Source organism: Variovorax sp. dw_954, assembly GCF_018449755.1.
Lineage (GTDB): Bacteria > Pseudomonadota > Gammaproteobacteria > Burkholderiales > Burkholderiaceae_C > Variovorax.
In genome coordinates, this window is sequence record NZ_JAAVVD010000010.1 from 1 (window position 1) to 230,686 (window position 230,686).

At 66.3% G+C, this 230,686-nt stretch carries 195 protein-coding genes and 1 pseudogene (1 of these 196 cut by a window edge); 79 read left to right on the forward strand and 117 right to left on the reverse strand.

What is annotated here, in order from left to right; translation table 11 throughout:
* From HB681_RS16755 to HB681_RS16765, 3 genes and pseudogenes are all read right to left on the reverse strand, one after another.
* Positions 1-270: pseudogene (locus tag HB681_RS16755) on the reverse strand (hypothetical protein); the annotation flags it as partial.
* A gap of 261 nt (positions 271-531) precedes the next feature.
* Positions 532-2,724 carry a catalase HPII gene (katE, locus tag HB681_RS16760; RefSeq protein ID WP_213955993.1) on the reverse strand — a complete coding sequence of 731 codons (2,193 nt, stop codon included), beginning with the start codon at positions 2,722-2,724 and terminating at the stop codon, positions 532-534.
* A gap of 58 nt (positions 2,725-2,782) precedes the next feature.
* The gene (locus tag HB681_RS16765) at positions 2,783-2,935 is read right to left on the reverse strand and encodes a hypothetical protein (protein WP_213955994.1); all 153 of its coding nucleotides are present in this window, start codon (positions 2,933-2,935) and stop codon (positions 2,783-2,785) included.
* A gap of 313 nt (positions 2,936-3,248) precedes the next feature.
* Here HB681_RS16765 and HB681_RS16770 point away from each other — a divergent pair, with 313 nt between their 5' ends.
* Complete coding sequence (locus tag HB681_RS16770) at positions 3,249-4,079, forward strand: transglutaminase family protein (RefSeq protein ID WP_213955995.1); 831 nt, start codon at positions 3,249-3,251, stop codon at positions 4,077-4,079.
* Between the two features lie 59 nt (positions 4,080-4,138).
* On the opposite strand, the gene HB681_RS16775 is transcribed toward HB681_RS16770, so the two are convergent.
* Positions 4,139-4,705, reverse strand: a complete 567-nt coding sequence (locus HB681_RS16775; RefSeq protein WP_213955996.1) for a hypothetical protein — start codon at positions 4,703-4,705, stop codon at positions 4,139-4,141.
* A gap of 293 nt (positions 4,706-4,998) precedes the next feature.
* On the reverse strand, positions 4,999-5,979 hold the full coding sequence (locus HB681_RS16780) for a succinylglutamate desuccinylase/aspartoacylase family protein (RefSeq protein WP_213955997.1): 981 nt from the start codon (positions 5,977-5,979) through the stop codon (positions 4,999-5,001).
* Between the two features lie 89 nt (positions 5,980-6,068).
* On the opposite strand from HB681_RS16780, the gene HB681_RS16785 reads away from it, so the two are divergent.
* A complete protein-coding gene (locus tag HB681_RS16785) occupies positions 6,069-6,305 on the forward strand; it encodes a hypothetical protein (protein WP_256354149.1) in 237 nt (78 codons plus the stop codon).
* Between the two features lie 25 nt (positions 6,306-6,330).
* Here HB681_RS16785 and rpe read toward each other — a convergent pair whose 3' ends face one another.
* Positions 6,331-7,017: a ribulose-phosphate 3-epimerase gene (gene rpe, locus HB681_RS16790; RefSeq protein WP_213955998.1), complete on the reverse strand. Its 687-nt coding sequence runs from the start codon at positions 7,015-7,017 to the stop codon at positions 6,331-6,333.
* Positions 7,018-7,142: 125 nt separating this feature from the next.
* On the opposite strand from rpe, the gene apaG reads away from it, so the two are divergent.
* The 4 genes from apaG (at position 7,143) to thiL (ending at position 11,014) form a co-directional block, all read left to right on the forward strand.
* Positions 7,143-7,538, forward strand: coding sequence for a Co2+/Mg2+ efflux protein ApaG (gene apaG, locus HB681_RS16795; protein ID WP_213955999.1), 396 nt, complete (start codon positions 7,143-7,145; stop codon positions 7,536-7,538).
* Between the two features lie 78 nt (positions 7,539-7,616).
* Positions 7,617-8,870, forward strand: coding sequence for a cation:proton antiporter (locus HB681_RS16800; protein ID WP_213956191.1), 1,254 nt, complete (start codon positions 7,617-7,619; stop codon positions 8,868-8,870).
* 44 nt (positions 8,871-8,914) lie between these two features.
* Positions 8,915-10,036 (forward strand): YbdK family carboxylate-amine ligase, encoded by a 1,122-nt coding sequence (locus tag HB681_RS16805; protein ID WP_213956192.1) that lies wholly within the window; start codon positions 8,915-8,917, stop codon positions 10,034-10,036.
* 3 nt (positions 10,037-10,039) lie between these two features.
* Positions 10,040-11,014 (forward strand): thiamine-phosphate kinase, encoded by a 975-nt coding sequence (thiL, locus tag HB681_RS16810; protein WP_213956000.1) that lies wholly within the window; start codon positions 10,040-10,042, stop codon positions 11,012-11,014.
* Positions 11,015-11,080: 66 nt separating this feature from the next.
* On the opposite strand, the gene HB681_RS16815 is transcribed toward thiL, so the two are convergent.
* The 3 genes from HB681_RS16815 to HB681_RS16825 all read right to left on the reverse strand — a co-directional run bounded on the left by HB681_RS16815 (position 11,081) and on the right by HB681_RS16825 (position 12,310).
* Positions 11,081-11,518 carry a putative toxin-antitoxin system toxin component, PIN family gene (locus HB681_RS16815; RefSeq protein ID WP_213956001.1) on the reverse strand — a complete coding sequence of 146 codons (438 nt, stop codon included), beginning with the start codon at positions 11,516-11,518 and terminating at the stop codon, positions 11,081-11,083.
* Positions 11,515-11,751 carry a DUF2281 domain-containing protein gene (locus tag HB681_RS16820; protein ID WP_213956002.1) on the reverse strand — a complete coding sequence of 79 codons (237 nt, stop codon included), beginning with the start codon at positions 11,749-11,751 and terminating at the stop codon, positions 11,515-11,517. Before HB681_RS16820 ends, HB681_RS16815 begins: the two co-directional genes overlap by 4 nt.
* A 133-nt stretch (positions 11,752-11,884) precedes the next feature.
* On the reverse strand, positions 11,885-12,310 hold the full coding sequence (locus tag HB681_RS16825) for a hypothetical protein (RefSeq protein ID WP_213956003.1): 426 nt from the start codon (positions 12,308-12,310) through the stop codon (positions 11,885-11,887).
* A gap of 212 nt (positions 12,311-12,522) precedes the next feature.
* Here HB681_RS16825 and HB681_RS16830 point away from each other — a divergent pair, with 212 nt between their 5' ends.
* Genes HB681_RS16830 through HB681_RS16845 form a run of 4 tightly spaced genes read left to right on the forward strand, consistent with a single transcriptional unit; the run spans position 12,523 to position 14,365 of the window.
* Complete coding sequence (locus HB681_RS16830; RefSeq protein ID WP_213956193.1) at positions 12,523-13,035, forward strand: phosphatidylglycerophosphatase A; 513 nt, start codon at positions 12,523-12,525, stop codon at positions 13,033-13,035.
* Positions 13,029-13,520, forward strand: a complete 492-nt coding sequence (locus tag HB681_RS16835; RefSeq protein ID WP_213956004.1) for a CinA family protein — start codon at positions 13,029-13,031, stop codon at positions 13,518-13,520. The genes HB681_RS16830 and HB681_RS16835 overlap by 7 nt, the downstream gene beginning before the upstream one ends.
* A gap of 22 nt (positions 13,521-13,542) precedes the next feature.
* Positions 13,543-14,031 carry a nuclear transport factor 2 family protein gene (locus HB681_RS16840; protein WP_213956005.1) on the forward strand — a complete coding sequence of 163 codons (489 nt, stop codon included), beginning with the start codon at positions 13,543-13,545 and terminating at the stop codon, positions 14,029-14,031.
* A gap of 19 nt (positions 14,032-14,050) precedes the next feature.
* Positions 14,051-14,365: a GNAT family N-acetyltransferase gene (locus tag HB681_RS16845; protein WP_213956006.1), complete on the forward strand. Its 315-nt coding sequence runs from the start codon at positions 14,051-14,053 to the stop codon at positions 14,363-14,365.
* 176 nt (positions 14,366-14,541) lie between these two features.
* On the opposite strand, the gene HB681_RS16850 is transcribed toward HB681_RS16845, so the two are convergent.
* Both HB681_RS16850 and HB681_RS16855 read right to left on the reverse strand, forming a co-directional pair.
* Positions 14,542-14,967, reverse strand: a complete 426-nt coding sequence (locus tag HB681_RS16850) for a gamma-glutamylcyclotransferase family protein (RefSeq protein ID WP_213956007.1) — start codon at positions 14,965-14,967, stop codon at positions 14,542-14,544.
* A gap of 3 nt (positions 14,968-14,970) precedes the next feature.
* The gene (locus tag HB681_RS16855; RefSeq protein WP_213956008.1) at positions 14,971-15,753 is read right to left on the reverse strand and encodes a YecA family protein; all 783 of its coding nucleotides are present in this window, start codon (positions 15,751-15,753) and stop codon (positions 14,971-14,973) included.
* 69 nt (positions 15,754-15,822) lie between these two features.
* On the opposite strand from HB681_RS16855, the gene HB681_RS16860 reads away from it, so the two are divergent.
* Together HB681_RS16860 and HB681_RS16865 are read left to right on the forward strand one after the other, a co-directional pair.
* Entirely contained in the window at positions 15,823-17,499 is a 1,677-nt protein-coding gene (locus tag HB681_RS16860) for an FMN-binding glutamate synthase family protein (RefSeq protein ID WP_213956009.1), read from the forward strand.
* A gap of 24 nt (positions 17,500-17,523) precedes the next feature.
* Entirely contained in the window at positions 17,524-18,459 is a 936-nt protein-coding gene (locus tag HB681_RS16865) for a hypothetical protein (protein ID WP_213956010.1), read from the forward strand.
* Positions 18,460-18,474: 15 nt separating this feature from the next.
* Here the strand turns inward: HB681_RS16865 and HB681_RS16870 are convergent, their stop codons facing one another.
* Complete coding sequence (locus HB681_RS16870) at positions 18,475-18,867, reverse strand: putative toxin-antitoxin system toxin component, PIN family (RefSeq protein ID WP_213956011.1); 393 nt, start codon at positions 18,865-18,867, stop codon at positions 18,475-18,477.
* Positions 18,868-18,892: 25 nt separating this feature from the next.
* Positions 18,893-20,119 carry a THUMP domain-containing protein gene (locus tag HB681_RS16875; protein ID WP_213956012.1) on the reverse strand — a complete coding sequence of 409 codons (1,227 nt, stop codon included), beginning with the start codon at positions 20,117-20,119 and terminating at the stop codon, positions 18,893-18,895.
* Positions 20,120-20,220: 101 nt separating this feature from the next.
* On the opposite strand from HB681_RS16875, the gene HB681_RS16880 reads away from it, so the two are divergent.
* Both HB681_RS16880 and HB681_RS16885 read left to right on the forward strand, forming a co-directional pair.
* Positions 20,221-21,978, forward strand: coding sequence for a hybrid sensor histidine kinase/response regulator (locus HB681_RS16880; protein WP_213956013.1), 1,758 nt, complete (start codon positions 20,221-20,223; stop codon positions 21,976-21,978).
* Positions 21,979-22,220: 242 nt separating this feature from the next.
* Entirely contained in the window at positions 22,221-22,478 is a 258-nt protein-coding gene (locus HB681_RS16885) for a plasmid stability protein (RefSeq protein WP_213956014.1), read from the forward strand.
* A gap of 16 nt (positions 22,479-22,494) precedes the next feature.
* On the opposite strand, the gene HB681_RS16890 is transcribed toward HB681_RS16885, so the two are convergent.
* From HB681_RS16890 to argS, 28 genes are all read right to left on the reverse strand, one after another.
* Positions 22,495-24,786, reverse strand: coding sequence for a VanZ family protein (locus HB681_RS16890; protein ID WP_213956015.1), 2,292 nt, complete (start codon positions 24,784-24,786; stop codon positions 22,495-22,497).
* A gap of 153 nt (positions 24,787-24,939) precedes the next feature.
* Positions 24,940-26,148, reverse strand: coding sequence for a DegT/DnrJ/EryC1/StrS aminotransferase family protein (locus HB681_RS16895; protein WP_213956016.1), 1,209 nt, complete (start codon positions 26,146-26,148; stop codon positions 24,940-24,942).
* Positions 26,142-26,801: an HAD family hydrolase gene (locus tag HB681_RS16900; RefSeq protein ID WP_213956017.1), complete on the reverse strand. Its 660-nt coding sequence runs from the start codon at positions 26,799-26,801 to the stop codon at positions 26,142-26,144. The genes HB681_RS16895 and HB681_RS16900 overlap by 7 nt, the downstream gene beginning before the upstream one ends.
* Positions 26,794-27,753 carry an ATP-grasp domain-containing protein gene (locus HB681_RS16905; RefSeq protein WP_213956018.1) on the reverse strand — a complete coding sequence of 320 codons (960 nt, stop codon included), beginning with the start codon at positions 27,751-27,753 and terminating at the stop codon, positions 26,794-26,796. The genes HB681_RS16900 and HB681_RS16905 overlap by 8 nt, the downstream gene beginning before the upstream one ends.
* Before the next feature lie 3 nt (positions 27,754-27,756).
* Entirely contained in the window at positions 27,757-28,755 is a 999-nt protein-coding gene (locus HB681_RS16910; protein WP_213956019.1) for a formyltransferase family protein, read from the reverse strand.
* A complete protein-coding gene (locus tag HB681_RS16915; RefSeq protein ID WP_213956020.1) occupies positions 28,752-29,330 on the reverse strand; it encodes a sugar transferase in 579 nt (192 codons plus the stop codon). The genes HB681_RS16910 and HB681_RS16915 overlap by 4 nt, the downstream gene beginning before the upstream one ends.
* Positions 29,327-30,013, reverse strand: coding sequence for a PIG-L deacetylase family protein (locus HB681_RS16920; protein WP_345944694.1), 687 nt, complete (start codon positions 30,011-30,013; stop codon positions 29,327-29,329). The genes HB681_RS16915 and HB681_RS16920 overlap by 4 nt, the downstream gene beginning before the upstream one ends.
* Before the next feature lie 33 nt (positions 30,014-30,046).
* The gene (locus HB681_RS16925) at positions 30,047-31,294 is read right to left on the reverse strand and encodes a glycosyltransferase family 4 protein (protein WP_213956022.1); all 1,248 of its coding nucleotides are present in this window, start codon (positions 31,292-31,294) and stop codon (positions 30,047-30,049) included.
* Between the two features lie 3 nt (positions 31,295-31,297).
* On the reverse strand, positions 31,298-32,428 hold the full coding sequence (gene wecB / locus HB681_RS16930; protein ID WP_213956023.1) for a UDP-N-acetylglucosamine 2-epimerase (non-hydrolyzing): 1,131 nt from the start codon (positions 32,426-32,428) through the stop codon (positions 31,298-31,300).
* Between the two features lie 25 nt (positions 32,429-32,453).
* Positions 32,454-33,587: an NAD-dependent epimerase/dehydratase family protein gene (locus tag HB681_RS16935; RefSeq protein WP_213956024.1), complete on the reverse strand. Its 1,134-nt coding sequence runs from the start codon at positions 33,585-33,587 to the stop codon at positions 32,454-32,456.
* Positions 33,584-34,624, reverse strand: coding sequence for a polysaccharide biosynthesis protein (locus HB681_RS16940; RefSeq protein ID WP_213956025.1), 1,041 nt, complete (start codon positions 34,622-34,624; stop codon positions 33,584-33,586). The genes HB681_RS16935 and HB681_RS16940 overlap by 4 nt, the downstream gene beginning before the upstream one ends.
* Before the next feature lie 46 nt (positions 34,625-34,670).
* The gene (locus HB681_RS16945; RefSeq protein ID WP_213956026.1) at positions 34,671-35,426 is read right to left on the reverse strand and encodes a glycosyltransferase; all 756 of its coding nucleotides are present in this window, start codon (positions 35,424-35,426) and stop codon (positions 34,671-34,673) included.
* A 388-nt stretch (positions 35,427-35,814) separates the two neighbouring features.
* Complete coding sequence (locus HB681_RS16950) at positions 35,815-36,681, reverse strand: hypothetical protein (protein ID WP_213956027.1); 867 nt, start codon at positions 36,679-36,681, stop codon at positions 35,815-35,817.
* A gap of 311 nt (positions 36,682-36,992) precedes the next feature.
* Positions 36,993-38,225: an O-antigen ligase family protein gene (locus tag HB681_RS16955; RefSeq protein ID WP_213956028.1), complete on the reverse strand. Its 1,233-nt coding sequence runs from the start codon at positions 38,223-38,225 to the stop codon at positions 36,993-36,995.
* A gap of 60 nt (positions 38,226-38,285) precedes the next feature.
* Positions 38,286-39,446 (reverse strand): hypothetical protein, encoded by a 1,161-nt coding sequence (locus tag HB681_RS16960; RefSeq protein WP_213956029.1) that lies wholly within the window; start codon positions 39,444-39,446, stop codon positions 38,286-38,288.
* Complete coding sequence (locus HB681_RS16965; protein WP_213956030.1) at positions 39,443-40,801, reverse strand: flippase; 1,359 nt, start codon at positions 40,799-40,801, stop codon at positions 39,443-39,445. The genes HB681_RS16960 and HB681_RS16965 overlap by 4 nt, the downstream gene beginning before the upstream one ends.
* Before the next feature lie 157 nt (positions 40,802-40,958).
* Complete coding sequence (locus tag HB681_RS16970) at positions 40,959-43,190, reverse strand: polysaccharide biosynthesis tyrosine autokinase (RefSeq protein ID WP_256734981.1); 2,232 nt, start codon at positions 43,188-43,190, stop codon at positions 40,959-40,961.
* Positions 43,191-43,236: 46 nt separating this feature from the next.
* Positions 43,237-43,671 carry a low molecular weight protein-tyrosine-phosphatase gene (locus tag HB681_RS16975; RefSeq protein ID WP_213956031.1) on the reverse strand — a complete coding sequence of 145 codons (435 nt, stop codon included), beginning with the start codon at positions 43,669-43,671 and terminating at the stop codon, positions 43,237-43,239.
* Positions 43,671-44,843 (reverse strand): polysaccharide biosynthesis/export family protein, encoded by a 1,173-nt coding sequence (locus HB681_RS16980; RefSeq protein ID WP_213956032.1) that lies wholly within the window; start codon positions 44,841-44,843, stop codon positions 43,671-43,673. The genes HB681_RS16975 and HB681_RS16980 overlap by 1 nt, the downstream gene beginning before the upstream one ends.
* Positions 44,844-44,877: 34 nt before the next feature.
* On the reverse strand, positions 44,878-47,088 hold the full coding sequence (locus tag HB681_RS16985; RefSeq protein ID WP_213956033.1) for a YjbH domain-containing protein: 2,211 nt from the start codon (positions 47,086-47,088) through the stop codon (positions 44,878-44,880).
* A gap of 129 nt (positions 47,089-47,217) precedes the next feature.
* Positions 47,218-47,973 carry a hypothetical protein gene (locus tag HB681_RS16990; protein ID WP_213956034.1) on the reverse strand — a complete coding sequence of 252 codons (756 nt, stop codon included), beginning with the start codon at positions 47,971-47,973 and terminating at the stop codon, positions 47,218-47,220.
* Positions 47,974-48,433: 460 nt separating this feature from the next.
* The gene (locus tag HB681_RS16995) at positions 48,434-49,801 is read right to left on the reverse strand and encodes a UDP-glucose/GDP-mannose dehydrogenase family protein (protein WP_213956035.1); all 1,368 of its coding nucleotides are present in this window, start codon (positions 49,799-49,801) and stop codon (positions 48,434-48,436) included.
* Positions 49,802-50,175: 374 nt separating this feature from the next.
* Positions 50,176-51,762, reverse strand: coding sequence for an RNA polymerase factor sigma-54 (locus HB681_RS17000; protein ID WP_213956036.1), 1,587 nt, complete (start codon positions 51,760-51,762; stop codon positions 50,176-50,178).
* A gap of 11 nt (positions 51,763-51,773) precedes the next feature.
* The gene (gene lptB, locus HB681_RS17005; RefSeq protein ID WP_345944695.1) at positions 51,774-52,616 is read right to left on the reverse strand and encodes an LPS export ABC transporter ATP-binding protein; all 843 of its coding nucleotides are present in this window, start codon (positions 52,614-52,616) and stop codon (positions 51,774-51,776) included.
* Positions 52,613-53,320 carry a lipopolysaccharide transport periplasmic protein LptA gene (gene lptA / locus HB681_RS17010; RefSeq protein ID WP_213956037.1) on the reverse strand — a complete coding sequence of 236 codons (708 nt, stop codon included), beginning with the start codon at positions 53,318-53,320 and terminating at the stop codon, positions 52,613-52,615. Before lptA ends, lptB begins: the two co-directional genes overlap by 4 nt.
* A 102-nt stretch (positions 53,321-53,422) precedes the next feature.
* A complete protein-coding gene (locus tag HB681_RS17015; protein ID WP_213956038.1) occupies positions 53,423-54,070 on the reverse strand; it encodes a thiol:disulfide interchange protein DsbA/DsbL in 648 nt (215 codons plus the stop codon).
* Positions 54,071-54,201: 131 nt separating this feature from the next.
* Entirely contained in the window at positions 54,202-54,918 is a 717-nt protein-coding gene (locus HB681_RS17020) for an SPOR domain-containing protein (protein WP_213956039.1), read from the reverse strand.
* Positions 54,919-54,923: 5 nt separating this feature from the next.
* Entirely contained in the window at positions 54,924-56,621 is a 1,698-nt protein-coding gene (gene argS, locus HB681_RS17025) for an arginine--tRNA ligase (protein WP_213956040.1), read from the reverse strand.
* A 128-nt stretch (positions 56,622-56,749) separates the two neighbouring features.
* On the opposite strand from argS, the gene HB681_RS17030 reads away from it, so the two are divergent.
* The gene (locus HB681_RS17030; protein ID WP_213956041.1) at positions 56,750-57,070 is read left to right on the forward strand and encodes a hypothetical protein; all 321 of its coding nucleotides are present in this window, start codon (positions 56,750-56,752) and stop codon (positions 57,068-57,070) included.
* Positions 57,071-57,141: 71 nt separating this feature from the next.
* Here the strand turns inward: HB681_RS17030 and HB681_RS17035 are convergent, their stop codons facing one another.
* The 5 genes from HB681_RS17035 to HB681_RS17055 all read right to left on the reverse strand — a co-directional run bounded on the left by HB681_RS17035 (position 57,142) and on the right by HB681_RS17055 (position 62,856).
* Positions 57,142-59,184: a fused MFS/spermidine synthase gene (locus tag HB681_RS17035; protein ID WP_213956042.1), complete on the reverse strand. Its 2,043-nt coding sequence runs from the start codon at positions 59,182-59,184 to the stop codon at positions 57,142-57,144.
* 58 nt (positions 59,185-59,242) lie between these two features.
* Positions 59,243-59,695: a DUF2214 family protein gene (locus HB681_RS17040; protein WP_213956043.1), complete on the reverse strand. Its 453-nt coding sequence runs from the start codon at positions 59,693-59,695 to the stop codon at positions 59,243-59,245.
* A gap of 32 nt (positions 59,696-59,727) precedes the next feature.
* Complete coding sequence (locus HB681_RS17045) at positions 59,728-60,663, reverse strand: LysR family transcriptional regulator (RefSeq protein ID WP_213956044.1); 936 nt, start codon at positions 60,661-60,663, stop codon at positions 59,728-59,730.
* A 68-nt stretch (positions 60,664-60,731) separates the two neighbouring features.
* Positions 60,732-61,925, reverse strand: a complete 1,194-nt coding sequence (locus tag HB681_RS17050) for a CaiB/BaiF CoA-transferase family protein (protein WP_213956045.1) — start codon at positions 61,923-61,925, stop codon at positions 60,732-60,734.
* Positions 61,918-62,856 (reverse strand): hydroxymethylglutaryl-CoA lyase, encoded by a 939-nt coding sequence (locus HB681_RS17055; protein WP_213956046.1) that lies wholly within the window; start codon positions 62,854-62,856, stop codon positions 61,918-61,920. Before HB681_RS17055 ends, HB681_RS17050 begins: the two co-directional genes overlap by 8 nt.
* A 110-nt stretch (positions 62,857-62,966) precedes the next feature.
* Between HB681_RS17055 and HB681_RS17060 the strand changes: the two genes are divergently transcribed.
* The 4 genes from HB681_RS17060 to HB681_RS17075 all read left to right on the forward strand — a co-directional run bounded on the left by HB681_RS17060 (position 62,967) and on the right by HB681_RS17075 (position 66,845).
* Complete coding sequence (locus HB681_RS17060; RefSeq protein ID WP_213956047.1) at positions 62,967-63,704, forward strand: IclR family transcriptional regulator; 738 nt, start codon at positions 62,967-62,969, stop codon at positions 63,702-63,704.
* 132 nt (positions 63,705-63,836) lie between these two features.
* Positions 63,837-66,023 (forward strand): malate synthase G, encoded by a 2,187-nt coding sequence (locus tag HB681_RS17065; RefSeq protein ID WP_213956048.1) that lies wholly within the window; start codon positions 63,837-63,839, stop codon positions 66,021-66,023.
* A gap of 112 nt (positions 66,024-66,135) precedes the next feature.
* Positions 66,136-66,426: a type II toxin-antitoxin system Phd/YefM family antitoxin gene (locus tag HB681_RS17070; RefSeq protein ID WP_256734982.1), complete on the forward strand. Its 291-nt coding sequence runs from the start codon at positions 66,136-66,138 to the stop codon at positions 66,424-66,426.
* The gene (locus HB681_RS17075; protein WP_213956050.1) at positions 66,420-66,845 is read left to right on the forward strand and encodes a type II toxin-antitoxin system VapC family toxin; all 426 of its coding nucleotides are present in this window, start codon (positions 66,420-66,422) and stop codon (positions 66,843-66,845) included. Before HB681_RS17070 ends, HB681_RS17075 begins: the two co-directional genes overlap by 7 nt.
* Before the next feature lie 27 nt (positions 66,846-66,872).
* Here the strand turns inward: HB681_RS17075 and HB681_RS17080 are convergent, their stop codons facing one another.
* Positions 66,873-67,559, reverse strand: a complete 687-nt coding sequence (locus HB681_RS17080; protein ID WP_213956051.1) for a Fe2+-dependent dioxygenase — start codon at positions 67,557-67,559, stop codon at positions 66,873-66,875.
* Positions 67,560-67,587: 28 nt separating this feature from the next.
* Positions 67,588-69,879 (reverse strand): TonB-dependent siderophore receptor, encoded by a 2,292-nt coding sequence (locus HB681_RS17085; RefSeq protein ID WP_213956052.1) that lies wholly within the window; start codon positions 69,877-69,879, stop codon positions 67,588-67,590.
* Between the two features lie 463 nt (positions 69,880-70,342).
* On the opposite strand from HB681_RS17085, the gene HB681_RS17090 reads away from it, so the two are divergent.
* Positions 70,343-70,834: a fasciclin domain-containing protein gene (locus HB681_RS17090; RefSeq protein ID WP_256734993.1), complete on the forward strand. Its 492-nt coding sequence runs from the start codon at positions 70,343-70,345 to the stop codon at positions 70,832-70,834.
* Between the two features lie 52 nt (positions 70,835-70,886).
* Here HB681_RS17090 and HB681_RS17095 read toward each other — a convergent pair whose 3' ends face one another.
* Entirely contained in the window at positions 70,887-72,254 is a 1,368-nt protein-coding gene (locus HB681_RS17095; protein ID WP_256734983.1) for an MATE family efflux transporter, read from the reverse strand.
* A gap of 104 nt (positions 72,255-72,358) precedes the next feature.
* On the opposite strand from HB681_RS17095, the gene HB681_RS17100 reads away from it, so the two are divergent.
* Together HB681_RS17100 and HB681_RS38120 are read left to right on the forward strand one after the other, a co-directional pair.
* On the forward strand, positions 72,359-73,264 hold the full coding sequence (locus tag HB681_RS17100; protein ID WP_213956055.1) for an ATP-binding protein: 906 nt from the start codon (positions 72,359-72,361) through the stop codon (positions 73,262-73,264).
* A 188-nt stretch (positions 73,265-73,452) separates the two neighbouring features.
* Complete coding sequence (locus HB681_RS38120) at positions 73,453-74,391, forward strand: hypothetical protein (RefSeq protein WP_256734984.1); 939 nt, start codon at positions 73,453-73,455, stop codon at positions 74,389-74,391.
* Between the two features lie 26 nt (positions 74,392-74,417).
* Here the strand turns inward: HB681_RS38120 and HB681_RS17110 are convergent, their stop codons facing one another.
* Positions 74,418-74,555: a hypothetical protein gene (locus tag HB681_RS17110; protein WP_213956056.1), complete on the reverse strand. Its 138-nt coding sequence runs from the start codon at positions 74,553-74,555 to the stop codon at positions 74,418-74,420.
* 167 nt (positions 74,556-74,722) lie between these two features.
* On the opposite strand from HB681_RS17110, the gene HB681_RS17115 reads away from it, so the two are divergent.
* The gene (locus tag HB681_RS17115; protein WP_213956057.1) at positions 74,723-78,316 is read left to right on the forward strand and encodes a patatin-like phospholipase family protein; all 3,594 of its coding nucleotides are present in this window, start codon (positions 74,723-74,725) and stop codon (positions 78,314-78,316) included.
* A gap of 48 nt (positions 78,317-78,364) precedes the next feature.
* Here HB681_RS17115 and HB681_RS17120 read toward each other — a convergent pair whose 3' ends face one another.
* A complete protein-coding gene (locus HB681_RS17120) occupies positions 78,365-79,294 on the reverse strand; it encodes a LysR substrate-binding domain-containing protein (RefSeq protein WP_213956058.1) in 930 nt (309 codons plus the stop codon).
* An 81-nt stretch (positions 79,295-79,375) separates the two neighbouring features.
* Here HB681_RS17120 and HB681_RS17125 point away from each other — a divergent pair, with 81 nt between their 5' ends.
* The gene (locus tag HB681_RS17125; protein ID WP_213956059.1) at positions 79,376-79,711 is read left to right on the forward strand and encodes a DUF2917 domain-containing protein; all 336 of its coding nucleotides are present in this window, start codon (positions 79,376-79,378) and stop codon (positions 79,709-79,711) included.
* Positions 79,712-79,717: 6 nt separating this feature from the next.
* Here HB681_RS17125 and HB681_RS17130 read toward each other — a convergent pair whose 3' ends face one another.
* Complete coding sequence (locus HB681_RS17130) at positions 79,718-80,266, reverse strand: ankyrin repeat domain-containing protein (RefSeq protein WP_213956060.1); 549 nt, start codon at positions 80,264-80,266, stop codon at positions 79,718-79,720.
* A gap of 261 nt (positions 80,267-80,527) precedes the next feature.
* Here HB681_RS17130 and HB681_RS17135 point away from each other — a divergent pair, with 261 nt between their 5' ends.
* The 4 genes from HB681_RS17135 (at position 80,528) to HB681_RS17150 (ending at position 83,169) form a co-directional block, all read left to right on the forward strand.
* Positions 80,528-80,695, forward strand: a complete 168-nt coding sequence (locus HB681_RS17135) for a hypothetical protein (RefSeq protein WP_345944700.1) — start codon at positions 80,528-80,530, stop codon at positions 80,693-80,695.
* A gap of 3 nt (positions 80,696-80,698) precedes the next feature.
* Positions 80,699-81,493, forward strand: a complete 795-nt coding sequence (locus HB681_RS17140; protein WP_213956061.1) for an enoyl-CoA hydratase-related protein — start codon at positions 80,699-80,701, stop codon at positions 81,491-81,493.
* A 116-nt stretch (positions 81,494-81,609) separates the two neighbouring features.
* Complete coding sequence (locus tag HB681_RS17145; protein ID WP_213956062.1) at positions 81,610-82,089, forward strand: VOC family protein; 480 nt, start codon at positions 81,610-81,612, stop codon at positions 82,087-82,089.
* A 276-nt stretch (positions 82,090-82,365) separates the two neighbouring features.
* Positions 82,366-83,169: a DUF899 domain-containing protein gene (locus HB681_RS17150; RefSeq protein ID WP_256734985.1), complete on the forward strand. Its 804-nt coding sequence runs from the start codon at positions 82,366-82,368 to the stop codon at positions 83,167-83,169.
* 46 nt (positions 83,170-83,215) lie between these two features.
* Here the strand turns inward: HB681_RS17150 and HB681_RS17155 are convergent, their stop codons facing one another.
* Positions 83,216-84,079, reverse strand: a complete 864-nt coding sequence (locus HB681_RS17155) for an aldo/keto reductase family oxidoreductase (RefSeq protein WP_213956063.1) — start codon at positions 84,077-84,079, stop codon at positions 83,216-83,218.
* Positions 84,080-84,189: 110 nt separating this feature from the next.
* On the opposite strand from HB681_RS17155, the gene HB681_RS17160 reads away from it, so the two are divergent.
* From HB681_RS17160 to HB681_RS17170, 3 genes are all read left to right on the forward strand, one after another.
* On the forward strand, positions 84,190-85,110 hold the full coding sequence (locus HB681_RS17160; protein ID WP_213956064.1) for a LysR family transcriptional regulator: 921 nt from the start codon (positions 84,190-84,192) through the stop codon (positions 85,108-85,110).
* A 133-nt stretch (positions 85,111-85,243) separates the two neighbouring features.
* A complete protein-coding gene (locus HB681_RS17165; RefSeq protein WP_213956065.1) occupies positions 85,244-85,495 on the forward strand; it encodes a cysteine-rich CWC family protein in 252 nt (83 codons plus the stop codon).
* Entirely contained in the window at positions 85,492-86,754 is a 1,263-nt protein-coding gene (locus HB681_RS17170; protein WP_213956066.1) for a 6-phosphofructokinase, read from the forward strand. The genes HB681_RS17165 and HB681_RS17170 overlap by 4 nt, the downstream gene beginning before the upstream one ends.
* On the opposite strand, the gene HB681_RS17175 is transcribed toward HB681_RS17170, so the two are convergent.
* Positions 86,699-88,201 (reverse strand): putative zinc-binding metallopeptidase, encoded by a 1,503-nt coding sequence (locus tag HB681_RS17175; protein WP_213956067.1) that lies wholly within the window; start codon positions 88,199-88,201, stop codon positions 86,699-86,701. The two genes, HB681_RS17170 and HB681_RS17175, sit on opposite strands and share 56 nt — an antisense overlap.
* Positions 88,202-88,339: 138 nt before the next feature.
* Here HB681_RS17175 and HB681_RS17180 point away from each other — a divergent pair, with 138 nt between their 5' ends.
* The 6 genes from HB681_RS17180 (at position 88,340) to HB681_RS17205 (ending at position 97,007) form a co-directional block, all read left to right on the forward strand.
* Entirely contained in the window at positions 88,340-89,818 is a 1,479-nt protein-coding gene (locus tag HB681_RS17180) for a DHA2 family efflux MFS transporter permease subunit (protein WP_213956068.1), read from the forward strand.
* Positions 89,819-89,826: 8 nt separating this feature from the next.
* Positions 89,827-90,606 carry a class II glutamine amidotransferase gene (locus HB681_RS17185; RefSeq protein WP_213956069.1) on the forward strand — a complete coding sequence of 260 codons (780 nt, stop codon included), beginning with the start codon at positions 89,827-89,829 and terminating at the stop codon, positions 90,604-90,606.
* A gap of 95 nt (positions 90,607-90,701) precedes the next feature.
* Entirely contained in the window at positions 90,702-92,975 is a 2,274-nt protein-coding gene (locus HB681_RS17190; protein WP_213956070.1) for a xanthine dehydrogenase family protein molybdopterin-binding subunit, read from the forward strand.
* Between the two features lie 12 nt (positions 92,976-92,987).
* A complete protein-coding gene (locus HB681_RS17195; protein ID WP_213956071.1) occupies positions 92,988-93,440 on the forward strand; it encodes a (2Fe-2S)-binding protein in 453 nt (150 codons plus the stop codon).
* An 80-nt stretch (positions 93,441-93,520) separates the two neighbouring features.
* Positions 93,521-95,686 (forward strand): TonB-dependent receptor, encoded by a 2,166-nt coding sequence (locus HB681_RS17200; protein ID WP_213956072.1) that lies wholly within the window; start codon positions 93,521-93,523, stop codon positions 95,684-95,686.
* A 16-nt stretch (positions 95,687-95,702) separates the two neighbouring features.
* The gene (locus HB681_RS17205) at positions 95,703-97,007 is read left to right on the forward strand and encodes a PepSY-associated TM helix domain-containing protein (protein ID WP_213956073.1); all 1,305 of its coding nucleotides are present in this window, start codon (positions 95,703-95,705) and stop codon (positions 97,005-97,007) included.
* On the opposite strand, the gene HB681_RS17210 is transcribed toward HB681_RS17205, so the two are convergent.
* The 6 genes from HB681_RS17210 to HB681_RS17235 form a co-directional block, all read right to left on the reverse strand.
* Positions 96,953-98,326 (reverse strand): TolC family protein, encoded by a 1,374-nt coding sequence (locus HB681_RS17210; protein WP_213956074.1) that lies wholly within the window; start codon positions 98,324-98,326, stop codon positions 96,953-96,955. The two genes, HB681_RS17205 and HB681_RS17210, sit on opposite strands and share 55 nt — an antisense overlap.
* A gap of 1 nt (position 98,327) precedes the next feature.
* Positions 98,328-99,617 carry an HlyD family type I secretion periplasmic adaptor subunit gene (locus HB681_RS17215; RefSeq protein WP_218628242.1) on the reverse strand — a complete coding sequence of 430 codons (1,290 nt, stop codon included), beginning with the start codon at positions 99,615-99,617 and terminating at the stop codon, positions 98,328-98,330.
* 23 nt (positions 99,618-99,640) lie between these two features.
* Positions 99,641-101,797 (reverse strand): type I secretion system permease/ATPase, encoded by a 2,157-nt coding sequence (locus HB681_RS17220; protein ID WP_256734986.1) that lies wholly within the window; start codon positions 101,795-101,797, stop codon positions 99,641-99,643.
* 321 nt (positions 101,798-102,118) lie between these two features.
* The gene (locus HB681_RS17225; RefSeq protein ID WP_213956077.1) at positions 102,119-107,842 is read right to left on the reverse strand and encodes an SdrD B-like domain-containing protein; all 5,724 of its coding nucleotides are present in this window, start codon (positions 107,840-107,842) and stop codon (positions 102,119-102,121) included.
* Positions 107,843-108,254: 412 nt separating this feature from the next.
* Entirely contained in the window at positions 108,255-109,211 is a 957-nt protein-coding gene (gene gshB / locus HB681_RS17230) for a glutathione synthase (protein ID WP_213956078.1), read from the reverse strand.
* Positions 109,208-110,416: a benzoate/H(+) symporter BenE family transporter gene (locus HB681_RS17235; RefSeq protein WP_213956079.1), complete on the reverse strand. Its 1,209-nt coding sequence runs from the start codon at positions 110,414-110,416 to the stop codon at positions 109,208-109,210. The genes gshB and HB681_RS17235 overlap by 4 nt, the downstream gene beginning before the upstream one ends.
* A gap of 304 nt (positions 110,417-110,720) precedes the next feature.
* Between HB681_RS17235 and HB681_RS17240 the strand changes: the two genes are divergently transcribed.
* Positions 110,721-111,659 (forward strand): polysaccharide deacetylase family protein, encoded by a 939-nt coding sequence (locus HB681_RS17240; protein WP_213956080.1) that lies wholly within the window; start codon positions 110,721-110,723, stop codon positions 111,657-111,659.
* 91 nt (positions 111,660-111,750) lie between these two features.
* On the opposite strand, the gene HB681_RS17245 is transcribed toward HB681_RS17240, so the two are convergent.
* The 15 genes from HB681_RS17245 to HB681_RS17315 form a co-directional block, all read right to left on the reverse strand.
* Positions 111,751-112,479, reverse strand: a complete 729-nt coding sequence (locus HB681_RS17245) for an SDR family oxidoreductase (RefSeq protein ID WP_213956081.1) — start codon at positions 112,477-112,479, stop codon at positions 111,751-111,753.
* Between the two features lie 153 nt (positions 112,480-112,632).
* Entirely contained in the window at positions 112,633-114,501 is a 1,869-nt protein-coding gene (locus tag HB681_RS17250; RefSeq protein WP_213956082.1) for a KUP/HAK/KT family potassium transporter, read from the reverse strand.
* Positions 114,502-114,682: 181 nt separating this feature from the next.
* A complete protein-coding gene (gene gshA, locus HB681_RS17255) occupies positions 114,683-115,969 on the reverse strand; it encodes a glutamate--cysteine ligase (protein ID WP_213956083.1) in 1,287 nt (428 codons plus the stop codon).
* Positions 115,970-116,066: 97 nt separating this feature from the next.
* Entirely contained in the window at positions 116,067-117,533 is a 1,467-nt protein-coding gene (locus HB681_RS17260) for a potassium transporter TrkG (RefSeq protein ID WP_213956084.1), read from the reverse strand.
* Between the two features lie 4 nt (positions 117,534-117,537).
* The gene (trkA, locus tag HB681_RS17265; RefSeq protein ID WP_213956085.1) at positions 117,538-118,998 is read right to left on the reverse strand and encodes a Trk system potassium transporter TrkA; all 1,461 of its coding nucleotides are present in this window, start codon (positions 118,996-118,998) and stop codon (positions 117,538-117,540) included.
* A gap of 44 nt (positions 118,999-119,042) precedes the next feature.
* Positions 119,043-120,320, reverse strand: a complete 1,278-nt coding sequence (locus tag HB681_RS17270) for a glutamate-5-semialdehyde dehydrogenase (RefSeq protein WP_213956086.1) — start codon at positions 120,318-120,320, stop codon at positions 119,043-119,045.
* The gene (gene holA, locus HB681_RS17275) at positions 120,317-121,390 is read right to left on the reverse strand and encodes a DNA polymerase III subunit delta (protein WP_213956087.1); all 1,074 of its coding nucleotides are present in this window, start codon (positions 121,388-121,390) and stop codon (positions 120,317-120,319) included. Before holA ends, HB681_RS17270 begins: the two co-directional genes overlap by 4 nt.
* A gap of 76 nt (positions 121,391-121,466) precedes the next feature.
* The gene (locus HB681_RS17280; protein ID WP_213956088.1) at positions 121,467-122,381 is read right to left on the reverse strand and encodes an arginase; all 915 of its coding nucleotides are present in this window, start codon (positions 122,379-122,381) and stop codon (positions 121,467-121,469) included.
* Position 122,382: 1 nt separating this feature from the next.
* Positions 122,383-123,435 carry an ornithine cyclodeaminase gene (locus HB681_RS17285; RefSeq protein WP_213956089.1) on the reverse strand — a complete coding sequence of 351 codons (1,053 nt, stop codon included), beginning with the start codon at positions 123,433-123,435 and terminating at the stop codon, positions 122,383-122,385.
* Between the two features lie 192 nt (positions 123,436-123,627).
* On the reverse strand, positions 123,628-124,500 hold the full coding sequence (locus HB681_RS17290) for a universal stress protein (protein ID WP_213956090.1): 873 nt from the start codon (positions 124,498-124,500) through the stop codon (positions 123,628-123,630).
* Complete coding sequence (locus HB681_RS17295; protein ID WP_213956091.1) at positions 124,497-125,963, reverse strand: amino acid permease; 1,467 nt, start codon at positions 125,961-125,963, stop codon at positions 124,497-124,499. The genes HB681_RS17290 and HB681_RS17295 overlap by 4 nt, the downstream gene beginning before the upstream one ends.
* 124 nt (positions 125,964-126,087) lie before the next feature.
* The gene (locus tag HB681_RS17300) at positions 126,088-126,558 is read right to left on the reverse strand and encodes an Lrp/AsnC family transcriptional regulator (RefSeq protein WP_213956092.1); all 471 of its coding nucleotides are present in this window, start codon (positions 126,556-126,558) and stop codon (positions 126,088-126,090) included.
* The gene (gene lptE / locus HB681_RS17305) at positions 126,558-127,043 is read right to left on the reverse strand and encodes an LPS assembly lipoprotein LptE (protein ID WP_213956093.1); all 486 of its coding nucleotides are present in this window, start codon (positions 127,041-127,043) and stop codon (positions 126,558-126,560) included. The genes HB681_RS17300 and lptE overlap by 1 nt, the downstream gene beginning before the upstream one ends.
* 95 nt (positions 127,044-127,138) lie before the next feature.
* Positions 127,139-129,781, reverse strand: a complete 2,643-nt coding sequence (gene leuS, locus HB681_RS17310; RefSeq protein WP_213956094.1) for a leucine--tRNA ligase — start codon at positions 129,779-129,781, stop codon at positions 127,139-127,141.
* A 167-nt stretch (positions 129,782-129,948) separates the two neighbouring features.
* The gene (locus tag HB681_RS17315) at positions 129,949-131,265 is read right to left on the reverse strand and encodes a hypothetical protein (RefSeq protein ID WP_213956095.1); all 1,317 of its coding nucleotides are present in this window, start codon (positions 131,263-131,265) and stop codon (positions 129,949-129,951) included.
* A 172-nt stretch (positions 131,266-131,437) separates the two neighbouring features.
* Here HB681_RS17315 and glgB point away from each other — a divergent pair, with 172 nt between their 5' ends.
* The 5 genes from glgB (at position 131,438) to HB681_RS17340 (ending at position 141,573) form a co-directional block, all read left to right on the forward strand.
* On the forward strand, positions 131,438-133,609 hold the full coding sequence (gene glgB, locus HB681_RS17320) for a 1,4-alpha-glucan branching protein GlgB (RefSeq protein WP_213956096.1): 2,172 nt from the start codon (positions 131,438-131,440) through the stop codon (positions 133,607-133,609).
* 550 nt (positions 133,610-134,159) lie between these two features.
* Entirely contained in the window at positions 134,160-136,199 is a 2,040-nt protein-coding gene (gene glgX, locus HB681_RS17325; protein ID WP_213956097.1) for a glycogen debranching protein GlgX, read from the forward strand.
* A 72-nt stretch (positions 136,200-136,271) separates the two neighbouring features.
* Entirely contained in the window at positions 136,272-137,567 is a 1,296-nt protein-coding gene (gene glgC, locus HB681_RS17330; RefSeq protein WP_213956098.1) for a glucose-1-phosphate adenylyltransferase, read from the forward strand.
* An 11-nt stretch (positions 137,568-137,578) separates the two neighbouring features.
* Positions 137,579-139,039, forward strand: a complete 1,461-nt coding sequence (glgA, locus tag HB681_RS17335; protein ID WP_213956099.1) for a glycogen synthase GlgA — start codon at positions 137,579-137,581, stop codon at positions 139,037-139,039.
* Between the two features lie 59 nt (positions 139,040-139,098).
* Positions 139,099-141,573, forward strand: a complete 2,475-nt coding sequence (locus HB681_RS17340) for a glycogen/starch/alpha-glucan phosphorylase (protein WP_213956100.1) — start codon at positions 139,099-139,101, stop codon at positions 141,571-141,573.
* 205 nt (positions 141,574-141,778) lie between these two features.
* On the opposite strand, the gene HB681_RS17345 is transcribed toward HB681_RS17340, so the two are convergent.
* From HB681_RS17345 to HB681_RS17360, 4 genes are all read right to left on the reverse strand, one after another.
* Positions 141,779-142,234, reverse strand: coding sequence for a biopolymer transporter ExbD (locus HB681_RS17345; RefSeq protein WP_213956101.1), 456 nt, complete (start codon positions 142,232-142,234; stop codon positions 141,779-141,781).
* 181 nt (positions 142,235-142,415) lie between these two features.
* Complete coding sequence (locus HB681_RS17350; protein WP_213956102.1) at positions 142,416-143,108, reverse strand: MotA/TolQ/ExbB proton channel family protein; 693 nt, start codon at positions 143,106-143,108, stop codon at positions 142,416-142,418.
* A gap of 25 nt (positions 143,109-143,133) precedes the next feature.
* Positions 143,134-143,934 (reverse strand): 4-hydroxy-tetrahydrodipicolinate reductase, encoded by an 801-nt coding sequence (gene dapB, locus HB681_RS17355; RefSeq protein ID WP_213956103.1) that lies wholly within the window; start codon positions 143,932-143,934, stop codon positions 143,134-143,136.
* Positions 143,934-144,488 carry an outer membrane protein assembly factor BamE gene (locus HB681_RS17360; RefSeq protein ID WP_213956104.1) on the reverse strand — a complete coding sequence of 185 codons (555 nt, stop codon included), beginning with the start codon at positions 144,486-144,488 and terminating at the stop codon, positions 143,934-143,936. The genes dapB and HB681_RS17360 overlap by 1 nt, the downstream gene beginning before the upstream one ends.
* An 85-nt stretch (positions 144,489-144,573) precedes the next feature.
* Here HB681_RS17360 and fur point away from each other — a divergent pair, with 85 nt between their 5' ends.
* Positions 144,574-144,993 carry a ferric iron uptake transcriptional regulator gene (gene fur, locus HB681_RS17365; RefSeq protein ID WP_213956105.1) on the forward strand — a complete coding sequence of 140 codons (420 nt, stop codon included), beginning with the start codon at positions 144,574-144,576 and terminating at the stop codon, positions 144,991-144,993.
* 20 nt (positions 144,994-145,013) lie between these two features.
* Here the strand turns inward: fur and hprK are convergent, their stop codons facing one another.
* The 4 genes from hprK to HB681_RS17385 form a co-directional block, all read right to left on the reverse strand.
* Positions 145,014-145,970, reverse strand: a complete 957-nt coding sequence (gene hprK / locus HB681_RS17370; protein WP_213956106.1) for an HPr(Ser) kinase/phosphatase — start codon at positions 145,968-145,970, stop codon at positions 145,014-145,016.
* A 226-nt stretch (positions 145,971-146,196) separates the two neighbouring features.
* Positions 146,197-146,664, reverse strand: a complete 468-nt coding sequence (locus HB681_RS17375; protein WP_213956107.1) for a PTS sugar transporter subunit IIA — start codon at positions 146,662-146,664, stop codon at positions 146,197-146,199.
* A 117-nt stretch (positions 146,665-146,781) separates the two neighbouring features.
* Complete coding sequence (raiA, locus tag HB681_RS17380; protein WP_213956108.1) at positions 146,782-147,111, reverse strand: ribosome-associated translation inhibitor RaiA; 330 nt, start codon at positions 147,109-147,111, stop codon at positions 146,782-146,784.
* 328 nt (positions 147,112-147,439) lie between these two features.
* A complete protein-coding gene (locus HB681_RS17385; RefSeq protein WP_213956109.1) occupies positions 147,440-149,530 on the reverse strand; it encodes an ATP-dependent helicase in 2,091 nt (696 codons plus the stop codon).
* Positions 149,531-149,678: 148 nt separating this feature from the next.
* Here HB681_RS17385 and corA point away from each other — a divergent pair, with 148 nt between their 5' ends.
* Complete coding sequence (corA, locus tag HB681_RS17390; RefSeq protein ID WP_213956110.1) at positions 149,679-150,668, forward strand: magnesium/cobalt transporter CorA; 990 nt, start codon at positions 149,679-149,681, stop codon at positions 150,666-150,668.
* Between the two features lie 139 nt (positions 150,669-150,807).
* A complete protein-coding gene (locus HB681_RS17395) occupies positions 150,808-151,467 on the forward strand; it encodes a dihydrofolate reductase family protein (RefSeq protein WP_213956111.1) in 660 nt (219 codons plus the stop codon).
* Positions 151,468-151,585: 118 nt separating this feature from the next.
* On the opposite strand, the gene HB681_RS17400 is transcribed toward HB681_RS17395, so the two are convergent.
* The 13 genes from HB681_RS17400 to HB681_RS17460 all read right to left on the reverse strand — a co-directional run bounded on the left by HB681_RS17400 (position 151,586) and on the right by HB681_RS17460 (position 166,872).
* Complete coding sequence (locus HB681_RS17400; RefSeq protein WP_256734987.1) at positions 151,586-153,931, reverse strand: xanthine dehydrogenase family protein molybdopterin-binding subunit; 2,346 nt, start codon at positions 153,929-153,931, stop codon at positions 151,586-151,588.
* Between the two features lie 115 nt (positions 153,932-154,046).
* Positions 154,047-154,574 carry a hypothetical protein gene (locus tag HB681_RS17405; RefSeq protein ID WP_213956112.1) on the reverse strand — a complete coding sequence of 176 codons (528 nt, stop codon included), beginning with the start codon at positions 154,572-154,574 and terminating at the stop codon, positions 154,047-154,049.
* On the reverse strand, positions 154,558-155,103 hold the full coding sequence (locus tag HB681_RS17410; RefSeq protein WP_213956113.1) for an MOSC domain-containing protein: 546 nt from the start codon (positions 155,101-155,103) through the stop codon (positions 154,558-154,560). Before HB681_RS17410 ends, HB681_RS17405 begins: the two co-directional genes overlap by 17 nt.
* On the reverse strand, positions 155,100-155,855 hold the full coding sequence (locus tag HB681_RS17415) for a 5'-methylthioadenosine/adenosylhomocysteine nucleosidase (protein WP_213956114.1): 756 nt from the start codon (positions 155,853-155,855) through the stop codon (positions 155,100-155,102). The genes HB681_RS17410 and HB681_RS17415 overlap by 4 nt, the downstream gene beginning before the upstream one ends.
* 74 nt (positions 155,856-155,929) lie before the next feature.
* The gene (locus tag HB681_RS17420; RefSeq protein ID WP_213956115.1) at positions 155,930-157,552 is read right to left on the reverse strand and encodes an ABC transporter substrate-binding protein; all 1,623 of its coding nucleotides are present in this window, start codon (positions 157,550-157,552) and stop codon (positions 155,930-155,932) included.
* A 211-nt stretch (positions 157,553-157,763) separates the two neighbouring features.
* Positions 157,764-158,786 carry a peptide ABC transporter ATP-binding protein gene (locus HB681_RS17425; protein WP_213956116.1) on the reverse strand — a complete coding sequence of 341 codons (1,023 nt, stop codon included), beginning with the start codon at positions 158,784-158,786 and terminating at the stop codon, positions 157,764-157,766.
* 172 nt (positions 158,787-158,958) lie between these two features.
* A complete protein-coding gene (locus tag HB681_RS17430; RefSeq protein WP_213956117.1) occupies positions 158,959-159,987 on the reverse strand; it encodes an ABC transporter ATP-binding protein in 1,029 nt (342 codons plus the stop codon).
* A 2-nt stretch (positions 159,988-159,989) separates the two neighbouring features.
* Positions 159,990-160,877 carry an ABC transporter permease subunit gene (locus HB681_RS17435; protein WP_213956199.1) on the reverse strand — a complete coding sequence of 296 codons (888 nt, stop codon included), beginning with the start codon at positions 160,875-160,877 and terminating at the stop codon, positions 159,990-159,992.
* Positions 160,878-160,891: 14 nt separating this feature from the next.
* Positions 160,892-161,896, reverse strand: coding sequence for an ABC transporter permease subunit (locus tag HB681_RS17440; RefSeq protein ID WP_213956118.1), 1,005 nt, complete (start codon positions 161,894-161,896; stop codon positions 160,892-160,894).
* A gap of 218 nt (positions 161,897-162,114) precedes the next feature.
* Positions 162,115-163,782 (reverse strand): long-chain-fatty-acid--CoA ligase, encoded by a 1,668-nt coding sequence (locus HB681_RS17445; protein ID WP_213956119.1) that lies wholly within the window; start codon positions 163,780-163,782, stop codon positions 162,115-162,117.
* A gap of 138 nt (positions 163,783-163,920) precedes the next feature.
* Positions 163,921-165,408, reverse strand: coding sequence for an NAD(P)(+) transhydrogenase (Re/Si-specific) subunit beta (locus HB681_RS17450; protein WP_213956120.1), 1,488 nt, complete (start codon positions 165,406-165,408; stop codon positions 163,921-163,923).
* Positions 165,405-165,725, reverse strand: coding sequence for an NAD(P) transhydrogenase subunit alpha (locus HB681_RS17455; protein WP_213956121.1), 321 nt, complete (start codon positions 165,723-165,725; stop codon positions 165,405-165,407). The genes HB681_RS17450 and HB681_RS17455 overlap by 4 nt, the downstream gene beginning before the upstream one ends.
* 16 nt (positions 165,726-165,741) lie before the next feature.
* Positions 165,742-166,872, reverse strand: a complete 1,131-nt coding sequence (locus HB681_RS17460) for a Re/Si-specific NAD(P)(+) transhydrogenase subunit alpha (RefSeq protein ID WP_213956122.1) — start codon at positions 166,870-166,872, stop codon at positions 165,742-165,744.
* Between the two features lie 308 nt (positions 166,873-167,180).
* On the opposite strand from HB681_RS17460, the gene HB681_RS17465 reads away from it, so the two are divergent.
* The 9 genes from HB681_RS17465 to HB681_RS17505 all read left to right on the forward strand — a co-directional run bounded on the left by HB681_RS17465 (position 167,181) and on the right by HB681_RS17505 (position 176,776).
* Positions 167,181-167,921, forward strand: coding sequence for a response regulator transcription factor (locus tag HB681_RS17465; protein ID WP_213956123.1), 741 nt, complete (start codon positions 167,181-167,183; stop codon positions 167,919-167,921).
* 7 nt (positions 167,922-167,928) lie between these two features.
* Positions 167,929-169,644, forward strand: a complete 1,716-nt coding sequence (locus tag HB681_RS17470) for a FecR domain-containing protein (protein WP_213956124.1) — start codon at positions 167,929-167,931, stop codon at positions 169,642-169,644.
* 124 nt (positions 169,645-169,768) lie between these two features.
* Entirely contained in the window at positions 169,769-172,171 is a 2,403-nt protein-coding gene (locus HB681_RS17475; RefSeq protein ID WP_213956125.1) for a CHASE2 domain-containing protein, read from the forward strand.
* On the forward strand, positions 172,168-172,614 hold the full coding sequence (locus HB681_RS17480) for a DUF4019 domain-containing protein (protein ID WP_213956126.1): 447 nt from the start codon (positions 172,168-172,170) through the stop codon (positions 172,612-172,614). The genes HB681_RS17475 and HB681_RS17480 overlap by 4 nt, the downstream gene beginning before the upstream one ends.
* Positions 172,615-172,616: 2 nt before the next feature.
* Positions 172,617-173,132 carry an NUDIX hydrolase gene (locus HB681_RS17485; protein ID WP_213956127.1) on the forward strand — a complete coding sequence of 172 codons (516 nt, stop codon included), beginning with the start codon at positions 172,617-172,619 and terminating at the stop codon, positions 173,130-173,132.
* Positions 173,133-173,212: 80 nt separating this feature from the next.
* Positions 173,213-174,322, forward strand: a complete 1,110-nt coding sequence (mnmA, locus tag HB681_RS17490; protein WP_213956128.1) for a tRNA 2-thiouridine(34) synthase MnmA — start codon at positions 173,213-173,215, stop codon at positions 174,320-174,322.
* A 224-nt stretch (positions 174,323-174,546) separates the two neighbouring features.
* Positions 174,547-175,071: a hypothetical protein gene (locus tag HB681_RS17495; RefSeq protein ID WP_213956129.1), complete on the forward strand. Its 525-nt coding sequence runs from the start codon at positions 174,547-174,549 to the stop codon at positions 175,069-175,071.
* Between the two features lie 5 nt (positions 175,072-175,076).
* Positions 175,077-176,168, forward strand: a complete 1,092-nt coding sequence (locus HB681_RS17500; RefSeq protein WP_213956130.1) for an alpha/beta fold hydrolase — start codon at positions 175,077-175,079, stop codon at positions 176,166-176,168.
* Positions 176,165-176,776, forward strand: a complete 612-nt coding sequence (locus tag HB681_RS17505) for a GNAT family N-acetyltransferase (protein ID WP_213956131.1) — start codon at positions 176,165-176,167, stop codon at positions 176,774-176,776. Before HB681_RS17500 ends, HB681_RS17505 begins: the two co-directional genes overlap by 4 nt.
* 297 nt (positions 176,777-177,073) lie before the next feature.
* Here HB681_RS17505 and HB681_RS17510 read toward each other — a convergent pair whose 3' ends face one another.
* The 7 genes from HB681_RS17510 to HB681_RS17540 form a co-directional block, all read right to left on the reverse strand.
* Positions 177,074-178,507, reverse strand: coding sequence for a heavy metal sensor histidine kinase (locus HB681_RS17510; protein ID WP_213956132.1), 1,434 nt, complete (start codon positions 178,505-178,507; stop codon positions 177,074-177,076).
* An 18-nt stretch (positions 178,508-178,525) separates the two neighbouring features.
* On the reverse strand, positions 178,526-179,215 hold the full coding sequence (locus HB681_RS17515) for a heavy metal response regulator transcription factor (protein WP_213956133.1): 690 nt from the start codon (positions 179,213-179,215) through the stop codon (positions 178,526-178,528).
* Positions 179,216-179,234: 19 nt separating this feature from the next.
* Positions 179,235-182,405 (reverse strand): efflux RND transporter permease subunit, encoded by a 3,171-nt coding sequence (locus HB681_RS17520; protein ID WP_213956134.1) that lies wholly within the window; start codon positions 182,403-182,405, stop codon positions 179,235-179,237.
* On the reverse strand, positions 182,402-183,655 hold the full coding sequence (locus tag HB681_RS17525; protein ID WP_213956135.1) for an efflux RND transporter periplasmic adaptor subunit: 1,254 nt from the start codon (positions 183,653-183,655) through the stop codon (positions 182,402-182,404). Before HB681_RS17525 ends, HB681_RS17520 begins: the two co-directional genes overlap by 4 nt.
* Before the next feature lie 23 nt (positions 183,656-183,678).
* Entirely contained in the window at positions 183,679-185,160 is a 1,482-nt protein-coding gene (locus HB681_RS17530) for an efflux transporter outer membrane subunit (RefSeq protein WP_213956136.1), read from the reverse strand.
* Between the two features lie 114 nt (positions 185,161-185,274).
* Positions 185,275-186,273, reverse strand: coding sequence for an LLM class flavin-dependent oxidoreductase (locus HB681_RS17535; RefSeq protein ID WP_213956137.1), 999 nt, complete (start codon positions 186,271-186,273; stop codon positions 185,275-185,277).
* A gap of 86 nt (positions 186,274-186,359) precedes the next feature.
* Positions 186,360-187,073 carry a TetR/AcrR family transcriptional regulator gene (locus tag HB681_RS17540; RefSeq protein WP_213956138.1) on the reverse strand — a complete coding sequence of 238 codons (714 nt, stop codon included), beginning with the start codon at positions 187,071-187,073 and terminating at the stop codon, positions 186,360-186,362.
* Between the two features lie 149 nt (positions 187,074-187,222).
* On the opposite strand from HB681_RS17540, the gene HB681_RS17545 reads away from it, so the two are divergent.
* From HB681_RS17545 to HB681_RS38125, 10 genes are all read left to right on the forward strand, one after another.
* Positions 187,223-188,443: an acyl-CoA dehydrogenase family protein gene (locus tag HB681_RS17545; RefSeq protein WP_213956139.1), complete on the forward strand. Its 1,221-nt coding sequence runs from the start codon at positions 187,223-187,225 to the stop codon at positions 188,441-188,443.
* A gap of 22 nt (positions 188,444-188,465) precedes the next feature.
* Positions 188,466-188,981, forward strand: a complete 516-nt coding sequence (locus HB681_RS17550; protein WP_213956140.1) for a flavin reductase family protein — start codon at positions 188,466-188,468, stop codon at positions 188,979-188,981.
* A 70-nt stretch (positions 188,982-189,051) separates the two neighbouring features.
* Positions 189,052-190,158 carry an amidohydrolase family protein gene (locus HB681_RS17555; protein ID WP_213956141.1) on the forward strand — a complete coding sequence of 369 codons (1,107 nt, stop codon included), beginning with the start codon at positions 189,052-189,054 and terminating at the stop codon, positions 190,156-190,158.
* A 30-nt stretch (positions 190,159-190,188) separates the two neighbouring features.
* Positions 190,189-191,298 carry a porin gene (locus tag HB681_RS17560; protein WP_213956142.1) on the forward strand — a complete coding sequence of 370 codons (1,110 nt, stop codon included), beginning with the start codon at positions 190,189-190,191 and terminating at the stop codon, positions 191,296-191,298.
* Between the two features lie 18 nt (positions 191,299-191,316).
* Positions 191,317-192,501 (forward strand): MBL fold metallo-hydrolase, encoded by a 1,185-nt coding sequence (locus tag HB681_RS17565; RefSeq protein WP_213956143.1) that lies wholly within the window; start codon positions 191,317-191,319, stop codon positions 192,499-192,501.
* Between the two features lie 38 nt (positions 192,502-192,539).
* Positions 192,540-193,352 carry an alpha/beta hydrolase gene (locus HB681_RS17570; RefSeq protein WP_213956144.1) on the forward strand — a complete coding sequence of 271 codons (813 nt, stop codon included), beginning with the start codon at positions 192,540-192,542 and terminating at the stop codon, positions 193,350-193,352.
* Positions 193,349-194,293, forward strand: a complete 945-nt coding sequence (locus tag HB681_RS17575) for a VOC family protein (protein ID WP_213956145.1) — start codon at positions 193,349-193,351, stop codon at positions 194,291-194,293. The genes HB681_RS17570 and HB681_RS17575 overlap by 4 nt, the downstream gene beginning before the upstream one ends.
* A gap of 40 nt (positions 194,294-194,333) precedes the next feature.
* Positions 194,334-195,209, forward strand: coding sequence for a fumarylacetoacetate hydrolase family protein (locus tag HB681_RS17580; RefSeq protein WP_213956146.1), 876 nt, complete (start codon positions 194,334-194,336; stop codon positions 195,207-195,209).
* Between the two features lie 3 nt (positions 195,210-195,212).
* Positions 195,213-196,145, forward strand: a complete 933-nt coding sequence (locus HB681_RS17585; protein ID WP_213956147.1) for a 3-keto-5-aminohexanoate cleavage protein — start codon at positions 195,213-195,215, stop codon at positions 196,143-196,145.
* A 533-nt stretch (positions 196,146-196,678) separates the two neighbouring features.
* Complete coding sequence (locus tag HB681_RS38125; RefSeq protein WP_345944696.1) at positions 196,679-197,293, forward strand: MBL fold metallo-hydrolase; 615 nt, start codon at positions 196,679-196,681, stop codon at positions 197,291-197,293.
* 76 nt (positions 197,294-197,369) lie between these two features.
* Here the strand turns inward: HB681_RS38125 and HB681_RS17595 are convergent, their stop codons facing one another.
* The 3 genes from HB681_RS17595 to HB681_RS17605 are packed head-to-tail and all read right to left on the reverse strand — an operon-like array spanning position 197,370 to position 199,459.
* Entirely contained in the window at positions 197,370-198,203 is an 834-nt protein-coding gene (locus HB681_RS17595) for an IclR family transcriptional regulator (RefSeq protein WP_213956149.1), read from the reverse strand.
* 3 nt (positions 198,204-198,206) lie between these two features.
* Positions 198,207-198,926: an SDR family oxidoreductase gene (locus HB681_RS17600; protein WP_213956150.1), complete on the reverse strand. Its 720-nt coding sequence runs from the start codon at positions 198,924-198,926 to the stop codon at positions 198,207-198,209.
* A 5-nt stretch (positions 198,927-198,931) separates the two neighbouring features.
* A complete protein-coding gene (locus HB681_RS17605) occupies positions 198,932-199,459 on the reverse strand; it encodes a 2,4'-dihydroxyacetophenone dioxygenase family protein (RefSeq protein ID WP_213956151.1) in 528 nt (175 codons plus the stop codon).
* A 211-nt stretch (positions 199,460-199,670) separates the two neighbouring features.
* On the opposite strand from HB681_RS17605, the gene HB681_RS17610 reads away from it, so the two are divergent.
* Complete coding sequence (locus HB681_RS17610) at positions 199,671-200,129, forward strand: GNAT family N-acetyltransferase (protein WP_213956152.1); 459 nt, start codon at positions 199,671-199,673, stop codon at positions 200,127-200,129.
* 104 nt (positions 200,130-200,233) lie between these two features.
* Positions 200,234-200,755, forward strand: a complete 522-nt coding sequence (locus HB681_RS17615; protein WP_213956153.1) for a GNAT family N-acetyltransferase — start codon at positions 200,234-200,236, stop codon at positions 200,753-200,755.
* Between the two features lie 110 nt (positions 200,756-200,865).
* On the opposite strand, the gene HB681_RS17620 is transcribed toward HB681_RS17615, so the two are convergent.
* The 3 genes from HB681_RS17620 to ssb form a co-directional block, all read right to left on the reverse strand.
* The gene (locus HB681_RS17620) at positions 200,866-201,759 is read right to left on the reverse strand and encodes a dienelactone hydrolase family protein (protein WP_213956154.1); all 894 of its coding nucleotides are present in this window, start codon (positions 201,757-201,759) and stop codon (positions 200,866-200,868) included.
* A 196-nt stretch (positions 201,760-201,955) separates the two neighbouring features.
* A complete protein-coding gene (locus HB681_RS17625) occupies positions 201,956-202,438 on the reverse strand; it encodes an ion channel (RefSeq protein ID WP_213956155.1) in 483 nt (160 codons plus the stop codon).
* A 116-nt stretch (positions 202,439-202,554) separates the two neighbouring features.
* Complete coding sequence (ssb, locus tag HB681_RS17630; RefSeq protein WP_213956156.1) at positions 202,555-203,097, reverse strand: single-stranded DNA-binding protein; 543 nt, start codon at positions 203,095-203,097, stop codon at positions 202,555-202,557.
* Between the two features lie 138 nt (positions 203,098-203,235).
* Here ssb and HB681_RS17635 point away from each other — a divergent pair, with 138 nt between their 5' ends.
* The 3 genes from HB681_RS17635 (at position 203,236) to HB681_RS17645 (ending at position 208,729) form a co-directional block, all read left to right on the forward strand.
* A complete protein-coding gene (locus HB681_RS17635; RefSeq protein ID WP_213956157.1) occupies positions 203,236-204,663 on the forward strand; it encodes a chloride channel protein in 1,428 nt (475 codons plus the stop codon).
* Positions 204,664-204,744: 81 nt separating this feature from the next.
* Positions 204,745-207,756 (forward strand): excinuclease ABC subunit UvrA, encoded by a 3,012-nt coding sequence (gene uvrA / locus HB681_RS17640; protein WP_213956200.1) that lies wholly within the window; start codon positions 204,745-204,747, stop codon positions 207,754-207,756.
* 49 nt (positions 207,757-207,805) lie between these two features.
* Positions 207,806-208,729 (forward strand): LysR family transcriptional regulator, encoded by a 924-nt coding sequence (locus HB681_RS17645; RefSeq protein WP_213956158.1) that lies wholly within the window; start codon positions 207,806-207,808, stop codon positions 208,727-208,729.
* Between the two features lie 190 nt (positions 208,730-208,919).
* Here the strand turns inward: HB681_RS17645 and HB681_RS17650 are convergent, their stop codons facing one another.
* The 6 genes from HB681_RS17650 to HB681_RS17675 all read right to left on the reverse strand — a co-directional run bounded on the left by HB681_RS17650 (position 208,920) and on the right by HB681_RS17675 (position 215,395).
* Positions 208,920-209,354 (reverse strand): MaoC family dehydratase, encoded by a 435-nt coding sequence (locus tag HB681_RS17650; protein ID WP_213956159.1) that lies wholly within the window; start codon positions 209,352-209,354, stop codon positions 208,920-208,922.
* 2 nt (positions 209,355-209,356) lie between these two features.
* Positions 209,357-210,595, reverse strand: a complete 1,239-nt coding sequence (locus HB681_RS17655; protein WP_213956160.1) for a CoA transferase — start codon at positions 210,593-210,595, stop codon at positions 209,357-209,359.
* Positions 210,596-210,613: 18 nt separating this feature from the next.
* Positions 210,614-211,555: a tripartite tricarboxylate transporter substrate binding protein gene (locus HB681_RS17660; protein WP_213956161.1), complete on the reverse strand. Its 942-nt coding sequence runs from the start codon at positions 211,553-211,555 to the stop codon at positions 210,614-210,616.
* A 26-nt stretch (positions 211,556-211,581) separates the two neighbouring features.
* Positions 211,582-212,466, reverse strand: a complete 885-nt coding sequence (locus HB681_RS17665; RefSeq protein ID WP_213956162.1) for an alpha/beta hydrolase — start codon at positions 212,464-212,466, stop codon at positions 211,582-211,584.
* 125 nt (positions 212,467-212,591) lie between these two features.
* Positions 212,592-213,713, reverse strand: coding sequence for an NADH:flavin oxidoreductase/NADH oxidase (locus HB681_RS17670; RefSeq protein ID WP_213956163.1), 1,122 nt, complete (start codon positions 213,711-213,713; stop codon positions 212,592-212,594).
* A gap of 158 nt (positions 213,714-213,871) precedes the next feature.
* Positions 213,872-215,395 (reverse strand): PLP-dependent aminotransferase family protein, encoded by a 1,524-nt coding sequence (locus HB681_RS17675; protein ID WP_345944697.1) that lies wholly within the window; start codon positions 215,393-215,395, stop codon positions 213,872-213,874.
* Positions 215,396-215,532: 137 nt separating this feature from the next.
* On the opposite strand from HB681_RS17675, the gene HB681_RS17680 reads away from it, so the two are divergent.
* The 9 genes from HB681_RS17680 (at position 215,533) to HB681_RS17720 (ending at position 226,843) form a co-directional block, all read left to right on the forward strand.
* A complete protein-coding gene (locus tag HB681_RS17680; RefSeq protein WP_213956165.1) occupies positions 215,533-215,931 on the forward strand; it encodes a nuclear transport factor 2 family protein in 399 nt (132 codons plus the stop codon).
* Positions 215,932-216,441: 510 nt separating this feature from the next.
* Complete coding sequence (locus HB681_RS17685) at positions 216,442-217,842, forward strand: FAD-dependent oxidoreductase (RefSeq protein WP_213956166.1); 1,401 nt, start codon at positions 216,442-216,444, stop codon at positions 217,840-217,842.
* A 182-nt stretch (positions 217,843-218,024) separates the two neighbouring features.
* A complete protein-coding gene (locus tag HB681_RS17690; protein WP_213956201.1) occupies positions 218,025-219,557 on the forward strand; it encodes an ABC transporter substrate-binding protein in 1,533 nt (510 codons plus the stop codon).
* Positions 219,554-220,528, forward strand: a complete 975-nt coding sequence (locus HB681_RS17695) for an ABC transporter permease subunit (RefSeq protein ID WP_213956167.1) — start codon at positions 219,554-219,556, stop codon at positions 220,526-220,528. The genes HB681_RS17690 and HB681_RS17695 overlap by 4 nt, the downstream gene beginning before the upstream one ends.
* Positions 220,525-221,406, forward strand: a complete 882-nt coding sequence (locus HB681_RS17700) for an ABC transporter permease (RefSeq protein ID WP_213956168.1) — start codon at positions 220,525-220,527, stop codon at positions 221,404-221,406. Before HB681_RS17695 ends, HB681_RS17700 begins: the two co-directional genes overlap by 4 nt.
* 399 nt (positions 221,407-221,805) lie before the next feature.
* Entirely contained in the window at positions 221,806-222,822 is a 1,017-nt protein-coding gene (locus HB681_RS17705; protein WP_213956169.1) for an ABC transporter ATP-binding protein, read from the forward strand.
* Positions 222,819-223,874 (forward strand): oligopeptide/dipeptide ABC transporter ATP-binding protein, encoded by a 1,056-nt coding sequence (locus tag HB681_RS17710; protein WP_213956170.1) that lies wholly within the window; start codon positions 222,819-222,821, stop codon positions 223,872-223,874. Before HB681_RS17705 ends, HB681_RS17710 begins: the two co-directional genes overlap by 4 nt.
* A 25-nt stretch (positions 223,875-223,899) precedes the next feature.
* Positions 223,900-225,552 (forward strand): amidohydrolase, encoded by a 1,653-nt coding sequence (locus tag HB681_RS17715; protein WP_213956171.1) that lies wholly within the window; start codon positions 223,900-223,902, stop codon positions 225,550-225,552.
* Positions 225,553-225,847: 295 nt separating this feature from the next.
* Positions 225,848-226,843, forward strand: coding sequence for a GTP-binding protein (locus tag HB681_RS17720; RefSeq protein WP_213956172.1), 996 nt, complete (start codon positions 225,848-225,850; stop codon positions 226,841-226,843).
* A gap of 3 nt (positions 226,844-226,846) precedes the next feature.
* Here the strand turns inward: HB681_RS17720 and HB681_RS17725 are convergent, their stop codons facing one another.
* Positions 226,847-230,659, reverse strand: a complete 3,813-nt coding sequence (locus HB681_RS17725; protein ID WP_213956173.1) for a WD40 repeat domain-containing protein — start codon at positions 230,657-230,659, stop codon at positions 226,847-226,849.
* Positions 230,660-230,661: 2 nt separating this feature from the next.
* On the reverse strand, positions 230,662-230,686 hold the final stretch of the coding sequence (locus HB681_RS17730) for a toll/interleukin-1 receptor domain-containing protein (protein ID WP_345944698.1). The gene runs 1,352 nt beyond the window's last position; the window shows 25 of its 1,377 coding nt (coding positions 1,353-1,377); its start codon lies off the right edge, out of view — the gene reads right to left on this strand; it ends in the stop codon at positions 230,662-230,664.

Below are 230,686 nucleotides of genomic sequence, written 5' to 3' on the forward strand. Positions count from 1 at the left end.
GTGCAGCGCCTTGCTGGCCGCGCGCACGCTCTGGCGGAACTCGCCCTTGTCGGCCAGCGCCACCGCCTGGCTGCAGTACTGGTAGCCCGACAGCTTGATGTTGTCGTTGGCGTACAGCACCGCGCCGTCGTTGCTCAGCGCGAGGATGGTGTCGGTGTCGGCGAGGCGGGCTTTTTCCTGCTGGGCGGCGATGGCCTCGGCATCGCGCGTGGCGGGACGCGGGGTTTGCGCCGTGGCCCAGGGCATGCCGAGCAGTGCCGTGGCCACCATCGGTGCGGCCCACCAGGACCGGCGTTGTTCATGTTGTGTGCGATGCCGCGAATGTCTCGAGAACCAATTCATTGGACCCCCAGGCGCGATCTGCAGCCGCGCGCTCGCTACACGCGCAGACGACGCCGCAGAAGTGCGCGCCTCTCAGACCTCGTCGGCAAAGTCTAGGAGGGGGTCGATGGCACCGCTATTCGCAATAAGCCATACCGCATAAGGCTTAATCAATCGGGAGGAAATCACGGGTAACGCAGCCGGGAAGGGCTACGCCGGCACCGCATCCACGTTCGCCCGGTCCCAATGCCGGTGCCTGGCCATCGCGGCGATGAAGGCCTGCCCCACTTCCTGCGCCGCCGTGTTGTCGCCGAGGTTGTTGACCGGCGTCGCGGCCACCACGACACCCGCAGGCGGCGCTTCCGTGTCGGGCCCGATGCCCAGCGAAGCCAGCAGCGCGACGCCTTCGCCCACCGTGCAGATCGCCTTGCAATGCTTGTAGGCCTCCAGCACGAAGTGCACCGCGTCGCCGTTGCGCGCCAGCGCGTCGGCGCCTTCCTTGCCGGCAGGTACCAGCACCGCGTCGAACATCACCGAGGGCATGTTGATGAAGGTCGCGTCGATGTCGATCTGCCGCTTCGATGCGCTCGTCACGCTGCCCAGCCGCGGGCCCACCACCTTGCATTGCGCGCCGGCATGCTCGATGGCCTCGCGGATCGGCTTCAGCGAAGCGGAGTCGATACCGTCGGCCACCAGGATCGCCACCTTGCGCGTGCGCACCGAGCCGTCGCCGGTGCCGGCCATGCTGAGTGCCGGCGATTCCTCGACGGCCATGCTGATCTTGAAGTCGCGATAGCCGGCACGGCCCGCCGCGGCCTTGGCGTCCGGGGCGCCGATGCCCAGCGGCTCGGCCACGCGACGCGCGAGTTTCTCGTCGACGTGCGCAAGGTTGTCCACCATGCGCTGGCGAATGGCCGGCACTTCCAGCTTGGAGAGCTCGAAGCGGAAGGCCGCGATGATGTGCTCCTTCTCGGGCGCGCTCTGGCTGTTGAAGAACAGGCGCGCCTGCGTGAAGTGGTCGTCGAAGGACGGGCTGCGGCGGCGCACCTTGGGCGGGTCGATCTCTTCGGGGAAGGACTGGAAGCCCTTGCTGCCGCCATCGACACGGAACTCCTGGCCGTTGCCGAGCGAGTTGGGTTCGTACGCGACCTGCCCGCGCGCGATGGTCTGGCGGTGCATGCCGTCGCGCTGGAAGTTGTGGAAGGGGCACACGCCCTTGTTGATCGGCAGCTCGTGGAAGTTGGCGCCCCCCAGGCGCGAGATCTGCGTGTCGGTGTACGAGAACAGGCGGCCCTGCAGCAACGGGTCGTTGGTGAAGTCGATGCCCGGCACCACGTGGCCCGGATGGAAGGCGACCTGCTCGGTCTCCGCGAAGAAGTTGTCCGGGTTGCGGTTGAGCACCAGCTTGCCGATCTTCTGCACCGGCACCAGTTCCTCGGGGATGAGCTTGGTCGGGTCGAGCAGGTCGAAGCCGAGCGAATGCTCCTTGTCCTGCGGAATCATCTGCACGCCCAGTTCCCATTCGGGGAAGTCGCCGTTGTCGATGGCTTCCCACAGGTCGCGCCGATGGAAGTCCGCATCCTTGCCGGCGATCTTCTGCGCCTCGTCCCAGGCCAGGCCGTGGATGCCGAGCTTGGGCTTCCAGTGGAACTTGACGAAGTGCGACTCGCCGCTCGCATTGACGAGGCGGAAGGTGTGCACGCCAAAGCCTTCCATCATGCGCAGGCTGCGCGGGATGGCGCGGTCGCTCATGGCCCACATCAGCATGTGGGTGCTCTCCGGCATCAGTGAGGCGAAGTCCCAGAAGGTGTCGTGCGCGCTGGCGGCCTGCGGCATGGCATGGTGCGGCTCCGGCTTGACCGCATGGATCAGGTCGGGGAACTTCATCGCGTCCTGGATGAAGAACACCGGGATGTTGTTGCCCACCAGGTCGTAGTTGCCTTCGCGCGTGTAGAACTTGACCGAGAAGCCGCGCACGTCGCGCACCGTGTCGGCCGAACCTGCACCGCCGGCGACGGTCGAGAAACGCACGAAAACGGGCGTCTTCTGCTGCGGGTCCTGCAGGAAGTCGGCGCAGGTGAACTGCGACATCGACTTGTAGACCTGGAAGTAGCCATGCGCCGCCGAGCCGCGCGCATGCACCACGCGCTCCGGGATGCGCTCATGGTCGAAGTGCGTGATCTTCTCGCGCAGGATGAAGTCTTCCAGCAGCGTGGGGCCGCGCACGCCCGCTTTCAGCGAGTTGTGGTTGTCGGGGATCTGCAGGCCCTGGTTGGTGGTGAGCTGCGCCACGGGCTCTGCCGTATAGGCCGCGAGTTGCTCCTGCTTGCCATTGGCCGGATCGCTGGCGGAAGCGGAGGCCTTGGGGCGACGACCGCTGGCGGCCTTGTTTTGTGGCGTCATGAAGAACCTTCAGATTGGGAGAACGACGTGCCCCGCGGCACGAAGAAAAAAAAACGGATCAGCCGGCTTCGGCGTCGGAATCCAGGAACAGGTCGACGACGTTGACAAAGGCCACCGCGCCCACGAGTGCGGCCAGGAAGGCCACGACCCACACCAGCGCATCGTCCACCCACCCGCCACCCAGGCCATCCAGCAATGCAGAAAGCTCCATGAAATGCTCCCGTGGAGGTTGAACAATCGATCGGAAAGGATTCGCAAACCGCAGCAGCCCGGCGCGGTCTGCGAGCGAACAGCAATGTTCAAGGCAAGTGAGTCCATGCACCGTAGTGGGCCGGCGTCGCACCTTGTCAGCACGCCGAGGCGAAGCGGGTAGGAGAGGGCCGACGCGCACGCGCGGGCCGCCTACGCGAACTCGGGCGCAGTTGCCCCCGCACCGCGCCGCGCACCCGACTACGATGGGACGCATCCGGGGCCGGCATCAATCGTGCATGCGCCCTCCTGCACCACCTACACAGGGAAGCGTCATGCACATCCAGATCGGCTACGACATCGAGATCGGCGTCAGCGCGCCCACGGCATTGATCTACATGCTGCAGGTCCACCCCTCGCGCGAGGGCGACGTCATCGGCCACGAGAACATCACGCTCAGCCCGCCCCTGCGCACCGACCACTACCTCGACGCCTTCGACAACCACTGCGCGCGCGTGCAGGTGCCGCATGGCATCAACAGCGTGCGCCTGCGCAACCAGGCCGTGGTGTACGACACGGGCTGGGCCGATCCGGTCAACTATGGTGCGCAGCAGTGCGCTGAAGCGGATCTTCCGGTGCCCACGCTGATGTACGTGCTGCCCAGCCGTTATTGCGAGGTCGACAGCGAGTTGCTGCCTTTCGCCTGGAGCCAGTTCGGCAACACGATGCCCGGTTGGCACCGCGTGCAGGCCATCTGCGACTGGGTGCACAACCACCTGCAGTTCGACTACCAGCGCGCCCGCGCCACGCGCACGGCGCTGGACGGCTACCGCGAGGGCTACGGCGTGTGCCGCGACTTCACGCACCTCGCCATCACCCTGTGCCGCTGCATGAACATCCCGGCGCGCTACGTGACGGGCTACCTCGGCGACATCGGCGTGCCGCCGGTGCCCTATCCGATGGACTTCAGCGCCTGGTTCGAGGTGTGGCTCGGCGACCGCTGGTACACCTTCGACGCGCGCCACAACACGCCGCGCATCGGCCGCGTGGTGATCGCCCGCGGACGCGACGCGGCCGACGTGCCGATCACGATGGTGTTTGGGGCCAACACGCTGCAGCGCTTCGAGGTGACGACTGAGGAAGTGTTCCTGGAAATGGCTGCGTGACTCGGGCAGCAGCGTCGGCTTCTGCCGCACAAGCGACCAAGACCAGGAACATGCCGCATTCAGACGCTCGCGCTTGCATGAACGCGCGCGGGCAGTCCCGCGGCAAAGAGCTTTACGACGGACCTGGGCGTCAGGACATTGACTGACGCGCTGCCCGGAAGCGCCTGTGCCAGTGAATAACCCGTGAACGACCACTTGAACAGCCTTCCCCGGTTTTGCAGGAAGGCAACTCCGTCAACCTCGAAGATCGCTCCTTCGGGCAGATCACGCAGCGACGCTGTGTAGGTGACTTTTGCGCCACCTCGCGCAACGCGGTCCTCATGGAGACTTGCATCCACGTCCTTGATCGAAAAGGTCGTTGCCGCGTTCCCCGCGGCATGCGCCACGGACCATGCAGACTTGAAGGCATTGAATCGCTCGCGCTGACAGTAGGCGCATGGTCGGTGCCCCGCAGCGTAGGCGGTCGCTTCATCCAGGAAGAAAAGTTCCGAATACCGTCGGGGCTGGAACAGCGGCTTCCGGTCGATTGCCTTGAATGACGGATCACATGCAACCCAGGCTTTGCCTGTCCAGTGCTTGACGACCTTTCGTTCCGCGTCATGCAGGATGCCGCGGTTTCCCATCACGGTAGACACCCTCGCGGGGTGAACGTGCAACTGGCCCCAGGGATCAACACGGTTCTGAAGCGGCATATCCTGAACCCCAACAAGCAAGGCATGCGAACGCCGGACAGCGATCTGCTTGACCGCACGATCAGGCGCATTGCAATTTGCGCTCGCCAAGCCTGACCAGCACGGAACGGTTACGACAACAGTACACCGCGGGCATGCAAGACCGCAACCGTTTTCATCAACCAGCTACGCCAGCTCATTTCGCACGCCCCCCAATCCACAAGGCCCCGCCCCGTGGATTTCGTCCTCTACAGCCTGCGGTCGCTCGTCACTGCGAAGTAGAACCACTCGGTGCCGGCCGTGGCTTCCGGGTTCGGGAACACGATGAAGCCATCGCGGTCGGCCTTCAGCACGGCGCCGTCGGCGCGCATGCCGATGACTTCGCCGGCCGCCACCGGATCGAAAGTGGCCCATTCGCGGGCAAACTGGTCTTCATCGTCGAGGCGGTCGGTGACGCTGACCAGGCGCAGCAGCACCGGCGGCTCGCGCTCCGGCGCGGGCTCGGACACCATGCCAAGCAAGCGCAAGGCCGCGTGGATGGCCTGGTAGGCGACTTCGGGCGCGGCCGGGTCTTCATGCTGGCCGCATTCGAGCGTGACGCCGTAGCCGCCGCGGCTGCGCATGTATTCGTTGGTGCCCCAGCCGTAGGCCAGCGCCGCGACGTCGAGCGGCTCACCTGGGTTGCGCTGCTGCAGTCCGGCCGCGTAGATGTCGAGCCAGCCCTCGACCACGCGCGTCGTGCCCAGTTGCAATGCGAGCCGGCCTTCTTCCTCCGCGCGCGCGAAGGGCTCCAGCGTGCCGTCGTTGTTGCGCGGGCCGATCATCGCGAAGGCATCGCCCGCGCTCTGGAACGAATGCAGGTCGAGCAGCACGTCGTGCTGGTCCAGCAGGGGGCACAGCACGTCGGTGAGGCGGGCTTCGTAGTCGGCTGGCTCTTCGCCCTCGGGCGTGGGCTGGAAGAGGCGGTTGAGGTTGCGCTCGCCTTCGCGCCGCAGCAGCCGGCGCGCCAGCGGATTGGCCACCGGCACCATCGTCAGCGTGCCGCGCAGCAGTTGCACGCTGCCTTCATCCAGTTCCGCGCGCATGCGCTCGATGCCCACGGTGCCGCAGGTCTCGTCGCCATGCACGCCGCCCACCACGATGAGCCGCGGCCCCGGCTCGAGCGCGGCGAAGGCGTGGATGCGGATGGCGTCGGATTCGATAGTGGGTTCGGGCATGGGCGTGGACATCGCGAGGCATCCTACAACCGAGCGCCCGCGGCTCCTACCCCCCATTGCGGCGCGCCGTGGCACAAGCTCAATGCAACGAAGGAGCACACATGGCCACCCAGAGCAAGACAACCCGCGAACGCGGCAAGACGAAGATCGCGCAGGATGGCGAATCCGCCCCCAAGCTGCCGCATGAGCGCGACCAGTCGTCGGAGAGCCAGCAGAACGTCGACGGCGGCGCACCCGAGGTCGGGCGCCAGGCGCTGGAAGACATCGAGACCGGCAAGGTCGACACCGACCGCGGGCCGGTGACGGACCGGGTCTACAACGAGAAGGTCAAGCGGTAGGCAGGCGGCGCAACGACGGTCTGCATCAGCCTTTGGCCAACTCGCCCCGCATCGCCGCAATCACCCCTGCATAGTCCTTCGCCCCAAAGATCGCGCTGCCCGCCACGAAGGTGTCCGCACCCGCGCTGGCCACCCGCGCGATGTTGTCGGCCTTGATGCCGCCGTCGACTTCCAGCCGGATGTCGCGCCCCGCCTGGTCGATCAGCTTGCGCGCCTGCTCGATCTTGCGCAGCGCCGAATCGATGAAGCTCTGGCCGCCGAAGCCCGGGTTGACGCTCATGATCAGCACCAGGTCGATGTCGTCGATCGCGTATTCGAGGGCTTCCAGGCCCAGGCCCGGGTTGAACACCAGCCCGGCCTTGCAGCCGGCCGCCTTGATGGCCTGGATGCTGCGGTGCATGTGCGGCGACGCGTCGGGGTGGAAGCTGATGAAGTCAGCGCCCGCTTGCGCGAAGGCCGCGGCCAGCGCATCGACGGGCTGGATCATCAGGTGCACGTCGATGGGCACGGGCGTGCCGTCGGGCGTCATGGCGTGCGGCTTGAGCGCTTGGCAGACCATCGGGCCGAAGGTCAGGTTCGGCACGTAGTGGTTGTCCATCACGTCGAAATGGATCCAGTCGGCGCCGGCGGCCACGACGTTGCGGACTTCCTCGCCGAGCCGCGCGAAGTCGGCGGAGAGGATCGAGGGCGCGATGCGGTAGGTTTGGCTCATGGCCGCGATTGTCGCAAAGCCTTTTGCCTCCAGTCGATGGGGCTTTCGACTCGTCCCCACAAGGCACGGGTCGGGCGCAGCCCGGCGCCCTGGGCCCGGCAGCCTCGTCCGTTACCATGCGCCCCATGTCAACCCACCCGATCACCGTCGAGATCGAACCTCGCTACCTGTCCGAGCAGTCTTCGCCGGAAGAGAACATCTACACCTTCTCGTATGCCGTGACGGTCACCAACAACGGCCAGGTCGCCACGCAGCTGATCTCGCGGCACTGGTACTTCAGCGATTCCGCCGGCAACGTGCAGGAGGTGAAGGGCCTGGGGGTGATCGGCCAGCAACCGCTGATCGCGCCCGGCACCTCGTTCCGGTATTCCAGCGGTTGCCGGCTCAAGACGCCGAGTGGCACCATGCACGGCAGTTTTTTCATGGTGTCGGAACACGGCGACCGCTTCGATGCCCCGATCGCGATGGTCATGCTGGAAGCCGACTTCGGCGGCAGGCCTGTGTCGCGCGTGCTGCACTAGCAGGCCCGGTCTCTTTCCGCACCCGTCGCCTCGCGCGACTACATGGTTCCCGTTGTTGATTCACGCATGTCCTCCTTCATCAACGAATTGACGAATTTCTGGGCCGACTGGGTCCGACCTTCCGCCGGTTTGCCGACGGTGCTGTGGTCGCTGCTGATCGCGGTGACCGCGGCGGCCGGCCATCTGGTGCAGCGCTACATCGGCATGCCGAAGGTGGTGGGCTACTCGATGGTCGGCACGCTGGTCGGGCTGGCCGGCTTCGAGGGCGCGGTTTGGCCGCTGCAGGGCGTGGGGCTGTTCATGGTCGAGCTGGGCGTCGCCATCGTGCTGTTCGAGGCCGGCGGCCGCCTGCCGCTGCGCTGGTTCCGCCACAACCCGATGGTGCTGGTGCAGAGCGTGATCGAGTCCACGTTGACCTATTTCGCCGTCTACTGGGTGCTGGTCTGGCTCGACGTGCCGGGCCCGGTGGCCAATGCGCTGGCGCTGATGGCCATCGTCGCCTCGCCCGCCGTGCTCTCGCGCGTTGTCATGGACACGCGCGCCTCCGGCCCGGTGACCGACCGCGCGCTGACGCTCTCCACGCTCAACACCTTCTATGCCGTCACGCTGGGCTATGCGCAGGCCGGGCTGATCGAGCGCGCCCCCAGCGCCATCACCGAGCGCATCTATCCGGTGCTGGTGGTGCTGGGCATGTCCTTCGCCATGGGCGCGGCCGTGGCGCTGGCCATGCGCACGGCCTTGCGCGTGATGAGCCCGACCAGCGAGAACACCTCGATCCTGATGCTGGCGCTGATCGCCGCCGGCACGGCCGTGTCGGCGCACATGGGCGGCTCCGCGCCGCTGGCCGCGCTCATCGGCGGCATCATGCTCAAGCAGCTCAATCCGCGCCCGTGGTCGTGGCCGAGCCAGTTGGGGACCGCAGCCTCGCTGCTGACGATGCTGATGTTCGTGCTGGTGTCGATCGTGGCGGCGCAAGCCGACTGGAACCTGCCGGTGGCCGGCCTGGTGCTGGCGCTGATCGCGGCCCGCGGCGTGGCCAAGGTGGTCGGCGTCTCGCTGGGCAACCCGGGCAGCGGCACGAACTGGAAACAGGCCCTCTGGGTGGGCGGCGCGATGGCCCCCTTGTCGTCCATCGCACTGCTGATCGCATCGAACTTCGTCACCGCATCCCCACTCCTCGGCGTGCTGATCACACAGACCGCGCTGCCGACGATCCTGCTCATGGAAGTCTCCGGCGCGGTGATCGTCACCATCGCCATCCACCTGGCCGGCGAAAGCTCCGTGCCCTGGACGCCCGAGGCCTTCAGCACCACGGAGGACAACCAGTCGTGAGCATCAAGCAGAACATGGCCACCGTGATGCCGATGTCGCGCGTCGTGCCGCTGGAGCGCTTCAACAAGTCGGAGGCCTTGTCGCTGGGCGTCGAGCTCGAGTTGCAACTGGTCAACACCCATGACTACGACCTCGCACCCTATGCCGAGGACATGCTGCGCCTGATGGCGCACACGCCGCTGCCCGGCAGTGTGGTGCCGGAGATGACGTCGAGCATGATCGAGATCTCGACCGACATCTGCCACTCGGCCAAGGACGTGATCGCGCAGCTCACGCCGATCCGCGATGCGCTCGTCAAGAGCGCCGACAAGCTCAACATCGCCGTGGTCGGCGGCGGCACGCATGCGTTCCAGCAGTGGCACGAGCGCCGCATCTACGACAAGCCGCGGTTCCGGGAACTGTCGGAGCTGTACGGCTACCTGAGCAAGCAGTTCACCATCTTCGGCCAGCACGTCCACATCGGCTGCCCCGATGCCGATTCGGCGCTGCTGATGTTGCATCGCATGTCGCGCTACATACCGCACTTCATCGCGCTGTCGGCCTCCTCGCCGTTCGTGCAGGGGCAGGACACGCAGTTCGACTCGGCGCGGCTCAACTCGGTGTTCGCCTTTCCGTTGTCGGGCCGCGCGCCCTTCGCGCTCACCTGGAAGGAATTCGAGGCCTACTTCGAGCGCATGACGCGGACCGGCGTGGTGCGCAGCATGAAGGACTTCTACTGGGACATCCGGCCCAAGCCCGAGTTCGGCACCATCGAGATCCGCGTGTTCGACACCCCGCTCACCGTGGAGCGCGCGGCCGACCTGGCGGGCTACGTGCAGTCGCTCGCGGCATGGTTCCTGCAAGAGCAACCCTTCACGCCGACCGAGGACGACTACCTCGTCTACACCTACAACCGCTTCCAGGCCTGCCGCTTCGGGCTCGACGCGGTGTACGTGGACCCGGCCAGCGGCGAACACATGCCGCTGCGCGAACATATCCTCATGACCATGACGCAGCTCGAATGGCACAGCGAGGCCCTGAACGCGACCGAATCGCTGGCGCGCCTGCGCCGCGACGTCGATGCCGGCCAGAACGATGCGCGCTGGTTGCGCGAGCGGCAGGGCAAGGAACGGCTGTTGGCCGAGGTGGTGCGGCAGGGCGCGTTGCGCTTCCGTGGCGCGGTGTGACCCATGGGCGAATTCGACCTCATCGCCAAGTACTTCACCCGGCCGGTGAAGCGCGCGGTGCTGGGTGTCGGCGACGACTGCGCGCTGCTGGCGACCACGCCCGGCATGCAACTGGCCGTGTCGTCCGACATGCTGGTGGAGGGCCGCCACTTCCTCTCGACCGTCGAGCCCGCGCGCCTGGGCCACAAGGCGCTGGCGGTGAACCTCAGCGACCTGGCCGCCTGCGGCGCGATGCCGCTGGCTTTCACGCTGGCGCTGTCGATGCCGACGGCGGACGAAGCCTGGCTGGCGGGCTTCTCGCGCGGGTTGCTGGCGCTGGCCGATGAACACGGTTGCGAACTCATCGGCGGCGACACCACGCGCGGGCCGCTCAACATCTGCATCACCGTGTTCGGCGAGGTGCCGGCCGGCGCGGCCTTGCTGCGCTCTGGCGCGCGGGCCGGCGACGACATCTGGGTCAGCGGCACGCTGGGCGATGCGCGGCTGGCGCTGGAGGCATTCCGCGGCACGCTGTCGCTGCCAGCGCCGATGCTCAAGCATGCGCGCCTGCGCATGGAACAGCCGACCCCGCGCGTGGCGCTGGGCCTGGCGCTGCGGGGCGTGGCCACGGCGGCGATCGACGTCAGCGACGGGCTGCTCGGCGACCTGGTCCACATCCTGCTGGCCAGCCGCGTCGGCGCCCGCATCGACGCCGATGCCGCGACGGACCTGGTCGCGGCGCGGCGCATGCCGTCCAACGCGGAATCCGGCCTCGCGCTGGAGACCCTGCGCACCTGCGCGCTCTCCGGCGGCGACGACTACGAACTGGCCTTCACCGCGCGGCCCGACGCACGCGACGCCGTCGAGCAGGCCGGCCGCGCGAGCCACACTGCCGTCACCCGCATCGGCACGGTGGAGCCCACGCCGGGCATCCGCGTGGTGGATGCCCATGGCGCGCCGTTGGCGCAGCGCTTCTCAGGCTTCGATCACTTCGGGTGAGTGGGCTGCGGGCTTCGCGATTCGCGCAGAGCTGCGCCAGGCGGGGAAGCGGCGACGCGCCCCGAATCAGGTCTGCAGTGCCAAGCGTTCCCACGCCTGACGGGCTGTGACGATCGGAATGCCTTCGTAGCTGACGAGCGGCAGCAGGTCGCGCTGATCGCCCGAGGCGATGAGGTCTGCGGCGCCGGCCAGCGCCGCGGCCAGCACCTGGTCGTCGTCCGGGTCGGTGGGCACCACGCGCGGTACGCTGATGGGGGCGACCACGTGGGCCAGCAGTCGCAGGTCGGCGATGATGCTCTCGGGCGTTTGGCCGGCCAGCCGATTGAAGAACTTTGCGCGCCCGAGCACGCGTTGCAGCTCGGCCAGCAGGGCTTCGCTGGTACATAGCTCGAACTCTCCCGCTCGCGCGGCATCCAGCAGTTGACGCGGCAGGCCGGAGGAGATGACGCCCGAGACAATCAGGTTGGTGTCGATGACAAAACGCATCGATGCGGCGCCGTTCAAGCGCCTTCGCGGCGGGTCTGGCGATCGGCCTGGACCTCGGCCTCGATCTCATCCTCGGACAGCGGCGGCAAGCCCAGGGCGTCTATCTTGGCGAAAGTGTCGCCCAGGCGTGCAGCAGCGGCAGTGCGTTCTTCGCGGGCGGCGAGGAACTCGACAAAGTCCACCACCTCGGCCACGCGGCCGGGCGGCAACTTCTTCAGGCGTTCGATCAAGCGGGATTCAAGGGCGGTCATGGTTCGTTCCTATATACGCACCAGCGCTGCTGGGTTGCTGCCGAGGTTGTACCGCAGGTTTGGTCAAACCCGCACAACCCTGTGACGCAGTCACCTTGGCGAAGCCCCGCAACGGGCTTGGCGCCGAGCCCTGTCACCCCTGCCGCGCAAACACCCCCCGCAGCGGCGACACGAGCCATATCGTGAGTTGCAACCCGAGCGCGAGGCTCGCCATGAAAGCCAGGATGCCGCCCATCGTATGGATCGGCATCGGCACCAGCGGCAGCACCCACATCCCGGCCAGGCAGGACACCACCCAGGACATCAGCACGACAAGGCTGACGACGACGGAGAAGGGCACCCCATCGAGGCCCAGCGCCACGAGGCCGTTGGCGAGCGAGCCGCTGTCGGGGTCCGCATCGCCGTCGCCATGCAGTTGCGTGGGAACACCCAGCCGTGCATCCCCGAACCCGACGATGCCGAGCATGCCCAATAGCCAGTAGATCAGCACGACACCGAGCAGCGCGGTGAAAATCGCGGTCGGATAGCTCCCCACGGCCGCCACGAAGCTGCCTTCCATACCCACTCCCTGTCTTTGTTGTTCCGGACCCGGACTGACCCGTGACCCGCGCCGCGGATTGTGCAGGACGCATTGCCGCCTACATGGTCAAAATGCGCAACCCGAGTCTCATTGGACGCCCGCCGGACCGATCACCCTCCTTTCCAGAAATGACCGACCCCCACCCACCGGAAATCTCCCAAGGCATGCGCGCACCGCCGCTTCGCATCGCGATGCGACGACCGACCTTGCGCTTCATGGCGTCGCACCCGGCGCACTGGATCGCGCTCGGCTTCGGCTCCGGCCTGCCGCGCGTCGCGCCCGGCACCTTCGGCACCTTGTGGGCCTGGGCCGCCTACCTGCTGATGCAGCGCTGGCTGGGCGAGGCCGCCATCGGCTGGGTGATCCTGGCCTCGCTGCCCATCGGCTGGTGGGCCTGCACCGTGACGGCCCGGGACATGAACATCGCCGACCCCGGCAGCATCGTGTGGGACGAGGTGGTCGCGTTCTGGATCGTGCTGTGGGTGGTGATGCCCACGGGCTTCTTCGGCCAGCTGGTCGCCTTCGCGCTGTTCCGCGTCTTCGATGCGGCCAAGCCCGGCCCCGTGGCCTGGGCGGACGGCCTGTTCAAGCAGGGCGGTGCGGCAGAGCCCGACTGGTGGCGTGCCGGCTTCGGCATCATCCTGGACGACCTGGTGGCGGCCTTCTGCGCCTTGCTGGTGATCGCGGCGGTGCGCGCATGGTGAGCCGCACCGAAGAACTGCTGCCGCGGCTGGCCGAGCTCATGGTGGCCCGGGGCCTGATGCTGGCCACTGCGGAAAGCTGCACCGGCGGCCTGATCGCCGGCGCCTGCACCGACCTCTCGGGCTCCTCCGCCTGGTTCGAGCGCGGCCTCGTCTGCTATTCCAACGACGCCAAGATCGAACTGCTCGGCGTCGACCTGGCGCTCATCGTCGCGCATGGCGCGGTCAGCGAGCCGGTGGCCGGCGCGATGGCCGCCGGCGCGGTGGCGCGCTCGCATGCACAGGTGTCGGTCGCGGTCACCGGCGTCGCCGGGCCGACCGGCGGCACCGAGGCCAAGCCGGTGGGCACCGTCTGGTTCGGCTGGTCGGTGGACGGCATCGTGCGGACCGAACGGCGCCTGTTCGACGGCGACCGCGCGGCGATCCGCGCAGCCACGGTGCAGCACGCCATCGAGCGCCTGGTGGCGCTGTTGCAATCTCCACGTTGATCCTCGAAAGGAGCCTTCGCCCATGTCACGCAACGAGGAAACCATCCGCCGCTTCTACGACGCTTTCGCAAAGCTCGATGCCGACACCATGGCCGCCTGCTATGCGCCCGACGCCGTGTTCAACGACGAGGTGTTCTCCCTGAACGGCGCGCGCGAGATCGGCGGCATGTGGAAGATGCTGTGCAGCGCCACCCAGGCCAAGGGCGCGCAGGTGTGGCGCCTCACCTACCGCGACGTGGCCGTCGAAGGCAGCACCGGCCGCGCGCACTGGGACGCGCACTACCTGTTCAGCGCCACCGGACGCACGGTGGACAACAGCATCGACGCCCGCATGACCTTCACGCCCGACGGCAGGATCGCCACGCACACCGACAGCTTCGCGTTCTGGACCTGGGCGCGCCAGGCGCTCGGCTTGCCCGGCCTGCTGATGGGCTGGTCGCCGATGCTGCGCAACAAGGTGCGCGCCACCGCCGCGGCCAACCTCGCGCTGTTCCAGGCGCGCGGCGGCTGACCGATTCCTCACCCCAGGCATGACCATGACCGACATCGCGATCAAGAACGACACCGCCCAGCACCGCTACGAGGCCACGATCGAGGGCGCGCTGGCGGGCTACTGCGAATACAACCTGCTGCGCGAAGCCATCATGTTCACGCACACCGAGGTGCTGGAGGCCTTCGAGGGCAAGGGCGTGGGCTCGGCCATCGCGCGCCACGTGCTCGACGATGCGCGGGCGCAGGGCCTGCATGTGATCCCGGTGTGCCAGTTCATCGCCGGCTACATCCGCAAGCATCCCGACTATGCCGACCTGGTGCGCGCGGACATGCGCAGGGCTTTCAAGATCTGAATGCGAGATCGGGATCGGACTTGACCGTACGCGAAGGACGCGAAGGTACGCGAAGGACGCGAAAAATTCAAAAAAAAATCTCTTCGGGGTTTCTTTCGCGTCCTTCGCGAAACCTTCGCGTCCTTCGCGTACGGCCAAGTCCGAATTCGACGGCCGTTGATCCAATACCGCCCTGCTCAAGCCGCCGGGCGGCTGCGATAGAGGCTCGCATGCGCCAGCGAGTAGTCCTCCAGCGGCCCAAGCCGAATGTCCTCCGCCCGAGGCATCGTCGGCTGCAGGTACACGAACGCCTCGACAGATTCGCCGTCCTCGTCACCGCGCTTCACGACCCCGATGCGCAGCCGCCGATAGCCATCCGGCTCGGTGATGCGCTCAAGCGCATCCATGCGCGCCAGCGCGCCTTCATCCACCTCGAACAACTGCCCCGCCACCCGATGCCCCTGGCCCGGCAAGTCGATCATCCAGGGCGAATGCCGCTCGCCCACCAGGTACAGCGGATAACTCTCCACCGTGACGAACTCGCCGGCAATGCGCCGACCCTCGTTGGTCGCGAAATTCGGGAATCCCTGCTTCAGCGTGCCGAACACGAAGACACGCGCCACGCCTCAACCCGCCCCGTGGCACTTCTTGTACTTCTTCCCACTCCCGCAGGGACACGGATCGTTGCGCCCCGGCGTCGGCTCCTTGCGGATGGTTTCCACGCGCGGGCCCATGCTTTTCCAGAGCTGGCGCAGGTCGTACACCGCCCAGATCGCGGCGCCAAAATCGTCCAGGCGCTGCTGGCTCATGCTGGGCGGCGCGGTCTCGCTGAACATCGAGATGGTGGGCGTGCCGCGGTCGTCCTCGGTGAGCTCGACGATGCAGTCCAGCGCGTCGTCGAGCATGCCGGCGGCTTCCTTGTCGCGCGGCGCGGCCCAGTCCTCGGGCCAGTTCTCGACCGCGTACATGAAGCCCAGCGCCCACACCTGCGCGAAGGAAGGGATCGCCTCGCCGGCCGTTTCGGCGCGTTCCTCCTCGGGCAGCGAGGCCAGGGCGCCGCGCACGTCCAGCACTTCGGGCTGGTAGGTGCGTTCGTCATCGAGCGATTCGACCGGCGCATCGAGGCCTTGCTCGATCTCCTGCCAGCGGCGCTTCCAGTGCCAGACGAATTCCATGTACTTGGCCGGCTTGAACTCGTCGCCGAGCAGCACGGGCCAGTATTCGTCGGGCGGAATCGGGCGGCGCGAGCAGATCAGCGCCGCCATGAACCCCTCGCAGAATTCCCACTGGGGAACCTCGTCGTCGGCCTCGCGCATGAGGTCGAGTTCGCGGTCCAGCACGTCGAAATCTTCAGGGGTGAGCGGCGCCGCCGGGGCGCCGGTGGAGGGGGTGTCGTTGCTGGTGGTCATGGTGGCGCAAAAAAGAGCCCTCTATGATGCAACACGCGTCGACCGGCCGAGGCCATCATTGCAATTCCCATGACATCTCCGATACCGACCCGATACACCGCCTTCGCGCTGTGTGTCCTCGGCCTGCTGGCCAGCCTGGCATGCCTGCTGCTGTGGCCGTGGCTCTGGCGCGGCTGGATCGGAACGGCGGCCTTCGCCGCGCTCACCGCCACCGGCGTGCACGACGTGCGGCAGACGCGCCACGCCATCCTGCGCAATTACCCCGTCATCGGTCATTTGCGCTTCCTGTTCGAATACGTCCGGCCCGAAGTGCGGCAGTACTTCATCGAGAGCGACGCCGAGGCCATGCCCTTTTCGCGCGCGCAGCGCTCGCTCGTGTACCAGCGCGCCAAGGGCGACCCCGACAACCGGCCCTTCGGCACGCAGCTCAACGTGACCATCGCCGGCTACGAATGGATCAACCATTCGATGCGCCCGACCCGGCTTGCGAACCACGACTTCCGCATCACCATCGGCGCCGACTGCGCGCAGCCCTACAGCGCCAGCGTGTTCAACATCTCGGCGATGAGCTTCGGCGCGCTGTCGGCCAACGCGATCATGGCGCTGAACCAGGGCGCGAAGATGGGCGGCTTTGCGCACGACACCGGCGAAGGCTCCATCTCGCGCCACCATCGCGTGCACGGCGGCGACCTGATCTGGGAGATCGGCTCCGGCTACTTCGGCTGCCGCAACGAGGACGGCAGCTTCAGCGAGGAGCGCTTCATCAAGGCCGCCGCCGACCCGCAGGTGCGCATGATCGAGATCAAGCTGAGCCAGGGCGCCAAGCCGGGCCACGGCGGCGTGCTGCCCGGCCCCAAGGTGACGGCAGAGATCGCGGCGGCGCGCGGCGTGCCGATCGGCGTCGACTGCATCTCGCCTTCGTCGCACAGCGCCTTCACCACGCCGCTGGAAATGATGCGTTTCGTCGCGCGGCTGCGTGAACTGTCGGGCGGCAAGCCGACCGGCTTCAAGTTCTGCCTGGGCCATCCGTGGGAATGGTTCGGCATCGTCAAGGCGATGCAGCAGAGCGGCATCACGCCGGACTTCATCGTGGTCGACGGGGCCGAGGGCGGCACCGGCGCCGCACCGGTGGAGTTCACCGACCACGTCGGCGCGCCGCTGCAGGAAGGCCTGCTGCTGGTGCACAACACGCTGGTGGGTGTGAACCTGCGCGACCGCATCAAGCTCGGCTGCGCCGGCAAGGTGATCTCGGCCTTCGACGTGGCCCGCATGATGGCGCTCGGCGCCGACTGGTGCAACGCGGCGCGCGGCTTCATGATGTCGCTGGGCTGCATCCAGGCGCAGACCTGCCACACCGGCCATTGCCCGACCGGCGTCACCACGCAGGACCCGCAGCGGCAGAAGGCGCTGGTGGTGGACACCAAGGCCGACCGCGTGCGCAACTTCCACCGCAGCACGCTGCATGCGCTGCAGGAACTGGTGCAGGCCGCCGGGCTCGACCATCCGCAGCAGATCACTGCGCACCATATCGTGCGGCGCATCTCCGACACCGAGGTGCGGCTGCTGTCGAACCTCATCATGCAGGTGCAGCCGGGCGCCCTGCTCGGCCCGCTGGACAACCAGCACAACGTCTTCCGCACCTATTGGCCGCTGGCCAGCGCCGACAGCTTCCAGCCGCGGATGAGCACGGCCACGCTGCCGGTCGTCGACAGCGCGCAGGAGATGCCGCCTGCCGTCGCGGCCTGAAAGTTGCCTGGGCCTGATCCAACGATGAATCCGCTGCGAAGCCGCGCCAACCGAATCCAGGCCCGGAAGGGCCATGCCTCCGCGCCCGCGCCGCTCGACGCACTGGCGCCGCCGCCCCCCGGCGACTACGCCGCCTTCCTGGCGACCACGCTGCCGCTGCAGGCCAGCGGCGTGTCGCGGCACCGCTTCGGTACGCAGCGCGTGTGGCTCAAGAAGGCCGGCCCGCGCCATGCCATGTGGCGCTATCACCTGCTCGCCGCCGTCGCGAAGGCGTTCCGGCTCGACGTGCTCACGCCGGTGCCCAACCCGGGCGGCGAGGCGGCCATCGAGATCGAGGCGCGCCGGCTGGGTGCGCTCGGTGAACTGGGCCTGCGCGTGCCCACCGTGCTGGCGCGGCAGGCCGATGGCGTGCTGATCTCCGACCTCGGCGAGGGCAACCTGGCGCCCATCGTGCTGAACGAGCGGCTCGACCAGGCCGCCGCGGTGGGCCCCGTCGCGTTGCTGAAGGTGTGGCGCGAAGGGCTCGAAGCCATCGCGCTGGTGCATGCGCGCGGCGCCTACCTGAGCCAGGCCTTTGCGCGCAACCTGATGTATTGCCCCGACGGCACCATCGGCTACATCGACTTCGAGGACGACCCCGGCGAATCGCTGGCGCTGGCCGAATGCCAGGTGCGCGACTGGCTCAGCTACCTGCACTCCACCGCCGCGCTGCTGCACGCGGCCTCCCCGCACGGCGCCGGCGGCCAGTGGCATGCGGTGCTGGCCGACGCCAGCGACGAGGTGCGCGAACGCCTGGCCATTGCCGCGCGGCGCATGCGCTGGCTGCGCCACCTGCCCGCCAACCGGCGCTGGGGCCGCGACACCCAGCGCGTGCGCGCCGTGGCCCGCCTCATGTCGCGGTGGTATTCGCCCAACTTCGATCCGACGACCACGATGTCGGCGCCGCTGTCCAAGCGATAGCGGGCCCGGCAGCGCCTACGACACCTCCACGCCCAGCGCCGCCAGACGCTTGCGCAGCGCCAGCACCAGCCTGTCCTTGCTGCGCAGCGGCGCACGGTGCGCCACGGCCAGGTCGATGAACATCTGGTCGTCCGGATCCTTGCAGACCACACTGGCACGCGGCGCGGGCTCCACGCGTTGCGCGAGGCGGTCGAAGTCGGCCAGGACGGCATCTGGCGTGCGCCGGTAGTACGCGAGCCGAGGCACGATCTGCGGATAGCCCAGCACCCGCGCCAGTTCGTCGCGCATCGCGGGCGTCGCGAGCCAGCGCAGTTCGCCGGCATCGAGCGCGACCTGCAGCGGCTCGCTGGCCGGGTCGCCGAAGACCAGCAGGTCGAGCGCGATGTTGGTGTCGATGACGATGGTCATTCGATGGGCTTGGCGCGAAGGACGATCAGCCTGCAGGCTTGGCGCGCGCCGACCCGGCCACCATGTCGAAGCGGAACAGCCGGCACTCGATCGGCCCGTTCCACATCGGCACGCGGCGCGATTCCTTCAGGCGCATGCGCTGCGGCAGCTTGAGGTCGGGCGTCAGCACCCAGGCGGTCCAGCCGGCGTAGTTCTTCTTCCAGTGCGTGGCGAGTTGCGAGAAGAACTCGCCGCCGTCCTCGGTCGCCGCCTGCTCGCGTGCGCCGATGCGCGCCACGCCGCCGACTTCGATGCGCTCGCCATACGGCGGGTTGAGCACGATCACGCCGCCCTCGGCCGGCGGCATGCGCTGCAATGCATCGCCGCCACGGAACTCGATCGCATCCGCCACCCCGGCGCGCTCCGCATTCCGCTCGGCGAAGTCGACCATCCGGTGCGACACATCGCTGCCGAACACCGTCACGGCGCCCGCTGCATCCGGCGCGGCCACGTCGTTCCTGACGGAACTCCACACATGCGCCTGGAACGGCAGCAGCTTCTCGAACCCGAAGCGCCGCAGCGACCCGGCCGGAATGCCGCGCGCGATCTGCGCCGCCTCGATGGCGATGGTTCCGCTGCCGCAGCACGGGTCGTACAGCGCCGCACCGGACACCGCCCCCGTCTCCGGGTTCCACCACCCGCTCGCGGCCAGCATGGCGGCGGCCAGCGTTTCCTTCAGCGGCGCGTCGCCCTTGTCCTGGCGCCAGCCGCGCTTGAACAGGGGCTCGCCGCTGGTGTCGATGTAGAGCGTGCAGGCATCGGTGGTGAGGTGGGCGAACACGCGCACGTCGGGCCACTGGGTCTCGATGCTCGGGCGCACGCCGTTCGCCTTGGCGCGGAAGCGGTCGGCGATCGCGTCCTTGATGCGCAGCGTCGCGAAGTTCAGGCTCTGGAGCGGACTGTGCTGCGCCGTGGTCTCGATCTTGAAGGTCTGCTTGGGCGTGAACCAGATCTCCCAGGCCACGCCGCTGGCGATGCCGTAGAGGTCGTTCTCGTTGCGGTACGGCGCATGGGCCAGTTCGACCAGCACGCGCTGCGCCAGGCGGCTGTGCAGGTTGAGCAGCATCGCGTCGCGCCAGCCGGCACGCACGCGCACGCCGCCGCGCAGGGTGAGCAGGTCTTCGCCGACGCGGCCGGTCAGCGCATGGACCTCCTGCGCCAGGAAGTCTTCCACGCCGGCGGCGCAGGGCAGGAATAGGGATAGATCGTTCACGCTGCCATTGTCGCCCCCGGCGCAAGTCAGACAGAAGGTGTAGCGCGCATGGGGGCCCGGGTGGGGGTGCGGGGCTCCTCTATAGTCTTTGCTTTCTCCCCATGAGTTCCACGTCCGCGCCCGACAACGCCGCGCCGCCGGCTTCACGCTTCGCCGTGCAGTGCGAGGTGCTGCGCCTGAGCGCGCAACCCACCGGTCCGGCGCTGGTCGTGCAGTTCCTGCTGGACTGCGGCGTGGCCATGCTGTTCGCCTGGCAATACGCATTCACGCCCGCGATGATGTGGCTGGCGCTGGTCGGCTTCACGACGGCGGTGCGTGGCTTCTTCCCGCAGCATCCGCCGACCCCGCTCACGCCGGAGAACCTGCCGGGCGCGCTGCGGGTCCACACCTGGCGCATCGCGATGCACGAGGCCGCGCACGGTGCCGCCGGCGTGCTGCTGTTCAACCCCAGGGAGCCGGTGGAGCAACTGTTGCTCGCCACCGTCATCATGGCCATGACGCTGTCGTCGGCGTTCTCGGTGTCGTACTACACGCCGGCGATGCGGCTGGCCATCACGCTGCTGCTGGCGCCCCTCATCGCGATGGGGCTGATCTTCGGCTCCCCGGTGATGCGCACGGCGTCATTGCTCGGCGTGGGCCTGATGGTGATGGTGTGGAAGCTGGTCACCGACCGCTCGCGCCACCTGGAAGAAAACATCATGCGGCGCCATGAGGAGAGCACGCTGCGCGAGCAGGCCCAGACCGGGCTGCGCGAATCGGAGCATGCGCAGGCCGAGCGGCTGCGCTTCTTCTCCGCCGCCAACCATGACCTGCGCCAGCCGGTAATGGCAATCGGCCTGCAGGCCGAAGTGCTGCGCCAGCAACTCGAGACCGACACGCCCAAGCACGTCGTGGCGCAGACCGTGATCGCGCTGTCGCAGGCGCAGCAGGCACTGGAGGGACTGACCAACCAGCTCCTCGAGATCGGCCGCATCGAGGCCGCGGCCGACCCGCTCAAGCCCGGCCCGATCGCACTCGGCCCGATGCTGCGCGAACTGGCCCGCCACTCCACGCGCGTGCGGGTGCGCTGCCCCGCCAGCGCGCTGGCCTGGACCGACGCCGTGGCGCTGCGCCGCGTGCTCGGCAACCTGACCGACAACGCCCTCAAGTTCGCGCCGCAGGGCCGCGTGCTGCTGGCGGTGCGGCGCGGCCGCACCCCTGCGACGTGGCGCGTCGAGGTGCGCGACAACGGCATCGGGATCGCGCCGGAGATGCAGCAGCGCGTGTTCGGCGACTTCGAGCAGATCGGCAACGTGGAGCGCAACCTGCAGCGCGGGCACGGGCTGGGCCTGGCCATCGTGCGCCGGCTGGCCGATCGGCTGGGCTTCGTGGTCACGCTGCGCTCGGCGCCGGGGCGTGGATCGGTTTTCGGGTTCGAATTGGAAGCGGCGCCGGCCGACCTGGTGCTGCCAGAGGCCATCGGCACCGAAACCAACGCCGCCCACATGCTGCCGCTGCGCCCCGGCATGGCGGTACTGGTGGTGGAAGACAACACCGTCGTGGCCGACAGCATCGCGGCGCTGCTGCGCCACTGGAAAGCCGAGCCGCGCGTGTATGCCAATGCGTCGGAGGCGCTGGCGCTGGCGGACCTGGACGCGATCGACGTGGCCCTGTGCGACATCCGGCTGCCAGGGGACCTGGACGGGGTGGCACTGGCGGACCTGCTGCAGACCCAGCGGCCGGATCTGACGATTGCGCTGGTGTCGGCGGATATCGAGCCGGTGACGCAGCGGTTGGCGCGGCAGCGGGGGTGGCATGCGTTGCGCAAGCCGGTGCAGGCGGGGGAACTGCGGGCGGTGCTGGCGGCTGCGCAGGCTTGAGGGGCTACTGCGGCTTGGCGTAGGTCATGCCGTCGGCCAAGCTCGATGGGAGCGTCGGATTTTGTCCTTCATGCGCCACATCCTTCGGAAGGAGCACGGAACTGTCTTCCAGGAAGGACATTTCCGGCTTCCGCTAGATTCGGAAAGCCGGAGCAAGCCGCATTGCCAGGCAGGAACTCCAGGGAGCAGACATCGTGTCGGGAACCACAACCGCGAAGCCGACGAACACATCGCCCTGCGACATGTCGGAGCATCTGCGGGCGCCGGATGATTTGGCGGCCTGTCTCGACGCGCGGCTCGAAGAGGCGCCCGACGATGCCGCCGGGAGCGGCCAGGCGCCTGCAAACACCGCTCGCGCAGAGGGCGTCGGCACCGCGGTGGAGGCAGACGAGCGAGTGAAGCTGGGCTCCTTGCTGGCCGACATGGGTCGCGAGCTTGGCGGAATCGACCTCGACATCACCCGAGACAAGGTTCCTCCGGTGCCTTTGGGACTCGAATGATCCCGCCCGGGACCGATCAGGCCACGCGGGCCATGGCCTTCCGCTCCATGTGCACCCAGTCGACCACCTCGCCCTCAGGCCGGTAGCCCTGCACCATCTGCTGCAGCAGCTTGCGGATCATCGGCACGTCGTTCACGTCGAGTGCGCTTGAAAGCGCCTTCAGCCGGTCGTCCAGAACGCCCCACTTCAGAAAGTCTTCATGGGCTTTCATGATGCGCGGGTGGTTCGTCGGCAGGGGGTTGTCGCCGATCAGCAGCTCCTCGTAGAGCTTCTCGCCGGGGCGCAGTCCGGTGATGCGGATGGCGATGTCACCGTCGGGGCTGTTCGCATCGTTCACCGTCAGGCCCGACAGCTCGATCATGCGGCGCGCCAGGTCGACGATCTTCACAGGCTCGCCCATGTCGAGCACGAACACGTCGCCGCCATGGGCCATCGCGCCGGCCTGGATCACCAGCTGGGCCGCTTCGGGAATCGTCATGAAGTAGCGCGTGATGCCCGCGTGGGTCAGCGTGATCGGGCCGCCCTCGGCGATCTGCCTGCGGAACAGCGGCACCACCGAGCCCGACGAGCCCAGCACGTTGCCGAAGCGCACCATGCAGAACCGCGTGGCGCCTGGCCCGGGAGACGAGCGCTCGGCCAGCGCCTGCAACACCATCTCGGCCACGCGCTTGCTCGTGCCCATGACGTTGGTCGGCCGCACGGCCTTGTCGGTGCTCACCAGCACGAAATCGCTCACGCCGTATTCGATGGCCATGCGCGCGGTGACAAGTGTGCCGAACACGTTGTTCTTCACGCCCTCGGCCGCGTTGTGCTCCACCAGCGGCACATGCTTGTAGGCCGCGGCGTGATACACGGTGTGCGGGCGCCAGGTGCGCATGATCTCGCGCATGCGCATCTCTTCGCGCACCGATGCCAGCAGCGGCACCACGCGAATCGGCGCACCTTCCTTGCCGGCGAGTTGCTGCTGCAGTTCGCCATGGATGGTGTAGAGCGCAAACTCGCTGCGTTCCACCAGCAGCAGAACGTCGGGCGAGGCCTTGACGATCTGGCGGCACAGCTCGCTGCCGATCGATCCGCCCGCACCCGTTACCAGCACGACCTTGCCGCGAATGTTCTTGCCCAGCAGGAAGGGGTTCGGCGGCACCGGATCGCGGCCCAGCAGGTCGTCGATCTCCAGCTCGCGCAGGTCGCTTGTCTGCACGCGGCCTTGCGCCAGGTCAGAAAGGCCCGGCAGCGTTCGCACCGCCACCTTGGCGTCGAGGACTGCAGCCAGGATCTCGTTGCGACGCTTGCGCGGCGCGGAAGGCACGGCCAGCAGGACCGTGGTCACCTTGAGCGCCTGCGCGCGCTCGCTCAGCGCGTTGGGGCTGTAGACCGGCAGGCCACGAACCGTGCCGCCGTGCAGGCGCCGGTCGTCGTCGAGGAAGCCGACGATGTTCATGTCGGGGTTCTGCGCCAACGCAGAAGCCAATTGCTGGCCTGCGGAGCCGGCGCCATAGATGAGCGCAGCCGGAAGCGACTTGCGCGAAATCTGGCTTTGGTAAGCGTTGCCAAGCCAGAAACGCGCAAGCGCGCGCGATGCGGCGATGGCGACCAGCAGCAGCGGCGGCTGGATCAACCCGACAGTGCGCGGAACGCCCGCGACACCCACCACGGCAAACGCCACGCCGTAAAGAAGGCCATAGATCAGCAAGGCATGCCACAGGGCGGCCATCGCCGCACTGCCACCGTAGCGGAAGATGGCGCGGTACAGCCCGAAGGTCACGAACAGCGGCACGGCCAGCACCAGCGAGCCTGCGACGGCCCACCAATACGCGCCCGACAGGGTCACCCAGCTGTCGAGCCGCAGCGACAGTGCCATCCACACCGTGAGCACGCACAGCGCCGCGTCCGCGACCAGCGCGACGAAACGCTTGGCCACGCGCGGCATGGCCAGCACATGCCCGCTGGACTTGTGCAGCGGAAGCAAAGTCAGCGCGGGGCCGACCAGGCAAGCCGATGCGATGCCCAGGCTGTCCGCGAACAGGTCGCCCCACTCTGCCATGCGCGTCGGCGTGAACGACTGCAGTACCTCGATCAGCCCGCCATAAAGGAACAGGCCGACCGCAACTGCGGCCAGGCGACGGCTGTACGCGGTACGTCCGAGCAGCGCCAGCACCGCGAAGGCGAGCATGTGATTGGACTTGTCCCACCCGGTGGTGGGAATCTCGGGCGGCACCGTCGGTACCAACGCCAGCACCAGGACCACCAGGCAGGTTGCCCAGAACGCCCAGCGCTTGAACTTTTCTCTAGCGGCTCCTGCGGTCATCGAGGAGCTCCGAACTCAGGAAGGGATAGGGGGTTTTGTTGTTTTTCGAGCTCGTGGCCGGTGAACACGGCCAAGCTCACAGTGACTGAATACATACTGACCGTTAACACTCAAACACAAACTAACCTCGAATCATACGAGGGATAACAAAAGTTAACTGTTACAAACTACGGGTTTCTCCCCTGCTTTGTGGAGGACCGTCTGAATGGCGCGACAGGTCTTGTCGATCTCCGCCTCGGTCAGCGTGGGATGCACCAGGAACATGAGGCTTTCTTCGCCCAGGCGACGCGCGACCTCCAGGCGCTGTGGGGGTCGCCAACCGGTGTCGTCGAAGGCTTTCTCGAGGTAGACCTCGGAGCACGAACCCTGATAGCACGGAACGCCCAGCGCGTTGATGGCCTCGACGATGCGGTCGCGACTCCAGCCCTCCGCCAGACGCTCGGGCCGCACGTAGACGTAGCACTTGTAGTGGGCATGCGCACTCTGCGAGGCGGCATGCAAATGAAAGTCGGGCACGCGGAGGGCGGGATGGGAGCGACAGGCCGCCCAGATCGCCTCGGCGTTCCTCGTTCGCTTGGCCGTCCAGTCGGCCATGCGCTGCAACTGGATACGGCCGATGACCGCTTGCATCTCCAGCATGCGCCAGTTGGTGCCAAAGCTCTCATGAACCCAGCGGAAGCCCGGTGGATGCTCTCGCTCGTGTACCGCTTCCCAACTCTTGCCATGGTCCTTGAACGACCACATGGCGGACCACAGCGCGCGGTCGTTGGTCGTGACCATGCCGCCCTCGCCGCCCGTCGTCATGATCTTGTCTTGGCAGAAGCTCCAGGCGCCGACGTGGCCGATCGAGCCGACGCTGCGACCGTCGTAGACGGCACCGTGCGCTTGCGCGCAGTCTTCGATGACTTTGAAGTTGTGCGCACCAGCCAGCGACATGATCCCGTCCATATCACAAGGCCAGCCCGCGAGGTGAACGCAGATCACGGCCTTGGTGCGCGGAGTGAGCACGCGGGCGATGCCGGCGGGGGAGATGTTGCCGCTGACTTCGTCGACATCTGCAAATACAGGAGTCGAGCCAGCGTTAACGACACAGGAAATGCTGGCAATAAACGTGCGGGGCGTGACGATGACCTCATCGCCGGGGCCGATGCCCATCGCCTTAAGCGCTACGTCGAGGGCGAGAGTGCCATTGGAAAGTGCGACTGCGAACTCTGTTCCCGCCCAATTGGCGAACTCCTTTTCAAAGGCCCGGCACTCCGACCCTGTCCAGTAGTTGACTTTGTTGGAAAGCAGGACTTGGTTAACGGCGGTTGATTCTTCAAGCGAGAAGCTAGGCCATGACGAGAACGATGTATTCAGCATAATTTAGAAGCCAAGCAGGTCAAGCAATCGACCCAGAGATTGGGCAAGTATTCTTCAGGCAGCCCTTCGCAGCCTTGGGAGTGGATATTTCTATTCGTTCCCCGCAACCCAATGGTCTTCCAACCCAACGCGTTAGGGGCAACGAAGTCTTTTTTTGGATTGTCTCCGACGTACACATAGCTACGCGCGGGGAAGTCTTTCATGATTTGCAGGAAACGCAATTGCCCCGGCTTTTCCGAACCATACTCTTCTGAAATGTAGACCGGCAAGTGATTCAACTTCAGCGCCCTGATTTTTTGTCGCTGGCTGAGCGATCGGCCATCAGTCAGGATGGCAACCGTCCTACATCGTTTTTCAAAAAAAGCAAGCACCTCAATAATCTCTTCATCGAGTCTGATCGATGGTACATGAAGCCTATAAATCCAAAGCAAAGAATCCTTGATCGATAAAGGAAGCCCAGCCAATTCACAAATAATGGCCAATGGATCTTTGGCATTTTGCGCACTACGAATCAACTGACGATTGATCACTCTTTCATAAACGCGTTCGACCCAATCGCACACCTCTTGCAATCCAGACCACCGGTAATCAACTTCCTTGTAAAGTGTGTCATCCAGATCAAAGACCAGCACCGTTTGAGAGATGTCAAGCACCGCGCACCAATATCTTTGCGTCGTACCGCAACATCATTAGGTCTTGCTCCCACTTGTCAAAGAAGCGGACATCTCTATCGAGCAGATACTCGTCAATCAGCCAGCCGGGATAGTTTGCGCCTGCGCTGTATGAAAGCGGGTAGCCTCCTCCGAAACGTGGATTAATTTCTAGTGCTGCGAACCTCCGGGTTTTTTCATTGGCGAAAATTTGAAGCGTTATGCACCCTCGCGCGCCTTGCAATTTGCGCATACGCGGCAAAAGATAGTCGTAAACATAATTACGCCTGGTAATGCCTTTACTTATCTCCCCTCCGCGAACTTCGATTCTTTCCCGCGGAACGAAGCAAGCCAATTCGCCGTATTTGGTGTAGTAAGCATCAATCGTGAATTCAGTGTGCGAATCATCAATCAACTCCATATACATCAATTTTGGGTCAGACTGCATTGCCGCTGTGATCGCATTCGGCTCTCGGACGGCAACTGCACCAACGCTACAACTACCGTCGTAGGGTTTGGCAAAACACGGGAAAGTTAGTGCGCCATTGCTGTAGATCTTTGGCGAGTCTATTTTTATGTCTGAGAACAACTTCGCGGTAAGTCGCTTGTCGCGACATTTTTCAACGAGCGTTTGGTCTGAGACAACAAGATGCACGCCCCGTGAAAGAAATTTTTCGCGATTGCAGGCGAGCAGCAAAAGTTCTGTGTCGATCGTAGACACGATCAGTCCAACAGAATTCACCTCGCACGCATCAAGCAGGAAATCGATATACGTCGGATCGCTCACTCGAGGCGCTTTTAATGCGATGTCCGCGACTTGGCAGGCAGCCGAGCGATTTGGATACAAATCGGTCGCAAGCACCTTCGCCGCTGAGATCCGAGAGCCGAGTTCAATTTTGAAGGCGTTCACCAATTCAACCCGTCGGCCAGCCGACAAAACCAATACGTTTTTCATAGTTTAGCCAGGAAGAATTGAAAAATAGTTATTCAGGCGCGCCTCGAGAACTTCAATGCGGGCGTTTAATTCAACGCACATACGTCGCAACTGATTGACTTCGGAATCTACGTAGTAGCCGAGCCTCATTCCGACCTTTGGCAGCCAGGGCCCGGCGGCAGACCAATGCTCGACCCACAAGCAGGTGTCGCCGCACTGGATCAAGAAGGCACGATCCTCCTTGATCTCCAGAATTCTTCCGGGGACGCCGACGTGCCGGCACATAGCATCAACCTTGGTGCTCCAAATACGAATGATCTCGTCTTCCTGATACGTGAACGCACCCGGATGCGGCCGACCGGCAGCCTTCACAAGGCGATCAACAACAGTCGCTGAAACCTGCCAGTTGATGACACCGTCCTCGGGCTTTCTCATTCCGTAGAAGGTGGCTGCCTCGTGCGCTTGCTCCACACCATTCAGACCCAGAGCAATGGAAGGAAGCCATGTGTCCAACGCACACCGCTCGGCATTCAGAATCTTCTGCTCAACTGAGGCAGCGGAGTCACTCGCGTCGACGTCAAATGGTTGCTGGACGAATATCTCCCCGTCATCAGCACCTTCCTGCAGCCGAAAGAAAGTTGCGGCTCCGCTTTCGCATCGCAATGTCAGCCAGGCAATTGGCGCGCGTCCGCGACCGCGCGGCAACGCAGTGGGGTGAAAACCAACGCATCCCAATCGCGGAATTTGTAGGATCTCCCTGGAAATCAGCTGCGACAGCCCCACGACAAATATCAAGTCAGGCGCTAGCTCTTTGAGCTCGCTTGTATGTTCGTTGATCTTCAAGAACTGTCGGAATTCGTACCCGAGCTGCTTGGCTGGAGCTTCGAGATCACACCAGCCGCTGACATTCACGGTAGTGTTTGGTCTATACCCAAAAACCGTAACACCTTCAAAACCGTGCTCGTACAACTTCTCAACCGCGACCCGCGAGCTTTCTACTCCTCCGATTACTACGATTTTCACTCTGCCACTCCAAACCGCTCTTCCCCGATCAGCACTACAGCGATCGTTTTCAGAATAATTAAGCAATCAAGCGGCATCGATGCTTTCGCCGCGTATTCCACGTCATATTTCCAACGGTGTTCCCAGGAGATCGCGGTGTTTCCGTTGATCTGTGCCAGCCCCGTCATTCCCGGCCTGACGTCGAAACGTGTCTTTGCCCAATCGGGCATGGATTCGTAAGTACGAACCAGGCAAGGGCGCGGGCCGACTAAGCTCATGTCACCGACGAGGACATTCAAAACCTGCGGGAGTTCGTCGATCTTCAGGCGCCGCAAGATGCCTCCGACGCGAGTGACGTCGACATCGCCCGGTCGGATTTGTCGGTCGCGACTGTTGTTGCCCACCGTCATTGTTCGCAGCTTGTAGATGCTGAACCTTCGACCGTGCAGTCCAACGCGCTCCTGTAGAAAAAAGACGGGTCCGCTCGACGTCAATTTGATGGCGAGTGCGCTCGCGACTACCAAGGGAAACATGAGTGCAACGACGATCAGCGAAGCAAGGAGATCGAAGATTCGCTTGAAAATTTGATACATCATCTGACGTACTCGCCAAGCAACACGAATCCTTCTGCAGCCATGCAGCCGATGTGCGTGCCACGCAAGTGGGCCAGCGAGCGAATCGCGGCGGTCGATCTGGGCATGTTTTCGGGTTGTAACTGGCTCTGGTATGCCTGCATCGCCTCGATCTTTTTGTCGATGGTTTCGGAAATGTTCACGAAGACATTCGGCTGGAACGCCGGCGCCATATAGGGCGGGGCGAGGTTGGTCTCGGACAGAGTTTCGTACGCCAAGACTCTTGCAATGGACTGGCCCGTCACGGTGTACGGCCGCGCCACCACGGAGGCCGCATACGAAATCGCACCGTGATCCTTGTGAAGATCAAAGCCGAAAGGTACGTACAGTTCGCTCGGCCTAACCTGCGCCACGATTTCCTGGATGACGGAATTGATCTTCCACGCGGGCAATGAATCGAGACAGGCGGCCGGGAGTTCGCGGAAAATCAATTCATCGACACCTAGGATCGCGCACGCTGCCTTGCACTCTGCCCGAACCAACTCCCAACGCTCAGCAGGCCAAAGGGGGTGCGGATCTTCTCCGTGCCCTGTCACGACGGCGACGACCACGCGACGATTTTCCGCAACCAGCCGGGCAATCGTTCCGCCCATCCCAAGTACTTCGTCGTCTGCGTGTGGCGCAAGTACCAACGCTGTATAACTCAATTCATCACCTTTACCACTTTATTAACTGTGCAATCAAGAGATTTGTGACGCAGTCGGAGGTCTTTGCGTGACTCGCCTAAAGGCCTCTCCAAACTTACCAACTGAAATTTGCATCGCCAGCCGCTCGATGTAGTAGCGGCGCGCCCGCTCGCCCATAGCGCCAAGTTCATCGGCGTTGAGTTTGGCAAGTGCGCGAGCGGCATTTGCCAATGCATCTGGACTCTCGGATTCCGCTACAACGCCGGCCCCGGAGTTCTCGATCAGGACCGCCGCGTCCCCGTCGACCGCCATTAAGATTGGCTTCCCAACGGCCATGTAGGCTTGTGTCTTTGACGGGATAGTGATTGCGAACAGGGGGTCCTTGCGCAAATGCACAAGAAGCGCATCGGCTGCATTCAAGATCGTGCCGACCTCTGCCATGGGAACAGCGGGCAGAAATACGACATTGCCGAGCTGTTTGTTCGCTGCAGTCTGTTTCAGGTGAACAAGCTCAACGCCAGCACCTAGCAGCACAAAGCTCACGTTTGAAGCTTCATTCTGTAGCGTTGCTGCGGCATCAAGGACGGCCGCGAGTGCTTGTGCCTTTCCCATATTTCCAGCAAATACGATCCGAAATCGATCGGGGCCGGGAAATGCGGCAGGCAGTGCGCCTACTGGGGCCGACAAAGCGGCTTCGTCGGCCCAGTTGTAGATCACTTCGATCTTGTCTTCAGGCACTCCGCGCATCACAAGTAGGCGCTTGAATCCCGGCGACAACACAGCGATTCGATCGACTCTGCGATAAACCCATTGGCAGACCGAAGCAACCACCGACAACACTCGCTCATTGTTGAGCATGCCAGTAGCGCGGAGCGTGTCGGGCCACATGTCCTGAATGTCATATACGACTGGGATCCGGCGAAATAGGCGGATCAAGCTTGCGGTGATTCCCACCGTCAATGGCGGGTGATAGGCATAGATCACATCTGCACGCCGAGCGAACAGCAGACAGTACACAAGCGCTGAAGCGGCGAAGCTCAGATAGTTGAAAACTCGCTTGATTGCCGACTGGTCATGATTTGGAAACAGCGGCACTCGTGTCACCTGCACGCCGTCGATCACTTCGCGCTGCAACAGCTTGACGCGATATCCCGGGTACACCTTGCCTCCCGGATAGTTCGGAAAACCTGTAACCACCTCGACGTCGAACCCTTGGCGCACCAACTCGCGCGCAAACACGAGTCCCTTGAACGTCGGCTCAGGATCAAACCACTGCGTGAGCAGCAAAACGCGAACCGTCATGCTTCAGAACTTTTTCCAGACGACGCGATTCACGTAGTCGGTGTAGCTGTGCAGGATCCGCACTACCTTATCGGACACGTTAGGCATGCTGTAGTCCGCAACTTGCCGCAACAAGCGCGTCACGCCTCGCGGCTGAACGTCCAGAATCGCAAGCCCTTGCATGACACGGAGGACCTCCAGGCCGACCATCATCACCGCGGCCTCTTCCATGCCTTCAGGGCGCTCATGCGCCTCGCGCAGATTGACCGCAGGGAAGTTCATGATCGACGACTCTTCGTTGATCGTTCCACTGTCTGATAGCACGGCCTTGGCCGAGACTTGCAGCTTGTTGTAGTCGGTAAAGCCCAGCGGCTTGAGTAAGCGAACATTGCGGTGGAACTCCGCCCGCATTGCTTCGACGCGCTTCTGCGTGCGCGGATGCGTCGAGACGATCACTGGCATTTCATAATGCTCAGCAACTGCGTTGAGTACGTCCACCAGTTTGCCGAAGTTGACATCCGAATCGATGTTCTCTTCTCGATGAGCGCTTACTAGGAAGAACTCGTGCTGAGTCAGCTCTAGCCGGGTTAAGACAGACGAATCCTTGATGCTAGGCGCGTAGTGCGCCAGCACTTCTGCCATTGGGCTCCCAGTCTTGATCACCATGTCTGGAGGCAAGCCCTCACGGAGCAGGTATTCACGCGCGATGTCGCTGTAGGTGAGGTTGATGTCGGCAGTGTGGTCGACGATCCGGCGATTGATCTCTTCCGGCACACGCTGGTCGAAGCAGCGGTTGCCCGCTTCCATATGGAATACCGGAATCTTTCGGCGCTTGGCAGGCAACACCGCCATGCAGCTGTTGGTGTCACCGAGAACCAGCATGGCGTCGGGAGTCTCTGTTGCCAAGGCGCCGTCCACCGCAATGATGACCTTGCCAATCGTTTCCGCCGCACTAGCACCGGCGGCGTTCAGGAAGTGATCTGGCCTTCGAATGCCTAGGTCGTCAAAGAAGATCTGATTGAGTTCGTAGTCGTAGTTCTGGCCGGTGTGAACAAGCACGTGGTCGCAGTGCTCGTCCAAACGCGCGAGCACTCGCGATAGTCGAATGATTTCTGGCCGAGTCCCGACCACGGTCATGACTTTGAGTTTTTTCATTGAACGAAGACGTCAGATTGCAGGCTTACACGGGGCAAGCGAACGTGTCGGGTCGGGCGCGGTCAAATACTTCATTGGCCCAAAGCATGACCACCATTTCGTCGAGTCCGATGTTAGTAATGTCATGCGTCCAGCCGGGCACTGTTTCAACGACCTGCGATTTCTCGCCAGAAGTGATCAATTGATGGGTTTCGCCGGTCTGCATGTGCCGGAACTTGAACAGTGCCCGACCCTTGATCACCAGAAATTTCTCTGTCTTCGTATGGTGATAGTGACCGCCGCGCGTGATGCCCGGGTGCGCTGTGAAGTACGAAAATTGGCCACTGTCCTGCGTCTTCAGCATCTCGACGAATGTCCCACGCGCATCCCCATGCTGGGGAACAACGTAAGTGAACGCCTCCGCCGGCAAATAGCTCACGTAGGTCGAATACAGAGCCCGGGCGAGACCGGTGCCAACGCGCTCGGTCAATAGCGACTCGCGACTATCCTTGAATGCCTGAATCTGAGCGGCGAGCTCGCCAACCGTGGCCGTGTATTGAGGTTGGACCATCGAATAGCGATCAGCCACGGCGCTTGCACTGGTAGCATCGAGAACTTGTACGAAATTTGCGATGACGTCGTCGACGTGAACAAGTGTCACTACGGCGTTGGCATCATTGATCTGGATTGGAAGGCCGCGCGCGATGTTGTGGCAGAACGTGGCCACGGCCGAGTTGTAATTGGGCTTGCCCCATTTACCAAAGACGTTTGGCAGCCTGAAAATATACACCGGAATGTTGTGCTCACGGGCCAGCTCCAACAAAGCGTCTTCCGCAGCCTTCTTGCTGAGACCGTATGGATTGGCGCGCTCCGCCTGAGTCGAGGACGCGAACGCGATAGGCACACGCTTGCCTGTCGTTTCTGCCACCGTGCGAACAGCGCCACACAGCGCCTGGGTAAGATCCGCATTGCCGGCGGCAAACTCACTTGGATCAAGGGGACGGTTAATGCCGGCAAGGTGGAACACGAAGTCCACATCTCGCACAATGTCCTCCAAATGACCCGCATCGTTCCGATCAAAGAGCGTGACATGCAAATCATTGCGCTCAGCAAGACGGAGTTGAAGGTTCTTTCCGATGAATCCACTTGCACCGGTGACCAGTACCTTTCGCGCCCTCATGCGGGCACAGCCTCTTCGGCTGAAGCGTAGGGCTTCATGAAGTCGAGCTTGCGCAACAACCCCTTCATGCCTGCGACATCCAGCCGAGTGGTGTTGTGTGAGTTGTAGTCCTCACCATGAGTGCCGTCGGTGATGCGCTCCTCGCCAAGATCGATGAATTTCGAATAGTTCAGGTCGCGACCGTCTGGAGGAATCCGAAAATAATCTCCCCTGTCTTCAGCACGTGCCAGTTCCTCACGGCCCAGCAACGCTTCATAAAGCTTTTCGCCATGACGTGTACCGATTTCACGGATCTCATGATCTTGCCGATTCATCAATTCTAAGATGGCTCGCGCCAACACGCCTACAGTTGCCGCAGGCGCCTTTTGAACAAACAGGTCACCGTTCTTACCGTTTTCAAAGGCGTAGAGAACCAACTCGACTGCATCTTCGAGCGTCATCATGAACCGCGTCATCGACGGATCAGTGACGGTAATTGGCTTGCCAGCAAGAATCTGTTCCACGAAGAGTGGAATCACAGAACCACGGGACGCCATCACATTGCCATAGCGAGTGCCACAGATAATCGTATTTGTGCCCTCCAGATTACGCGACGCGGCCACCATGACCTTCTCCATCAATGCCTTACTAATACCCATGGCATTGATCGGATAAACAGCTTTGTCGGTACTAAGACAAACAACTCGCTTAACCCCAGCGTTCACCGCGGCCTCAAGAACATTCTCTGTTCCCAATACATTGGTGCGGACAGCCTGCATTGGGTGAAATTCGCACGACGGCACCTGCTTCAATGCCGCAGCATGGAATACAAAGTCCACACCACGCACCGCCGCCGCGACACTATGCGGATCACGTACATCGCCGAGGTAAAATTTGAGCTTGGCATTACCATACTTTTTTCGCATATCGTCCTGCTTCTTCTCATCGCGACTGAATATCCTGATTTCAGCCAGATCAGAAGTCAGAAAACGACGCAGGACAGCATTGCCAAAAGATCCAGTACCGCCGGTAATCAAAAGTGTTTTTTTGGTGAACATAGACTACTAAGTGAAAATAAAGAATAAACGACAACAAAACGTGCAATCATGCGGCCATCGTCTCAAATAGACAAATTAGCATGTCATCTCTAGCACGATCAACGCCAAGACCCAATGTGTATGTCTCTGCACAACGTCGCATCGCCAAATAATCCGCAGCGCGCATTCCTGAAACCCTCTCAATTGCATCAGAAAACACTGAAGGATCTGCAAGCGAAAAATCCCATCCGGCACCATATTGATTCAAATTACGCCAAGGGGTCTGATCGGACACCAAAACCGGAGTGCCCGCAGCAAGCGATTCCGCGATAACGTGCCCAAAATTCTCTCCCAGCGTCGGAAAGAAAAACAGGTGATGAGAAGCCAGCATCTCTGAAACAAGGGAATATTCCAAAGGCCCACAATAATTAACGCGGACATTCGGCGGCATACCGACTGACATAGAAGCACATTCCGCCATATACACCTCATCCTCGCACGGCCCATAAACATTGAATACAACATTCGCCGTGACCCTGTTCAGGACCTGCAATGCATAGTGCAGATTCTTCTTTCTTGAAATTCTTGAAATGAAGCAAATCTTTAAAGGGAGTCGATCGACATTTAGGAAAGAAATGCCACCTTCAGTTCTCTGGGGCGGCAACGACACATCGAGCGCGACTCTAATGTCGCTAGCCAAGGGACCCAGGGTCCGTCGAATATCCAGGGCTTCGAGTTCAGTACTAGCGTGCCATACAATATTTCTGTAAACCCCGCAGCGACGACAGATCCGAATAAATATATCTTTCTTCCATTTTTTCAACGTCAAAGCGCCTTCAGAGAACTCTCCTCTCGGCGCGATAACAATCCGAGTACGCCCTCGACCTCGGAGGGTCAGTAGCACGACTGGAAAGATGCTAAAACAAAACCCAAAAAAGCTATTTAAGTAGAGAACGTCAGCATCACAGCGATATACCACATCAGCGATTTCCCTAAAACGCCGAGATACGTACCGCACCCGGCTTCCGTTAACGGAAGTCCATCCGCCAGGATTTATTGATTCATAGGAAACCGAGTCTCCAACATCGCGATCCGAAGTTACCACATCAAAAACGCATTGCTCCCTAAGGAGACGTGCCAAATTCGCGACGGAACGCAGTGCCCCTCCAGCCTTATATCCTGGAAGATAATGAGAGACCAAGCAAATAACTCTACGCATTGACTCGACTCGACAAAAAACGAAACATCTGATCTATGCACGCAGCCCAACTGTGATTGGAAAGCACGTAGTTCCGCCGTTCGCGAGCTTCTAGAACGCCAACAGAGGTAAGCGATTCGCGCATCTGAAGCGAAAGATTCGACATATCGTCTGCTACAACGCACGAATGATTTTTTATCCCTTCGGGCAGCGAATTGAAATTATTAACAACAAGAGCCCCAGGAGCACAGGCGACATTAAAAAGCTTAGATGGAAAGAAATAGTCCTGATTCAGCCCGATGCTATAGCGAAAGCAGAAATTCCATCGCGCCACTTGCTGCCAACCGAGCACACTTTGCTCGTCTAGAAATCCGTGATAGACAATATGACTCGACTCCGTCGCCGCAGAAGAAACAAATTCAGCCAAGCGGCCGCGGCCAAAGATGTGCAACGGATAGCCAATTTTTTGGCCCAACCATTGCTGAACTAATAGGTCCACGCCGTTGTATGACTCCAATGCCCCAGCAAAGACCCCAATCGCCTGAGACACCGGACGTTCTCCTAACATCAGGTCGTTGGCAAATTTAGTAATTCCACCTTGAAAGATAATGCACTTACTGGAGTCCAACCGAAAATCGTCAACAATTGAAGCACTAATCGGCACAATCAGGTCAAAGGTGCGGGCAAGCCAGAATGCCAAGCGCTGCGAAATAGAGCGCAACCCCCTCTTGGAGAATACTCCAACACTCAGATCGATGTGAAGATCTTGGATTATTATTGCCAGTGCGACCTTAGCCCGGATCGCTCTGTATATTAAAAGGACAAGATTTTCGAAAAAATATGAGTTGTACTGGATACAGACATCGGGTTTGGCCTTCATCAAGCGCGCGAACACCAAAAACCCGAAAACAAGATGCTTCAGTATAGGAAGATTCAAGTACCCAACAAATTCGATTTTCGACTCTCGTTGAGGCCGAGAGTAGAGTGGCCCTCGTGGCCAAACTGGCTGTGGCCTCATTGAAAGACATATTGCGTTCGACTCAACAGATCGCCGCACAATTTCCTCAAAAATCTGCCGCTGGACTTGATTCCCCGCGCCCGAACTAGCCAATGAAGTTTGCAATGCCTCTGGAGCAAAGTGGCCCAAAAATAAATTGCGATGTGTCGTTGCACGCATAATAAACAGAATGATCAATCGGACACGTACGCCATAGGGCGGGTATCGACATTGTATTGCACGGATTTAACATGCTCAGCTCCGGACTGCACTTCGTCCGAGAGAGCTTGATCTTGACCTAGCAGTCCGTAAAAGATCAAATACGTGCAAAATAGTCGATAGTCATCAATAATAGTATTGATAAAAAACGGAATAGCAAAAATAATGAAAATAACTAGCTGAGCACGACGACGCGGAAATACGTAATACAGCAGTGCTGGCGCAAGAAATAAGCCGTAGGCCAAATTCAGCCTAATGAAATCGGAGTGCGGCCTAAATTCCAACCCCTCTCGAAATAAATGATACCCCGTTCCAAAAGGCAGCAGATTTATATTGTCGAGGAAATATAAGTACTTTTCAAATCGACCGCCACCAAAATCGTCTTCGCTATCCAACCTGGCTTCGGATAGCGTTAAGAAACCCGCGATTTCCTCGCTATAAGCCATCCCGAAACCACTAAGCATTAAGATGATCAACAAAAGTATCGCCAGCTTTAGCTTAAGATTGCGATTTGAACCAAAGTAAGCAACTGCAACGGCAATTGCCCCAATATATGCGCCTCGCGATTGGGTGGAGGCTATCGCAATAAGCCCCATCGGAACACAAATGACCGCCCATTTCCAGTTTTTCTCCAGAGTCAAATATCCGGCCAAAATCATTGCGAAATAATATCCGGCAGAATTTGCATCCGCAAAAATGTACGGGAAGCGTTGATACAGATAGTTATCTTGCAGCGAAGAAGCGGCCTCGGTATAAATATTTGAGATTGCGACGGCATACAACTCACTGCGCCCGTAAAAAATAAATAGCGCACAGAGTGCAAAGATAAAAAAGAATCTCAGTAAATTCGTCAACACGCGTCGGACATTCGCGAGTCGGATGAACAAAAAGCCGTAGGCAATCGCGGACAACAATTGAAGAGCCCGTTTGACGTTGTCGACGACGTCCTCTGAGCCCGCCAAACGCGCACTTACAAGAACACTTGCGAATATTGGTAATGCAATAAACAACAGGACGCAAAGATAATTTCGTCCGATCGATTTCGTCGATAGTACTGCCAGCACGACGATCAGAGAAGCCGGAATCGAAATAAGAAAATTCAATCGAGGCAAAAACAAAAGATCAAAGACAATAAATATCCCGAGCCAGCCATTGATCTCGCCAGGCATCTGTTCTGATATTAAGATTTCTCTGGATTTTTCTTCCATGCTGACCTACTTATTCAACGAAATCCGACCCACGCTATTCAATCTGCCGCCGGAACCCAACTAGGAATTATGACGACGAGAAAGCCGCCTACGGATCGCGTTCGCGTATAAGACTATAGCTAGCTTCAGCAACTCTTTTTTCGAATCGGTTCGGATTTCATATTGAAATCGCTTGCTGCTCCTCTTGCGGGACGGTTGATTAATTTCAGCGCACGTAGTGTCATAAAGAAAAATTTCCTCCCCGGGGATCTTCATCACCACATTAAGCTCAATTGGCCTGAGCATCAGGCCAAAACTCTTTACGAGCTTAAACTTTTTGCGCTCTGCACTCAATAAATATCGCCTGCGACGAGGCCTTGTCCCATACAAGTCAATATCGATTTCTTCAGGCGAAAGGTCCAAATTATGGCTCAGATTTTCATTTTCAAAGAAGGCGTCGTAACGGACCGAATCACTTAATTTTGCAGGAAAGACGTAAGCCCTTCTGGAGCGAACAGGGAGTGAAACTTGATAGGTGGTCGAATTCGCCCGGGAATGCTCCCCGATCTCAGAGAAATTGGTGCTTAGCGACTGCCGGGGATACACGAAGTATTTTCCGGTATCAACCAGATATCGATTATGATATTTGAGCCATGATTTCTCGGACCATTGCGAAACAGCAGATGGAAGACAATCGCAAGACAGATCACCACCATCCATTTGCTCAAACCATTGCATGAAATCTGCCCAAGCGACGCGATTCCAAATTTGCCCCCACGAAGAAGCGATCTTGAGAAGATAGGCATCGTATTCATCCTCAATGGGCTGAAAGGGGCGATTGGCGTATTGATTCCATTGGTATGAATATAGTGAAATCCCCGCTACGCCGTCAAAGTCTGTAAAACTGGCGATCGCCTGCTTTGCAAATCCATAGAAACCGGGCGAAACGTAAAGATCGTCTTCCAATACGCAAATGTTCTCGTATGTTCTAGTCAATTCGCCGCACTTTAGAACATGCCGCTTCAGCCCTATTCGCTCCTTATGATTTATCACCTGCTTCGTTCCATGCGGCCAGTCAACGGCGGCGGCGTAATTCGACAATACGTCGGATTCACTTTTATCCAAACTTATGATCAGATCGACCTTGTCTCCCATATAGTCAGCGCGAAGCAATGAGCCAATTAGCCGCTCCAGGCAATTCAGTCGATTAAACCCGATGACAACGATGCCAAAGTTTTTCATGTCGTTATTTTCGATTCGGGTAGAATTTTTCGCACTGCCAACTGAATTACGTCAATCCACATCATGGATCTCATTTGCAATTTAAATATTTTTCTTGTCTTTTTATTTATCGCATTGCAAAGGACGCTTGCCACTGCTTGAGCAACCACGGTTGCAAAGGCCGCCCCGATTGCACCGAATTTCGGAATCATGAAAATGTTGAGCCCCACATTTATTAGAGCTCCCGCAAGCGTTCTATAAAACGTAAATCGCTGGAGCCCTTCAACCACAAACCAACGCCCACTGCCCACGCCGAGATAGACAAATATTCCCGCCCAAACGTTTAATGTCAGTATTCGCGCGGCGTCAGCGAACTCTTGTCCATACAAAATATTCACAATTTTTGAAGATGTGAGACTCACGGTGATCGCAATTAATAGCGAAATTACTGAGAATGAGGAAAATAAATTCGCGATTCTCTTGTAGTACATCTCTTCGCTCATTTTCTTCCCCGCAATAATCATCGGGTATGCAGACGCTGCAAGCGCTGTCGGAATAAAATAAAAAATCTCGCTTATTCTTACTGCGGCCGAGTAGGTCCCCAACGCCTTTTCGCCCAGCATTTCACCGATCATGATTTGATCAATACGCATGTACAGCATCGCAGCAAGGCTGGATATTGCAAGGGGCCAGCTATCCTTCAACAAAGCCATTGCTCGCTGCTTCTCATAGCGCCATGTACTTATTTTTTGTTCTTTTTTGTGATATACATAGAAAAGAAAGATACTGATGACGACGCTTTCAAATAGAGAGAGCCAAGCGAAGGCCATCAGTCCGGCACCGCCAATTATCAAAATCACCTTGGCCAGAGACACCAGCAGAAATGCGCAATTTTCTATCCAAATTGAATATTTTGATTGGGTGGTGGCCTCATACCAGTATTTGACTGCCTCCGATACTTTAGACAACATTACTGCACCCAAAATTGCGACCATAAGTTGCATGACAGTGTCCGCCGGACGCAGGTACCGGATCGCGAGTACGGTGACAGAAAGCGCTACAGCAGCACCGATTGCCAATAGAACCGTTGTTGTCCCCAGGGTCGCTTCTCTGTCGTCCGGGTGATTTATAAGATCTCTTACAACAACTGCGTTTAATCCTAGCGCGGCAATGCCTGCCGACAAAGATGTAAATGCGATCGCATAGTTCAGTAATCCGAACTGCTCAGGACCCAAGTAGCGCGCAACCCATGCACCTACGATCAATCCCACAAGCATTCGAAAGATCCGATCGCCAAAGAGCCAAGCGGCGTTAGATACTGCCTTTCGTATTTGTAGGCCTGCGGGGGAATCCTTTTTTTGGAAGGTTTGGGACATTGATTTGAATCCAGAACTGTCTCTGCGCCGATATATCTTCTGACTAAATTTTCAGGCTGTGCAGCATTGCTTAATTGATCCTAATGAGCGTTGCCGAATTAAAGACAATCAAGGCCGCTGATATGCTCACTTGGCCCCTGCGACTATTTGAATAGCTCTAATACTTGTAATTTGTATACCGATAGCCGCCGTACTTATAGCCAACGCCATAGCCATAGCGCCGCTTGCTCATGTTGAGATCGTTGAAAATGACCCCCTTGGCTTTCACACCAGTATCAAGCAATCGCTTATTTGATTCCTGCAGTTCTCCGAGCGAGGTAATTTCCGCGCGGGCGACAAGGAACACCGCACCTGCAAGCGATGCGAGGATTGCCGTGTCCGACGCCGCAAGCACGGGCGGCGTATCGATGATGACTACGTCGTATTGCTGCTCGGCTCGCCGGATCAGTTCCATCGTTGCGGGCGACATGAGCAACTCAGCCGGATTTGGCGGCAAGATGCCAGTGCTTAAGAAATCCACCCCAGGTGCCACTGCGCGATGCAGGGCGTCCTCCAGCTTCACGCCGCCGCTTACAACCTCGCTTAGCCCCTTTTCACGGCCTAGACCAAAGTACTGATTCAGGTGGCCCTTGCGCAGATCCGCGTCGATCAGCAGCACCTTCTTGTTTACGGCGCCCAGCACTGCAGCCAGGTTCACGCTGGTAAACGACTTGCCGAGGCCCGGCGTAGGCCCGGTAACCAGGATGACGTTATTGGGCGCATCCAACATCGCAAACTGCAGCGCCGTTCGGAGGCTGCGCATGCTTTCTACGGCTGGCTCCTGCGGTGCGGCAACTGCCAAAACGTGGCTGCCCGACACCTTGTTCTTCGCATCTTGCGCGAGCTTGGCCTGCGCATTGGAGTGCGGCACGCTTGCAAACACATGCAAGCCGGAGTGCTGCTCGATGTCCGCCGGATCCTTGATACCCGGGCGCAAACTATTTCGGAGAAATGCCAACGCCAACCCGCCAAGCAAGCCCAGCACTGCAGCCAGTGCAACAACCAGCGATCGTTGCGGCTTCACGGGCTTCTTGGTAACCGCGGCCACGTCCACGATGCGCACGTTGCCTACCTTGCCCTCTTTCACCAACCGCAGCTGTTGCGCGCTGTTGAGCAGGTTCACGTACAAGTCTCCGTTGACCTTCACGTCTCGCGTCAGACTCAGAAGCTCCTGCTCGATATTGGGCAGCGTCTTCACAGTGCGATTCGCCTCGTCCAGCTTTGTGTTGATGGCGCCTATCTGCGCGTCGACAGTGCGAATGCTGAAATGCTCCGGCGTGTATAGCGCAAGCAGTTCCTTGCGCTTTTGCTGGAGGGTCAGCAAGTTCACACGCAACTGCACCGTCGCCTCCAACAACGCCTTGCCTTCGGCATCCAGGTCGAAAGTGCTGTTGCGGTTGCGAAACTGGTTGAACTTGGTCTCGGATTGCTCCATCTGGTGTCGCAGTTGCGGCAAGAAGGTATCAAGGAAGCCCAAGGATTTTTCGGCTTCTGCCGCCTTTCGCTCGGTGTTCTGTCGCACGTAGAGCTTGCCAATCTCGTTGAGAACGCGAGCTGCTTCACGAGGGTCATTGCCTTCCAGCGTTGCGCGGATCACCCCTGACTGCTTTCCCTGCTCAGCGATCTTCAGGTCCTTTTGGAGGTCTTCAGTGACGCTCAGCGGAAAGTAGCGCGTGATGTAGAACTCGGCACCCGGTTTCCCAATCGCCTGAGTTACCAGCAATTTACCTTTGCTACCTTCCATCTCGTATACCAACGGCTGGCCCACGACGCCGGCGCCGACGATGTCGCCATCGGGCGAGACGAGTTCGTAGCCCTGCGCCCTCAGGCGCACCCGAAAGCGCTTGCCTTCAAGTTCATCGGGCACTTCAAACTGATCCACCTTCAGCGATTCGTTGCCACTGACGTAACCACCCATCCCAAGAATGCCCGGCCTGGAAGGCGCTTTTGAACGGCGCGCAAGCCATCGTCCAACCAGCGGCACATATTTGGGTGTGACTTCGACGTAGAGACGCAGGTTGTCCACGGCCTGCTGCACGACCAAGCGCGATCGCAGGATTTCGATCTCGCCAGTTGCCGGCGAACGAATGTCGAATATCCCGGAGGCTGACCCCAGCATGCTGCTCATCGGATCGCCCTTGCTGTCCTCCACCTGAATCATGGTGTTGGCTTCGAACACGGGCGTGGCGAGAAGGGCATAGGCAATACCGATCGCGATCGCAAATGCCGTAACGAAGGCAATAAGCCAACGGTTGTCGAGCACAACATCCAGCAGTTCAAGCAGATTGATATCGTCTCTGTTGCTGGCCGGTCTCGGCATGCCGGGCGCGTTGAGCTGAGGGGGATTCATTGACTGAAAAGTAGGTAAAACGGTTGTTCTTGCTCGGAAGCGCAGCTCAACCCAACTGGTGGATGCGCGGCACCCATGCGGCGACGCCGAGGGCTATGTCTGCAAAGGCGGCTTCGAAAGCGGCCTTCGGTTGCTTGTGTGGGTCGGCGATGTCGAGCCTCTGCAGCTCCCCAAGCCGAAACACCTTCCCGCGCACCAACGGGTACCGTTGCTCCAGCTCGGCCTTGTGCCCCTGCTCCATCACCAGGATCAAGTCGGTGTTCTGACACATCCAGCTCGCAACTTGCTGCGCGCGATGCTTCGACAGATCCAGTCCATTTGCCGCCGCCACTTCGACAGACAGCGGATCCGCCGGATCACCCACGAGCGCCCCCAAGCCTGCAGACCAGACCTTCTTCTCCGGAAACTCGCGGGCCAGCATGGCCTCGGCGATGGGGCTACGGCAGATGTTGCCGACGCACACCACAAGGATGTTCTGCATCAGCGACCCACCACCGTGTTGCCCACGCCGACCACCTGAGCGCTCGGCAGGATCATGTTGATCACGCGGCTCCAGCGCACCAGCGGCACCGGGTCCACATAGACCACGTCGCGTGCCTGGAGCTCAAAGCCCTCGGCCAGCGCGTAAGACACCGGCGTGCTGGCATCGAGGTGATAGATCTCCGGCGAGCCATCGGTCTTCGTGCGCACCACGTAGATCTGCCGGGGGTTGCCGGTCGTCGTGCTCACGCCGCCAGCCTCGCCGAGCGCCTGGTTGAGGGACAGGCGGCCATTGCGCAGCGGCTGTGCGACAGGTCGGGTCACTTCGCCCATCACATACACCTTCGCATCGTCCTGACTGAACACGCGAACGATGTCGCCGCTGCCGAGCACGATGTTGGCGGGGTTGATGCCCAGCGTCGTGAGCTGCTGCATGTTGACCAGCGTGGTGGTGCCGTTGCGCGAGATGGTCACCATCGAGCGGTCCGCATCGGGCGCAAAGCCGCCGGCGCGGTTGATGGCTTCGGGCAGCGTCATCGGGATGTCGTTGACCGCCTGCACGCCCGGCGTGCGCACCGAGCCGTCGATGTACACGCGGCCGTTGCGGAACGACTGGATGCGCACCGTCACCTTCGGCTCGTTGAAGTACTTGGCCAGTCGCTTCGTCAACTGGTCGCGCACCTGGTATTCGGTGAGGCCGCCCACCTTGAAGTCGCCCACGTAGGGAAACTGGATGAGGCCTTCGGGGCTGACGTTGTAGCCATTGCTCACGGGCGAGCCACCGATGACGTCGGTCGTGAGTGAGCCGGCCGGCATCAGCACCAGGTCGGGGTGATCCCACACCACGACGTTCAGGATGTCGCCCGGGCCGATGCGGTATTGCGAAGGCGCGGCAAACAGGCGCTTGACGTCTTCGCCCACGCCGGTGGCTTGCGCCGCGCGCTGGCGGCGGATCAGGTCGGGCGTGATGTCCATCAGCGCGCCGGCGGGCGCCGCGTCTCCGGTGGCGTCCATCGCCGTGGCCGATGCGCGCGCGTCGTTGGCGGGAAGATCGTCGAAGGCAATGCCGGGCGCGAGCGCGCAGCCGGTCACCAGCGAAGCGGCAGCGGCCAGAGCCGGCCACCGCGCGGGCGAACAAAGCGATGCGGCTCGCTTCAAGTGAGTTTTCAGCATGGAATGTGAGGAGGAGCGCATGGGCCTTGCCTGCTTATTTGCCGGCCGCGCTGCGAACGCGCGGCAGGTTGTCTTCGAAGTAGGCGAGGCCCGCTCGATCGGAGTTGAAGGTGCGGTCCAGGGCGCCGCCGCTGGGCAGCACGCCCTGGTTGGTGGTGATGTCGTTGCTGCTTTCACGGACGACGGTTTCCACGGCATAGGACCAGCGCGACACGCCCGTGACCTGGATGTGGTTCGTCGGGTTCATGTCCTTGCGCAGGGTGAGCGGGATCGAGATCTCGATGCCGGCGAACGAGCGCGACCGGGGCTCCCAGTCGAACTTGGTGCGGCGCACGTAGAGGCTCACCGCCACGTCGTGGAACCACTGTTTGACGCCCAGCTTGACGCCGCGGTCGTTGTACATGAACTGCCCCGCGCTCGCCTCGAAGTAGATGTGCGTCGGCGTGTAGGCATAGCGGTAGCTGGCCAGCAGCGCGCGCGATTCGATGGGCAGGTAACGGTCGTAGTCCGTGGTGCGGTCGAAGCGTCCGCCCTCGATGCCGAAGCGGTTGCGGCCTTCGCCCGGCTCCCAGCGCAGCTCGGCGTACACACCGCGGTAGTTGCTGTCGAAGCGGCCGGCTGCAATGTGCGCCGTGAGGGCGTTGGCGCCCCAGCGGGTGGCGGTGTCCGGGTTGGAGAACAGGCGCTCGACCGGCAGGCGCACGAGCTGGTGCACCAGCGCGCGGTCGGTGTCGTCGACGATGCGGCTCTTGTTGAACACGTTGTCGCCGCGGAAGTCCTCGGACTCTGCCAGCGGCGCGACGTGGCTGACCTCCGCATACGCGCCCTTCCACAAGGGCTGCTGCAAGGTGGCGCGAACCCCCACGGAGTAGTCGAACACGCCGTATTCCGTGCCCAGCGTGCTGCGCAGCACGGGCTGCAGCGACAGGCGCACGGTGCTCCAGCTGGGCGCGCCATTGCCCACGATCCAGGTCACGCCGTCGAACGACGCATCGAGCGCTGCCGTGCCCGGCGTGGACAGGCGCACCGCCGTGCAGCCCGGCGTTTCCAGCGCGACCCATTGCGCCAGGCAATCGGTTTGTCCGCGCGCACCGACGATGGCGAGTTGACGTTGCGTCAGCACGAGGCGGTAGGGCGCGCGTGCAGCTCCGAGCTCCCGCGCGACGACGCCCAGCGCCACGCCAAGGCCATCGGCGGTGTTGACGTTGTAGGTGGCGTTGTTGACCTTGACGGCGACAGCGCCATCGGGCAGCCGGCCGACGGCGATGTCCTCGAAGCCCTTGGCCGCCAGCGCGGTGGCGAGCTTGCCGAGTTGGTCGTCGCTGACACGGTTCGTGTCGTTGGCATCGCCCGGCGTGGGCTGCGGCGGCTGCGCGGGGATGAACTCGAGCGGACGCGATGCAGGCAGGCCGCTGGTGGAGAACTCCCGCGTGGCGGGGCGCGGTTCCGCGGGCGCCGCCAATGCGCCGGGTGCCGCAACCGGCACGGAGGCGGGCCGCTCGGTCGACACCTTGTAGAGCGGCACGGTCAGGCCGACGCCGAACCAGTTGCGTTCGGTGTGCGCATCACCCGACATCCGCGTGTTGGCGCTCAGGTGGGCAGTCCAACCCGCGGGCAGCCACTCGGTGGGCGCGTAGACGCGGGCGCCTGCATACGACGCACCATCGACGTATTCGATCTGCCCCTGCAGCCAGGAAATCGGCCGGTAGGCGACGCTTGCGAACGGCCCCTCCAGCGGCGTGGTGCCGCGATTGGGCGCGGCCTTTCCGCCGCGGTGCGCGTAGCCTAGGCTCAGGTCGAGGTTGCGCGCATCGAAGGCGGTGTACGAGAGCACGCCGTAGTACGAGCGGAAGTACGTCGCGGCGCCACCGAGGTCGGTCGCGCCGACGGCTGCATTCCAGCGTTGCGCATGGTCGAGCGGTGTGCCGGCCTTGAAATTGAAGGACAGGTCGCGTACGCCGCAGGCCTCGGTGTAGCAGTTCGTGTTGAACGTGTTCGCGGCCATGCGGCCGGAAATCTCGAGGTTGGGAAGCAGGCCGAAGCCGACGACGAAGTTGTCGCCGGTGGTGCCTTGGCGACCGGTGGTCGGCGCGCCCACCACCTGGTTTTCATAGGCGAGCCCCATCGAGCCCCAGCGCTGCAACTGGGCCGTCGGCGTGACTGACAGACCCGTGAAGCCGCCAGCGCTCATCGTCGCGCTTTGCTGTGCGAATGCACTCGGCGCGACCAGGGCGAACAGGGCCATGCCTGCGCCTACTTCGCTTACCCGTCCCATGATTTATATGAACCTGTGGTTGTGGCGCGCGCTCGTGAAGGCAAAGGGCAGTCTCTCGACTGCCCTTTGACAGAGGCCGCTCGCCAGGAGCGTCGGGGCTTAGTTGCCCGACGCGCCGGTAGAGGCGCCGGTACTGCCGGTCGCGCCGCTCGACGGCAGCGGCAGCAGGTCGCCCAAGGCCTTCACAGCCGCGAGGATCGCGGCCTTGACCGAGCCGTCGGCGTTTTCGATCAGGCTGCCGACGTTGTCCAGGCACTTGTCGAGGTCCGAACCCAGGCCGAAGATCACCGCGTCGAAGTTCTGTCCGCGAACGGCCGCGAGGATCGCGTTGACTTCGTCTTCGGTCCTGCCGTTGGCGAGGAGCAGCGCCTTGAGCGCGTCGAGCACGGCGGTGCGGAACTTGCCGGCCATTGCCACGACGCTGTCGGCAAAGGTGCCGTCCTTCTTGATCTTGGCCAGGAACTCGTCCATGGTCATCGAGGCGCCACCAGCAGCCGAGGCCGCCAGCATCGCTTCGACCAGCATGTCGGTCAGGGGCGTGAAATTGGCCACCGAGCCGGAGAACAGGACGCCGCGATAGGACAGGTTGCCCAGGGTTGCCTTGCCGACGCACGGGTAGGTCAACGCGACCTTGTTGGTCGTGAACACGCCCAGGCCGTTGGTCGAACCTGCGACCGTCGCGCCGTTTGCGCACGTCATCGAAACCGTTGCACCCACGAGCATCGCGCCGCGCGCCGCCGTGCCGGAGACCTCGGTACCCGTACCCGCGCCGTTGCCGCCACCCGTGATCGGCAGGAAGCCCCCGCCGCCCCCGCCACCGCCACCGCCGCATGCAGCGAGGGAAGCCAGCGCCACAGCGCAAGCAAAAAGTTTGATCCCGTTCGTTTTCGCGAGTTTGTTCATCAGAAATTTCAGTAGAGAGGCGCTGGAGAGAATTGCTGCTGGGGTTTGGCGTGTCGCCGCGTTGAAAAACGCGCGCCGTGGGTACTGACGACCCACTGACTACCCACGACTGCCTCGTGTGGCAGTCGTTAACTTTCATAACGAAATGTATTTTAGCAGGATAAAATTGCCGCCTGCGTTAGTGAATCTTCACAATTGTTGTGCGGAGCATGAATGTGCACAAAGGCGACAAAGCCATCAACTTGGCGTGAGTTGACAGCTTTTCAGAATTGCCGCGGATGCGCATGCAACTAGCGATGGCCGCAGCGGGTGTTGCTTTTTAGCCCGATAGCCGCACCGCGAGCAACCAGCGCGATCAACTACACCGCCATCCTCCTGCGCCCGCGCAGATCCGGCCAACTGGCGGATTTGGTCAGGAACTGTTTCGGCCGATGCCGAAATAGCTGACGCCCGCCTCGCGCATCGTCTCCGGCTCGTAGAGATTGCGCCCATCGAAGATCACCGGCGCTTTCATCACCGCCTTGAGCCGCTCAAGGTTGGGACTTCGATAGGCTTTCCACTCGGTCACGATGACCAGCGCGTCGGCACCTGCCAACGCGGCCATCGGGTCGGTCGCGTACTCGATGCGGTCGATGCACTCCGGCGCATCGGCAAAGTCCTGCGGCAGCACGCGCTGGGTCTCCTGCACCGCCACCGGGTCGTGCGCCACGATGCGCGCGCCGGCGCGGGCCAGCGCACCCAGCAACACGCGGCTCGGCGCCTCGCGCATGTCGTCGGTGTTGGGCTTGAAGGCCAGGCCCCACACGGCGAAGGTCTTGCCATGGAGATCATTGCCGAAGCGCTCGAATATCTTGCGCACGAGGACGTGCTTCTGCGCGTCGTTGACCGCCTCGACCGATTCCAGCACCTGCAGCCGCTGCCCGTATTCACCCGCGGAGCGCATCAGCGCCTGCACGTCCTTCGGAAAGCAACTGCCGCCGTAACCGGTGCCCGCGTACAGGAAGCTGTAGCCGATGCGCGGGTCGGAGCCGATGCCCTGGCGCACCATCTCGATGTCGGCGCCCACCTTGTCGGCCAGGTTGGCCAGCTCGTTCATGAAGCTGATGCGCGTGGCCAGCATCGCGTTGGCCGCGTACTTGGTGAACTCGGCGGACTTCACGTTCATCACGCGCATGCGCTCGTGGTTGCGGTTGAAGGGCGCGTACAGCTTGCGCATGGCGGCGAGCGCGTCTCGGCCATCGTCGTTGTCATCCACGCCCAGCACGATGCGGTCGGGGCGCATGAAATCCTCGACGGCCGCGCCTTCCTTCAGGAACTCAGGGTTGCTGACGACGGCAAAGCGCTGGTCGGCCATGCCGCGCTTCGTAAGTTCGTCGCGGATGGCCGCGCCGACTTTCTCCGCGGTGCCCACGGGCACGGTCGACTTGTCGACAATGACCTTGAAGGCGTTCATGCTGCGCCCGATGCTGCGCGCCGCGGCCAGCACATATTTCAGGTCGGCGCTGCCATCTTCGTCGGGCGGCGTGCCGACCGCGATGAACTGCACGTCGCCATGCGCCACGGCCGCCTCGACGTCGGTCGAGAAGGTCAGGCGTTTGGCGGCCACGTTCGAGTGCACGAGGTCGGCCAGGCCGGCCTCGTAGATGGGGATGCCGCCGCTGTTGAGCGTCTGGATCTTGACCGGGTCGAGGTCGAGGCAGAAAACGTGGTTGCCGAGGTCGGCCAGGCAGACGCCAGTGACGAGCCCGACATAGCCGGTGCCGATGATGGTGATGTTCATGGATGCGAAATCAAATCGACCTGCGGCAATAGGCAGCACGCCGAAGCAAGCGATGGGTTTTCAGGCACTCACCGAACTGGGTCTTGGACCAGTTCGCGGAGTTCCTATGGGCGACTTGAAACAAGTCCGGGCCGCCGGGACAAGATTGCGTGTGGTTGGAGGCGTAGCGCCCATCCGCGCAGTGACTACCGAGTTATAGCGGTCGCTAACAATTATGTCTAAATGTATTGTAGCGGCACAGCGCGTGCCGGCCCGCGCATCCCCTGTGAGCGACATGAAAGCTGCAAACGCAACCAAGCCACAACTTGACGAAAGTTAGCGACTTTTGCGGAGGCCTAAGCGGTTGCAACATTGCACTGCAACGCTGGGACGCACTACAAAGCCTTGCGTAAATTCGCCGGCGCGATCCGCAGTGCTTCGCGGTACTTCGCCACCGTCCGCCGCGCGCACTCGATCCCCTGCTCCTTGAGCATGTCCGAGATCTGGCTGTCCGACAGCGGCTTCTTGATGTTCTCGCTCGTCACGAACTGCTTGATCAGCGCCCGCACCGCCGTGCTGGACGCATTCCCGCCGGTCTCCGTACCCAGCGCCGACCCGAAGAAGTACTTGAGTTCCACCGTGCCGTAGGGCGTCGACATGTACTTCGCGGTCGTCACGCGGCTGATCGTCGACTCGTGCAGCCCGAGTTCGTCGGCAATCTCGCGCAACACCAGTGGCCGCATTGCCAGTTCGCCGTGCACGAAGAAGTTCTTCTGCCGCTCGACGATGGCGTTGCTTACGCGCAGGATCGTGTCGAATCGCTGCTGTATGTTCTTGATGAACCAGCGTGCCTCCTGCAGCCGCTGCGACAGCGCCTGGCTGCCCTCGCCCTTGTGCGCCTTCAGCGCACCGGCGTAGATGTCGTGCACGCGCAGGCGCGGCATGACGTCGGGGTTGAGCATGACGCGGAACCTGAGCGTGGCGCCGCGACCGGTGCGCGTGACGATCACGTCGGGCACGACCACGTTGCGCTCCACGTCGACGAAGCGGCGGCCCGGCTTGGGCTCCAGCCGCGCGATGAGCTGCATCGCCGCGCGCACCAGTTCCTCGTTGCTCTTGGTGAGCGTGGCCAGGCGCTTGAAGTCGCGGCGGGCCAGCAGGTCCATCGGCAATTTGCAGATGGCGATGGCGACCTTGCGCACCTGCTCCTCGTCCTCGGCTTCATCGGCACGCGCCAGCGCGCGCAACTGGATCGCCAGGCATTCGCCCAGGTCGCGCGCACCCACGCCGACCGGCTCCAGGCTCTGCAGCAGGCCCAGCGCCATCTGGAAGCGATGCACCAGTTCGTCGAACTCGTCGTTGTCGTTGCCGGCCAGGCCCGAGGCCAGCGCAGGCAGCGAGTCCTCCAGGTAGCCGTCGTCGTTGAGCGACTCGATCAGGAAACTCAGCGCGGCGCGGTCGGTCTCGTCGAGGCGCAGGCCCAGGGCCTGGCGGTGCAGGAAGGCCTGCAGCGACTCCTGGCTGCGCGCCAGCTCGGTGGCGTCGGCGCGCTCGTCGCCGCCCAGGTTGTTGGCGCGCGCGGGGGCGTCGCCGCCCCATTCGCTGTCGTCGGGCACCATGTCGACAGTGCCGTCGCCGCCCCAGTCGGGCTCGCTGTCGGAGACGCCGTCCGCGGTCGCATCGGCGGTGGCGGAATCCGCCTCGCTCGACGCGGTGGCGGAGGCAGGGCCGTCCGCGCCGTTGGCGATCGGTGGGGTGGCGAAGTCGTCGTCACGCGGCGGCGGCGCGTCGGCGGCTTCGAGGCCGAACTCCTCGCGCACAGCCTCCTCCGCGGTGCGTTCGAGGAACGGGTTGTCGTCGAGCATCTGCTCGACTTCCTGGCTCAGTTCCAGCGTCGACAGTTGCAGCAGCCGGATCGACTGCTGCAATTGGGGCGTCAGTGCCAGGTGCTGCGATACGCGCAGCGACAGGCCTTGCTTCATGCCGAAGGCCCCTACATTCTGAAATGCTCGCCGAGGTACACCCTGCGTACCTCCGCGTTGTCGACGATCTCCGAAGGCGTGCCTTGTGCCAGCACTTGCCCGTCGCTGATGATGAAAGCGTGATCGCAGATGCCCAGCGTCTCCCGCACGTTGTGATCCGTGATGAGCACGCCGATGCCGCGCCCCTTCAGGAAGCTGATGATCCGCTGGATCTCGATCACGGCGATCGGGTCGATCCCCGCGAAGGGCTCGTCCAGCAGGATGAAGCGCGGCTGCGTGGCCAGCGCCCGCGCGATTTCCACGCGCCTGCGCTCGCCGCCCGACAGTGACAGTGCCGGGGAATCGCGCAGATGTTCGACGCGCAGGTCGCTCAGGAGCTCGGTCAGGCGCTCCTCGATGCGCGCCTTGCCGAGCGGCACCCGCTTGCCGTTGGCATTGGTCTCGAATTGCAGCTCCAGCACGGCGCGCACGTTCTGCTCGACCGTGAGCTTGCGGAAGATCGAAGCTTCCTGCGGCAGGTAGCTCAGGCCCATGCGCGCGCGGCGGTGGATCGGCATGTGCGCGATCGGCTCGCCGTCGATGGTGATGTCGCCGGCATCGGCCCGGACCAGCCCGACGATCATGTAGAAGGACGTGGTCTTGCCGGCGCCGTTGGGGCCCAGCAAGCCGACCACTTCGCCCTTCTGCACGCCGAGCGACACGTCCTTGACCACCATGCGGCTGCCGTAGGACTTCTGCAGGCCGCGCGCGTCGAGGCGGCTGCCGTTGCCGGGGACCGCCGTGACGGCGCCCCCACCCGACCCGAGCAAGGGCTCGCCGCCTGTGTCGATCAGGGCGTTGTCGTTGCGCATCACGGGGGCGCTTCCCCACCGAGCGTGGTGGTGGAGCGCAGGCCGGCGCCCGGGGCCGGCGCTGGCGCCGGAGGCGCGGAACCAGCCCGGGGACTGCCCGGCAATGCATTGACCGGCGGGCGCGGCGTGAGCACGGCACGCACGCGCGCGCCCTGCGTGCCGGACGACACGGCGGCGTCCGGCGGCACGGTCGAGCCGTTGACGGTGAAGGTGTCGTTGCTCTGGTCGTAGACGATCAGCGGGCCGCTGCTTTCGTCGTTGACCTTGCTGCCGATCAGGCGGCGCATCACGGCATGGCCGATGAACTTGACGTTGTCGGCGCGGCTGTCGTACTCGATGCGGTCGGACTCGCCTTCGATCCACTCGTCGCCGCCGGGTGCATCGCGCTTCTGCTTGTAGTAGGCCAGCTTGCCGGGCGCGGCGGTGACCACGCCGTACTGGTAGCCCTCCGGGTCCTGCCGCACGTCGATGCGCGCGCCGCGGATGATGATCGTGCCCTTGGTGACGACCACCGTGCCGGTGAACACGCTGGTCTGCTTCAGGTCGTCGTAGCGCATGGCGTCCGACTCGATGTTCATCGGCTTGGCGCGGTCGGCCTTTTCAGCGTGCGCAAGCGGCGCACCCGCCACGGCCGCCACTGCGAGCAGACTCAGGGTTGCCTTGCGTAGGGATGGAAGCTGGGAGTGGTGGATGGGGCGCGTTGTCATAAAGGCACGAAACTTGCTGCGCCCATTGTATGCGGCAGGCTGACGCGGCCTTGACGAAAGGCCCAGTGTCGGAGGTCGATATTTACTGCCAGTTGACTTTTCTCAACCCTTGCGCGCTTCGACGACCAAGTAGTCGGTAATCTGCAACGCACGCTCCATGCTGCGGGCCAGTTCGCCGTCCACGTACCAGCGACCGGCCACGCCGAACGCCGGAACGCCGGTGACCTGGTAGTCGTTCTGCAGTTGCGTGGCGCGCTTGGCCTTGCCGGCGACCGAGAAGGACTTGAACATCTCGCCGAATTTCTTGGCGTCGAGTTCCGGCTGCTTGGCCACCCAGGCCAGGATCGCGTCGTCGCCCATGACCGGCTGGCGTTGGCGGTGGATGGCGTCGAAGATCTTCATCTGCATGTCGTCGACCTTGCCCATCGCCTCCAGCGCGTAGTACATGCGCTGCTTGCTTTCGACGTCGTTGCCGACGAAGGCCACCGGCACGCGCCGGAAAGCGACCTGCGGCGGCAGTTTCTTGACCCAGGCCTCGAGGTCCGGCTCGAAGGCGGCGCAGTGCGGGCAGTTGTACGAAAAGAACTCGACCACCTCGACCTTGCCGGCCGGCGAATCCACCGGCGCGGGCTTGCCGAGCTTGATGTAGTCCTTGCCAGCCGAGAACATGGGCGCCTGCGCATGCGAAGGGCTGGCCAAGGGAAGCAGCCCCAGCGAAGTGGCGGCGAGCGAAAAATCACGACGATTCATTGAACAATTTCTCCAGTGCGGCTGACAGAGCCTGCCATGCGGCGCGAAGTTCCACGCGCGCAAGCCCGGCCCATTCTCCCTGCAAGTTTCATTCAGTTTCCGACGCAGCGCGCGGAGGCCGGGGATGGCGCCTACTTCTGCACCCGCACCAGGGCGGTGTCCAGACCGCCGCTGTCGAGCCGCTCCTTCAAGCGGTCGGCGTCGTCCTTCTTGCTGTACGGGCCGGCGCGCACGCGGTAGACCGTGCGTCCGGCCTGCTCGCGTTCGGTGACCTTGGTCTCGACGCCCATCAGCGACAACTTGGCGCGTTGCGCCTCGGCATCCTCGGTGGAGCGGAACGCGCCGGCCTGCACGAAGTACATGAAGGGGTCCGCGCCGGAAGAAGGCGCCGCGGCAGCCACCTGCGTGCTGCCGCCAGTCTTCGAGCGGGCCAGGTCGCCGATCGGGTCGCTGGAGGAAGGCGGCAGGGCGTTGGCTTCGGCCGGCGTCACCGGCTTGGTGGCGGGCTTGGTGGTGGGGGCGACCACCACGGGCACCGGCGCCGTGCCCGGCGGATTGAGCGGGCCCACCGTGGCGGGCTGGGGCGCTGTCGCGGGCGCGGCGGCGACCGGTACCGGCGCGGCGGGCGGCTTGGCGCCCGCCTTTCCGGCCAGCGGGCCGTTCGGGTCCCAGTCGCGGTTCTTGCGGGCCTCGGCTTCGTCCTGCTCGGCGCCACCGCGCTGCGTCTTGGTCATGAACGGGATCGGCACCTTGGTCACATAGACCGCGATGCCCAAGGCCACCCCCAGGCCGATGACGAGCCCGATGATCAGGCCGATGACTACATTGCCGCTTTGTCGTTTTTTCATGGATGTCACATTCTCTCCGGCGCGCTGACGCCGAGCACCGCCAAGCCATTGTGCAGTACCTGCGCGCATGCGGCGACCAGCGCCAGGCGCGCGTTCTTCAGCGTTTCGTCGTCGACCAGCACGCGCTCGGCATCGTAGTAGCTGTGCAGGTTGGCAGCCAGTTCACGGAGGTAAAAAGTGACATCGTGCGGGGCGAAATCGCGGGCCGCCGCCGTGAGCATTTCCGGGTACTTGGCGAGTTGCAGCATCAGCGTCTGCGCCTGCGGAACCTGCAGCGACGACAGGTCGACGTCTTGCAGCGAACCGACGTCGCCGCCCCAGTCCCGCAGCATCTTGCAGATGCGGGCATGGGCGTACTGCACGTAGTACACCGGGTTGTCGTTGTTCTGCGCGAGGGCCAGGTCGATGTCGAAGGTGTATTCGGTGTCGGGCTTGCGGCTCAGCAGGAAGAAACGCACGGCGTCGGTGCTGGTCCACTCGATCAGGTCGCGCAACGTGACGTAGCTGCCGGCGCGCTTGCTGATCTTGACTTCCTCCCCGCTGCGCACCACGCGCACCATGGTGTGGAGCACGTAGTCGGGGTAGCCCGTTGGGATGCCCTCGCCTGCTGCCTGCAGGCCGGCGCGCACGCGTGCGATGGTGCCGTGGTGGTCGGTGCCCTGGATGTTGACGACCTTGTGGAAGCCGCGCTCCCATTTGGCGATGTGGTAGGCCACGTCGGGCACGAAGTAGGTGAAGGTGCCGTCTTGCTTCCGCATGACGCGGTCCTTGTCGTCACCGTAGTCGGTGGACTTGAGCCACAGGGCGCCGTCCTGCTCGTAGGTCTTGCCGTTGGCGACCAGGCGGTTCACCGTCGCCTCGACGCGGCCGCTGGTGTACAGGCTCGATTCCAGGTAGTAGTGGTCGAACTGCACCTGGAAGGCCTTCAGGTCCAAGTCCTGCTCGCGACGCAGGTAGGCCACGGCGAAGCCGCGGATCGAGTCGATGTCGTCCACGTCGCCGCTGGCGGTGAACTCCCGGTCGTCGGACTTGACGGTCTTCTTCGCGAGGAAGTCGGCGGCGATGTCCGCGATGTAGTCGCCGTTGTAGAAGGCCTTGCTGGCGGGGTTGTCGGGGTCGGTCGGCCAGCACGCGTCGCCGGGCTTGAATCCCTTGGCCCGCAGCTGCGTGCTGTTGGCCAGCGTCTGGATCTGCACGCCGGCGTCGTTGTAATAGAACTCGCGCCAGACCTGGTCGCCCTGCGTGGCGAGCAGGTTGCAGATGGCGTCGCCGAGCGCCGCCTGGCGGCCGTGGCCGACGTGCAGCGGACCGGTCGGGTTGGCCGAGACGAACTCGACCAGCACGCGTTCCTCATTGGCAGGCTGTTGCCCGAACGCGGCGCCATCGTGCAGCACCTCGCGCACGACCTGCTGCTTGGCAGCCGTCTTCAGGCGGATGTTGAGGAAGCCGGGGCCGGCGATCTCGACCGAGTCGACCCACCGGGCAAAGGCCGGCGTGGCCATGAGGGCGGCGCTCAGTTGCTCGGCGAGTTCGCGCGGCTTGCGCTGCAACGGCTTGGCAAGCTGCATGGCGGCGGTGCTGGCGAAGTCGCCATGCGCTGCCACCTTGGGCGATTCGAAGGCGGCCTTGGCGCTGGCGCCGGGCAGGAGGGATTCGAGCGTGCTCGCGAGTGCAGCGAGCAACTCTTGTTTGACCAATAGCATTTGTGAATTTTACCGGGGCGAATTGAGATGGCCGCGCCGGTCATCCCGCAGACGGGGTCGCCCGTTAGGATGGTCGGCCCCGGAGCGGGGCAACTGTCACAACCCACCTTGCAAGGACATACACCATCATGAAGAAGCTCCTTTCCCTGGTCGCCCTGGGCGCATGCCTCTCCTTCGGCGCGGCGCAAGCCCAAGACAAGGCCGCGGCACCCGCTGCCGCCGCGCCGGCAGCCGCCGCCGCGGGCGGCAGCTGCGACATGCAGGCCGCCGACAAGAAGCTCGCCGGCGCCGCCAAGAACAGCTTCGTCAAGAAGTGCGAGAAGGACACCAAGGCCGCCGCCACGCCCGCTTGCGCGGCCAAGGCTGTCGACAAGAACGGCAAGCCGCTGGCCGGCGCCGCCAAGAACAGCTTCATGAAGAAGTGCGAGGCGGACTCGGCGAAGGGCTGATGCCCCGCCGCTCCCAGCGCTGAACAAAGGCCCGCCGCGCGCGGGCCTTGTTGCTTGTGCGGTAAGGCGCCCTACTTCAGCACGCCGAACAGGTTGTTGAAGTCGTCGGTCCAGGCTTGCAGGCCCTCGATGGGCGTCACGGGCACACTGGCGCTGCGGATCGATTCGCGGTCGAGGCGGGCGGCGCTGCGCGAGACCAGCACCCAGTCGGTGCGGCGCAGGGCGTCGTTGTGCTCGGCCTCGTCGTGCACGAGTACCGCGTGCAGCCCCTGCGCCTTCGCGATCTCCGCGACGACCGGGGCCAATGCGAGGAAGCGGTTGGTCACGTGGAAGGCGATCACGCCGTCGGGTTTGACGTGACGCAGGTAGACCCCCATCGCTTCCTCGGTGATGAGATGAATCGGCACCGAATCGCCCGAGAAGGCATCGACGGCCAGCACGTCGAACTGCTGGGGCTCCTCGCGCTCCAGCGCCAGGCGGGCGTCGCCGAGCACGCGCTCGATCTGCGCGGGACTGTCATGCAGGAAGGTGAATTCGGTGTCGGCCAGCTCGAACACCTGCGGGTTGATCTCGTAGACGCGGAAGACGTCACCGGCGCGGCCGTAGACCGCGAGCGTGCCGGCGCCGAGCCCGATCAACCCGACGCGGCGCGGGCCCTGCGGCGCCTCCGCGATGGCCAACCCGACGCCTGAACTGGCACCGTAGTAGGTGGTCGGCTCGCGGCGCCTGGCGGGCGCGAGAAACTGCTCACCGTGCTTGATGGAACCGTGGAACAACTTGCGCACGTTGTCGGCGGGGTCGTCGCGGCGCGTGTCGATGGTGGCCAGAGAGCCGTAGAAATTGCGTGTCATCTCGCGTGCGCCGGTGCTGTCGCTGCGCACCTGCAGTGCCAGGAAGACGGCGCAGCATGCGGCCACCACCATGCCACCGGCCCAGCCAAGACGCCGGCCCCGCAGCACTGCCGCGCCAGCCAGCGCGCTGAGGATCAGGCCGAGACCCAGCTCGTAGTAGGCCGGCAGCACGTGCGGCGCGACGAGCCCGACCGCGATGCCGCCGATCGCGCCGCCCAGCGACAGCATCAGGTAGAAGCGCGTGAGGTACTGCGGCGCCGGCCGCATGCGCGCCATCTCGCCGTGGAAGAACATGCACAGCACGAACAGGCCGATCACGTAGAGCGGCAACGCGGTCTTCACGTCGGAGCCGAGGCTGTCCTGCAGGCCGAAGGCGCACAGCACCAGCATCACCGCTGTGGCCGGGAGGAAGAAGCCCCTGCGATACCACCGGTCGCTTTCGAAGCACAGCACGAAGGTCAGGAGGTAGACCGACAGCGGCAGCACCCAGAGGAAGGGAATGGCCGCCACGTTCTGGGTGATGTGGTTGGTGATGGCGAGCAGCAGCCAGGAGCCGAGGGCGGGCAGGCCGAGCCAGAGCAGGTAGTCGGCGATGCCGGGCGCCTGCGCATGTGCCGTCGGCGCAGGCACGGCCTCGGCGGCGCCTGCGGTCGGCGTCGCAGTGCCTTGCCGCGCCGCATACAGCGTCGTGCCGATGCACAGCAGCACGAATGCCGCATAGGCCCACGACCAGCCCTGCGCCTGCCTCAGCAGTGAGCTGTGGGGCTCGATCAGCACCGGGTAGCTCAGCAGCGAGGCCAGCGAAGCGAGGTTCGACAGCGAGAAGTAGCGGTACACCTGCGCGCCCCACGGCGTGCGCGAGAGCCACGATTGCACCAGCGGCCCGGTGGTCGACAGCAGGAAATAGGGCAGCCCGATGGTGCCCAGCAGCAGCCCGAGGATCCAGAGCGTCGGGTCTTCGGAGCCTGCGGGCTTCCAGCGGGCGCTGGTCACGATCGGCAGGAAAGCCAGGCTCAGCAGCAGCAGCGCAACGTGCAGCCGCGCCTGCGCCTTCACGCTGAGCCGACGCGTGACCGCATCGGAATACGCATAGCCCGCCAGCAGCACGACCTGGAAAAACACCATGCAGATCGACCACACCGCCGCCGACCCGCCGAACCACGGCAGGATCTGCTTGGCGATCAGGGGCTGGACCAGGAACAGCAGGAAGGCACTCGTGAAGATCGTGCCGGCGAACAGAAGCTTGATGTACCCAGGACTCATGAGCCCTCCTCCCATGTATGTGTTGTGCTTGTCGCGTGCGCCCGCCGGCCGCCGCAGCCTACTTGCCGTAGCCCCGCGCCAGGAACACCGCGAAGAGCGGGATGAGCGCGATCAGGTGGGCCTGGATCATCACGAGCTTGCGGGTCTTCTTCACTTCAGCCTCGGCGGGCAGCGCGCCCGTCGCTCGCAGGGTCTTGCGCCAGCGCATGTACGTGATCGTCGGGAAGGCGGAGACGATGCCGACGCTGATGAACAGCGTGAGCTTGATGTGCAGCAAGGGGTTGGTCCAGTACCAGCCCGTGCCCTTGACGCCGAGCCAGGTGCGCAGCAAGCCGGTCAGCAGCACCAGCACGGCCGCGATGCCGTAGACCATGTCGACCCGCGCCAGCCGCTCCACCACGGCGGCGTTCAGCCAGTCGATGCGGCACAGCGCCGCCTCGCTCGCGATGAAGACCACCATCGTCAGGATGGCCAGCAGATGCAGGTAGGCAAGGATGGCTTCGAGGGTCATCGCTTCATTGTGCAAGCATCGTGCCCGGCTGACTATGCGCGGCGGCCCCAGTACTCGGGCCTGCCGTACTGCTCCTTGAGGAAGTCCAGCCACAGCCGCACCCGCAGGGGCAGGTGCTTGCGCTGGGGGAACACGGCATAGACGCCGTTCGGTGGCGCGGCGAAGTCGTCGAGCAGCGGCACCAGCAGGCCCGCATCGATCTCGGCCTCGACCTCCCAGTTGCTGCGCCATGCGATGCCGTGGCCGGCCAGGCACCAGTCGTGCAGCACCTGGCCGTCGGTGCAGTCGAGCGGGCCGCTGGGACGCAGGTGGGTCACCTCGTCGCCGCCTTCCGTGCCCGGCCTCGGCGGCAGGCGGAACGCCCAGCCGCGGGTTTGCGAAGCGTCGCTCGACAGGGTCAGGCAGGCAAAGCGCACGAGGTCCGCCGGATGCCGTGGCGCGCCATGGCGGCGGATGAACTCCGGCGTGGCGACACAGCGACGGCGGTTGTCCGCGAGGCGCAGGCTCACGAGCGAGGAGTCGGGCAGGTCGCCCACGCGCACGGCGCAGTCATAGCCTTCGCCGGCCACGTCGATGACGCGGTCGCTGAGGTTCAACGAGATGCGCACTTCCGGATGCAGCGCATGGAAGCGCGGCACCAGCGGCGCGACATGGCGGCGGCCGAAGCCTGCCGGTGCCGTGACACGCAAGTGGCCGCTGGCCTTGACACCGCCGGCGCTGACGCTGGCCTCGGCATTGGCGAACTCGACCAGCAGGCGCTGGCAGTCCTCGAGGAAGGCACTGCCCTCGTGCGTGAGCGTGATGCGCCGCGTGGTGCGCACGAGCAGCTTGACGCCGAGGCGCTCCTCCAGCGCATCGATGCGCCGCCCCATGATCGCGGGCGCCACGTTCTCGGCCTTGGCGGCCGCCGTCAGGCTGCCGCGAGTGGCGACCGAGACGAAGGATTCGAGTTGCTTGAGGCGGTCCATCGCGAGGGCATTTGCGTCAGTTCATCACGGCGCATTGTCGCGAGGAAGGCACCAGCGGGTTGATCGGATCAGTCTCCCGTGGTGATGCGTTGTGACCTGAGCGCTTCGATATCGGCGTCGCTGTAGCCGACTTCCGTGAGCAGCGCGTTCGTGTGCTCGCCGAGCAACGGCGGCTGCAGGCGAATGCCGGGGCGCTCGCCGCCGATCGTGAACGGCATCAGCGGCGCCTTCGAGGTGCTGCCGTCGTTCATGCGGATCGGCGCGAGGCCGCCGGTGGCGTTGAGGTGCGGATCGTCGAACAGATCCTGCGGCTTGGTAATCGGCGCGAACGGCAGTTCGTTCTGCTCGAACACCGCGCTGAGTTCCGCGGCGCTGTGGTCGGCCAGGTGCGAGCGCAGGACCGGCATCATCCATTCGCGCGCGAGAACGCGGTCGTTGTTGGTCTTCAGGCGCGGGTCGGCCAGCATCTCCTCCAGCCCGAAGGCCTTGCAGAAGATGGCCCATTGCTTGTCGCTGACCGCAGCCAGGAAGATCTGCTCGCCATCCTTCACCGTGAAGACGTCATAGACGGCCCACGCCGAGATGCGGCTGGGCATCGGGTCGGCCGCCTTGCCGGTGGCGGCGAACTGCAGCATGTGCTGCGCGACCAGGAAGATGTTGTTCTCGAACAGCGCGGATTGCACCTCGCAGCCTTCGCCAGTCTGCTCGCGTTGCCTGAGTGCCGCCATCGCGCCGATCGCGCCGAACATGCCGCCCATGATGTCGTTGACGCTGCTGCCAGCGCGCAGCGGGTCGCCGGCGCGGCCGGTCATGTAGGCGAGCCCGCCCATCATCTGTACCACCTCGTCGAGCGCGGTGCGGTGGTCGTAGGGGCCGGGCAGGAAGCCCTTGTGGCTGACGTAGATGAGGCGCGGGTTGAGCTTCTTCAGGCGCTCGTAGTCGAGGCCCAGCTTCTTCATCGTGCCGGGCTTGAAGTTCTCGCTGACGATGTCCGCGGTGGCGATCAGGCGCAGTGCCGCCTCGATGCCTTCGGGGCGCTTGAGGTCGAGCGCGATGCTCTTCTTGTTGCGGTTGAAGGCCGGGAAGAATCCCGCGCCGGAACCAAGCAGCCGGCGCGTGTTGTCGCCTTCCACCGGCTCGACCTTGATGACTTCCGCGCCGAGGTCCCCCAGCAGCAGCCCGCAGGTCGGGCCCATGACCATGTGGGTGAATTCGATGACGCGGATGCCCGCGTAGGGCAATGGCTTGTGTGCTTCAGGCATTGGCGGTGCTCCCTTGCTGGACGAAGCCTTTGGGCAGGCCGGCCTCGGGCGTCATGCCGTAGACCGGCTCGCCGGGCAGGCCGGAGATGAGGGGCGCGCGCGCGGCGATGAGCTTGGCAAGGTCGATGCCGGTGCGCACGCCCATCGCCTCGAGCATGAAGACGAGGTCTTCGGTGACGACGTTGCCGGAGGCGCCGGGTGCGTAGGGGCAGCCGCCGAGCCCGCCGAGCGACGCGTCGAAGGTGCGCACACCTTCTTCATAGGCAGCGAGACAGTTGGCCAGGCCGAGTCCGCGCGTGTTGTGCATGTGGGCTGCGCCGGCGTGCTCGCCGAGTTCGGCGCGCAGGCGCCCGAAGAGGCGGCGCACCTGCGCCGGGTTGGCATAGCCGACGGTGTCGGAGAGGCCCGATTCGTCGGCGCCCGCGGCGATGCATTGCACCGCGAGCGCGATCACTTCGTCCTCCGGCACATCGCCTTGCAACGTGCAGCCGAAGGCCGTCGAGATGCCGGCCTCGAGCCGGACGTGCGGCGCAATGTCGCGACGCAGGTCGGCGATGGTGCGCACCTCCTCGACCATCTGCTCGCGCGTCTTGCGCACGTTGGCGAGCGAATGCGCGGCGCTGGCCGAGACCGGCATCGTGAGCTTGTGCACGCCGGCGGCCAGCGCCGCCTCGGCGCCGCGCCGGTTGGGCACCAGCGCCATCACGGTGAGGCCGGGGAGCGTGATCGCATGGCGCACCACCTCGGCCGCGTCGACCATCTGCGGCAGCAGCCGCGCGGGCACGAAGGAGGCGACCTCGATCTCGCGCACACCGGCCGCGTGGAGCGCGTCGATCCAGCGCAGCTTGTCGGCGGTCGGCATCGTGGCCTTGACCGATTGCAGGCCGTCGCGCGGACCGACCTCGCTGATCAGCACCTGGGGGGATGTCATGTCCATTTTTCTCCGCTGGCTTGACCGTTCTATCTATCAGAACTATATTCTGACAAACAGAATTAAATCGACGGGTCGGCAAGCTGTCAAGCCACGCGCCAGGAGATGCCATGCCACGCAAAGCCCAGACCGAATCAGCTTCCGACCTCAACGCCGCGCCCGGCGGTGCCGCCGCGGTCGACCGCGCGCTGAGCCTGCTGGCCGCGTTCCAGCCTGGCGACGAGGCCTTGTCGCTGGGCGACTTCGCCGCGCGCACGCAGCTCTACAAGAGCACCGTGCTGCGGCTGCTCGCCTCGCTGGAACATGCCGCGCTGGTCCGCCGGCTCAACGACGGTCGCTACGCGCTGGGCGCAGAGATTGCACGCTTGCACAGCCTCTATGCGGCCGCCTTCTCGCTCGACCAGATCGTGCCGCCCGTGCTGCGCGAGCTGGTCGCGGCCACCGGCGAGAGCGCGGCGTACCACGTGAAGCAGGGACATGGCCCCGACGCGGTGCGCGTGTGCCTCTATCGCATCGATTCACCTCATCCGATCCGCGACCACATCAAGGCCGGTGACGTGCTGCCGCTCGGGCGGGGCACTGGCGGACGCGTGCTCACGGCGTTCGACACCGAGGCAAACGCGCCGGTCGGCAAGGACAAGGCCCTCTACGCGAAGATCCGCAAGGACGGCTACTTCAGCAGCGTCGGCGACCGCCTCGCCGATGTCGCGGGCATATCCGCCCCGGTGCACGATGCGCACGGCGCGCTGGCCGCAGCGGTGACCCTCACCATGCCGGCGCACCGCTACGACCCGGCCTACATCGGGCCCGTTTTGGCCGCTGCGAAGCAGCTCAATGGCCGTGTCTGACCCTCTATTACCTGCATTCAGGTCACGAATAACGGGATTCTTCGGCGATTAATCTTTGCGTCGGTATCCAATACAGTACCGGCACGGGTTTTGCGCCCACCCATTTCATATATCCCCCCGAGGTTTCCCCATATGACCGACCGCACCACAGTCCACGGCCTCCAGGTCGCGAACGAACTCCACCAGTTCATCGAACAGCAAGTCCTGCCCGCCACCGGCGTGGACAGCGCGACCTTCTGGAAGGGCTTCGACGCGATCGTCAGCGACCTGTCGCCGAAGAACATCGCCCTGCTGGCCGAGCGCGACCGCATCCAGGCCGAGATGGACAGATGGCACAAGGCCAACCCGGGTCAGATCAAGGACATGCCGGCCTACCGCGCCTTCCTCGAGAAGATCGGCTACCTCGTGCCGTCGCCGAAGGATGTGCAGACGACCACCTCGAACGTCGATGCCGAACTCGCGCAGCAGGCCGGACCGCAACTGGTGGTGCCTATCCTCAACGCCCGCTACGCGCTGAACGCCGCCAATGCGCGCTGGGGCTCGCTGTACGACGCGCTCTATGGCACCGACGCCATCCCCGAGACCGACGGCGCCACAAAAGTCGCGGCAGGGGGCAAGGGCTACAACCCGGTGCGCGGCGCCAAGGTCATCGCCTTCGCACGCAACGTGCTCGACCAAGCCGCGCCGCTGGCCAACGGATCGCACAAGGATGCGACCGGCTACAGCGTGAAGGACGGCCAGCTCTACGTCACCCTGCACAACAGCGGCACCGCGCTGGCCGACCCCTCGCAGTTCATCGGCTACACGGGTGACGCGTCGGCGCCGAAGTCGGTGCTGCTCAAGCACAACGGCATCCACCTCGACATCCAGATCGACCGCAGCACCGCCATCGGCAAGACCGACGCGGCCGGCATCAGCGACGTGGTGATGGAAGCCGCGCTTTCCACCATCCTCGACCTGGAAGACTCGGTCGCCGTGGTCGATGCACAGGACAAGGTGGTCGCCTACGGCAACTGGCTCGGCATCCAGCTCGGCACGCTCACCGAAGAAGTGAGCAAGGGCGGCAAGACCTTCACGCGCGGCCTGAACCCCGACCGCGAATACACCGGCGCCGACGGCAAGCCCATGAAGCTGCATGGCCGTTCGCTGATGTTCGTGCGCAATGTCGGCCACCTGATGACCAACCCGGCCATCCTGTACGCGGGCGGCAAGGAAATCCCCGAAGGCATCCTGGACGCCGTCGTCACCACGACCATCGCCACCATCGACCTCAAGCGCAAGGGCAACTCGCGCACCGGCAGCATCTACATCGTCAAGCCCAAGATGCATGGCCCGGCCGAAGTCGCCTTCGCCAACGAACTGTTCGGCCGCGTCGAGCAACTGCTGGGACTGCCGGCCAACACCGTGAAGCTCGGCATCATGGACGAGGAGCGCCGCACCAGCGTCAACCTCAAGGCCTGCATCGCCGCCGCTTCGGCGCGCGTGGCTTTCATCAACACCGGCTTCCTGGACCGCACCGGCGACGAGATGCACACCGGCATGCAGGCCGGCGCGATGCTGCGCAAGGGCGACATGAAGACCACGCCGTGGATCACCGCCTACGAGAAGAGCAACGTGCTGGTTGGCCTGGGCTGCGGCCTGCGCGGCAAGGCGCAGATCGGCAAGGGCATGTGGGCCATGCCCGACCTGATGGCCGACATGCTGAAGATCAAGATCGGCCATCCGAAGGCCGGCGCCAACACGGCCTGGGTGCCCTCGCCCACCGCCGCCACGCTGCATGCGCTGCACTACCACCAGGTCAACGTGGCCGAGGTGCAGAAGGAACTGGAAAAGATCGACGCCGACGCCGAGCGCGACAACATCCTGAACGACCTGCTGCAAGTGCCGGTGTCGCCGACGACCCACTGGACGGCCGAGGAGAAGCAACAGGAACTCGACAACAACGTGCAGGGCATCCTCGGCTACGTGGTGCGCTGGATCGACCAGGGCGTGGGCTGCTCCAAGGTGCCGGACATCCACAACGTCGGCCTGATGGAAGACCGCGCCACGCTGCGCATCAGCAGCCAGCACATCGCCAACTGGCTCCTCCACGGCATCGTGACGAAGCAGCAGGTCGACGCGACCTTCGAACGGATGGCCGCCGTTGTCGACGCGCAGAACGCAGGTGATCCGCTGTACAAGAACATGGCCGGCAACTTCAAGACCTCCGCCGCCTACATGGCCGCGCAGGACCTGGTGTTCAAGGGCATCGAGCAGCCGAGCGGCTACACCGAGCCGCTGCTGCATGCATGGCGCTTGAAGGTGAAGGGCGAGGCTTGATGCTCGGCTGAGCGATAGGCTGCAAAGACAAACGGCGCTTCGGGCGCCGTTTGCGTTCATGCGCAGGAGCCCCGCGCAAAATGTACAATTGAGTTGTACAACGAGGCGCCCGATGCAACAGATTCCTTTCTCCCAGGCCCGCGCCAACTTGGCGGACACACTGCGCGGTGTGGAAGATGGCAACGAACCGGCCATGATTTCACGGCGCGGTGCGCCCGCTGCGGTGCTGATGTCGGTTGCGCAGTTCCGCCGGCTCTCAGCGTCGGCGCAGGGATTCGCCAGCAAGTTGGACGAATGGCGCCACCACTACCTGGATGCATCCGATACCGATGAAGCGTCGGCTTGGCCGGATCTCTGGGCCGACGTGCGCGACCCTGCGGTCGGCCGAGATTTCAAATGGTGAGTTGGCTCCTCGACAGCAATGTGTTGTCGGAGGCCGCTCGCCCACAGCCGAACGGCGCACTGCTGGGGGCGTTGACCCGGCACACAGGTGAACTGGCTATCGGTGCACCTGTATGGCATGAACTGCGTTTCGGCTGGTTGCGCATGCCGCATGGCCGAAGGCGCGATGCCATCGAGCGATACCTGACTGATGTCGTGGGCTCGTTGCCGATCCTGGCCTACGACGCCGCTGCCGCACGCCTACACGCCGAGATTCGCGCGGAATCGGAACGCATCGGGATGGTCCTTCCTTTCGTTGACGGCCAGATCGCCGCCATTGCGATGTCCCGAGGCTTGACGCTGGTGACCCGCAATCTGAAAGACTTTGCCGGCATTCGAGGCTTGCGCATCAGCAGCTGGTGGACCGAATCCGACTCGTGACCGCAACGCCGCCTGGGGCACCCACCCTCAGGTATCGCTCCACTTCCGCAGCAGGTTGTGATACGCGCCGGTCAGCGTGCGCCGCGCCGACTCATCGGCACCCGTCTGGTTCAGCCGCTGGATCGCGTTGTCCATGTCGAACAGCAGCGCCCGGTCGCCGGCATCGCGCACCAGGCTCTGTACCCAGAAGAAGCAGGCCACGCGCACGCCGCGCGTGATCGGCGTTACGCGGTGCACGCTCGTCGCCGGATACAGCACCATGTCGCCGGCCGCGAGCTTGACGCTCTGCATGCCATGCGTGTCCTCCATCTGGAGTTCGCCGCCGTCGTAGCTCGCCGGGTCCGACAGGAACAGCGTTGCCGACAGGTCGGTGCGCACCTTGCGGCCGTTGTACGGGTGGATGCGCACGCCGCCATCCACGTGCAGGCCGAAGGTCATGCCCTCGCTGTAGCGGTTGAACATCGGCGGGTAGAGGAAGTTCGGCAGCGCCGCGCTGATGAAGACGGGATTGCGTTCGAGTGCGGCAGCGACGACGTCCTGGCACTCGCGCGCGACCCCGGCGTGCTCGTCGATCTGCTGGTTGAACTTGACCGGCGCGCCCTGATGGCCGGCCGTGACGCGGCCATCGACCCACGCATCGCCGGCCGCGTCGAGCCTCGCCCTCAGCTGCGCGACGGCTTGCGCATCGAGGACTTTCGGAATGCAGACCAGCATGGCGTTTCGGGTCGCCCGAGAGCCGGGCTCAATAGAAGCGGTAGTTGAGCGACAGCGTGGCGGAGGTGCCGGAACCCGGCACCGCGCGACCGCCATCGGACGGGATCAGCGCGTCGTAATAGTACTTGTTGGCCAGGTTGAAGATGTTCAGCCGCACGTCGTACTTCGGCTGGTGGAAGGCGACCATCGCATCGAAGCGCGTGTAGCCCGGCACCTGGACCAGGTCGGTGTTGTTGGCATAGCGCGCCGAGCTGGCGGTGGCGCCGAGGCCGGCTTCCCATTCGGGCGTGAAGGCATAGGTGGTCCACACGCTGGCCGCGTTCTTCGGCGTGTTGGCCGGCACCTTCCCCTGCGTGCCGGGCGCGATGCCGTCGACGATCTTCGCGTCGAGGTAGGTGTAGGCGCCGAACACCTGCAGCTTGTCGGTGATGCGGCCGGCGACACCCGCGCGCGCGCCGTTCACGCGCACGGTCCCGGTCGCGGTGTAGGTCCCGTCGTTGTTCTGCGAGCGCGCGTTGGTCTGCGTGATCTGGAAGGCAGCGGCGCTGAGGGAGAGATTGCCGTTGTTGAGGTCCCACTTGCCGCCGCCTTCGTAGGACTTGTTCTCCTGCGGGGGCAATGGCTGCGTGCCGCCCGTGGTGGACACGAGTTGCTCGAGCGACGGATTGAACGACGTGCTGTACGAGACGTAGTACGACTGCTCCGGCACCGGCTGCCAGATGCCGCCGGCCCGCACGCTGGTGAAGTCGATGGTCTGCTGCACGTAGCCCAGCGTGGTTGCCGACGTGACCGTGTTGGCGACCTCGGCCTTGAAATGGTCCTGCCGCACGCCGGCCACGAGCTTCCACTGCGGGCTGAACTCGATGGTGTCGTTGACGTAGCCGGCCACGGTGTCGCCGCTGGCGCTGGCCAGGTTGCCCGGCAGCGAAGGTGCGTTGGCGGGCGAGCGGATCTCGATCGGATCGGCCAGCGGCGTGCAGGACACATAGCCGCTGGTGGTGCCCGCCGGATTGAGCGCGGCCCTGCCGCAGGTGCCATTGCGGTAGTAGGCCTGGTTGCGGTAGCTGTCGTGGCCCAGCTCGAGGCCCGCCAGGAGTGTGTGCTTGATCGGGCCGGTGTCGAACTTGGCGCTGAGCTCGGTGAGGTTGAACAGCGACCGGTCATCGATTACGCGGTCGTGGCTTTGCTGGCGCACCCAGAGCTGCTCGACGGGCAACGCGCTCGTCAGGGGCAGCGGCACCGCGGTGGTGCCGGTCGTGCCGGCGACGTAGGCACCGTTGACGAGACGGCCGATGTTCTGCGGCGCGGTCTCGCGCGCGTCGGTGGTCACGTCGTTGAACTGCGTCTGGTTGCGGATGCGCATGTCCGGGGTGAGCTTGTGATCGATCGTCACGCCGAGCGAGCCGATGTCGGAGATGGTGCGGTCGTCGCTGAAGCCGTAGGCATTGTTGCGGTCGACCTTGGCCGGGTGGCCGTTGAGCGGCGGCACGCCGTAGTCGGGCATGTCGTGGTTGTGCTGCACCAACGCCGACAGGGTGACTTGCGTGGGCGTGTTGATGCCGAACTTGAGCACCGGCGCGATACCGACATCCTGCAGCCGGGTCTGGTCGCGCGTGGTGGCGTCGCCTTCCTGCGCCATACCGGAGAGGCGGAAGGCGGAGGTCTCGGACAGCGGCTGGTTCACGTCCACCGTCGTGCGCACCAGGCCCGTGGTGCTGGCGGACACCGACGCCTCTGCCGCGGCGGTGAGCGACGGTCGCTTCGTGACCTGGTTGATCACGCCGCCGGTCGAGCCGCGGCCGAACAGCATGGACGACGGCCCCATCAGCACCTCGACCGCGTCGAGCGCAAAGACGTCGCGGTAGTACTGGGCGCGGTCGCGCGCGCCATCGAGGTAGATGTCGGTGCGCGCGGAGAAGCCGTTGAGGTTGATGTTGGTGCCGATCTGCCCGCCCTCGGCGCCGCCGATGGTCAGGCCCGGCACGTTGCGCAAGGCACTGGCCAGCGAGGTGGCGCCCTGCGACTGCATGAGCGCGCTGTCGATGACGATGACGGATTGCGGCACGTCGTGCGGGTCGCCGCCCACGCGGCCGACGGACAGCGACGGCGCGCTGAAGCTGCCCTTGTCGTCGGCGGCGGGCACCTGGATCTCGCGCAGGGTCGCGGGCTGGCTGGTGCCGGGGGCCGACGTGGCAGGCGCCGCGGGCGGGGTCGGTGCTTGCTGGGCCGCGGCGCCGGAACAGGCGGCCAGGGCGAACAGGGCGGTCAGGCCGAGGGCCACCGGCGTGCGTCGGGCGGCCGGGTGTTGCTTGCGAATCATGGGGTCTTCTCCTGGGAAAGCCAGCGCCTGCAATGGGTCCTGCGGGCGCTGCAGACGCGCGAGCGCGGCGCGCTGTCGAGGGCTAAATGCTAGCTACGAATCACTCGCATTTGCGTTTGATTTGGCAAGCGTGCGATGCACGCCACTGATCTGAAATTGTTCGTCTCAGGTCAGCTTGCGTACAGATTTCGTCAGGGCTTTCTCGCGCCCAATGCGTTTGTGCCGTGAAGCCCACGCGCCCTTGAATCCGGCGTGGATTCGCACGCGTACTCGAAGCAAGCGCAACGCGCCCCCGCGCTGATGGCGGTTTCCACAGATGCCTTGTCTTACCCAACCTTCCAGGAGCTTCCCAATGAAAAAACTCATGATTGCCGTCGGCGTTTCAGTCCTGCTCAGCGCTTGCGCGGGCGGCATGGGAACGAGCGGCAACAGCGTGTCCAACGGCGGCAGCGGCAGCACGGCGATGCCGATGGCGAACCCGATGGTCGGCGGCGCAGCGATGTATCCGACCAAGGATATCGTCGACAACGCCGTCAACTCCAAGGACCACACGACGCTGGTCGCCGCGGTGAAGGCCGCCGGCCTCGTCGACACGCTCAAGAGCCCAGGCCCCTTCACCGTGTTCGCGCCCACCAACGAAGCCTTCGCCGCCTTGCCCCCAGGCACCGTCGACACGCTGCTCAAGCCCGAGAACAAGCCGACGCTCACGAAGGTGCTGACCTATCACGTGGTGCCCGGCCGGATGGACGGCCCCGCCCTGATGAGCGCCATCGCCGCGGGCGGCGGCAAGGCCATGCTGAAGACCGCCAGCGGCGGCACGCTCACCGCGACGATGAGCGGCAGCAAGGTGATGGTGACCGACGCCAAGGGCGGCACCGCCACGGTGAGCATTGCCAACGTCTACCAGTCGAACGGCGTGATCCACGTCGTGGACAAGGTGCTGCTGCCGGGTTGAGCGCAGCGGTCAAGCGCAGCGGGTTGTGCCGGGCGGGGTGTGCGCAGCTTCGCTACGCATCCTCGCCATCGGGCGACATCAGCACTGCCAGCGCGGACGCGCTGCCCGCCTCGGGCACCGGCGCTGCTTCCAGCGGCGCATCCGCGTCCTGCACCGGCCCAAGGCGCGCCGCCAGCCGGAACGCGACCACCATCGCGAGCGTGCCGAAGATGGCCGCGCCCGCCGCCTGCCCCACCAGCACGCCGGCCGGCCCGTAGTGCGAACCGATCCAGGCGAACGGAATGGTGCCCAGCGTGGCGCGTGCCCAGTTGAACCCGGTCGACAGCAGCGGCCGGCCGAGGTTGTTGAACGCCGCGTTGGCCACGAACAGCGCGCCCACGAAGAAGAAGCCCGCGGCAATCCACGAGCAATACGCATGGATCAGCGCCGCCGCCGGGCCTTCGGCGGAGAAGGCCCAAACGATCAGCGACTGCCCCAGCGCCAGCACCAGCCAAGCCACGCCCACCGCGAAGACCATGAACAGCAGGCTGTCGCGCAGCCCCTCGCGCACGCGCCGGTATTGCCCCGCGCCAAGGTTCTGCGCAAGGATCGGCCCAACCGCGCCACTCAGCGAATACACCAGCCCGAACGCGACCGGCGTCACGCGGTCGATGATGGCCTGCCCCGCGACGGCCGACGCGCCGAACTGCGCGATCGAGTGCGTCACGAAGGCCGCGCCGACGGGCGTTGCCAGGTTGGTCAGCACGCCCGGCCCGGCCACGCCCGCCAGCAGCCGCGCATCGGCACGCAGCCGCACGGGATCGAAGCGCGCCAGCAGATGGTGCCGCACGACCACTCCCCGCATGCCGACCGCCGCCAGCATGCAGCGCGAGATCACCGACGCTGTTGCCGCGCCCTCCAGCCCCATGCCCAGTCCGAAGATCAGGATCGGATCGAGCACCGCGGTGGCGACTGCCGCACCGAGCGTCACCATCATCGCGCGCCGCGCATCGCCCACGGAACGCAGCAGGGCCGCGCAGGCCATGCCGACGCCGAGCAGGGGCATCGACATGACGGTGATCGCAAGGTAGCGGGCCGCATACCGCTCGGTATCGCCCGTGGCGCCGAGCGCGCGCAGCAGCGGGTGCAGGAACATCAGCGTGACGATGCCCACGCTCGCCGTGACCGCGACCATCAGCACGAGGCTGGATGTCGCGATGCAGCGCGCATCGGCGCGACGGCCCGCACCGATCGCACGCGCCACCACCGCCGTGATGCCGATGGTCACGCCGATGCATATCGACGTATGAAAGAAACCGACGACACCCGCAAAGCCGACGGCAGCGGCGATTTCCTTTTCGCCGAGGCGCGAGATGTAGAACAGGTTGATCAGGTCGACGACGAAGACCGCGATGAGCCCGATGGCCGCGGTGGTCGACATGACGCAAACATGCTTTATCAATGACCCGGTAACGAAACGTGGTTTGTCGGTGTCGTGTGTGGTCATGAGCCGAGCCATTTTGCGCGAGGGCGAAGGGCTCACTATTGGATGCCTGGGAAGTCCTGCTGGGCACGCCCGGGCCGCAGCCCGTCTTCATCGTGTTGTCGCGTTCGGCGAGCGAGGCCGAGGCCATCGACGCGGTGCGGCGTGGTGCCTGCGATTTCGTGCGCAAGGACGCGCTGCCGCAACTGGCCCGCGTGATGGTGCGCGCGCTGGACGCGAGCCGCATCCGCACCACGAAGGAAGATTCGCAAGCCGAACTGGCGGGCTCCGTCGAGCGCTCGACGGCACTCAACGACGAGCTTCGCAGGTGCATCGAGGAGGAGCGCCAGGCGATCGCGCGCGAGGTGCAGGACGACATCGTCGGCTCGCTCGCGGCGCTGGAGTCCGACCTGGGCTGGATCGGCTGGCAGGCGAAGGAACCGGCCGTGCTCGACCATGTGAATGCCGCCACCGAGATGCTGCAGCATGCCATCGGCGCCAGCCAGCGCATCGTGCAGGACCTGCGGCCCCAGGTGCTGGAGCGCGGCATCGTGGCGGCAGTCGATTGGCTGGCGGATTCATTCGAGCGTCGCACCGGCGTCAAGACCGCGTTCACGAGCACGCGTGAAGTCATCCATGCACCGGAGGATGTGCAGCTCGTGGCCTTTCGCACCGCGCAGGCGGCGCTGACCACCATTGCCAGGCATGCCGCCTGCAGCGAAGTGCGCATCGACCTGTCGGATGGCGAGAACGGGCTGACCCTGGAGATCACCGACAACGGCCGAGGGCTGACGCGGGCGGACCTCGAGAAGCCCCGGGCGTTCCGCGGGCTGGGCGCACGCGCGCGCACCGTCGACGGCCGGCTGGACATCAGCAACAAGGGCGGTGGCGCGGGCACGTCCATCGTCTGCTCGGTGCCGCTGGCGCCGGTGGAAGGCAGCCTGAAGACCGCGCGGCTGCAGACCTGAGGGAGCCGTCCCGCAAACAACCGCGCCCAGCCATTTGGCGGTCCCCATCCGCCCGGACGATCGACCCGTGCATCGCCCGTTCCTCCCATCCGCGAGGGAGCAAAGCGGCGTGCACGGCGTGGCGCGGATGGACCGCGACGCCTCATTTGTTCGAGAATTCAATTTCTTACAAATGGAGTGCCAAGAACATGAACCCGAGGACGATCCCTTTTCCCGCGCTGGCCTTGACGGCCGCCGTTGCGCTGCTTGCCGCGGGCTGCTCATCCACCGGCAGCAAGTCTGCGGATTCGGGTGCGTCGGCGCAGGCCAGCACCGCGGCGCCGCCCGCGCCGCCTCCCAAGCCCACGATCGAGGGAATGGGCTATGACGAGTTGGCAGGCGTGCTGGGCGACGGCGCAGGCAAGGGCCTCAAGCAGGATCTCGTCGGCAAGACCGTCACGCTGTCGCTGTCGAAGCCCAGCGGGCGCGGCGCACCGGCGGGCACCTACGTGGTGAGCGATGGCGACTCGACCTACTTCCGCTGCCGCGCCGTCGGCGGCGGCTTCAGCGGCGGCGAGGTGGTGACCAAGATCCGCGACTACCGCTACGTCGCCAAGCCGCTGCAACGCATCGTCGACCTCGACCGATGCGCCGTGGCCGCCTCCGCCGAACCAGCGCGGCCGGCCGCGGCGGCTGCCGCCACAACGGCGGGTGCGGCGGCTGCTGCGCCCGCACCGTCCAGCGCCGGCGCAGGCACCGTCGGCGCCGGCAAGCCCGGCATGGACTCGCGCGGCAATGTCGTCGACTCCTCCAAGGTTGAGGCCGGCAGCGGCCGCACCGTGAAGGGCCTCAACGACTACGAGGGCGAGATCACCGGCAACCCCGGGCCCGGCAGCAAGTTCACACGCTTGCAGATCGGCATGCCGACGCGGCAAGTGACCGACCTGATCGGCCCGCCCACGGACCAGGGCGTCTACGTGACCGGCAAGGCCTTCATCCCGTTCTACTTCGGCAGCGATCGCCACCGCTACGAGATGACCTACAAGGGCCAGGGGCGCCTGGTGTTCGCAGGCGGCGGCATGGGCGATTTCTCGAGCGGCAACCTGATCTGGATCATCCATAACCCGAACGAGGCCGGGTACCGCTGAAAAGGTGCGGATCTTTCTGCCCGTTGTCAGTACGCGTTCTGGTAGCGCTCGACCTGGCAATCGAAGGAGCCCGGGTTCGTCTGGCAGACCCCATAGCCGCCGGGCGGTGCGGTGCCGCAGCCGGCGAGCACGCCCAGGAGCATTGCGCTTATCCACTTGACCATGAGTCCTCCGCCGGCAAAGTTGCCTTGCGACTGTACCGGCAGTGCGATGCGCGTGCCGGTGATTTCTCCACATCGACCTGAGGTGGCGGACCTCCACTGATTTGGGGATTGGTTCTTCGAGGCGAGGCCGATAGAGTCGATCGAGTCTTCGCAAAGGAATCTGGCCCATGACCACCGAAGCCGAATCCGCACCCGCCAAGGCAAGGGTCGCCGCAGCGGCGGCGCCACGCGAGACCGCCGATGCAGCGCGGGCGGACCGGGAAGGCCGCGCGTTGCGAATGGCCGAGGCGCTGGACATCGAGAGACGCGTGCTCGATCGCGAGCACCCTGTGCACGCCACCGTGGCCTTCGAGCAAATGCGCAACGCGCTGCCGACCGGCGACGAGGCACCGCCCCGGGCAAGAGGCACGGTCGGGCTCGCCTTGTCGGGCGGCGGCATTCGCAGCGCGACCTTCGGGCTGGGCGTGCTGCAGGCGCTGGCCGCCCACGGAAAGCTCGGGGCCTTCGACTACCTCTCCACCGTCTCCGGCGGCGGCTACATCGGCAGTTGGCTCAGTGCCTGGATCCATCGTGCCGGCCTGGCCGAGGTGCAGGCGCAGCTCGGCGAATTCGGCAGCGTCAACAGCAAGGGATCGCCGACCTCGGCCGAGCCCGGCGAGGTGAGCTGGCTGCGCCGCTACAGCAACTACCTCGCGCCGCGCACGGGCCTGCTGTCGTACGACACGCTGACCCTCATCACCACATGGCTGCGCAACGTCACGCTGAACGCGGTGGTGCTCGTCGGCTTTCTTTGCGCCGTGCTGGCCCTGCCCTTCCTGCTGCTGGCGCTGATGCGCTTCGGCGAGGCCAACTATGTCAGCTTCGGCTTTGCGGCGGCATGGTGGGGCATCGTCTTCTTCAGCATGATCGGCTACAACCTGTGGCAACAGAGCATGCGGTCCAAGCGCAAGCGCAACTGGGTGATCTCCACACCGGGCGTGGTCGCGACGGTGGTGCTGCCCGGCGTGATGACCTGTTGTTGCGCGGCGATCTGGCTGGGCGATCCGGCGCAGCAGACGATGCCGATCAACCGCAACGCCGGCGCGATCGTCGCCAGCCTGTTGGCGCTCATGTTCGTGGGCTGGGCGCTCGCGGAAATCCTGCTCAAGCCGAGGAGTGTCCAGCTGAGCCGGTCCGAATTCTGGGTGATGTCGGGCGCCGGCGTGCTCGGTTTCGCGGCCGGGGCGCTGGCGCTCGCGGGGCTCTATCTCGGCTGGCGCGCGCTGCTCGCCAACAACACGGTGAACCAGGCCGAGATCCTGTTGCTGCTGCTGGGCCCGCCAAGCCTGGTGTTCGCCTTCGCCGTGGCCACGACGGTCTTCACCGGCATGGTCGGCCGTGCGTACTTCGAGCGCAGCCGCGAGTGGTGGAGCCGGCTCAATGCATGGCTGCTGTCCTTCGGCACCGCCTGGGCCCTCTGGATCGGCCTGGCATTTTTCTCGTTGCCGCTGCTGGTCTGGATGCATTCGCAGATCGGCAACTGGGTGGCGCTGCTGGGCACCGGCTGGATCGGCAGCCTGCTCACCTCCGTCCTGTTCAAGAAGCCGGAGACCAAGTCGAAGCAGTTCGCGATGAACGTCGACAGCATCCTCAACCTCGCGGCCGGCATCTTCATCGCGGGATTGCTCGTCGTGCTTTCCGCGCTGGTGGCGCAAGGGTTCCTGCTGCTGTCGAACCAGCAGCCCGACGTATCCCGGCTGCCGTTCGAGGCCGCGAAGGCCGCCTATGAAGTCACGGATGCAGGGCAGCAACTGGCCTATACCGTGGTCGCGAAACCGGAACCGAGCCACTCGCTTGCGGTGACGACGCAGGCCTACCTGGAGGCCTTCCACGACATCCGGGGCACCCCGCTGCGGTTGCCATTCAAGGTCGATGGAGTGGATGTCGAACTGACCGTGCCGGCAGCCACGGTGCTGTGCCTGGTCCTGATCGTCCTGCTGTTCGGCTGGCGCGTGGACGTCAACAAGTTCTCGCTGCACAACATGTACAAGAACCGGCTCATCCGCTGCTACCTGGGCGCCAGCAACCAGAGCGTGCGCAACGAGCAGCCCTTCACCGGACTGGACGATGCGGACGACTTGCCGCTGTCGACGCTGGGCGGCGCCGTGGACAAGTTCGAGCCGATGACGACCACCGTCCCCGCCCAGCGCCCGATGCAGATCATCAATGCCACGCTGAACCTCACGCAGGGCAACAACCTCGCGTGGCAGGAGCGCAAGGCCGCGTCATTCAGCTTCACGCCCGTCCTGTGCGGCTTCTCGCTGGAACGCACGCAAGGCGATTCCACGGCCATGGACAACCGGGCCAGCGGGGAGATCCCGGGCTACCGGCTCACGGTGGACTACGGCGTGCGCAGGCACGAGGATCCGGACGACGAGGAAAAGGGCTTCACCCTCGGCATGGCGCTGGCCACCTCCGGTGCGGCGCTGAGCCCGAACATGGGCCATGCCAGCCGGCCAGTCCGGGCCTTCGTGCTGACGCTGTTCAATGTGCGCCTGGGCCGCTGGAGCGCCAACCCGGCCGGCGACAAATGGCACAAGCCGAGCCCCGCCTTCGGCCTGGTGCCGCTGCTGCAGGAGCTGTTCGGCTACAGCAACGAGCGCAGCAACTTCGTCTACCTCTCGGACGGCGGGCACTTCGACAACCTCGGCATCTACGAGCTGGTGCGCCGCCGCTGCGGGACCATCTTCGCGGTGGACGCGGGCGCGGATCCGGAACGCAAGATGGACGACCTGGCGGAGACCATTCGCAAGTGCCGCATCGACCTCGGCGTCGAGATCGAGATGCCCGAACTGCCATGGCTGCAAGCCAACGAGAACGGGCTGGCGCAACAGGGCTACGCACGGGGCGTCATCCGCTATGACCTCGACGATCGAGACCAGGACGGCATGCTGATTCTTCTCAAGCCGACCCTGACGCGCGCACGCACCGAGCCCGTGGACGTCCTCAACTACGCGCGCCTGAATCCGCCCTTCCCGCAACAGACCACCGCGGACCAGTTCTTCGACGAGAGCCAGTTCGAGAGTTACCGGCGCCTGGGCCTCGGCATCGCCGAGGAATGCCTGGCGCAGCACGGCGGCCTGCTCCGGACGCTGACCGATGGCCTGCCCGCCGCCCCGCCGGAGCTTCTCGGGGAGGGGCCCGCCTGGTCCACCCGGTTCGTCGGGTTGCTGGCCAAGCTCCTCGGGCGCCCGCACAAGCCATTCCCGCCACGCGATGGGGTGCTGGCGGACATGCATGTCGGCTTCCTGTTCATGATGTTCGCGGGGTTCCTCCTGTTCTACCTGTTCGACGCGTACATGCTGGGCCTGGACAGCCACGGCTGCGACTCACTCGCGAAATGCCAGGAATTCCTGCCAAAGCTCGTGGCCGCCAGCCAGGCATCGCCGAGATGGTTCCTCGCCCGCGCCTTTGCCGACGATGTGTTCGTGCTGATCTACTCGGCCACGCTGATCAGCGGCTACCTGGTGGCGCTGGCGAAGACGCGCCGCGCACGACTGTGGCTTGGCCTGCTGTTCCTGCTGGTGCTGCTGGGCGCTGGCGCGGACCTGACGGAGAACGCCGTGCAGATGAGCTGGACCCAGGAGACGGCGCCTTCGGCGCTGTCTCCCGATCTCGCGCCGGTGACCCTGGCCAAGTTCGTGCTGGTGTCGGTGGCATTGGCGATCCTGTTGGTCCTGGAGTTCTGGATCGTCAAGGTGCTGCGGCGCCGATGGAGATAGCGGCCGGCCGTTGCCATGCGCGTGGCGCGCGGAGGGGGCGCGACCGGATCAGGCCGGGGCGGCCTCCGCCTCCGCCCGCAGCCATCGCACGAAGTCCTGCGCATCGCGATTGCCCGCGGCGCGCACCGATGTGTCGATGAAGTAGCCGCGCCGCGAGGCCGCACCCTCGCCGAAGGGCGCGACCAGGCGGCCGTCCTGCAGCAGTTCGCGCAGCAAGGGCATGCGGCCGATCACAACGCCCTGGCCCGCCACCGCGGCGGCCACCGCATCGGTGTAGTGCGAGAAGCGCAGCACGCTTTTCATGCGCAACGCGGCCAGGCCCATCACCTGCAGCCAGGGCTCCCAGTCGACCGTGGGTGCCTCGTGGTGGTTGGGCGCGTCGATGGTCAGCAGCGTCTGGTTGTCGAGGTCGGACGGCGTGCGCAGCGCGGCCGCCAGGGAAGGCGCGCAGACCGGCATCACCGACTCCTCGAACAGCGCCGTGCCGTTGCCGCGCGCAATCGGCACGAAGCGCACGGCCAGGTCGAGGCGGCTGCGGTCCAGGTCCAGCACGTCGAGGGTGGCCGACACGCGCACGTCGACCTGCGGATGCGCCGCCGTGAAATGCGCAAGCCGGGGGATCAGCCAGAGCGAGGCGAAGCCCGGCGTGCAGGTGATCGCTACCTCGCGCGCCACGGGCGCGGAGCGCACGCGCGCGGTGGCGTCGCGCAGCCGCTCCAGGCTGTCGACCACCGCGCGCTGCAGCACGACGCCGGCCTCGGTCAGCGCCAGCGCGCGATGCCGGCGCTCGAACAGCAGCACGCCGAGGTTGCCTTCGAGCTGCTGCACCTGCCGGCTGACGGCCGATTGCGTCAGGGAGACCTCTGCCGCGGCCTCGGTGAAGCTCAACCGGCGCGCGGCGGCCTCGAAGCTGCGAAGCAGTTCCAGGGGCGGCAGGTCGTCGAGTCGATTGGCAGGTTTCACATTCTCTGGATGCATGCAACGAGTTCCTATTCATCGTGTGCAGTTGAGAGGCACGCCCACTATATTCATTCTCACAACGAATGTGAAAGGGTCATCATGAACAAGCACTCCGCCAATCTCAGCGCCACCGTGTCCTCGGCCTTCCAGATGGGGCTGCCAGCCCACGCGGTCTACAGCGTGGGCGATGCATCGGACGTGCGCATCACCTGCCGCAGCGGCTCGGTGTGGATCACGCTCGACGACGATCCGGTGGACACCGTGCTGGCGCCCGGCGAGCAGTTCACGACGCCGCTGCACCGGCGTGCGCTGGTGTCGGCCCTGGAAGCCTCCTGCATCGCGGTCGCGCCCGCAGTGGAGCGCAGCGTGGCAAGGCAGGCGGCCAGTGCGTATCGCACGCCGGCCTTGCATCTGCGGGACTTCCTGCCCGCCTGATGCCGTTCAGCGCCGCTTGAGCAGCGCGGCGATGTCGGCCCGGCCCGCGGCCTTGGCCAAGTCGTAAGGCGTCTCGCCTCGGGTGTCCGCGATGGCGGGATTGGCGCCGCGGGCCAGCAGCACCTTCACGACCGCGGCGTTGGCCTTGCCCTGGACCGCGACATGCAGCGGCGTCCAGCCGAGGTAGTCGCCGCGGGCGTTGGGATTGGCGCCCTGCCGCGCCAGCAGTTCCACGATGACCGGCGAGCCGGCCTGCACGGCCGTGTGGATCGGGTACCAGCCGTCGCCGCTTTTCAATTGCGGGTCCGCGCCGCAGCGGATCATCGCCTGCACTTGCGCGAAGTCATTGGCCGCCGCCGCGCGCGACAGCGGCGTGTCGGCGGTGGGTTCGCCGCCGTCATTGGCCTGGCTGGGGATGCCCGCGCATGCTGGCATGGCGGAGGCGGCTGTGGAAGCCGTGGCCGAGGCAACAGGCTCTGCCGCAAGAGCGCCCCCCGCCGCGCCGATGAGCATGCCCGCCGCCAGCACGACGGCAGTCGCTTTGCATGAATGCATGTGGTGGTCTCCCTGACTGTTTCTTTTTCTGCAATGGCCGCCTGCCCGGCATGCCCGCCCGCATCGCGGGTGGCGCCAGCAGGCTCGACAAGCAGATTACCAGCGCCGCCGCAGTCGTCGGACGCGGGCGGCATCGGCATCGGCTTGCGCGGCACGCAATCCACACATATCTCACGCCTCTGCCGGTCTGGCTGCGCCGCGCCATGTCACCCGTGCGACGCGGGTTGATACCGAGTTGATCTGGCCCGTGCGCCGCCCAAGATCAAAGGCGGCGCCATCGCGCTCTACCATCCGCTCGGCGCCCCTGCCTTGAAGCGCATGACGACGCCCGTCAATGCCCTCGGGACGTGCGCCAGGCGCCAAGCCCTGCAGCCCATCTGCAAAGGTGGCGACAGCATGGCCAACGTGACCATTTTGGAAAGACCCTGAACCATGTCATTCGTTTTGTATGAAGTCGAGAACAGCGTTGCGACGATCACGCTGAACCTTCCCTCCAAGCTCAACCCGATCGCGCGCGACCTGCAGCATGAATTGCGCGATGCATTGGCCCGCGTGAACGCGGACAAGGGGGTGCGGGCCGTGGTGCTGACGGGCGCCGGCAAGGCCTTCTGCGTCGGCGCCGACCTCAGCGCGATGAATGCGCCGGAGGAAGGCAAGACGCTCGGCGACCAGACCGCGGAGTGGATGCAGTCGCTGAGCAACCCGATCATCAGCGGCCTGCGCCAATTGGCGGTGCCGGTGGTCTGCGCGGTGAACGGCCCCGCGGCCGGCGCGGGGGTCGGCCTGGCGCTGGCAGGCGACGTGGTGCTGGCGGCACGCAGCGCGTATTTCTATCTTTCGTTCCTGCCCAAGCTCGGCATCGTGCCGGACCTCGGCTGCACCTGGTTCCTGCCGCGCCTGGTCGGCCCGGCGCGTGCCTTGGGCATGGCGCTGCTCGACGAGCGACTGAGCGCCGAGAAGGCTGCGCAATGGGGCCTGATCTGGGCCTGCGTCGATGACGACTTGCTGCTGCTCGAAGCGCAGAAGACGGCGGAACGCCTCGCGCAATTGCCTGCGCACGCGATCCTCGAAGCGCGCAAGGCCTTTGCGGCGAGCGAGCGCCACACGCTGGAAGAGCAACTGCACTATGAGAGCGAACGGCAGCGCGAGTTGCTGATGAAGCCGAGCTTCCGCGAAGGGGTCAACGCGTTCCTGCAGAAGCGGGCGGCGGTGTTCGAGGGGCGCTGAGGCGGCTTCTGGCCCGGGCATCGGTTCATGCCGTTCGACAGCCTCCGGGAAATCGACGATCGGCGTTGCCCCGGCATGCCAGATATCCGATGCTCGCCCCTTTCCAGGAGACACCGATGATCCCCAAGAACACGATCTGCATCTGGTACGACAGCGAAGCCGTCGAGGCCGCGAACTTCTACGCCAAGACCTTCCCCGACAGTTCCGTCGGCATCGTCATGCGCGCGCCGGGCGACTATCCCAGCGGCAAGGAAGGCGATGTCCTGACGGTCGAGTTCACCGTTGCCGGCATTCCCTGCGTCGGGCTGAACGGCGGCCCGCATTTCAAGCAGACCCAGGCCTTCTCGTTCCAGATCGCGACCGACGACCAGGCCGAGACCGACCGCCTGTGGAACGCGATCGTCGGCAACGGCGGCAAGGAGAGCGAATGCGGCTGGTGCCAGGACCGATGGGGCGTGTCATGGCAGATCACCCCACGCGTCCTCACCGAGGCGGTGACCGGCACCGATCGCGCAGCGGCCAAGCGCGCGTTCGAGGCAATGATGACCATGCGAAAGATCGACGTCGCTGCGATCGAGGCGGCGCGGCGAGGTTGACACGGACACCTGGCTCGAGGGCGTATGCAAGCGTGGCCCGTCGTGCGCAAGTGCATGCGGCTCCGACACGCGGAATCCCGCCAGACTTGTTACTCCCGCCTCTCGCCGTCCCGGTGCCAGACTGCCTCGCAAGTCGATGTGGCTTTGCCATCTCGACTGGATCCCCCAGCGGAAGCGGGCGCGCAGCCCGGCCCTGGGGCTCATCGAGTCAGCCGCGAACGACGCGCAGCGAACAGGATCGCGTCGTGCCGTTCGCCCAACCAGGAGAGTCCAGCCATGACGAGATCCACCCACCCCGAATCGACGACCACCGCGCAGCCCGCCATGCACACGCCCCCGGTCGTGTCCCCGCAGGCCTGGGAAGCGGCCCGACATCAATTGCTCCTGAAGGAAAAGGCCCACACGCGCGCCCGTGACGCCCTGGCGGCCGAGCGTCGGCGCATGCCCTGGATGGCCGTGGAGAAGTCGTATTCGTTCGAAGGTCCGAGCGGCACGGCCAGCCTGCCGGACCTGTTCGACGGCCGGCGCCAGTTGATCGTCTACCGCGCCTTCTTCGAGCCGGGCGTGTTCGGCTGGCCCGACCACGCTTGCAGGGGCTGCTCGATGGTGGCCGACCAGGTCGCCCACGTCGCGCACCTGAACGCGCGTGACACCACCCTCGTCTTCATCTCGCGTGCGCCGCAGGCGGACATCGCGCGACAGAAGGCGCGCATGGGCTGGGAGTCGATCCCGTGGTTCACCATCACCGACAGCTTCGATGCCGACTCCGGCGTGGACGAGTGGCATGGCACCAACGTGTTCTTCCGCGATGGCGATCGCATCTGCCGCACCTACTTCCTCAACAACCGCGGCGACGAGCAGATGGGCGGCACCTGGAACTACCTCGACATCACACCGCTCGGCCGGCAGGAAGTGTGGGAAGACTCGCCCGAGGGCTACCCGCAGACGCCGACCTACAAGTGGTGGAACTGGCACGACAACTACGAGGCGGAGCAGGCCGCGCCCGACAAGAAGTGGGTCGAAGTCACGGATGCGGGCGAGGCGGCATTCCGGGCGCTGGAGACGGCCAGGAAGACTTGAGGCTGCAGCCCGATGCCGGGCAGCGGCCCAGCAGCTCAACCTCGGCTTAGATGCTGTCCAGCGCCGCCAAATCGTCGGCGCTCAGCTCGATGGCCGAGGCGGCGATGTTCTCCCGCAAATGCGCGACCGATGAGGTCCCCGGAATGAGCAGTACGTTCGGTGAACGGTGCAGCAGCCAAGCCAGGGCCACCTGCATCGGCGTCGCGCCGAGCCGAGCCGCAACGCCATTCAGCACGCCGGATTGCAGCGGCGTGAAGCCACCCAGCGGGAAGAAGGGCACGTAGGCGATGCCATCCGCGGCCAGCGCGTCGACCAGCGCATCGTCACCGCGGTGCGCAAGGTTGTACTGGTTCTGCACGCAGGTGATCGGCACGAGCGCACGGCCCTGCGCGACCTGCGTTGCCGTCACATTGCTCAAGCCGATGTGCCGGACCAGGCCCCGCTCGCGCAATTCCGCCAACGCGCTCAGCGGTGCCTCGATGGACCCTTCGGCCGGGCCGTGCACATCGAACATCGCGCGCAGGTTCACCACCTCCAGCACGTCCAGGCCCAGGTTGCGCAGGTTTTCGTGCACGGCGCGCTCCAGGTCGGCCGCGGAGAACGCCGGATTCCACGAGCCGTCGCTGCCGCGCACGGCGCCGATCTTGGTGACGATGACCAGGTTGTCGCGATACGGGTGCAGCGCCTCGCGGATGAGTTGGTTGGTCACATGCGGGCCGTAGAAGTCGCTGGTGTCCAGGTGATTGACGCCGAGTTCGACCGCTTCGCGCAGCACGGCAAGCGCAGCCTCGCGGTCCTTGGGTGGCCCGAAGACGCCCGGGCCCGCGAGCTGCATCGCACCGTAGCCGATGCGGCCCACGGTGCGATGGCCAAGGCGATAGGTGCCCGGGAGGAGGGTGCTGTCTGTCATGGTGCTTTCTTCTTCAGGATGATTGCGATGCCTCCAATCTATGCGCCAGGTCACTGCGCGACAATCCATCGCAATCTGCACAGGCCGTGCGGAAATCCGGACAGCAGCGCATGGACGAATTCGCAGACCTCACCGCCTTCCTCTCGGTCACGCGCGAAGGCGGCTTTCGCGGCGCCGCGCGTACAGGCAACACGAGCGCATCGCGCCTGAGCGATGCCGTGCGGCGGCTGGAGGCCCGCCTCGGCGTTCGCCTGCTCCACCGCACCACGCGCAGCGTGACGCCCACCGATGCCGGCGCGCGCCTGATCGAGCGGCTGGAACCGGCGCTCGGTGAAGTTCGTGCAGCCCTGGACGTGGTCAACGGCTTTCGCGACCGCCCGGCCGGTCGCCTGCGGCTCAACGTGCCGGTCAGTGCCGCGCGACTGGTGCTGCCGCGCGTGCTGCCGCCCTTCATGGCCATGTACCCGGACATCCTGCTGGAGGTGGACGCGGAGGACCGCTTCGTCGACGTGCTGGCCGGCGGCTTCGACGCCGGCATCCGCTACGAGGAACGGCTGGAGCAGGACATGGTCGCCGTGCCGATCGGACCGCGCGTGCAGCGCTTCGCGGCAGCGGCCTCGCCGGCCTATCTCGAACGCCATGGCCGGCCCGCGCATCCGCGCGAGCTGCTCGCGCACGCCTGCCTGCGCGGACGCTTCGCGAGCGGCGCGATGCCGGCCTGGGATTTCGAGCGCGGCGGCAAGAAGGTCAAGGTCGAGCCGAAGGGGCCGTTGATCGTCGGCATCGGCGCCACGACCGAGCTGGCGGTGGACGCGGCCATCGCCGGCAGCGGCGTGGTCTATCTCTTCGAGGACTGGCTGCGTCCGCACATCGAGCGCGGCGAACTGGAGCCGGTGCTCGAACCATGGTGGCCCCGCTTCTCCGGCCCCTTCCTCTACTACGCCGGCCGTGCGCAGCTGCCGGCGCCGCTGCGCGCCTTCGTCGACTTCGTGAAATCCATGCAGCCCTGGGATCGCGGCGAGCCTGGCTGAGGAGACTGTGATCGATCAGGACCGTCGTCCGGATCCTGGGCCCGGGCGCGGGCGCAGCAAGGCGGCATCGCGACTGTTGCGGGGTTGCGCGTCCCCGATTGGCCGCGACCAGTGACTGCCGCAGAATGCAGCCATGACCGCCCCGGCCCCCGTCGACCCATCGCGCTGTCCCCTCTGCGGCGCCTCCAATGCCTGCGCGATGGAAGTGGCGCGCGAGACTGGCGTCGCGCAGCCGCCGTGCTGGTGCATGTCGGCGACCTTCACGGCCACGCTGATCCAGAGCGTGCCGCCTCCGGCGCGCGGCACGGCCTGCATCTGCGCTAGCTGCGCCGCCAAGGCCGCGGCCGCCTCATCACCTACCGAGACCACGACAGGGACCCCATGAGCCAACCCCGCACCAACGCCTTCTACGCCCAGTCCGGCGGCGTCACCGCCGTCATCAATGCCTCGGCATGCGGCGTCATCGAGACCGCGCGCCGGCACGCCGATCGCATCGGCACCGTCTATGCGGGGCGCAACGGCATCCTCGGCGCGCTGGCCGAGGACCTGATCGACACCTCCCTCGAATCCGCCGAGGCCATTGCCGCGTTGCGCTCGACGCCCTCGGGCGCCTTCGGCTCCTGCCGCTACAAGCTCAAGTCGCTCGAGAAGAACCGGCGCGAATACGAGCGCCTCATCGAGGTCTTCAAGGCGCACGGCATCGGCTACTTCTTCTACAACGGCGGCGGCGACTCGGCCGACACCTGCTTCAAGGTCAGCCAGCTCTCGCAGTCGATGGGCTACCCGCTGCAGGCAATCCATGTGCCCAAGACCATCGACAACGACCTGCCGATCACCGACTGCTGCCCCGGGTTTGGCTCGGTCGCGAAGTACGTGGCGCTGTCGACGCTCGAAGCCTCGCTCGACGTACGCTCGATGGCCGCGACCTCGACCAAGGTGTTCGTCATCGAGGTGATGGGCCGCCATGCAGGCTGGATCGCGGCGGCCGGCGGGCTGGTGGAAGACCATGGCATCCCGGTCGTGATCCTGTTTCCGGAAATCGAATTCGACCAGGCGAAGTTCCTGGCGCGCGTCGATGCGATGGTGCAGCAACATGGCTACTGCAGCGTTGTCGTATCGGAGGGGTGCCATCACCCCGATGGCACCTTCCTCGCCGAACAAGGCACGCGCGACGCGTTCGGCCATGCGCAGCTCGGCGGCGCGGCGCCAGTGGTGGCCAACATGATCAAGACCGCGCTGGGCTACAAGTTCCACTGGGCCGTGGCCGACTACCTGCAGCGCGCGGCGCGCCACGTGGCGTCAGCCACCGACGTGAAGCAGGCCTATGAGCTCGGCGCACGCGCCGTGGAACTCGCGCTCGAAGGCCGGAACTCGGTGATGCCGACGATCGACCGCATCAGCGACGTGCCCTACGAATACCGCATCGGCGTCGCCACGCTCGACACCGTGGCCAACGTCGAGAAGATGATGCCGCGCGACTTCATCTCGGAAGACGGCTTCGGCATCACCGACAAGTGCCGCCGCTATCTCGCGCCGCTGATCGAGGGCGAGGACTATCCGGCGTATCGCAACGGCCTGCCGGTGTACGTCACGTTGAAAAACCAAACGGTGGCGAAGAAACTGCCGGCCTTCGCATCGGCCTGAAGCGGTTGGCCACGCTGCGCGTCACGCGCTGCACCTGGAATGCCGCGCCCATCGGAGACAGCTCGCGCGCCTGAACCGGTGTCGACTGCTGTTGCTGCTCCTGCTGCTGCACCGAGGCCTGCGCCGGCTCTGGCGCTTGCGTGGTCACGGCGGGATCGGGCTCCAGCGACGGCACGTGGTTCTGTCGCTGCTGCGTGATCACCTGATGCACGAACTGCAGCTTGCCGACCGCCGCGCGCGGCAGCACGAAGGGGTAGTAGTCGGGCTGGCCCATGCTGCGCGACAACTCGTTCAGCACGTTGGTCAGTCGCACCCAGCCGTTCAAGAAGTCGAGGAACTTCATCGCATCGGGGTGGTCCGGCTGCCACAGGTCGGCGGGCTCGAAAAGGTCGCTGGCCAGCTCGACACGCGTGGCGTCGACGCCGAAGCTCAAAGCCGTGTCGGCGGTGTCCGCCATGTGCAGGTAGTGGGCCCAGGTCTCGGCCCAGTCTTCCCACGGATGCGAGCTTGCATAGCTGGTGACGTAGCGCACCGACCAGTCGGCCGGGGGGCCGAGTTCGTAGTGGGTGCGCAGTGCGCCTGCATAGTCCAGCCGCTCGTCGCCGAAGAGCGCGCGGAAGTCGTCGAGCCACGGCGTCGGGAACACCAGGAGGTCCCAGTAGTAGTGGCCGATCTCGTGGCGGAAGTGGCCGACCAGCGTGCGATAGGGCTCCCGCATCTCGGCGCGGATGCGCTCGCGCACGGCGTCCTCGGCTTCTTCCGCGTTGAGCGTGATCACGCCGGTGTCATGGCCGGTGAGCACGTGCGGGCCCCCCGGCACGTTGCCGAGGAAGTCGAACGCCAGGCCGTGCACCGCATCCGCATGCCGCGTGACCACCGGCAGCCCGAGTGCCAGCAGTTGCGACATCAGGCGGCGCTTGCCCTGCTCCAGCTTGCGCCATAGCTCTCCATTGACCGGCACCGAGAGGTCGGGAATGGTGCGCGTCGCACTGCAGCACAGGCAGAAGCCCGGCGCCAGGCCCAGGGTGTCCGGCTCGTCTCCTTCGCGCAGCAGGGGCACCATCCAGTTGCAGCCCGCGGCGGTCGTGAAGTTGGCGCATCGGTGGTATTGCCTGCCGTTGCCGTCGCCGAAGACGGTGTAGGTGTCGAGCGCGGGATCCGTGGGGTCGGTAGGCTCGGGGTCTCCAAGCTCGCCGCCGTTGGCCTCATTGCCGTTGCCGTTGCCGTTGCCGACATCCTGCGACGCGGGCGCAAGCGGCACCACGCCCAGGCTTTCGATGACGAAGCCCAGCGGCGTGTGGCAGGCCAGGCATTCGCTGTTGCCCAGGAAGATGGGACGGCCACACTGGCACTGGTAGGCGCGCGTGACGGTTGGCGCACTCAACTCGGTCGCCAGCGAATGGGCGGCCGGGTTGACCTGGGTGGCGGGTTGCGCTTGGGTGTCCATGGTGTCGTGTTGTTCTCTGGAACGGACGCTGCTCGGTGACAACGTGTCGATTCTGGGAGCAACCCGCCGCACCCCAAACGCTGCAAACACCGATATCCTTGTAGGACGGCTTGCTCCTACCTGCTGTTCTTGCGCTCCATGACCGACCCTTCCCCACCCGCGGCCGCCGCTTCGCCGCCCTCGATGAACAAGCTGCGCGAGCGCTACGGGGACCGCTACCGCTGGTTGCTGCTGCTGTCGGTGATGGTCGGCACGATGGCCTCGATCATGTCCTCGACCATCGTCAACGTGGCCATCCCGGACATGAGCCGCCATTTCGCGCTGGGCCAGGAGCGGGCGCAGTGGGTGAGTTCCGGCTTCATGGTCGCGATGACCGTGTCGATGCTCACCACGCCCTGGCTGCTGTCGCGCTACGGCTACCGGCGCACCTATGTCGGCACCATGCTGCTGCTGCTGGTGGGCGGCGTCCTCGGGGGGCTCTCCAACGTGTTCTCGCTGGTGCTGGTGGCGCGCGTGGCCGAAGGACTCGCGGCCGGGGTGGTGCAGCCGATCCCGGCCATCATCATCCTGCGCGTCTTCGAGCCGCACGAGCAGGGCCGCGCCAGCGGCGTGTTCGGCATGGGCGTGGTGCTGGCGCCGGCCATCGGGCCGAGCATCGGCGGCGTGCTGGTCGACCTGTTCGGCTGGCGCTCGATCTTCTTCATGGTCGTGCCGTTTTGCCTGGCATCGCTGTGGCTGGCCTACAAGTTCGTGCCGACCACCGCGCCCGGCGGCGTGGCCGCTTCACGGCAAGGCGGGCTCGACTGGCGCGGACTGCTGCTCGGCACCGTCGGCACCCTGTGCCTGCTGAATGGCCTGGTCGAGTTGCGCGGCGACGCGCCGTTGCGCGCCGCGCTGCTGCTCGCGGGCGCGCTCGCGTCGCTCATCGTGTTCGTGTGGTGGCAAAGGCGCATGGAAGCCACGGGCCGCGCACCGCTGATGAACATGGCGCTGTTCGGCTATCGACAGTTCGCCATGGGCAGCGTGGTCGCCTTCATCTATGGCACCGCGCTGTTCGGCTCGACGTACCTGCTGCCGGTCTACATGCAGGTGGCGCTACACCTGTCGGCCTCGCACGTGGGCACCATCATGCTGCCGGCGGGGATCGTGCTGGCGTTCACGATCGCGTGGGTCGGCCGCCTCGCCGACCGTCGGCCCACGTGGGTGCTGGTCAGCATCGGGCTGGTGCTGCTGGCGGTGTCGTTCTCGCTGATGCTGTTTCTGCACCTGCGCAGCCCGATCTGGCCGCTGGTGCTGTTCGTCGTCATCGGCCGTGTGGGGCTCGGCTTCATCCTGCCGTCGCTCAACCTGGGGTCGATGCGGCCGCTGGCCAAGCCGTTGATCCCGCAGGGCGCCAGCGCGATCAGCTTCGTGCGCATGCTGGGCGGGGCGGCGGGCGTCAGCCTGTGCGCGATCGTGCTCGAGTGGCGGCTGGCCGCGCACGGCGATTCGCTGGCCAGCAGCCTGACCAGCGACGCCCGCCTCGCGGCCTTCAACGAAGCGTTCATGATGCTCGCCGGGCTTTGTGTCGTCGCCGTTTGCGCCGCGTCCCAATTGCGCGAGAAAAAGGCGCTCTAATTCCTGCCATGTGCCAACTTCTAGGGATGAACTGCAACACGCCCACGGACGTGACCTTCAGCTTTGCCGGCTTCGCCCAGCGCGGCGGCCGCACCGACCACCATGCCGACGGCTGGGGCATCGCCTTCTTCGAGGACCGCGGCCTGCGCCACTTCGTGGACCACCAGCCGGCCTGCGACTCGCCGGTGGCCGAACTGATCCGGCGCTACCCGATCAAGAGCCAGCACGTCATCTCGCACATCCGCAAGGCGACGCAAGGCCAGGTGAACCTGCAGAACTGCCACCCCTTCGTGCGTGAGCTCTGGGGCCGCTACTGGGTGTTCGCGCACAACGGCGACCTGAAGGACTTCCGCCCGCGCCTGCACGGCAGCTTCCACCCGGTCGGCACGACCGACAGCGAGCATGCCTTCTGCTGGATCATGCAGGAGCTGGCCAAGTCGCATGCGGGCGTTCCGAGCATCGAGGAGCTGACGCTCACGCTGCGCGAACTGGCGCCGCAGATCGCCAGGCACGGCACCTTCAACTTCATGCTGTCCAACGGCCAGGCGCTGTGGGCGCACGCCTCGACCAGCCTCTGCTACATCGAGCGCAAGCATCCTTTCAACCAGGCGCACCTGGCCGACGAGGACATGTCGATCGACTTCGCGCGGCACACCACGCCCACCGACCGGGTCGCCATGGTGGTGACCACGCCCCTGACCACCAACGAGACCTGGACGCCCTTCGCCAGCGGCGAACTCAAGGTATTTGTCGACGGTCGCGCGCTGGATTCCGCTCGCGGCCACTGAGTCGGCCTCGCCGTTCGAGCAGAATCGCGGTCGGCGCCGACGCCAACGGCATGGTCGGCTTCATGTTACGGTCGGCGCCTTCAGGGAGAGCGAACATGAGGAGACGGTATTTCCTGCTGGGCGGCGCTGCCGCGGCCGGCGCACTCGCGGTGGGCTGGGCGGTCCTCCCGCCCGACCAGCGATTGATGCCCGCCACCCCGCTGCCGGTGGCCGAGGGCCAGGTTGCCCTCAATGGCTGGGTTCGCATCGGTGCCGACAACACGGTCACCGTGACGATGACGCAGGCCGAGATGGGCCAGGGCATCCACACCGGCCTGGCCATGCTGCTGGCCGAGGAGATCGATGCCGACTGGTCGCAGATCCGCCTCGGCGCAGCGACAACCGACAAGATCTACAACAACACGACGAGCGTGGTCGACGGGTTGCCCTTTCATCCGGACGACGACAGCCGCACCCGACATGCCGCCGAGCGGATCGTCGGGAAGCTGATGCGCAAGTTGCCCGGCGGGGCCATCACCGGCGGCTCGTCCAGCATGAAGGACCAGTGGCTGCCGATGCGCGAGGCCGGCGCGTCGGCGCGAGCGCTGCTGATCGCCGCCGCGGCCGACACCTGGAAACTGCCCGCCGCCGAATGCCGTGCCGAGGCCGGCCGCATTCTCCACGCGTCCGGCAAGAGCGCCTCCTTCGGCGAACTGGCCGCGCAGGCCGCGAAGATGCCGCTGCCCGACCAGGTCGCGCTGAAGGATCCGGCGCACTTCAAGCTGGTCGGGCAACCGCTGCATCGCTTCGAGAGCGCGGCCAAGCGCGACGGCAGCGCGGTTTTCGGCCTCGATGTGAAGCTGCCCGGCATGCTCCACGCGACCGTGGCGTTGTGCCCGGTCATCGGCGGTACGCTGGCGCGTTTCGATGCGGCGGCTGCGAATGCATTGCCCGGCGTGCGCAAGGTGGTGTCGGTGGGCGGCGGCGTCATGGGCGCGCCGGCCGCGGTGGCGGTGATCGCGGACACCCCCTGGCACGCCATCAAGGCGCTGCGCGCGCTGCAGATCGAATGGGACGAAGGCAACCTTGCGGGGCTTTCCAGCAGCGTCGACATCGACCGCCTGGCCCAGACTCTGGACAGTGAACAAGGCAGCGCCTACGAAGAGCGTGGCGATGCCGTGGCGGCGCTCGCAGCGGCCAGCAGGCGCATCAGCGCCGAGTACCGCGCGCCCTACCTCGCCCACGCAACGATGGAACCCATGAACTGCACGGTGCAGTTCAAGGACGGCGCGGCCACGGTCTGGGCGCCGACGCAGGCGCCCGGCCTGGCGCGCATGGCCGCGGCGCGCGCGCTCGGCATCGACACCGACAAGGTGCAGGTCCACGAGACCTACCTGGGCGGCGGCTTCGGGCGCCGCACCGAATCGGACTTCGTCGCGCTGGCCGCGGCCATTGCACGAGAAGGCGACGGCGCGCCGGTGCAGACCTTCTGGCTGCGCAAGGAAGACATGCGCCATGACTTCTACCGCCCGGCCTGCGTGGCCCGCTTCGAGGCCGGGTTCGACGCGCAGGGCCGGCTGCAGGCATGGCATGCGCGCTCGGCCGGCCAGTCGGTCATGCACCAGGTCACGGAGCGGGTGTTCGGCATGCCCGGCATGGGGCCGGACAAGACCCTGGCCGAGGGCAGCTTCGACACCGCCTACGGCTTTCCGAACGTGCGTGTCGCGCATCAACTCGTGCGAAGCCCGGTGCCCGTGGGCTTCTGGCGTTCGGTAGGGCATTCGCACCAGGCCTTCTTCACGGAGAGCTTCATCGACGAAGCCGCTGCTGCTGCAGGCAAGGACCCGCTCGCCTTCCGCCTCGACCTGCTCGCGCAACAGCCGGGCCACAAGCGGGTCTTGCAACGTGCGGCCGACCAGGCCGGCTGGGGCCAGCCGCTCGCCCCCGCGGCCGACGGCGCGCGGAAGGCGCGCGGCCTGGCCCTGCATCGAAGCTTCGGCAGCATCGTGGCGCAAGTCGCCGAGGTCTCGGTCGGGCCCGACAAGGCGATCCGGGTGCACCGCGTGGTGTGCGTGATCGACTGCGGCTTTCCGGTCAATCCGAACCTGATCCGGCAGCAGATGGAGAGCAGCATCGTGTTCGGCCTCTCGGCGGCGCTGCAGGGCGAGATCACGCTCGAGAAGGGACGCGTCGTCCAGAGCAATTTCCACGACTACCCGGTCATGCGGATGCAGGACGCACCCGTGATCGAAACCGACATCCTGCCGAGCACCCGGCATCCCGAGGGCATCGGCGAGCCAGGCACGCCGCCGATCGCGCCGGCCGTGGCCAATGCGCTTTTCACACTCACCGGGCAGCGCATCCGTACGCTGCCGCTCAAACTCGCCTGAAGAACCCGCACCATGCCCACCTCACTGAACATCAATGGAAAAGACATCGAAGTGAAGTCCGAAGCCGACACCCCGCTGCTGTGGCTGCTGCGCGGCGAACTTGGCATGACCGGCACCAAGTTCGGCTGCGGCATGTCGCTGTGCGGCGCCTGCACGGTGCACCTGGACGGCGAAGCCGTGCGCAGTTGCGTCACGCCGCTCTCGGCGGCTGTCGGAAAGCATGTCACGACCATCGAGGGACTGGCCGGCAAGGAGGCCGACGCCTTGCGCGCCGCGTGGACCGCGGTCGACGTGGTGCAGTGCGGCTACTGCCAGAGCGGCCAGCTCATGAGCGCCTGTGCCCTGTTGCGCAAGACGCCCCGGCCGACCGACGCGGAAATCGACCAGGCCATGAATGGAAACATTTGCCGCTGCGGCACTTATTCACGGATTCGAGCCGCAATTCACCAAGCGGCTGTTGCATAACGCAGGAAAACCATTATTTCGGAGCGTACGGAACGGCAATAATAACGGTTCTCATTAGTATTCGCATTGGAACCGCTTACATGCCCGCCCACGCCTTCCGCCCGCTCCCGCACGTCACCGCCACGCTGCTCGCCGTTTCGGCCTTCGCCGCGCATGCCCAGAACGCGGCGGCACCCGCGCAGCCGCAGGCGGGCGTGCTGCCGACGATCACCGTGGACGCGGCGGCCGACGCATCGGCTGAAGGCCTGACCAAGCCGTACGCAGGCGGCCAGGTGGCGCGCGGCGGCCGCATCGGCATCCTGGGCAACCAGGACAACATGAACACGCCGTTCAGCATCAACAGCTTCACGCAGGAGTTGATCGCGAACCAGCAGGCGCAGAGCATCGGCGACGTGCTGTTGAACGACCCGGGCGTGCGCGTGGCGCGCGGCTTCGGCAACTTCCAGCAGACCTACTTCGTGCGCGGCTTCCCGGTCGCCTCGGATGACGTGGCCTACAACGGGCTCTACGGCCTGGTGCCCCGGCAGTACATGGCGGCGGAACTGGTCGAGCGCGTGGAGGTGTTCCGCGGCGCGAGCGCCTTCCTGAACGGCGCCGGCTCGGGCGCGACTTCGGGCGGCGGCCTCGGCGGCCTGATCAACGTGGTGCCCAAACGCGCCGCCAGCGAGTCGCTGACCGAGGTCACGGCCGGTGTCGAAAGCAGCCAGACCGGCTATGTGGCCGCCGACATCTCGCGCCGCTTCGGCCCCGACCAGGCGACGGGCATCCGGCTGAACGCGGCCGGCCGCGACGGCGGCACCGGCGCCGGCGACGAGCGAGCCCGGCTCGGCCTGGTCTCGGTCGGCCTCGACTGGCACAGCAGCAACGTGCGCCTGTCGGCCGACTTCGGCTACCAGAACTACGAACTCAAGCGCTCGCAACCCAGCCTGACGCTGGCCGCGGGCATTCCAGTGCCGAAGGCCCCGGACGCCTCCAAGGGCTTCTCGCAGCCGTGGACCTTCTCGAACGAACGCGACACCTTCGCCACCGTGCGCGGCGAAGTCGACATCACGCAAAACGTGACGGCGTGGGCCGCCGTCGGTGGCCGCCAGGGCCGCGAGTTCGCCGCCTTCGCACCGCCGACGCTGACCTCGATCGACGGCACCACCACGAGCTATCGCTTCGACAACCAGCGCGACGACAACATCGCCACCGGTGAGGTCGGCATCCGCGGCAAGTTCAGGACCGGGAGCGTCGGCCACGTGCTCACGGCGTCCGGCTCGATCTTCAGTTCGGACTCCAACGTGAACTACGGGCTGTCGAACAACTTCGCCAACAACCTGTACTTCCCCTACCCGGTTCCGCCCCAGACCACGCCGTTCACCGGCAGCTTCGGCGAATCGATCAAGAACAGCAGCTTCGCGTTGGGCGACACGATGTCGTTCTGGGATGACCGCGTGCTGCTTACGCTGGGCGCGCGCGACCAGAAGATCGACGACCAGACCTTCGGCCCGTTCGGCGCGGCCTACTCCGCGTCGAGGACGAGCCCGATGGGCGGCCTGCTCGTCAAGGCGACCAAGGAGATCTCGGTCTACGGCAACTACATCGAAGGCCTGGTCAAGGGCGACACCGCCCAGGGCGTCAACATCATCAACCAGGGCCAGGTGTTCGCACCGTACGTGGCCAAGCAGAAGGAAGTCGGCGTCAAGTACGACGGCGGCAATTTCGGCGGCGCGCTCTCGTACTTCACCACCAACAAGCCGAGCGCCTACGTGCAGAACGGCGTCTACGGGGTGTTTGGCGAACAGCGCAACAAGGGGGTCGAGCTGACGGTGTACGGCGAGCCCGCCAAGGGCCTGCGCCTGCTCGGCGGCGCGACCTTCCTCGACGCGAAGCAGGTCAGCACGCCCGGCGGCCTGCTGGACGGCAACCGCGTGATCGGCGTGCCGAAGCAGCAAGCCAATTTCGGCGTGGACTGGGACGTGCCGGGCGTGCGCAACCTGTCGCTCAACGGCCGAGTCCTCTACACCTCCTCCGTGTACGCCGACGGCGCCAACCTGCAGCAGGTGCCGTCGTGGACTCGCTTCGACATCGGCGCGCGCTACCTGGTCGACATCGGCAACAACCGCCTGCTCACGCTGCGTGCCCGCATCGACAACCTGACCAACAAGAACTATTGGGCCTCGGCCGGCGGCTATCCCGGCGCCGGCTACCTGACGCTGGGCACGCCGCGCACCTTCTCGCTGACCGGGACCATCAACTTCTGAATCTGATCGGGCGCCGATGCGTTCCTTCTGCACGCTCATCCATCGCTGGGCCGGGCTCGCCGTCGCGCTGTTCCTGATCGTCGCCGGGCTGACCGGCGCGGTGACGTCGTGGGACCACGAGATCGACGAGTGGCTGAACAGCGCGCTCTACGACACCGACAGCCGCGGCGAGTTTCGCGATCCGATCACACTCGCCACGTCGATCGAGGCCGCGGACCCGCGCGCGAAGGTGAGCTACATCCCGCTGAACTTCGAGATCGGGCATACGGCGGGTTTTTTCGTCGAGCCGCGCACCAATCCGGCGACGCAGCAACCGTTTGTGCTGGGCTACAACCAGGTCTTCGTCGACCCGGTCACGGCGAGGATGATCGGCCGGCGCGATTCCACCGCCGTGTCGCTCTCGCGCGAGAGCCTCATGCCATTCCTGCGCACGGTGCACTACAGCCTGCACATTCCCGCGATGTGGGGCACCGACCGCATCGGTTACTGGATCATGGGCACCGTGGCGCTGGTCTGGCTGCTCGACAGCTTCGTGGCGCTCTATCTCACCACGCCGCGGCGCCTGCGGCCTTCCGTGCATCCTGACCATCGCACCCCCAAGGGCTGGCTGTCGCGCTGGATGCCGGCGTGGGCCGTGCGCTGGCGCGCGGGCGGCTACAAGCTCAACTTCGACCTGCACCGCGCGGGCGGGCTGTGGGTGTGGATCTTCATCATCCTCATCGCCTTCACCTCGTTCTCGCTGAACCTGTACCGCGAGGTGTTCTACCCGGTGCTATCGCTGGTGTCGAAAACCACGCCGGGGCCCTACGAGACGCGCCCCATAGCGCCGCTGGGCACGACCATCGCGCCGATGCTGGGGTTTGCCGAGATCGTCGAGCGCGCCAAGGCCGAAGCGCTACGGCGCGGCTTCGACCTGCCGCCGGGCGGCATCTACTACGAGGCGCGCTACGGTTTCTACAACGTGTCGTTCTTCCACCCCGGCGCCGAAAGCGGCCAGGGCGGCATGGGCCTGGCCAACCTCTACATCGACGCGCAAGACGGTCGCGTGCTGAGCCAGAACGTGCCCTGGAAAGGCACTGCCGCCGACGTGTTCGTGCAGCTTCAGTTTCCCCTGCACTCCGGCCGCATCCTCGGCATGCCGGGCCGCATCATGATGTCTCTGATGGGCTTGATGGTGGCGATGCTGTCGGTCACGGGCATCGTGATCTGGGAGCGCAAGCGGCGGTCGCGCCGCCTGCAGGCCCTGCGCGAGGCCGAGGCCGAGGCTCAGCGCGGCGCCAGGTCCATCGCCGCGAGGAAGTCGCCTCTCAACGCCAGGTAGCGGAAGCGCGAGGTCAGCAACTTGAGCCGCTCTTCGGCGCGGCGCTGCTGCGCCACGAACCGGCTGTCGAGCAGTTGCACCAGTTGCGTCAGGCTGCGGCGGCCGGCCTGGAACTGAATGTCGCCCGCGCGCACCAGCTCATCGTATTGGGCGATCTGGAGGTCGAGCTGGGCGATGGCCTCTTCACTGTGCGCAATGCGCGGCGGCAGGGTCGCAAGCTCGGCCTGCACGGTGCGCAGCACGCGATCCGCCTCGGCCTTGGCCGCCGTCGCGCGCAACACGCCTTCGGCACGCCGCGCCTGGTTCTCGCCGCCCAGCGGCAAGTCCCATCGCGCAGTGACTTGCCAGCCGCGCAATTGCGTCGGGTCGGAAGCGGGCACGGTGTTGTTGCTCAGCAGCTTGTTGTATTCCACGTCCACGCGCGGCGAAAAGCTCGACAGCCATGGCAGCACGCGCTGCTGGGCCGCGTCGGCGCGCAGCTCGGCCGCGGCCACGACGCCGGCGGATCCGGTCGGCGCATCGTTGGCCAGCAATTGGGCAGGCAGCTTCACCGGCTTGGTCGGATTCAACTCGCTGCCCGTGATGATGATCATGCGGTCGCGGGCCGAACGCAGGTCGGCCAGCAATTGGCCTTGCGCCACTTCGGCGTCGAGATAGGCCGCCTGGGCCTGGCGCGCATCGACATCGGCCAGCTTGCCCAACTCGTTGGACCGCTGCACCTGGGCCAGCAGGCGCCTGGCTTCCTTCATGCGCTCGTGCGAAAACGGCAGGAGCTCCTCGTGCCGCAGGATCTCGGCGTAGGCATCCGCGATGCGTTCGCCGATTTCCTCGCGCGCACGACGCACGTCCTGCTGCGCCGCCGCAACGTCTTGCGTGGAGCCCTTGAACTCGACCAGGTCGTTGCCACTATTGAAGACGTTCCACCGCAGCGCAACGTTGGACTGGTCGGTCGTTCCCTGCACCACGCGCCCGAAATTGCGATCGTCCGATCGGCCGCGCGAACCCTGCACGCTGAGCACCGGGCCAAGGCGCGAGCGAGCCTGCGCGCGGCGCTCCTCGGTGACGCCCAGCAATGCGCTGGACACCTGCAGTTGCGGGTCTTGCTCCAGCGCGCGGGCCAACAGTTCCTGCAAGGATTCGGCGGGCCCGCTCGGAGCCGGCAGGCCCTGCGACGCACGGACGCCGCCCGGCAGGACGTCACCGGCCGCCACGGTGCGTTGCTGCGCGATCACGGTCGAGGATGCGGCCAGCATGCAGCATGCAAGGAGGACCGCGGCGGACAGGCGCGAGGGCCTGGTGGAATCAAATGGGTTGTACATATCAACGTTCCTGCAATGCGCCCTGCACGCCGCGCAACACGGGCTTGAGCAGGTACTGCATGACGCTGCGCTGACCCGTCAGGATGCTCACGTCGAGGGGCATGCCGGGGCTGATCGCCAGGGGCTTGCCGTGCTCCTTGAGTTGGTCGCGCGCGGCCGTCAGCTGCACTTCGAAATAGGACTCGCCCTTTTCGTCGGTGATCGCATCGGCGCCGACGCGCTCAACCGTTGCATCCATCTGTCCGTAGGTCGAGGAGTCGTAGGCCAGCACGCGGGCGTGTGCGGCCTGGCCGGGATGCAGGAAGCCGATGTCGCTCGGCAGCACGCGCGCCGTCATCTGCAGCAAGGCCTCGTCGGGCACGATGTCGACGATCGGCTTGCCGGGCAGCGCCACGCCGCCCTTGGTCGGCACCAGCACGCGGTTGACGACACCATCCACCGGCGACGACAGCTCGCGCCGCGCCACGCGGTCTTCATGGCCTTCGAGGGTCGATGCCAGGCTGGTGACCTTGGTTTCGAACTCGGAGCGTTCCGCGCCCCACTGCGCACGCAGTCGCGACGAGCTCTGCGTGGCCGCGGCGTCGGCTTCGGCCAGGCCGGCCTTGAGCCGCGGGATCGATTGGCGCAGCGCATCGAGCTCGGCCTTTTGGGCCAGCAGCTTCTGTTGCGCGCTCAAGTAGTCGGCACGCGCGCCCGCGCCTTCCTTGAACAGGCGCTCCTCGATGGCGAAGCTCTCTTCGGCCACCTTCACGGAGGGCGCGAGCGATTGCATGCGGGCTTGCGCTTCGCGCAGTTCGCCGCTGTGACGCGCAGTGCCTTCACGTGCGGCATCGATGCCCGCGTTGTATTCGCGCAGGGCGTCGCGCCACAGCTGCGTTTCCTTTTCGATCAGCTCGGGCGCTTCCGTGCGCCAGGCCGGATCGAACTTCGGCGAGCCGCCGTTGAGCAACGCGTCGGTGCGCGCACGACCGGCCAATGCAGCGAGGTAGCGCTGGCGGTTCTCACCGAGACCCGCGGTGTACTGGGCGGTGTCCAGCCGAACCAGCAACTGGCCCTTCCTGACCTTCTGGCCGGCGGACACCAGCATTTCCTGCACGATGCCGCCTTCCAGGCTCTGCACTTCCTGCAGCTTGCTCGGGGCGGTGACAACGGCCTTGGCCTGCACCGCGACGTCGAGGCTGGCGAAGGTGGCCCAGACCAGGGACACCACGATGAACACGGCGACCACCGCCACCATGGCCAGGACGGTCCGGCGCGGCCCGTGGTCGGGATCGGGATGGGATGCCGGCATCGGCCGGGCTTTCAGTTCTTCACTCACGATGCAACTCGCATTTCGTTGGATGGGGCCTGGGGTGCGGCGGGCCTGGCGTCGTTGCCCTGCGGGCGTTGCGCCAAGGCCTTCAGCACTTCGTCGCGCGGACCGTCGGCCACGACGCGGCCCCGGTCCATGACGACGAGACGGTCGATCAGCGCCAGCATCGCCATGCGGTGCGTCACGAGGACCACGGTCGTGCGCGGCAGCGCGCGCAGCCGGGCGATCAACTTCTGTTCGGTGGCCGGGTCGACCATGCTGCTGGGCTCGTCGAGCAGGAGCAGTGGCGGTCGCATCAGCAGTGCGCGTGCAATGGCGACCAGCTGGCGTTGTCCACCCGAGAGGCGTTCGCCGCGCTCGCCCACGGCCGTGGCCACGCCCTGCGGCAACTGGGTGACGATCTCGTCGAGGCAGGAATTGCGCATCGCCGCGAGCAAGGTGTCGTCGTCGGCCTGCACGCGGCCCATCTCGATGTTCTCGCGCATGGTGCCGTGGAACAGCGTGACGTCCTGCGGCACGTAGCCGATCTGGCGCCGCAGCGAGAGCGGCTCCAGTTGCGTGCTCATGATGTCGTCGACCAGCACCGCGCCGGTGGCCGGTGCGTACTGGTTGAGGATGAGCTTGAGCAAGGTGCTCTTGCCCGAGCCCAGCTTGCCGATGATGCCGACGCGCTCGCCAGGGCGAATGCGCAGGTTCAAGCGCTCGATCGTCGGCGGCTGCTTCGGATAGCCGAAGCTCATGTCGCGGAACTCGAGCATGCCGCTCAGCGGCGGCGCCTGCAGGCTCGCGGCGGCCTCGTCGGTCGGCGCGGCCATGATCTTGTTGAGCGCGGTGTAGCTCAGCTTGGTCTGCTCCCAGCGCAGCACCAGCCCGGCGATCTGGCTGACCGGCGACAGTGCCCGAGCGGTCAGCATGCTCACCGCGATGATCTGGCCCATGCTCAACGAGTGATCGACCGCCAGCATCGCGCCGACCGCCACCACCGCCACGCTCGCCAGGCCCAGCACCGCCGTGTTGGCGGTGTTCATGCGGGTGGTGATCTCGCGCGTCTCGAGGCTGTTGTGCGCGATCGCCTGCGTCAGCGACTCCCACTTGCGACGGCTCCACGCTTCGGCGCCCAGCGCCTTCACCGTGTCGAGTCCGTTCATGGTCTCGAACAGGTGCGCGGTGCGCTGCGAGCTTTCCTGCATCGACTCGTTGACCTTGCGTGCCAGCGGCTTGCGTGAAGCGAAGGAGATGCCGAGCAGGATCGGGATACAGACCAGCGGCACCAGCGCCAGCTTGCCGCCCACCAGCGCGATGACGATCAAGTACAGCAACATGAAAGGCAGGTCACCGAGCACGGTGAGCGTGCTGGTGGCGAAGAATTCGCGCACCGATTCGAAGTCGCGCACCGTGTTGGCCAGCACGCCACCCGAAGCCGGCCGGTCAGCCGCGCGCATGCGCAGGCATTGCGCGAACACCTTGGCCGACAGCGCCACGTCCATGCGCCGCGCGGCGGTCTCGAGCAGATTGCTGCGCAGCAGGCGCATCGTGAACTCGAAGCCCGTCAGCAGGATGACCGCGGAGGTCAGCACGCCCAGGCTGCCGAGCGCGTTGTGCGGAATCACGCGGTCGTACACCGCCATGCTGTAGAACGGAATCAACGCGCCGAAGATGTTCAGCGCAACGGTACCGAGCAAGGCCCAGGCGAACATCCAGCGGTTGCGCTCGAAGGTGTCCCAGAACCAGCGGCCAACCTGCGGCAAGGTGTAGAGCAGGCTGCGCTGGTCGAAGTGGAGTTGCGGCCTGGCGGCGAGCCATTGCGCGTTCGGCGCCTCGCGCTCGATCGCCTCGGCGTCCAGCCAGCTCACGCCCTCGATGCCAGGCAGATGGCATTCCATCTGCCCGTCCTTGAGCGAGAGCACCACCACGCAGCGCCCGTTGTCGCCCAGCACCAGCGCAGGGAGTTCGGTGTGCCTGCGGCGCTTGCCCGCACCCAGCAGCGTGCCGTTCAGGCCACCATGGCTCAGCATCTGGGCCAGCGCTTCCGAACCGGGAACCTGGCGATGGTCATGTTCATGCGCGGCCAGGCTGTCGCGCAGGCGCTCGACCTGGATCGGGGTGCCGAAGAAGCGAGCGAGGAAGACGATGCTTTCCTGCAGTGGGGATTGGGGCAACAGCGTTTCGGTGCTCGGCTCTGGCGAGGATAGAGGAGGGATTTGTTCGATCATTGGGAGCCCGGTCAGAAGGGGACATGACGAAAGCCATGCAGTGCCCGAGGGAGCTCCAGTGCGCATGCCCCAGCGATGGACCCCGGCAAGACGGGCCACTGCTGGACAAGGCTTCACTCCCTTTCAGACTGCCCGAATCATCGCGTCCGGGCCGTCAGGTGGCTATGCGAAACGTCTGCGGCCGATGCGGAATCGGCCTGCGAGCACGTAAGAAAAAAAACGGTGACCGGGCCACCAGGGCCCGGTCACCGTTCGTTCAGCGTTCGATCAGGCCGCGGCGGCGTGCGACTGTCCGCTGTTCATGGCTGCCACCAGCTTGCGCAGCACATCCGCCGCATCGCTGACATCCATCGTTGCATCCGCATCGTTGGATGCGACCGCGGTGGTCGGCGCGACCGTGCCCAGCACGCCATCGAGCGAGTCGTGGCCCAGCAGATCCGAAAGCGTCGGCGCCGCACCGTTCGAACCGGCAAAGAACACGTCTTCGGTCATCAGCGTGCTGCCATCGGTGCGCGTTGCCGTGGACTCGATGTGCAGCTTGCCCTGTGCGTCGTAGGTCAACGACAGTTCGGTGCCGACGGCTTCGATGCCGTGCTGCGCCAGCGTCTGGATCTCACCCGACTGCACCACCGCGTCGCCGTTGTCGACCCACAGCTCGATGCCCTTGAGTTCGCGACCCGCGAGCTTGCCGTCGTGGTTGATGTCCAACGCTGCCAGCTTGTAGTAGCCGTTGCCGTAGGCACCGCCCTGATCACCGAACAAGCGTGCGCCGTTCATGTCGTGCGCGGCGTTGCCATCGCGGTTGTCGATCAGGATGCCGTCGCCGGAACCGTTGAACCACTCGGTGGTTTCCTTGGTGCCGTCGCCGTTCATGTCGAACTGCACCGTGTGGCCCAGTGCGGCATGCGCGTCCTTGTCGTATGACGACGTTGCGCCGGTGACACCGATCTTGCCGTCGCCGTTGAGGTCCAATGCGATGGGCGTGCTGATGACGGTCATGCCGGTATTCGACAGGATGGAGCCGTCGTAGCAGTACGGGTTGGCGACGGTGCCCGTGTCCTGCATCTGCCACGTCAGGTTGTAGACCTGGAAGGCACTCCGGAAATCAAGGTCCAGTTTGCCGGCATTGATATCGTCCACGGAGATCGTGTAGGTCTGGCCTTGGCTGAAGTCCAGCACCTGGCCGTTGTAGACGATGTCGGCATAGGCCGCCGTCGCCCCCTTCAAACCAGAGACCACCACCGCCTTCAGCGTGTCGGCGTCGTTGGCAACACCGGTGTTGTACGTCCCGAACTGCTGCAACTGGTCGGCTGTGTCGCTGTAGGTGCCAAAGTCCGCCAACGTGTAGCCGTGGACCCAATGCGTCACGCCTCCCGCTACGTAAATGTTTTCCCAACCGCCGGGATGGTACCCGGCACCGCCGTTGGCGACGAGTGCGTCGGAGATGGGATTGATCGTCACGTCCACCGTCTGCATCGACCGGTTGCCCGCCGCGTCTTCCACTGTGTAGACCAGCTTGTCGTTGCCGTAGTAGTTGGTCATGGTCTTGTAGGTGACCGTGCCGTCCGCAGTGAACGAGATCGCCCCTGCCTTGCTCTGGAACGTACTGTCGAGGGCGGTGGTCTCATGGGCCACGCCGATCAGTTTCAAGCCAGGATTGTCGTTGGCCAGCACGTTGAAGGTTACCGAGCGGTCCTCGCAAACCTTCACGACATCCGCCTTGGTGCCGAGCGTCGCCAGAAGGCCAGCATCCAGCGTGAAGTTCTGTTCGCCAGCCGCCAGCGTGACGACCTGGGTCGCGCCGCCGAGGTCGGCATCCGAATCCGAAGCATCGCTGCCGATATCGGACTTGGTGAACATATAGCCGTCGGGACGCTGGAATTCGACCTGGTAGGGCATGCCGGGCGTGAGAGCGTAGAAGTGGTAGCCACCGTTGGCGTCCGTCACCACTGTGGCGGTGGTGTCATCGGCCGTGCCCAGCACCTTGTCGGCGCCACCGCCATGCAAGATCACCTGCACGCCGGCTGCGCCAGCTTCGCCGGCATCCTGCTGGCCGTTGGCGTTGGTGTCGTACCAGACGCGATCCCCGAGCGCAGCCGACTTCACGATGCCGGCATCGACGTCGGTGCGATCCTGGCCCGCTGCCAGCGTGATCTTGTCGGTGAGGCCCGTTGCCTGGTTGGCGTCGCTGTCGGCCGTGTCGTAGGCGTTGTTGCCGTAGTTGGCCGTGGTGAACGCGGCGCCCGGTTCCAAGCCGCTGAACCGTACCTGGTAGTCGCCCGCCGTGAGGCCGGTGAACAGGTAGTTGCCGTTGGCATCGGTGGTCTTGGTCTGCACCACCAGGTCATCGAAGGTGCCGAACACACCGTCGAATCCCGCGGTCTTGAGTTCCACCTTGATGCCGGCCACCCCGGTGGTCTCGTCCTGGTAGCCGTTGTTGTTGGTGTCGACCCATACCTTGTCGCCGATGCTGCCCAGGCGTCCGGTGATACCGATGTCCAGCGTCAGGTTGTCTTCGCCCTTGCCGAGCTTGACCACGTCGGTGTAGCCGCCCACGCGGTCCGCATCGAGCTTGGTCAGGTCGGAGTCGGTGGCATCGTTGCCGCCAGCGTTGGCGAGGGTGACTTCTTCGGTCGCGGCGTTGAGGCCGTAGCCGTTGTAGGTCTTGACGGCGTAGTTGCCCGCAGCCAGGTCGGTGAACTTGTAGTTGCCGTTGGCATCGGTGTACTTGTCGGCCACATACACATCGTCGGCGGTCCCGGCCACGCCGTCTGCCCCGACGTTGTACAGGCGAACCAGCACATTGGCCTTGCCTGCCTCGCCCGCGTCCTGCACGCCGTTGCGGTTGGCGTCGAACCAGACGCGGTCGCCCAGGCTGGAGAGCTTGTCGCGCACGCCCGCGTCCACGTCGGTGCGGTCCTGGCCCGCGCCCAGCGTGATCTTGTCGGTGCGGCCCGTGACCTGGTCGGCATCGCTGTCGGCCGTGTCGTAGCCATTGCCGCCGTAGTCCTTGGTGGTGAACTCGGTGCCCGGCTGGATGCCGCTGAACTTCACCTGGTAGTCGCCAGCGCTGAGGCCGGTGAACAGGTAGTTGCCGTTGGCATCGGTGGTCTTGGTCTGCACGACCTGGTCGTCGAAGGTGCCGAACACGCCGTCGGTGCCGGCCGTCTTGAGTTGCACGGTGACACCGGCCACGCCGGTGGTCTCGTCCTGGTACCCGTTGCGGTTGGTGTCGACCCACACCTTGTCGCCGATGCTGCCCAGGCGCGCGGTGATGCCGATGTCCAGCGTCAGGTTGTCTTCGCCCTTGCCGAGCTTGACCACGTCGGTGTAGCCGCCCACGCGGTCCGCATCGAGCTTGGTCAGGTCGGAGTCGGTGGCGTCGTTGCCGCCGGCGTTGGGGACGGTGGCTTCTTCGGTCGCCGCATTGAGGCCGTAGCCGTTGTAGGTCTTGACGGCATAGTTGCCCGCAGCCAGGTCGGTGAACTTGTAGTTGCCGTTGGCGTCGGTGTACTTGTCGGCCACTTGCACGTCGTCGCCGGTACCGGCCACGCCGTCCGCGCCGACGTTGAACAGGCGCACCAGCACATTGGCCTTGCCTGCCTCGCCCGCGTCCTGCACGCCGTTGCGGTTGGTGTCGAACCAGACGCGGTCGCCCAGGCTGGAGAGCTTGTCGCGCACGCCTGCGTCCACGTCGGTGCGGTCCTGGCCCGCACCCAGCGTGATCTTGCCGGTGCTGCCCGTGACCTGGTCGGCATCGCTGTCGGCCGTGTCGTAGCCATTGCCGCCGTAGTCCTTGGTGGTGAACTCGGTGCCCGGCTGGATGCCGCTGAACTGCACCTGGTAGTCGCCCGCCGTCAGGCCGGTGAACAGGTAGTTGCCGGTGGCATCGGTGGTCTTGGTCTGCACCACCTGGTCGTCAGCGGTGCCGAACACGCCGTCGGTGCCGGCCGTCTTGAGTTGCACGGTGACGCCAGCCACGCCTGTGGTCTCGTCCTGATAGCCGTTGCGGTTGGTGTCGACCCACACCTTGTCGCCGATGCTGCCCAGGCGCGCGGTGATGCCGATGTCCAGCGTCAGGTTGTCTTCGCCCTTGCCGAGCTTGACCACGTCGGTGTAGCCGCCCACGCGGTCCGCATCGAGCTTGGTCAGGTCGGAGTCGGTGGCATCGTTGCCGCCGGCATTGGCGATGGTGACTTCCTCGGTCGCGGCGTTGAGTCCGTAGCCGTTGTAGGTCTTGACGGCATAGTTTCCCGCAGCCAGGTCGGTGAACTTGTAGTTGCCGTTGGCGTCGGTGTACTTGTCGGCCAATTGCACATCGTCGCCGGTACCGGCCACGCCGTCCGCGCCGACGTTGAACAGACGCACCAGCACGTTGGCCTTGCCTGCCTCGCCGGCGTCCTGCACGCCGTTGCGATTGGTGGCGGTCTTGTAGAAACCTGCATCGACGGTGTTGTTGGTTTCACCGACACCCAGCGTGTAGCAGCCGGTGAAGCCGCCTGCGCCTGCGTCGGAATCCGCTGCATCGTTCACGCCGACGTTGGACGTGCTCAGCACCGAGCCATCGAAGCTCGTGAACTGGACGATGTACATGCCCGCAGGCAGGTTGTTGAAGTGGTAGTTGCCGTTGGCGTCGGTGACGGTGCTGCCGACCTGGGCCGAGGGCACGCCATCCTGGCAGACGAACAGGTTGACGATCACGCCGGCCTTGCCGGTCTCGCCCGTGTCCTGGACGCCGTTGCCGTTGGTGTCGTTCCAGACGCGGTCGCCGAGGCTGGCCGTGTTGGGTTGCTTGAAGCCGGCATCGACGGTGGTGTTGGTTTCGCCCGAGGTGAGCGTGTAGCAGCCGGTGAAACCGTTGCTGCCGGCATCGGAGTCGAGCGCGTCGTTGCCGACATTGGCCGTGCTCAGCACCGTGCCGTCCGTGGCGATGAACTTGACCATGTAGTCGCCGGGCTTCAGGCCGCTGAAGCTGTAGTTGCCGTTGGCATCGGTGGTTTGCGTGGACACCAGGGTGCCGGGCTGGTCGTTGACGCCGCAGGTGTAGAGCTCCACCCTGACGCCGGACTTGCCGGTCTCACCCGTGTCCTGGATGCCGTTGCCGTTGGTGTCGTTCCAGACCTTGTCGCCGATGGTGGCGTACTTGTAGAAGCCGGAGTCGACGGTGGCGTTGTACTCGCCGGGGGCAAGGAAGATGACGTTCGACAGCTTGCCGTCGCTGTTGGTGCCGGACGTGGCGCTGCCGTCGGACTGGCGCGGGCTGGCCGCGTCGTAGCCTGCCGGGTCGGTGAACCGGACCTGGTAGCTCAGGCCCGGCGTGAGGCCCTTGAAGCTGTAGTTGCCGTTGGCGTCGGTGGAGGTGGTCGCGAGGATTTCGCTGGCGCCGCTGATGATGCCGTCGCCGTTGGCGTCGCGCACCAGCTGGACGGTGGCGCCGGCGATGCCGGCCTCGCCTGCGTCCTGGACGCCGTCCGCATCGGCGTCATGCCAGACGCGATCGCCGAGCTTGGCGGCCTTGGTCTCGACGATGAGATTCTGGTCGTGGCGTTGCTCCGCAGTCACGGGATCGATCACCACGGCCATCACGTCCCCGACATCAGGGACGAAGTCGTTGTGGCTCAACGCGAGCTGCGTCAGCCCGCTGGTGTCGCCGAAGTCTTCAGCCACGAGGTGCCAGATGCTGTTCTGGACATCCATGGCCGTATAGCCGGAGGTGCCGCTGCGGTAATAGTTGAGCAGCCAGTTGATGGCGCCGCTCGCAGTGAAGTTGTTGTCGGCTGCCACCTCGAAGGCCGGATAGCCATAACCGGAGTAGCTGTACCCGTTGTTGTAGTCGAGGCTGACGAACGGCTGGATGCACCAACCGTCGAGGACCGTGCCGGTCGGGCCCAGCGGCGAGACGGCGTTGAAGAGCACATCGTAGTAGCTGTCATTGCCGGGCTCCGCCGGCTTGACGACCACGATCGGAGTGGAGAAATAGGGGGTGGCCATATGAGCGGTCCTTGGCTAAAAATAATTACCCCGCTCACCCGGCGGTCGACACGAAGGCGCGACTGCACAGGAAACCGGGAACAGCAAAAGGAAGGGAGAGGCCTGCGACCGCCGGACCGAATTCAGCGGCACGTCGAACTGGAATCCCCAGGCCACGCGCGCATCTCAGCCAACTTGGTTGCGTCCGCCGGTCGCACGCTTAGGTGCTCCGCCGGTGTTGTTCATGCATCCCCCTACCAATCGAGCCCATCTACCGAAATAAATGGACCCGGCTCGGATACTAAACACAAAGTGCTATTTAGCCGACCGCCGATTGCACTAGTACGCTCGGAGACGGGAACCTTTACACGAATCGAACGGCTGCAATGTCGACGCTTTGTCACCGACAACGAGCGTCGGCTTGGCAGGTCTTTTAGCGAGGTGCACTGTCCACGCTTGCTTCCAACGCGTCGACGAAACGCCTGGGCACGTCGAAGCCGGTCTGGTCCGTGATTTCCTGGAAGCAGGTCGGGCTGGTGACGTTGATCTCGGTCACGTAGTCGCCGATCACGTCGAGTCCGATCAGCAGCAGGCCGCGTGGCGCGAGCGCACGCCCCACGGCCTCGGCGATCTTGCGGTTGCTGTCGCTCAACGGCTGCGCCACGCCCTTGCCGCCGGCCGCCAGGTTGCCGCGCACCTCGGTGCCTTGCGGGATGCGCGCCAGCACGAAGGGCACCGGCTCGCCGGCGATGATGAGGATGCGCTTGTCGCCCAGCGAGATCTCGGGCACGAAGCGCTGGACCATGATCGTCTCGGCGCCATCCTTGTTGAGCGTCTCGGTGATCGAGCCAAGGTTCAATGCATCCTCGCGCACCCGAAAGATGCCCATGCCACCCATGCCGTCGAGCGGCTTCAGGATGATGTCCTTGTGCTCGGCATGGAAGGCGCGCACGGCGGCCGGGTCGCGCGTGACCAGCGTGGGGCTGGTGAACTGCTGGAACTCCATTACCGCGAGCTTCTCGGGATGGTCGCGCAAGGCTGCCGGCTTGTTGAAGACCTTCGCGCCTTCGCGCTCGGCCTGGCCGAGCAGGTGCGTGGCGTAGATGTACTCGGCGTCGAAGGGCGGGTCCTTGCGCATGAGGATCGCGTCGAAGGTGTGCAGCGGCGTGACGCGCGCCGGCGTCTCGGTGAACCACCGGTCGGCATGGCCGGTGAGCGTGATGTCGCGCACCGTGGCCGTCACGGGCTGGCCGGTCTGCCAGCCGAGATCGGTCGGCTCGCAGGCCGACACGCTGTGGCCGCGGCGCTGCGCCTCTCGCATCATCGAGAAGGTGGTGTCCTTGTAGATCTTGAATTGTTCGAGCGGATCGGCAACGAAGAGGATGTTCATCGGGAGGCCTTTTCGGCGTTCGAGGGAGAGGATTCGGGCGCGGCGCGGCCCAGGTGCTGGATGCCCAGCGCGATGGCGCCCGCCACCACGCCCCAGAAGGCGGAGCCGATGCCCCCGAGCGTGACGCCCGAGAGCGTGACCAGGAAGGTGATGAGCGCTGCCTCGCGATGCGATTCGTCGCGCACCGCAGCGGCCAGTCCGCCACCAATCGTGCCGAGCAACGCGAAGCCGGCAATGGCCGCGACCAGTTCTTTCGGGAATGCGGTGAGCAAGCCGGTGACGGCGGCACCGAACAGGCCGATGACGACATAGATCGCGCCGCAACTGACGGCCGCGGTGTAGCGCCGCGCCGGGTCGTCGTGCGCCTCGCGGCCCATGCAGATGGCCGCGGTGATGGCGCTGAGGTTGAGCGCGAAGCCGCCGAAGGGCGCGAGCACCAGCGTTGCCACGCCGCTGATGGTGATGAGCTTGCTGATCGGCATGTCGTAGCCGGCCGCACGGATCGCGGCGACGCCGGGCAGGTTCTGCGAAGCCATCGTCACCACGAACAGCGGCAGCGCCAGGCTCACCGCTGCCTGCAGCGTGAACACCGGCATCGTGAACACCGGCATGGCCAGCTTGAAGTGCACGCCGCTCCAGGCGAGCTGGCCGCGCGACGCGACGAAGACGATCGCCACCAGCAGCGTGAGGGGCACCGCATACCGCGGCATGAAGCGCTTGGCCAGCAGGTAGGCGGCCAGCATCAGCAGCACCAATGGCAGTGCGGTCTGCGCGGCGATGAACGCCTGCAGGCCGAACCGGGCGAGCACGCCTGCAAGCAGCGCGGAGGCGATCGCCATCGGGATCTTGTTCATCACGCGCTCGAACCAGCCGGTGGCGCCCGCGATGGTGATGAGCACCGCGCAGACGATGAAGGCGCCGACCGCCTCGTTCATCGAATAACCCGCACCGGCCACGGCGAGCACCGCTGCACCCGGCGTGCTCCACGCGATCATCACGGGCATGCGCAACCACAGCGAAGGCAATGCCGAGGCCAAGCCCATGCCGAGACCCAATGCCCACATCCACGAACTGATGACTTCAGGCGTGGCGCCGAAGGCCAGCGCGGCCTGGAACACGATGGCCACCGAACTCGTGAAACCCACGAGCACGGCGACGAAGCCCGCGGTGAATGCCGAAAGGCTGAGGTCCTTGAAAAAACGCATCGGGCGATTGTGCCGGCTGGGCGGCGACGTCGCCCGACGAGGGGCTCAATGCCAGTCGGCAGCGGCGACCGGGTCCAGGCTGAAGCAGTTGGCCAGCAACAATGGTCATTGCAGGCTACGCGGCCGCCGGGCTCTTCGTCGTTGGCGGAAAGCCGCAGTCGGCGGACACGCAGTCGCTCGCCATTGCTGTGCCAGCATCGACACGATTCACGCATCCTGTCGACAATCCGGCGCAGATCGTGTGAGCAACCGGTACAGGACTTGCTCGCGATCCCGCCATGGAAATGCACTCCCGGAGACCTTGATGGACAGCCCTTCCGCCACTCTGCGCTGGCCCGACCTGCTCCCCGCGCACGATCGCTTCGACTACCGGCCGATCACGCGTCGACCCGACTACGCGTGGCCGAACGGTGCGCGGCTGGCCGTGTACATCGGCTTCAACATCGAGCACTTCGCGTTCGGCGACGGCCTGGGCGCCAGCATCGGACCAGTCTCGCCGCACCCCGACGTGCTGAACCACGGCTGGCGCGAGTACGGCAACCGGGTCGGTGCGTGGCGCTGCCTCGATCTGTTCGATTCGCTGTCACTGCCGACCGGCACGCTGATCAACACCGCGCTCTACGACCATTGCCCGGAACTGGTGCAGGCCTTCGCGGCGCGCGGCGACGAGTTGATCGGCCACGGCCACAGCAATGCCGAGTGGCAAGGGACGCTCGGCGAAGAAGCCGAGCGCGCCTTGCTGCTGCGCTGCCGCGAACGCATTGCGCGCGAAAGCGGGCAGGACTCGGCGGGCTGGCTGTCCCCGTGGATCTCGGAGAGCGCGATCACGCCCGACCTGCTGGCCGAAACCGGCTATCGCTACACGCTCAACTGGTGCCATGACGACCAGCCGATGCGCATGCGCACGCGCGGAGGCGGCTCGATCTGGTCGGTGCCCTATCCGCAGGAACTCAACGACATCCCGATGATCGTGGCGCGCCAGATGGACATGAGGGACTTCGGCGCGATGGTGGTGGACAACTTCGAGGAGATGCGGCAGCAGTCGCGCCGCCAACCGCTCGTGATGGGCCTGGCGCTGCATCCGTACATCGTCGGCCAGCCCTACCGCCTGCGCCACCTGCGTCCGGTACTGGAATGCCTAGCCGGTGCGCGGGACCGCGGCGAGATCTGGTTCACCACGCCGGGCGCCATTGCCAGCCACATGGACACGCTCGCGGCCGAACGGCCTGGCGACTTCGCATGAGCACATCCTGGCGCTGCGGCTGAACCGCGGTCATTGCGGCCATCGCGGCCAGGCCTTCGCCCGGGCGCACACGCGCGATCTTCGCGACTCCCTACAAGTCGAAGTTGGTCGGCATCATGACCACGTCGCGGATCGTCATGCCGCGCGGCCGCGTCAGCATGAACTTCACCACCTCCGCCACTTCGCTCGCCTCCAGCAGGCTGCCGGACTCCCTCGCCTCCTGCAGCTTCTCCGGCGGCCAGTCGGCCAGCAGCGCACTGATGACCGGGCCCGGTGAAATCGAGCCGACCCGGATGCCGTGCCTGAACACCTGGCGGCGCACCGTCTGCACGAAGCAGTTGATCGCCCACTTCGAGGACGCATAGACGGGCTCCCATGGCGTCGGGAAGTGCGCCGCCAGCGAACTCGTGACGATGATGTCGCCGGTCTTGCGCGCGATCATGTGCGGCAGCACGTCGTGCACGTTCTTCATCACGACGTTGACGTTGAGATTCAGCATCCGGTCGATCGCGTCGGTGTCGGCGTCGACCAGGTCGCCACCGACGTAGCTGCCGGCGTTGGCATGCAGGATGTCGAGCTGGCCGGCTTTCTCCAGCACCCGCGGCAACAGCGTCGCGCAGTCCCTGGCGTCGAGCAGGTTGATGACCAGCGGGATCACCGCATCTCCGTGCTTGCGGCAGTGGGCCTGCAACGCTGCCTCGTCGCGGTCCACCATCACCACGCGTGCGCCTGCGGCCACCATCGCCTCGGTGCTCGCCAGGCCGATACCCGACGCCGCGCCGGTGACGGCCGCGACCTTGCCTTCCAGTTCTCTTGCCATGCCGTGTCTCCAGTGCTGTCGTCTCGATGGCAACGATAGACGCCGTCGACGCTCGCAGGGATATCGCAAGGGTTTCGCGCCGATACTTTCTCGCGCCTGCGCCCGAGGGACTTCCCTGATCAAGCACGCTGTGGCGCGCGCCTGGGCCGACAGCTAGATTTCGATCTTGGAGCCCAGCTCCACCACCGCGTTGTTCGGCAACCCCAGGAAGTCCGCAGCCCCGCTCGCGTTGTGGTGCATCTGCGCGAACAGCTTCTCGCGCCACGGCGCCATGCCGCTGCCGATCGTCGGGATGACGACGTCGCGCGAGAGGAAGTAGCTGGTCGTCATCGGCTCCAGCTGGCAGCCGCGCATGCGCGCGTTCTCCAATGCGCGCGGCAGGTCGATGTCGTTCTTGAAGCCGTAGTGCACCGTGATCTGCCAGCAGTGATGGCCGAGCGCCTCGATCTCGATGCGCTTGTCCATCGGCACCCAGGGCACCTCGTGGTTGCGCACGGTGACGAACATGTTCTGGTCGTGCAGCACCTTGTTGTGCTTGAGGTTGTGCAGCAGCGCGTTCGGCACCACGCCGGGCTCCGCGGTCAGGAACACGGCCGTGCCTTCGACGCGCGTGGGCGGACTCACGAACACCGAATCCAGGAAGCTCTGCAGGTCGATGGAATCGGCACGCTGCACCTCGCCCATGAGCCGGCGGCCTTCCTTCCAGGTGATCATCAGGGTGAACACCGCGCCGCCGATCATCAGCGGGAACCAGCCGCCCTTGTGCAGCTTGAGCAGGTTCGACGCGAAGAACATGAAGTCGACGACGAAGAACCAGGCGGTCGACGCGATGCACAGCGCCAGCGGCAGCTTCCACGCGTAGCGGATCACGAAGAAGGTCAGCACCGTGGTGATCAGCATGTCGGTGGTCACGGCAATGCCGTAGGCCGCGGCCAGGTTGTCCGACGAGCGGAACATGACCACCGCCAGCACGATGGCCACGAACAGTCCCCAGTTGACGACCGGGATGTAGATCTGCCCGGCGGTCCGCACGCTGGTGTGCTCGATGTTGAGGCGCGGCAGGTAGCCGAGCTGTATCACCTGGCGCGTGACGCTGAAGGCGCCCGTGATCAGGGCCTGCGACGCGATCACCGTGGCGGCCGTGGCCAGGATCACCAATGGGATCAGCGCCCACTCCGGCGCCATGTTGAAGAACGGATTCTTCACCGCCTCGGGGTGCCCCAGCAGCAGTGCGCCCTGGCCGAAGTAGTTGAGCGTGAGCGCCGGCATGACCACCGAGAACCACGCGATGCGGATCGGTCCCTTGCCGAAGTGGCCCAGGTCGGCGTAGAGCGCTTCCGCCCCGGTCACGCACAACACCGTCGCGCCGAGGATGATGAAGCTGGTGAGCGGGTTGTCCCACATAAACTTGAGCGCGTAGTACGGGCTCAGCGCCTTGAGGATCTCCGGGTGGGTGAGGATCTGGTTCACGCCCAGCACCGCGATGACCGCGAACCAGGTCAGGGTGACCGGCCCGAAGAACTTGCCGATGCCGGCCGTGCCGCTCTTCTGCACGAAGAACAGGCAGAACAGCACTACCAGCGTGACCGGGATCACGAATTCGGTGAAGTGCGGCGACACCACTTCCAGGCCCTCGACGGCCGACAGCACCGAGATGGCCGGCGTGATGACGCCGTCGCCGTAGAAAAGCGAGGTGCCGAAGATGCCCACCAACAGCAGCACCTGGCGCAGCTTGGGCTTGTCGTGCACCGCGCGCGAGGCCAGCGCCAGCATGGCGACCAGGCCGCCCTCGCCCTCGTTGTCGGCGCGCAGCACCAGCACGACGTACTTGAGGGAAACGATGACCGTCAGGGTCCAGAAGAACATCGACAGGATGCCGTAGACGTTGTCGACGGTGAATTCCACGTGGCCATGCGCGAACACTTCCTTCATCGCATAGAGCACGCTCGTGCCGATGTCGCCGTAGACGACGCCGATGGCCGCGATGATCAGCGCGGCGGATGAGGATTTGGGGGCTGACACGAGGGTCGCTGGAAGGGCGGTCGGCGAAAGAAGTTGCCGGGCGCCGCGGGCCGCCTGCGCTGCCTCGCTCACCCTCCCGCCCTCTTTTGTCCGTTTGCTGTGGGGTGGCTATTTTGACTGCGCGGCAAGCCGCCGCAAGTGGGCCTGTGGCCCGCTCGCGTCAATCAAGGGGTGCCGGCGCTCACTCGTAGACCTCGGCGTCCGGATTGGTCGCCTCGAGTTCGTAGCTGGCCGCCACCATGGCCAGCCGGGCCACCACGCCGTACATGTAGAAGCGGTTCGGCGCGCTGGCGCCGGGTTTGGCGCCGGGCTGAGGTAAGTGCGCACTCTCCGAAAAAGCCAATGGCACGAAGCTCGCGCCCGGGGAGACCAGGCTTTCATCGGGGCTGCGGCCGGCATGCACGCGGTAAAAGCCGCCGACCACGTAGCGGTCCATCATGTAGACCACCGGCTCGGCCACGCCATCGTGCACGCGCTCGTTGGTCAGCACGCCTTCCTGCACGATCAACGGCTCGAACTCGGCGGTCGGGCTCATCATGCTGCGCGTCTTGGGGTCGAGCGAATCCAGGTCCTTCACGTCGCGCACCGTCAGCACGCCGACGCCGGCGGCGCCGTTGTCGGGCTTGATGATGGCGAAGGGCTTCTCGTTGATGCCGTATTCCTTGTACTTGCGGCGCACCTTGGTCAGCACCGTGTCGACATGGCTGGCCAGCACGTCCATGCCGGTCTTCGAGCCGAAGTTGACGCCTTCGGCGCGCGCATACATCGGGTTGATGAGCCACGGGTCGATGCCCAGCAGCTTACCGAAGCGCTTGGACAACTCCTCGTAGCTGTGGAAATGGTTGCTCATGCGCCGCGACGGCCAGGCCGCATGCAGCGGCGGCAGCAGGTACTGCTCGTGCAGGTCTTCCAGGATGCCCGGGATGCCGGCCGACAGGTCGTTGTTCAGCAGGATGGTGCAGGGGTCGAAGTTCTTCAGGCCCAGGCGGCGCTTGGTGCGCACCACGGGCTCCAGGCAGACCGTCTCGCCGTTCGGCAGCGCGATCTTCTTGGGCGACTTGATGGCCGGGTCGATGGAGCCGACCCGCACATTGAGCCCGGCCATCTGGAAGATGTGCACCAGCTGGGCGACGTTGGCCAGGTAGAAGGTGTTGCGCGAGTGGTTTTCGGGGATGACCAGCAGGTTGCGCGCTTCCGGGCAGATCTTCTCGATCGCGGCCTGTGCGGCCTGCACCGCCAGCGGAAGCATTTCCCGGGTCAGGTTGTTCCAGCCGCGCGGGAACATGTTGGTGTCCACCGGCGCAAGCTTGAAGCCGGCGTTGCGCACGTCGACCGAGGTGTAGAACGGCGGCGTGTGCTCCATCCATTCCAGCCGGAACCAGCGCTCGATGGCCGGCATGGAGTCGAGCACGCGCTGCTCGAGCTCGTTGATGGGGCCGGTCAGGGCGGTGACGAGGTGGGGGACCATGGACGGGGGACCTTCGGAAAACCGGAGTGCGATTGTAGGGAATTGGGGCTGACCCCCGGCTTTTGCAACCGCGCGATGGCGGCGACTTGGCGGCTTGCTACTTGCGCCAGAAGGAAGGCGTCAGCAGCGCCAGGAAACTCAGCAGCTCCAGCCGTCCCAGCACCATCGCGAAGGTGCAGATCCACACCTGGAAGTTCGTCAGCACGCCGAAATGCGACGACGGCCCGATGTCCCCGAGCCCCGGCCCTGTGCAGTTGACGCTGGCGAGCACGGCGCTGAAGGCGGTGATGGGGTCGAGGTCGGTCAGCACCATCAGCATGCTCAGCGAAATGATGGTCACGCCATAGACGAGCATGAAGGCCAGCACCGAGAAGATCACCCGGTTGTCGATCACCGTGTTCCCCAGCGTCACCGGCTGCACGGCGCGCGGATGCACCAGCCGCGTCATCTCGCGCAGTGCCTGCTTCACCAGGATCAGCACGCGCACCATCTTGATGCCGCAGCCGGCCGAACCGGCGCTGGTGGCCAGCCCCGAGAGCAGCAGCATGAGCATGGGCGCGAAGGCCGGCCATTTCAGGTAGTCGACGGTGGCGTAGCCGGTCGTGCTGCCCACCGAGATAGTGTGGAAGATGCCGTAGCGCAACGCGTCGAGCGGGCCGTAGACGCCCTTGATCCACAGCACGGCCGAAACCACCAGGCCGCCGCCAACCAACGCGATGAGCGTCGCGCGCATCTCGGGATCGCGCCAGAAGCCGCGCAGGCTGCGCTTGCGCACGGCGATGAAATACAGCGCGAAGTTGCAACTCGCGGCCAGCATGAACAGGACGGCGATCGCTTCCAGCCAAGGCGAATTGAAGTGCGCAAAGCTCGCGTCATGCGAGGACAACCCGCCCAGGCTCACCGTGCTGAACATGTGCATGAGCGCGTCCATCGGCGTCATGCCGGCGGCCCAGTAGGCCAGTCCGCAGACCACGGAGAAGGTCGAGTAGATGCCCCACAGCCCCTTGGCGGTTTCCTTCACGCGCGGCGTGAGCTTGCTGTCCTTGATCGGCCCGGCGATCTCGGCCTTGAAGAGCTGGCTGCCGCCCACGCCCAGCAGCGGCAGGACCGCCACCGCCAGCACCAGGATGCCCATGCCGCCGAGCCACTGCAGGAAGGTGCGCCAGAAGTTGATCGACAGCGGCAGATCGTCGAGCTTGGTCAGCACCGTGGCGCCGGTCGTGGTCAGCCCCGACACGGCCTCGAAGTAGGCGTGCGTGAAATTGACAGGGCGGCCGATCTGCTGGAGCGCCCACATCAGCGGCACGCTGGCGAAGACGGGCAGCAGCACCCAGGTCAGCGACACCAGGAAGATGCCGTGGCGCGGCTGCAGCTCGCGCTTGAACTTGCGCAAGCCGCCCCACAGGAGGAAGCCGACGACGAACGTCACCCCGGCCGAAGTGCACCAGACGTGCAGCAGGCCGTCCTTCTGCACCCAGGACACCACGCCGGGCAGCAGCATGCCCAGCGAGAAGAAGCCCAGCAGCGCACCCAGCACGCGCAGGACAGGAAAGAAGTCGCTCATGACTTCAGAAGAAAGTCGCGCCCACGCGGAACAGCTTCTCCACGTCCCGGATCTGCCGCTTGCGCGGGATGAAGATGACGATGTGGTCGTTGCTCTCGATGACGGTGTTGCCGTGCGGGATGATCACCTGTGGCGGCAGCGGCGGCTCCTTGGCGGGCGGCGCGCCCTCGCCGATCTCGGGCAGGCCGCGCATGATGAGCCCGACCTGCGCGCCTTTGGGCAGCTTGAGGTCGTCGATGCTGCGCCCGACCACGCGCGAGGTCCTGCGGTCGCCGCGCGCCACGATCTCCATCGCCTCGGCCACGCCCCGCCGCAGGCTGTGCACCGCCTGCACGTCGCCCTGCCGCACATAGGCCAGCAACTCGCCCAGCATGGTCTGCGAGGGCGACAAGGCGATGTCGATCTGCGTGCCGTGCATCAGTTCGGCATAGGTGCGGCGGTTGACCAGCGCCAGCACGCGCGTCGCGCCCATGCGCTTGGCCAGCAGGCTGGCCATGATGTTGTCCTCGTCGTCGCTGGTGAGCGACATGAAGAGGTCGATCGTCTCGATGCCTTCTTCCTCCAGCATGTCCTCGTCGGTGCCGTCGCCGTGCAGGACCAGCACGCCGGGCAGTTCGGAGGCCAGCTGCACGCAGCGGTCGTGGTCGCGTTCGAGCACCTTGAGCTGGTAGTCGCGTCCCGTGGCCAGCAGCTGCTTGGCCAGCCGCAGCCCGACCCGGCCACCGCCGGCGATCATGATGCGCTCCACCTCCCGCTTGGCCGACTGGTCGTAGCGGTGCAGTGCCCCGAGCACGGCCGGCAGGTGCTCGCGCGCCGACAGCACGAACACCTCGTCGCCCGGCTCGATGCGCGTGATGCCCTCGCACGTGATGAACACGTCGGGCTTGTCTTCCAAGCGGCGGTAGATCGCGACGATGCGCATGTCGGCATTCGGCACGCACTCGCTCAGTTCCGCGATGCTGTGCATCACCAGCGGCGCGCCGGCCACGGCCCGCACCGACACCAGGCAAGCCAGCCCACCGGCAAACTCGCGCACCTGCAAGGCCTCCGGATACTCCACCAGCTTGCCGATGTAGCGGGTGAGCGATTCCTCGGGGCAGATGATGCGGTCGACCGCGAAGCCTTCCTTGCCGGTGAGCGGGCTGTCGTCCGTGTAGGCGCTGGAACGCACGCGCGCGATCCGCGTGGGAATGCCGAAGACCTGGTAGGCCACCTTGCAGGCCACGAGGTTGGTTTCGTCGAGCGCGGCGCAGGCAATCAGCATGTCGGCGTCGCGCGCGCCGGCCTCGGCCAGCACCTCGGGCTCGATGCCGCTGCCGACCACGCCGCGCAGTTCGAAGCGGTCTTCCAGCTCGCGCAGGCGCCGGGCGTCCGTGTCGATGACGGTGATGTCATTGCGCTCGGACACGAGCGTGCCCGCGACGCTCTCGCCGATCCGGCCTGCGCCGAGGATGATGATTTTCAAGTGGTGCTCCCCCGGGGCGCTTTATACGCCTGAAGGAGCCCGCATCAACCGCGAACTTCGCCTTGCCCGAGGACCACGTACTTGAGCGAGGTCAGCCCCTCGATGCCGACCGGGCCGCGCGCATGGAACTTGTCGGTGCTGATGCCGATTTCCGCGCCGAGGCCGAATTCGAAGCCGTCTGCGAAGCGGGTGCTCGTATTGACCATCACGCTGGCCGAATCCACCTCGCGCAGGAAGCGTTGGGCATGGACGTGGTCGCGCGTGACGATGGCGTCGGTGTGGTGGCTCGAATAGCGGTTGATGTGGGCGATGGCCTCGTCCACGTCCTTCACCACCTTGATGCTGATCACGGCGGCGAGGTATTCCTCGGACCAGTCGGATTCGACCGCGTCGACCGCCGCCAGGCCCGCGCCGCGCACGATGGCGCCAGCGGCCGGGTCGCAGCGCATCTCCACGCCCTTGGCGGCGAACACCCCGCTGATCAGCGGCAGGAACTTCGGCGCCACGGATTCCGTGACCAACAGGCCCTCGGCGGCATTGCAGGGGCTGTACTTCTGCGTCTTGGCGTTGTCGACGATCTTCAGCGCCATGTCGATTTCGGCCGTGTCATCGACGAAGACGTGGCAGTTGCCGTCCAGGTGCTTGATGACCGGCACCTTGGCCTCGCGGCTGATGCGCTCGATCAGGCCCTTGCCGCCGCGCGGGATGATCACGTCGACGTATTCGGGCATGGCGATGAGGCGGCCGACGGCTTCGCGGTCGGTGGTCTGCACCAGTTGCACCGCATCGACCGGCAGGCCGACCTCGGCCAGCGATTCGGAGACCAGCAGCGCCAGCGCCTTGTTCGATTCGATCGCCTCCGAGCCGCCGCGCAGGATGGCCGCGTTGCCGCTCTTGATCGCCAGGCTGGCGGCCTCGATGGTCACGTTGGGGCGGCTCTCGAAGATCATGCCGAACACGCCGAGCGGTACGCGCATCTGGCCGACGCGGATGCCGCTGGGCATCTGCTTCATGCCGATGATCTCGCCGATCACGTCGGGCATGGCGGCGAGCTGTTCGCAGCCCTCGGCCACGGTGGCGAGCACCTTGGGGGTGAGCTTGAGGCGGTCGACCATCGGCGCCGACAGGCCGGCGGCGACGGCGCGGTCGATGTCGCGGGCGTTGGCTTCGGCCAGTTCCGGCCCGGCTTCGCGCAGGCGGCGTGCGAGCGCCCTGAGCGCCTTGTTCTTGATGGCGGCATCCGCACGCGCGATCTGTGCGGCGGCGGCCTTGGCTTGCAGGCCGAGCGCCTGCATGTGTTCGTTGACGTTGAACGCGTTCATGCCGGGATTTTCCCACCGCTTGCGCCCGCGCAGGCGCGGCAGGTCATTTGCGCCAGCCGGTGCAGCGCCTGCCAGCCATTGGCGGGCCAGTCGGGCTGCTTGAGGCCCTTGACGATGCCGTCGACCACGTGGGCAGAACGCAAGAGCTGGTTCAGCCGGCGCTCGTCGATGCGCGGCAGCACGCGCTCGAAAGCGCGCTCCTTGTTGCCCCAGATGCGGTTCTCGCGCAGGGCCATCGGCAGTGGGCGGCCCGCGGCCATCGCGTCCTTCACTCGCTTGAGCGCGCGGATGTCCTCTGCCAGCGTGTAGTGCACCAGCACCTCGGCCTCGCCCTCGGCCTGCAGGCCGTCGAGCATGCGGGCCACGCGCTGCGAATTGCCCGCCAGCACCGCCTCGCCGAGCTTGAACACGTCATAGCGCGCCACGTTGTGCACGGCGCTCTCGACCTGTTCCCAGCCCAGTTCGCCGGGCGGATGCAGCAGCGCGAGCTTCTGGATTTCCTGGTGGGCGGCCAGCAGGTTGCCTTCGACGCGGTCGGCGAAGAACTGCAGGGTGCGCTGGCCCTCCTCGCCGGCCTTCACCCGCTGGCCCTGCAGCCCCAGCCGCTGGGCGATCCACTGCGGCAGGGCGGCACGCTCGATCGGGTCGATCTGCAGCGTCACGCCGTTCGATTCGAGCGCGCCGAACCAGGCGCCGGTGCGCGTGGCCTTGTCGAGCCGGGGCAGCACCACCAGCGTGAGCGTGCTGTCGTTGCCGATGGCCGACTGGCCGAGCTGTTGCAGCGCCACGCTGCCGTCCTTGCCGGGCTTGCCGGAGGGAATGCGGATCTCGACGATCTGCTTGTCGGCGAACAGGCTCAGCGAGCCGCCGGCCGCGAGCACGGCGCTCCAGTCGAAATGGGCGCCGGCCACGGTGTACGAACTGCGCTCGGTGTAGCCCTGGGTGCGCGCGGCCGTGCGGATCGCGTCGGCCGCTTCCTGCGCGAGCAGGGGCTCGTCGCCATGCAGGGTGTAGAGGGGGCGCAGCCCATCCTTGAGGTGCGCCGCGAGCCGGCCCAGGGGGAGTTCCATGGGGCCGGAGTTTAGGAGACTCTGGTCCGGACCGCGGAGGACCGGGCCGCAGCCTCCGTTGGCAGGCTGTTGATGCTCAGGCGGCCAGCGCTTGCTCCTGCAACTCGGCCCGCGCGAAAGCCGACAGCAGCGCGAACGCGGACGCCGCCGTGCGCCCGCCGATGTCGCGCCAAGGGTTGTACTCGGTCAGCTCCATGGCCACGCAGGCCGGGTCGGCGGCATGGCCGTGGAGGGCCTGCAGTGCGTCGACCAGCGCGATGCCCGCCTCGACCGGCGTGCCGGTGCCGGGTGCATCGGCGGGGTCGAGCGCGTCGAGGTCGAAGCTCAGGCCCCAGGCCGCGGTGTGCCGGCGCACCAGCGCGAGCCCCTCCGCAAGGCAGGCGCCGAAGCCGCGGCGATCGACTTCCGGCATGTACATCACGCGCACGCCCAGCGATTCCAGCAAGGCGCGCTCGCCCGCCTCGTAGCTGCGCGCCCCGATGATGACCAGGTTGCCCGGCTTGACCTTGCCCTTCCAGCCGTAGAGCGAGGTGAGTCCCGGCGTGCCATGGCCAAGCAGCGCGGCCACCGGCATGCCGTGCGGCGCCAGGCTGTCGGATGATTCGGGCGTGTGCGCGTCGAGGTGCGCGTCGATCCAGATGAGCCCGATGTCGCCTTTCTCGCGCCACGCGTCGGCGACGGCGCTCCAGGTGCCGACCGCACACGAATGGTCGCCGCCGACGACCACCGGCATCGCGCCCTGCTGCAATTGCCGGCGCACGGCGCAGGCCAGCCTGACGCTGAACTCCTCGACCGAGTCCAGCCGCGCCTGGGGTTGATCTTCCGGGCGCGCTTGCACCATGTCGACCCATCGCGCATCGCGATGCGGCCCGGCCAGGTGCTGCGCGAGACCGCGCTCACGCAGCGCCTGCGCGCCCAGCTTGCAGCCGCTGTCGCTGGCGCCCTCGCCGACCTCGGCGCCGATCAGGGCCAGGGGTTTGTACTTCAGCATTTCAAGCCGCCTTTCGCACGGTGTCGGCGCCTTGCAGGGAGTAGCCGAACAGGTCCTTTGGATCGTCCATGGTCGGCACCAGGTCAATCTCGCGGCCCACGTCGTGCGCGAGGGCCAGTCGATGCACGTAGCGCAGGGCGGACAGGTCTTCGAGCGCGAAGCCGACCGAATCGAACAGCGTGACCTGCTCTGCGTTGTCCCGCCCGGCGACCCGGCCGGCCAGCACTTCCCACAGCGCGGTGACGGCGAAATCGGCCGGCATCTGCTGCAGCTCGCCCTCGACGCGGGTCTGCGGCTCGTACTCGACGAACACCTTGGCGCGATTGAGGATCTCCGCCTCCAGCTCGGTCTTGCCCGGGCAGTCGCCGCCGACCGCGTTCAGGTGCATGCCGGGCTCCAGCAGGTCGGCCGTGAGGATGGTCGCGTAGGCCTTGTCGGCTGTCACGGTCGTCACGATGTCCGCGCCCTGCACCGCATCGCGCACGCTGGTGGCGCGGCGCACCTGCAGCGCACCGCTGCGAATCTGCGGCGCGAGGTTGGCGAGCAGCTTGCTGGTGGCCCGCGGATCGACGTCGTACACGCGCAGTTCGCGGATGCCGAGCCGGTCCATGAAGGCCAGCGCCTGAAACTCCGATTGCGCGCCGTTGCCGATCAGCGCCATCGAGCGCGAACCGGGCCGGGCCAGCGCGGCGGCGGCCATGACGGACGTGGCCGCGGTGCGCAGCGCGGTGGTCATGGTCAGCTCGCTCAGCAGCATCGGGTAGCCGGTGGCCACGTCGGCCAGCACGCCGAAGGCCATCACGGTGGACATCTGCACGCGCGGGTTGCCGGGATGGCCGTTGACGTACTTGAAGGCGTAGAGCTGCTGGTCCGACACCGGCATCAGCTCGATGACGCCGCCCTTCGAATGGTTGGCGGTGCGGGCGCTCTTCTGGAAGTCTTCCCAGCGCAGGAAGTCCTCGCGGATGCAGGCTTCCATCTCCCGGCTCATGCGCTGCGCACCGAGTTGCCGGATCAGGTGCCGCATGTCGTGGATGTCGACGTAGCGTGTCATTTGTCTTCCTTGAAGGCCACCGCGGCCGATAAGGAAGTCTAGGTTCGCAGCCCTCTCTGCAAAGGACGTTGTACGTCGTGCCGAGGCCTTTTCAGGCAGTCTTGAGGCTCAATCACTTCCGATTCGGAAGTCCCGCCTTCCACGCAGGTCCCGCCATGAGACAGCTTCGGCGAACCCCACGGGGAGCAAGTGTCAGGTCCTTGGCACGATGATCACCGGCACGCGCGACGCGCGAACCATCTTGGCGGCGTTCGAACCCAGGAACACGCGCTGCAGCGCGCCGAGCCGGCTGGAGCCGAGCAGCATCAGCTCGCCCTCCAGCCAATCGACGGCCGCGAGCGCTTCTTCCCAGTTCGCACCGACGCCGATCGCCGTTTCCACCGGATAGCCCGTCACCGCGATCTGCGCCCGTGCCGCATCGAGCGCGGCTTGCGCCTGCGCCGTCCACCGTTCGAGGATGGCGAACTCGAGCTCCGGCCCGAAGCGCGACGGAAAGGCCAGCCGGTCGCGCACCGCGAAGCTGGCGATGCGCAGCGGAACCTTCAGTGCGCCGGCCAGGCCCAGCGCATGCAGCACCGTGCTGCTGGCGCCTTCGGTGCCGGAGAAGCCGACCGTCACGCGGGTCGGCGGCGCGGTCGACGCAAAGCCTTGCGGCGCCACGGCCACCGGTCGCGACGACATGTGCAGCAATTCATCTGTCACGTCGCCCAGCAGCAGGCGCCCGACCGCGTTGCCGCTCGCCGAGCCGAGCACGATGAGGTCGGCGGCCTCGCGCTCGGCCGCCTGCGTGAGGCCGACCGTCGCGGACTTGGCGGCGATGCGCTCGTAGCGCACGTTCGGCGCATCGCGCAGGATGGCGCGGGCGCTGTCGAGCAACGCGGTCGCATGCTCGTCGACGAAGCGGTTGTAGTCCTGGTCGACGCCAAGGGACGAAGGGCCCCAGCTCTCGGGCGTCACCACGCACACCACGAGCGTGGCGCCGCCGTGCGCGGCGATCGACCGGGCCACGGCCAGGGCGTCCTGGCCGCCCGTGTCCTGGGTGTAGCCGACGATGACGGTCTTCACGCCTGCTCCCTTCGTGTCGCCGCGCGCGCCAGGTTCGAATGCCGCATGCCGTAGCCGAAGTACGCCACCAGCGACACCGCGATCCAGCTGAAGAACACGACGTAGGTCGCGTGCGACAGGTCCTTCAGGATGTAGCAGCAGGCCGCGATGCTCAACCCGGGGATCAGGTAGGGCCCCAACGGCAGGCGGAAGCCCTGCACCGTCGATGCGGCCTTGAGCCGCGCGCGCACCACCGGCACGCTCGCCGACACCGCCATGAACGCAACCAGCGTGCCCATGCTGACCATGTCCCAGAGGTAGCTGGAGTCCACCGTCCCGGCCACGATCGCCACGCCGATGCAGACGTAGACGATGTTGTTGACCGGGGCGAGGGTGCGCGGGTTGACCTGCTGGAAGGTCCTGGGGATCAGCCCGTCGCGCGCGATCGCGAACAGGATCCGGGTCTGGCCGTAGATGGCGACCAGCGTCACGCTGAACACCGAGATGACGGCGCCGGCGGACAGCACGACAGAAGGCCAGCCGTGGCCGGTGACCTTCTGCAGGATCACCGCGAGGCCGGCTTCCTGGTGGGCGAACTCCGATGCCGGTTGCGCACCCAGCGCCGCCATCGCCACGATCACGTAGCCGGTCATCACGATGATCAGCGCCAGCACGATGCCCAGCGGCACGTTGCGCTTGGGATTGCGCACCTCGGCGCCGGCGGTCGAGATCGCGTCCAGGCCGATGAACGAGAAGAACACCGTGCCCGCCGCGGCGGTCACGCCCTTCATGCCCGCCTCGTTGAAGAAGGGCGTGAAGTTGTCGGCCTTGAAGGCGGTCAGGGCGACTACCGAGAAGAAGATCAGCACGGCCAGCTTGAGCATCACCATGATCGCGTTGGCGGTGGCCGATTCCCTGGCGCCGCGCAGCAGCAGCAGGCCGCAGAGCCCGACCAGGATCACCGGCGGCAGGTTGAACTGGTCGGTATGGATCTCGAGCCCCTGCTCACCCAGCACCAGCATCGGGCTGCGCAGGGCCTCCGGGATCGGCACGCCGACCAGGTTGACCAGGAAATTGTTGAGGTAGCCCGACCAGCCGATCGCCGTGGCGCTGGCCGACAGCGCGTACTCCAGCATCAGGCAGGCGGCGACGATGTAGGCGGCGAACTCGCCCAGCCCCACGTAGGCATAGGAATACGAGGAGCCCGAGGCGGGAATGGACGCGGCCAGTTCCGCATAGCAGAGCGCCGTCAGCCCGGCCGTGAAGCCGGCCAGCAGGAAGGCCAGCAGCACGGCCGGCCCCGCCTTGGGCACGGCCTCGGCCATGACGAAGAAGATACCGGTGCCGATGGTGGCGCCGACGCCCAGCATCGTGAGTGAGAACAGCCCGAAGGAGGGCGCGAGGCCGGCGCCGCCGTGCGCGCCCTGCTCACCCGCATCGCCATCGATCCCCTTGGTCCGGAGCAAGTTCTGGATCAAACCCATGATGTGTCTCCCAATCGTTTTTCTGGTGTCGTCTGCAATGTGAAAGGCCCCGAATGCAGGGGCCGATGGTACGAAAGCGCGGGGCGCATGCCGACCCGCACGCGCGATGCGTTCCAGCCGGGGATCACTGCACGACCGGGAAGCCGGTGAATTCCTTGACCGTCTGCAGTTCGGTGCTGGTCACGATCCGGTCGATGCCCAGGCCGACTTCATCCAGCCACGCATTGGTGAGGTTGCGGTAGTGCGTGAGGTCGCGGCAGCCCAGGCGCAGCAGGTAGTCGTAGCGGCCGCTGACCAGCCAGCAGCCCACCACCTCCCGGCAGGCGCCGATGTGCCGTTCGAAACGCTGCACCGTGGCCTGGCGCTGGTCCTTCAGCGTGACTTCGGCGAACACGGCGACGTGCTCCCCGAGCGCCGCCCGGTTGATCTGCGCGCGGTAGCCTTCGATGATGCCTTCCGCCTCCAGCCGGCGCACCCGGTTCAGCGTGGCGCGGGCCGACAGGTGTACCGCCTCCGAGAGCGCCTGCATGCTCTGCCGGCCGTCGGCCTGGAGCAATTCGATCAGGAGCCGGTCGACGCGGTCGAAAGACGCCATCAGAGTGTCTTCACGGCTCCGAGTTGCCGCACGATCTGCTGCGCGATGTCGTTCTGCATGTCGCGGTAGAGCAGGTTCTGCTCGGTTTCTTTCGCGAGCGCATTGGTTTCGTTGTACGTGATGTCGCGCGATTGCCGGATCTCGCCGGCGCTGATCAGTTCCTTGCCGGCCGGCGTGCGCAGGCGGAAACGCACTGTCAGACGCAGCGTCAGTTCGCGCACCTGGCCGGCCGAGGTGGTGGACAGCACCAGCGACTCGCGCGGTTCGGCCAGGATGTCGAAGATCACGTCGGCCGTCTTCGCGTCGGCCTCGGGCACGACGACGACATTGCCGGCGGCCTGCAGGTTGCGCCGCAAGCGGATCGCCACCCACGAGGTGCCCATGACCGCGATGGTCTTGAACGCGAAGTTGGGCGCCTTGCGCAATTCGAAACCGCAGCCCGCCAGCGCGAAGGTGGCGCCCAGCAAGAGGCTGCGGCGGTTCATGCCGGCAACACCACCAGAGCGGCCTAGCCCTGTCGTCGGCGTTGCCCCATCGAAGCAGGTTGGCGTAGCGGCACGAAGCTTGGGGGCGCTCGCCATCACACGACCACGTTGACGAGCCGGCCCGGCACAACGATCACGCGCTTGACCGCCGCGCCCGGCGCGAACTTGACGAAGTCGTCGCTGGTCACGGCCAGCTTCTCGATGTCCTGCTTCGAGGCCGCCGAGGGAACGCGCACCGCGCCGCGCAGCTTGCCGTTGACCTGCAGCATCAGCTCGATCTCGTCCTGCTCCAGCGCGCCGGCATCGACCTTGGGCCAGGCCGTGTCGAGCAGGTCGCCGTGGCCGTCGCGGTAGCCCAGTTCCTTCCAGAGTTGCTGTGCGATGTGCGGCGTCGCCGGGTAGAGGCAGCGCAGCAGGATGCCGAAGCCCTCGCGTACGGCTGCTGTGTCGCCCACGTTGCCGGGTTGCGGCTTGAAGCCTTCCAGCGCGTTGAGCAGCTTCATCGCGCCCGACACCACCGTGTTGTATTGCATGCGCTGGTAGTCGTAGTCGATCTGGCGCAGCACGGTGTGCACCTCGCGGCGCAGCTTCTTCGCCTCGGCGCTGTAGCCCGTCGCGGCCTTCGCGCCCATGACGTCGGCGGCCATGTCATGCAGGCCCACGCCGAAGTTCCACACCCGGCGCAGGAAGCGGTAGCTGCCTTCGACGGCGGCATCGTTCCATTCGAGCGTGGCCTCGGGCGGCGCGGTGAACATGGTGTAGAGGCGCGCGGTGTCGGCGCCGTACTTCTCGATCAGGTCCTGCGGGTCGACGCCGTTGCGCTCGGTCTTGCCCATCTTGCCGACGCCGCCGTATTCGACAACCGTGCCGTCGGCCAGCGTGCCGCCGGTGATGCGGCCCTGCGCGTCGACCACCGGCGTCACATCGGCCGGCGGGTAGTAGTCCTTGCCGCCCTTCTCGCCGCGGGTGTAGTAGATGTGGTTGAGCACCATGCCCTGCGTGAGCAACTTGCTGAAGGGCTCGTCGACCGTGACCAGCTTCAGGTCGCGCATCACCTTGGTCCAGAAGCGCGCATAGAGCAAATGCAGGATCGCGTGCTCGATGCCGCCGATGTACTGGTCCATCGCCATCCAGTACTTGGCGCCGCCGTCGACCATGGCGTTGTCGCTGTGCGGGTCGCAATAGCGCATGAAGTACCAGGACGAGTCGACGAAGGTATCCATCGTGTCGGTCTCGCGCCGCGCGGGCTTGCCGCAGACGGGGCAGGTCACGCCGGCATGGAAGCCCTCGTGCTTGTTCAGCGGGTTGCCGCTGCCGTCGGGCACGCAGTCGGTGGGCAGCACCACCGGCAGGTCCTTCTCGGGCACGGGCACCGCGCCGTGCTCTTCGCAATGGATGATCGGGATCGGCGTGCCCCAGTAGCGCTGGCGGCTCACGCCCCAGTCCCGCAGGCGCCAGGTGGTCTGCTTGTCGCCCAGGCGCTTGAGTTGCAGCGCGTGCGCCACGGCGTTGACCGCCTCTTCGTGGCGCATGCCGCTGAAGACGTCGGAGTTGATGGTCACGCCGTTGGTCTTGTCGGCGTACCAGTCCTGCCACTTCCTGTAGTTGAAGTGGGGTGCGTCGTCGTCGATGATCACCTGCAGGATCTCGAGGCCGTACTTGTTGGCGAAGGCGAAGTCGCGCTCGTCGTGCGCAGGCACGCCCATCACGGCGCCGTCGCCGTAGCTCATGAGCACGTAGTTGCCCACCCACACCGGGATCGGTTCCTCGGTGATCGGATGCTGCACGAAGAGGCCGGTGGCCACGCCCTTCTTCTCCTGCGTGGCGAGTTCGGCCTCGGTCGTGCCGCCGCTCTTGCATTCCTCGATGAATGCGGCCACCTTGGGGTTGGTCCTTGCGGCGTGCAAGGCCAGCGGATGCTCCGGCGCGACGGCGCAGAAGGTCACGCCCATGATCGTGTCGGCACGCGTCGTGAACACGTACATGCGGCCGCCCTGGATCAGCTTGCCGCCGGCATCCTTGATCTCGTGCGGGAAGGCGAAGCGCACGCCGCTGGACTTGCCGATCCAGTTCTCCTGCATCAGCTTGACGCGCTCGGGCCAGCCGGGCAGCTTGTTCTGCGTGTGCTCGAGCAGCTCTTCTGCGTAGTCGCTGATCTTCAGGTAGTAGCCGGGGATCTCGCGGCGCTCGACGGTGGCGCCGGTGCGCCAGCCCTTGCCATCGATGACCTGCTCGTTGGCCAGCACGGTCTGGTCCACCGGGTCCCAGTTGACGACCTGGGTCTTGCGGTAGGCGATGCCCTTCTCCAGCATCTTCAGGAACAGCCACTGGTTCCACTTGTAGTAGGCCGGGTCGCAAGTGGCGATCTCGCGGCTCCAGTCGATGGCCAGGCCCATCGCCTGCAACTGCTCCTTCATGGACGCGATGTTCTCGTAGGTCCATTGGGCCGGCGGCACGCCGTTCTTCAGCGCCGCATTCTCGGCGGGCAGGCCGAAGGCGTCCCAGCCCATCGGCATCAGCACGTTGTAGCCGCTCATGCGCAGGTAGCGCGTGAGCATGTCGTTGATGGTGTAGTTGCGCACGTGGCCCATGTGCAGCCGCCCGCTGGGGTACGGCAGCATCGAGCAGGCGTAGTACTTCTTCTTTTTGCTGTCTTCGGTGACGCGGTAGGCGTCTGCGGCACGCCAGTCGGCCTGGGCGGCAGACTCGACGTCGCTGGGGGTGTAGCTGGGGTTCATGGCATTCGCTGGAACCCGGCGCCAGGCGGCCGGGGAAGGCGATTATCGCGGCTGGAGGGGTGCCAGGGCCGAGGCTCGGGCCTTTTGAGGGAAAGCGCGACCTTCAGGGAGGGGTTGACACGCCTTTTGCGCCTTCGCGACAAGGGCCGGCGCAAGGATAAGTGCCGCTACCGTTCCACTTCGAAGCGCACGATCCGCACGCTGCCGGGACCTGACGATTCGTTGCGGCTGCCCAGGCTGATGACCAGGCCCAGGTCTTCCAGGAACGCGCGTTCCTCGGTGTCGGCGCCAGCGTCGCCTGACCGGCAAGTCAGCCCGATGGCCCGGCCCGGGATCGAGGAAAGGATCGCGCTCGCCTCGTACGCCGCCTTCACCTTGCAGGTGGTGGTCGTCTTCTGGTGCGCATCGGCAAAGGGTCGCGCTGGAACGTCGCGCTGTTCGGTGGAGAGCAGGATGTCCTCGCCCGGCGCCAGGCTGGCCGGCAGGGAGGCCGCAAGCCCGCCGACGAGCAGCACGCGGCCGTCGGAAAGGCCGTTCATACGCGTCTTGAGCGGCACAAGGCCCGCCAGGCCGAGCCGCTGCACGTTGAACGAAGGGTCGTAGGTTTCCCGCGTGCGCAGCAGGCCGTCCGGCTGCGCTTCCACATCGACGGTGTACGTGGTCTCCGAGTCATGCTTCGACGGCTTGGCCGCCACGGTGTAGCGCAGCTTCCTGAACTTCGGCGTCCAGAGGTCCTTGCCGGCGCGCGCGGCATCGAGGTTCGCGCGCACCCCGGGCGGCACCTCCACTTCATCGAACAGCGCGGGCCTCAGTTGCACGGGGTAGTCGGCCGGGTCGATGTCGGGGCGAACCTCCTGCAGCAGTTCCGCATTGACGCCGCCATGCAAGCGGCAACTCACGCGCGTCAGGTTCCTGCGCCTGCCATCAGGTTCGATCAGCAATGCGCGCTCGGTCCTGGCGTAGCCGGGCGGGGTGCGGGCCGGCACGTCCACCGGCAGCCAGCGAAAGCCCAGCACCTTGATCTCGGTGCGCGCATAGCCGCCCGCATCGCTGGGGCGCAAGCGACCGCCCTGGTAGGCCAGCGGGCCCAGCTTGTTGTAGACCGCATCGACGTCACCCTCGACCAGGAAGCCCCAGCGGTAGGACAGGCCCGCGCTGCCGAGGTCCGCGGCTTCGCCGAAGTACGAGACCGCCTTCATCCCGCCGATGTCCGCAGGCGTGCGGAACGCCACCTCGTTGAGCCCGGCCGGCTTGCGGTCGGGCGCCCTCGGCCAGCTTCGGTCGCCGCGGGCTTCGAGCGGAACGATGGGGCTCCAGGCCGCGGCGTCGCGGTTCAGCGTGCGAAAGAAGCCCGCATCGCACACGCTGAAGTCGGTGAAGCCGTCCTCGATCGCATCGGCTTGCGCAAGCGGGGCCCACGCAAGGCAAACGAATGCGGCGCCCCAGGCAACACCCGCACGCGTCACCGCCCTGATGGCATTCACGATCACTTCCACTCCCTGGCCAGCCGGCTCGTTGCTCGAAAGGACGCCATTCTGCGGGATCGCGCAATGCGGCCATGGAATGAATTCACGACTGCGGGGACGGAAGCGAGGTCCCGTGCCATCATGCTGTGCCCTTCGCCCGACTGCGGATTTTTCTGCCGAGAGCCTGCCCATGCCCACGCTGCCCGAATCCGAGATCCGCGCGCTGATGCGCGCCGAACATGGCGACCCCTTCGCCGTCCTGGGGCCGCACGAGACGGGCGAGGGCCTCGCGGTGCGGGTGCTGCTGCCCGGCGCACAAGCCGTGGCGGTGATGCATGCGAGTTCCGGCTGGCCGCTGGCCACGCTGGAACGGGCACCGGACAGCGACCTCTTCCAGGGCCTCGTTCCGGCCGACCCGGGCCGCAGCGGCTACAGCCTGCGGGTGACCTGGGCCGATCACACCTCCGACATCGAGGACCCTTACCGCTTCGGCCAGGTGCTCGGCGAGATGGATGTGTGGCTGCTGGCCGAGGGCACCCACCTGCGGCCCTACGAGAAGATGGGCGCGCACCTGCGCGAGATGGATGGCGTCAAGGGCGTGGCCTTCACCGTGTGGGCGCCGAATGCGCGGCGCGTGTCGGTGGTCGGCAACTTCAACAACTGGGACGGCCGCCGCCACATGATGCGCTTGCGCAGCGAATGCGGCGTGTGGGAGATCTTCGCGCCGGGCCTGGCGCCGGGCGACGTCTACGAGTACGAGATCCTGTCGTCCACGGGCGAGGTGCTGCGCAAGGCCGATCCCTTCGGCTTCTCCGCGCAGCTTCGCCCCGACACGGCCAGCGTGGTGCAGCCCTTGCCCGGCGTGGCCGAGGTTCCGGCCGGACGCGCCGCCGCCAATGATCGGCATGCGCCCATCAGCATCTACGAGGTGCACCTCGGCTCCTGGCGCCGCAAGAACAACGGCGCCGACTGGCTGGACTACCGTGAGCTGGCCGACTCGCTCGTGCCCTATGCGCGCGACATGGGCTTCACGCACATCGAGCTGCTGCCGGTCAGCGAGCATCCCTTCGACGGCTCCTGGGGCTACCAGCCGATCGGGCTCTATGCGCCGACCTCGCGCTTCGGCACGCCGGGCGATTTCCGCTATTTCGTGGAGACGGCCCATGCGGCCGGCCTGGGCGTGATCCTCGACTGGGTGCCCGCCCACTTCCCCACCGACGCGCACGGCCTGGGCCAGTTCGACGGCACCGCGCTGTACGAGTACGCCGATCCGCGCGAGGGCTTCCACAACGACTGGCAGACGCTGATCTTCAACTACGCGCGCACCGAGGTGCGCAACTACCTGGTCGGCAATGCGCTGTACTGGCTGGAGCGCTATGGCGTGGACGGCCTGCGCGTGGATGCGGTGGCCTCGATGCTGTACCGCGACTACAGCCGCGAGCAGGGCCAGTGGGTGCCGAACGCCTATGGCGGCCGCGAGAACCTGGAAGCCATCGCCTTCCTGCGCCGCATGAACCATGTGGTGGGCGTCGAGCGGCCCGGCACGATGACGGTGGCGGAGGAGTCCACCAGTTTTCCCGGCGTGACGCGCCCACCCGAGGACGGCGGCCTGGGCTTTCACTACAAGTGGAACATGGGCTGGATGAACGACACGCTGGCGTATGCCGGGATCGACCCGGTGCATCGCAAGCACCACCATCGCAAGGTGACCTTCGGCCTGATGTACGCGCACAGCGAGAACTTCGTGCTGCCTTTCTCGCACGATGAGGTGGTGCACGGCAAGGGCTCGATGATCGGCCGCATGCCCGGCGACGAATGGCAGAAGTTCGCGGGCTTGCGCACCCTCTACGGCTACCTGTGGGCCTACCCCGGCAAGAAGTTGCTGTTCATGGGCTGCGAGTTCGCCCAGCACGCCGAATGGAACGCCGACAAGAGCCTCGACTGGCACCTGCTGCAGCACAACGCGCCGAACCAGGGCGTGCATCGCCTGGTGCGCGACCTCAACAACGTCTACCGCCACTTCCCGGCGCTGCATGAGCTGGACTGCGATGGCGCCGGCTTCGACTGGATCGTGCACGACGACGTCGACCAGTCGATCTTCGCGTTCATCCGCAAGGCCAGCGACGGGGCCTTCGTGATCGCGGTGTGCAACTTCACGCCGGTGGTGCGGCATGGCTATCGGCTCGGTGTGCCTGAAGCGGGGTCGTATCGGGAACTCATCAATAGCGACAACGGCGTGTATGGCGGCAGTGGCGTCGGCAATGGGGTACTGGCTTCCGAAGCTGTTTCGCACCATGGGCGTTCGCAGTCGCTGGTGATGAGCGTGCCGCCGCTGGCCACGGTGATGTGGGTGCTGGAGTGAAGGTGGCTGCTGCGTTGCGTTTGCAGAGCCGGTTGCCTGCGGGGGTGCGGCGGCGGGCGGCATGCGCCGGGCCAGCCGACGTCACCGGCCCCTGCGGGGCTCCCCTGCGCTGCTCACGACAGGCGGGGTCCGCGCAAACTCGCCTTCGGCTCAAACAGCGCGCGGCCCTGATCCGCCTGCCGCTGCGCTGCTCGGCGGTGCCTCAACGGCCGGCCCGGCGCATGCCGCCCACCGCCGTTGACGCGATCGTCGAGCATTGCAAGTCTCCTCATCCGCATTTCCGCAAAGAGGGCGCGCGCTTCGATCACCCCAAGCCCGGTGCGTGGTGTGGGTCGGGCGATCCCTTCTGCGCCGCCGAGCAGCGCAGTGTTTTGCGGATCAGGGCCACGTGCTGTTTGAGCGAAGCGAGTTCACGTGGACCCCGCGAAACGCGAGCAGCACAGGGCAGCCCCGAAGGGGCCGGTGCAGTAGGGTCGCCCGGCCCGCACCACGCACCGGGCGCTCCGTCCAAAGGGCACTTCCAATAACCGTCAGAGAAGGCACCAAAGACATGACGCTACGCATCGGCTGGCCCACCCCGCTGGGCGCGACCCCGTACAACGACGGCGTCAACTTCGCACTCGTCGCGCCCAACGCCACCGCCGTCGAACTCTGCCTCTTCGACAGCACCGGCACGCACGAACAGCAGCGCCTGCAACTCCCCGCCTGCACCGACGGCGTCTGGCATGGACGGCTGCCGCAGGGGCAGGCCGGCCTCGTCTATGGCTACCGCGTCCACGGCCCGTGGGCGCCGCACGACGGCCATCGCTACAACCCCGCCAAGCTCGTGCTCGACCCCTACGCCCGGGAGATCGTCGGCAGCTACGACGGCAGCGACATCTTCTGGGGCCACGACCCCGCGAACCCCGAACAGCCCGATCCACGCGACAACGGTGCGGTCGCCCTCAAGGCTCGCGTGGCATTGCCGCTCGCGCCGGCGGCGCCTTCGCGCCCGCGCGTCGAAGCCGGCCAGCGCGTCATCTACGAACTGCACGTGCGCGGCCAGACCCGGCTGCATCCGGAGGTGCCTACCGAATTGCAAGGAACCTACGCCGGCCTCGCCGAACCCGCCGTGCTCGACCACCTGCAGCGCCTGGGCGTCACCACCCTGAGCCTGCTGCCCGTCCAGCACCGCGCCGACGAACAGCGCCTGCTCAACATGGGCCTCGGCAACTACTGGGGCTACAGCACCATCGGCTGGTTCGCGCCGGAAGCGCGCTACTGGAGCGGCCGCGCCGGCACCACGCCCGCGAGCGAGTTCCGCGCCATGGCCGACGCCATCCACGCGCGCGGCATGGAACTGGTCATCGACGTCGTCTACAACCACAGCGCGGAGACTGACGAACTCGGGCCGACCCTGCAGATGCGCGGCATCGACAACGCCCTCTACTACCACCTGCGCCGCGACGACCGCGCGCTCTACGAGAACTGGACCGGCTGCGGCAACTGCCTCGACTTCAGCCAGCCGCGCGTGGTGCAGCTCTGCATGGACAGCCTGCGCCACTGGGTCATCCAGCTCGGCGTCGACGGCTTCCGCTTCGACCTGGCCACCGTGCTCGCGCGCGGCGCCGATGGCGAGTTCGACCCGCGCGCGCCCTTCCTCGCCGCCGCCCGGCAAGACCCCGTGCTGGCCGATGCGCTGTGGATCGCCGAACCCTGGGACATCGGCATGGGCGGCTACCGCGTCGGCGAATTCCCGCCGGGCTGGCTCGAATGGAACGACCGCTACCGCGACACGCTGCGCACGTTCTGGTTGCGCGGCGGCGTCTCGCGCGGTGAGTTCGCCCAGCGCTTCACCGCCTCCAGCGACCGCTTCAATCACGACGGCCGCGCCCCCACGGCGAGCGTCAACTTCATCGTTGCGCATGACGGCTTCACGCTGCGCGACCTGGTCAGCTACAACGAGCGCCACAACGAAGCCAATGGCGAGCAAGGCCGCGACGGCAGCAGCCAGAACCACAGCAACAACTGCGGTGTCGAAGGCGAGACCGACGATGCCGCGGTGCTGGCGCAGCGCGCCAGGCTGCAGCGCGCACTGCTCGCCTCGCTGCTGCTCTCGCAAGGCACGCCCATGATGCTGGCCGGCAGCGAACTCGGCCAGACGCAGCAGGGCAACAACAACGCCTATTGCCAGGACGGCCCGCTGACCTGGCTCGACTGGCAGCAGGACGACGGCGGCCTCACCGACTTCGTGGCGCGCGTGCTGGCGCTGCGCCGCGAGGCCGAGCCGCTTCGGCACGCCGGCTGGTGGCCCGGCACGCCGGTCGATGGCGAGCCGGCCTTGCGCTGGCGCACTCCCGAGGGCAGCGACCTGACCCCTGGCGACTGGCAACGCCCCGACACGCCCGCGCTGGCCATCCTGTTCGAAACGCCTGCACCCGCGCCGCAGTGGCTGGTGCTGTTCAACGCCGGAACACAAGCCATCGACTTCGCCCTGCCCCCCGGCAACTGGACCCTGCAACTCGCCAGCGACAACCCGCAAGACACGCCACGCCTACTGGCGGCAGGCGCCAACCTGCCGCCATCGAGCCTTTGGGTCGCAAGAACGTAGCAGCCATTTGGCACGGCCGGTGCTACGCTGACCGCACCTCCAACGCGCATCACAACAACCGGGAGACAACCCATGGACTCGAACATTGCCCAACCGACCCAGCAAGCCCATCAACTGGTCCGCCGCACCATCGCACTGGTGCTGGCTGGCGGACGCGGCTCCCGCCTCAAGCAACTGACCGACCGACGCGCCAAGCCGGCCGTGTACTTCGGCGGCAAGTTCCGCATCATCGACTTCGCGCTGTCCAACTGCCTCAACTCCGGCATCCGGCGCATGGCGGTGGTCACGCAGTACAAGTCGCATTCGCTGATGCGGCACCTGCAGCGCGGCTGGAGTTTCCTGCGCGCCGAACTCAACGAGATGGTCGACGTGCTGCCCGCGCAGCAGCGCGTCGGCGACGAGCACTGGTACCGCGGCACGGCCGATGCGGTGTTCCAGAACCTCGACATCATCCAGACCCGCTCCACGCCGCATGACTACGTGGTGGTGCTGGCCGGCGACCACATCTACAAGATGGACTACTCGATCATGCTGGCCGACCACGTGCAGAGCGGCCTGGGCTGCACGGTCGGCTGCATCGAGGTGCCGCGCATGGAAGCCGTCGCCTTCGGCGTGATGCACATCACCGACGACCGCAAGGTCACGGCCTTCCTCGAGAAGCCGGCCGACCCGCCCGCCATGCCCGGCAAGCCCGACATCGCGCTGGCCAGCATGGGCATCTACATCTTCGACTCCGAGTACCTCTACAAGCTGCTCGAGGACGACAGCAACAACCCCGCCTCCGACCACGACTTCGGCAAGGACATCATCCCGCGCGCCGTCGCCGAGGGCCGCGCGCTGGCCCACCCGTTCGGCATGTCCTGCGTCACCCGCGCCACGCGCGGCGGCGACAGCCCGGCCTACTGGCGCGACGTCGGCACCATCGACGCGTTCTGGGCCGCCAACCTCGACCTCGCCTCGATCACGCCCGAACTGGACATCTACGACACCAACTGGCCGATCTGGACCTACCAGCGCCAGCTGCCGCCGGCCAAGTTCGTGTTCGGCGCCGATGGCAAGCCGGGCATCACCTACAACACCATCGTCTCGGGCGGCTGCATCGTCTCGGGCTCGTCGGTGAGCGACTCGGTGCTGTTCTCCGGCGTGCGCGTGCATTCTTTCTGCACCATCACGCAGGCCGTGCTGCTGCCCGACGTGGAAGTCGGCCGCAACTGCCGCCTCAGCAAGGTAGTCATCGACCGCGGCTGCGTGCTGCCGGACGACACCGTGATCGGCGAGGACGCCGCCGCCGATGCCGCCCGCTTCGAACGCACCGAGGCCGGCGTGACCCTCGTCACGCGCGAGATGCTCGCCCGCTTGGCAACGTAAGCCCGTTGCCGATGCGAATCCTCCAGGTCAGCGCCGAGATATTTCCCCTCCTCAAGACCGGCGGACTGGCCGACATCGCCGGTGCGCTGCCGCTGGCGCTGGCGGCCGCCGGCCAGGAGGTACGCGCCTTGCTGCCGGGCTTCCCGGCCATCCTTTCGGGCGTGAAGGGCCTCGCGCCCGTCGCCGACTTCCAGGCGCCGTGGGGCGAACCGGCCCGCCTGCTCAAGGGCCACATCGCCACGGCCGGCGCGCCCGACCTGCCCACCTACGTCATCGAGGCGCCCAGCCTCTACGACCGCCCCGGCAACCCCTACGAAGACGGCAACCGGCGGCCCTACGCCGACAACCACCGGCGCTTCGCCCTGCTCGGCTGGGCGGCCGCACGCATCGCGCAAGGGCTCGACCCAAGCTGGCAACCCGAACTGGTGCACGCACACGATTGGCACGCCGCGCTGGCGCCCGCCTATCTGGCCTTCGCCGACTGGACCGGCCGCCCGCGCGTGCGCAGCCTGTATACGATCCACAACCTGGCCTACCAGGGCGTGTTCCCGCCGTGGACCTTCACCGAACTCGGCCTGCCGCACCAGGCCTTCCATCTCAACGGCCTCGAATACCACGGCCAGGTCTCGTTCATGAAGGCCGGCCTCTTCTACGCCGATCGCCTCAGCACGGTCAGCCCGACCTACGCCGGCGAGATCCAGACGCCCGAGCAGGGCTTCGGCCTCGACGGCCTGCTGCGCAGCCGCAGCTACACCCTGCACGGCATCCTCAACGCGGTCGACGACGCCATCTGGAACCCCGCCGGCGACCCGCTGCTCGCCGCGCCCTTCGATGTGCGCCGCCCCGGGGGCAAGGCCACGTGCAAGGCCGCCCTGCAACAGAAGCTCGGCCTGGCCGCTGCGCCCGACGCGCCGCTGTTCGTCATCGTGAGCCGCCTGACGGAACAGAAGGGCCTGCCGCTGGTGCTCGACGGCCTGGACGCCCTGCTCGCCCAGGGCGGCCAGCTGGCCCTGCTCGGCAGCGGCGACGGGTGGCTCGAAGACGCTTTCCGCCAGCGCGCAGCCGCCGCGCCTGACTCGGTGAGCGTCACCATAGGCTACGACGAGCCGCTTGCGCACCAGTTGTTCGGCGGCAGCGACGTGACGCTGGTGCCCTCGCTGTTCGAGCCCTGCGGCCTGACCCAGATGTACGGCCTGCGCTACGGCAGCCTCCCCTTGGTGCATCGCGTGGGCGGGCTGGCCGATACCGTGGTCGACACCACGCTGGAGGACATGGCCGCGGGCACTGCCACCGGCTTCACCTTCGACGAGTTCAGCGGCGAGGGCTACCACCGCGCCCTGCGCCGCGCCTTCGCCCTGTATGCCCGTCCAGCGGACTGGCGCCGCGTGCGCGCTACCGCCATGCGCCGCCCCGCCGACTGGGGCACGGCCGCCGCGCGCTACATCGAGGTCTACAAATGGGCGTTGAGTTGAAAAAAAGCCAACCCGGCCCCGCTCTTGCTTACAAGAAAGACGACTCTAGGGATACGCGCATGACGATCGAAGAATTTGCCTACGACCACCCCGACCGCGACGTCGCGGCCTTCAAGCGGGCCGTCGCCAACAAGCTGATCTACACGGTCGGCAAGGATCCCGTCGCGGCCAGCCAGGACGACTGGCTGCACGCCACGGCGGCGGCGGTGCGAGACCAACTCGTCGAGCGCTGGATGGCGACCACCCGCGCCAACTACAAGCAGGACCTGAAGCGCGTCTACTACCTCTCGATGGAGTTCCTCATCGGGCGCACCTTCACCAACGCGCTGCTCGCGCTGGAGCTGTACGGCACGGTGAAGCAGGCACTGACCGACTTCGGGGTCGACATCGAGGCGCTGACCGAGCGCGAGCCCGACGCGGCGCTGGGCAACGGCGGCCTCGGTCGGCTGGCGGCCTGCTTCCTCGACTCCATGGCCACGCTCGGCGTACCCGGCATGGGCTACGGCATCCGCTACGAATACGGCATGTTCCGCCAGCGCATCGTCGACGGCCAGCAGGTCGAGACGCCCGACTACTGGCTCACGCGCGGCAACCCCTGGGAATTCCAGCGGCCCGAGGTCAACTACCGCGTGCGCTTCGGCGGCCACGTGCAGAAGCGCGTCGGCCATGACGAGCCCTACGGCGCCGCCCACTGGGTCGACACGCACGACGTGCTGGCCGTGGCCTACGACACCATCATTCCGGGCTACGGCACGCCGGCCACCAACACCCTGCGGCTCTGGTCGGCGCGCGCCACGGAGGAGATCGACCTCTCGGCCTTCAACCGCGGCAACTACATGGCCGCCGTCGAAAGCAAGAACCACTCCGAGAACGTCTCGCGCGTGCTCTATCCGGACGACTCCACGCCGTCCGGCCGCGAGCTGCGCCTGCACCAGGAATACTTCTTCTGCAGCGCCAGCGTGCAGGACCTGCTGCGCCGCTACCTGCGCACCCACACCAACTTCGACAAGCTCTCCGAAAAGGTCAGCATCCACCTGAACGACACGCACCCGGTGCTGGCCGTGCCCGAGCTGATGCGCCTGCTGCTGGACGAGCACAACCTGCCGTGGGACGCGGCCTGGGAGCAGGTCCAGAAGGTGTTCAGCTACACCAACCACACGCTGATGCACGAGGCGCTGGAGACCTGGCCGGTCGAGATGATGGGCCGCATCCTGCCGCGCCACCTGCAGATCATCTATGACCTGAACTCGCGATTCCTTGGCTCCGTGGCGCAGAAGTTCGGTGGCGACCACGACCTGATGCGTCGCCTTTCGCTGGTCGACGAATCGGGCGAGCGCCGCGTGCGCATGGCCTACGTCGCGGTGCTCGCGAGCCATTCGATCAACGGTGTCTCGGGCCTGCATTCGGAGCTGATGAAGCAGTCGATCTTTGCCGACTTCAACAAGATCTTCCCCGAGCGCTTCAACAACAAGACCAACGGCGTCACGCCGCGCCGCTGGCTGGCGCAGGCCAACCCGCCGCTGGCCAGCCTGTTGGACGCCCGCATCGGCCGCGGCTGGCGACGCGACCTCAACCAGCTGCAGGCGCTCAGGCCGATGGCCGCGCAGGCGCCCTTCGTACGCGCCTTCCGCCATGCCAAGCGCGAGAACAAGCTGCGCCTGGCCAACTGGATCGAGCAGCACATGGGCATCGTCGTCGACACCGACGCCATGTTCGACGTGCAGGTCAAGCGCATGCACGAATACAAGCGCCAGTTGCTCAACGTGCTGCACGTCATCACGCGCTACCACCGCATCCTCGATGAGCCCGACGCGCCCCATGTGCCGCGCGTGGTGGTGTTCGCCGGCAAGGCGGCCTCCGCCTATGCCATGGCCAAGATGGTGATCCGCCTCATCAACGACGTCGGCGCCGTCATCAACAACGACGAGCGCGTGGGCAAGCTGCTGAAGGTGGTGTTCCTGCCCAACTACAGCGTGAGCCTGGCCGAATGCATCATCCCGGCCGCCGACCTCAGCGAGCAGATCTCCACCGCCGGCACGGAAGCCTCCGGCACCGGCAACATGAAGTTCGCGCTCAACGGCGCGCTGACCATCGGCACGCTGGACGGCGCCAACGTCGAGATGCAGCAGAACGTCGGCGCCGAGAACATCTTCATCTTCGGCCACACCACGCCCGAGGTTGCCGACATCCGCGCCAAGGGTTATCAGCCGCGCGTCTACTACGACAACGACCTCGAACTCAAGCGCGTGCTCGACGCGATCCGCGACGGCATGTTCTCGCACGGCGAGCCTTCGCGCTACCAGCAGGTCTTCGACACGCTGGTGAACTGGGGCGACAACTACCTGCTGCTGGCCGACTACGCGAGCTACGTCGAAATGCAGGAGAAGGTCGACGCGCTGTACCGCGACAGCGACGCCTGGACCCGCATGGCGATCCTCAACGTCGCCGGCATGGGCGCGTTCTCGTCAGACCGCACGATCGCCGAGTATTCGTACGATATCTGGAAGACCAAGCCGGTGCACTTGATGGAATAGGCCCACCCCCGACGCGCCTGCGGCGCCTCCCCCTCCAGGGGGCGCACCCTGCGGCCCGGCAAAGCCGGCTCCGCGGGTGCCCACGAACATGCTTCGCTGCGCTCGCACTGGGTTCACGCTCGCGGAGGACTTTCGGCGTTATCAGGCAGCGGTATGGGGTGCCGTAAATCGGACTTGACCGTACGACAACCCCCACCGCCCGCAGTCAGCGCGCAGGCGCTTCCGTCACGAAGCCGATCCGGCTCAACCCCGCCGTGTTCGCGATCCCCATGATCTGGACCACCTTGCCGTAGGGCACGGTGATGTCCGCGCGCAGTTGCACCTCGGTATCGCGATTTTCGAGCGCCGCCTGCTTCAGGCGCGCGGCGAGTTGCGCATCGTCCATGGGCACGTCGTTGAGATAGACGATCCCCTTGGCATCCACCACCAGGCTCACGAAGCGCGGCTCGTCGTTCGGCTTGCCCGCATCGGTCTGCGGCAGGTCGAGCCGGATCGAACTGGCCAGCAACGGCGCCGTGATGATGAAGATCACCAGCAACACCAGCATCACGTCCACCAGCGGCGTCACGTTGATGTCCGACAGCGGCCGCTGCCCGCCCGCGCCCGTGGCCCGACCACCGCTGCCGCTGCTGCTTCCCAGGGCTGAGCGACCGAAGGGCATGATCAGGCCGGCGCCGGGCCGCTCCCAAGGCGGGCTGCAACCCCCTCGGGGGCAGAGAGCACACGAAGTGAACGAGGGTGGGGGTCGTCATGTCCAGGCCGACGCCGGGCCGCTCCCAAGGCGGCCTGCAGCCCTCTCGGGGGCAGCGAGCACACGAAGTGAGCAAGCGTGGGGGTCATGTTCAGATCAACATCGTCCCGGCCGCCGGCAAGCCCGCTTCGGGCCGCTCGCCGAACACCGCCAGCAGGTCGTGCGCAAAGCCTTCCAGTTCCGCCTCGATCCGCCCGATCACGCGGCCGAACCAGTTGTAGGCCAGCACGGCAGGAATGGCGACCGCCAGCCCGGCGGCCGTCATGATCAGCGCCTCGCCGACGGGACCGGCCACCTTGTCGATGGTGAAGGCGCCGGACTGCGCGATGCCCGTCAGCGCGTGGTAGATGCCCCAGACCGTGCCCAGCAAGCCGACGAAAGGCGCGGTCGCGCCCACGGTGGCCAGCAGGATCTGCCCTGCCGACACGCGCCGCATGGTCCCATGCAATGCCACACGGAGCACCCGCGTCAGGTGCGCGTCGCGCCCGCCCGTGGCGCCGAGGCTGCCCTTTGTCGCCGGTGAACTTGCCAGGCCCTGCAATGCCAGCACAGAGGGCAGCACCAGCATTCCGCGGTCGAAGGACTTGACGTGATGCAGCGCCTCGGTGAGCGTGTGCGCCTGCCAGAAGGCCGCAACACTGCGCAGCAGGTCGCGCGTGCCGCCGCGCAGGAACCAGGTCTTCCAGAGAATGACAACCCAACTGCCGATCGACATCGCCAGCAACAGCGCCGCCACGCCGCGGCTGACACCGTCGCCCTGGGTCAGCTGCTCGAGGACGGTCATCCGGTGACAGCGGGCCCGAAGTTCGTCACTTCAGGCCGAGCACGTCGAACATGTCGAACAAGCCGGCCTTCCTGTCGGCCAGGAAACGCACCGCCCGCAGGCTGCCCTGGACATAGTGCGCCCGGTTGCCCGACTTGTGCGTGATCTCGATGCGCTCGCCGGTGCCGGCGAACAGCACGGTGTGTTCGCCCACGATGTCGCCGCCGCGTATCGCGGAAAAGCCGATGGTGGACGGGTCGCGCTCGCCAGTGATGCCGTCGCGGGCGTACACGGCGCAATCCTTCAGGTCGCGGCCCAGCGCGTCCGCGATGACCTCGCCCATCTTGAGCGCGGTGCCCGAAGGCGCATCGACCTTGTGCCGGTGATGCGCCTCGATGATCTCGATGTCGTAGCCCGTCGAGAGCGCCTTGGCGGCCATTTCGAGCAGCTTGAAGGTGACGTTGACGCCGACGCTGAAGTTCGGCGCCAGCACGATCGCGATGTCCTCGGCGAACGCGGCGATCTCCACCTTCTGCGCATCGCTGAAGCCGGTGGTCCCGATGACCGCCTGCACGCCAAGCTCGCGGCATGCCGCGAGATGCGCCAGCGTACCTTCAGGTCGCGTGAAGTCGATCAGCACCTGTGCGTTCTGGAGACCCTGGCGCAGGTCGGCGACGATCGGGACGCCCGAGTTGAATCCGAGAAAGGCGCCGGCATCGCTACCGATGGCGGGGCTTGCGGCGATATCGAGCGCACCGGCGAGCTGGCAGTCGTCTGCGTCGCGAACACCCTCGATCAGCATGCGCCCCATGCGGCCGGACGCGCCGGCAATGGCAATGCGATGCATCAGCGACCCGTCGATTCGAGGGGGGGATAGCTCGCCGGCAGCGGCGCGCGCGCGGCGGTCTCTTCAGCGGACTTTTCCGGCTCGGCCGGCGCGATCTTCTTGAGCTTGTCTTCCGGAACCTCGAGCTCGGGCACCTTGCCGCTCTTGCGACGCGTGTCGAGCGTGGCAACGAATTCTTCCTCGCTCGGCATCTCGTCGCCTTCGAAGCGCTGCAGCAATTCGCCGTCGAAGTACAGCGTCAGGCGACGCTGCTGCGGCTCCACGCCCTGGCGCCGAATCGTGAACACGTAGTCCCAGCGATTGGCATGGAATACATCGCTCAGCAAGGAGGTGCCGAGGATGTCACGTACCTGCTGGCGGGACATGCCGGTGCGAAGCGCGCCGACCTGTTCCTTGGAAACGAAATTGCCCTGCACCACTTCGATCTTGTAGGGCGTGACCGCCGTGAGCGCGCCGCGCGTGCTGTCCGCAACGCTGCTGCAAGCCGCCAGGCTCAAGCACGTCAGCAGTGCGGCGGCCAGCGCGCCCGATCGGCAATGGGGGATGACGGGCATGGGGAGAAAGGGTAGCGATATGATCGAACCATTGTAGCGGCTGGCCCCCGGCGGACCCGGTCCGCGGGCCATCACTGAAACCACCATGGCCAACATCGAAGAACTCAAGAACACCGGCCTGAAGGCCACGCTCCCGCGCCTGAAGATCCTCGAGATCTTCCAGACCGGCGGGCAGCGGCACATGACGGCGGAAGACGTTTTCCGCGTACTGCTCAACGAGCATTCCGACATCGGCCTGGCCACCGTCTACCGGGTGCTGACGCAGTTCGAGCAGGCCGGCATCCTGGAGCGCAGCCACTTCGAGAGCGGCAAGGCGGTCTACGAACTCAACGAAGGCAAGCACCACGATCACCTGATCTGCACCGGATGCGGCAAGGTCGAGGAGTTCTACGACCCCGAGATCGAGCGCCGACAGCAGATGATCGCCCAGGACAAGGGCTGGATCCTGCAGGATCACGCGATGTCCCTCTACGGCCTCTGCGCCAGCTGCACCAGTCGAAGGTAAAGCCGGGTAAAGACGGCCGGTCACTCCGCCAGGCCGCTCTCCATCGCCTTGTGGTGACGCGCGACGAAATCGGCGTACGTGTCGATGCCGCGCAACTGCAGGATCGAATTGCGCACCGCCGCCTCCACCAGCACGGCGATGTTGCGGCCGGCCACCACCTGGATGATGACCTTGCGCACCGGCACGCCCAGCACATCCTGCGTCAGCGGCGCCGAAGGCATGCGCTCATAGTCACGCTCGAAGCTGTCGCGCCGCACCAGGTGCACGATCAGCTTGAGCCGCATGCGGCGGCGCACCGCCGTCTCGCCGAAGATCGCGCGGATGTCGAGCAGGCCGATGCCGCGCACCTCCAGCAGGTTCTGCAGCAGTTCGGGGCAACGGCCTTCGATGGTGTTCTGGTTGATGCGGAACACGTCCACCGCGTCGTCGGCCACCAGCCCGTTGCCGCGGGAGATGAGCTCCAGCCCCAGTTCGCTCTTGCCCAGCCCCGATTCCCCGGTGATCAGCACGCCCATGCCCAGGATGTCCATGAACACGCCGTGCATCGAGGTGCGCTCGGCGAAGTGCTTGGACAGGTAGGCGCGCAGCAGGTCGATCACGAAGGCCGAGGACTCGCGCGTGGCGAACAGCGGCAATTGCGCGCGTTCGCAGATCGACAGCAGTTCGTCCGGCGCGGTCTGCGCGTCGGCCAGCACCAGCATCGGCGGCTCCAGCGTGACGATGCGCGCAATGCGCCGGGCGCAGTCTTCCTTGGTGCCGCGCGTGAGGTAGGCCACCTCGCGTGCGCCGAGGATCTGCACGCGATAGGGGTGGATGTAGTTGAGGTAGCCGACCAGGTCTGCCGCAGACTGCGCGCGACTGATGACGTCCGATTCGAACTGCCGCTCCGATGCGCCCAGCCCGGCCAGCCACTCCCAGCGAAGCGATCCGCGAAATTCCTCGAACATCGCGTCCGCGCTGATGACTGTGTGCTTCATGGGTGATGGGAAAGGACGAATGCTCTGGGGTATTCAGTCCAAGAATAACGTGGAACCGGCATTGCGGGGCCACTGGCATGGCCTCGCTGGCAGGGCGCGCGATGGCGCAAAGCCTGAGGGCGAGCGACGCTGGCGCCGGGAACCCGGCGGCTGCCATGCCATCGGAAGGGGCCGCAGCAGCGGCTGGAAAAGCGCACGAAATGCGCCATTCAAAGGCGAGTGGAACTTACGCGACTTGCGCGGACTGCCAGCCCGCGATCAGCGCATGGAGGGCGCGCGCATCGGTGCTGGACTTGATCTTTTCGCGCAGGCCGGAATCGCTGAGCAATTCGGCAATCTCGGAGAGGATTTCGAGGTGCTTCTGCGTGGCCGCCTCCGGCACCAGCAGGAAGATCAGCAGCACGACCGGTTGCTCGTCGGGCGCGTCGAAGCCGATCGGATCGGCCAACTGGAACACGGCCGCCATCGGCGCCTTGAGGCCCTTGATGCGACCGTGTGGTATCGCCACGCCGTGACCAAGCCCGGTCGATCCGAGCCGTTCGCGCGCGAACAGGCTGTCGGTGATCAAGGCGCGACCGAGGCCGTGGAGGTTTTCAAACAGCAAGCCGGCCTCTTCGAAGGCACGTTTCTTGCTTGTAGCGTCGACGCTCACAAGGACTTGAGCGGGCGGCAGGATGGACGCGAGGCGATTCATGTTTGGGGCAGGGCGACGGCGATTATGCACCGACCTCGCGAAAAGCAAAGGGCCGCCAAAAGGCGGCCCGCAAGAGTGTTTGCCCTGAGCCACGTCAGCGGCTCGAAACAGTCCGTATTACATGATGCGCTTGGGCGCGGCGTGATGATGGTCCTGCAGACGGTCCTTGTGGCGCACCACTTGGCGGTCCAGCTTGTCGACCAGCTCGTCGACAGCGGCGTAGAGATCAGCATGGCTCGACTCGGCGAACATGTCATTGCCCTTCACGTGGATGTTGCACTCGGCCCGTTGCCTGCGCTCCTTTTCCTTCTGCTTTTCAACCGTTAGCAGCACCTTGACATCGACCACCTGGTCGAAGTGGCGGGTGATCCGATCAAGCTTGCTAGTGACATAGCTGCGCAATGCTGGAGTGACGTCGAGGTGATGACCGCTGATCGTCAGATTCATGAATGACCTCCTGGGATAGACCGTTGATAGACCGTTGGTGAAAAGGACCTTTCCTCGATTGAGGGCGGGCCACGGGGACAACATGGATAGGGAGTGGAAGGGACGGGAAGGGAGCGGAAAAAAGAGGTGTGGAAGGGAAGGGAAAGAGAGGTGGTTGCAGAAAACCCGCTGGGGGTCCGGTTCACTATGCCCCCCGTGTCATCGAATTGCAATCCCCGAATGGCAGGGAAAACCGTGATGCATTGCACACGTTGCAGGTAGTTACCGTCGGTTTCAAAAACGCTGTAGTGAGTTTTTATTCACTTCGTCCAACGAGCGCGCGACGGCGCTATTTCCAGGCGTTGCGCAGGCGATTTCGAAGGTCGATAGCGGCCGCCGGCGGCGGCACGAAGACAGGGCGCTCGGGTGGCGGCGGCCAGGTGACGTGCTCGAAGCCCGCGGCGTCGGCCGCATCGATGAAGCGAGTGCGGCCGGCGTACACATGGCGGTCGCCCCGCGCGGCCTGCTGCGTTACATAGAAGCGCTGCGGCACGACCAGGTGCAAATGGTCGCGCGCACGCGTCATTGCGACGTAAAGCAGCCGGCGCTCCTCCTCCAGTTCGGCCGCGCCCTGGGCCACGTCGGCAGGCATACAGCCGTCCACCACGTTGAGCACATGCACCGAGCGCCACTCCTGCCCCTTGGCCGAATGGATGGTCGACAGGATCAGGTAATCCTCATCGAGCAGCGGCGGGCCGGCGCGGTCGCTGGTGGCCGACGGCGGGTCGAGCGTAAGTTCCGTAAGAAAACTTTCACGCGATGAATAACCCGATGCAAGTCGAGCCAATCGTTCGAGGTCGCCGCGGCGCACGCCGGCATCGTCATGCAGTCGTTCGAGTTGCGGCAGGTACCAGCGCAGCGCCGCTTCCATGTCGGCAGGCCAGGGCGAAGCCGCTGCTCGCAACTCCCCGTAGATGTCGGCAAAACGTTGCCATTCCTGTCGAGTTCCCGACGGCGGCTGGAAGTCCCGCACCACGGCGCCGGGATCGGCCGCCTCGCCCATGGCGTCGAGCAACCGCGACGAGGTGGCCGGGCCGACGCCCGGAATGAGCTGCGTCACCCGAAAGCCGGCCATGCGCCCGCGCGGGTTCTGCACGAATCGCAGCACCGCCAGCAGGTCCTTGACGTGGGCCGCCTCCAGGAACTTGAGGCCGCCGTACTTGACGAAGGGAATGTTGCGGCGCGCCAGTTCGAGTTCCAGCGCGGCGCTGTGGCTGGAGGTGCGGAACAGCACGGCTTGCGACTTCAGCGCGAGGCCGCCCTCGCGGTGCGCCAGGATGCGGTCGCACACCCAGGTGGCCTGCTGCGCCTCGTCGGGCACCAGCACCAATTGGGGCTGGCCGGCGGACGGCTTGTCGGTCCAGAGGGTCTTGGCATGGCGCTCGGCGGCATGCGCAATGACGGCGTTGGACACATCGAGGATCGGCTGCGTGGAGCGGTAGTTGCGCTCCAGCGTGACGATGCGTGCCGCCTGCGAGAACTGGCCGGGGAAGTCGAGGATGTTGCGCACGGTGGCGCCGCGGAACGAGTAGATCGATTGCGCGTCGTCCCCCACCACGGTCAGGCCGCGGCCATCGGGCTTGAGCGCAATCAGGATCGCGGCCTGCAGGCGGTTGGTGTCCTGGTATTCGTCGACCAGCACATGGTCGAAGCGCGAGCCGACGAGTTCGGCCAGGGACGGCTCGCTCATCATCTCGGCCCAGCAAAGCAGCAGGTCGTCGTAGTCGAGCAGGTTCTGCTGCTGCTTGGCCTCGACGTAGCCGCCGAACAGCCGCTTGAGTTCGGCAGCCCATTCCGCGCACCAGGGGAAGGTGTGCTTGAGCACGCTTTCGAGCGGCTCGCGAGTGTTGACGCAGCGCGAATAGATCGCGAGGCAGGTGCCCTTGCGCGGGAAGCGCCGCGTGGTGGCGGACAGCCCGATCTCATGCCGCACCAGGCCCATGAGGTCCTCGGCATCACCGCGGTCGTGGATGGTGAAGTTCTCGTCGAGGCCGATCTGCGTGGCGTGCTCGCGCAGGATGCGAGCACCGACGCCGTGAAAGGTGCCGGCCCAGGGCAGGGCCGGCGGCGCTTCGGAGCGCAGGCCCAGCACGCGCGCCACCACCTGTCCGGCGCGCCTCTCCATTTCCTGCGCTGCCCGGCGCGAGAAGGTCAGCAACAGGATGCGCTGGGGATCTGCGCCCTTGGCGATCAGGTGCGCCACGCGATGCGCCAGCGTGCTGGTCTTGCCCGAGCCGGCGCCCGCAATCACGAGCAGCGGCTCGGGCCCTGGATGCATGACGGCCGTGCGCTGCTCGTCGTTGAGCGCGGCGAGGACCGACGCCAGGCGTTGCGCGGGTGTTTCGACGGCTTGGGAGGGAGCTTCGACGGTCAGCGACATGGGAAAGCGAACTGTACATCCATCCAGCGCACACAGGTCGCAGAGCCGCAGGTGGGGCCCTCACCCCGGCCCTCTCCCCGAGGGGAGCGGGAGGCAAACCCGCACATTGCAAACGCGCGGTCACAGGCGGCAACAGATAATCCGCGCCATGCTGAATATCTTCACGCTCGCCAACGGTCGACTCGTCCAGGAAGAAATCGAGTCGCTGGAAGAGTTGTCCAAGTTCCAGCCGATCTGGGTCGACCTGGAGTCGCCGTCGGTCGAGGAAAAGCGTTGGGTCAAGCAGTACTACGGGCTGTCGATTCCTGAAGACGCGATGGACGAGGACATCGAGGAATCGGCCCGTTTCTACGAGGAAGACAACGGCGAGCTGCATATTCGCAGCGACTTCCTGATCGATGACAGCGAGGACCCGCGCTCGGTGCGTGTGGCCTTCATCCTGAACCAGCACAACGCCGAGTTGCGCAGCCGCGGCGTGCTGTTCTCGATCCACGACGAGGACGTGCCGGTGTTCCGTCTGGTGCGCATGCGCGCGCGCCGGGCGCCGGGGCTGATCGAGGATGCCAAGGAAGTGCTGCTGAAGCTGTTCGACGCCGACGCCGAATATTCCGCCGACACGCTGGAGAACATCTACGACGACCTGAAGAAGGTCAGCGAGAAGGTGCTGCGCGGCAACATGACCGACGCGCTGGCGAGCGAGGTGCTCGGCGAGATCGCGCGCCACGAAGACCTGAACAGCCGCATCCGCCGCAACGTGATGGACACGCGCCGCGCGGTGAGCTTCATGATGCGCAGCAAGATGCTCAGCGCCGAGCAGTTCGAGGAGGCGCGGCAGATCCTGCGCGACATCGAGTCGCTGGACAACCACACGGCCTTCCTGTTCGACAAGATCAACTTCCTGATGGATGCGACCGTCGGTTTCATCAACATCAACCAGAACAAGATCATCAAGATCTTCTCGGTGGCCAGCGTGGCGCTGCTTCCGCCGACGCTGGTGGCGAGCATCTACGGCATGAACATGCAGTTTCCGGAACTGCAGGCCTTGGGGAGCCTGTCGTATCCGTACGTGGTGATCATGATGGCGGCGAGTGCGCTGGTGCCGATGTGGTACTTCGGGCGGAAGGGCTGGTTGAGCTAGGCTCGCCCCCAGGTCGCCGCGTCGCGGCTCTCACCCCCTACCGGGGGCAACACCGGCGGCCCGGCAAAGCCGGTTCCGCGGTGTTTCGCGAACAGCGATATCCTTTCGGCGCCGTTTGGCGGATTCCAGGAAACACGACATGTCGAAACTCAGGGTCGCAAGCTTTTCAATCTCACTGGACGGCTACGGGGCGGGGCCGGATCAGTCCATCGACAACCCGCTGGGACGCAACGGCGGCGAACTGCACGGCTGGGTTTTCCCCACGCGCACCTTCCAGCGAACGCTTTTCGGACGCGATGAGGGAAGCACCGGCGTCGATGACGACTTCGCCGCCAGGGGCTTCGCGAACCTCGGCGCCTGGATCCTTGGCAGGAACATGTTCGGCCCGGTTCGGGGACCGTGGCCCGATCTCGAATGGAAAGGGTGGTGGGGCGCCAACCCGCCGTATCACGTGCCGGTCTTCGTGCTGACGCACCATCCGCGCCCCCCGCTGGAGATGGAGGGCGGGACGACCTTTCACTTCATCACGGGCGGAATTCATGAAGCGTTGACGAGGGCTCGGGAAGCTGCCGGTGGCAAGGACATCCGGGTGGGCGGCGGGGTGAGCGTCATCCGCGCCTATCTAGAGGCAGGGCTCATCGATGAGATGCACCTGGCGGTGGCGCCAGTGCTGCTCGGCCAGGGGGAACACCTCTTCCACGGCCTCGACCTGCGCGACCTGGGCTACAGCTGCACCGAGCGCGCCGCGTCGGAGAAAGCAACGCATCTGGTCCTGACGCGGAACGCGAAAGGCGCCTGACGAGGCCTGCGCGTTCCGGCGCTGACCAAGGGCGCAAGGCCGCCGTGGCACGGCACGGCGCACCCGTGCATGAATGCATTCATGCGTTGGAAGGCGAACCGTATGAACCAGGGCGGCCTCAGCCGTGCATCTGGTCCCAGAGCCTTGTCGGGCTCAAGGGCATCTGCAACTGCGTCGTCCTGGCCCCGAAGCCGTTGCGCGCCAGCGCATCCGCCACCGCATTGACCACCGACGGCGTCGCGCCGATGGTGCCCAGTTCGCCCACGCCCTTCACACCCAGCGGATTGTTCTTGCAGGGCGTGGACTGGTCCATCTCGGTCTTGAAGTCGGGCGAGGTGCGGGCCACCGGCATGGCGTAGTCCATGAAGCTGCCGGTCAGGGGCTGGCCGGTCTCGGCGTCATAGACGATCTGCTCGAGCAGCGCCTGGCCGATGCCCTGCACCGCGCCGCCGTCGAGCTGGCCGCGCACGATCATCGGGTTCACCACGTTGCCCACGTCGTTGACTGAGGCATAGGCCACCACTTCGACATCCGCCGTCAACGGGTCGACCTCGACTTCGCTGATGTGGCAGCCGTTGGGCCAGGTCGGGCCGGCCACGGTGCTGGTGGAGTCCATGAAGATGCGGTGGTCGGGCTGCTTGCCGGCCAGCTCGAACAGGCCGATCTTCAGGTCGGTGCCGGCCACCGTGAAGCTGCCTTCGGCGTACTTCACGTCTTCCGGCGCGGCTTCGAGCTCTTTCGCGGCCAGGCCGCGGGCGTGGTCGATGGTGCGCTCCGATCCCACGCGCACGGCCGAGCCGCCGGTGAAGATCGAGCGCGAACCGGCACTGCCGAAGCCGTCGCCGCGATCGGTGTCGCCGAGCACCACGCGCACCTGCTCGGGCAGCACGCCGAAGGCATCGACCACGAGTTGCATCAGCGAGGTGGCGATCCCCTGGCCCATCGCGTTGACGGCAGAGAACACCTCGATGATGCCGTCCGCCAGCACCGACACGGTCACGCGTTCCTCGAACACGTTGCCGCCGGTCCATTCGAGGAAGGTCGCGATACCGAGGCCGCGCAGCTTGCCGCGCTGCTTCGATTCCGCGGCGCGCGCCTCGAAGCCGCTCCAGTCGGCCAGCGCCAGGCCCTGGTTCATCACGTGCTCGAAGCGGCCGGTGTCGTAGACCTGGCCCATCGGGTTGGTGTAGGGCATCTGCTCCGGCTGGATGAAGTTGCGGCGGCGCAGCGCGATGCGGTCCATGCCCAGTTGGCGGGCCGCCTCGTCCATGAGGCGCTCCATGTTGTGGATCGCTTCGGGCCGGCCGGCGCCGCGGTAGGCACCGGTGGGCGCGGTGTTGGTCATCACCGCCTTGAAGTGGAAGTCGATGGTTTGGATGTCGTAGATGCTGGTCTGCACCCACGGCCCGATCAGCAGCTGGATCGCCACGCCCACGCCGGTGCCGTAGGCGCCCACGTTGGCCAGCGAATGCACCTTCAGCGCGAGGATCTTGCCGTCGGCGGCCAGGGCCAGTTCGGCGTCCACATGCACGTCGCGGCCGTGCGTGGTCGAGGTGAATTCCTCGCTGCGGTCGGCGATCCACTTGACCGGCAGCTTGAGTTCACGCGCGGCGTACACGACGACCGCGTCCTCCGGGTACATGCCGGTCTTCATGCCGAAGCCGCCGCCCACGTCGGGCACGCGCACGCGGATCTGGTCGCGCGGGATCTTGAGCACCGCGTCGCACAGCGTGTCGCGCACGCCGGAAGGCATCTGCGTGCTCATGTGGATCGTGGTGCGGCCGCTGGCCTTGTCGAAGTCGGCGACGATGGAGCGCGGCTCCAGCGTGACAGCGGCCAGGCGCTGGTTGACGATGTGCAGCTTGACGACGTGCGCGGCCTTGGCGAAGGCAGCGTCCGTGGCCTCGGCGCTGCCGTGGCGCATTTCGCAGGAGATATTGTCGGGCGCCTCGTCGCACAGCACCGGCGCGCCGGGTGCGATGGCCTCTGCCGGGTCGATGACCATCGGCAACGCCTCGTAGTCGATGGAAACCGCCTCGGCCGCATCGCGCGCTTGCTGCAAGGTCCGGGCAATGACCGCGACCACGGGCTCGCCGACGAAGCGCACGCGTTCATGCGCCAACGGACGGCGCGGCGCAGTGGCGGCAGGGCTGCCATCCGCCCGCACGAAACCGGCCGCGCCCGGCAGGGGCTCCACGCCGGCCGCCACGAGGTCGGCGCCGGTGAGGACCTTGAGCACGCCCGGCATGCCAGCAGCGGTGGAGGTGTCGATGGAGACGATGCGCGCATGCGGATACGGCGATCGCGAGAAGCTGAGCTGGGCCTGCTCGGCGAAGGAGATGTCGTCGGTGTAGCGGCCAAGGCCTGCCACCAGCGTGTCGTCCTCGACGCGGCGGACTTCCTTGCCGCTGCCGAAGCGCCCGGCTGCAGGGACGGGGGTGGGGGTGGAGACGGAAGCGTTCAAGTTGTCGACCTCATCAATCAATGGCCCCAGCGGCCAGCGCATGGACTTTGCCATGAAACGCAATGTCGCGGCGGCGCTCGCTGCAACGGCGGGGCGAATGCGCGACGCGCGTTTTTCAGGATTGCTCCGCAGGCGTCGGACGCACCCATTTCCAGGTGACTTCCACCGCCTGCACGCCCGCGACAAGGCCCTGCGGATCCGGGAAAGCCTGCCCTTCCACGACGTAGGCCGTGCGATTCCAGACATTGAAGGTGCGCGCCTGCGGATGACGGGCGTCAACGCTGCCGATCCACTCGCCGGTGCCGGGGCATACGTCGGTGCCGTTGCAGACGCGCAGGTGCCGCTTTTCGGTCTCGGGCGTCTGTGCCTGGATGCCTGCGATGGCCAGGCTGGCGAGCAGCCCGATGCCGGCGCCCGCCAGTGTGAAGACGAGCGTGGCCAGCGCGCCGATGACGGCGCTGAGACCCACGCCGCCGCGTTCGCTCAGGTAGTAGCCGAGCATCGCCCCAGCCAGCGGAAACAGCAGCAGCTTCATTCCGCCGCCCTCTTCGCGGCCCAGGCGCCTCTTCAGGGCGCTGCATGCCGCCCGCGCTTTCTCAAGCCAGGTCGAGGGCGGGGGATGCGCGTCAGGAAGGGGTTTCATCGGGTCTCAGGGAATGCGTGACCGTCACCGCGTCGCCGCAGCGAAGCGTGCCGCCCGTCAGTATGCGTGCCGTGATGCCACCGTGCCCGCGCATGGCGTTGTAGCCGCCCGGACCCAGGGCTTCTTCCATGCGCGAGCAAGGTTCGCAGGGACCGCTGACTTCGAGCACGACCTCCGCGCCGATGCACAGTTGCAAGGGCTGGTCGCGGAACAGCGCACGCGCGGCCAGCAGGTTCAGGCCCGAGACGACCAGGTTGCGACGCAGCCATTCGACGCTCACCACCTCGCGGCGCGACAACGCAGCGATGACCGGCAGATGCTCGGCCTGGATCAGCGTGACCTGTCGCCTGCCCCCGCCGGCTGCAGAGGGTATCCGTGCCGCGATGCGATCACCGGCCAGGCCGCGCCCGGCCAGCGCCATGACCTGCGCGACGGGCTGCACGGGCACGCCTCGCGCCGGTCGCAGCAGGATCGCGTCGAGCCGGCCCGCGTGCGCGAATCGGCTCGTGAGTTCGCGCAGGCCGTTCATGGCGGCAGCGTCGGCAACAGCGCGGCGATGAGCGCGCGGGCCTGCCGCCCGGCCACCTGCGCAAGATAGGCCGGAAAGTCCACATGCGCCTGGTCGTCCGCACGGTCCGAGATGTTGCGCACGGCGGCAAAGGGCACGCCGTGGTCGTGGCAGACCTGCGCGACCGCGGCGGCCTCCATTTCGACGGCCATCGCATCGGGGAGCGCCGCGCGCAGTGCGCGCGCCTCGTCAGCGCGCGCAACGAAGCGGTCGCCGCTGATCAGCAAGCCTTGATGAACATGCGGCGTGTCGATGCCGAAGCGCGCCAGCGTCTGTGCATCGAAGAGCGACTTCGCATTCACCGACGGAGCGCGCGCCGCCGCCAGCAGCAGCGCGGCCAGCGCCGCGTCCGCCGCGAAGCGCGACCGCCCATACAAGGGCACCTCGAAGCGCGGGAACAGCGGCGAGGCATCCATGTCGTGCTGCAGGAATTCGGCGCCGACGACCGTGTCGCCCACCCGCACGTCGGGATGCAGCCCGCCCGCCACGCCCGTGAACACGATGCGCCGCACGTTGAAGCGCTCGATGAGCGCCGCCGCCGTGGTGGCCGCAGCCACCTTGCCGATGCCCGACAGCGCGAACACCACGGGCCGCCCGAGCCACTCGCCCGCATGGAAGTCGCGCCCCGCATGGCGCACGACGCGCAACCCTTCAAGCTGGACGGCCAGGCCTTCCTGCTCCTCGGGCAGCGCGCTGAGGATCGCAGTGGTCATGACGCTTCTGCCGGAAGGCAGCGGGATTGGATCCGCCTCACGAAGTGACCCGGATCCTGGGGGCGAGCAGCAAGCTACTTGATATCGACGCCATAGAAGGTGTGACGGCCGAACGGGCTCAGCTTGAAGTCGACCACTTCCTTGCGCACGGGCTTCAGCTGCACCGCGTGCGCGATGGTGAACCACGGCGCCTGTTCCTTGAAGACGACCTGCGCCTTCTTGTAGAGCGCGTCGCGGTCGGCCTGCTTGGACACGGATTTGGCTTTCACCACCAGGTCGTCGTAGGGCTGGTAGCAAAACTTGGCCACGTTGCCGCCGTTGTTCTTCGATGCGTCGCAGCCCAGCAGCGTGTGCAGAAAGTTGTCCGGATCGCCGTTGTCGCCGGTCCAGCCGAACATGCCCATCTGGTGCTCACCGGCTTGCAGGCGCTTGCGGTACTCGCCCCACTCGAAGGTCTTGATCTCGGCCTTGACGCCTATCTTGGCCAGGTCGGCCTGCATCAGTTCGGCGATGCGCTTGGCGTTCGGGTTGTAGGGCCGTTGCACCGGCATGGCCCAGAGATCGGTCGTGAAGCCGTTGGCCAGGCCGGCGACAGCGAGCAGCTTCTTGGCACCTTCGGGATCGTATGGGTCGTCCTTGACCGCATCGTTGTACGACCACATGGTCGGCGGAATCGGGTTCTTGGCGGCCACGCCGGTGGACAGGTAGACGCCCTCGATGATGGCCTTCTTGTTGATCGCCATATTGATGGCCTTGCGCACGCGCACGTCGTCGAAGGGCTTCTTCTGCGTGTTGTAGGCGAGGTAGCCGACGTTGAGGCCGGCCTGCTCGAGCACCTGCACGTTCGGGTCCTTGCGGATTGCATCGAGGTCGGCCGGATTCGGATACGGCATGACGTGGCATTCGCCCTTCTGCAGCTTGGCCCAGCGCACCGATGCATCGGGCGTGATCGAGAAGATCAGGTCGTCGATCTTGGCCTTGCCGTCCCAGTACTGCGGGAAGGCCTTGAAGCGGACAACCGCATCCTTCTGGTACTGCACGAGGTAGAAAGGGCCGGTGCCGACCGGGTCCTGGTCGATCTTCTCGGGGGTGCCGGCCTTGAGCATCGCGATCGCGTACTCCTTGGACTGCACGCCGGCGTAGGGCATGGCGAGGTTGGCAAGGAAGGGGGCCTCGGGCTTGTTGAGGACGAACTTGACGGTGTAGTCGTCGACGCGGTCGACCGACTTCAGCAGCTTGGCCATGCCCATGTCGTTGAAGTACGAGTGGTTGGGGCTGGTGACCTTGAAGTAGGGGTCGTTTTCCTTCCACTGGCGCTCGATCATGAAGATGACGTCATCGGCGTTGAGGTCGCGCGTCGGCTTGAAGTTCTTGTTGGAGGTGTGCCACTTCACGCCCTTGCGCAGGTGGAAGGTGTACTCGGTGCCGTCGGCGGAAATCTCCCACTTCTCGGCCAGGCCCGGGACCACCTTGGTCCCGCCGCGCTCGAACTGGACGAGGTTGTCGAAGACCTGCGTGGTCACGTCGAAGGAGGTGCCGGTGGTGTTGATCGCCGCATAGAAGTTCTCGGGGCTGCCTTCGGAGCAGAACACCAGCGTCTTCGCGGCGGCAGCGCCGCAGGCGAGCGCCAGCGCGGTCGGGATGATCAGGGCGGCGGCGGCACGCAGGCGGCGCGCAACAGGGGACTTGGCTTTCATTGCGGAAACTCCTTCGGACGGGAAACGGGAAAAGGTCTGCACGCCGGCTTGGTACCCCGTTTCATAAGTACGGGCACAAATGAAATCGATGCGTTTCGTGTCAGGGCAAGGCGCAAACCGCAGCGATACCCGAAGGTATCGCGAGGATTTGCAACGCCGCCATGGCGCGAAAGGCGCGGTTTCATGTGCTCGTACTTATGAAATGGGGTACCTAGGCCGGCGCAAGCTGCGGATTATGGGCACCGGCAGGGGCGGCGCCATCGAGGAACTTCTCGGCGTGGTGGCAGGACACCATGCGCTCGTCGAGCGCGCGCAGCACCGGACGCTCGACGCGGCAACGCTCGGTTGCATGGGAACAGCGCGTGTTGAACACGCAGCCCGGGGGCGGATTCAGCGGCGAAGGCAGTTCGCCCTGCAGCACGATGCGCTGGCTGGTGGCCAGGCCGGGCGTCGAGGCCAGCAGCGCCTGCGTGTACGGATGCAGCGGCCGCGCGAAGATGCGCGACTTGGCGCCCTGCTCGACCACGTGGCCGAGGTACATCACCATCAGGTCGTGCGCGATGTGGCGCACCACGCCGAGGTCGTGCGAGATGAAAAGGTAGGCCAGGCCCAGTTCCTTCTGCAGGTCGGCCAGCAGGTTCAGCACCTGCGCCTGGATCGACACGTCCAGCGCGGAGACCGGCTCGTCCGCCACCAGCAGGCGCGGCGACAGCATCAGCGCGCGCGCGATGGCGATGCGCTGGCGCTGCCCGCCGGAGAACATGTGCGGATAGCGGTTGGCATGCTCCGGCCGGAGGCCGACGCGCGACAGCATCTCGCGCGCCTTGGCGGCCCGCTCGGTCTTGCCGAGGCTGGTGTTGATGGCCAGCGGGTCTTCCAGCACGGCCGCGATCTTCTTGCGCGGGTTGAGCGAGCCGTAGGGGTTCTGGAAGACCAGCTGCACCGCCTGCCGCAGCTCGCGCTTGCGTTCCGCCGGCGGGTGGACCGCGTCCATGCCCACGATGCTGAGCTGGCCCGCGGTCGGCTTCTCGATCAGCGTGACCATGCGCGCGAGCGTCGACTTGCCGCAGCCCGATTCGCCGACCACGGCCAGCGTGCGGCCCCGCTCGAGCCTGAACGAGACCTCGCCCACGGCCTGCAACTGCGCAGGCGCCTTGAACATGCCGCGCTTGATGTCGTAGACCTTGCGCAGGCCCTTGGCTTCGGCGACGACTTCGTTGGATGTCGTGGTCATGGCTGAGGCTGCGAAATGCGGGAGCGGACTTCCGGACGCAGAGGACGCGAAGGTTTCGCGAAGGACGCGAAAGGAATACCAAGGAAGATTCCTTCCTTTTGAATCTTTCGCGTCCTTTGCGTTTCTTCGCGTCCTTCGCGTACGGTCAAGTCCGCATTCATCGGCCGTGGGTTCATGGCAAGGCCTCTACAGGCTGTGGGCCGTCGCGCTGGATCAGCACTTCGCGGTTCGGGTCGCCGAGCGCGTAGTGGCAGCGCACCTCGCCGCCCTCGCCGGCGGCGATCGGGCGCAGCTCCGGGCGCACGGCGCGCGAGTGGGCGGTGGCGTAACTGCAGCGTGGCGCGAACAGGCAGCCGGCGGGCCGGTCATGCACGCCGGGCACGACGCCGGCGATGGTGGCCAGGCGGCCTTCCGGCGCGGCGCGTTCGGGCAGGGCCGCGAGCAGTGCCTCGGTGTAGGGATGCTGCGGCTGGGCGAACAGGCGGTCGACGCGCTGCTGCTCCACCACCTGGCCGGCATACATCACGGCCACGCGCTGCGCCATGTCAGCCACCACGCCCATGTTGTGCGTGATGAGCACCAGCGCCATGCCGCGCTCCTTCTGCAGGCTGCGCAGAAGGTCGAGGATCTGCGCCTGGATGGTGACGTCGAGCGCGGTGGTCGGCTCGTCGGCGATCAACAGCCGCGGGTTGCAGGCGATGGCCATGGCGATCATCACGCGCTGGTTCATGCCGCCGGAGAGCTGATGCGGGAAGGAGTTGATGCGCGTCGCGGGCGCGGGGATGCCGACCTGTTCCAGCAACTCGATCGCGCGCTTGTGCGCAGCGCGCTTGTCGAGCTTGAGGTGCAGGCGCAGCGTCTCGACGATCTGGAAGCCGACCGTGAAGCACGGGTTCAGGCTCGTCGTCGGCTCCTGGAAGATCATCGCCACGTCCTTGCCGACCAGCGTGCGGCGCGCGCGGTCGGACAGGCCCAATAGGTCCTGTCCAGCAAAGCGAAGGTGCTGCGCCCGCACCTTGCCCGGCGAGCCGATGAGCCCCATCAACGCCATCATCGTGACGCTCTTGCCGGAGCCCGATTCACCGACGATGCCGAGCACCTCGCCCTCGTCGACCTGCAGGCTCACGCCGTCGACGGCATGCATGATGCCGCCCTGCGTGGGGAACTCGACGTGGAGGTCCTGGATTTGGAGAAGTGCCATGGTCAACGCTTCAATTTCGGATCGAGCGCATCGCGCAGGCCGTCACCGACGAGGTTGAACGCCAGCACCGCGGCCAGGATCGCGAGGCCCGGGAAGGTCACGACCCACCAGGCGCGCAGCACGAACTCGCGCGCATCCGCGAGCATCGTGCCCCACTCGGGCGAAGGCGGCTGCGCGCCGAGGCCGAGGAAGCCCAGCGCGGCGGCATCCAGGATCGCGGTCGACACGCCGAGCGAAGCCTGCACGATCAATGGTGCGGCGCAGTTCGGCAGCACTTCGCGGAACATCAGGCGCAACAGGCCCGCGCCACTCAGGCGCGCGGCCGTGACGTAGTCGCGCGAGACCTCCGAGATCACCGCCGCGCGCGTGATCCGCACGTAGTGCGGCAGCACGACCACCGCCACCGCGAGCATCGCGTTGATGAGCCCGGGCCCGAGGATCGCCACGATCACGATGGCCAGCAGCAGGCTCGGCAGCGTGAGCACGATGTCCATCAGCCGCATGATCGCGATCTCGACGATGCCGCGGAAGAAGCCGGCGATCAGGCCCAGTGAGATGCCGACCGCCATCGACAACGCCACCACCGCGATGCCGATGGACAGCGACAGCCGCGAACCCCACATCAGGCGCGAAAGGATGTCGCGGCCGATGGCGTCGGTGCCCAGCAGGAACTGCGTCGATCCGCCCTCCTGCCAGGCCGGTGGCCGCAGGAAGGCGGCGCTGTCGGTCTCGTTGGGCGCATGCGGGGCGATCCACGGCGCCAGCAGCGCCACGACCAGCAGCACCACGATCACGGCCAGGCCCATGACGGCGCCCTTGTTGGCCGAGAACGATGTCCAGAATTCGCGCCACGGCCCGGGCGGGGTGGACGCGGTGGTGCCGACAGGCATGGTTGCGGGCGCGCTCACTTCCTGATCCTCGGATTGATGACGCCGTAGGCGACGTCGACGAGCAGGTTGACCAGCATCACGATCACGCCCAGCAACAACATGCCGCCCTGCAGCACCGGATAGTCGCGCCGTCCGATCGCCTCGATCAGCCACTTGCCCACGCCAGGCCACGAGAAGATCGTCTCGGTGAGGATGGCGCCGGTGAAAAGCACGCCCACCTGCAGCCCGATCACGGTCACCACCGGGATCAGCGCATTGCGCAGCGCATGCAGCGCCACCACGCGGAACTTGGACAGCCCCTTGGCGCGCGCCGTCCGGATGTAGTCTTCGCCGAGCACTTCTAGCATCGCCGACCGCGTCATGCGCGCGATCACCGCCAGCGGATTGGTGCCCAGCACGATTGCCGGCAGGATCAGGTGCCTGAGCGCCGACCAGAAGGCGCCGGGCTCGTCGGCCTTGAGCGAATCGATCAGCAGGAAGCCGGTGGTCGGCTCGATGAAGTACTGCACCGCGATGCGGCCCGACACCGGCGTCCAGCCCAGCTGTACCGAGAAGAACAGGATCAGCAGCAGGCCCCACCAGAAGATCGGCATCGAATAGCCGGTCAGCGACACCGCCATCACGCCATGGTCGAACACCGAGTTGCGCCGCACCGCCGCGATGATGCCGGCCGGAATACCGAGCAGCAGCGCGAACAGGATGGCGCACACCGCCAGCTCGACCGTTGCCGGGAACAGCGACAGGAACTCGCTCATCACCGGCTCCTGCGTGATCATCGACTTGCCCAGGTCGCCATGCAGCACACGCCAGACGTAGATGCCGTATTGCGTGATCAAGGGCTTGTCGAGCCCGTAGGCCGTGAGCAATTCGGCATGGCGCGCCGCATCGATGCCGCGCTCGCCGGCGAGCGTCTCGATCGGATCGCCCGGCACCAGCCGGATCAGGAAAAAGGCCAGCATGGTCATGCCGATGAAGGTCGGCACGAGCAGGCTCAGGCGCGTGAAGATGAAACGAAGCATCGCCGCTGACTATGCAAGTCCAATGCCGGCCTTGACCTCCGGCTGAACCCTTACGACCTTTGTACAAAAACAGCGTGCGCGACCTTGGGCCGGGCACCCGACACGCGGTGAGCGCAGCGAGGCCTGTTCGTGGGCATCCGCAGAACCGGCTTCGTCGGCCCGCTGGATTGCGCCCCGGCAGGGGTTGGAGGAGCGCACGCAGTGCGCGGACCCTGGGGTTACCTGAGTTCGCGACGCAGGATCTTGCCGACCGGCGTCTTCGGCAGGTCGGTACGGAACTCGATCACGCGCGGCTGCTTGTAGCCCGTGAGGTTGGCGCGGCAGAAGTCGCGCACCTGCTGCTCGGTGAGCTCCGGCGCCTTCTTCACGATGACCAGCTTGACGGCCTCGCCGGTCTTGTCGTCGGGCACGCCGACCACCGCGCATTCGAGCACGCCGGGCATCATCGCGACCACTTCCTCGACCTCGTTCGGGAACACGTTGAAGCCGCTGACGATCACCATGTCCTTCTTGCGATCGACCACCTTGAAGTAGCCGCGCTCGTCGACGGTGCCGATGTCGCCGGTCTTGAAGTGGCCGTCGGGCGTCATGACCTTGGCCGTCTCGTCGGGGCGCTGCCAGTAGCCGGCCATCACCTGCGGACCCTTGATGGCGATCTCGCCTCGCTCGCCGTGCGGGACTTCGATCCCGTCGTCGTCGAGCAGCTTCACCCAGGTGCTAGGCAGCGGCAGCCCGATGGTCCCGGAGAACGCCTTGCTGGTGACCGGGTTGCAGGTGACCGACGGCGAGGTTTCCGACAGGCCGTAGCCCTCGACGATCGGGCAGCCCGTCTTCTCGAGCCACAGCTTGGCCACCGCGCCCTGCACCGCCATGCCGCCGCCGACCGACACCTTCAGGTTGCGCCAGTTGACCAGGCCGAAATCGGGATGGTTGGCGAGGCCGTTGAACAGCGTGTTGACCGCCGGAAAGCTGTGGAAGCTGTGCTTGGCCAGTTCCTTCAGCACCGCGGGCAGGTCGCGCGGGTTCGGGATGAGGATGGTCTTTCCGCCAGTGCGCATGCCCAGCATCATGTTCACCGTGAAGGCGAAGATGTGATAGAGCGGCAAGGCGCAGACGCTGGTCGGCTGCTCGCCATCCGGGATCGCGCGCATGACCGGCTCGTTCCAGGCCTCGGACTGCAGCACGTTGGCAATCACGTTGCGGTGCAGCAGCACCGCGCCCTTCGACACGCCGGTGGTGCCGCCGGTGTACTGCAGCAGGGCCACGTCGTCCGGGCCGATGGCATGCTTGTCGAGCTTGCGCGCGCTGCCCTTCTCCACCGCGTCGTTGAAGCGCACGGCGCCCGGCAGGCTGAACGCGGGCACCATCTTCTTCACGTTGCGCACCACGTAGTTGACGATGAGGCCCTTGGGGAAGCCGAGCTGGTCGCCCATGGCGCACAGGACGACGTGCTTGACCTTCGTGGCCGCGATGCACTGCTGCAGCGTGGCCGCGAAGTTCTCGATGATCACGATCGCCTTGGCGCCGGAATCCTTCAGCTGGTGCTCGAGTTCGCGCGGCGTGTACAGCGGGTTCACGTTCACGATCACCAGGCCCGCGCGCAGCACGGCGGCCACCGCGATCGGGTACTGCGGGATGTTCGGCATCATCAGCGCGACGCGGTCGCCCTTGACCAGGCCGAGGTTCTGGAAATACGCCGCGAGCGCCGCGCTCATCTTGTCGGTCTGGGCGTAGCTCAGGTCCTTGCCCATGAAGCTGTAGGCCACGCGCTCCGAGTAGCGCGAGAAGCTTTCCTCCATCAGCCCCACCAGCGAGATGTATTGCGAGGCATCGACGTCGGCAGGCACGCCTTCCGGATAGCCCGCGAGCCAGGGACGATCGGTCATTTCTTGAGTCTCCAAAACGGGAAAGTGCATGCGCCGCCGCAAGGCGTGCGCATGCCTGTATTAGATCAAAGCCGTGAGAGGGTCGAGCGGGCGCTGTCGGCCCGGCGACAGAACCGAGGGCGACGGTCGGTCGCCCGGCTACTCGATCGCCTTGCCCATGTCCTCGACCACCTTCTTGGCGTCGCCGAAGACCATCATGGTCTTGTCCATGTAGAACAGCTCGTTGTCCAGGCCGGCGTAGCCCGCGGCCATGGAGCGCTTGTTCACGATCACCGTCTTGGCCTTGTAGGCTTCCAGGATCGGCATGCCGTAGATCGGCGTGCCCTTCTGCAGGGCGGCCGGGTTCACCACGTCGTTGGCGCCGAGGATGATGGCCACGTCGGCCTGGCCGAACTCGCCGTTGATGTCTTCCATCTCGAAGACCTGGTCGTAAGGCACTTCGGCCTCGGCCAGCAGCACGTTCATGTGCCCGGGCATGCGGCCGGCCACCGGGTGGATCGCGTACTTCACAGTCACCCCGTGCTCGGTGAGCTTCTGCGCCAGCTCCTTCACCGCGTGCTGCGCGCGGGCCACGGCCAGGCCATAGCCCGGCACGATGATCACGGTCTCGGCGTTCGACAGCACGAAGGCCGCATCGTCAGCGCTGCCGCTCTTGACCGGACGCTGCTCCTTGGCGCCGCCGCCAGCGGTGACCGCCTCGCCGCCGAAGCCCCCCAGGATCACGCTGAAGAAGGAGCGGTTCATCGCCTTGCACATGATGTAGCTCAGGATCGCACCCGAGGAGCCCACCAGCGAGCCGGCCACGATCAGCATCGCGTTGTTGAGCGAGAACCCGATGCCCGCCGCCGCCCAGCCCGAGTAGCTGTTGAGCATCGACACCACCACCGGCATGTCGGCGCCACCGATCGGGATGATGATCAGCACGCCCATCACGAAGGACAGCAGCACCATCAGGAAGAAGGCCGTCCAGCTCTCGGTGACAACGAACACCAGGCCCAGGCCGATGGTGATCAGGCCCAGCACCAGGTTGACCATGTGCTGGCCCTTGAACTGCACCGGCGCGCCCTGGAACAGGCGGAACTTGTACTTGCCCGACAGCTTGCCGAAAGCGATCACCGAACCGCTGAAGGTGATCGCACCGATGGCCGCGCCCAGGAACAGTTCGAAGCGGTTGCCCGCCGGAATGGCATAGCGCAGGAAGCCGTCGACGATCATCGCGCCTTCGGGCGTGTTGACCGTGCCGGCCGCCGCAACCGGCAGCGGCGTGATGCCGAAGGCCCAGGGCTCGACCACCGCGGCGATGGCGATGAACACCGCCGCCATGCCGATCATGCTGTGGAAGAACGCGACCAGCTCGGGCATGGCCGTCATCTCGACAGTCTTGGCGCGGTAGGCGCCATAGCCGCCGCCAACCACGAGGCCGAGCAGCACCCAGCCCATGCCGATCAGACTGCCCGACGAGATCTGCACGATCAGCGCGGCGGTGGTGAGGATGGCGATGGCCATGCCGGCCATCCCGAAGACGTTGCCGCGGATCGAGGTGGTCGGATGGCTCAGGCCCTTCAAGGCCTGGATGAAGAAGACGCTGGCAACGAGGTACAGCAGCGTGACGACATTCATGCTCATGACTTGTCTCCCGCCGGCGTCGTCTTCTTGTCCTTCTTCTTGAACATCTCCAGCATTCGCCGCGTGACGAGAAAGCCGCCGAAGACGTTCACCGCGGCCAGCGCCACGGCGAGCACGCCCATGGTCTTGCCGAAGACGGAGCTGGTCATCGCCGCGGCCAGCATCGCGCCGACAATGACGATCGCCGAGATCGCATTGGTCACCGCCATGAGCGGCGTGTGCAGCGCGGGCGTGACGGTCCAGACCACGTGGTAGCCCACGTAGATGGCCAGCACGAAGATGATCAGGTTGATGACTGTGTGGGAAACGGGATCCATGGCTTCTTCCTCCTCGTTATTTGCGCGTGACCTGGCCGTCCTGCGTCATGCGGCAGGCGGCGACGATGTCGTCCTCGAGGTCGATCTTGAGTGCGCCCTCCTTGGTGATGACCAGCTTCAGGAAGTCGAGCACGTTGCGCGCATAGAGGGCCGATGCGTCGGCCGCCACGAGCGCGGCGAGATTGGTCTCGCCCACCAGGGTCACGCCATGCTTGATCACCGTCTTGTCCGCTTCCGACAGCGGGCAGTTGCCACCGATGCCATCCGGCCCCTTGCCGGCCGCGATGTCCACGATGACCGAGCCGGCCTTCATCGACTTGACCATGTCCTCGGAGATGAGCGTGGGCGCCGCACGGCCCGGGATCAGCGCGGTGCTGATCACGATGTCGGCCAGCGCCACGCGCTTGGCCACCTCGACCTGCTGGCGCGCCAGCCAGCTCGGCGGCATCGGCTTGGCATAACCCCCGACGCCGACGGCGGCTTCCTTCTCTTCGTCGGTGTCGTAGGAGACCTCGATGAACTTGGCGCCCAGCGATTCGATCTGCTCCTTGACGCTGGGCCGCACGTCGCTGGCCTCGATCACCGCGCCCAGGCGCTTGGCGGTGGCAATGGCCTGCAGGCCGGCCACGCCCACGCCGAGGATCACGACACGCGCGGCCTTCACCGTGCCGGCCGCCGTCATCAGCATCGGGAAGAAGCGCTGGTATTTGTCGGCCGCAATCATCACGGCCTTGTAGCCGGCGATGTTGGCTTGCGAAGAGAGCACGTCCATGCTCTGGGCCCGGGTGGTGCGGGGCGCGGCTTCGAGCGCGAAGCTGGTCAGGCCGGCGCTGGCCAGGCGCTGCAGGCCTGCGGCGTCGAAGGGGTTGAGCATGCCGATGACGACGGTGCCGGGCTTCATGCGCGCGGCTTCGGCATCGTTGGGGGTGCGCACCTTCAGCACGATGTCCGCGGCATAGGCGCCATCGGCGTCGGTGATCTCGGCGCCTGCCGCCTGGTAGGTCGCGTCGGTGACGCTGGCGGCCACGCCGGCACCGGACTGGACCCGGACGGTGTGGCCTTGCGCCGTGAGTTTTTTAGCCGTTTCGGGCGTGACCGCCACTCGGGTTTCGCCCTCGGCGGTTTCGCCGGGCACACCAATCAGCATAGTTTTTCTCCTCGGGCCAAGCGCCTCGGTTCCTCGATGACATTCGGCGCAGACTTTAACTGAAGGGCCCCTCCTGTCACTCTTTGTGCTGCATTTGAACGGTCGGCTACATATTTGATAGTCAATGTGCCGGTTGCGGTTTAATGCAGTTGGGGCTGGAAAGTGGTACTTTTGACTAATTCTGACCGTAGTTGACGTTTGACGCCGCGCTTCGTGCGGAAGTTGACAGTTGAAATCGGTCGGGAGTGTGTCGCGTCACAAAGACAACCCCTAGACTCGGAAGTTCTAATAAAACGCAAGGGATTGGAATGCGAATCGCAGCGCTCGATGACGAGCCGTCTCAGCTCGAGCTGATACGGCACACGATGGAAGGCATCGGACACGAATGCCATGGATACACCGAAGGGAAGACCCTGCTGCGCGATCTACGCCAGCAAAGCTTCGATCTGCTGATCCTTGACTGGACGCTGCCGGAAGTCTCCGGCCCGACGATCGTCAAGTGGATTCGCCAGGACCTCGCCAGCCGACTGCCCATCCTGTTCGTGACCAACCGTCGCGAAGAAGCCGACATGGTCGAAGGCCTCACGGCCGGCGCCGACGACTTCATGGTCAAGCCGATCCGTGTGGGCGAACTCGAGGCGCGCGTCAAGGCGCTGCTGCGCCGCGCATACCCCAGCCAGCACGAGGCCGAGGTGCTGTTCGGGCCTTACCATTTTCATCTCAATTCGCGCACGCTGCACGTCAACGGCGCGCCGATCGAACTGAAACACCGCGAATACGAACTCGCGCTGTTCCTGTTCCAGAACATCGGCCGGCTGCTGTCGCGCGAGCATCTGCGCGAGGCGGTGTGGGGCATGGGTCCGGACGCGCCGTCGCGCTCGCTCGACACGCACATGTCGCGCCTGCGCACCAAGCTCGACCTGCGCCCGTCGAACGGCTTCCTGCTGTCGGCTGTCTATGGCCTTGGCTATCGCCTCGAAGCCATCGACGTCGATTCGCTCGGCGCCATGCCGGCGAGCCAACCGGGCTCCCTCAGCGCAATCGCCTGAGCTGTCCATGTCCACGCCAGGCTGGTCACGCGCGGCTGCCGCGTTCGCGCTGACGACGGTGCTGGGAGGCACCGGCGCATGGGCAGGCCCCGGGGGTTTCGTGCAGCACCGCGTGATCGCGGGCGAAACCCTCGCGTCCATCGGCGAGCGCTACATGCGCACGCCAACCCTGTGGCGCGATCTGCAATCGATCAACAACATCGCGGATCCGCAGAAGCTCGTTCCCGGCAGTATCGTGAAGTTGCCGCTCCGCCTGGTGCGTCCGGCCGGCATGGCTGTCGCGCAGGTCGAGTTCGTGCAGGGCGCGACCACCGGCACCATGCCGGCGGGCAAGGAAGCGGCTGCACCTGCGCCAGCGCCAGCGCCAGCGCCGACACCCCTTGCCGCAGGCGACGCAATCACCGAGGGCACCAGGCTCAGCGTCCCCGGGGACGGCTATCTCCGGCTCAAGCTGGCGGATGGCTCGGTGGTGCGGGTGCTGGCCGATTCCGACGTGGAACTCAAGCGCCTGCGCGGCAAGCGCCCCGGGGCTTCGTACCAGTCGGTGATCGAGGTGCAGAAGGGCAAGGTCGAATCCGAAGTGGCGCCGCAACCCCGGGGCCGGACCTTCGAGGTGCAGGCGCCCGGCGCGGTTGCCAGCGTGCGCGGCACGCGCTTCGATGTCGCCGTCGGCCATGAAGGGCAGATGTGCGCCGCGGTCACCGAAGGCACGGTGCTGATGAAGCCGCGCAAGGCGCGCAGGAACGGCAAGACGGCCATGGTGGCGGCCGGGCAAGGGGCCGTGTTCGACGGCAAGGGCCAACTGAGTTCGCGCCAGTCGCTGCCCGGTGCGCCCGACCTCACGCCCTTGCCGCAGGAATTCCAGGATCCCGACGCGCTCACGCTGGCCATGGCGCCCCTGACCGTGACGGGCAGCGGCTACGAAGTGCGCATCGCACGCGACGAGCGCCTGCACGAGGTGGTGCGCAATGGCGTCTTCCAGAGCGAGAAGGTGAAGTTCGCGGCGCTCGAGGATGGCGACTACACGGTCGGCGTCCGGACGATCAATCCCGACGGCCTGGCCGGACCGGAGTCGCACCGTGCGATCCGCGTGCATGCCAACCCGGTGCCGCCGCTCTACCAGAGTCCCGCGCCGGGCGGCCGGGTCATCAGCGAAGCCGGGCAACTGGTCTGTTCGGAGGTGGCGGGCAGTGGCGGGGTGCTGTTCGAGGTGGCGAGCGATGCCGACTTCCGCAACGTCCGTCTGCATGAGGTGCGCGCGGGCGATTGCCGCATCGGCATCGCGGGGCTGCCCCCCGGCGACTACTGGTGGCGCGTGGCTTCGCTGCCGAGAGGCGGCGGGGAAGCGCAACGCGGGCCCTTCGCAGCAGGGCAGGCGTTTACTGTTGCCGTGGCGCCCTCCACCGGCGTCGTGGACATCGACGACAGCGGCGAGAGCCCGACCCTGCACTGGCAAGCAGGCTCCGCCGACAAATTCCGCGGCCAGTTGGCGCGGGACGAGGCCTTTACCGAACTGGTGGCGGATGTCGAACTGGCATCACCCGCCTGGACCTTGAGCGGCCAACCGCGCGGCCAATACTTCGTGCGCTTGCAGGCACGCGATGCCGACGGGCTGGCCGGGCCGTTCTCGCCGGCACGCCGGGTGCGCATCGGCGCGGTGGTGCGCAGCGGCTTTGGCGACGGACTGACGACGAGCGACGGCGCGCCCATCGAGCGGCCGTAGCAAGCGACCTGTCACAGGCAATCGCCGGTGCCGCGAGCCGCTTTCACAGGCTGTTGAACGGGACGCGCTGCAAATGAGGGACTTGTCCGGCTTGACCTAAGATCGCGCGCAGTGCCAACCCTCCATGCCCTACCAGCCGCCTGCATCCCCTGAGGCCAGTCGCCGCCAACGCTGGTGGCGCAGTTTGCGCAAGCGCGTTCCATGGTTGTTGCTGTCGGTCGGCATGCTCGCCTTCGTCGCGATCCTGGTGCTCTTGCAACCGCTGCCGCGCGTCGACCGCATGCTGCAGGACAACGCGCGTGCAGAGATCAGCCAGGCCCCCACGAATGAAATCGTGATCGTCGCGATCGACGAGAAAAGCATCGAGGCGATCGGCCGCTGGCCCTGGCGCCGCGCACTGCACGCCGAGTTGCTGCGCCGCATCGCGGCCGACGCGCCCCGCTGCATCGGCCTCGACCTGCTGATGACCGAACCCGACACCGAGCACCCCGGCGACGACAGGGTGCTCGCCAACGGCATTTCAGACAGCGGCTGCGTCGTGCTGCCGATGGCGCTGCAGGTGCGCGGCGGCAAGACGCAATCCGAACTGCTGCCACTGCCGGCACTGGCCGACGCGGCGACGTCCATCGGCCACAGCCATGTGTCCATCGACGAGGACGGCGTGGCCCGCACCATCTACCTGCAGGAGGGCTTTGCGGGCCGCACGTGGCCTCACTTCACCAAGGCGATCGAAGACGCAGCCGAGGCCTATGCCAGGGGCACGCCATTGCCGCCCGCACCCAACCCGCACACCGTCGCGCGCGAACCGACCGGCTCATGGCTGCGCAGGGATCACCAGGTCGTCGTGTTCACCCGGGGCGATCCGCCCTTCAAGACCGTCTCGTACGTCGACGTCATCCGCGGGTTGGTGCCCAAGGGCACCTTCACGAACCACTACGTGCTGGTGGGCACCACGGCCGCCGGGTTGGGCGACCTGTACGCCACCTCGGCCACATCGACCACCGGGCTGACGCCGGGCGTCACGATCTTCGGCAGCGTGCTGCAAGGCCTGATCACCGACAGGCAGGTGATCCTGGCGACCCCGCTGCAGGACCTCGCGTTCAACCTCGGCCCGTTGGTGGTGGCGCTGCTGGGCCTGCTGTGGCTGCGCCCGGTCGGCGTGGTGATCCTGATCTGCGCGATGCTTGCGCTGCGCCTGGGGCTGCATGCGTCGCGGCCGCTGATCGGTGTGCAGTTCGCGCCGGCAGCGGGCTTCTTCGGGCTGCTGCTGGTGTACCCGCTGTGGAGCCTGATGCGCCTCACCGCCGCCATCCGCTACCTGCGCTGGGGCACCGAGCAACTCAACGAGGCAATGGCCGGCCTGCCGCCGATGCCGCTGCGCCCGCTGAGCGGCGACTTCCTGGACCGCGAGATGGCCGTGACCTCGCAGGCCGGCCTGCGCATGCGCGACCTGCAGCGTTTCATCCGCGACGGCATCGACCACCTGCCCGACGCGACCATGATCCTGAGCCGCGTCGGGGTGGTCTTCCTCGGCAACATCGCGGCGTCGCGGCACTGGCAGGCCGGGGCGAACGGGCTGGTCGGCCGCGACGCGCACGAGTTGCTGGCCGACCTGCGCTGGCGCACCACCGAGGCGCCGATGATGCCGCCGGGCTTGCTGGTGGGGCCCGACCCGAAGCCACTGCTCGGCGAGGGGCAGGATTCGCAGGGACGCTCCTTGCTGCTGCGTTGCGTGCCCTTCTACAACGCCGGCAATTCGCACGCGGGCTGGATGGTGGCGCTGGTCGACATCACGCGCATGCGCCAGATCCAGAGCCAGCGCGACGAGGCGCTGCGCTTCATCTCGCATGACATCCGCGAGCCGAGCGCCGCCATCCTCACCATCCTGGAACTGCTACGCGCCAGTCCGGGGGCTTTGAGCGACGAGCAGATCCAGCAGCGCATCCGGCGCCATGCCGAGACCGGGCTGGAACTGGCCGATGGCTTCGTCAACCTGGCGCGTGCCGAGGCGCAGCCTTTCCGCCCCGAGATGCTCGACGTCGTGAGCCTGCTGGAACAGACCATTGACGACGCCTGGGCGCAGGCCCGCAAGCGCAACGTGCAGATCGTGCTGGTGAACAGCGTCGACGAGGCCCTGTGCCTGGTCGACCGCAGCCTGCTCACGCGCGCGCTGAAGAATGTGCTGAGCAACGCCCTGAAGTATTCGCCGGCCGGCGCTGACCTGCGCTGCCATGTGATCGAGCGGCCCGGGCATTGGGCGCTGGCCATTCAGGACCAGGGGCCGGGCATTCCGGTGGCCATGCAGTCGCAGCTGTTCCAGCCCTTCCATCGCCTGCATAGCGAGTCGCACCCCGAGGTGCACGGCGTCGGCCTGGGCCTGTTGCTGGTGCGCACCGTGGTGCAGCGCCATGGCGGCAGCGTCGAGATCGACAGCGTGGAGAATGCGGGCTGCACCGTGACGCTGGTGCTGCCCAAACCCACCGCTGCGGAGCTTGCCGCACTCGGTGACGACAAGGAAGACCTATGAATCGGCCCCTGACGATCCCCATGCTGCTCGGCCTGTCGCTGCTCCTCGGCTGGCTGGCCCCGGCCGCCGCGCAGGAGGTGGAAGCCAGCGACATGGTGCGCGGCGGCATGCAGGTGATCCAGATGGTCGACCAGGGCAAGACCGGCGAACTGTGGGACGGTGCCACGGCGGCGGCAAAGAAGCAGGTGGCCCGCAGCGAATTCATGGCGCAGATCTCCAAGGCGCGCGGCCCGCTGGGGGCGGCGGTGCAGCGCACCTGGGTCGCCGTCAACCGGCAGGTGGTGGCCGACAGCAATGCCGACGTGGCCGGGCAATACGTGAGCATCGAGTACGAGACCCGCTTCACCAACACGGCGGCCAACCGCAACTCGATGCGCGAGCTGGTGAGCTTTCACCTGGACCGCGACAAGATCTGGCGGTTCAGCGGTTACCTGCTGAGGTAGCGATGCACAAGCCCGAAGGCGCCATCAGCCAGGTGCGCTGGAAACCCAACGTGACCGTCGCGGCGGTGATCGAGCGCGACGGGCGCTTCCTGCTGGTGGAGGAGCACACGGGCGGTGGACTGAAGCTCAATACGCCCGCCGGGCACCTGGACCCGGGCGAATCGCCGGCCGAAGGCTGCGCGCGCGAGACGCTGGAAGAGACGGCTCACCACTTCGCGCCGACGGCGCTGGTCGGCGTGTACATGGCGCGATTCCAGAAGCAGGCGGACGGCGAAGACATCACCTACATGCGCTTCGCCTTTGCCGGAGAACTCGGTGCCTTCGAGCCCGACCGCCCGCTCGACACCGGCATCGTGCGCACGCTGTGGCTCACCATCGACGAACTCCGCGCCAGCACCAAGCGGCACCGCAGCCCGCTGCTGCTGCAATGCATCGAGGATTACCTGCGCGGCCAGCGCTATCCGCTCGGCCTGATCCACGTCGATCCATCGGTGACGCAAGGCACCGCCCTCCGCTGAAGCGCGCAGCGACCTGGGGGAGAGCCAAATTTCCCGCACGCGGGCACCGCCTTGGCCCGGGCTGGGACAATCCACGCCTCATGAAAAAGCAACGCGTCGTGGTGGGTCTGAGTGGCGGGGTGGACTCCGCGGTCACGGCGCACCTGCTCAAGCAGCAGGGCCACGAGGTCATCGGCATCTTCATGAAGAACTGGGAGGACGATGACGACAGCGAATACTGCTCGTCGAACATCGACTTCATCGATGCGGCCAGCGTGGCCGACGTGCTGGGCATCGAGATCGAGCACGTCAACTTCGCGGCCGACTACAAGGACCGCGTCTTCGCCGAGTTCCTGCGCGAGTACCAGGCCGGCCGCACGCCCAATCCCGACGTGCTGTGCAATGCCGAGATCAAGTTCAAGGCCTTCCTCGACCATGCGATGCGCCTGGGCGCCGGGAAGATCGCGACCGGCCACTACGCCCGGGTGCGCCTGAACGAAGGCACGGGGCGGCACGAGCTCCTGAAGGGACTGGACCCGTCCAAGGACCAGAGCTACTTCCTGCACCGCCTGAACCAGGCGCAGCTGGCGAAGACGCTGTTCCCGGTCGGCGAGCTGCACAAGACCGAGGTGCGCCGCATCGCCGACGAGATCGGGCTGCCGAATGCGAAGAAGAAGGATTCGACGGGCATCTGCTTCATCGGCGAGCGGCCCTTCCGGGAGTTCCTCAACCGCTACATCAGCAAGGCTCCGGGGCCGATCAAGGATGCCCGCGGACGGACCATCGGCGAGCACCAAGGGCTGAGCTTCTACACGCTGGGCCAACGGCAGGGCCTGGGCATCGGCGGCGTGAAGGAGAAGGGCGCGCAGCGCGGCGGCGGCGACCATTCGCCGTGGTTCGTCGCGCGCAAGGACATCGAGAAGAACACGCTGTGGGTGGTGCAGGGCCATGACCACCCGTGGCTCCTGAGCCATTCGCTGGAAGCCGATGACACGAGCTGGGTCGCCGGGCCTGCGCCTGTCGCCGGTGAATACGCGGCCAAGTCGCGCTACCGCCAGGCCGACGCGGGATGCGCACTCGCCGACGGGGCCAACGGCCGCATCCGGCTCGACTTTCAGCAGGCGCAATGGGCCGTCACGCCGGGGCAGTCGGCGGTGCTGTACGACGGCGAGGTATGCCTGGGCGGCGGCGTGATCGCACAGGCGAAATAGCCCACCCCCGAATGCGCCTGCGGCGCTCCCCCTCAAGGGGGCGCACCCAGCGGCCCGGCGAAGCCGGTTCCGCGGGTGCCCCCGAACATGCATCGCCGTGCTCGCCCTGGCTCATTGAGCACCAACACCCTGCGCGGGCGTGGCGACCCGCACAAAAGCCCTGCGCAAGCGTTGGTCCTGCGAGTAGCATCGCCCGACGAGGCAACATTGAAGGAGAAGGCAACATGGCCAAGAGCGGACTATCCATACTCGACCCGTTGGAGATGTGGCGCGATGCGCTCGCGCAATGGGAAGGAACGGCCAACAAGGTGGCCGGCAAGCAGTTGAAGACGGAAGAGTTTTCGAAGGTGCTGCACACGGTCTCGGGCGCGACGCTCGGCATGCAGCAGGCCCTGGCCAAGGCCAACAAGTCGATGCTCAAGGAAATGAACCTCGCAAGCCGCGACGACCTCACCGAGATCGGCGAGCGCCTGCACCGCATCGAGGACATGCTGGAGTTCCTGTGCCGACAGGTCAGCGGCAAGGCACCCTCGTCCATGCCGGCGCCGATGCCGCCGCGCACCCGCGTGCCACCCACCCCCGCCGACGCGCCGGTTGCCGCGGCGCCGGCGGCGGAAGCGGCCACCACCCCCAAGGCCGCCGCCAGTGTCGCGCCCAAGGCTGCTGCCAAGCCTGCGGTCAAGGCCGCCGCCAAGCGTCCGGCCAAGGCGGCGCCTGCGAGCAAGCGTCCAGCGCGCAAGAAGGCCTGACCGCCATGTCAAGCAGCCCCAGGGCGGAAGCCGCGCCGGACCCCTCCTGGGTCTCGCGCGTGCGCGATGAGATCGACCGGGCCGTCAAGCGCAGCATCAAGGGCGTGGAATACCTGGCCGCCGAGCCGGCGGAGGTCGGCCCCACGCCCAAAGATGTGATCTACAGCCGCGGCACGCTCAGCCTCTACCACTACCGGCCGATGGCCGACGAGATCTACCGGATCCCCTTGCTGCTGGTGATGGCCACGACCAACAAGGCCTACATCTTCGACCTGGCGCCGGGGCAGAGCCTGGTGGAGTTCCTGCTCAAGGCCGGCTACGACGTCTACGTGATGGACTGGAACCCGCCGCGCCCCGACGAGGCCGGCCTGCGCTTCGAGGACTACACGCAGCGCTTCATTCCCGAGTGCGTGCGCCGGGTGCAGGAAGACTCCGGCGTGCAGGACGTCAACATGATCGGCTACTGCATGGGCGGCGTGCTGGCGACCATGTACGCGGCCACGCATGCGGATGGCCCGGTGAAGAACCTGGTGTGCTTCACCACGCCGATCGACTTCAGCAAGATGACCGAGTTCCAGGCCTGGTCGAACAGGCGGCACTTCAAGGTCGACAAGATGGCTGACGCCTTCGGCATCGTGCCGGCGCCGATCATCACCAGCGGCTTCGACGCACTGCGGCCCACCGGCCGCCTCACCGGCAACATCCGCCTGTGGGACAACCTCTGGAACGACGCCTACGTCAAGCAGTACCGCATGATGGATCGCTGGGGCGCGGAGACCCTGCCGCTGGCGGGTGCGTACTTCAAGCAGACCATCAAGACGCTGATGTGGGACAACGCGCTGTTCAACGGCACGCTGAAGATCGGCGGCAAGACGGTGGACCTCGGCAACATCAAGCTGCCGCTGCTGTCGATCGTGGCGGAGCACGACCACATCGTGCCCTACGACGCCGCGCATCCACTGATGGAGAAGGTCGGCTCGACCGACAAGGAAGAAGTGATTCTGAAGGGGGGACACGTGAGCCTGGTGGCGGGACCGAACGCCGTCAAGCGCATGTGGCCAAAGCTGGACCAATGGCTCGGAGGACGATCGATATGAAGCAGGCGACTGCCACAAAGAAGGAAGATACGGCGCACACCTACCCGCGCAGCGTGGACTGCAATGGCACCGAGGTGCAGATCGACCTGCTGCGTGCCGGCGACGAGGCCGAGTTGCTGGCGTTCGCGCAATCGCTGCCGGAGCACGACCTGCTGTTCATGTCGCGCGACATCGGCCAGCCGCGCGTGGTGAAGGCCTGGATCCGCGAGTCCGTCGAACTGCGGCGCATGCCGAGCCTGCTGGCGCGCGCGAACGGCAGGGTGATCGGCTGTACCGCGCTGATGCACGACGACCATTCGTGGTCGCCACACGTGGGCGAGTTGCGCGCGGTGGTCGGCGCCGAGGCGCGCGGTCTCGGGCTGGGGCGGCAGCTCATCCAGGAGGCCTTCACGCAGGCGCTGGCCTCGGGCCTCGACAAGCTCATGGCCCAGATGACGACCGATCAGCGCGGCGCCATCGCCCTGTTCGAAAGCATGGGCTTCCGCCCCGAAGCCCTGCTCGCCGGCCACGTGCGCGACCGCAGCGGCCGCAAGCACGACATCGTGGTGCTGAGCCACGACGTGGCGGCGGTGCAGGGGCGGATGGCGGTGATGGGGTTGGGGGAGTAGGGATGCTTTCGGCGGAATGGTGAGGCACGTTCTGTTGACCGCGGCGCTCCTTGCTGCGGCGTCCCTCGATGCTTTCGCGGATGGACGCTGCACGCGTGCCCTTCGAGGACCGGCAGCAAGGCGAAGGCGATGGCGCAGGCCGTGGGCGAGCTCAGCGAGGATCGATGCGGGCATGCCGCAAAGTTATGCCAGATCGGGCCGTGGTGCGAGCGGCTTCCGGCGGCCGGGCGGCACTCATTGGGTAACCTCCGCGCTGCGCGCTTTGGTGCGAGCGCCTTCGGAGCAGCCGGGCGGCGCTCATGCCTGTGCGGCCACGGGCGAAGTCTTGCCCCGCTCCGCCGGCAGTTCACCAAGCTGGCTGTGCACACGGTCGTCGATGGCGGTCGAGACGCTGAAGCCCACGGTCGTCGTGCCGTCCTCCGAGTGCGCGAACACCTGGCCGTTGTGCATCACCGCCACCGCCTTTACGATCGACAGGCCCAACCCATGGTTCTCGCCGCTGTTGCGGCGCGAGGTGTCGACGCGGTAGAAGCGGTCGAACAGGCGCAGCAACGAGTCCGGCGCAATCGTCTCGCTCGGGTTGGTGAAGCTGACCTCCGCAGACCGCTCGCCCTGCGCGATGTGCACGTCCACGCGCGCGCCGGGCCGCGAATGCTGGATCGCGTTCTGCAGCAGGTTGGTGAGCGCGCGGCGGAACAGCGAGGTCTGGATCGGCGCGACCGCATCGCCCTCCACGTGCACCGTCATGCCGGCCTCGTCGAGCAGCAGGTCGAGAAATTCCACCGTCTTGCCGACCTCTTGCGCAATCGACGACGCGACCAGGTCGCGCGCCCGCACGCCCTGCTCGGCGCGCGCGAGGAAGAGCATGTCGGCGACGATGGCGCGCAGCCGCTCCAGTTCCTCCAGGTCGGACTGCAGCACCTCGCGCAAGGCGTCCGCCGTGCGGGCACGAGCCAGCGCGACCTGCGTCTGGCCGATCATGTTGGCCAGCGGCGTGCGCAACTCATGCGCCACGTCGTCGCTGAAGGTCGCGAGTTGGCGATAGGCCGCATCGAGCCGGTCGAGCGCGGCGTTGAAGGAGGCGCCCAGGTCGGCCAGCTCACCCGGCAGCGCGGGCAACTGCAGGCGCTGCTCGCGGTTGTCCGGCCCGATGCGTTGCGCATCCGCCGACAGGCGCTGCACCGGCGCGAGGCCGATGCGCGCGATCCAGTAGCCGAGCGCGGCCGACAGCGCCGTGCCCAGCAGCGTGAGCATCAGCACCGCGGTGCGGAACTTGCGCAACGTCACGCGGAACGGTTCGGAGTCGACGCCGACCACGAAGCGCACCGCCGGCCGCCTGTCGCTGGCCACCAGCGACAGCGTGCGCAAGCGCATGCGCTGGGGCGGCGAACCCACTTCCATCACCACGTCGCCCTGCTGGTCGGGCGCGATCACCGGCAGGTCGCCACCGAAGCGGTAGGACGGGTTCTCGCTCCACATCCACGAGTGCGTGTGCGAATCGGCAGCGTCGAGCGTGTCGAGCTTTTCCTGGATGCGCTCGCCGAGGTCGGCGGAACGACCGTGCTGCAGCATGTAGACCATGTCCTCGAGACGAGCGCTGATCTGCTCCTGCTGGTGCCGCACCAGTTCGTTGGACAGCACATGGTGCAGCGCGCCGCCGATCATCGCGAAGGCCAGCAGCGCGGCCGCCGCGAACATCAGCGCGAGACGCACGGCGATGGACTTCCTCATGGCCGGTCTCGCTGGGGCCTAGTCCGTGGTGACGACGTCGCCCCGGTCTTCCAGGACGTAGCCCATGCCGCGGATGGTGTGCAGCAGGCTGCGCTCGAAGGGCGCGTCGATCTTGGTGCGCAGGCGCTTGATCGCGACCTCGACCACGTTGGTGTTGCTGTCGAAGTTCATGTCCCAGACGAGTTCGGCAATCACCGTCTTCGAGAGGATCTCGCCCTGGCGGCGTGCCAGCACCGCCAGCAGCGCGAATTCCTTGGCCGTGAGGTCGATGCGCTGGCCCTGTCGCATCGCCTTGCGGCCGATCAGGTCGATGTGCAGGTCGCTCACCCGCAGCAGCGTCGATTCATGGCTGCGCCCCCGCCGCGTCAAGGCCTGCAGCCGCGCGAGCAGCTCGATGAAGGAGAAGGGCTTGACCAGGTAGTCGTCCGCGCCGTCCTGCAGGCCGCGCACGCGGTCGGCCACGCCGTCGCGCGCGGTGAGCATGATCACCGGCGTGTTCTTCACGCTGCGCAGCGACTTGAGGATCGAGAAGCCGTCGAGCCCCGGCAGCATCACGTCGAGCACGATCACGTCGAAGTCGTAGTGCAGCGCCATGTGCTGCCCGTCGATGCCGTCGAAGGCCAGGTCGACCGTGCAGCCCTGCTCGGTCAGGCCCTGGTGCAGGTACTCGGCCGTCTTGCGCTCGTCCTCGACGATCAGGACTTTCATCGGATGCTGCCCGCGGTTGTCATTCGATGCCGGCGCCCGCGGCCGCCAGCGGCGGAAGGCCCTGGCGCTGCCGGCGCGCATCCTTGCGGCGCACGTACCAGTGGTGCGCGCGGTCGAGGTAGAGGTAGATGATCGGCGTGGTGAAGAGCGTCAGCATCTGCGAGAGGATCAGGCCGCCCACCATCGCATAGCCCAGCGGCCGGCGCAATTCGGAGCCGGCGCCATGGCCCAGCATCAGCGGCAGGCCGCTCAGCAGGGCGCACATGGTGGTCATCATGATCGGGCGGAAGCGCAGCACGCAGGCCTCGTAGATCGCGTCCTGCGGCGACATGCCCTTGTCGCGTTCGGCGTGCAGTGCGAAGTCAACCATCATGATGCCGTTCTTCTTGACGATCCCGATCAGCAAGATGATGCCGATGAGCGCGATCACGCTCAGATCGTACCCGCCGGCCATGAGAATCAGCAAAGCACCCACGCCGGCCGAGGGCAGCGTCGAGAGAATGGTCAATGGATGGATGTAGCTCTCGTAGAGCAGGCCCAGCACGATGTAGACCGAGATCAGCGCCGCCGCGATCAGGTAGGGCTGCGTGCGCAACGAGTCCCCGAAGGCCTGCGCCGTGCCCTGGAAGGTGCCGCTCAAGGTGGCGGGCACGCCCATCCTCGCCTGCGCCTTGTTGATCGAGTCCACCGCCTGGCCCAGCGAGGTGCCGGGCTTCAGGTTGAACGACAGCGTCACCGCGGGGAACTGGCCCTGGTGCGCGATGGCGAGGTAGCCCGTCTTGCTGGTGTCCACGCTGACGAAGGTCGACAGCGGGATCTGCTGGCCGTTGATCGGCGAGGTCAGGTAGAGGCGGCTGAACAGCGACGGGTCGCGCTGCAGTTCGGGCGTGACTTCGAGCACCACGTTGTAGCTGTTGAGCTGGGTGAAGTACTGCGCGACCTGCCGCTGGCCGATGGCGTCGTAGATGGTGGCATCGACCATCGCGGGCGAGATGCCGAAGCTGGACGCGCGCTGGCGATCGACCGTGACCATCGCGGTCGGTGCGCGGTTCTGCTGGTCGGAGGTGACGTCGGTCAGCTCAGGCAGCTTCTTGAGGGTGTCGAGCACCTTCGGCGACCACTCGTTGAGCTCGGCCAGGTTCGGGTCGGTCAGCGTGTACTGGTACTGCGTGCGCGACTGCCGGCCGCCCACCGTGATGTCCTGCCCCGCCTGCATGAACAGCGTGACGCCCTGCACCGCCGCGAGCTTGGGCCGCAGGCGCGCGATGACCTCGTCGGCATTGGCCGTGCGGCCTTCGTCCTTGGGCCGCAGGCCGATGAAGAAGTTGCCCGAGTTGAAGGTGCTGGCGCCGGCCTGCAGCCCGAAGGTCGACACGTCCGGGTCCTGGCGGACGATGTCGGCCATCTGCAGCATGCGCCCGTGCATGATCTCGGAGGACGAGTCCTGCGCCGAGTCGGCCGAGCCGAAGATGAAGCCGGTGTCCTGCTGCGGGAAGAAGCCCTTGGGAATCACGATGAACAGCGCCACGGTGGCCATCACCGTCGCGATGAAGCTCATCAGCGTGATGAACGGATGGCGCAGCACCACGTGCAGGCCGCGCTTGTAGCCGTTGAGCATGCCCTCGAAGAAGCGCTCGAACATCTGGTACATGCGCCCGTGCTTCTGGTTGTGGTCCACCGGCTTGAGGAACTTCGCGCACATCATCGGCGTGAGCGTGAGCGAGATGATCACCGACACCGCGATGGTCAGCGTCACCGTCACCGCGAACTCGCGGAACAGCCGCCCGACGATGCCGCCCATCAGCAGCAGCGGGATGAACACCGCCACCAGCGACACCGAGATCGAGATGATGGTGAAGCCAATCTCGCCCGCGCCCTGGAGCGCCGCCTCCATCGGCGCCATGCCGTCCTCGATGTGGCGGTAGATGTTCTCCAGCATCACGATCGCGTCGTCCACCACGAAGCCGACCGCGATGGTCAGCGCCATCAGCGAGAGGTTGTCGAGGCTGTAGCCGACCACGTACATCACGGCGGCGGTGCCCAGCAGCGCGAGCGGCACGGTGACGCTCGGGATCAGCGTGACGGTCACGTTGCGCAGGAACACGAAGATCACCATCACCACCAGCGAGATCGACAGGATCAGCGTGAACTCCACGTCCTTGACCGACGCGCGGATGGTCTGCGTGCGGTCGATCAGCGTGTCGACCGTGATGCTCGGCGGTATCGCGCCGCGCAGCCTGGGCAGCGCGGCCTGGATGCGGTCGACCGTCTCGATCACGTTCGCGCCCGGCTGCTTGGTGATGGCGAGCAGGATCGCGCGGCCGTTGTTGATGTCGGTGTCCTTGTCGGCTGCCGCGCCGGCGTAGCCCCATGCGGCCACCTTGGCGTTCTCGGGGCCGTCGACGGCCACGCCGACGTCGCGCACGCGCACGGGCGCGCCGTTGCGCCAGGCCAGCACCATGTCGTTCCAGGGCGCCGCCTTCAGGAGCTGGTCGTTGGTGTAGACGTTGAGCGCCTGGGTCTCGCCGTCGAGCGTGCCGGTGGGCTGGCTCACCGTGGTCTGCGCGATCACGCCGCGCACGTCTTCCAGGCTCATGCCGATGGCCTTGATCTTGGCCGGGTCGATCTGCACGCGCACGGCGGGCTTCTGCTGGCCGAAGATGTTGACCAGGCCCACGCCCGCGATGCGCGAGATCTGCTGCGCGAGCACGTTGTCGGCGTAGTCGTTGACCTGGATCAGCGGCAGCACCTTCGACTGCACGCCGAGGATGAGCACCGCCGAATCGGCCGGGTTGATCTTGCGGTAGCTCGGCGGGCTCGGCAGGTTGTTGGGCAACTGCCCGCCCGCCGCGTTGATGGCCGTCTGCACGTCGAGCGCCGCGGCGTCGATGTTGCGGTCGAGGTCGAACTGCAGCGTGATCTGCGTGAGGCCGAGCGAACTGTTCGACGTCATCTGGCTCAGGCCCGCGATCAGCGAGAACTGGCGCTCCAGCGGCTGCGCGACGTTGGAGGCCATGGTCTCCGGGCTCGCACCCGGCAGCCTTCCCGTGACCTGGATGGTCGGGAAGTCGACCTGCGGCAGCGGCGCGACCGGCAGCAGTGGCCAGGAGACGAGGCCGATCAGCAGGATCGCGAGCGCCAGCAGAGAGGTGCCGATGGGCCGCTTGATGAAACCGGCGGAAATGCTCATGGCTTTGCTCCCGCGACGGTGGCCGCGCCGCTGGACGGCGATGCGGGCGATGCGGACGATGCTTCGGCCGGCGCCGTCCCGGGCGCCGCGCTGCCCTTGTTCGATTCCGTGATGCGCGCACCCGGCGTGAGCTTGTACTGGCCGTCAACCACCACGCGCTCACCGGCGTTCAGGCCCTTGTCGATGGTGGCCTTGCCGTTGACCGTGTCGGCCACGCCGATCGGCTGCACGCGCACCTTGTCGTCGTCGCCGACCACATAGGCGAAGAAGCCGTCGGGGCCGCGCTGCACGACGGCGGCAGGCACGGTGAGCGCATCGGCGCGCTGGCCAAGCACCACGCGCGCATCGACCGACTGGCCGGGCCACAGCTTGTGCTCGCCGTTCGGGAACTGCGCCTTCAGCGCAATGGTGCCGGTGGCGACGTCGATCTGGTTGTTCAGCAGCACCAGCTTGCCGGCCGCCAGCGTCTCGTGCGTGTCGCGGTCGCTGGCCTGCACCTGCAGCGGCTCCTGCGTGCCGCGCAGCGCCTTGTTCACGGCCTGGAAGCTGCTCTCGGGCAGCGTGAACTGCACGGCGATCGGGTCGATCTGGTTGATGACCAGCAGGCCGTTGGCATCGGTCGCGTGCACGATGTTGCCGGGGTCGACCAGGCGTGCGCCGATGCGGCCGCTGATGGGCGCGGTGATGGTCGTGAAGTCGAGCTGCACCTGAGCGAAGTGGACCTGCGCATCGTCGCTCTTGAGCGCGGCCTGCAGCTGGTTGACCAGCGCCTTCTGCGTGTCGAGCGTCTGCTGGCTGGTCGCGTCTTCCTTGATGAGGTCGCCGTAGCGCTTGAGGTCGGCCTGTGCGTTGGCCAGCGTGGCCTGGTCCTTGGCCTTCTGCGCCTGCGCCTGCTCGAGCTGCGCCTGGTAGGTGCGCGGGTCGATGCGCGCCAGCACCTGGCCGGCCTTCACGTCCTGGCCTTCCTTGAAGTCGACGCGGTCGAGCTGTCCATCGACGCGCGAGCGCACTGTGACGGTCGCCACGGTCATCACCGTGCCGACGTTGCTGCGGGTGACAGGCACGGTCTCGGTCGCGACCTTCGTCGTGGTCACGGGCACCGACGGCGCAGCCGCGGCCTTGGGTGCCTCGTGCGTGAACAGCTTGCGGCCGAAGAAGAGCAGCAGCGCGACGACGACGAGCACCGCCAGCACGGTCGGCCAGGTCTTGCGTCGGTGGGGAGGAAGGTTGGGAGGGGTGGTCGAATCCATGGCGTTCATTTGCAGTCGTTTGGTCACCTGGCGGCGGATGCCACGGGGCCGGAAGTTGTGGGGCTGGCCGCGGTGCCGGCCTGGATCTGGCTGGCGTCCCAGCCGCCGCCGACGGCCTTGACCAGCGCGACGCTGGCGGCGTACTGGCGACCCTGCAACTGCAGCGCGGTGCGCTCGTTGTTGAGGGCCAGCGTCTGCGCGGTGATCACCGCGAGGTAGGTGGCAGTGCCGGCGCGATATTGCGCCAGCGACACGCGCTCCGCCACGCGCGCCGACTGCACGGCGGCGTCCTGCACGGTCCGCTCCTGTGCCAGCAGGTCGAGCGCGGCCAGGTTGTCCTCGACGTCCTGGAAGCCGGCCAGCACGGTCTGGCGGTATTGCGCGGCCGAGGCGTCGAAGGTGGCACGCGCCTGCGCCACTTGCGCGCTGCGCAAGCCACCGTCGAACAGCGTGCCCGCCAACGCGGCACCGAGCGACCAGACCTTGTCCGGTGCATTCAGCCAGTTGCCAAGCCCGACGCCCGCGAAGCCGGCCGCGGCCGACAGCGTGAGGTTCGGGTAGTACGCCGCCTGCGCATAGCCGATGCCGGCGTTGGCCGAGGCGGCGCGGCGCTCGGCGCCAGCGATGTCGGGCCGTCTTTCGAGCAGTTCCGAGGGCACGCCGACGGGCGTTTGCGGCAGCGTGAGCGCGAGCGCATCGGGCGGCAGCGAGAACTCGGAAGGCGTCTTGCCGAGCAGCACCGCGATCGCGTGCTCGAGTTGGCGGCGCGCGATCTCGATGTCGATCGCCTGCGCCTGGGCGGCCTGCAAGGTGGTGTTGGCCAGCTCCACGTCGGCGCGCGTGACGATGCCGGCGCGGTACTGGCTCTGCGTGATCTGCGCCGACTTCTTGAAGGCCTCGACCGTGCGCCCATAGAGCGCCTGCTGCGCGTCGGCGACGCGCAGCGCGATGTAGTCGGTGGCCATCGAGGCCTGCACCGCGAGGCGGGCCGCGGCAAGGTCGGCCTCGCTCGCCTGCGCCGTGTCGCTCGCGCCTTCGACGGCGCGGCGGACGCGGCCCCAGAGGTCCGGCTCCCAGCTCGCCTGCACTGACCACGCATGCGAGTCGCCGACCGTGGAGATGCCTTGCGCATTCTTCGCCCGCGCACGGCCCGCGCCGCCGCTCGCGCCCACGGTGGGATACCAGGCGGACTCGGCGCCTTGCACCAGCGCCTGGGCCTGCCGATAGCGGGCCTCGGCCAGCCGGATGTCCTGGTTGGCCGTATCGGCCTGCTCGACGAGCGCGTTGAGCCGGGTGTCGCCGTAGGCGGTCCACCACGGCTGGGTGGCATCGACGCTGCCCGGCGTGGCCGCCTTCCATTGGCCGCCGCCCTTTGCGTTGTCGCCGATTTCCTTGAAGGTCGGGGCGGTGACGCCCCCGGTCAGCGCGGGGCGCTGGTAGTCAGGGCCGACGGCACAGCCCGCCAGTGAAGCGGCTGCCAGGGCCAGACACAGTATTCGAAACATCGGCCCACTCTAGGAAGCCGGCACGAACGCCAGCCTGACAGCTACATGACAAATCTGTCAGGTGGGGAGCGCTGGCGCGGCGAGCCATGCGAGGCGGGCGCGCGGCTTCCCGGCTTAGACCTTCGACACGGCGCCTTCGCGCACCTCCGCGAGCAAGCCGTAGGAATGCAGCCGCGCCTGGTGGTCGAACACCTGCGAGGTGATCATCAATTCGTCGGCGCCGGTGCGCGCGATGAAGGCGTTGACCTGTTCGCGCACGGTGTCGGGCGAGCCCACCGCCGAGCATGACAGCACCGAGTCGAGCAGCGCCCGCTCGGCCGGCCCCGCGCGTTCGTAGTAGCCCTCCACCGGCGCCGGCAGCCGGCCCGGCCGGCCGCTGCGCAGGTTCACGAAGGCCTGCTGCCAGGACGTCGCATGGAAGCGCGCCTGCGCGTCGGTGTCGGCCACGAACACGTTGAACCCGAGCATCACATGCGGCTTCTGCAGCTGCGCCGAGGGCTTGAAGGTCTTCCGGTAGATCTCGATGGCCTGCATCATCTGCTGCGGCGCGAAGTGCGAGGCGAAGGCGTAGGGCAGGCCCAGGTGGGCAGCCAGTTGCGCGCCGAAGGTGCTGGAGCCGAGGATCCACACCGGCACTTCGAGTCCCATGCCCGGCACGGCGCGCACGGCCTGGCGCGGCGCCTTCGACATGAAGTCCATGAGCTCGACCACGTCCTGCGGGAACTGGTCCGAGTCGGAGTCGAGGTTGCGCCGCAGCGCCTGCGCGGTGCGCTGGTCGGAGCCCGGCGCGCGGCCAAGGCCCAGGTCGATGCGGCCGGGGTAGAGCGATTCGAGCGTGCCGAACTGCTCGGCGATCACCAGCGGCGAATGGTTCGGCAGCATCACGCCGCCGGCGCCGATGCGGATCGTCGAGGTGCCCGCGCCGACGTAGGCCAGCAGCACGGCGGTGGCCGCGCTGGCAATGCCGGGCATGCCATGGTGCTCGGCCAGCCAGTAGCGGCGGTAGCCGAGCTTTTCGCCATGCTGCGCGAGCGCGAGCGAGTTGCGGAAGGAGTGCGAGGCGTCGCCGCCTTCGCAGATGGGGGAGAGGTCGAGGATGGAGAGGGGAGCCATGGGCGCGATCTTGGCCCGAATGGGGCAAGCCGGGAGGGTGCAGGGATATTGCGGAGACTGCCAGGCACCCGACGGCGCATCCCATTTCAGGCGACCGGCGCGCGCGCGAGCAGGGTGTGGCCGTCGCCTCGCGCCTTGCTCGCCCAGCCCTCGAGGTAGTCGCGCGAGAACTTCACGCCGCGCTCGCAATGCCGGCTCGAGCAGCCCAGCGCGGCCAGCGCCATCCGCACGCTGCCGTCCATGTACGAATCCGGGTCGGCAACGCCATGGCCGAGCGCGGCGATGCCCGCGGCCGACGCGCCCATCATGAAGTCGACGGCGCTGTCGAGGTCCGTGAACGAGAACTGCCCGAGGTGGCGCCCGAGTTGCAGGTCCGCCGTCATGTAGTCGCGTGCCAGCAGCTTGTTCGCCTCGGAGCTGGAGCGCGTGACGAACCGCGCCCATGCGGGGTCGGCGACGGCGCGTTGCAGGAAGCCCCGGAAGCCGGTCGCGAAGCGCTGCCACGGCTCCTTCAACAGATCGTAGAAGGGCATGGCGTCGCGCGTCATCTGGTCGCTCAATGCCGCGGCCAGCGCCTGCAAGGCCTCGTCGAGCGACAGGAAGTGCAGGTAGAAGGTGCCGCGCGACACGCCTGCCTCGCGCACCACGTCCTCTATCGCCGGCGCGCGGTCGCCGGTCCTGGCGAAGACCTTCATGGTGGCTTCGAGCAGGCGCGAGCGCATCTGTGCGCGCTTGCGGGCGGCCACCTCGACGCGATGGTCTGGCGGCGCCGGCGCCTTGTCCTGTGCTGCATCGCGCATGGCTCTTCCTTCTTGCAATGACGATCCGTCAGTCTGATGGATCGGTGTTCTGACGTGGGGAATGTCCCGCTGGAATGCGGGGAGGTCGCTGTCTAAAGTGAACTCACTCGTCATTCTGACATTTCTATCAACCCAAGGAGACACACGCCATGCTGACCGCCACCCGCCCCGCCGCAACGCCCATTCACCTCAGCGACGCCCAGGCGCGCGCCATGCTCGTCGAGCGTGCGCGCGGCCTGCACGGCGTGCTCTCGAAGAACGCGCTGCAGACCGAGACCGACCGCCGCGTCGTCGAGGAGAACATCCAGGCCATGGCCGAGGCCGGCCTGTTTCGCACGATGGTGCCCAGGCGCTACGACGGCTTCGAAGGCTCGATCCGCACGCACCTCGAAGTGACGGCCGCCGTGGCCGAGGCCTGCGGCTCGTCGGCCTGGGTGCTGGCATTGACCAACGTGTGCAACTGGTTCGCGAGCCTGTACGGCCAGCAGGCGCAGGACGAGATCTTCGGCGCCAACCCGAACGCCCGCGTGGCCGGCGTGCTATCGCCATCGACGCAGGTGCAGCGCGTCGAAGGCGGGCTGAAGGTCTCGGGCAAGTGGTTCTGGTCGTCGGGCTGCATGCACGCCGACTGGGGCATGCTGGGCGTGCTCGAACTGGACAAGAACGGCGCGCCGCTGAACCAGTACATGGCCGTGATCCCGATGAGCGAACTGAGCATCGAGAACACCTGGTTCACCGCCGGCATGAAGGGCACCGGCAGCAACTGCGTGGTGGCCAACGATGTGTTCGTGCCGACACATCGCCTGCTGTCGACGATGCCGGCGGTGCACGGCGACTACCCCACGCCGTTCAAGGACGAGGCGGCCTACCGGGCCGCGTTCATCCCGGTGGCTGCGCTGGTGCTGGTGGGCGCGCAACTCGGCATGGCGCGGGCCGCGCTCAACTACGTGATCGAGAAGGCCTCGCAGCGCGCGATTGCCTACACCTCTTTCAAGAAGCAGTCGGACTCGGTCGCGTTCCAGATGCAGATCGCCAAGGCCGCGCTGAAGATCGACACCGCGCACCTGCATGCCTTCCGTGCGGCGGACGACATCGATTCCGCGGCGCAGCGCGGCGAGTACCTCGACTACAAGACGCGTGCCCGCGTGCGTGCCGACACCGGCTATGTCGCGCAGTACGCCACCGACGCGATCAACATGCTGATGACCGCGCACGGCGCCGGCAGCTTTGCCGATGCCAGCCCGATGCAGCGCATCTGGCGCGATGCCAATACCGCCGCGCGCCATGCCATCGTGCTGCAGCCCGTGGGCGACGAGATCTACGGCAAGGCGCTGCTCGACGCCGAGAACACCGTCACGCCGCTGGTCTGACCCACGACGCGCAGGCACCCCGATGGCCACGAGTTTCGACCCCAAGCTGTTCCGCGACGTGATGGGGCACTTCGCCACCGGCGTCACGGTGGTGAGCTACCTGCACGAAGGCGATCCGTGCGGCATGACGGCCAATGCGTTCATGTCGGTGTCGCTGGACCCGCCGCTCGCCGTGATCTCGGTGCGGCGCGCGGCGCGCTTCGCCGCGGTGGTCAAGGAAGGCGACCGCTTCGGCGTCAACTTCCTGCTGGAAAGCCAGCAGGACCTGAGCACGCATTTCGGCGGCCGCCCGGTGGCCGGCAGGCCCTCGCCTTTCGAGACGCACGACGGCACGCCGCTGCTGCGCGACAGCCTCGCGCAACTGGTGCTGAAAACCGTCGACGTGCACGAGGCCGGCGACCACCTGCTCTACATCGGCCAGGTCGAGCACATGGCGCTCGGCGTGGAGCGCAAGCCGCTGGTCTTCTACAGCGGCGCCTACAAGCAAGTGAACATCCACGCGCCCCAGGTCTTCTGGGCCAGCAACGACGGCTGGTGACCTGACGCACCGCGCCGGATCGTGCCGCATCGCGCCGGCCAGAACACAACAACCACAACGGAGAGAGACCATGGATTCGAAACACGCACAGGGCCGTCGCGGCTTCCTGGCGAGCAGCGCTGCGCTCATCGCCGGCACGGCGGGCGCCCAGCCTGCGCCCGCACCCGCACCCGCAGCCACCGCACCCGGACCGCAGCGCCGCATCGACGTGCACGCGCATTTCCTGCCCGAGAAGTACCGCAGCGCACTGGCCGCGGCGGGCCACGCGAAGCCGTCGGGCATGCCCGGCATCCCGAAGTGGAGCGTCGAGCAGCACATCGAGATGATGGACCGCAACGACATCGCGTCGTCCGTCCTCTCCATCTCGGCGCCGGGCCTTCACTTCGGCGATGACGCGGCAGCGCGCGGACTGGCACGCCACGTCAACGAGGAGGGCGCGAAGGCGATGCAGGCGCATCCGAAGCGCTTCGGCCTGTTCGCATCGCTGCCGCTGCCCGACGTCGACGGCGCGCTGAAGGAGATCGACCATGCCTTCGACGTGCTGAAAGCGGATGGCGTGGCGCTGGAGAGCAACTTCCACGGCGTGTATCTGGGCGACCGCCGGCTCGAACCGGTGTTCGCGGAACTGAACCGCCGCAATGCCAAGGTCTTCATCCATCCGACCAACCCGCATTGCCCGTGCTGCCAGGTGCAGCCCAAGGGCGAGGACGCGGCGTCGCTGCCGCCGATCGGCTACCCGTATCCCATGATCGAGTTCATGTTCGAGACCACGCGCGCGGTCTTCAACCTGATCCTCTCCGGCACGCTGACGCGCAACCCGAACCTGCAGGTCATCGTGCCGCACGCGGGCGCCACCCTCCCGGTGCTGGCCGACCGCGTGGCCGGCATCGCGCCTGCGCTGGGCCTGGCCGAGAAGCTCGACCCGAAGCATGTCTTCGACCTGCTGCGCGGCATGCACTACGACCTGGCGGGCTTCCCCTTGCCGCGGCAGTTGAAGGCGCTGCTCGAGATCGCCGATCCGCAACGCATCCTGTACGGCAGCGACTACCCGTTCACGCCGGAGCCGCTGGTCGCCGCGCTCGCGGCACAGCTCGATGGCAGCCCGCAGATCTCGAACCAGCTGCGGCAGGACTTCATGCGCAACAACGCGCTCGCACTGTTCCCCAAGTTCGCCTGACACGTCTGCGCACGAGAACAACACAAAGCAATGAACAAGAACATATTCGCAGCGACGGTCGCGGCATTCGCGGGCGTCGCATCAGCCCAGAGCACGGTCACCCTGTTCGGCGTGGTCGACGTGGACATCGACCACTTCAGCCAGAACGGCGTCAGCAGGACGATGCTGTCCCACAGCGGCAACGCGCCCAGCCAGATCGGATTTCGCGGGACGGAAGACCTTGGGGATGGCCTGTCCGCCAACTTCTGGCTGGCGAGCAGCACCTCGCCCGACGACGGCGGCACGCGCCCGATGGACTTCGCATTTCGCAGCACGGTCAGCCTGGCGGGCCCGTTCGGCGAGGTCCGACTGGGCCGCGACTACCCGCCCGGCTCTCTGAACCAGGGCGTGTTCGACCCCTTCCGCAACATGGGGCCCGCCTCGGGCGCCAACATCACCTTGCCGGTACTGCCGGGCGTGCTGGGCACCGGCTCCAACCCGACGACTTCGATTCGCGTCAGCAACTCGATCCAGTACCTCTGGGGCTTCGCGGCCAACGCCCAAGCCGTCGTCGGGACCGGGTTCTATGGCAGCGTGATGGTTGCACTGCCCGAGAACGTGACCGGCAAGCCGCCGATCGGGCGCTACGCGGGTGGCCGTGCCGGCTACGCCGTCGGCCCGTGGAATGTCGCTGTGGCCTACGCCGAATCAAAGGGTCCCTTCGGTACGCTGGGCCCCCGCTACGGCACGCCGACGACGTTCAAGGAAAGCAATCTGGGCGCCTGGTACCAGTTCGACAACGTCAAGTTGATGGGCCATGTCGGCGCCAACGATTCCGACGTGCCCAACACGCGCTTCACCCATTGGGCCGTGGGCACCGAGATCACGATCGGCGCCGGCTACATCCCGCTCTCGTACATCGCGGCCAGGCAGAACAACGCGGCGAACAGCAGCGTGGAGCAGATCGCCGCAGGCTATGTCTACTTCCTCTCGCGACGCACTTCGCTGTACACGTCCATCGCCCACATCAAGAACAAGAACGGCGCCACCTTCAGCTTCGTCGGTGGCAATGGCGGCTCGTTCCCGGCGCTGACGCCGGGCCTGATTACGTCGAAGGGCAATGGCACGGGCTACGACTTCGGCATGCGCCATTACTTTTGATCGACCGGGCGCTTGCAAATGAAAAAGCAGTTCATCGTTGCCTGCACCGCGGCCCTCGTGGCCGTGCTGGCCGGCGGCTTGGCGCAAGCGCAGCCCGCTGCATCGCAATCGGTCGCGCAGGAAGCCGCAAGGGAAGCGGCGCAGCGGCCCGCCCGTTCGCGCCCTCGCACCAACCTCGTGCTGCTGGGCACGGCAGGGGGCCGCACGTCGTGGAACGGCACGCCGCTCGCGGGCATCGCGTCGGCGCTGGAAGTCGATGGCGACGTGTACCTGGTCGACTTCGGCGAAGGCTGGGCGCGACGCTACTTCCAGGCCCGGCTGGGCGCGCGCTTCGGCAACCAGGGCATGGCCGCCCTGCGCGCCGCCTTCATCACGCACATGCATGCGGACCACGTCATCGGCTACCCGTCGCTGTTCACCTTCGGCATGACCGATGGCCTGGCGAATCGCAAGGTGCCGATGAAGGTCTTCGGGCCCGGTCGCCGCGGCGCGCCGATCCCCATCCCCGGCCCGGACCAGACGGCGGCCGGCACGCTGGTCGCACCGGGCAATCCGAATCCGGGCACGGTCGACATGACCGAACTGGTGATTCAGACCTTCGCCAGCGACATCAACACCGGCATGCGGGAAGGCCGCAAGCCCGACCCGCATTCGCTGGTGCAGGCCTTCGACATCCGGCTTCCGGACGGCCTCGCGGTCGACCCGAACGCCGAGACGGCGCCGTCGATGGAACCGGTGCTGGTCTACGAGGACGAGAAGGTCCGGGTCACCGCCGTCCTCGTGAGCCATGCGCCGGAGTTCCTGTGCTTCGCCTACCGCTTCGACACGGCCGATGGGGCGGTGGTGTTCTCGGGCGACACGGGGCCGGACAAGAACCTGGTCCGTCTCGCGCGCGGGGCGGACGTGCTGGTGCACGAAGTCATCGACACGGCCTGGATCGACTCCTTCCTGCCCAAGCCGCGCAACGCAGGCGCCGAGGCCGTGGCGCGTCACCTGGTCCATTCGCACACCGCGGCGGAAGACGTGGGCGGCGTTGCGCAGGCCGCCGGTGTCAAGACACTGGTGCTCAACCATTTCGGACCGGCCGACGCGAGCCCCCAGCGCTGGGCGCGCGCGCAGGACGGCTTCACGGGTCGACTGATCGTGGGCAACGACCTGATGCGCATCGGTGTCGGCGCGCCGATCGACGGCCGCCTGCCCTGACCTTCAACCACCCATCACTGACAAGAAAAGGAAACACCATGATCGAATCCAGAACCGTGCACACCGAAGGCGCCGACATCGCCTTCGACATCGAGGGCCAGGGCCCGCTGCTCCTGCTGGTGGTCGGCGGCAACGGCGACAGCCGGCTCTTCACGCAGCTCTCGGCGCATCTGGCCGACCGCTACACCGTCGTCAAGTACGACCGCCGCGCCAACTCGCGCAGCACCGGCGACTTCGAAGGCGAAATGGACATGGCGCAAGCCGGCCGCGATGCGGCCGCAGTCATCCGGGCGCTCGACCGCGGACAAGCCTTCGTGTTCGGCAACAGCGCCGGCGCCAACATCGCGCTGAAGCTGACCGCCGACCACCCGCAACTCGTGCGCGGCCTGGTCGACCATGAGCCGCCCATCACCGACTTCCTGCCGGAGCCCGATGCCGGCAAGTGGCGCGCATTCTTCGACAAGGTCAGCGAGACCTTTCGCACCAAAGGCGCGGGGCCGGCGATGGGCCTGTTCGCCTCGTCCTTCGTCGGCTTCGACCAGACCGTGACGGTGCCTGGCGACCAGCCTGGCGGCAATCACGACCGATTCCTGGCGCATGAGTTCCAGCACATCAACAGTTACGTGCCGGACCTCGATGCGCTGAGGCGCGGCGGCGTTCCCATGGTCACGGCTGTGGGACGTGCCAGTGGCGACGCCTTCTACGCACAGACGGCGCGCGAGCTTGCGCGGCAGTTGCCGTGCCCGTGCGTGGACATCGTGGGCAATCACCTGGGCTACCGCTTCGAGGCGGAAGCCTTCGCCAACGAGCTGGACCGCATCATCCAGGCCTTGCCCGCGAGGTCCGCATGAACGAACACCGCAGGCGCGATCGGCTGGGCATCCACTCGATCGGCGAATTCCTGATGACCGTGCCCTCGCTGGACGATGCACGGCGCTTCTACGGCACCTTCGGGCTCGACGTCAGCGACGAGCACGGCGGCCTGGCGTTGCGCACCCATGGCAATGACCATGTCTGGGGCCGGCTGCGCGCGGGGCCGCACAAGAAGTTCGAGCAGCTCACCTTCCACTGCTTCGAAGACGAGCTGGATGCGATGCGCCGGCACATCGAGGCGCAAGGCGTCGCGCTGCTGCCCACGCCCGAGGGTGCGCCCGCAGGCGGCCTGTGGCTGCGCAGCCCCGACGGGATGCTGCTGCAGGTTCGCGCGGGTGCCAAGACCGCCCCCGATGCTGTCACGCATCAGAGTTCGCCATTGCCTTTGGACGGCACGCGCTGCGCGCCCTATCGGCGGCACGCAAGCCTGGTGCAACCACAGCGGCTGTCGCACATCGCGCTCACCACGTCGAGCGTGCCGGCCCAGATGGACTTCTACACGCGCGTACTCGGCCTGCGCCTGTCCGACCATTCGGGCGAGGGCGTCGCCTTCCTGCATGGCGCGCATGGCAGCGACCACCACCTGGTTGCGTTGGCGGCCAGCGCCGGGCCGGGGCTGCATCACCTGAGCTGGGACGTGCCGACCATCGACCAGGTCGGCCTCGGCGCGATCACGATGCAGGCGGCGGGCTACACCGACGGCTGGGGCGTGGGCCGTCATGTGCTGGGCTCCAACTACTTCTACTACGCGCAGGACCCGTGGGGCAGCTTCTGCGAGTACAGCGCCACCATCGACTACATCCCCGCGGCAGTCGACTGGCAAGGCCTGGACCACCCGCCCGAGGACTCGTTCTACCTGTGGGGGCCGGACGTACCGCCCGCGATGTTCGCGTACTCCGAGGCGGGCGCCTGGGCATGACCTCCATAACTTCTCCTTCCCATTTTCTCGAAGCGAAACCATGAGACTCGTCACATTCAACTGCCGCGGCCACCAGTCGATCGGCAAGGTCATCGGCCAGCAGGTCATCGACCTGCCCGCGAGCGATGCATCGCTGCCGCGCACCATGCGCGAACTGCTGCAGGCGGGCCCCGCCGCGATGGCGCGTGCGCGCGCCGTCGATGCCAGCGTCGGCGTCAGCTACCCGCTGGCCGACGTGCGGCTCGATGCGCCGGTGCCCAACCCGTCGAAGTACCTCGCCATCGGCATGAACTACCGCAAGCACGTGGCCGAGGCCATCGCCGCCGGCATCAAGGTGCCGGACAGCCAGGTCTGGTTCAACAAGCAGGTCTCGTGCGTGCATGGGCCGTATGAGCCGGTGCAGATGCCGCGTGCCTCCGACAAGCTCGACTACGAGGCCGAACTCGGCGTGATCATCGGCCGCCGCTGCCGGCACGTGTCGGTGGAAGACGCGCCTTCGGTGGTCGCGGGCTACGTGGTCTGCAACGACGTGTCGGTGCGCGACTGGCAGATGCGCTCGCCCACGATGATGCTCGGCAAGTCCTTCAACACGCATGGTCCCTTCGGCCCGTGGATCGTCACAGCCGACGAGGTGCCCGACCCGCATGCGCTGCAACTGCGCATGAAGCTCAACGGCGAGGTGCGCCAGGAGATCTCGACCGGCGAGATGATCTACGACATCTGGGCCCAGATCGCCTACCTCTCGACCGTGATGACGCTGGAGCCGGGCGACGTGCTCGCCACCGGCACGCCCTCGGGCGTCGGCGTGGGCATGACGCCGCCGTCGTTCGTCAAGGTGGGCGACGTGATGCGCGTGGAGATCGATGGCATCGGCCACATCGAGAGCGTCGTCGTGGCCGAGCCGGCTGGGGGTTGAACCATGGCACGCAAGGTCATCATCTCCTGCGCGGTCACGGGCTCGATCCACACGCCGAGCATGTCGCCGCATCTGCCGGTCACGCCCGACGAGATCGCCGAACAGGCCATCGCTGCGGCCGAGGCCGGCGCGTCCATCCTGCACCTGCACGCGCGCGATCCGGTCGACGGCCGCCCCGCGTTCGACCCCGTCATCTACCGCCAGTTCCTGCCGCGCATCCATGCGGCCACCGACGCGGTGATCAACATCACCACCGGCGGCTCGATCACGATGACGCTGGACCAGCGCATGGCCGGCGCGCTCGACATCTCGGCCGAGATGGCGTCGTGCAACATGGGCTCGATGAACTTCGCGATCTTTCCGGTGCTGGACAAGATGAAGGAGTTCAAGCACGACTGGGAGCGCGACTACATCGAGGGCACGCGGCGCAACATCTTCCGCAACACCTTCGCCGACATCGAGGAGGTGCTGCAGCGCCTGGGCCAGGCGCATGGCACGCGCTTCGAGTTCGAGTGCTACGAGGTCGGCCATCTCTACAACCTCAAACACTTCGTCGATCGCGGCCTGGTGCATGGGCCGATCTTCCTGCAGTTCGTGCTGGGCGTGCTCGGCGGCATGGGGCCGGACCCGGAGAACCTGGTGCACATGAAGTGCATCGCGGACAAGCTGTTCGGCGAGAGCTACCAATGGTCGGTGCTCGGCGCCGGCCGGCACCAGATGCCGCTGGTGACGCAGGCCGCGCTGATGGGCGGCAACGTGCGCGTGGGGCTGGAGGATTCGCTGTCGATCGGCGCCGGGAAGCTGGCGACGTCGAATGCGCAGCAGGTGACGTTGATCCGCGATGTGCTGGAGCGGTTGGGGATGGAGATCGCCTCGCCTGACGAGGCGCGCCAGATGCTGGGGCTGAAGGGGCGGGAGACGGTTCGGCTGCCTTGAAATGCCGCTCGTTGCGACCCCTTCACATCGCCGTCAACCCACTCACAGAGACACTCCATGAACACTCTTGATCGCCATCCTTCGTCCAACGCCATCCTTGCGAAGGCTTCGGCACGCGAGCAGCCCGAGGCCACGCGCCGTGGTGTGCTCCGCTTCGCCGCCAACGCAGCCCTGCTGCTCGGTGCAATGCCCATCGTGGGCTGCGCTTCGGGTGATCGCACCGGATCGACGGCCAACACGTCGCCCGCGTCGAATGCAGGCAAGGATCCTGCCAATCGCCTGGTGCTGCTCGGCACGGCGGGCGGGCCGCCGCCGCGCCTGGACCGCGCGCAGCCTGCCAACGTGCTGGTCGTGAACGGCGAGCCCTATCTGGTCGACTGCGGAGAAGGCACGCTGAACCAGCTGGAGCGTGCCGGGATCCGGCATTCCGCGGTCAACAGGATCTTCATCACCCACCACCACGACGACCACAACGCGGGCGTGTCGCCGCTGCTGGGGGTCGCCTGGAGCAATGGCAAGCGGGCGCGACCGACGTGTACGGCCCGGTCGGCACCGTGGGACTGGTCCGCTCGGCGATCGACTACGGCCGGGCGAACGCAACCATCCGCCGCGTGGACGAAGGCCGCAAGCAGCTGCCGCAGACGCTCTGGAAGGGCCACGACGTCAGGCCCGGCGCGGTGTACCAGGATGCCAACGTGCGCGTGACCTGCGTGGAGAACACGCACTTCGAGGTGCCGGATGAGCAGTCGCTGTCGTACCGCTTCGACACCGCCAGCCGCTCGGTGGTTTTCTCGGGCGACACCGGCTACAGCGAGAACGTGATCGCGCTGGCCAAAGGCGCCGACGTGCTGGTGCACGAGGCCATGCACCTGGAGGCTACGCGCGCCATCCTCCGGGGCATGTTCCAGCAGCAGGGACGGCCACCGGCCGAGGTCGAGTCCCTGATCACCCATGTGCTGACGAAGCACACCTCGACCGAGGACGTCGGCCGCGTCGCCGCCGCCGCCGGCGTCAAGCTGCTGGTGCTGAACCACCTGATCCCGGGTGGCCTGGAGAAGCAGCCGCTCAGCGACGACGACTACATCGCGGGTGTTCGCAAGTTCTACAGCGGGCCGGTGATCGTGGGACGCGACCTGCAGGCGATCTGAGTCCATTGCAGGGCGGCGCGTGTAGGCGATGCCCGAGACCACGCGTTGTGCGGCAGGGCGCTCTTTGCCGGCTGCGCTACCGCACGTCCCTCCCCTGCAGCGACGGCGTCTGAGCGATGCGCTCGGAGATCACGCGGCAGGCTTCCAGCAAGGGCGCGACATAGGCTTGCTCGGGGTTCTCCTTCTGGCGGAACAGCAGGGTGCTCACGCTGATAGCGGCCACAGGCTGGCCCGCGGCGTTGCGGATGGCCGCGCCGAAGCAGAAGATGCCCGCCTCGTTCTCCTCGTCGTCCACCGACCAGCCGCGTTCGCGCACCTGTTCGATCTGCGCGCGCAGGACGGCGGCATCGGTCACTGTGTTCGCGGCATGGCGGGGCATCGGCAACCCCTTGACCAGCGCCTTGAAGCGCTTGTCATCGAGCGCGGCCATGTAGGCCTTGCCGACGGCCGTCGAATGCAGCGACACGCTGGTGCCGATGCGCGAGGCCATGCGCACGGCGCTGGGGCTTTCGAGCTTCTCGATGTAGACCATGCTGGCGCCGTTGGGCACGGCGAGGTGCACGGTCTCGCCGGTCAGGTCGCGCAGGCGCTTGAGTTCCTCGACGGCGGCCAGTCGAAGCTCGGAGCGGCCCCAGCTGCGGTTCGCAAGCTGGATCAGGCGAGGGCCCAGGGCCAAGGTCGCGGCGCCGGGGTTTTCCACCAGCATTCGCTCGGCAACCAGCGCCGCCACGATGCGATGCACCGTGGGCCGCGGATAGCCGCTGGCGCGCATCAGGGCGCCGACGTTCACCGGCTCCTCGGCATCGGCCACCAGCTGCAGCACGCGCATGAACTTGGAGAAGGATGCGGTGCCCGCGACCTGGGCCTGGAGGGGCGATTCGGCGGAGGACGAAGCAACGGGAGCGGGCATCGGTCAGGACACCATGTAGCCGCCATCGACCGGCAGGATCACGCCCGTCATGAACGACGCGGCGGGCGTGCACAGGAACATCGCAGCCCGCGCCACGTCGTCCGGCGTACCCCAGCGCGCCAATGGCGTGCGGGCGAGGATCGGACCGGCGCGCGCGGGGTCGTCCTGCAGGGCCCTGGTGAGGGGCGTCGCGATCCAGCCCGGGGCCACCGCGTTGACGCGGATGCCATCCGCGGCATAGGCGATGGCCAGCGACTTGGTGAGCTGCGCCACCCCGCCCTTGCTGGCCGAATACCCCGGCACCAGCCCGCCGCCGAAGAAGCTGAGCATCGAGGCGGTGTTGACGATGCAGCCGCCGCTCGCCTTGAGGCGCTCGCGCGTCATGGCGCAGACGCGCATGATCCCGGTGAGGTTCACGGCCAGCACTTTCTCGAAGACGGCGAGCTCATGCTCCGCGCCACGCTGGATGATGCCCGCGCAGTTGAAGACGATGTCGAGCGTGGCGATTTCGCCCAGTGCCGCTCCCAGGCTGGCCTCCGATGTCACGTCGGCCTGCCGCACCTCGACCGCGGCGTCGAGCGTGCCGTCGCCCGGGCCCAGTCCGATGGCCGTCACGGTCGCGCCAAGCGCCGCGAGGTGGTTGGCGATGACCGCGCCGATGCCTTGCGTCGCGCCGGAGACGAGCGCCCTCTTGCCCTTGAAAAGTCCTGCCGCGTACGTCATGGCGCCTACCGGATGAACTGCTTGGTGTAGTCGGCGCCGAGGCCGACCGCCTCGAAGTGCTTGCGGCACATGTCGATCTTGGTGAACACGTCCTCGTAGCCCATGCCCTTGCCCCACGGGTCGGTGTAGTACATGACACCGTTGACCTGGAAGTAGGTGATCATTTCCTCGACGTCCTCCGGCACGTAGAGGGTGTGCGTCTCGCCCGGCGGCTCGAAGACGTAGCTGCCTTCGGTGGCTTCCCAGTCGTGTTCCAGGTAGCGCCAGCGGCCCTTGAGCACGAAGCCGTGCACCGCCTGCGGATGCCGGTGGCGGCTCAACACGCCCGACTTGCGCACGCGCAGCAGGTTCATCCAGTAGCCCTGGCTCGCGTTGAGGCAGAGCGGCCGGAACCACACGTTCTCCGCCTGCGGCACCCAGAGCCGCTCGTCCGTCGGGATGGCGTGCTGCACCACGATCTCGGGCAGCGCGTCCGGCGGGTTCGGGTACTGGTACGGGGTCTTGGGGTTGGGATCCGCGTCATCGATGGGCATTTAGCTCGTCCATATTGTGGATAATGGTCCATATTGTAGACAGCGAGGACGCTTTGGCGATGTGCGTAAACCCTTGGGTCGGGATTCATGCGGGCGCGGACCGAGGGCTGTCCGACGCAGGGGCCCGGGCGCAGCCACGGGTCGAACGCGCCCGAAGCACGATGTCGTATCTTCATGCCCCAGGCATTGCGAAACAGGTCGAGGCTGATCGATGAAAACCACCGAAGTGAAGGTTCGCGCGGCGCGCGAGAACGATGCGGATGCGGCGGCGGCCTGCGTCCGTGCGGCATTCGAGCGCTATGTGCCGCGCATCGGCCGGCCGCCCGCGCCGATGCTGCTGGTCTACCCGGCCGTCATCGCCCGGGGCCAGGCCTGGGTCGCGGAACTGAAAGGCCAGGTGGTCGGGGTGCTGGTGCAGTACGAGACCGAGGACGGCTTCTACATCGATACCGTGGCGGCCTCGCCGCAAAGTCAGGGCACCGGCGTGGGCCGGGCATTGCTGGTGTTCGCGGAGGCCGAGGCCCGTGCGCGAGGCTACGAATCCCTCTACCTCTGCACCAACTCGATGATGACGGAGAACCAGGTGTTCTATCCCCGGATCGGCTACGTCGAATACGACCGCCGGGCGCAGGATGGGTATGACCGGGTGTTCTACCGGAAGAGCGTGTGAAGGCGCCGGCTTGAACGAAGGCCGCCTTGCGCCGCGGCCGGACAGCGACTCGAACTTTTCTTCCGAGTCGCCGGTGGCTAGCATCGACCCACTGGAGTCCCACCATGCAGTTCGTCACCTGTACCTACGAGTCCCATGCCGCCGAGATCCTGGAGATCTTCAACGAGGCCATCGTCAGTTCCGCGGCGCTGTACGACTACAAGCCTCGCACGCCGGAAAGCATGGTCGGCTGGTTCAAGGCGAAGGAAGCCGGGCGCTTTCCCGTGATCGGCGCAACCGGGCCGGACGGGCGGCTGCGGGGCTTCGCGAGCTACGGCACCTTTCGCGCCTGGCCGGCGTACAAGTACACGGTCGAGCATTCGGTCTACGTGCACCGGGACCATCGTGGCGAGGGCATCGGCATCGCGCTGATGAAGGAACTCATCTCGGCGGCCCGCAAGCAGGAGGTCCACGTGATGGTCGGCGCCATCGACGTCGCCAATACCGGCAGCATCGCGCTGCATGAGAAGCTGGGCTTCTCGAATGCAGGGACGATCGTGCAAGCCGCGTTCAAGTTCGGTCGATGGCTGGACCTGGGCTTCTATCAACTGGTGCTGGACACGCCGGCCCAGCCGGTGGACGGCTGATCCGACTTCGCAATCAAGCGCATAACTGCGTTGGACCGCCTTGCCATGCTACGGCCTGTCTGCGGCGCTCCGCCTTGTCCCGCGCTTGATTGCAAAGTCGTATGAACGCATCAGTCCAGGTTGGCCTTCAGGAAGGCCACCGTCCGCTCCCACGCCAGCTTGGCCGCGGCCGGGTCGTAGCGAGGTGTGGTGTCGTTGTTGAAGCCGTGTTGCGTGCCGGGGTAGCGCCAGGCCGTGTATTTCACGCCCGCGGCTTTCAACGCCGCTTCGTACCCGGGCCAGGCCGCGTTGATGCGCTCGTCGATCGCAGCCTGCTGCACCAGCAGCGGCGCCTTGACCTTGGCCGCCTCCGAGGGCGCCGGCGTGTTGCCGTAGAAGGGCACGCCGGCATTCAGGTCGGGCAGGCGCGTGGACAGCCAGTGCACCATGCCGCCGCCCCAGCAGAAGCCCACCGCGCCCATCTTGCCGTTGCCATCGGCGCGGCCGCGCAGCCAGTTGGCCGAGGCCAGGAAGTCCTCGCGCGTCTTCGCCTGGTCGAGCTTGCCGAAGGCGTCGCGCGCCTTGTCCTCGTCGCCGGGATAGCCGCCCGAGGACGTCAACGCGTCGGGCGCGAAGGCCATGAAGCCGTCGAGTGCGAGGCGGCGCGTGATGTCCTCGATGTGCGGGTTCAGGCCGCGGTTTTCGTGGATGACCAGCACGGCAGGCAGCTTCGACATGCCCGCCGACGCCGGTCGCACCAGGTAGCCGCGGATGGTGCCGCTGCCGGCGGGCGACGGCACGTTGATCCGTTCGGCCTGGAGCCGCGCATCGTCGGGCTTGACCTGCTGGCCTGCCGCGAAGTCCGGGCTCAGCGCGGCCAGCAGTCCGGCTGCCGTCATGCCGGCCTTGGCGAAGCGGCGAGCCTTGTCAAGGAAGCCGCGGCGGTCGACGTCGCCATGGACGTAGGCGTCGAAGAGGGTCAGCAGGTCCTGGTCGAACTTCTCGTGGGGCAGGGTGGGGGGCATCGGGGTCTCCGCGCGTCGATACGAAGTGGGGCTACGCCGGCACGATAGCTGCATCGCAGGAATGCCGTAGCGCGCGGGGCTGTTCGATGGCATCCGACCCACTTTGTTCCGATGCGCGCCATGCCGACGGCACGGGGGACGACCAAGGCACGGTGATGCAGGTACTGGTCCCCTTCACCACGCGGCAGCGATCACGTCACGGCTTCTCATGCCTGGCGTGCTGCACCTGGGTGCGGGCTGCGCGCGACTGCCAGAGCTGCTCCATCTTCAGGTAGGTGAAGGAGGCCGACCAGCCGATCATCATGAGGCCGGTCAAGGCCTCGGTCACGGCGATCGCGCGGATGCTGCCCATTGGATAGACCTCGCCGTAGCCCAGCGACGTGTAATTGACGGCCGACAGGTACAGGAAGTCGCCGACCTTGCCCTCGAACGTTCCTCCGATGCCGCCGAATGCCGGGATCGCCGACATCACGCGAAGCGTCAACGCGAACAGCCAGATCTCGGCGATGTGCCCCAGCATGAGGGCCATCATCGCCAGGATGATGGTGCGCCGCCCCTGCAACCGCCGCAGCCCCCACGGCACGAGTCGGTCGGAGATGAGCGTCATCGTCTCGAAATGCACCATGACCGAGATGACAACCATGACGGCTGCAATGGCCCATGCCAAAAGATCGAACATGGCGGTCTCCGATGTGATGCGAGGGACATTATGGGGATGCCGGTGCGCACAAAGTAAAAGGCCCGCAGCGGCGAAGCTGCGGGCCTCTTCAGTCAGGAAGACCGAAGAACTTGCGATCAGAACGGAATGTCGTCGTCCATGTCGTCGAAGCCCGACGGCGACTTGGACGGCGCCGGGCGCGGTGCGGGCGCTGGTGCGCGCGGTGCGGCTGCCGGGGCGCGCGACGCGTAGCCGCCACCACCACCGCCACCTTGCGAGTAGCCGCCACCCTGGCCGTATTCGTCGTCACCGCCGCCGCCACCCGCGGCAGGACCGCCCTGGCCTTGCCGGCTGCCCAGCATCTGCATCTGGTCGACACGGATGTCGGTGGCGTACTTCTCGACGCCGTCCTTGTCCTGGTACTTGCGGGTGCGGATCGAGCCTTCGACGTAGATCTGCGAGCCCTTGCGCAGGTATTGCGCGGCGATCTCGGCCAGGCGGCCGTTGAAGACGAGGCGGTGCCACTCGGTGGCCTCGCGCATTTCGCCGCTTTGCTTGTCCTTCCACTTGTCGGTGGTCGCGATCGTCACGTTGCAGATCGAATCGCCGCTTGGAAAGGTACGGGTTTCCGGGTCGCGCCCGAGATTGCCGACGAGGATGACTTTGTTGACGGATGCCATGTGCACTGCCCCTGATGAATGGATGAAAGAGGAGGTTTTAACGAGAAAAACGCGAGGCGAGATTGTGCCCGATCGGCGGGGGCGTGATTTCCGGGGGTGGGCACAACTATTGCGCACCGTCAGAATGGCCCCCGCTGCATGAACCACCACGAGCCCGACTTCTTCGAGCACCTGCGCACAGAGTTGCGCGGCGGGCGGATGTGGCTGGACCGGGCCATCGTGTTGGCTTATGCGGTGGCGGCAGGGCTTTCGGTGGTCGCGCTCACGATGGCGGTCGACTGGATATTCACCGGCTTCCAGCGCGTCTTCGCATGGCAGCCGTGGCTGCCGCTGGTCACCATGCCGCTGATCACAGTGGGCGTCGTCTGGGCCACACGGCGATTCTTCCCGGCCGCTGGCGGCTCGGGCATCCCGCAGGTCAAGGCGGCGCTGAGTCCCGCCTTGCCGCCCGAGCGGCGGTCCATGTTCGTGTCGCTGCGGCTCGCGGTCGGCAAGATGGTGCTCACCACCGCAGGCTTCGCAGCGGGGCTCTCCATCGGGCGCGAAGGGCCTTCGGTGCAGATCGCGGCGGGCGTGATGCAGCATGCACGCCGCTGGCTGTCGCCCAACACCACCATCGACTCGCGCGCCCTGCTCATGGCCGGCGGCGCGGCGGGCATCGCGGCCGCATTCAATGCACCGCTGGCGGGCGTGCTGTTCGCCATCGAGGAACTGTCGGGCCGCATCGAGTCGCGCGCAAGTGGGCTGATCATCACGGCCATCGTGCTGGCCGGCCTCGTGGCGGTCTCGGCTTTCGGCAATACCAGCTATTTCGGCGTGCTCAAGGTGCCGCCTTTCGGCTGGGAGGCGCTGCTGCCCGGCCTGCTGGTGGCGCTGCTCTGCGGCGCGGCGGGCGGGCTGTTCGGGCGGCTGTTCATCGCCTCGCTCACCGGGGCGCCGGGGCGCTTCAACGCATGGCGCGCGCGCTACCCGTACCGCTTTGCCGCGGGTTGCGGGCTGGCGATCGCGGTGATCGGGCTGGCGACGGGCGGCGTGACCTTCGGCGCGGGCTCGGAGGCGGTGAAGGACATGCTCAAGGGCCACGACCGCCTGCCGGCCATCGACACGCTGCTCAAGTTCGTGGCCACCTGGCTCAGCGCCTGGAGCGGCGCGCCGGGCGGCATCTTCGCGCCCTCGCTGTCCATCGGCGCGGGCATCGGCGAGGTGGTGGCGCAGATCGCCAATGCGAACCTCGGGCCCGCGCTCATCGCCATCGGCATGGCCGCCTTCCTGGCCGCGGTGACGCAGGCGCCGCTGACCTCCTTCATCATCGTCATGGAGATGGTCGACGGTCACGCGATGGTGCTGAGCCTGATGGCGGGCGCGATGCTGGCGAGCCTGGTGTCGCGCATGATCAGCCGGCCGCTGTACGACACGCTGGCCGAGCACATGGTGGCGGCGGCGATCGGGTCGCCGTCGCCGGTCAGCGCCGAGCCGTCCGCCTCGCCAGAACATGGCCCCGACGCCACCCCGCCCCGGACCGATACCCTTTCCCCGCCGGAGCCCGAATCCGCCCCGCCCCGCTGAAAAGCCCCGGGGATTTATGATGTCCGGTTGCCCAGAACCGACCCCCAAGTGAATTCCCCCACCCCGGACAACGTCGATCACATCGATCGCGCCTACCTAGGCGCCCTGCTCGCGCAGCAGCGCATCAGCATCCGCGGCGCACGCACGCACAACCTGAAGAACATCGACCTCGACATCCCGCGCAACAAGCTGGTGGTGATCACCGGCCTGTCGGGCTCGGGCAAGTCGAGCCTGGCCTTCGACACGCTGTATGCCGAAGGCCAGCGGCGCTATGTGGAAAGCCTGTCGGCCTATGCGCGGCAGTTCCTGCAGTTGATGGACAAGCCCGATGTCGACGTGATCGAAGGGCTTTCGCCCGCGATCAGCATCGAGCAGAAGGCCACCAGCCACAACCCGCGCTCCACCGTGGGCACGGTGACCGAGATCCACGACTACCTGCGCCTGCTGTATGCCCGCGCCGGTACGCCCTTCTGCCCCGACCACGACCTGCCGCTGCAGGCGCAGACGGTGTCGCAGATGGTCGATGCGGTGCTTGCCATGCCCGACGAGCCGCGCCTGATGATCCTGGCGCCGGTGGCGCGCGAGAAGAAGGGCGAGTTCCTGGAACTCTTCGCCGAGATGCAGGCGCAAGGCTATGTGCGCTTCCGCGTCGACGGACAGACCTACGAATACAACGACCTGCCCAAGCTCAAGAAGACCGAGAAGCACGACATCGACGTGGTGATCGACCGGCTGCGCGCGCGCCCCGACGTGCAGCAGCGCCTGGCCGAGAGCTTCGAGACCGCCTTGCGCCTGGCCGATGGCCGCGCGATCGCCCTGCAACTCGGCGTGGAAGGCGCGCCCGACAAGGAGCACCTCTACAACGCCAAGTTCGCCTGCCCCATCTGCCACTACTCGCTGGCCGAACTGGAGCCGCGCCTGTTCTCGTTCAACTCGCCGGTGGGCGCCTGCCCGAGCTGCGACGGCCTGGGCAACCGCGAGGTGTTCGACTGGACGCGCGTGGTCGCCTTCCCGACGCTGTCGCTCGCGAGCGGGGCGGTCAAGGGCTGGGACCGGCGCAACGGCTATTACTTCAGCATGCTGGAGTGCGTGGCCAAGCATTACGGCGTGGACATCGACAAGGCCTTCGAGGACCTGCCGGAGAACGCGCGCAACGCGATCCTGCACGGCTCTGGCGAGGAAGAGATCAAGTTCAGCTATGTGATGGAGTCCGGGGCGAGTGCCGGCCGCAAGCTCGTGCGCAAGCATCCCTTCGAAGGGATCATCCCGAACATGGAGCGGCGCTATCGCGAGACGGATTCCATCGCCGTGCGGGAGGAACTGGCCCGCTACCGCAACAACCAGCCCTGCCCGGATTGCCACGGCACGCGACTGCGGCGCGAGGCGCGGCATGTGTTCCTCGTCGACGACTCCGGCAGCGAGTCGAAGCGCATGAGCATCTTCGCGATCAGCCATGTCACGCTGCGCGACAGCCTGGCCTACTTCCAGACGCTGAAGCTGCGCGGCGCCAAGGCCGAGATCGCCGACAAGGTGATCCGCGAGATCGGCCTGCGGCTCAAGTTCCTGAACGACGTGGGGCTCAACTACCTGAGCCTGGACCGTAGCGCAGAGACCTTGTCCGGCGGCGAGGCGCAGCGCATCCGCCTGGCCTCGCAGATCGGCTCGGGCCTGACCGGTGTGATGTACGTGCTCGACGAGCCCAGCATCGGCCTGCACCAGCGCGACAACGACCGCCTGATCGGCACGCTGAAGCACCTGCGCGACATCGGCAACAGCGTGCTCGTGGTCGAGCATGACGAGGACATGATCCATGCCGCCGACCATGTGATCGACATGGGCCCGGGCGCTGGCGTTCACGGCGGGCGCGTGATGGCGCAAGGCACCTTCGAGCAGGTGCGCGACAACCCCGAGTCGCTGACCGGCCAGTACCTGCTCGGCACCCGGAAGATCGAGGTTCCGAAGCGCCGCACGCCCTGGCTGCCGGTGCTGCGCAAGCCTGAAGAGGACAAGAAGCCGATCAAGCCGAAGTTCCCGCCCAGCCCCGCCGCGTTGAAGCGGCAGGCCCGCGAAGCGGCGCATCTCGCCTCGCAGACCGACCTGCAGGAGATCCGCGTCATCGGCGCGACCGGCAACAACCTGAAGGACGTCAGTGTCGCCTTCCCGGTCGGCTTGCTGACCTGCGTGACGGGCGTGTCTGGCTCGGGCAAGTCGACGCTGGTGAACGACACGCTCTACACCGCTGTCGCGCGCACGCTGTATCGCGCGCACGAGGAGCCTGCGGCGCACGAGTCGGTCGAAGGCATCGAGTACTTCGACAAGGTCATCAACGTCGACCAGTCGCCGATCGGCCGCACGCCGCGCAGCAACCCCGCCACCTACACCGGACTGTTCACGCCGATCCGCGAGCTGATGGCCGAGACCAACACCGCGCGCGAACGCGGCTACGGCCCGGGCCGCTTCAGCTTCAACGTGGCGGGTGGCCGCTGCGAGGCCTGCCAGGGCGACGGCGTGGTGAAGGTCGAGATGCATTTCCTGCCCGACGTCTACGTGCCCTGCGAGGTCTGCCACGGCCAGCGCTACAACCGCGAGACGCTGGAGGTGCAATACAAGGGCCGGAACATCGCCCAGATCCTCGAGATGACGGTCGAGACGGCCTACGAATTCCTGAAGGCCGTGCCAACGATCGAGCGCAAGCTGCACACGCTGCTGGACGTGGGCCTGAGCTACATCAAGCTCGGGCAGGCGGCGACCACGCTGTCGGGCGGCGAGGCGCAGCGCGTGAAGCTCGCGCTGGAACTCAGCAAGCGCGACACCGGCCGCACGCTTTACATCCTCGACGAGCCGACCACCGGCCTGCACTTCGCCGACATCGAGCTGTTGCTGAAGGTGCTGCACCAGTTGCGCGACGCGGGCAACACCATCGTCGTGATCGAGCACAACCTCGACGTCATCAAGACTGCTGACTGGCTCATCGACATGGGCCCCGAGGGCGGCGCCGGCGGCGGTACGGTGGTGGGCGAAGGAACGCCGGAGGACATCGCGGCGAACGAGGCGAGCCACACGGGCAAATACCTCAAACGGCTGCTGGCGTAGGCCGGCCGGCGACTATAGGATCGTGTCCCTCTCAACGACCTGTCGATGAATGGACCTCCTGGGCAGCCTGAAGGCGCTTTGCGCCGTCGCCGAGCATGGCAGCCTGACGCGCGGTTCGGTGGCGCTGGGGGTGACCCAGTCCATCCTGAGCCGGCAGATCGCCGCACTGGAAACCCACGTCGGCGCCAAGCTGCTGCACCGAACCGGGCGCGGCGTGGCACCCACCGAACTGGGCCTGCGCATCCTGCCGCAGGCCGCCCAGTTGCTGCGGGGCCTCGACGATCTGGTCGCGGAAATGGCCGGTGAGCGCAGCGGCCCCTCGGGAACGGTGGAACTCGCGATGGTGCCCTCCGTCCGGCCGCTGGCGGTGCAGGTGTTCAAGTCGCTGCAGGAGGCCTATCCCCGGATCAAGCTGCGCACGCGCGAGGCCTACAGCGGACAGGTCGAAGAGTGGATTGCCAACGGCAAGGTCGACATCGGCCTGTTCAATCGCTACAGTTCCGCGCCGGTCAAGAACGCCGAGGCGGTGCTGCGTGCGCCGCTGGTGGTGCTGGGATTGCGCGAGACGGCGAAGGAGGCCCCCACGGTGGCTTTCCGCAAGCTGGATGGCGTGCCGCTGGCCATGGCGACCAAGCCGAATGCCCTCGTGACCATGCTCGAAGCCACGGCGAAGCGCTGCAAGATCTCGCTGGACATTGCGTTCGAGAGCACATCGGACACGATCATCCGCGCGGCCGTGGGCAACGGCGCCCTCTTCACCATCGTGCCGCTGCATGTGGCGTTCCGGGACTATGGGCCCGAGCGCTATGCCTGGTCGCAGATCGTCGAGCCCGGCCTGGTGCAGCACACCTGGCTGGCCACCACCAGCGCGCATCCCATCGATGCCGCCGCGCGTGTCGTCCAGCGTCTGCTCGTGGAACTGGCGTCCAGCGCGGCACAGCATGGCGCGCAGGTGCCGTCGTCCAGGCGGTAGTTCCGGCTTGCACCATGGCGCCACGCTTCGCATGAAGCTTGAACCGGATGGTGCGCGGGCCGAGGACGGCAGGTATCCCCCTCCGCGAATGTCCCCCGCCTTCGGCTCCTCCTTTATTTCGCTGCGGGGGACACCCACCGCCCTCGACCCAGGACACGGCGCGTCGTGCCGGCAGCGGACCTGGCTCGCTTCAGTCTCCCGCCGGTGGCATTTCGCTGAGTTGAATGCGCGCCGACAACTCCGCCGCGGTCTCGTCGCCGACCAGTTGGCACAGCCCGACATATTCGACGGTGCGGCGCCCCGCGCGCAGCGGCGAGGTCTCGGCCGGCGTCCAGGTCACGCGCACTTCCGCGCCCACCGCGATGGGCGCCCGGAATCGCGCCTGCACGTCGACCAGCGCCATCGGCTGGCCGCTGAAATGCCGGCCCAGCACGGCGACGGCCGCGCCGGTGACAAGCACGCCGGGCACCGGCACGGCGCGCAGCCCCGCGCGCTGTGCGAGCGCCTGCGAGCTGTGCACCGGATGGCCGCCGCCGACCATCGCGAGGTAGGTCGCGATGTCGTCCTCGCCGAACAGGAAGGCGCCGCGGACATAGGTGACCGGCGCAAGTACAGCTTCCATCATGATCAGATCACTCCCTTTTCGCGCAGCTCCTGGAGGACGCTGTCGGACATCCCCATCTCTGCGCCATAGACATCGGCGTTGTGCTGCCCCGCCTCGGGCCCGCTGGCCCAGACCCGGCCCGGGGTCTTCGAGAAGCGCGGCACCACGCCCTGCATCCGGACCCAGCCCAGCTGGTCGTCCTTGACGGAGACGATCGCCTTGCGGGCCTCGAAGTGCGGGTCGTTGAAGATGTCCCGGATGTCGAAGATGGGGCTGAAGCTGACGTCATGTGCCAGCAGCACCGAACTCGCCTCGACCAGCGTCCGCTCGCCGAACCAGGCCTGCGCGATGGCCTCGATCGCCTCGCGGTGGCTCAGGCGGTCGGCATTCGACACGAAGCGCGGGTCGGCCAGCAGGTCCGGCCGCTGCCAGGCCGTGGCCAGCCGGCGGAACACGGCCGGCGCGCTGACGGCGAGCGCCACCCACTTGCCGTCACGGGTACGGTAGACGTCGCCGGGCGCCGAGTAGGCATTGAGGTTGCCGGTGCGCCCGCGGATCTTGCCGAGCTGGTCGTACTCGATGGCCATGAAGTCCATTACCCTGAACATCGCCTCGGTGGCCGACAGGTCGATCTCCTGGCCTTCCCCCGCCGGGTCCGCGTTGCGCTGCACCAGCGCGGCGCAGACCGAGAAGGCGGTGAACACGCCGGTCAGCACGTCGGCCACCGGCACGCCGGGAAAGGTGGGCGGCGAGCCGGGGTCACCGCAGAGGTTCACGAAGCCGGAAAGCGCCTCGAAGATGCGGGCGAACCCCGGTCGGTTGGCATACGGGCCGGTCTGTCCGAACCCCGTGACCCGCGTGACGATGAGCCGCGGGTTCAGCTTGCGCAGCCGGTCGGCGTCGAGCCCCCACGCGGCCAGCGTGCCCGGCCGGAAGTTCTCGACCAGCACGTCGTAGGACGGCAGCATGCGCTCCAGCACGGCGCGGCCGCGCGGGTCGCGCAGGTCCAGCGTCACGCCGCGCTTGTTGCGGTTGGTGACCTTGGACCACAGCGAGATCCCGTCCTTGTGGGGCGGCAACTGCCGGATGTGGTCGCCCTCGCCGGGCATCTCCACCTTGAGCACCTCGGCGCCCAGGTCGGCCAGCAGCGCGGCGCCGAGCGGGCCCGCGACGATGGTCGAAAGATCGAGCACACGGATGCCGGCCAGCGGGCCGGCCGGGGCATCGGATGGCGCGGAGTCGTCGTCGGATGGAAGGATCATCGCCGTGCCGGTGCCCGTTCAATCCGCCTTGAAGCCGGAGGCCCTGACGATCGCGCCCCAGCGCTGCCGCTCCTCCGGGAGCTGCTTGCTGAACTGTTCGCGCGTCATGTTCGGGTATTCCATGCCCAGCGCATCGATCGCCTTGCGCACCTCCGGGTCGGCGGATGCGGCCTGCATGGCCGCCTCCAGCCGCGCCAGCGTCTCCGGGCGTGTCCGCGCGGGCGCGAACAGCGCGAGCCAGCTGCTGCCGTGCACCGTCGGGAAGCCGGCCTCGGCGAAGGTGGGCACATCGGGTGTCTGCTCGGAGCGCCGGTCGCCGCTGGTCGCCAGCATCCGCACGCGTCCGGCCTTGTGCAGCTGGACGAACTCCGAAGCGGCGCTGAACGCCGCCGGCACCCGGCCGGCCATCAGGTCCAGGTTCATGGGCGCGCCGCCCTTGTACGGCACGTGCGACAGCTCGACGCCAGCCGCTTTGCCCAGCAACAGGCCGAAGAAATGCGGAAGGCTGCCGGCCGCCGGCGAAGCGAAAAAAGCAGCGTGCTGCGGATCGGCCTTCGCCGCCGCCAGGTAGTCGGCGACGGTCCTGGCCGCCGAGTCGGGCGGCACCGCCAGCGCGATCTCGAGCCGCGCCGCCTGGCCCACGGCCACGAAATCGGCCTTGGGGTCGTACGGGAGCTTGTTGTAGGTGAACTCGCTGAGCACGTTCACCACGATGTTGCCCAGCAGGAGCACCGATCCGTCGGCCGGCGCGCCCTTGACCGCGACCGCCGCCATCGTGCCGCCGGCACCGGGCTTGTTCTCGACGATCACCGGACGCTCCAGCGACTTGCTCATCGCCTGCGCATAGGCGCGAGCCAGGCCATCCGCGCCGCCACCGGCCGGGTATCCCACGACGATGCGTGTCGCGGCAGGCTCGTCGGCAGCGAGGGCTTGGAGCGGGAGCGCGAACACGGCAGTCACGACAAGTAGAAGCAGTGGATTGAACTTCAACCCTGTAATGCGTCCTGGTAGTGAGCCAGGCGCATGGCGCGATGGAGGAACATGCCGATCGGCCCGATTGTCCGCTCGTCGACGAAAAGCGGTGCATGGCCCGTACCGGGAATCTCGAGCCAGCGCGCGTCGGCATGCTCCTCCTGCATGCGCATGCAGACCTCCCTGCTCAGGAGCCTGGAATGCTCGCCGCGAAGTATCAGGACCGGGCAGTTCACGACATTCCACACCGGCCACAGGTAGACCCGGCTGGTCACCGGCTCCAGCGGAACCGCGCGCACATCGAAGCGGCTGCGCAGCCCGCCCTGCTTGTCGGCGATCACGCTGGACTTCGCCAGCGCCTCCCAGCGGGCGACGTCCAGCTGGCCGAAGCCCCCGAGCGTGGCACGGAAGTAGACCGCGGCTTCCCTGAGGTCCCGGAACTCCACCGGCGTGGCTGCCTGGTCGCGCAGCCGCTGCAGCTCCGCGCCGTCCAGCTCGGCGCCGACGTCGTTGAGCACCAGCGAACGAACCAGTTGCGGGTGGCGCGCCGCCATCTGCAAGCCGAGCAGGCCGCCCATCGACGTGCCGACCCAATGCACCGTGCGCACCGCCAGGTGCCTGACGAGCTCTTCCAGCACTGTCAGGTAGGTGCGGCTGTTGTAGAGGCTGGCGTCGGCCAGCCAGTCGCTCTGCCCGCGGCCGGGCAAGTCGACGCACACGACGCAGTACTGGCCAGCCAGTGCCTGCGCCAGTTCATCGAAATCGCTGGAGTTGCGGCTCAGGCCATGCACGCAGAGCACCAGCGGGTGCGACGACTCGCCCCACAGCTTGTACGCAATGCGCGAGGAAACGGTGCTTTCACCGAGGGAAACGCGGAGGTGGCGCGTGACAGCATTCATGCCTGCAAGTCTAGGCAGTCGCCTCGGAGACACAATCGCGCAACACTCATTTCAGATTTGCAAATGGCGCATGACTACGAAAGTGGTCAGTTGCCACCGCGCGATCGCGCGAGCCGCGAGTTCCTTCAGCGCTGGCCGATGCGCGCGCCGTCCCCGAACAGGCCCTTCAGTTCCCGCGGCTGCGAGCGCCAGTACTGCTTCGGCGCATCCACCTGCGCGCCAAGCTCGGCGGCGGCGCGCCAGGGCCAGTGCGGCTCGAACAGGATCGCGCGGGCGATCGCCACGAAGTCGGCCTGTCCGTTGCCGACGATTGCCTCGGCCTGTTGCGGATGGGTGATGAGGCCCACCGCGATCGTCGGCAGCCCGGACTCGGCCCGGATGCGTTCGGCGAAGGGCACCTGGTAACCGTCGACCAGCGGGATCTTCTGCTTCTGCGAGACGCCGCCCGACGACACATGGATGAAGCTGCCGCCACGCGCGGCCAGGGCCTTCGCGAACTGCACGCTCTGGTCGACCGTCCAGCTCTCGCCTTCGTCGACCCAGTCGCTGGCCGAGAGGCGCATGCCCACGGCGATGTGCGCCGCCACCGCCCCGCGCACCGCATCGAACACCTCCAGCGGAAAGCGCATGCGATTGGCCAGCGAACCGCCGTATTCGTCCGTGCGCTGGTTGGCGATGGGCGAGAGGAACTGGTGCAGCAGGTAGCCATGCGCCGCGTGCAGCTCGATCGAGTCGAGCCCGAGCGCCTCTGCGCGTTGCGCAGCACGCGCGAAGGCGGCCTTGACGCGCGCCAGCCCTGCAGCGTCGAGCGCGATGGGCGGCGGCTCCCCGGGCGCATGCGGCAGCGCGGAGGGTGCTTCGGTCTGCCACGCGCCTTCGTCCGGCTTCAGGCTCTGCCCGCCGTTCCACGGCACGTGGCTCGACGCCTTGCGGCCCGCATGGGCGAGCTGGATGCCGACCGGCATCTTCGAATAAGCCCGGACCGCATCCAGCACTCGCTTCAGCGCCGCCTCGTTGTCGTCCGAATACAGGCCGAGGCAGCCGGGCGTGATGCGGCCCTGGCGCTCCACCGCGGTCGCCTCGATGATCAGCAGCCCCGCCCCCGACAGCGACAACTGCCCCAGGTGCATGAGATGCCAGTCGGTGGCATTGCCGTCCTGCGCCGAGTACTGGCACATCGGCGCGATGACGATGCGGTTGCGCAGTTCGATCGGGCCGAGCGTGCCGGCGGAGAAGAGTGAACTCATGGGATTCCTGTCGCGAAGGGGCGGGTGATGGCAACGCCGGACAAATCCCTCGTGCGACGCGCGCGGCGAACCGGGATATTGGCCAGCGTTGACTTATATCGGGGCCGCTGCGCGCGTGCTCGGCGCGGGGCATTCCGCGGGCACCCGGCCCGAGCCGGTCAACCCTCGCGCGCCATCGCCCGCACCGCGTCGCGCAAGGCGAGGATGCCGGGCTCGATCTTCTCCAAGTCGATCGACGACAGGCGCAGTCGGAAGTAGGGACAAGGCCGCGGCGGTTGCGCGAAGAACACGTCGCCCGGCTCGATCAGCACGCCATGCTCTCGCGCGCGCAGAGACAGTGCGGCGCCATCGAGCCCCTCGGGCATCTTGACCCACACCGAGGCGCCGCCGTTCGGCACCGTGGCCTCGAACTCCGGAATGTGCCGCGCCAGCGCAGCCATCGCCGCGTCCATGCGCTGCCGCAGCACCTGGTTCACGCGGCGCGCATGCGAGTCGTGGTGCCCGAGCGAGAGGAACAGCGCATAGGCATGCTGCAGGAAGGCGCTCGGATGCCGCACCATCGCATGCCGAAGCAGGCGCAGCTCGCCGATCAGTTCCTTCGAGGCCACGATGTAGCCGAGCCGCATCGCCGGCGCGAGGCTCTTGGACAGCGAGCCGATGTAGATCACGCGCCCGGTCCGGTCCAGGCTCTTGAGGGCGGGCGTGGGCTCGCCGGCATAGAGGTTCTCGGCTTCGTAGTCGTCCTCGATGACGACGAAGTCCTGCAAGGCAGCCTTGCGCAGCAGCCATTGGCGACGCTCCAGGCTCAGCGTGCGCGTGGTCGGGCTCTGGTGCGAAGGGGTGACGAAGACATAGTCGAGCGCGGGCAGCGCATCGACCACCAGGCCCTCGTCGTCGACCGGAATGCCCACCAGCTGCGAGGTCCGCAGCGAGAACGCGTTGCGCGCATGCGGATAGCCCGGCTCCTCGAAGCCGACGCGCGTGCCGCGATCGAACAAGGCCTCTGCCACCAGGTAGAGCGCGTGCTGCGCGCCCACCGTCACGAGGATTTCCTCGGGCCGCGCGAACACGCCGCGCTTGGGCAGCAGCCGGATGCGGATCTGCTCGATCAGGTCGGGCATGTCGTCGGTCTCGAAGTCCGGCGTCCAGTTCGGCAGTTGCGAGCGGGCCAGGCTGCGCACGCAGCATTCGCGGAAGTCCTCGGTCGGAAAGAGCTGCGCGTCGTGCGTGCCGTACACGAAGGGATAGGCGAACTTGCGCCATTGCGCGGGCTTGGAGAGCGTCGGTTGCTCGCGCAAGGAGCGCAGTACCCGCTCGGTCCATTGCGGTGGCGCACCGGCGCTCGCGCCGTCGGCCCTGAAGGGATCGATGACGATGCGGGCCTCGCCGATCGATGACGGCAGCGCACCCGCGTGGACGAACACGCCGGAGCGCGGGCGCGACTCCAGGTAGCCCTCGTCCACCAGTTGCTGATAGACGGCGGTGACGGTGTTGCGGCTCAGGCCCAGCGCCTGCGCGAGGTCGCGCGACGATGGCAGCGCCGCGCCGGCGGCGAGCCGGCCATCGAGGATCACCTGCACCACCTTCAGGCGCAGGCGCGATTGCAAGGGCAGCCCGGTGTGGTCGTCCAGCGCAAAGAGCTGCGCCCACAGCGGCGTCGTCGATGGAAGCTTCGTGGTCACGGCGGGGGTCATCTACGCTCTTCAAAAGTGCATCGGGCCATGCATCTGGCTTTCACGATAAGGCTTGTCTGGCTCTATGAGTCGGGACAAGCGAAGCTTAACCTTTGCTCAAGATTTGATCACCCGCAGGAGCCGTCTTGAACGCCGTTGCCACCCCCGTCACCGCAGCCACCCTCGAAGCTTTTTCCGACGCATGGAACCGCCACGACCTGCCGGCGCTGATGTCCTTCATGCATCCTGATTGCGTGTTCGAGACTGCCGCCGGCCCCGATGCCTGGGGTGCGCGGCACACCGGCCACGAAGCGGTGGCCAAGGCCTTCGCCGCCGCGTGGACGAACTTCCCGGACGCGCAGTGGCGGAATGGAAAACATCTGGTGCTGGGCGACCGCGGCATGTCGGAATGGACCTTCACGGGCACCGCATTGGACGGCCAGCGCAGCGAGTCCGACGGCGTGGACCTGTTCACCTTCAAGGACGGCAAGATCCTCGTGAAGAACGTGTTCCGCAAGGCGCGCCCATTGCTGCCTGCGGCTTGAAGCGAGGCCGGATCATGTGTGCAACGACCAGCCGTGGAGACGGCCGGGAACGGGATCACGCCGACGGCGTACTCTGCTCCGCGAATGTCCCCCGCCGTCAGCCTGCGGCTGCCGGCTCCCGCAGCTCCTCCTTTGTTTCGCTGCGCAGAGCACACCATCGACGTGATCCAGACGCGCTGTCGTTGATCGGCCGGCACGACACGGCGTGCCCTGGGCCAAGGGCATCGGGTGTTCCCCGCAGCGAAATGACCCTGGAACCACGGTCGCGTGCATCCGAGCGTGCCGTGATCGGCGTGCCAGGCAAGGCGCGACGACGCGGTGGGCTCCTGCCCACAAGGAGGAGCAACGCCGCATGGCGCGTCGAGCGCGGTGCGATCGGGTGCATGGGGCCGTGGGCTCCAGGGTCCCAGGAGGAGGCCGAAGGCCGGGGGACATTCGCGGAGGGGAATACCCGGTGTCCTCGGCCCGCGCCCGTCCCGCTTCGGGTTTCATGCGCATTGGAAAACTGACATGAGCATCGCCACCCCGCGCGAACTCTTCGCGCCCTACGACCCGGCCTACGACCCGCTGGTCTCCGACGGGCCCGGCCGCAACCGCGACTACGCACCCACCTACTGGGCCGCCACTGCCGGCCCCGCTCCCGACGACGACGGGCCGGTGCACGGCGACTTCGACGCCGACGTGGTCATCATCGGCTCGGGCTTCACCGGCCTCGCCACCGCGCTCTTCCTCGCGAAGGAACACGGCATCAAGGCCGTGGTGCTCGAAGCCAATCGTGTCGCCTGGGGCTGCACCAGCCGCAATGGCGGCCAGGGCCAGAACGCAAGCGGCCGCCTCTACCGCTCGCAGTGGATCGAGCGCTGGGGCCTGGCCACCGCGCGGCGGCTCGACGCCGAGATCCGTTTCGGCTTCGACACCTTCAAGGAACTGGTCGCCGATGCGGATTGCGACCCGCAGCCCGGCGGCCATCTGTACATCGCACACCGCGAGAAGAAGATGGCCTTCCTGCGCAACGAGGCGCGCGTGATGGCCGACCAGTTCGGCTATGCCACGCGCATGCTCAGCACCGAGGAAGTGCGCAGCGAATACTGCAACGACCAGGACGCGGCCGGCGCCATGCATGAGGCCGAGGGCATCTGCGTGCATCCGCTCAAGCTGGCCTACGGCTACCTGCGACGCGCTCGCGACGGCGGCGCACGCGTGCACACATCGAGCCCGGTGATCGGCTGGGAAACGAAGAACGGCGTGCACCACCTGAAGACGCCCGGCGGCATCGTGCGCGCGAAGACGGTGGGCATCGCCACCGGCGCCTACACCGCGCCCGGCCTGCACCCGACGCTGACCAATCGCTACTTTCCGGTGCTGTCGAATTCCATCGTTACGCGACCGCTGACCGATGCGGAACTCAAGGCCACCAACTTCCTCACGCACGAAGCCATCACCGACACCCGCACGCTGCGCTTCTACTACCGACTGCTGCCCGACAAGCGCGTGCAGATCGGCAGCCGCAGCGCCATCACCGGCGCCGACGCGAGCCGCGACGCGCACTACAAGCTGCTGGTCGACGGGCTGGCGCGCAAGTTCCCGCCATTGAAGGGTATCCAGATCGACTACTCGTGGTGGGGTTGGGTCGACGTGGCGCACGACATGATGCCGCGCGTGGTGCAGCCCGATCCGAAGCAGAGCGTGTTCTACGCGCTGGGCTATGGCGGCAACGGCGTGTCGTTCTCCGCGCATGCGGGCCGGCGCATGGCGCAGCGCATCGCAGGCGAGGGCGATGCGGCCTTCGACCTGCCGATCTATGACAGCCCACTGCAATTCCCCGCACAAGGAGAATGGGCTGCACGCTTCCGTCGCTTCGGACAAAGCATGCTGTACCGCTGGTACTACCTGCGCGACGAAGTGCTCTGAGGCTCAGTTAAACCCTTGGACCTATCGATGGGGTCCATCTGGCTCCACGCTGCGCGCAGGGGTGGACCGTATCTTGCGAACCTCGTGCAACACCACGTCCCGGATCCGAACTCAAGGAGGTCTCATTGAACTCAAGTCTCATCACCCGCCGCACGCTCTGCCTCGCAGGCTCCAGCGCTCTGATGCTCGGCCAGTTGCCGCTGGCCATGGCGCAGGAAGCGAAGAAAGGTGGCACGCTCGTGGTCGGCCTGGTCCAGGCACCGCGCCACCTCAACGGCGCCGTTCAATCCGGCTTCGCGACCGCCGAGCCCTCGACGCAACTCTTCGCGAGCCCGCTGCGCTTCGACGACAAATGGGCTCCGCAGCCCTACCTCGCCGAGACCTGGAAGCTCGCCGACGACGGCATGTCGCTCACGCTCAACCTGCGCAAGAACGCGGTGTTCCATGACGGCAAGCCGATCACATCGGCCGACGTGGCTTTCTCGATCATGGCGATCAAGGCCAACCATCCGTTCGCCACGATGATGGGCCCGGTCGACAAGGTGGACACGCCCGACGCGTACACCGCCATCGTGCGCATGAGCGTGCCGCATCCGGCCATCGTGCTGGCGATGAGCCCGGCGCTGTGCCCGATCATGCCCAAGCACATCTACGGCGACGGCCAGGACCTGAAGACCCATCCGCGCAACAGCACCGACGTGGTTGGCTCCGGTCCCTTCAAGTTCGTCGAGTTCAAGGCCGGCCAGCGCGTGGTGCTGGAGCGCTTCGACAAATACTTCATGCCGAACAAGCCCTACCTCGACAAGGTGATCTTCAGCATCCAGCCCGACATGGCGAGCCAGATCCTCTCCTTCGAGCGCGGCGACATGCAGATGATCCAGGTCTCCGCGCCAACCGACATCGCGCGCGTCACGAAGGACCCGAACGCGGTGGTCACGGCCAAGGGCTTCGAGGGCATCGGCGCCATCAACTGGCTAGCCTTCAACACGACGAAGAAGCCGCTGAACGACGTGAAGGTGCGCAAGGCCATCGCCACGGCCATCGACAAGAACTTCATCACCAAGGCGCTGATGGGCGGCTTCGCGCAAGTGGCCAACGGCCCCATCGCCGCGAGCAGCCCGCTGGCCTCGCCGGACGTGACGCTCTATCCCTTCGACCTGAAGAAGGCCGCCGCGATGCTCGACGAGGCAGGCTACAAGGTCAACGATGGCGGCGAGCGTTTCAAGCTCACCATCGACTACCTGCCGGGCGTGGACGACCAGCAGAAGAACGTGGCGGAATACATCCGCACCACATTGAAAAAGGTCGGCATCACGGTGGAAGTCCGCGCCTCGGCCGACTTCCCCGCGTGGGCCAAGCGCATGGCCACGCACGATTTCGACATGTCGATGGACCAGGTCTACAACTGGGGCGACCCGATCATCGGCGTGCACCGCACCTACCTGTCGAGCAACATCAAGCCCATCGTCTGGACCAATACGCAGTCGTACAGCAACCCGAAGGTCGACGAGCTGCTCAACAGCGCCGGCCAGATCCTCGACCCCGTGAAGCGCAAGGCCTACTACGCGACCTTCGAGAAGATCGTGACCGACGACGCACCCATTGTCTTCATCAACACCCCGCCCGCGCGCACTGTCACGAGCAAGAAAGTCGGCAACGTGCCTGCGACGATCTGGGGGCCCATGTCGCCCTATGACGAGGTGTACTTGAAGTGAACCTCGCCCGCGCGGTGCTGTCGCGCCTGTTGCAGGGCCTCGCCCTGGTGCTGGCGGTGGTGGTGCTCAACTTCGTGCTGGTGCATGCCGCGCCGGGCGACCCGGTGGAGACCATCGCGGGCGCGAGCGGCGGCATGAGCGAGGAGATGATGGCCGACCTGCGCAAGCAGTACGGGCTCGACAAGCCGCTCTACGTGCAGCTCGGCGTGTATGTCGGTCGCGTGGCTACCGGCGACCTCGGCTACTCGTACTTCTTCAACCTGCCGGTGATCCAGATGATCGGCGAGCGCGTGCCGGCCACCCTGCTGCTGGTGCTGAGCGCCGTGCTGTCGGCCTTCGTCATCGGGACGGCGCTGGGCGTGCTGTCGTCGCGCAAGCCGAACGGCGTGCTGTCGCAGTTCATCACGGTGCTGAGCATGGTCGGCTTCGCGGCGCCGGTGTTCTGGATGGGGATCATGCTGGTGATCCTGTTCGCGTCGGTGCTGCCGATCCTTCCGGTGTCGGGCATGCGCTCGCTGGATTCGAGCGGCGGCGGGATTGGCGATGTGATCGACGTGGCGCACCACCTGATCCTGCCGACGCTCACGCTGAGCCTGGTCTACCTCGCGCAATACAGCCGGCTTGCGCGTTCGTCGATGCTCGATGTACTGGGCTCGGACTTCATTCGCACGGCACGCGCCAAGGGTTTGGCTGATCGCGTGGTGCTCTACAAGCATGCGCTGCGCAATGCTCTGCTGCCGGTGGTGACGGTGCTGGGCTTGCAGTTCGGCAACGTGATGGCAGGCGCGATCCTGGTCGAGACAGTGTTCAACTGGCCGGGACTCGGGCGGCTTGCCTTCGAAGCGGTGCTGCGGCGCGACTATCCGACCATCCTCGGCGTGCTGCTGTTCTCCTCGGTTGTTGTCATCGTGATGAACCTGTTGACTGACCTTGCGTATCGGTTCATCGATCCGCGGATCAAGGCGTCATGAGCGCCGCGCCGGGCCGCCCCAAGCCGCTGCCGAAGGCGGAGCATCCCGCCACGGAGGCGCTGCGCATGTTCATGCGCAACCCCTCCGCCATCGCCGGCATGGTGATGCTGTTCCTCGTGCTCGCGGTATCGATCGCGGGACCGTGGGTGTACCCGGCCGACCCCTTCGAGATCCGCACCGCGCCGCTCACGCCGCCGTTCTCCGAAGACGCGTTGCTGGGCAGCGACTACCTCGGCCGCGACGTAATGACCACCCTCATCTACGGCGGCCGCGCGACCTTGCTGGTGGGCGCCGTCGCGGCCCTGCTGTCGGTGGCGATCGGCATCACGCTCGGCGCGATGGCCGGCTACTACCGCGGTCGCATCGACGCAGCGCTGATGCGCGTGACCGAGTTCTTCCAGGTGCTGCCGGCATTGCTGTTCGCGATGGTGGTCGTCACGCTGTTCTCGCCGTCGCTCGTGACCGTGACGCTGGCCATCGGCATCGTGAGCTGGACCGGCACCGCGCGCCTCACGCGCGCCGAGTTCATGAAGTACCGCGACCTGGAGTTCGTACGTGCCGAGCATGCGATCGGCGCGCGCAACGCCCGCATCATCTGGAAGGTGATCCTGCCGAACGCGCTGCCGCCGCTGATCGTGTCGGCCACGCTGGCGGTGGGTGCGGCGATCCTGTTCGAGGCCGGCCTCTCGTTCCTTGGCCTCGGCGACCCGAACCAGATGAGCTGGGGCCTGATGATCGGATCGAGCCGGCAATACGTGCTGTCGTGCTGGTGGGCGGTGGCGTTTCCGGGTGCGGCCATCTTCATCACGGTGCTCGCGGTGAGCCTGATCGGCGACGGTCTCAACGATGCACTCAATCCCAAACTTCGCGAACGTTGAAATGAAACCGCCTCGACGCTTGCGACTTGCGCTGGCCGCCGAACTTGTGGCCAGGGGGCGGGATCACGCCGACGGCGTACTCTGCTCCGCGAATGTCCCCCGGCCTTCGGCTTCCTCCTTTATTTCGCTGCGCAGAGCACACCATCGACGTGATCCAGATACGCAGTCGTTGATCGGGTCGCCACTGATGCCAGTCGCAGTCGACCGGCCGTGGCGAATTTCGGTCAACTGGGCCGCGGCGTGTCCTGGGCCAAGGGCGTCGGGTGTCTCCCGCAGCGAAATAAAGGAGGAGCCGAAGGCGGGGGACATTCGCGGAGGGAGATACCCGATGTCCTTGGCCCGCGCGCAAGCTCGGGCTCATGCAACGCAGGCTGGCCCAAAGCGCAATGGACAACTGACATGACGCAACCCCTGCTCCAAGTCAAAGACCTCCGCGTCGAGTTCAAGACCCGCCGCGGCAAGGCCCTGGTGCTCAATGGCGTCGACTTCGAGATCCACGGCGGCGAGACGCTGTGCGTGGTCGGCGAGTCCGGCTGTGGCAAGAGCATGACCGCGCTGGCGCTGCTGCGGCTGATCCCGTCGCCACCCGGCCGCATCAGCAGCGGAAGCATCCTGTTCGGCGGCGAGGATCTGGTCACCGTGAGCCTGGAGCGCATGCGCGAAGTGCGCGGCAACCGCATCTCGATGATCTTCCAGGAGCCGATGACCTCGCTCAACCCCGTGCTCACCGTGGGCGACCAGATCGGCGAATCGCTGCGCCTGCATGCGGGCCTCGATGCCGCCGGCGCGCGCGCACGGTCCGTCGAGATGCTGCGGCAAGTCGGCATTCCCGCACCTGAGCGCCGCGTCGACGAGTACCCGCACCAACTCTCCGGTGGCATGCGCCAGCGCGTGATGATCGCGATGGCGCTGGCCTGCCGGCCCGACATCCTCATCGCCGATGAACCCACCACCGCCCTCGACGTGACCGTGCAGGCGCAGATCTTCGACCTGCTGCGCGACCTGCAACGCGAGAAGGGCACGGCGATCCTGCTCATCACGCACGACATGGGCGCCGTCGCCGAGATGGCCGACCGCGTGATGGTGATGTATGCCGGCCGCGTCATCGAGCAAGGCACCACGGCCGAGGTGCTGGACACGCCCGGCCATCCGTACACGCACGGCCTGATCGCCTGCCTGCCCGAACTCGGCAGCAGCGCCCATGCCGTTACCGACAACGACCGCATCGAACTCGCCGAGATCGAGGGCGTCGTGCCGTCGATCTGGGAGCTGGGCAGCGGCTGCGCCTTCCGCGAGCGCTGCCCCTATGCCATGCCGCGCTGCGCACAGGAAGTGCCGCCGATGTTCGCGCTGGATGGCGCCACGCATGCCGCGGCCTGCTGGATGCATGCGCAACAGGAAGCGGTGGCCGCATGACACAGGACATCCTGCTTTCCGTCGACGACCTGCAGGTGCACTTCCCGCGCGCCAAGTCCAGCATGTTCGCCAGGCCTGAAGTGGTGAAGGCGGTGGACGGCGTGTCGTTCACCGTGAAGCGCGGCACCACGCTGGCCATCGTCGGCGAATCGGGCTCGGGCAAGACCACGACAGCGCTCGCGGTGATGCGGCTGTCGCCGGTCACGGCCGGACGCATCCAGCTGGGCGACACCGACCTCGGCGCACTCAAGGGCGAAGCACTGCGCCGCGCGCGCAGCCGCCTGCAGATCATCTTCCAGGACCCCTTCTCCTCGCTCAACCCACGCGAGCGCGCCGGCGCCGCGGTGCGTGCGCCGCTCGACCTCATGAACGTCGGCACGCCGGCCGAGCGCACGGCGCGCGTGGCCGAACTGTTCACCGCCGTCGGCCTGCGGCCCGAGCAGCAGCACCTGTTCCCGCACCAGTTCTCCGGCGGCCAGCGCCAGCGCATCAACATTGCGCGGGCGCTGGCCACCAACCCCGAGCTGGTCGTGTGTGACGAGCCGGTGTCGGCGCTCGACATCGCGATCCGCGCGCAGATCCTCAACCTGCTGGCCCGCCTGCAGCGCGAGCGGGGCCTGACCTACCTCTTCATCTCGCACGACATGGCCGTGGTCGAGCACATCTGCGACGACATCGCCGTGATGTACCTCGGCCAGATCGTCGAGCGCGGCCCGCGCAAGGCCTTCTTCGCGAACCCGCTGCATCCGTACAGCGTGGCCCTGATGTCCGCGGTGCCCACGGTGAGCGGCGGGCGGGCGCGGGCGGCGCAGCGCATCAAGCTGACCGGCGATCCGCCCAGCCCGATCAATCCGCCCCCTGGCTGCCGCTTTGCCGGCCGCTGCCCGGTGGCGGAGCCGGCCTGCGCCGAAGCCCTGCCGCCGCTCACGGAGGTCCAGCCGGGCCACTGGGTGCGATGCCGCCGCGTGGAAATCGTCGACGGCAGGCCCGTTGCGCCCCTTTCGCTCCCTTCGCCAGAATCGCCGTCGTCATTGCAGGCCATGGCCGCGTGACCCTCATTCCCTCACTGCTCGATACATGACCGACATCACCGTCTTCCAGGCCCGCAAGATCCTCACGATGAACCCGATGCAGCCCGAGGCCACGCACGTCGCCGTGCGCGACGGCAAGGTGCTCGCGGTGGGCGACTTGGCGCGCATGCAGTCCTGGGGCGAGTTCACGCTCGACACGCGCTTTGCCGACCAGGTGCTGATGCCGGGCCTCGTCGAAGGCCACTGCCACCTGATGGCCGGCGGACTCTGGCAGTTCCCCTTCGTCGGCTTCCATGCCCGCACCGCGCCCGACGGCAAGGTCTGGACCGGCTGCACCGATTTCGAGGCGGTGATCGAGCGCCTGCGCGCCATCGAGGCCACGATGACCGACCCGGCCAAGCCGCTGCTGGCCTGGGGCTTCGACCCCATCTTCTTCGGCAAGGAGCGCATGACCACGCGCCACCTCGACCAGGTCTCGACCAGCCGCCCGGTGGTGATCCTGCATGCGAGCCAGCACCTGATGAACGTGAACACGCCGGCGCTGGTGCAGTCCGGCATCACGCGCGACACGGAGGTCGAAGGCATCGCGCGCTACGACGATGGCGAGCCGAGCGGCGAGTTGCAGGAGTTCGCGGCGATGTTCCCTGTGACGCGACTCACCGGCAACATCTTCCGCGTGGCCGGGGCGGACCCGGCCAGCCTGCGCCTGTTCGGCCAGATGGCGCAGCTTGCCGGCGTGACGACGGCGACCGACCTGGTCAACGACCTCTCCGACTACAACGCCGCCGGCTTGTCGACGGTCACATCGGAGCCCGACTTCCCCGTGCGCATCGTGCCGGCCTTCCTCAGCATGATGGAAGCGCTGGGCATCGACGCGAGCGCCGCGCGCATCCGCGACCGCCAGGCCAATGGCAGCAACGACAAGCTGCACTACGGCCTGGTGAAGATCGTGATCGACGGCTCGATCCAGGGCTTCACCGCGCGCGTACGCTGGCCCGGCTACTTCAACGGCGCGCCCAATGGCATCTGGATCCATCCGCCGGCGCAGCTCAAGGCCATGATCGCGCAGTTCCATGCGGCCGGCTTCCAGCTGCACCTGCACACCAACGGCGACGAGGCCACCGAACTCGCGCTCGACGCGATCGAGGCCGCGCTCGAAGCCCATCCGCGCAGCGACCATCGCCACACGCTGCAGCACTGCCAGATGGCCGACGCCGCGCAGTTCGCGCGCATGGCGCGGCTGGGCATGTGCGTGAACCTGTTCGCCAACCACATCTACTACTGGGGCGACGCGCACCGCGAACTCACGATGGGCCCCGACCGCGCGATGCGCATGGACGCCTGCGCCACCGCGCTCGCGCATGGCGTTCCAATGGCCATCCACTCCGACGCGCCGATCACACCGCTGGGCCCGCTGTTCACCGCGTGGTGCGCGGTCAATCGACTCACATCCACCGGCAGGAAGCTCGGCGATGCGGAATGCATCCCGGTGCCCGATGCGCTCTACGCCATCACCATGGGCGCGGCCTTCACGCTGTCGATGGACCACCTGGTCGGCTCCATCGAGATCGGCAAGTACGCCGACTTCTGCGTGCTCGCCGAAGACCCACTCGCGATGGCGCCGGAGAAACTCAAGGACGTGCCGGTGCTGGGCACCGTGATCGGCGGTCGCGTGATCGCGTTGCCGCGGGCGGCGTGAGTGAGAGGCGCTGGCGGTTCTCTTCGCCCTTCGCGGGCAGCAAGGATGCGCAGTTCAACGCATGAGGCGGACATGAAACAGCGCCGACGTTCGCTGCTGGAGGGGGCCGGGAACGAGTGGCGTTGGGAGCGAGATCACGCCGACGGCGTACTCTGCTCCGCGAATGTCCCCCGCCCTTCGGCCTCCTCCTCTATTTCGCTGCGCAGAGCACACCATCGACGTGATCCGGACGCGCAATGGTTGATCCGCCCGCACAACGCGGCGTGCCCTGTGCCGAGGGCGATGGAACACTGAAATGACCGACACCTTCCACGCCGGCCGCATCCCATTGACCGTGATCGGCGGCTTCCTCGGCAGCGGCAAGACCACCCTTCTCAACCACATGCTGCAAGGCAACGACGGCCGGCGGCTGGCGGTGCTGGTCAACGACTTCGGCGCCATCAACATCGACGCCTCGCTGGTCAGTGCGCGCGGCGCCGACATGATCAGCCTCGCCAACGGCTGCGTCTGCTGCCAGATCGGCGGCGACCTCACCGATGCGCTGATCCGCGTCATCGACAGCACGCCCCGGCCCGACGCGATCGTGATCGAAGCCAGCGGCGTGTCGGACCCCTGGCGCATCGCGCAGGTGAGCCTCGCGGACCCGGCGCTCGCACTCGACGGCGTGGTGGTGCTGGTCGACGTCACGAGCGTGCTGGCGCAAGCCGCCGACCCCCTGCTCGCCGACACGGTGGACCGACAGCTCCGCGCCGCCGACCTGCTCGTGCTCAATCAGTGCGACCGCGCGGACGCGGGGACCCTGGCTGCCGTGCGCGCGAGGTTCGATGCGCAGTTGCCCGATACGCCTCGCGTCGAAACCCGGTTCGGCGAGGTACCCGTGGCGCTGCTCGGCGGGGCGCTACCGCTTGCGACGCGCGACACATCGCACGGCCCGCATTGCGCCGTCGGCTGTTCGCATACCGCTCATGACCACGATCACGCACCCGATCACGGCGCCGAGTTCGACACGTGGTCGCTGACCGCTCCCGGTGTGTTCCGCGCCGATGCGCTACGAGCCCTGCTGCGCGCCATGCCTCCCGGCGTGATCCGGCTCAAGGGCGTGGTTCACACCGATGCCCAAGGCCTGGCCGTATTGCAATTCGCCGGCCGCCACGGCTCACTGCGCGCATGGCCGGCCGGAACGCCCCAGCCCGCTACCACCGACAACACCCTCGTCGCGATCGGCCTGCGCGGCCGCTTGCACGCTGCCGCGCTGGAGCAATCGCTCCGCGGTAGCCTCACCGCGCGCTAGGGCCTACTGGCAGGAATCCTCCGGCGGTGGCGACGCCGGACAGATCAGATGGTATTTGGCATCGTGCAGGTATTGCCGCCATTCGCCACAAGTCAGGTTGCGACCGGCAATGCGACACGCGTCCTCCAGCATGTTCTGCTGGTCCCAGTTCTGGATCGAGACCGACGCGTCGTACTGCAGAATCGCCACGCGCCGACCGGCCGGGCTGATGTCCACGCTTTTCACCCGCCCGCCCAGGTCGCTCAATCGGGCGAGTTGCCATCGTTTTCGCAGATCCCAGACTTCGCGTCCGCCCTTTGAGTTGCCGCTGACCAACGCATCGCCGCCTTCGATGAATACCAACCGGTCAACCACCAGATCGGCCGCCCGATTGGCAACCCAATCGCTGTCCCGATCGCCGCCCTGATCGCCGGTCCGGCGGTCCTTCGAGTTGTCTTTCCGAGCCACGTTCGGGTCACCCCCCGTTTCCCGCGGTCCGAAGGTGGCCACGACCTGTCCATCGGCAATGTTCTGCACGACGGTCAAGCCGTCCTTCCGGCCCAGCACGATCTGCTTCCCGTCGGGACTGAATGTCAGCTTCAGCACCCCCTGACCGACGGCGCGACGCTCGGCTTCCCCGTCGTTCTCCGCGCCCCGTCTGCTCTCGCCCTCCTGCACCTTGGGCAGGACGTCGACCGTCGTCTTCGCACCGAGCCGATAGAGCTGGACACTGCCTTTGTCCCCGCCCACGGCAAGCGTCTTGTCGTCCGGGCTGAACGCGATGGCATTCGTGCCCGGCGCCGAAGGCAGCGTGGTGGTGGCACCGTCCTGACGGATCTCGCGCAACCAGATCGAGCCGTCCGTCGCAGCAACACCGAGCAACTTGTTGTCGCGGCTGATCGCGAAATGCCTGACCTTGTGGGACGCGTCCGCGGGTGCGGGCAGCGTCAGGATCGGTTTGCCGACCGTCAGGACATCGACAACGTCAACCTTGCCGCCGGGTCGCTCGATGGCGACCCGCGTCCCGTCGGGGCTGAACTCCGCGAGCACCAGATCCTCGTCGGCCTTCAGCAGGCGACCGTCGCTCGCGTTCCAGAAATTCGCGCTGTACATGGACGTTCCCAGGACGGTCCCTGCGCTGTTGAATTCGATTTCCTCCGCACGATGGACCTTGCCGGCGGAAGCCAGCACCGGGCCCTGTTCAAGCGACCACACCTTGTGCACCGTCTGGTGGGATTGCCAGGTCGGCTTGAAACTGGCCATTGACTTTCCGTCCGGCGAAAACAGGAATGCCGTCACTTGTGCCGGTCGCTCCTGGCTGTTCACCACCGTGACGTTGTCGGCAATCGACTGGACCAGGGCCTCGCCGCTGCGCATTCCGATCGCAAGCCACCGCCCGTCAGGGCTGACCGCTGAAGCGACTATTTCCTCGTCGTGATTCACGGATCCGAGCGGCTCGAACGGCTTCGTGCGCCAGACCCGGGTGGTCCCGCCCTGACGGATCGTGAGGAAACGGTCGTCGGGCCCGAACTCCGCTTCTTCCTCCTCGTCATCTACGGCATCCCCCAGAAATCCGACGGCCGAACCGGTCATGGCATCGCGCAAGTCGAGGCCGGCCTTGCCTTCCGGGTTCACGGTCCGCAACACGGCAAGGCGGCAATCACTGGAGCGCCGCAAGACGGTCCCGGACGTTCGCGGCATCTGCACCGTTTCCCCGCTCGCCAGCCGGGTGGCAACGATGCCGGTGCTGGGGCGGCCGTTGTCCTCGAGGCGTTCCTCCGTGCTGTACAGCAATGTGTCGCCGTCGTCTCCGAAGGTGATGCAGCGGCCATCCGTCTCGCCAATCTGCACGGCGGTTTTCGAGTCCGCCATGCTCCACACCGTGGCCTTGCCCCCGTAAGTCCAGGCCAGGCGCCGGCCGCCCCGGTCGAAGGTCAACCGCCTGACACGGCCGGGCTCGCCGGGAAACCAGGCGCCCACCCTTGCGATGGGGACGCCATCGTCCGCCTTCCAGACGACCACCGAGTTGCCGCCGGCCGACGCCCACCGGGTGCCATCCGGGCTGTACGCCAGCGTGCGGATGGAGCCCCTGTGCGCGTTCTCCAGGTGCCGCACGACGTCCCAGTTGGCGAAGTCGATTTCGAAGATGTCACCGTCTTCCATGCCGAGCAAACCGCGCTTGCCGTCGGGGCTCACCGCCGAGACGTTCACCTGGCCTTGGGCGGGAAGGAGCCTGCGAACGCCATGGTAGGCAATCAGCCGTGCCAGCTGCGACAGTTGCGCATCGATGCGCTCCGGATAGATCAGGCTCGCTTGCGTACCGAGCAGCAGCGCGAGATCGGGCTTCAGTACCTGGGCACGATCTGCGTTGGTGAGGAGATCCGTCGCGACCGCATCCAGCGACAGCTTCTCGGCCCGGTCGGTCGCGTTCCAGGCCCGGAACATCGAAACGCCCGCGATCAGGAACAGGACGAGCGCGCTTGCGATGACGATGGAACTCGTCAGGTTCTTGACCTTGTTGCGCTTCTGCGCCGCCAACGCTTCCCGTTCGCGCGCCTTGGCCGCCTCTTCCGCTTCACGTGCCACCCGGGCGTCGCGACTGTCCTTGACGACGCGCGTGAGCACGTCGTGCGTCAGTTCCAGGCGCCGGACGCCGAAACGATCGTCCACGCGCAGCAGGCGCCCGGCCACCAGTTGGTCGATCGCCGCGCGCGTGACGCCGGGCAGCGCGAGTGCATCGTCGTAGGCATGGCTGTCGCGAAAGCCCGCTTCGGTGATCAGTTCGTCCTCGACGAAGACCCGCACGCGCGGGTCGAGGTCGCGCAGCGAGCGAAGGTAGAAATCGACGAGGATCTCGCGTTCCGCCCCGGCGAGCAGTTCGGCGCCGATGCGGTCGCTGCCTTCGGCGATGCGGCGCAGGTTCAGTTCACTGCAGATCACGCTCAACAGCGCGGGGTCGACCTCCATGCGCTCGTAGTCCTCGGCCGCCGGCGCCTCGGCGTGGTTGCGCCACGCCAGGCCGATGATGCGGTCCGCGACGCCGTCTGCCACCAACGCTGAACCGCTGGCGACGACTTCGCGGGCCTGGTGCCCGTTCATCGGCAGCAGGCGATAGCGATTGCGCATGAGGGATGGAATGCGCTGGCGCAGGCCCTCCATCTCCGCCAGGAAGTCTTCGCGGAAGCTCAACACCACCTTGCAACCCCTGCGCCGGAAATCGAATTGCGTGGTCAGCGAGAGGTCATCTTCGAGTGCGCGACGCAACGCCTCGGGCGGACGGTCCTCGACAAGGTCCGACAGCTCGGAGATGAATGCCTCGGTGCTGTGGCGCGTCTCGTCATCTGCCTGCCCGTGCGTGAAGATCTCCTCGAACTGGTCGAAGACCAGCACCGGCGTCAGTGCCTTGTTGCGGCGGCTCCAGACGCCTGCATCGACTCGGTGGAAGTGCTCCCACAGCGTTGCGCCCACCAGAGGCGCGGTGGCCTCGGCCTCGACCTCGGTACAGGCCGCATCCAGCGCCTGCAGGACCTGCTCGCGCATCGGCACGGCGGCGCCGTGGGCCAGGCGAATGAGCACCGGCAGGTGAAGGTCCTCTCGCAAACGCGGAAAGAGGCCCGCTCCGATGAGCGAGGTCTTGCCGAGGCCCGAGCGTCCGAACAGTATCGTCAGTGCCTCGCGCCGCACCAGGCGCGCGAGCTCGTCGGATTCGCGCTCACGGCCACGGAAGAAGGCGCGGTCGGCCTCGGCAAAGGAAGCGAGTCCGGGCCAGGGGTGCGCCGGCGACAGCCGCGCGGCGTCCGGGTCACCGTCAGACGCAGGGGTTGCGGGAGCTTCCATCTTCATTGGCGCCTGGCGCGCGCCGAG

What these genes read in the sequence shown, in the direction of transcription:
- katE (WP_213955993.1), bottom strand. Translation starts at nt 2,724, where the DNA reads ATGACGCCACAAAACAAGGCCGCCAGCGGTCGTCGCCCCAAGGCCTCC.
- HB681_RS16765 (WP_213955994.1), bottom strand. Translation starts at nt 2,935, where the DNA reads ATGGAGCTTTCTGCATTGCTGGATGGCCTGGGTGGCGGGTGGGTGGAC.
- HB681_RS16770 (WP_213955995.1), top strand. Translation starts at nt 3,249, where the DNA reads ATGCACATCCAGATCGGCTACGACATCGAGATCGGCGTCAGCGCGCCC.
- HB681_RS16780 (WP_213955997.1), bottom strand. Translation starts at nt 5,979, where the DNA reads ATGTCCACGCCCATGCCCGAACCCACTATCGAATCCGACGCCATCCGC.
- HB681_RS16785 (WP_256354149.1), top strand. Translation starts at nt 6,069, where the DNA reads ATGGCCACCCAGAGCAAGACAACCCGCGAACGCGGCAAGACGAAGATC.
- rpe (WP_213955998.1), bottom strand. Translation starts at nt 7,017, where the DNA reads ATGAGCCAAACCTACCGCATCGCGCCCTCGATCCTCTCCGCCGACTTC.
- apaG (WP_213955999.1), top strand. Translation starts at nt 7,143, where the DNA reads ATGTCAACCCACCCGATCACCGTCGAGATCGAACCTCGCTACCTGTCC.
- thiL (WP_213956000.1), top strand. Translation starts at nt 10,040, where the DNA reads ATGGGCGAATTCGACCTCATCGCCAAGTACTTCACCCGGCCGGTGAAG.
- HB681_RS16820 (WP_213956002.1), bottom strand. Translation starts at nt 11,751, where the DNA reads ATGACCGCCCTTGAATCCCGCTTGATCGAACGCCTGAAGAAGTTGCCG.
- HB681_RS16825 (WP_213956003.1), bottom strand. Translation starts at nt 12,310, where the DNA reads ATGGAAGGCAGCTTCGTGGCGGCCGTGGGGAGCTATCCGACCGCGATT.
- HB681_RS16830 (WP_213956193.1), top strand. Translation starts at nt 12,523, where the DNA reads ATGCGACGACCGACCTTGCGCTTCATGGCGTCGCACCCGGCGCACTGG.
- HB681_RS16835 (WP_213956004.1), top strand. Translation starts at nt 13,029, where the DNA reads ATGGTGAGCCGCACCGAAGAACTGCTGCCGCGGCTGGCCGAGCTCATG.
- HB681_RS16840 (WP_213956005.1), top strand. Translation starts at nt 13,543, where the DNA reads ATGTCACGCAACGAGGAAACCATCCGCCGCTTCTACGACGCTTTCGCA.
- HB681_RS16845 (WP_213956006.1), top strand. Translation starts at nt 14,051, where the DNA reads ATGACCATGACCGACATCGCGATCAAGAACGACACCGCCCAGCACCGC.
- HB681_RS16855 (WP_213956008.1), bottom strand. Translation starts at nt 15,753, where the DNA reads ATGACCACCAGCAACGACACCCCCTCCACCGGCGCCCCGGCGGCGCCG.
- HB681_RS16860 (WP_213956009.1), top strand. Translation starts at nt 15,823, where the DNA reads ATGACATCTCCGATACCGACCCGATACACCGCCTTCGCGCTGTGTGTC.
- HB681_RS16865 (WP_213956010.1), top strand. Translation starts at nt 17,524, where the DNA reads ATGAATCCGCTGCGAAGCCGCGCCAACCGAATCCAGGCCCGGAAGGGC.
- HB681_RS16870 (WP_213956011.1), bottom strand. Translation starts at nt 18,867, where the DNA reads ATGACCATCGTCATCGACACCAACATCGCGCTCGACCTGCTGGTCTTC.
- HB681_RS16880 (WP_213956013.1), top strand. Translation starts at nt 20,221, where the DNA reads ATGAGTTCCACGTCCGCGCCCGACAACGCCGCGCCGCCGGCTTCACGC.
- HB681_RS16885 (WP_213956014.1), top strand. Translation starts at nt 22,221, where the DNA reads ATGTCGGAGCATCTGCGGGCGCCGGATGATTTGGCGGCCTGTCTCGAC.
- HB681_RS16890 (WP_213956015.1), bottom strand. Translation starts at nt 24,786, where the DNA reads ATGACCGCAGGAGCCGCTAGAGAAAAGTTCAAGCGCTGGGCGTTCTGG.
- HB681_RS16895 (WP_213956016.1), bottom strand. Translation starts at nt 26,148, where the DNA reads ATGCTGAATACATCGTTCTCGTCATGGCCTAGCTTCTCGCTTGAAGAA.
- HB681_RS16905 (WP_213956018.1), bottom strand. Translation starts at nt 27,753, where the DNA reads ATGAAAAACGTATTGGTTTTGTCGGCTGGCCGACGGGTTGAATTGGTG.
- HB681_RS16915 (WP_213956020.1), bottom strand. Translation starts at nt 29,330, where the DNA reads ATGATGTATCAAATTTTCAAGCGAATCTTCGATCTCCTTGCTTCGCTG.
- HB681_RS16925 (WP_213956022.1), bottom strand. Translation starts at nt 31,294, where the DNA reads ATGACGGTTCGCGTTTTGCTGCTCACGCAGTGGTTTGATCCTGAGCCG.
- wecB (WP_213956023.1), bottom strand. Translation starts at nt 32,428, where the DNA reads ATGAAAAAACTCAAAGTCATGACCGTGGTCGGGACTCGGCCAGAAATC.
- HB681_RS16935 (WP_213956024.1), bottom strand. Translation starts at nt 33,587, where the DNA reads ATGAGGGCGCGAAAGGTACTGGTCACCGGTGCAAGTGGATTCATCGGA.
- HB681_RS16940 (WP_213956025.1), bottom strand. Translation starts at nt 34,624, where the DNA reads ATGTTCACCAAAAAAACACTTTTGATTACCGGCGGTACTGGATCTTTT.
- HB681_RS16950 (WP_213956027.1), bottom strand. Translation starts at nt 36,681, where the DNA reads ATGAAGGCCAAACCCGATGTCTGTATCCAGTACAACTCATATTTTTTC.
- HB681_RS16955 (WP_213956028.1), bottom strand. Translation starts at nt 38,225, where the DNA reads ATGGAAGAAAAATCCAGAGAAATCTTAATATCAGAACAGATGCCTGGC.
- HB681_RS16960 (WP_213956029.1), bottom strand. Translation starts at nt 39,446, where the DNA reads ATGAAAAACTTTGGCATCGTTGTCATCGGGTTTAATCGACTGAATTGC.
- HB681_RS16965 (WP_213956030.1), bottom strand. Translation starts at nt 40,801, where the DNA reads ATGTCCCAAACCTTCCAAAAAAAGGATTCCCCCGCAGGCCTACAAATA.
- HB681_RS16970 (WP_256734981.1), bottom strand. Translation starts at nt 43,190, where the DNA reads ATGAATCCCCCTCAGCTCAACGCGCCCGGCATGCCGAGACCGGCCAGC.
- HB681_RS16975 (WP_213956031.1), bottom strand. Translation starts at nt 43,671, where the DNA reads ATGCAGAACATCCTTGTGGTGTGCGTCGGCAACATCTGCCGTAGCCCC.
- HB681_RS16980 (WP_213956032.1), bottom strand. Translation starts at nt 44,843, where the DNA reads ATGCTGAAAACTCACTTGAAGCGAGCCGCATCGCTTTGTTCGCCCGCG.
- HB681_RS16985 (WP_213956033.1), bottom strand. Translation starts at nt 47,088, where the DNA reads ATGGCCCTGTTCGCCCTGGTCGCGCCGAGTGCATTCGCACAGCAAAGC.
- HB681_RS16995 (WP_213956035.1), bottom strand. Translation starts at nt 49,801, where the DNA reads ATGAACATCACCATCATCGGCACCGGCTATGTCGGGCTCGTCACTGGC.
- HB681_RS17000 (WP_213956036.1), bottom strand. Translation starts at nt 51,762, where the DNA reads ATGAAGCAAGGCCTGTCGCTGCGCGTATCGCAGCACCTGGCACTGACG.
- lptA (WP_213956037.1), bottom strand. Translation starts at nt 53,320, where the DNA reads ATGACAACGCGCCCCATCCACCACTCCCAGCTTCCATCCCTACGCAAG.
- HB681_RS17015 (WP_213956038.1), bottom strand. Translation starts at nt 54,070, where the DNA reads ATGAATCGTCGTGATTTTTCGCTCGCCGCCACTTCGCTGGGGCTGCTT.
- HB681_RS17020 (WP_213956039.1), bottom strand. Translation starts at nt 54,918, where the DNA reads ATGAAAAAACGACAAAGCGGCAATGTAGTCATCGGCCTGATCATCGGG.
- argS (WP_213956040.1), bottom strand. Translation starts at nt 56,621, where the DNA reads ATGCTATTGGTCAAACAAGAGTTGCTCGCTGCACTCGCGAGCACGCTC.
- HB681_RS17030 (WP_213956041.1), top strand. Translation starts at nt 56,750, where the DNA reads ATGAAGAAGCTCCTTTCCCTGGTCGCCCTGGGCGCATGCCTCTCCTTC.
- HB681_RS17035 (WP_213956042.1), bottom strand. Translation starts at nt 59,184, where the DNA reads ATGAGTCCTGGGTACATCAAGCTTCTGTTCGCCGGCACGATCTTCACG.
- HB681_RS17040 (WP_213956043.1), bottom strand. Translation starts at nt 59,695, where the DNA reads ATGACCCTCGAAGCCATCCTTGCCTACCTGCATCTGCTGGCCATCCTG.
- HB681_RS17045 (WP_213956044.1), bottom strand. Translation starts at nt 60,663, where the DNA reads ATGGACCGCCTCAAGCAACTCGAATCCTTCGTCTCGGTCGCCACTCGC.
- HB681_RS17050 (WP_213956045.1), bottom strand. Translation starts at nt 61,925, where the DNA reads ATGCCTGAAGCACACAAGCCATTGCCCTACGCGGGCATCCGCGTCATC.
- HB681_RS17055 (WP_213956046.1), bottom strand. Translation starts at nt 62,856, where the DNA reads ATGACATCCCCCCAGGTGCTGATCAGCGAGGTCGGTCCGCGCGACGGC.
- HB681_RS17060 (WP_213956047.1), top strand. Translation starts at nt 62,967, where the DNA reads ATGCCACGCAAAGCCCAGACCGAATCAGCTTCCGACCTCAACGCCGCG.
- HB681_RS17065 (WP_213956048.1), top strand. Translation starts at nt 63,837, where the DNA reads ATGACCGACCGCACCACAGTCCACGGCCTCCAGGTCGCGAACGAACTC.
- HB681_RS17070 (WP_256734982.1), top strand. Translation starts at nt 66,136, where the DNA reads ATGCAACAGATTCCTTTCTCCCAGGCCCGCGCCAACTTGGCGGACACA.
- HB681_RS17075 (WP_213956050.1), top strand. Translation starts at nt 66,420, where the DNA reads ATGGTGAGTTGGCTCCTCGACAGCAATGTGTTGTCGGAGGCCGCTCGC.
- HB681_RS17080 (WP_213956051.1), bottom strand. Translation starts at nt 67,559, where the DNA reads ATGCTGGTCTGCATTCCGAAAGTCCTCGATGCGCAAGCCGTCGCGCAG.
- HB681_RS17085 (WP_213956052.1), bottom strand. Translation starts at nt 69,879, where the DNA reads ATGATTCGCAAGCAACACCCGGCCGCCCGACGCACGCCGGTGGCCCTC.
- HB681_RS17090 (WP_256734993.1), top strand. Translation starts at nt 70,343, where the DNA reads ATGCCGATGGCGAACCCGATGGTCGGCGGCGCAGCGATGTATCCGACC.
- HB681_RS17095 (WP_256734983.1), bottom strand. Translation starts at nt 72,254, where the DNA reads ATGTCGACCACCGCGGCCATCGGGCTCATCGCGGTCTTCGTCGTCGAC.
- HB681_RS38120 (WP_256734984.1), top strand. Translation starts at nt 73,453, where the DNA reads ATGAACCCGAGGACGATCCCTTTTCCCGCGCTGGCCTTGACGGCCGCC.
- HB681_RS17110 (WP_213956056.1), bottom strand. Translation starts at nt 74,555, where the DNA reads ATGGTCAAGTGGATAAGCGCAATGCTCCTGGGCGTGCTCGCCGGCTGC.
- HB681_RS17115 (WP_213956057.1), top strand. Translation starts at nt 74,723, where the DNA reads ATGACCACCGAAGCCGAATCCGCACCCGCCAAGGCAAGGGTCGCCGCA.
- HB681_RS17120 (WP_213956058.1), bottom strand. Translation starts at nt 79,294, where the DNA reads ATGCATCCAGAGAATGTGAAACCTGCCAATCGACTCGACGACCTGCCG.
- HB681_RS17125 (WP_213956059.1), top strand. Translation starts at nt 79,376, where the DNA reads ATGAACAAGCACTCCGCCAATCTCAGCGCCACCGTGTCCTCGGCCTTC.
- HB681_RS17130 (WP_213956060.1), bottom strand. Translation starts at nt 80,266, where the DNA reads ATGCATTCATGCAAAGCGACTGCCGTCGTGCTGGCGGCGGGCATGCTC.
- HB681_RS17140 (WP_213956061.1), top strand. Translation starts at nt 80,699, where the DNA reads ATGTCATTCGTTTTGTATGAAGTCGAGAACAGCGTTGCGACGATCACG.
- HB681_RS17145 (WP_213956062.1), top strand. Translation starts at nt 81,610, where the DNA reads ATGATCCCCAAGAACACGATCTGCATCTGGTACGACAGCGAAGCCGTC.
- HB681_RS17150 (WP_256734985.1), top strand. Translation starts at nt 82,366, where the DNA reads ATGACGAGATCCACCCACCCCGAATCGACGACCACCGCGCAGCCCGCC.
- HB681_RS17155 (WP_213956063.1), bottom strand. Translation starts at nt 84,079, where the DNA reads ATGACAGACAGCACCCTCCTCCCGGGCACCTATCGCCTTGGCCATCGC.
- HB681_RS17160 (WP_213956064.1), top strand. Translation starts at nt 84,190, where the DNA reads ATGGACGAATTCGCAGACCTCACCGCCTTCCTCTCGGTCACGCGCGAA.
- HB681_RS17165 (WP_213956065.1), top strand. Translation starts at nt 85,244, where the DNA reads ATGACCGCCCCGGCCCCCGTCGACCCATCGCGCTGTCCCCTCTGCGGC.
- HB681_RS17170 (WP_213956066.1), top strand. Translation starts at nt 85,492, where the DNA reads ATGAGCCAACCCCGCACCAACGCCTTCTACGCCCAGTCCGGCGGCGTC.
- HB681_RS17175 (WP_213956067.1), bottom strand. Translation starts at nt 88,201, where the DNA reads ATGGACACCCAAGCGCAACCCGCCACCCAGGTCAACCCGGCCGCCCAT.
- HB681_RS17180 (WP_213956068.1), top strand. Translation starts at nt 88,340, where the DNA reads ATGACCGACCCTTCCCCACCCGCGGCCGCCGCTTCGCCGCCCTCGATG.
- HB681_RS17185 (WP_213956069.1), top strand. Translation starts at nt 89,827, where the DNA reads ATGTGCCAACTTCTAGGGATGAACTGCAACACGCCCACGGACGTGACC.
- HB681_RS17190 (WP_213956070.1), top strand. Translation starts at nt 90,702, where the DNA reads ATGAGGAGACGGTATTTCCTGCTGGGCGGCGCTGCCGCGGCCGGCGCA.
- HB681_RS17195 (WP_213956071.1), top strand. Translation starts at nt 92,988, where the DNA reads ATGCCCACCTCACTGAACATCAATGGAAAAGACATCGAAGTGAAGTCC.
- HB681_RS17200 (WP_213956072.1), top strand. Translation starts at nt 93,521, where the DNA reads ATGCCCGCCCACGCCTTCCGCCCGCTCCCGCACGTCACCGCCACGCTG.
- HB681_RS17205 (WP_213956073.1), top strand. Translation starts at nt 95,703, where the DNA reads ATGCGTTCCTTCTGCACGCTCATCCATCGCTGGGCCGGGCTCGCCGTC.
- HB681_RS17210 (WP_213956074.1), bottom strand. Translation starts at nt 98,326, where the DNA reads ATGTACAACCCATTTGATTCCACCAGGCCCTCGCGCCTGTCCGCCGCG.
- HB681_RS17215 (WP_218628242.1), bottom strand. Translation starts at nt 99,617, where the DNA reads ATGCCGGCATCCCATCCCGATCCCGACCACGGGCCGCGCCGGACCGTC.
- HB681_RS17225 (WP_213956077.1), bottom strand. Translation starts at nt 107,842, where the DNA reads ATGGCCACCCCCTATTTCTCCACTCCGATCGTGGTCGTCAAGCCGGCG.
- gshB (WP_213956078.1), bottom strand. Translation starts at nt 109,211, where the DNA reads ATGAACATCCTCTTCGTTGCCGATCCGCTCGAACAATTCAAGATCTAC.
- HB681_RS17235 (WP_213956079.1), bottom strand. Translation starts at nt 110,416, where the DNA reads ATGCGTTTTTTCAAGGACCTCAGCCTTTCGGCATTCACCGCGGGCTTC.
- HB681_RS17240 (WP_213956080.1), top strand. Translation starts at nt 110,721, where the DNA reads ATGGACAGCCCTTCCGCCACTCTGCGCTGGCCCGACCTGCTCCCCGCG.
- HB681_RS17245 (WP_213956081.1), bottom strand. Translation starts at nt 112,479, where the DNA reads ATGGCAAGAGAACTGGAAGGCAAGGTCGCGGCCGTCACCGGCGCGGCG.
- gshA (WP_213956083.1), bottom strand. Translation starts at nt 115,969, where the DNA reads ATGGTCCCCCACCTCGTCACCGCCCTGACCGGCCCCATCAACGAGCTC.
- HB681_RS17260 (WP_213956084.1), bottom strand. Translation starts at nt 117,533, where the DNA reads ATGAGCGACTTCTTTCCTGTCCTGCGCGTGCTGGGTGCGCTGCTGGGC.
- HB681_RS17270 (WP_213956086.1), bottom strand. Translation starts at nt 120,320, where the DNA reads ATGAACGCGTTCAACGTCAACGAACACATGCAGGCGCTCGGCCTGCAA.
- holA (WP_213956087.1), bottom strand. Translation starts at nt 121,390, where the DNA reads ATGGAACTCCCCCTGGGCCGGCTCGCGGCGCACCTCAAGGATGGGCTG.
- HB681_RS17280 (WP_213956088.1), bottom strand. Translation starts at nt 122,381, where the DNA reads ATGCTGAAGTACAAACCCCTGGCCCTGATCGGCGCCGAGGTCGGCGAG.
- HB681_RS17285 (WP_213956089.1), bottom strand. Translation starts at nt 123,435, where the DNA reads ATGACACGCTACGTCGACATCCACGACATGCGGCACCTGATCCGGCAA.
- HB681_RS17295 (WP_213956091.1), bottom strand. Translation starts at nt 125,963, where the DNA reads ATGGGTTTGATCCAGAACTTGCTCCGGACCAAGGGGATCGATGGCGAT.
- HB681_RS17300 (WP_213956092.1), bottom strand. Translation starts at nt 126,558, where the DNA reads ATGGCGTCTTTCGACCGCGTCGACCGGCTCCTGATCGAATTGCTCCAG.
- lptE (WP_213956093.1), bottom strand. Translation starts at nt 127,043, where the DNA reads ATGAACCGCCGCAGCCTCTTGCTGGGCGCCACCTTCGCGCTGGCGGGC.
- leuS (WP_213956094.1), bottom strand. Translation starts at nt 129,781, where the DNA reads ATGAACCCCAGCTACACCCCCAGCGACGTCGAGTCTGCCGCCCAGGCC.
- glgB (WP_213956096.1), top strand. Translation starts at nt 131,438, where the DNA reads ATGCCCACGCTGCCCGAATCCGAGATCCGCGCGCTGATGCGCGCCGAA.
- glgX (WP_213956097.1), top strand. Translation starts at nt 134,160, where the DNA reads ATGACGCTACGCATCGGCTGGCCCACCCCGCTGGGCGCGACCCCGTAC.
- glgC (WP_213956098.1), top strand. Translation starts at nt 136,272, where the DNA reads ATGGACTCGAACATTGCCCAACCGACCCAGCAAGCCCATCAACTGGTC.
- glgA (WP_213956099.1), top strand. Translation starts at nt 137,579, where the DNA reads ATGCGAATCCTCCAGGTCAGCGCCGAGATATTTCCCCTCCTCAAGACC.
- HB681_RS17340 (WP_213956100.1), top strand. Translation starts at nt 139,099, where the DNA reads ATGACGATCGAAGAATTTGCCTACGACCACCCCGACCGCGACGTCGCG.
- HB681_RS17345 (WP_213956101.1), bottom strand. Translation starts at nt 142,234, where the DNA reads ATGCCCTTCGGTCGCTCAGCCCTGGGAAGCAGCAGCGGCAGCGGTGGT.
- HB681_RS17350 (WP_213956102.1), bottom strand. Translation starts at nt 143,108, where the DNA reads ATGACCGTCCTCGAGCAGCTGACCCAGGGCGACGGTGTCAGCCGCGGC.
- dapB (WP_213956103.1), bottom strand. Translation starts at nt 143,934, where the DNA reads ATGCATCGCATTGCCATTGCCGGCGCGTCCGGCCGCATGGGGCGCATG.
- HB681_RS17360 (WP_213956104.1), bottom strand. Translation starts at nt 144,488, where the DNA reads ATGCCCGTCATCCCCCATTGCCGATCGGGCGCGCTGGCCGCCGCACTG.
- fur (WP_213956105.1), top strand. Translation starts at nt 144,574, where the DNA reads ATGGCCAACATCGAAGAACTCAAGAACACCGGCCTGAAGGCCACGCTC.
- hprK (WP_213956106.1), bottom strand. Translation starts at nt 145,970, where the DNA reads ATGAAGCACACAGTCATCAGCGCGGACGCGATGTTCGAGGAATTTCGC.
- HB681_RS17375 (WP_213956107.1), bottom strand. Translation starts at nt 146,664, where the DNA reads ATGAATCGCCTCGCGTCCATCCTGCCGCCCGCTCAAGTCCTTGTGAGC.
- raiA (WP_213956108.1), bottom strand. Translation starts at nt 147,111, where the DNA reads ATGAATCTGACGATCAGCGGTCATCACCTCGACGTCACTCCAGCATTG.
- HB681_RS17385 (WP_213956109.1), bottom strand. Translation starts at nt 149,530, where the DNA reads ATGTCGCTGACCGTCGAAGCTCCCTCCCAAGCCGTCGAAACACCCGCG.
- corA (WP_213956110.1), top strand. Translation starts at nt 149,679, where the DNA reads ATGCTGAATATCTTCACGCTCGCCAACGGTCGACTCGTCCAGGAAGAA.
- HB681_RS17395 (WP_213956111.1), top strand. Translation starts at nt 150,808, where the DNA reads ATGTCGAAACTCAGGGTCGCAAGCTTTTCAATCTCACTGGACGGCTAC.
- HB681_RS17405 (WP_213956112.1), bottom strand. Translation starts at nt 154,574, where the DNA reads ATGAAACCCCTTCCTGACGCGCATCCCCCGCCCTCGACCTGGCTTGAG.
- HB681_RS17410 (WP_213956113.1), bottom strand. Translation starts at nt 155,103, where the DNA reads ATGAACGGCCTGCGCGAACTCACGAGCCGATTCGCGCACGCGGGCCGG.
- HB681_RS17415 (WP_213956114.1), bottom strand. Translation starts at nt 155,855, where the DNA reads ATGACCACTGCGATCCTCAGCGCGCTGCCCGAGGAGCAGGAAGGCCTG.
- HB681_RS17420 (WP_213956115.1), bottom strand. Translation starts at nt 157,552, where the DNA reads ATGAAAGCCAAGTCCCCTGTTGCGCGCCGCCTGCGTGCCGCCGCCGCC.
- HB681_RS17425 (WP_213956116.1), bottom strand. Translation starts at nt 158,786, where the DNA reads ATGACCACGACATCCAACGAAGTCGTCGCCGAAGCCAAGGGCCTGCGC.
- HB681_RS17430 (WP_213956117.1), bottom strand. Translation starts at nt 159,987, where the DNA reads ATGGCACTTCTCCAAATCCAGGACCTCCACGTCGAGTTCCCCACGCAG.
- HB681_RS17435 (WP_213956199.1), bottom strand. Translation starts at nt 160,877, where the DNA reads ATGCCTGTCGGCACCACCGCGTCCACCCCGCCCGGGCCGTGGCGCGAA.
- HB681_RS17440 (WP_213956118.1), bottom strand. Translation starts at nt 161,896, where the DNA reads ATGCTTCGTTTCATCTTCACGCGCCTGAGCCTGCTCGTGCCGACCTTC.
- HB681_RS17445 (WP_213956119.1), bottom strand. Translation starts at nt 163,782, where the DNA reads ATGACCGATCGTCCCTGGCTCGCGGGCTATCCGGAAGGCGTGCCTGCC.
- HB681_RS17450 (WP_213956120.1), bottom strand. Translation starts at nt 165,408, where the DNA reads ATGAGCATGAATGTCGTCACGCTGCTGTACCTCGTTGCCAGCGTCTTC.
- HB681_RS17455 (WP_213956121.1), bottom strand. Translation starts at nt 165,725, where the DNA reads ATGGATCCCGTTTCCCACACAGTCATCAACCTGATCATCTTCGTGCTG.
- HB681_RS17460 (WP_213956122.1), bottom strand. Translation starts at nt 166,872, where the DNA reads ATGCTGATTGGTGTGCCCGGCGAAACCGCCGAGGGCGAAACCCGAGTG.
- HB681_RS17465 (WP_213956123.1), top strand. Translation starts at nt 167,181, where the DNA reads ATGCGAATCGCAGCGCTCGATGACGAGCCGTCTCAGCTCGAGCTGATA.
- HB681_RS17470 (WP_213956124.1), top strand. Translation starts at nt 167,929, where the DNA reads ATGTCCACGCCAGGCTGGTCACGCGCGGCTGCCGCGTTCGCGCTGACG.
- HB681_RS17475 (WP_213956125.1), top strand. Translation starts at nt 169,769, where the DNA reads ATGCCCTACCAGCCGCCTGCATCCCCTGAGGCCAGTCGCCGCCAACGC.
- HB681_RS17480 (WP_213956126.1), top strand. Translation starts at nt 172,168, where the DNA reads ATGAATCGGCCCCTGACGATCCCCATGCTGCTCGGCCTGTCGCTGCTC.
- HB681_RS17485 (WP_213956127.1), top strand. Translation starts at nt 172,617, where the DNA reads ATGCACAAGCCCGAAGGCGCCATCAGCCAGGTGCGCTGGAAACCCAAC.
- mnmA (WP_213956128.1), top strand. Translation starts at nt 173,213, where the DNA reads ATGAAAAAGCAACGCGTCGTGGTGGGTCTGAGTGGCGGGGTGGACTCC.
- HB681_RS17495 (WP_213956129.1), top strand. Translation starts at nt 174,547, where the DNA reads ATGGCCAAGAGCGGACTATCCATACTCGACCCGTTGGAGATGTGGCGC.
- HB681_RS17500 (WP_213956130.1), top strand. Translation starts at nt 175,077, where the DNA reads ATGTCAAGCAGCCCCAGGGCGGAAGCCGCGCCGGACCCCTCCTGGGTC.
- HB681_RS17505 (WP_213956131.1), top strand. Translation starts at nt 176,165, where the DNA reads ATGAAGCAGGCGACTGCCACAAAGAAGGAAGATACGGCGCACACCTAC.
- HB681_RS17510 (WP_213956132.1), bottom strand. Translation starts at nt 178,507, where the DNA reads ATGAGGAAGTCCATCGCCGTGCGTCTCGCGCTGATGTTCGCGGCGGCC.
- HB681_RS17515 (WP_213956133.1), bottom strand. Translation starts at nt 179,215, where the DNA reads ATGAAAGTCCTGATCGTCGAGGACGAGCGCAAGACGGCCGAGTACCTG.
- HB681_RS17520 (WP_213956134.1), bottom strand. Translation starts at nt 182,405, where the DNA reads ATGAGCATTTCCGCCGGTTTCATCAAGCGGCCCATCGGCACCTCTCTG.
- HB681_RS17525 (WP_213956135.1), bottom strand. Translation starts at nt 183,655, where the DNA reads ATGGATTCGACCACCCCTCCCAACCTTCCTCCCCACCGACGCAAGACC.
- HB681_RS17530 (WP_213956136.1), bottom strand. Translation starts at nt 185,160, where the DNA reads ATGTTTCGAATACTGTGTCTGGCCCTGGCAGCCGCTTCACTGGCGGGC.
- HB681_RS17535 (WP_213956137.1), bottom strand. Translation starts at nt 186,273, where the DNA reads ATGGCTCCCCTCTCCATCCTCGACCTCTCCCCCATCTGCGAAGGCGGC.
- HB681_RS17540 (WP_213956138.1), bottom strand. Translation starts at nt 187,073, where the DNA reads ATGCGCGATGCAGCACAGGACAAGGCGCCGGCGCCGCCAGACCATCGC.
- HB681_RS17545 (WP_213956139.1), top strand. Translation starts at nt 187,223, where the DNA reads ATGCTGACCGCCACCCGCCCCGCCGCAACGCCCATTCACCTCAGCGAC.
- HB681_RS17550 (WP_213956140.1), top strand. Translation starts at nt 188,466, where the DNA reads ATGGCCACGAGTTTCGACCCCAAGCTGTTCCGCGACGTGATGGGGCAC.
- HB681_RS17555 (WP_213956141.1), top strand. Translation starts at nt 189,052, where the DNA reads ATGGATTCGAAACACGCACAGGGCCGTCGCGGCTTCCTGGCGAGCAGC.
- HB681_RS17560 (WP_213956142.1), top strand. Translation starts at nt 190,189, where the DNA reads ATGAACAAGAACATATTCGCAGCGACGGTCGCGGCATTCGCGGGCGTC.
- HB681_RS17565 (WP_213956143.1), top strand. Translation starts at nt 191,317, where the DNA reads ATGAAAAAGCAGTTCATCGTTGCCTGCACCGCGGCCCTCGTGGCCGTG.
- HB681_RS17570 (WP_213956144.1), top strand. Translation starts at nt 192,540, where the DNA reads ATGATCGAATCCAGAACCGTGCACACCGAAGGCGCCGACATCGCCTTC.
- HB681_RS17575 (WP_213956145.1), top strand. Translation starts at nt 193,349, where the DNA reads ATGAACGAACACCGCAGGCGCGATCGGCTGGGCATCCACTCGATCGGC.
- HB681_RS17580 (WP_213956146.1), top strand. Translation starts at nt 194,334, where the DNA reads ATGAGACTCGTCACATTCAACTGCCGCGGCCACCAGTCGATCGGCAAG.
- HB681_RS17585 (WP_213956147.1), top strand. Translation starts at nt 195,213, where the DNA reads ATGGCACGCAAGGTCATCATCTCCTGCGCGGTCACGGGCTCGATCCAC.
- HB681_RS17595 (WP_213956149.1), bottom strand. Translation starts at nt 198,203, where the DNA reads ATGCCCGCTCCCGTTGCTTCGTCCTCCGCCGAATCGCCCCTCCAGGCC.
- HB681_RS17600 (WP_213956150.1), bottom strand. Translation starts at nt 198,926, where the DNA reads ATGACGTACGCGGCAGGACTTTTCAAGGGCAAGAGGGCGCTCGTCTCC.
- HB681_RS17605 (WP_213956151.1), bottom strand. Translation starts at nt 199,459, where the DNA reads ATGCCCATCGATGACGCGGATCCCAACCCCAAGACCCCGTACCAGTAC.
- HB681_RS17610 (WP_213956152.1), top strand. Translation starts at nt 199,671, where the DNA reads ATGAAAACCACCGAAGTGAAGGTTCGCGCGGCGCGCGAGAACGATGCG.
- HB681_RS17615 (WP_213956153.1), top strand. Translation starts at nt 200,234, where the DNA reads ATGCAGTTCGTCACCTGTACCTACGAGTCCCATGCCGCCGAGATCCTG.
- HB681_RS17620 (WP_213956154.1), bottom strand. Translation starts at nt 201,759, where the DNA reads ATGCCCCCCACCCTGCCCCACGAGAAGTTCGACCAGGACCTGCTGACC.
- HB681_RS17625 (WP_213956155.1), bottom strand. Translation starts at nt 202,438, where the DNA reads ATGTTCGATCTTTTGGCATGGGCCATTGCAGCCGTCATGGTTGTCATC.
- ssb (WP_213956156.1), bottom strand. Translation starts at nt 203,097, where the DNA reads ATGGCATCCGTCAACAAAGTCATCCTCGTCGGCAATCTCGGGCGCGAC.
- HB681_RS17635 (WP_213956157.1), top strand. Translation starts at nt 203,236, where the DNA reads ATGAACCACCACGAGCCCGACTTCTTCGAGCACCTGCGCACAGAGTTG.
- HB681_RS17645 (WP_213956158.1), top strand. Translation starts at nt 207,806, where the DNA reads ATGGACCTCCTGGGCAGCCTGAAGGCGCTTTGCGCCGTCGCCGAGCAT.
- HB681_RS17650 (WP_213956159.1), bottom strand. Translation starts at nt 209,354, where the DNA reads ATGATGGAAGCTGTACTTGCGCCGGTCACCTATGTCCGCGGCGCCTTC.
- HB681_RS17655 (WP_213956160.1), bottom strand. Translation starts at nt 210,595, where the DNA reads ATGATCCTTCCATCCGACGACGACTCCGCGCCATCCGATGCCCCGGCC.
- HB681_RS17665 (WP_213956162.1), bottom strand. Translation starts at nt 212,466, where the DNA reads ATGAATGCTGTCACGCGCCACCTCCGCGTTTCCCTCGGTGAAAGCACC.
- HB681_RS17670 (WP_213956163.1), bottom strand. Translation starts at nt 213,713, where the DNA reads ATGAGTTCACTCTTCTCCGCCGGCACGCTCGGCCCGATCGAACTGCGC.
- HB681_RS17685 (WP_213956166.1), top strand. Translation starts at nt 216,442, where the DNA reads ATGAGCATCGCCACCCCGCGCGAACTCTTCGCGCCCTACGACCCGGCC.
- HB681_RS17690 (WP_213956201.1), top strand. Translation starts at nt 218,025, where the DNA reads ATGCTCGGCCAGTTGCCGCTGGCCATGGCGCAGGAAGCGAAGAAAGGT.
- HB681_RS17700 (WP_213956168.1), top strand. Translation starts at nt 220,525, where the DNA reads ATGAGCGCCGCGCCGGGCCGCCCCAAGCCGCTGCCGAAGGCGGAGCAT.
- HB681_RS17705 (WP_213956169.1), top strand. Translation starts at nt 221,806, where the DNA reads ATGACGCAACCCCTGCTCCAAGTCAAAGACCTCCGCGTCGAGTTCAAG.
- HB681_RS17710 (WP_213956170.1), top strand. Translation starts at nt 222,819, where the DNA reads ATGACACAGGACATCCTGCTTTCCGTCGACGACCTGCAGGTGCACTTC.
- HB681_RS17715 (WP_213956171.1), top strand. Translation starts at nt 223,900, where the DNA reads ATGACCGACATCACCGTCTTCCAGGCCCGCAAGATCCTCACGATGAAC.
- HB681_RS17720 (WP_213956172.1), top strand. Translation starts at nt 225,848, where the DNA reads ATGACCGACACCTTCCACGCCGGCCGCATCCCATTGACCGTGATCGGC.
- HB681_RS17725 (WP_213956173.1), bottom strand. Translation starts at nt 230,659, where the DNA reads ATGGAAGCTCCCGCAACCCCTGCGTCTGACGGTGACCCGGACGCCGCG.